A 168,278-nucleotide genomic window follows, 5' to 3' on the forward strand; every position below is an offset into this window, starting at 1 on the left:
TCCCCCCATGGCGCAGGCGTGATTGACTGACGCGCAGGGAAACCCGGGCGAGGGAAATGGCAAGGGGCGTAGCAGGTCGCCTGCGGCCGGCATGGCGGAATTCGTGGACATTCTTGCGCCACCGGCTGGCCGGTTCGGGGCACGGCAGGCAGGCGCGCGGGGAACAACCAGGATCCGTGCCTTCGCAGGGATCCCCCGCGCTTGGCGGCGACGGAACCCAAGCCACTTTACGTTAGCGCGAACGGGACGGAACGGAGGGATCAAGGATGAGCGGCAAGCGCATCGTGCTGACCGGCATCTCGGGCTATATTGCCAAGCATATCGCCCTGAGGCTTCTGAACGCGGGCCATAGCGTGACCGGATCGGTCCGCTCGCCTGCGCGGATGGACGAGGTCCGCGCGGCGCTGGCCCCGCATCTGACCGACCCCGCCGCGCTGGAACGGCTGCGCTTTGCGACCCTCGATCTGACGGCCGACGACGGCTGGACCACCGCGCTGAAAGGGGCCGAGGTGCTGGTGCATACGGCCTCTCCCTTTCCGATCAGCCAGCCGAGAGACCCCGAGAAACTGATTCGCCCCGCGGTGAACGGTTCTCTGCGGGCGCTGGCCGCGGCACGGGCGACGGGGGTGAAACGCGTGGTGCTGACCTCTTCGGTCGTGGCGATCGCCACCGGCACCGATCCCGGCCGTCCCTATACCGAGGACGACTGGACCGACGTGACCAGCAAGGCCGCCAGCGCCTATGCGCGCTCAAAAACCCTGGCCGAGCGTGCGGCCTGGGATATCGTGCGCGAACAGGCGCCGCATCTGGCACTGACCACAATCAACCCGGCCTTCGTGCTGGGGCCGCCGCTGGATCGGCATTACGGCGCCTCCGTGGGGGTGGTGAAGCGGATGCTGTCGGGCAAGGACCCGATGGTGCCGCGCATCGGCTTTGCCGTGGTCGACGTGCGCGACGTGGCCGAGATGCATCTGCGCGCGGTTGAGCGCCCGGACACCACCGGCCGGCGCTATATCGCGGCGGATCGGGCACTGTGGTTCGCCCAGATGGCGGCGGCGCTGAAGGATGCCTTCCCCGACCGCAAGATCGCGACCCGCACCGCGCCCGACCTGCTGATGCGGGCGCTGGGGCTGTTCGACCCGGCGATTCGCTCGATCCTGCCGCAGCTTGGCCGGCTGGACGCGGTGTCGAACGCCCGCGCGCGGCAAGAGATGGGCATGACCTTCCTGCCCGCCGAACAAAGCCTGGTCGATACTGCGCGCTATCTGGTCGATCAGGGGCTGGCGGACTGACGCGCCAGCAGATCGACCAGCCGCTGCCGCGCCTCTGGCAGGGCCTGCTTGCCCAGCGCCACCGCCAGGCGGTGGGCCAGGAAATGGCCTGTCACGGCCAGGCCCTCGCCGATCTCGCCCGCGCTTGCCGGCCCCTGCCCCAGCAGACATGCCGGCAGCGGCAACAGCCGCGGCGCCCAGTCTCCGGCCGCCGTGCGGCTGACGGCGCGGCCCGTCTTGGGGCTGACATAGGCCAGATCCTCGCGGCTGCCGGTCACCGCGCAGGCGCCCAAATCCAGGCCATAGCCCATCTCGTCCAGCAACAGCATCTCCCAGCGCAGGTAGGCCAGCGGCCAACCCGGCGCTCCCAGCGCATCGAACAGCGCGATCGAGCGGTCGTAAAGCCCGAGATGCGGCTCGCGCTCGGGCAGGGCGAAGGACAGCAGCGCACAGGTCGCCGACAACCCTGCCAGCGCGGCCCGATCCGCCATCAGCGCCGGCGCCCGCGCGCGCAGGGGTTCCACGGTAAAGGCACCGATATGATCCTCAAGCCGCGCACGCCAGCCAAGCGCCAGCTGATTGCCCGGCTGTAGCACCGGCGCGAAACGACGCCCCCCACCGCCGCGCACGACGCCGGCATGGCGGCCATGGGCGGGGGTGAAGACCTCGATGATCGCGGCGCTCTCGCCATGTTTGCGCACGGCAAGAAGGACGCCTTCGTCGCGCCAATCCATGGCCGCAGTATTCACCGGGTGCGCGCCGAGGCAAGGGGATCAGGCGAATACGCGGGCCGGGCGGGGGGCGCTGCCCCCCTGCGCCCCCCGGAGTATTTCCGCCAAGATGAAAGGGATGACGCCGCGTTGCGGGTGACAAGCGCCACGCGGCGCATCATGTTGCGCGTTCAGGGAGGACCTTGCCATGACCGCATATCCGCATCTGCTTGCGCCGCTGGATCTGGGCTTTGCGCAGTTGAAGAACCGCGTGCTGATGGGGTCCATGCACACCGGCCTGGAGGAGCGCGGCGACTGGAACCGGGTCGCGGAATTCTATGCCGCGCGGGCGCGCGGTGGCGTCGGGCTGATGGTCACCGGCGGCATGGCCCCGAATGTCGAGGGCGGAGTGTTTCCGGGCGCTGCCGGGCTGTTCACCCCCGAAGACATCGCCAACCACCGCATCGTCACCGACCGGGTGCATGACGCCGGCGGCAAGATCGCGATGCAGATCCTGCACGCCGGGCGCTATGCCTACGGGCCCGGTTGCGTCTCGGCCAGCGCGGTGAAATCTCCGATCTCTCCCTTCGTGCCGAACGCGCTGGACGAGGCCGGGATCGAAAAGCAGATCGGCGACATCGCGACGGCGGCGGCGCGGGCGCGCGAGGCCGGCTATGACGGAGTCGAGGTGATGGGCAGCGAGGGCTATTTCCTGAACCAGTTCCTGGTCACCCATGTGAACCGGCGCGAGGACCGCTGGGGCGGCTCGGTCGAGAACCGCCAGCGCCTGCCCGTCGAGGTGGTAAAGCGGGTGCGTCAGGCGGCGGGCGAGGATTTCATTCTGATCTACCGGATCTCGCTGCTGGATCTGGTGCCTGACGGGCAGAGTTTCGACGAGGTACTGGGCCTCGCCGCCAAGGTGGAGGCCGCGGGGGCCACGATCCTGAACACCGGTATCGGCTGGCACGAGGCGCGGATCCCGACCATCGCCACCTCTGTCCCGCGGGCGGGCTTTGCCTGGGTGACGAAGAAGCTGATGGGCCATGTCGGCATTCCGGTGATCACCTCGAACCGGATCAACACCCCCGAGATCGCCGAAACGGTGCTGGCCGACGGCGCGGCGGACATGGTCTCGATGGCGCGGCCCTTCCTGGCCGATCCCGATTTCGTGGCCAAGGCCGCCGCCGGGCGCGCCGAGACCATCGCCCCCTGCATCGCCTGCAACCAGGCCTGCCTGGATCACACCTTCAGCGGCAAGCTGACCACCTGCCTGGTCAACCCCCGCGCCTGCAACGAGACCGAACTGACCTATCCGCGCGCCGATACGCCCAAGACGGTCGCGGTGGTCGGCGCGGGACCCGCGGGCCTTTCGGCGGCGCTGGTCGCGGCGGGTCGGGGCCACAGGGTGACGCTGTTCGACCGCGACGACCGGATCGGCGGGCAGTTGAACATGGCCCGCGTGATCCCCGGCAAGGAGGAATTCCATGGCCTGGTGCGCTGGTACGAGACCATGGTAGCCGAGGCCGGCATCGACCTGCGCCTGGGGGTGGAGGCGGACGTCGCCAAGCTGAAAGGTTTCGACGCGGTGATCGTGGCCACCGGCGTCCGCCCCCGCGATCCGGGCATTCCCGTCGAGGGCGGCCAGATTCTGGGCTATGCCGAGGTATTGCGCGGCAAGGCCACAGCGGGCGAGCGCGTGGCGATCGTCGGCGCCGGCGGGATCGGCTTTGACGTGGCCGAGTTCCTGGTCGAGGACGGGGTAAGCCCGGCCGAGGATGCCGCGCTGTGGCGGCGCGAATGGGGGGTGGCCGACCCGTCCGAGGCGCGCGGCGGGCTGGCGCCGGAAGGTCCGCGCCCCGCGCCGCCCGCGCGGCAGGTTACGCTTCTGCAACGGAAGGCCGAGAAGCCGGGCAAGCGGCTGGGCAAGACCACCGGCTGGATCCACCGCGCCACGCTGCAGGCGAAGGGCGTGAAGATGCTGGGCGGGGTCAGCTACGAGCGGATCACCGATCAGGGCCTGTGGATTGCCCGCGACGGACGGCAGGAACTGATCGAGGCCGATACGGTGGTGCTTTGCGCGGGCCAGGAACCGGCGCGCGGCCTGGCCGATGCGCTGGCGGCGGCGGGCGTGGCCGCGCATGTCATCGGCGGGGCGGACGTGGCCGCGGAACTGGACGCCAAGCGCGCCATAGATCAGGGCGCCCGGCTGGCCGCGACGCTTTGATATCCGGCATAGGGCAAGGTATTGATGCTGATGCCGAAACAACCGGGGCAGAAGGCTGTCCCCCGGTGTTTCTCTGCCATTAACGATCCAGAACAAAACCCCGATATTGTCGGCCCTCTGACCCAATCCTGCCCGATTTGGCGCCAATAACGGTCTGCGACGTGCAGAGTAGCCAATGGGTGCACAATGGACCGACTGACGGAAATGGAAGCGTTCGCCACGGTGGTGGACCAGGGCGGATTCACCGACGCCGCCAAGAAGATGGGGATCTCGAAATCCGCCGTCTCCAAACACGTCTCGGCGCTGGAGGCCCGTCTTGGTGCGCGTCTTCTGAACCGGACGACACGACGGGTCTCGCCGACCGAAATCGGCCTGGCCTATTATGACCGCGCGCGCCGTGTGCTGAATGACGCGGGCGAGGCCGATGCGCTGGTGACCTCGATGCAATCGGCCCCGTCGGGGCTGTTGCGGATCTCGGTCGCGACCGATTTCGGGGTGAATCTGCTGTCTCCGATCCTGGGAAGCTTTCTGCAGGAATATCCCGATATCACCGTCAACATGGTGCTTAACAACCGTTACGTCGAACTGATCAGCGAAGGGTTCGACATGGCGATCCGCATCGGCGATCTCGAGGACAGCACGCTGATGGCGCGCAAGCTGACCGAGACCACGAAGAAGATGATCGCCTCGCCCAGCTATTTCCAGCGCTACGGGCGGCCACAGAAGATCGACGACCTGAACGAGCACAAGCTGCTGCATTATTCGAATCAGGCCAACGGCAATGTCTGGAAGATCACCGCGCCCTCGGGCGAAAAGCGCCAGGTCCGCACCGCGGGCTGGCTGACGGTGAACGACGGGCAATCCCTGCTTCATGCGGCGATCGCGGGGCTGGGCATCGCGTATCTGCCCAGCTTCCTTTATGCCGATGCGCTGCGTTCGGGCCAGATCGAGGAGGCCATCCCCGGCCTGCCGACCGAGACGCAGGGCATCTACGCGGTCTATCCGCCGGGCCGGTTCACCCAGCCCAAGGTGCGGGCCTTCATCGACTTCCTGGCCCGGCAATTCGCCGACAAGGGCCCCGAAAGCTGGTAAGGGCGGGGGCGCTGCCCCCTGCACCCCCGGCGTATTTGGGGAACAATGAAAGCCAAGGGCGCCTCGGGTCTTCTTCGTGGGGGAAATATCCCCCGGGGGGTTACCCCCCGGCGCCAAGGCGCGCCTCTACTGGCCTGAATCCACCATCGCCTCAACCCTGCGGTTGCGCTCTCGTCCGGCCTTGGTGTCGTTCGAGGCCCGCGGCGCGAGATAGCCCACTCCGGCGGCGGCGATCTTCTTGGGATCGACGCCATAATCCTTGATCAGCCGGTCCCGCACGGATTCGGCGCGCTTCTTCGACAGCGCCAGATTGGGTTCCAAGCCGCCGGTCGTGTCGGTATGGCCGACCAGGGTGATATGCTGGTCGGGATGGGCCTTCATGTAATCCGCGATCGTGCGGAGCGAGCCGTATTCGCCCGGCGCCAGATCGGACGAGCCCGAGGAGAAGTCGAGATCATCGAGCGGCACCGCGACGCCCGCGGCCAGGCCCGCGGCCACGTCCTGGGGCGGCGGGGCCGGGATCGCGGCGGGAGGGGGTCCGGCATCGGGCGGCGATTGTTTGGCGGCGGTGGCCTTGGCGGCAGCGGGCAGCGGAAGGCCCACGCGGATCACCTCGACAAAGCGCGATTCCGCGCTGCGGCTGACCAGCAGGCCCACATATTGCGGCCCGGTATCAGCCTGGCGGCGCGTCACCAGATAGCGGAAATCGCCCAGATCGACGTGCATCTGCGGCTCTGGCAGAATTTGCAGGTGATAGCGGAAATCGAAACCGCCGCAGGCGCGCGTGTCGCATTCATAAAGCGGCGTGAACCTCTTCGTTTCCAGTTGGGCGCGCAGATCGGCCATCACCTGCAGCGTCGTAAGATCGCGCTGGTCTACGCGCCAGGCCCGGATCAGCACCGGCCCCTCGGCGCGCTTTGCCTGGAAACCGCCATCCTTCCACGGCCCGACCGGAAAGCGGTAGGATCCAAGCACGCTGCTCTTTTCAGCGCGAAGTTCCGCCTTGGCCGGAAGATCCAGTGTCAGCGCCCACCCCGCCGGCGCGGCAAGCGCCAGAAGCCCGGCCAGCGCCAGCGCCGCCTTCATCGCGCCTGGCCATGATATTCGGCGTTAGGCTGCATCTCGGTCGCCGCCGCCACCCGGTTGGTCATGTTGAAGAACCCCACCACCGAGGCGATATCCCAGATGTCGCGTTCCGAAAAGCCCGCCTTGCGCAGTGCCGCGCGGTCCTCTTCGACGATCCGGTCGGGGGTTTCGGTCAGCTTCGCCGCGAAATCCAGCATCGCGCGCTGGCGCGGATCCAGCGGTGCCGCGCGATAGTTCATCACCATCGCCTCGCCCAGCATCGGGTCGCCCGACAAGTCGCGCACCGCCGCGCCATGTGCCACCTGGCAATACCAGCAGCGGTTGATCGACGACACCACCACCGCGATCATCTCGCGCTCTAGCTTCGTCAGACCGGAATCCGCCAGCATCAGATCGTTGTACATCGCGCTAAAGGCATTCAGCTTGTCGATGTCAAAGGCATAGGCCTTCAGCACGTTCGGTATGAGACCAAGCTTTTCCTGACAGACGCGGAAGTATTTCGCGGTCGACTCGGGCAGCGGATCCACCATCGGCAGATCGAGCGCGGTCGGTTCCTTGATCGTGGTCCAGTCCATCCTCGCCTCCTCTCGCGCGCCTCAGGGGACGCGGTAATGATAGTTTCCCACTTCCTCCATCCCGAGGGAAGCATAGAGGGCGCGCGCGCCCAGATTGGCCTCGGTCACGGCGAGCGAGAGCCATTCGGCGCCCTGGGCCCGCGCCCAGTTGGCAGCGCAACGCATGATGTACCGTCCCGCGCCCAGCCGGCGGCGGTTGGCCGAGACCTCCAGCGCATGGACCATCGCCACGCCGTCGTGGATCGCGACGAAACCGGTGCCCGCGGGCTTGTCGGCGCGCCGCGACAGGATCGCGGTCCTGGGGCCTTCGGCGCGCTCCATCACCGCCAGCCGGGCCGCCCCTATGCCGCCCTGTTCCCAGATCTCGCGCTGGATCTGCAGCGGCGGCCAGACCGTCATTGCCGTAACCTGCGGGATCGCCTCGGCCAGCGCGGCGACCGGCGCGAGGTATAGGACGACCGGGTCCTTCACCCGAAAGCCGCGCGCCGCCAACCAGCCGTCAAGGGCCTCGTCGCCTGGCCGGATCATGAAGATCGGGGTCTGACCAAGGGCCCGCTGCCGGGCGATGGCGCTATCCAGATCGGCCTCGGTCACCGGGCCCGCGGCCGTCGCGGCCGAAACGCGCTGACCGCCGCCCCGCCCCTCGCGCACCACCCAGGGACCGGTGCGGTGAAAGGCGGCGGGCGGCCAGGTGGCATCGACCACATCGCAAAGCGCCGCAATGTCCGGTCGGGTCATGCGGCATCCTCGGAAAGGGCCGATTCCAGCCGGAACAGAGCCTGATTCAGAAGCGCTTCATCCGTGCCCCGGATCACCAGATTGGTGCCATAGCGGCCATCTTGCTGGAACGGATAGGATCCGAAGCTGAGATCGGGATATTCCGCCGCCACCGCCTCCAGGATCTCTGCCACATCGCCCTCGCCGCGCAGCATCCGCAGCGTGCGAGAGCGCACCGGCGCGCCCCCGGTCAACCTTGGTAGGACGCCTTGCAGCATCGCCTCGAACACGCTGGGCACACCCGCCATCACATGGACGTTGCCCAGGCTGAACCCCGGCGCCACCGACACCGGGTTGTCGATCAGAACGGCGCCCTCGGGAACCCGCGCCATCCGCATCCGCGCCGGCGTCGCCTCGACCCCGCGGCTGGCGAAGTAGTCCTCCAGCAGCGCCCGCGCGTCGTCGCGGATGCCGGCGGTCAGGCCGAAGGCGGCGGCCACGGCATCAGCGGTGATATCGTCATGCGTCGGCCCGATCCCGCCCGAGGTGAAGACGTGATCGACCCGCGCGCGCAGCGCGTTCACCGTGTCGATGATGGTCTGGCGCCGGTCGCCGATCACCCGCGCCTCGACCAGGTCGATGCCGTGGTCCGTCAGTTTGCCCGCCAGGTGGTGCAGGTTCGAATCGCGCGTCCGGCCGGACAGGATCTCGTCTCCGATCACGATCATCGCGGCGGTGGGGTTGGCGGCCATGGCACTCTCCTTGCACGGGCTATCCTTGCGGTATAGGGCGGGTGTCATGCGCTTTCCACCCCTCCTTCAGGCCCGGCTGATCCGGCGCTACAAGCGGTTCCTGTCCGACATGCGGCTTCCGGACGGGCGCGAGGTGGTCGCGCATTGTCCCAATCCCGGCTCGATGCTGGGTTTGGCGCCAGAGGGGGCCCGGTGCTGGCTGGAGCCCAACGATGATCCCAAGAAGAAGCTTGGATATTCGTGGAAACTGGTAGAGCCCGCGCCCGGCACGCTGGTGGCGGTGGATACCGGGCTGGCGAACCGCGTCGTGGCCGAAGCCTTGGCGACCGGCGCGGTGCCGGACCTCGCGGGTTATGCCACGATCCGCGCCGAGGTGCCCTATGGTGCGGGCAGCCGGGTCGATTTCCTGCTGTCCGACCCGACGCGAGGAGAGGCATTGGTCGAGGTGAAAAGCGTTACGCTTTCGCGCGGCGGATGGGCGGAATTTCCCGATTCAGTGACGAAACGCGGCACCAAGCACCTGCAAGAGCTTGCGCGCGAGGCGCAGGCCGGACGGCGGGCGGTGATGCTCTATCTCGTGTCGCGAAGCGATGGCACGCGGGTGCGGATCGCCGCGGATATCGACCCGGCCTATGCGATGGCGTTCGATGCCGCCCGCGCCGCGGGGGTCGAGATGCTGGCGTTGGGCACCGAGGTTTCGCCCGAGGGGGTCCGCGCGGCGCGAGCACTGCCGGTCGCATAGGGGTGCGGGTTCCGCGACACCTCTCTTGCGTGCCTTGGTGCTGGGGTTCACCCCCCCAAGACCCCCAGGGGCGTCTGCGCGAAAGCCCCGCCTTGGACGGGGCGCCATGGCCCCAACTTCCGAAACGCTGGCCAAATCGCGCCTTTGGGACTATCTAACCCCCGAAACCGGCGCATCGCGCCCAGGAATACGGAGGGCGCTGTGGACGATAGCAGCAACCGCGTCACCAAAGACGGTATCACCATCTACGAACCCGGCGATTTCGCGGGCATGCATGCGGCCGGCCGTGTGGCGGCGCAGATCCTCGACGAGGTGGCCGAACATGTCGTGCCCGGCGCCACGACCGAGGCAATCGACGATTTCATCACCCGTCGTGTGACCGAACTGGGCACCGTTTCCGCCACGATCGGCTATCGCGGCTATCAACATGCCTCGTGCATCTCGGTCAACCATGTCGTCTGCCATGGGATTCCGGGGCCAAAGACGCTGAAGGACGGCGATATCCTGAACATCGACGTCACCGTGATCCTGGACGGCTGGTTCGGGGATTCCAGCCGCATGTATGTGGCCGGAAACCTCGGCCGCAAGGCCGAGCGGCTGATCCAGGTCACGCATGACGCGCTGATGATCGGGATCGAGGCCGTGAAGCCCGGCAATACCTTCGGCGACATCGGCTACGCGATCCAAAGCTATGTCGAGGGCAACCGGATGAGCGTGGTGCGCGATTTCTGCGGCCATGGGCTGGGGCGGGTGTTCCACGCGCCGCCGAATGTGCTGCACTACGGCCGCCCCGGCCGCGGCCCGGTGCTGGAAGAGGGGATGTTCTTCACCATCGAGCCGATGGTGAACCTCGGCCGCCCCGAAACCAAGGTTCTGGCCGATGATTGGACGGCGGTGACCCGCGACAAGTCGCTGTCGGCGCAGTTCGAACATTCGGTGGGTGTCACCGCCGCCGGGGCCGAGATCTTCACCCTCTCGCCGGCCGGGAAATTCCACCCGACCTGGCGGTGAACGGGCCTTATTTCGCAGCAACCGCGCTGGCGCGGCGTTCCCTGCGTGTCTTGACCTGGGCACGCCACAGGGTGAACAGCCCGGCCCCCACCACGATCGCCGCGCCAATCACCACATTCACCTGCAACAGGTCGCCGAACACGGTGATGCCGATCATCGAGGCGAAGATCAGCTGGAAATAGGCAAAGGGCTGGACCGAACTTGCCTCGGCCACCTCATAGGCGCGGATCAGCAGGAAATGCCCGAAGGCCGCGGTGACGCACAACAGCGCCATCCAGCCCCAGTCGGGCCCGCTCATCGGCTGCCAGAAGAACAGGCCTACCGCCGTTGCGATCACCGCGCCCACGGTGCCCGTCCAGAAGAAGCTGACCGAGGCGCTATCGGCCCGCGCGACATAGCGGGTAAGCAGCGAGTAGAGCGCGAAGCCCAGCGCGGCACTTAGCGGTGCCAGCGCCCAGGGCGAGAAGACCGAGACCCCCGGCTCCAGGATGATCAGAACGCCGAGGAAACCCACCCCGGCAGCGGCCCAACGCCGCCAGCCTACGGATTCGCCCAGGACCGGCCCCGACAGCGCCGACACCAGCAGCGGATAGCAGGTGAAGACCGCATGTGCCTCGACCAGTCCGAGGTGGACGAAACCCAGCACCATGACCCAGATTTCGACGACAAGAAGCGTGCCGCGAAGGCTCTGCAACAGGGGAAAACGCGGTTTCAGCGCCCGGCGGATCCCGCCCGGGCGACGCGCGGTGACGACGATGACGAAGGCGGCGAAGAACCAGTAGCGGATCATCACCACCATGAAGACGTTGTAGCTGCCCGCCAGGTGGCGCGAGATGCCGTCCTGCAGTGCGAAGACGAAGGTCGTGGCGACCATCAGAAGAATGCCGAGGCGGGTGTTCTGCTCGGTCATGGGCTGTCCTTCAGCACGCCCCGGCTCATATGCCGCTTGCGTCCATATCCCGGCACGCGGGTGACGGCAAAGCCCGCTTCCTGCAGCCCGCGGCGCACGAATCCCGCCGCCGTATAGCTGGCGAAACTGCCGCCGCGGGCGGTATGGGCGGCGACCTGCGCCATCAGCCCGGGCGCCCACATCTCGGGGTTCTTCGCAGGCGAGAACCCATCCAGAAACCAAGCCTCCGCGCGGCCGCCCCATCGCGGCAGGGTCTCGCGCGCGTCGCCCAGAACGATCTCGGCCCGCAGATCCGGCAATTCGATCACCCGGCGCCCGGCCGCCCATTGCGCCAGCACCTCCTCCGCCGCCGCACGCGCGGCGGGAAAGGCCTCAAGCGCGCGCGACATGTCAGCGGCCGTCATGGGGAAAGCCTCGAAACTGGTGTAATAGAGACGATCCTTGCACCCAGCCGCACGCCATTCCAGAAGCGCCGCGATCAGGTTAAGCCCGGTGCCAAAACCCAGTTCCGCAATGTGAAAACCGGGACGGAAGCGCGCGGGCAGGTCATTGCCTTGCAAAAAGACATGCCTCGTCTCCTCAAGCCCGCCGGCCAGCGAAAAATAGGGGTCATCGAAAAGGGTCGACACCGGCACGCCGCCGTCGCGCCATGTCAGATTCGCGCTCTGGTCTGATCGCTGCATATGCCCTACATCCGAGTCGCGGGCGAGGATGATCAACGGCGCGGAGAATGGCAATGGCGCAGGTGACGGCGGTGGATGTCACGGTGCGGGGCGGCGGGATCTTCGGGCTCAGCGTCGCCTGGGTCTGCGCGCGACGCGGCGCCCGTGTCCGCCTGATCGAGCGCCGCGCGATCGGCGCCGGTTCCTCGGGCGGGATCGTCGGCGCACTGGCCCCGCATGTGCCCGAGAACTGGAACGACAAGAAGGCCTTCCAACTGGAAAGCCTTCTTATGGCCGAGGGCTTCTGGGCAGAAATAGAGACTGTTTCGGGTTTGAGTACCGGCTATGCCCGTCTGGGCCGATTACAGTCGCTGTCCGACGAACGCGCGGCAGGGATCGCGCATGAGCGCCGCGCTGGGGCCGCCCGGCTGTGGCAGGGCCGGGCCGGTTGGGACGTGGTAGAGGCCAGCGCCTTCCCTGATTGGGCTCCGGCCAGCCCCACCGGCCTGCTGATCCACGACACATTGTCGGCCCGCCTGCACCCGCGCCTTGCCAGCCTCGCGCTGGCGGCGGCCTGCCGGGCGCAGGGGGTCGAGATCGTGATCGGCGACGCCCCGGATGCGGGCGCCGTGGTCTGGGCGACGGGCTATGAAGGGTTGGCGGAATTGTCCCGAACTTTGGGGAAAACGGTCGGAGCCGGGGTGAAGGGCCAGGCGGTTCTTTTGGGTTTCGACGCCTCGGACATGCCGCAGCTCTATGCCGACGGCCTGCACATCGTGCCGCATGGCAACGGCACCGTGGCGATCGGCTCGACCTCGGAACGTGAGTTCGAGGCGCCGGACAGGACCGACGCGCAATGCGACGCGCTGCTCGCGCGGGCGCGCGCCGCCTGCCCCGCCCTTGACACGGCGCCAGTGCTGGAACGCTGGGCCGGTGTCCGTCCCCGCGCCAAAAGCCGCGCACCGATGCTGGGCCCCTGGCCCGGCCGTCCGGGTCACTTCATCGCCAACGGCGGCTTCAAGATCGGCTTCGGCATGGCCCCGAAGGCCGCCGAGGCGATGGCCGATCTGATCGTTGAGAACCGTGACACCCTTCCGGATGGCTTCCGGGTCGAAGCCAGTCTCTAAACCGCTTCAAGCCTTGCCGATGCGGCGCGGCCACAGCGTATTTGACGAACGATGAAAGACGAAGAGCGTGGCTTTCCCTTCATCTTGGCGAAAATACTCCACGGGGGTCTGGGGGTGTGAAACCCCCAGCGCCTAACCGTCGCCCGCCAGGCGCCTGCGCATTTCGCGTAATACCGGCAGCACCGCGCGGACGCGTTCGGTACCCAAGGCGGCCACAACCTCGCCGATCATCGGCGTGATCGCCTGCAGTGCTGCGTCTCGCGCGGACCGCCCGGCAGGTGAGATAGAGACGAATTTGCGCCGCGCGTCGTCCCAATCCGGGCGGATATGGACATGGCCGGCCCACTCCAGCTTCGACAGCGTGTTGGTCATCGCGCCGCGGGTGACGCGGAAGGTCGCGGCCAGTTGGGCGGGGGTGCGCTCCTCGCTGATCCGCGCCAGATGGTTGAGCACGCCGAAATGCGACAACTCCATCCCTTTCGGCAGCACCTTCGACACCTGGGTGCGGGCCAGCTGGTCGGCCATGAACAGCTCTGAAAACAGTGCGGTCGCCAGGTTTTCCGGACTGTCCGCCATCAGGGGCCCTCGAACGGACGATCATGGGTCAGCGCCGGCACGCGGGCGCGGGCGCGGGTGACCTCGGCCAGATCGATATCCACGAAGGACAGGCCCGGCTCTGTGCCCGCGTCGACCAGCACTTCTCCCCAGGGCGCGACGGCCAAGGAATGGCCGTGGGTGCGCCGCGGCGCGCGGCCCTCGCCCGCCGCATGGGTGCCGGTCTGGGCGGGTGCCAGCACATAGCAGCCGGTCTCGATGGCGCGGGCGCGCAGCAGGCATTCCCAATGCGCGGCGCCGGTGACCTGGCTGAAGGCCGCGGGAATGGTCAGGATTTCCGCCCCCGCCTGGGCCAGCGCGCGATAGAGATGGGGGAAGCGGACATCGTAACACACGCTCATCCCGATCCGGCCAAAGGGGGTCTGGGCCACCACCGCGCGCGCGCCGGGCCGGTAGCCCGCGGATTCGCGGTAGGTCTCGGTTTCGGACAGGGTCACATCGAACATGTGGATCTTGTCGTAGCGCGCAGCAACAGACCCGTCCGGCGCGATCAGGAACGACCGGTTGGCGAAGCGGCCATCGGCGTCGTCGGTGCGCAGCGCGAGTGAGCCGATCAGAAGCCAGACGCCATGCGCGCGGGCCTCATCCCGAAGGCCGGCAAGGGTGGGGTCGTCTTCCTCGCGGTGCAGAACGGCCTGCTGGTGCGCGCGGCTGGACGAGAGGCAATTGGTCACCTCGGGCGTCAGCACGAACCCCGCCCCGCCCGCCGCCGCGGCGCGGACCAGATCCCGGGTCCGGGGCAGATTGGCAGCCGGATCGTCGCTGACGTTCAACTGCACCAGCGCCGCGCGCATCGGCTAGGCCCCCAGCATCGGGTCGAGCTTGCCCGACCGATCAAGCGCATAGAGTTCGTCGCAGCCGCCGACATGGGTGCCGTCGATGAAGATCTGCGGCACCGTATGGCCACCGTTCGCGCGTTGCATCATCTCGCGGCGCAGGTCCGGTTTGGTCATGACGTTGTATTCGGTGAAGTCGACGCCCTTCTTCTTCAGCAACCGCTTTGCCGACAGGCAGAAGCCGCAAAAGGGGGTCGTGTAGATCTCGACTTTGGGCATGGAGGGGTCTCCTGATGATGGCGCGACTATACGGATTCAGCCGCCCACCGCAACGCGCCCCGCGCGCCTCGGCGCGATGACGCGGCCTAGTCCTTCACCACCCGCGCCAATGCCAACACCGATACCGCCCGCGCGCCGGCACTGCGACAGGCCTCTGCCGCCGCCGAGAGCGTCGCGCCAGAGGTCATAACGTCATCGACCAGCAGCACATGCCGCCCCCGCGCCCGGGCGCCGCGTCTGGGATGCGGGGCTAGCGCCTCGGCCAGATTCGAGAAACGGTCGTCGCGGTCACGCCCTTCCTGGCTAGGGGTTCGGCGGGTGCGGCTCAGAAGGTCGGGGCAATGATCCAGCGCCAGTTCCCGCGACAGCGCGGCCGAAATCAGCGCCGCCTGGTTGAAGCGGCGCGTCAGCAGCCGCCGCCAGTGCAGCGGCACCGGTGCGATCAGCATGTCCGGCGTCAGGATCGGCCTTGCGGCGCGGGCCAGCCAAATCGCGGCGGGGCGCGCCAGATCCTGACGGTCGCCATGTTTCAGCGCCAGCACAAGCCGCCGCCCATTGTCGCGATACAGCAGCGCGGCGCGGCCCTGATGCCAGGGCCGTGGGACGGTCAGGCAATCGTCGCAACATTCGGGGCTTGATCCGGCATTCGTCTCCCCCGGCAGGGGGGCGCCGCATTTGTCGCAGGTAAGCCCCGCGATGAAGGGTGTGTCGCGCCAGCAGGCGCCGCAAAGGCCGAAGTCGGTGGTCACCAGGGCGTCGCATGAAAGGCACTGCGGCGGATAGATCAGATGCAGGGCCTGGCCGATTGCCGTTTGCATTCCCGCGCGGACCTTCTACATCGGGCGCATGACCCAGGAGTTGACCGATCGCCAGGCATTGATGCTGCACCGCCGCCGCGCCGCCGCGCGCCCGGCCGGCCCGGCACTGTTCCTGCACGAACTCGCCCGCGATGACCTTCTGGATAGGCGCGAAGAGGTTAACAGAACCTTTACGGCGCCCGCCGTGGTCACGCCTTTCCCCGAGGTTTGGGAAAATGCCCTGCCCGGCGCCCGGATCGTGCCCGATGCTCCGGTTCTGGCGCTGACGGAGGGCGCGCATGACTTGGTGATCCACGCGCTGGCGCTGCATTGGTCCGACGATCCGGTGGGGCAATTGGTACAGTGCCTTCGTGCGCTGCGCCCGGACGGGCTGTTTCTAGGGGTGCTGTTCGGCGGTCAGACGCTGGCGGAATTGCGTGCCTGCCTTGCGCAGGCGGAATCGGCCCTGTGCGGGGGGCTTTCGCCTCGGGTATTGCCGATGGGAGAGATCCGCGATCTGGGCGCCCTGTTGCAGCGCGCGGGGCTGGCGTTGCCGGTGGCCGACGCCCAGGCGCATCAGGTCAGCTACCGCGACATGTTCCACCTGATCGCCGATCTGCGCGCGATGGGGGAAACCAACGCCCTGGCCCAGCGGCGCCGCGCCGCGCCGCCAAGGGCGCTGTTCGCAGAGGCCGCGCAGCTTTATCAGGCGCATTTTCCGCAAGAACAGGGACGAATTCGTGCCACGTTCGAGATGATCTTCCTTGCCGGCTGGGCCCCGGATGAAAGCCAGCCGAAACCCCTGCGTCCCGGATCGGCGACCCAGCGGCTGGCGGACGCGCTGGGGGTGACGGAGCAGCGCCTGCCTGGCCGCGACGACCGCGACAATTGACCGAAGGGCAAAAGCCGTTACATCGGTCGGGGAGAACTCGAAGCGGGGAATTGAGCATGGCCAGACCGGGCGCAGAGACGATCAACCCGGGCACCGGACGTCTGGCCCACGCGCCGGCCGACCACCCGCCGGTGAAGGCCGCCAAGGTTGGGGTGCTGATCGCCAATCTGGGCACGCCCGATCATTATTCCTACTGGCCGATGCGGCGCTATCTGTCCGAATTCCTGTCGGACAAGCGGGTGATCGACTACCCGGCCTGGAAATGGCAGCCGCTGCTGCAAACCGTGATCCTGGGCAAGCGGCCCTTCACTTCGGGCGCCAATTACAAGCAGATCTGGAACCATGAGCTGAACGAAAGCCCGCTCATGACGATCACCAAGGCACAGACGGTCAAGCTGCAGGCCGCACTGGCGAAGCGGTTCGGTGACGACGTGATCGTCGATTTCTGCATGCGTTACGGCAATCCCTCGACCGAATCCAAGGTGCAGGCGCTGGTCGAGGCCGGCTGCGAGAAGATCCTGTTCTTCCCGCTTTACCCGCAATACGCGGGCGCGACCTCGGCCACCGCGAACGATGCCTTCTTCCGCGCGCTGATGAAGCAACTGCGCCAGCCCGCCGTGCGCACCGTGCCCGAATATTTCGACCATCCACTGTATATCGAGGCGCTGGCGGCCTCGGTCCGCGCCGGCTGGGAGGCGGCAGATGTGGCGCCCGACGTTCTGGTTGCCTCATACCACGGGATGCCGATCCGCTATCTGACGAATGGCGATCCCTACCATTGCCAGTGCCAGAAGACCTCTCGCCTGCTGCGCGAGGCGCTGGGCTGGGGGCCGGAAATGATCGACACCACCTTCCAGTCTGTCTTCGGCCCCGAGGAATGGCTGAAACCCTATACGGTGGAACATGTGGCCGAGCTGGCGCGCCAGGGGAAGAAACGGATCGCGGTGGTCGCGCCGGCCTTTTCGGCCGATTGCATCGAGACGCTGGAAGAAATCAAGGGAGAGATCCGCGAAGCCTTTGAGCACGCAGGTGGCGAAAGCTTCACCTATATTCCCTGCCTCAATGACGACGAAGCCCATATCCGGGCGCTGGCTGCCGTGGCCGCCGACAATCTGTCGGGCTGGCTGGGCTAGCCGGGCGGCCCCGCGCGCAGGACGTTTGGGGCGGCGAGAAAGCGAAAAGGCGCATTGCGCCCCGTGCGGGGGCCCTGGCGGGGCGCCACGGCATGCAGGAACGAAACCCGCAAAGCAAAAGGCGGCGGGAAAATCCCGCCGCCTTCCGTTTCGGTCCAGGACCGAATTAGTTCGACGACACCGCAGCGGCGACGGCGACCAGCAGCAGCAGCGGGATGACGATGCCACCCGACGACGTGGTGGTCTTCTGCTTCACCACGACCGGCGGGGTCACCGGCTCGGCCATGCCGCCGGCGAAGGCGGTGGAAGCAGCCAGCGACAGAGCGGCGGCAAGCGCGATTTTCTTCATTTCAAAACCTCCAGTGTTCGCTCCGCATCAGGATCAATGAGGATGATGCGGAAGCCCCAAGACTGTACCTCGTAAGCAATCTGTAAGCAGTAGATTGCCGAGATTGCAACGGGCTAGCAGGCCGTTCGGTTCCGAGAGTGGCCATGTGTCGTCAAAATAGCAACACTTGAGTGCCCTTTTGCGCCACCTTGGAATTCGTCGCGATCAAGTACCACGATACAGCTGCGCCGGTGCGGCATCGCAAAGCAAGAAGCGCCAGATTTGCCAAGGAATTGGGGGAATCAGCCGCGCCACCATCCGCCCCGTCGCTCCGCCTGGGGCCTGGTGATCTAAGGCATGATCAGGATCGGGGTTCCGTCCTTCACCATGGCATAGATGTCTTCGATCTGCTTGTTGGTCACGGCGATGCAACCGGCGGTCCAGTCGCCCTTGCGCGCCTTGTCGCCCGCGCCGTGGATGAAGATGTCGCCGCCGGGGTTTTCGCCGGCTTCTTCGGCGTTCTTCGCTTGGGCCGGCGTCGGGTAGGAGATGCCCAGCGACAGGAAATACTCGCTGTTCGGGTTGCGGCGGTTGATGACATACAGCCCCTCGGGCGTCCGGCCGTCGCCCGAGACGTGCTTTTGCCCGACCGGTTCATTCCCGAGGTGGATCTTGTATTCCTTGAGCGCCACGTTGCCGTGCATCAGATACATCTCGCGCTTGGACTTGTAGATCAGGATGCGCGTCACCGCCGGTCCATCGTAGGTCTTGAATTTGGAGTTGGTCGCGCAGGCCCCAAGCCCCGCAACCAGGGCCAGAACCATAAGTCCCTTCAGAAACCGCATCTGCTCACCTCAAAATCCGCGCTCGATTCGCCTCTGGGGGCGATTTTGCCCAGGATACAGGGAAGGCGGCACTTTCGCCATGGGGTCGGAGGCTCAGGCAGCGGCGCGACTGAAGCGCGCCGCCAGTTCCACATGGGGCGACCAGCGGAATTGATCGATCGGCTGCACCCAGTCCAGCCGATAGCCCGCGGCGATCAGGTCGCGGGCATCGCGCGCGAACGTCGCGGGGTTGCACGACACCGCGGCGATCACCGGAAGCTGCGCCCGGGCAAGCTCGGCCACCTGGGCCTGGGCGCCGGCGCGGGGCGGGTCGATGATCGCGGCATCGAAACGGGCCAGTTCCTCGGCCATCAAGGGGCGGCGGAATAGATCGCGCGCCTCCGTCGTGACGCGGTGCAGCCCGGCCGCGTTGCGCCAGCCCCGATCCAGCGCCGCCAGCATCGCGGCGCTGCTTTCGACCGCGTGAACATCTGCGCCCGAGGCGGCCGGCAGGGTGAAGGTGCCGCAGCCCGCAAACAGATCGACAACCTGTTTCGCGCTGGAAATCGTCTCTGACACAGCGGAAATCAGCGCGGCTTCGCCCGCTTCGGTCGCTTGCAGGAAAGCCCCGGGGGGCGGGGCCACGCGGGCCGCCCCCAGTGCCTGCTCGGGCGGGGCGGCCTGGGCGATCACCTCGTCCTCCCACGACAGGCGGGCAAAGCGGTGACGATCTGCCAGCGCGGCCAGCGCCATGCGCAGATCCAGATCCAGCGCCTTGCCGCCCGACACCGCCACATCCGCGCCGGCCAGGCTGCGCGTCACCGTGATCGCCAGGGCCCCCTTGCGAGACCCCGCCAGCGCCGTCACCTCTTCCAGCGGCGGCAGCAGGGCCATCAGATCGGGATGCAGCAGGTGGCAATCCGGGATCGGCACCACCGTGTCCGAGGCGCGGCCATGAAAGCCCACGATCACCCCCTTCTTGGTGCGCTTGCCCGCCAGCACCGCCCGGCGACGGCTGCGCGCGGGCGAAGTGACGATCGGCCGCAGCCGCGCCTCGATCCCCTGCGCGGCCAGGGCGGCGCGGGTGATCTCGGTCTTCCAGGCGGCGACGAAGGCGTCTTCGGCATGTTGCAAGGCACAGCCGCCGCAGGCACGGGCGTGGGGGCAGGGCGGACGCACCCGCGCCGCAACCGGCGTCACGATCCGCGGGGCGGTCAGCACATCGCCCGAAAGCTGCCCCTCGACCACTTCGCCGGGCAGCGCACCGGGCACATAGATCGGCCCTTCGGCGATGCCGTCGCCCTGATGGCCCAGCCGCGTGATCGTCACCTGCATCTTCGTATCCCCGTCCGGCGGCCTCATTCGGCGGCCTCGTCCTCGACGCCCAGGAAGCCGCCCGACTGGCGGACCCAGTAGCGCGCGTAAAGCCCGCCCCGCGCCAGCAGCGCCTCATGCGTGCCCTGTTCGACGATCCTGCCCTCGTCCAGCACGACGATCCGGTCCATCTCGGCGATGGTCGACAGGCGGTGGGCGATGGCCAGCACCGTCTTGCCCTCCATCACCCGGGCCAGGGCCGCCTGGATCTGCGCCTCGACCTCGCTGTCGAGCGCGCTTGTGGCCTCGTCCAGCACCAGGATCGGCGCGTCCTTCAGGAAGGCGCGCGCCAGGGCGATGCGCTGCCGCTGCCCGCCCGACAGCTTCACCCCGCGCTCACCCAGGAAGGCATCGTAGCCATGGTTGCCCATGTGGTCCTTCAGCCCCAGGATGAACTCATGCGCCTCGGCCTGGCGGGCGGCCGCGATCATCTCTTCCTCGGTCGCGTCGGGGCGGCCGTACCGGATGTTGTCGCGGGCCGATCGGTTGAACATCGCGGTCTCTTGCGTGACCATCGCGATCTGGCGGCGCAGGCTTTCTTGCGTGACCTCGCGTACGTCGGCACCGTCGATCAGAACGCGGCCTTTTTCGGTGTCATAGAGCCGCAAGAGCAGCGCAACCAGTGTTGATTTCCCCGCCCCCGAGGCGCCGACGATGCCCAGCTTTTCGCCCGGGCGGATGGTCAGCGTGATCCCGGATACCCCACCCGCCGCGCGGCCATAGGCAAAACTGAGATCCTCGAACCTGATCTCTCCGGTCACGCGGCCCAGGTCCTGCGCGTCAGGGCTGTCGGTCAGGCCGTGCGGTGGGGTCAGGGTGTTCACGCCGTCCTCGATCTCGCCGACCGAGCCGTAGAGGTTCATCAAGGACATGCTGACCCAGCCGGTCATCTGCGAGATCCGCATCGCGATGGCGCCGGCGGCGGCGATATCGCCCGGCGTGGCGTGACCACGCGACCACAACCAGACCGTGCCGCCCACCAGGATCAGCGGCAGCAGCCCGGCCAGCGTCATCAACGAGATCCGGAACGATACCGTCATCACGCCGAAATCCAGCGCGCGTTCGCGAAAGCCCGCCATCGCGCCCAGCGCCTCGTGGTCCTCGTGCCCGGCATTGGCGAACAGCTTGACCGTCTTGATATTGGTGATCGTGTCGACGACCTGCCCCGTGACCATCGCCCGGGCCGAGGCCCGGGCCTTGGATCGCGCCCGGATGCGGGGAATGAACCAGCGGATCAGCCACAGATAGGCCGCCAGCCACAACACCAGCGTGACCGCGACCCAGCGGTTGATGGCCAGCAGAAAGACCGCCGACCCCACCAGAGACGCCAGCGCGAAGGCCACGGTGTTGATCAGTTCGGTCGCGACATCGGTGGTGGCGCGCGCCACCTGCATCTGTTTCTGGGCGATGCGGCCGGCGAAATCATTATCGAAGAACGTCACCGAATGGCCCATGGTCCAGCGGTGCAGCCGCGACAGCACCAGCGGCATCACATTGGGCCCGATCGCGATGGAGTTGGTCGCGCTGGACAGGCCGAAGATCAGTGGCATCCCGACCAGGTAGAAGGCGGCAAAACCCAGATAAAGCGGCCAGTTCGCCGCCAGCACCGCCCAGGGCCCTGCGGCAAGCAGCGCCTGCGTCGAGGAATCGACGATGCGCCCCAGCAAGATCGCCGCGAACACCTGCATCAACCCCGCCGCGCCAGAGGCGAAGGTGGCCCAGATCAGCACCGGCCAGGCGCCGCTGAGGCACCAGCGCAGGAAGGCCAGCAGCGTATTCGGCGGCGGGCCTTCCGCCGGACGGAAAGCATCGATGAGACGGCCAAGCCTCATGGGCGTGGACAGGGTGTGGCGTCGGTCTGCATGGATTGGGGATATAGCCTTGCGCGGCACCAAGTAAACGCTGTCTATTCTCGGCCAAGCAGGCTTTCGCGGTCCAGTGTGAAGCCCGAGGCGATCCAGCGCGCTTCCAGCTCTCTTAGCCGGGCGCCCAGCGCGGGGCCTTCCAGACCCTGCAGATCGGCGGCGCGCACCGGAAAGCTGGCGTCGGCACCCAGGGCGATTGCTTGCTGCCATCCTTCGGGCGGCGGCGTCTCGAACAGGGCGGCGCGGCCCAGGACGATATCACGCGCCAGATCGGCCCCATGGCGATAGGCAAGTTCCGCAGGCGGCCTTGTCGTGCCGAATTCGTCTCTGACAAGGCCCAGATCGCGACTATCGCGGCGCGACAGGCGTAGGCGTTCGCTTACCTCCTCGCCACCCAGAACGGCCAGGCGGCGCAACCAGCGGGGCGGCATGCCGTGTTCCAGGTGGATCAACGGCGGCAGGGCGCGAGGATCGGCGCCGGGCAGCACCGCGTTCAACACGCCGATGACCGCCATCGGCCCGATCGCGGGCGCCGGATCGGCGGCGGCGAGAAGCTTGCGCATCTCGGCGCCGATGCGTTCGCGCGACAGTCCGGCCAGACCGTCAAGGTTCTCGGCGCAGGCGGCGATGCCTTCGGGGTCCAGCCCCTCTTGTGGGTCGCCATACCAGGCGTGGAAGCGAAAGAAGCGCAGGATGCGCAGATAATCCTCGCGGATACGGCTTGTCGGATCGCCGACGAACCGCAGGCGCCGGGCCTGCAGGTCGGGCAGGCCGCCAAGGGGATCAAGCAACTCGCCCTCGGGCGTGGCGTAGAGCGCGTTCATGGTGAAATCGCGCCGCGCGGCATCATCGGCGGGGTCGGTGGTGAAGGCGACGGTGGCATGGCGGCCGAAGGTCTCGACATCGCGGCGAAAGGTCGTCACCTCATGCGCGATGCCGCCGGACACGACGGTGATCGTACCGTGTTCGGCCCCCGTGGGCACGGCCCTGAGACCGGCGTTTTCGGCAAGTTTCGTGACTGTTTCGGGACGCGCGTCGGTGGCGATATCGACATCGGCCACCGGCGCACCCAACAGCGCGTTGCGCACGCAGCCGCCGACGAACAGCGCCTGATGGCCCGCCCCCGTCAGCGCCGCGCAGACCGCGCGGGTCTCGGGCCGGGTCATCCAGGTTCCGGTGATCTTCATGGCACCAACCTTCGCGCCAGACCGTGCAGGACGCAGGCCGTGGCGCCCCAGATGTAATAGGGGCCGTAGGGCACCGTGTAATAGCGCCGCGTCACCCCGCGCCAGCGGCGGTGTTCGATGCTGAAATTCGCCGGATTCAGCACATGCGCCAGGGGCAGTTCGAACACTTCGGCCACTTCGCCCGGCTCGGCGCGATAGGCGAAAGCGTCCCGAACCTGGCCAAGAAAGGGGGTCATCGCGAAGGTGGTCACCGTCCGATGGTCTGGCAACCGGCCCAGAACGTCCACGTTGCCCGGATCAAGGCCGATTTCCTCCCAGGCCTCGCGCAGGGCGGCGGCCTGAGGGCCGGCGTCGCCCGGGTCGACCTTGCCGCCGGGAAAGGCGATCTGCCCCGGGTGATGCTTGAGGCGCGAGGACCGCTTGGTCAGGATCAGCCGCAGCTCGTCGCCGCGCATCAGCAGCGGCACCAGAACCGCGGCCGGACGCAGGACCAGATCGGCGGGGGGGCGGTAGTCGGGGTTCAGGTCGAAATCGGACGAGCCCGCCATCGGCCGCGCCAGCGCGGCGCGGATGGCCCTCAAGATATCTGGCGGCGAATCAAGCCTCGTCACCGCCTTCCTCCTTGGCCTCGAACCCCAGTGTGTCCGGGTCGAATTCGTAATGCGCGCCGCAGAACTGGCATTCGGCGGTGACAATTCCGTCGTGGGTGGTCATCGTGGCGATGTCCTTGGCGGAATAGATCGACAGGCTCTGACGCACCTTGTCTGCCGAGCAGGTGCAGCCAAAACCCACGGGCTGGGCATCGAACACCCGCGGGCCTTCCTCGTGGAACAGTCGCACCAGCAGGTCGGTCGGGTGGACCTCGGGTCCGATCAATTCCGCGACCTCGACGGTATCGAGCAGCGTGTTGGCACGGTTCCAGTTGTCGCCTTCCTCGCCCTGGACGATGTCGGCGGCCTCCAGCAATCCGCCCTCGCCCGAACCGCCGCCCTGCGCGTAGGGGCTGGCCTTGGGCATGTGTTGCAGCATCACGCCGCCGGCGCGCCACCCCTTGCCCGGTATCTGGCCGAAGCTGAGCGCGAAGCGTGTGGGCAGTTGTTCGGACTGGGCGAAATAGGTCTCGGCGCAGGTCGACAGGCTGCCACCGGCGATCGGGGTGATGCCCTGATAGGGGGCCATGCCCGCGCCCTGGTCGATGACGATGGCGAAATAGCCGTGGCCGATCTGACCAAAGCCCGGCGCGGCCCGGTCCAGCCGCTCCTGATCGAAACTTGCCCAGGCGCGGATGCGCGCGGGGGCGCCCTCTGCGGTGGGTGCGTAGTAATCCGTCGCGATCAGCCGCGCCGGGCCGTCGCCGCGGATCTGCAGGCTCAGACGCCAGCGCAGCTTGATCGTCTGGCCGATCAGCACGGTCAGCAGCGCGGCCTCGGCCACCAGCGCCTCGATCGGTTCGGGGTAATCGTGCTGGGCCAGGATCTCGTCCAGCGTGCCATTCAGCCGGGCCACCCGGCCCCGGATGTCCGAACGGTCGAGTTGAAACGGCAGGACGGTATCGTCCCAGGCGATCTGAGAGCCGAGGGTCATGGGGTTTCCTTAAGTGCCGGGGATTGGCATACCGCGCCTATATAGTCGCGGCAACCATGGGGCCAAGGGATGATCAGACGGTTCGGAGACCCGGTGCAGCCCGATCGGCGCTATCGGCGGCGCCCGGGGGCCTATGCGGTACTGATCCGCGACGGCGAGGTGCTGCTGACCCATCAGGCCGAACCAGAGCCCGAGGTGCAGCTGCCCGGCGGCGGCATCGACGCGGGCGAATCACCCCTGCGGGCGCTGCGCCGCGAGGTGTTCGAGGAAACCGGCTGGTCGATCGCCACGCCGCGACGGATAGGGGCCTATCGGCGCTTTGCCTACATGCCGGAATACGACCTTTGGGCCGAGAAGGTCTGCCTGATCTATCTGGCGCGCCCGGTGTTGCAGCTTGGCCCGCCCACCGAAGCCGGGCACAGCGCGATCTGGGCGCCGCTGGACCAGGCGGCAAGCCTTTTGGCCAGCGCGGGCGATCGGCACATGATGGCCCGGGTCGCCCGCGACATGGCCTGAACCGGCCCGGCGGAGGCTGGGCGCGGCGGCATGGCACCGTGGGGCCGAGCATTGGCCAGGGGTGCGATGGGCTGGTGTTTCCGCGCAGCCGCGATCACGCCAGCGCCCATCGAACTTCACGGGTCCGAATTCGGCCCGTCCGGGGGATTTCCCAGCCGCGCACGCGCGGCGGCAAGCGTCGCCTCCGGGGTGCCACCTGCTTCGATCCGGGTCCAGTCGGCGCCGCCTGCGCCGCGCGCAAGCTGGCCCTCCAGCACCGCGACATCGGCATCGGACCAATCGCCGCGGCGCGCCTTGATCCGGCGGCGCAGCACTTTTGGCGGCGCGGTCAGCAACAGCCCCGCCGCCGGCACATGCAGCCGTGCCGCCAGCGCCATCGCCGCGCGCCGGCGGGCAGGGTCTAGCCAGGTCGCATCCAGGATCACACTGTGCCCGGCGCCGATCAGAACCCCGGCCCTGGCCAGCATCCGATCATAGACAGCCGCTCGGGCGCCATCGCTGTAGGCCTTGGCCGGCAAGGCGGCGGCGGGGCCCAGATCGGGGGCGATCTTGCGCGTCTCGTCCGTGGACAGGACCACCGCCCCCGGCGCGGGCCCGAGGTACGGCGCCAGCGCATGTGCAAGCAGCGACTTGCCGGTGCCCGAATAGCCGCCGATCGCCACCAGTCGCGGCGGCGCGGGGCGCAGGTAGGCGCGGGCCTCCCGCAGATAGGCGGCGATCTCGGGGCCGGATCTGCCGGGTTGGGCCGTCGCCGCATCGGTCTGCAACAGAACCATCGCCCGGATCGCCGCCCGTACCGACAGAAACAGGGGCAGGGCCGCAAGGCCGTGATCCTGGGCGCCGTTTGCGGCGGCCAGATAAGTCGACAAGACCCGTGCCGCGGCCCGCGACAGGCCCCGGTGGCACAGATCCATCAACAGGAAAGCAAGGTCGTAAAGCACATCGCAGGTGCCCAGATCCTCGCTGAATTCAAGGGCGTCGAAGGGCACCGGGCGGCCCTCTATCACCACGATGTTGCGCAGGTGAAGATCGCCGTGGCACCTTCGGACCTGGCCCTGTTTCGCGCGCCGATCAAGAAGCGGCGCGACATCGCGCAGCTTAGCCCCCGCATCCGAGAGCCACGCCGTGATGTCGGGCGCACCCTGCCCAAGGCCCGCAAAGACGCGCGACAATTCCTGCAAGATATCGCCAAGCAGCTCAAAGCCTCGGCCCGGGCGAAGGGGGGCCGCCGCGTGGTAGCCGTGCACCATGCGTCCGATGGCCTCGGCCAGCGTGTCATCCAGCGCGCCGCGTCCGGCGATGGCTTCCAGTTCGTCTTTCGCGGCGAAGCGGTGCATGCGCAGGACCCAGTCAAGCGCCACACCCTTCCCGCCAATCCGCAGCGCACCGTCCGGGCCGCGCGTTACAGGCTGCAGGTCGTGATAGATCATCGGCGCGGCTGGGGCATTCAGGTCCAGTTCGCGCTGCAGCATCTTTCGGCGTTGTTCGGGGGTCGAAAGATCCATGTAGTCGTAGTGCACGGCTCGTTTGATCTTCAGCGCGGCGTCGCCATGCAGGAAGACCACCGCGCCATGGGTATCGATCCGTTCGACCGCCGCGCTTCCTGGCGCGGCCATGAAAGCCGCGCGAGAACCAAGGAAAGCGAGGGTCTCGTCCTGTCCGTTCATGGGGGCGCTTCCTGTCCGGTGTCGATCGTCCATTCAGCCTAGCTTGCCGCAGCCGCAGCCGCATTGCGCATGATCAAGCCGGTAGGACGCGATGTGATCCGCAACGCGCCCCGCGCATCAGCGGCGGACTCGGGGATGCGCCGCATGTAAGCCCCGGAAAATGTCGTGCGCAATATCCCGCAATCCGAGCATACAGCCCACGAACGAGCGCGCGACCCTCAATCTGTCGACCGATGTTCCATGTCGCGGCGGCGCGGCTGCTGCGACGCGCGGCGGCTGTCGGGAGACAGATGAAGCGATACCCGGATCCTGATGGCGCCTTGGAAGCGTGCCTGCATTCCGGTCCGTCCCGTGCCATTCCCACGTCCGCGGCGCAGCGCGCCGCTTGTGCGACCGGTTCGCTGGCATCATTGCGCGGCTGGCGGTCGTGCTGGGCGTGAGGCCTTATAAGCTGTTGGAATATCACGAAGAGGCTGAGAAGAATGGTGCCGGTGAAGGGACTCGAACCCCCGACCCCATCATTACGAATGACGTGCTCTACCAGCTGAGCTACACCGGCATTCTTCTCTGTCTTCGGCCACACTATGGCCCTACCAGAACCTCACCCGCCGTCTAACCCGCTGGCGCCGCACGGCGATCGCGCGTGGACCCGCGCGGTACGAACGCAGTGTCGGGCACCGGCCTGGTGGCGCGCCTGATAACACCATCTTCCGCGGCTGTGTAGCCCTAATTTGCCCCCGCTCGCGGGCTGTCTGCGGGCGGGGCCTCGGGCACCAGTTCGGCATCCTCCACCTCTGCCTTGGCCGGCGCGTCGGCAGGGGCGCCACCGCTTGCGGCGCTGGTACCGGGGGCGCCTACGATCAGCGGCAGCATCTCGGTCTGGGTCGCGCTGGGGCCCGTGGATTCGGGCGGCTCGCGCCAGGTGAGCGTGTCGAAGCCGCCGCAATTGCCGCAGACCGGGCCCCATTGCGCATGCACCGCCTGGCATTTGTCGCAAACCCAATGCGGACCACGCGGCGCCGTCAACGCCCGCGTCAGCCAGCCACGCACCACCGCGTCGTCCGAACCCTCGCCGCGCTCGATCGCGGCCATGATCGTCAGGACCCGCGCGGTCGGGTTGGTCTCGACCAGATCGCCCAGGGCGCGGCGGGCGGCGGGGAAATCCTCGGCCGCGATGTTCAGTTCGGCCAGCAACATGCGGGTTTCGGCATGTTCGGGGTGCTGCGAGGTCAGCGCCTTGAAGCGCTTCAGCCGGTCCTCGGGGGACTCGTCAGGGGCGATCTCGGCGAAAGCGGCGGCAAGGTCGGGATGTGGCGCCATTTCCCAGGCCTTGCGCAGCACGCGGCTGGCGTATTTCGGCTTGCCGTCGGCGATATAGCCGCGCGCTGCCATCGCCGCGGCGGGCACCAGATCGGGCGATTTGCGGTTGGCGGCGATCGCGGCCTCGCGCGCCTCGATCGACTTGCCGGAATCTAGGATGTCCTTTGCCTCTTGCAGCGCCAGCACCGCGTCGCGGCGGCGGTGCACGTCACGCGGCAGATAGCCCGAGCGCGCCTTCGCCGTCAGCGTCGCGCGCGCCCCGGTCCAGTCGCCCTGCTTGGCCTGCAGCTCCAGCAGGATGTCCTGGGTTTCGGCATGGCGGGGCTTCAGGGCAAAGGCCTTTTCGGCCAGCGCCTTGGCGGTCTCGGTGTCGCCGGCGGCCAGCTTTTGCTTCATGATCCCGCGGATGCCGACAAAACGGCTGCGGTCGTCGGACAGCAGCCGCTTGTAGACCTCTTCGGCGCGCTTGCTGTCACCGACCATCTCGGCCGCCTGGGCGGTGACCAGATTGGTCAACTCGGGCCGGCCCAGCAGCTTCTCGGCCCGCTGCGCCTTGATCATCGCCAGCCGCCCCTCGCCCGAGGCCAGCGCCATCAACCCGTCGGACAGCGCCTCATATCCCTTGCGCTCGCGGTTGCGGTCGAAATAGCGGCTGACGGCGGTCTCGTCGCCATTCAGGAACCGCAGCACGGCGACCAGAAAACCCACCAGCTTCATCACGATCCACAGCGCCAGCACCAGCAGCAGCGCCGCGATCACCGCCTGCAGCGGACCCAGCGAGAATTCCCAGCCGCCGATCGTCAGCCGCAGCCCACCGCCCATGTCCATCAGATGACCCGCGCCCATGGTCAGGGCCGCGATGGCGGCGACGAAGAGAAGAACCTTGATAAGCGACCAGATCATCCCGTTCTCCTCACTTCCCGTCCAGCGTGGTGGCAAGCGCCTTGGCGGCGGCCTCGGCCTTCAGCCGGATCTCCGCCTTCGCGACCCAGGGCGCCATTTCCGCCTGCCCGGCCTTGGGCAGCGCCTGAAGCGTCTTGATCGCGGCCGAAAGATCGCCCTTGTCCAATGCCGCCTGGGCCCGCGACAAGACCGCATCCGGGCTGTCACCCGCCCGCGGCGTCAACGACCGCGCCCCCGTCTGCACCTGGACGAAGGCCGCCAGCCGCGACCAGATCCCGCCCTTGACCGAACCCGCGACCGACGCCGCCAGCGCCTTGCGCGCCGCCGGGTCGAAATCGGCGCGCAGCGCGGCCAGGGTGGGAACGCCCGTCTGGGACACGCCGGCCAGCTCTGGCGGTACCGTCACACCATCCTTTTGCAACTGTGCCACCGCTGGGGCGAAACCGCCGCCCGCCGTCAGCGCCGCGTCGATCCGGGTCAGCGCGGCGCGCGCCTCTGCCCGTGTGGCGGCGGCCTCGGCCCTGGCCTTCTCGGCCAGGGCGGCCTTCTGCGCCGCCGCGATCTGGCCGTTGACGTCCTTCTCAAGCGCCGCGACCCGCTGATCCAGCGCCGAAAGCTTCGCGGCCACATCCGGCGGAACCGCCCCCGAGGCCCGCGCGCTGGCAGAGCCGATCTTGGTGATGCTGGTCTTCAAGTCGTCGATTGCCAGCGCATTCGCCTGGATCCCGGCAGAGGCGGCCTTTCTGTCCAACGCGATCTTCGCACCCAGTTCCTTGCCCAGCGCCTCGATCCGGCCCGGCATCGCAGAACCCGCCTTGTCAAGCTTCTCCACCTCGGCCTTCAGCGCCGCGATCGCGCTGGCCTGACCCGCCACCTCTTGCTTCAACGCGGCGTCCTGTGCGGCGCCCGGGCCGAATGGCCAGCCGTGATTGGCATATTGCGCCGCGCCAAATCCCAGCGCGGCGGCGATCACACCCCCCAGAACCAGCGGCAAGGCCCCCGGCCCGCGCCGCTTGACCACCGGCGCGGGCGCAGGATCGGACGATTCGCCCCCGCCGGCGTCAGGCCCCGCGGCACGGACCGCGGCCGAGCTTTCCTCGACCACGACGGGATCAGAAGTAGGATCGGCCGTGTCGGCGGCCTGGGGTGCGGGCATGTCCTTGTCCGGCGTTTCGGCGTCCGGCGTCTCAGCCGTAGCCTGATCTGGCTTCGCCGTCTTGGGGCTGTCAGCGTCAGGAGTTGCAGAATCAGGGGCCGTCTTCGGCGCCTCGGAAGGCGTGGTCTCGTCTTTCGGCGTCTTGCGGCCCGCCATCGGCATCCCTCCTGAAATTCGGCGCCCCCGGACGCCCCGCCAGGCCCGACTTTAGACTGCGCCCGCGCGACCCTCAAGCCAGCCCGGCTGCGGCGATCCGCTGCGCCATCGCGTCGATCATCGCGCCGGCCTCGGGCCGCGCCGCCACGTCGAGAGACGCCATTTCCACCCCCTTCAGGGCGGCTGCCACCGCCGCGCTGAACGCGAAGATGTGAAGCGGCGCCCCTGCCCCCGTTGCCGCGGCGGCGAACAAGGCGGCACTGCGCGGCGAAAACAGCGGCACCAGCAGCGGCACATGGTCGGCCAACAGGGCGCGCGCCTCGGCCGTCGGCGGCTTGGGGCGCTGATCGTAAAGTTCGGCTTCATGTGTCTCGATACCGGCGGAATTCAGCCTATCCGCCACCGCGCCGCGGCTATGGGTGCCGCGCACATGCAAAAGCGGCCCCCGCACGCCGCGCGCGATCAGATCGGACACCAGCGCATCGGCATCGCCACCCGAGGTTTGCGCATGAAATCCCGCCGCCTCGGCGGCCCGGGCTGTTCGGGCGCCGACGCACCAGGCCCTGCGCCCCGCCCCCAGCACCCGGCGCGCATGGGCCAGCACCCCGTTTTCCGACGTGAAGATCACTGCGCCTTCCCTCGGCATCTCTGCCTCCAGAAAGCGAATCTCTGTCAGAGGCGAGATCACGACCGTCAGCGGGCCCAGCGCGGCCCTCGCCTGTTGCGCGAAGCGCTGCGATTGCACGGCGGGGCGGGTCAGCAGCAGAATGGGCGTGGCTGGCATTGTTTCGGGCGGGTCCGGGTGTTACCTGCAAGGAACCTTCCCCGATCCGGCCCGGCAATGAAAGACCTGCTTCTCCTCGGCCTTGAAAGCTCTTGCGACGATACCGGCGCCGCGGTGGTGCGTGCGCGCCCCGACACCCGGCCCGAGATCCTGTCCTCCGTCGTCGCGGGTCAGACCGCGCTACATGCGCCCTATGGCGGCGTGGTGCCCGAGATCGCCGCGCGCGCCCACGCCGAAAAGCTGGATCTTTGCGTCGAAGAGGCTCTGGCGCAGGCCGGCGTCGGCCTTGGTGCGCTGGATGCGGTGGCGGTGACGGCGGGGCCGGGGTTGATCGGCGGGGTGCTGTCGGGGGTGATGTGCGCCAAGGGCATTGCCGCCGGTGCCGGGCTGCCGCTGATCGGGGTGAACCATCTGGCAGGGCATGCTCTGACGCCGCGGCTGACCGATGGGCTGGAATTTCCCTACCTCATGCTGCTGGTGTCGGGCGGGCATTGCCAGTTCCTGATCGTGCGGGATAGCGACGATTTCACCCGCATCGGCGGCACCATCGACGACGCCCCGGGCGAGGCCTTCGACAAGGCCGCCAAGCTGCTGGGCCTGCCCCAGCCCGGAGGCCCCGCGGTCGAGGCAGAGGCGAAATCCGGCGATCCCACCCGCTTTGCGCTTCCTCGCCCGCTGTTGGACCGGCCGGGTTGCGATTTCTCGTTCTCGGGGCTGAAGACGGCGCTTTTGCGTGCCCGCGACGCGCTGGTGGCCGAAAACGGTGGGCTGTCGCGCGCCGACCGGGCCGATCTTTGCGCCTCGTTCCAGGCCGCCGTGGTGGATGTGATCACGGGCAAATCACGCCGGGCGCTGGCGCTTTACCTGGCCGAGGCACCGACGCAGCCCGCCTTTGCCGTGGCCGGGGGCGTGGCCGCGAATTCCGCCATTCGGGCCGCGTTAGAGACGCTTTCCGCCGAAACCGGCGCCCGCTTCGTGGCCCCGCCGCTGCGGCTATGCACCGACAACGCGGCGATGATCGCCTGGGCAGGGATCGAACGTTTCCGCGCCGGTCAGCGCGACGGGATGGACCTGCGCGCCCGGCCGCGATGGCCGCTGGACCAAAGCCAGCCGGCACTGATCGGCTTCGGCAAGAAGGGGGCCAAGGCATGAGCACGGTCACCATCCTTGGCGCCGGCGCCTTCGGCACCGCGCTGGCCGTCGCCCTGGCGCGCGGGGGGGCGGCAGTCACGCTTTGGACGCGCGATCCGGACCAGGCCACCCGACTGTCTGCCGCGCGGCAGAACCGCGATCGCCTACCCGGCGTCGACCTCCCCGAAAGTGTCTCTGTCACTGCTGAAATCGGCACGATACCCGCCGAGGGCCCGGTGCTGCTGGCGCTGCCGATGCAGCAATTGGCCGGCTTTCTGGCGGCGCAGCCGGGCCTGGACGGTCGAGTGCTGGTAGCCTGTTGCAAGGGGATCGATCTGGCCACGCTGGAAGGTCCGGCCAGCGTGATCCGCCGTACCTGCGCCTCGGCAACCCCGGCGATCCTGACCGGGCCCAGCTTTGCCGCCGATATCGCGCGGGGCATGCCCACCGCGCTGACGCTCGCCTGTGCCGACGTTGCGCGGGGCGAGGCGTTGCAGCGTGGCCTTTCGACGCCGGTCTTGCGGCTTTATCGCACCACCGACGTGACGGGGGCAGAGCTGGGCGGAGCCTTGAAAAACGTGATCGCCATTGCCGCAGGCGTGGTGATCGGCGCAGGATTTGGCGATTCCGCGCGGGCCGCGCTGATGACGCGGGGCTATGCCGAAATGACACGGATGGCCGAAGCGCTGGGCGCGCGGGCCGAGACGCTTGCGGGATTGTCGGGCTTTGGTGACCTGGTGCTGACCTGCACCTCGTCACAGTCGCGCAACTTTCGTTTCGGCGAGGCGCTGGGTCGGCGGGGAACCTTCGACCCCGCCGTCACGGTCGAGGGCGCCGCCACCGCCCGCGCCGTGGCGAAGCTGGCCGCGCAGCGGGGGTTCGAGATGCCGATCACCCGCATGATCGCGGCGCTGCTTGACCGCGAGACATCCATCGAAGAGGCTGCCGAAAGCCTTCTGACCCGCCCTTTGAAGCAGGAGTGAATGATGCCCTACGCCGTGATCTGCCGCGACAAGCCCGGTGCGATCGAGATCCGCAAGGCCAACCGCGATGCCCATCTGGCCTATGTTGGGGAAACCGGCGTGGTGTCCTTGGCCGGGCCTTTCCTTGATGCGGATGGCGGCATGTGCGGCAGCCTGCTGATCCTGGAGGTCGACAGCCTTCAGGCCGCGAAGGATTGGGCCGCCGGCGATCCCTATGCCAAGGCGGGCCTGTTCGAGAGCGTCAGCGTGGAAGCCTGGAAGAAGGTCGTCGGCTGATGGCCTACTGGCTGTTCAAATCCGAGCCCGACACCTGGGGCTGGGATGCCCAGGTCGCCCGCGGCGACAAGGGAGAGCAGTGGGACGGGGTGCGCAATTATCAGGCGCGCAACAACATGCGGGCGATGAAGCTGGGCGATCTGGGCTTTTTCTACCATTCCAACCAGGGAAAAGAGATCGTCGGCATCGTCGAGGTCTGCGCCGAGGCGCACCCCGACAGCACGACCGACGATCCGCGCTGGGAATGTGTGGACATCAGGGCCGTGAAACCCTTGCCCCACCCGGTAAGCCTGGACGATTGCAAGGCGGATCCGCGGCTGCGGGATATGGTTCTGGTCAACAACTCGCGTCTGTCGGTGCAGCGGGTGACCGAGGAAGAGTGGAAGATCGTCTGCAAGATGGGCGGGCTTTAGGGCCGCGCAGCCCAAGAAGGGCGCGCGCCGGCCTGTCGGGGCGGATCGGCGCGCGCCTCGCGTCTTCGGTGCGCAATGAACGGAACGGGCGTAGCCTATGCGGCCGCGCCCTGGGCAAGCCGCGCGCGGGTACGGCCGATGGCCAGCGCGGCCTCGGCGGCCTCGCGGCCCTTTTGCACGAAATGCGCCTTGAAGATCGTGTTGTGGTGTTCGGTCTCTTGGTAATTGTGCGGCGTCAACGAGACCGAAAGCACCGGTACGCCGGTTTCCATCCCTGCCTGCATCAGCCCGTTCACCACCGCCTGCGCCACGAAATCGTGGCGGTAGATGCCGCCGTCGACGACAAGGGCCGCCGCCGCCACCGCCGCATAGGCGCCCGAAGCCGCAAGGTCGCGCGCAAGCAGCGGCATTTCGAAGGCGCCGGGTACGTCGAAGACATCGACCTGGCCTGCGGGGATGATCTGGGTAAAGCCGGTCAGCGCCTGGCTGACGATATCGGCATGCCAATTGGCCTTGATAAAGGCATATCGGGTGTGTGTCATCGTGATCTCCTTCGCTAGTGACACGTCACCCAAGGCGATCACATGCAGACCCCCGAAACGGAGGCGCGCACATTCTCTTTCATCCGGACTATGACCGTCGGCCCAGGAATTGCACCTGATCTGCTGACCCTTCCCCAAGGGGAAGGCGCTCGCGGGCTTAACGAAGTGTTCGTCTTACCGCCGGTGGGGAATTCCGCCCCGCCCTGAGAACTGGCGAAGAGAAAAACCAACCGCGCATCCGATGCAAGAGGGAAATTTGGCCGTCAAATAGAACAAGGGGCTTCGACCCCCTGGCCGAAACCCCTTGCCACCCGGTACACCCCTGCACCACGTGAAATCCTGGTTCCGGCCGTTCTGGCCATGAAAGGACCTTAGGGGAAAATGGCCGGCAAGGCAAACCCGAAGCGGTGAAAAGACGTGGCAAAACAAGGGCTTTTGCTTCATCCGGCGTTAACCGAGATGCGGGGCGGCAGAGCGGCGGAGGCCATAATGCAAAACGCCCGCCGGATAAGCGGGCGCTTTCGGTTCGTGGCAATCAGGGACTAGGCGTAGACCGAGGCCTTGTTGAAATGCTTGACCAGCATGTAATAGATCACGGCGCGGTATTTGTTGCGCTCGGACCGGCCATAGGTGTCGATCACGGCGTTGATCGCATCCATCAGTTGCGGACCGTCGGCGAGGCCCAGCTTCTTGATCAGGAAATTGTTCTTCACCGTCTCCAATTCCGCCGGATCAGAGCCCGCCACCGTGGAACTGTCGGCGTTGTAGATCGTGGGCCCGCAACCGATCGTCACCTTGGTCAGAAGGTCCATATCGGGCGTCATCTTGCATTTGTTCTTCAGATCGTCGGCATATTTTGCAATCAGTTCGTCACGTTTGCTCATATCAACTCTCCCAGATGCCCGCCTGAGGGCCTCGCTGCCTTCGGGCTGGTCGAAGGTTACGGCGAAGCCCCCAATGCGCCAAGCAATAATTCGCCGCAGGCAGGCGGCGCGGGAAGTTGGGCGGCGCGATCAGTAGCGGTAGTGTTCGGGCTTGAAGGGGCCCTCGACCGTGACGCCGATGTATTCGGCCTGCTCGGGCTTCAGCTCGGTCAGCTTGACGCCGATCTTGGCCAGATGCAGGCGCGCGACCTTTTCATCCAGATGCTTGGGCAGGATATAGACGCCCGGCGCGTATTCGTCGCCCTTGGTGAACAGCTCGATCTGCGCCAGCACCTGGTTGGTGAAGCTGGCCGACATCACGAAGGACGGATGGCCCGTGGCGTTGCCAAGGTTCAGCAGGCGGCCTTCGCTGAGCAGGATGATGCGGCTGCCCGAGGGCATCTCGATCATGTCCACCTGGTCCTTGATGTTGGTCCACTTGTGGTTTTTCAGCGCGGCAACCTGGATCTCGTTGTCGAAATGGCCGATGTTGCCGACGATCGCCATGTCCTTCATCTCGCGCATATGCTCGATGCGGATGACGTCCTTGTTGCCGGTGGTGGTGATGAAGATGTCGGCGCTGTCGACCACGTCTTCCAGCACGACCACCTCGAACCCGTCCATCGCCGCCTGCAGGGCGCAGATCGGGTCGACCTCGGTCACCTTCACACGCGCGCCGGCGCCGCGCAGCGACGCGGCCGAGCCCTTGCCCACGTCGCCATAGCCGCAGACGACGGCGACCTTGCCGGCCATCATCACGTCGGTGGCGCGGCGGATGCCGTCGACCAGGCTTTCCTTGCAGCCGTACTTGTTGTCGAACTTCGACTTGGTGACGCTGTCGTTCACGTTGATCGCCGGGAAGGGCAGCAGGCCCTTCTTGTGCAGATCGTAAAGCCGGTGAACGCCGGTGGTGGTTTCCTCGGAAACACCCTGAATCGCATCGCGCTGCTTGGTGAACCAGCCGGGGCTGGCGGCCAGGCGCTTGCGGATCTGCGCAAACAGCGCCTCTTCCTCTTCCGAGGTCGGCACGGCGATCAGGTCTTCCTCGCCCGCCTCGACGCGCGCGCCCATGAGGATGTAGAGCGTCGCGTCGCCGCCGTCGTCGAGGATCATGTTCGCGGTACCCTCGGCGAACTGGAAGATCATGTCGGTGTAGGACCAGTAGTCAGGCAGGCTTTCGCCCTTGATCGCGAAGACCGGGGTGCCACCCGCCGCGATCGCCGCCGCGGCGTGATCCTGGGTCGAGAAGATGTTGCACGAGGCCCAGCGCACATCGGCGCCCAGCGCCTTCAGCGTCTCGATCAGCACCGCCGTCTGCACCGTCATGTGCAACGAGCCGGCGATGCGCGCGCCCTTCAGCGGTTTCGAGGTGCCGAATTCATCGCGCAGGGCCATCAGGCCCGGCATTTCGGTCTCGGCAATGTCGAGTTCCTTGCGACCGTAATCTGCGAGGGCGATGTCCTTGACGATGTAATCCTTCGGCATGGGCCGTGCTCCTTGAAAACCTGACTGCCGGTCAGATAGCACTGGGCGGACAGTCGGACAATGGCAACGGGGGCGAAGAAGGGCGGATGGCGCAACCACGGGCTTGGCAGCGCATGCTTTCCGGGCGGCGGCTGGATCTTCTGGATCCGACGCCGGTGGATATCGAGGTCGAGGATATCGCCCATGGCCTTGCCTTCGTCGCGCGCTGGAACGGTCAGACGCTGGGCGATTTTCCCTATTCGGTGGCCGAACATTCATTGCTGGTCGAAGAGATCTATCACCGCGCCAACCCCGCCGCGCCGGTAAGGTGGCGATTGGCCGCGCTTTTGCATGACGCCCCCGAATATGTCATCGGCGACATGATCAGCCCGGTGAAGGCCGCCGTCGGCCCCGCCTATGGCGAATTGGATGAGCGCCTGGCCTCGGCGATCCATATCCGGTTCGGGCTGCCATCAACCCTACCGAAGACGGTAAAGAAGGCGATCAAGGCGGCGGACAAGATTTCCGCCTGGCTGGAAGCCACGCAGATCGCCGGATTTACCCCGGCCGAGGCCGATCGTTTCTTCGGCCGGGTCCACAAGGAGATCGTCCAGGGGCTAGAGATCCGTCTGCGCCCGCCGGTCGAGGTGCGCGCCGACTACACCGCGCGCCACGCCGCGCTGATGGCGGCGATGGATGGTACCTGAAGCCCCGCGTTTGCGGGGCCTCGCCCAGCGGATTTTCTAAATCAGGAATTCCTCGGGCGATCTACCGGCGGCCATTGCCTCGACCATCCATTTCGGTTTGCGGCCGCGGCCGGTCCAGGTATCGGACGGATTGGCGGGATTGGCATATTTCGGCGCCGAGACGCTGCGCTTCTTCTTCGGTGCCGCACCGGTCAGCTCTGCCAAGGAGAACCCCATTTCGCGGGCCTTTTCCTCAAGCTTTGCCAGGGCTTCTTTTTTCTGCCGTTCCTCATAGCTTGCGATCGCCTTCGCGACCTTGGATTGCAAGTCCTTGAGTTCCTTCAAAGAAAGTTTGTTCAAATCCATTTGGTTTCTGCCTCCGTTTTTTTGACAAATCGCGCAGTGTTTCAATAGTGTCAAGATGTTAAAAACGCGCAGCCATTCTTACGGCGAAGAATGGCCGGCGCTAAGTATCGAAAAAATCTGCGAGGTCTAGCTTAACGCGGGCTTCTTTTCGCCAAGATGCGCTGCAAGGTGCGGCGGTGCATATTAAGGCGCCTGGCGGTTTCCGACACGTTGCGATCGCACAATTCGTAAACCCGCTGGATGTGTTCCCAACGCACGCGATCCGCCGACATCGGGTTTTCCGGCGGCGGCGGCAATTCGTCGCCGCGCGCCAGCAGCGCGTTGACGATATCGTTCGCGTCGGCGGGTTTGGAAAGATAATCCGTCGCGCCGATTTTCACCGCCGCCACTGCGGTTGCGATCGCGCCATATCCGGTCAGCACGACAATACGGGCGTCGGGGCGTTTTTCGCGCAGCACCTCGACCACGTCCAGCCCGTTTCCGTCCTCCAGCCGAAGGTCGATCACCGCATAGGCCGGGGGCCGGCTGCCGGCGATCGCCTTTCCCGCCGCGACACTTTCCGCGGTTTCGGTAATGAAGCCGCGTTTCTCCATCGCGCGGGCCAGCCGCTTCACGAAAGGTTCGTCATCATCGACAAGAAGCAGTGAGCGGTCTTCGCCCAGTTCGACCAGCAGGTCGTCGTCCTCGGTCATTTTGTCCCCCGGACATTCGCGCATTTAGCTCTATTTAAGGCCAAGCGCGGGGGGCGTCAATTTGTCCCGGCGGCTTTGAGGACACAAGCGGTGCGATCGGCCACCTCTTCGGCCGTATCGCCTCGCTTGAAGAATTCGACGAAACCCCGCTTGGGAAGTACCAGGTAGGTATAGGTCGAATGGTCGATCATATAGAATTTCTTGGTGGGATCCTGAATCCGGTAATAGGTGCGATAGGCCTTCGACGCCACCTTCACTTCTGCGGGAGTTCCTGTCAGACCGATCATCCTGGGGCTGAAATTCTCGGCGTATTGCTTGACCACCTCGGGCGTGTCGCGCTTGGGGTCGATCGAGATGAAGATCGGCGTCACGTCAAACCCGCGCCTGGCCAGCAGATCGGTGGCATCGGCATTGCGGGCGTTGTCCAGCGGGCAGACATCGGGACAGAAGGTGTAGCCGAAATAGATCAGCGAAGGCTTGGTGATCACCTGCTTGTCGGTCACCGTGCGACCGTCGCCGTCGATCAGGGTAAAGGGCCCGCCGATCGCCCCGCCCGCGATCTTGCCCCCGGTGCAATCGCTGAGCAGATCGGATTGGCCGCGGGTTTGCATGTAAAGATACCCCCCCGCGCCCGCCGCCAACACGGCGGTGGCGACGACAACGGAAATCAGACCGGTCTGGCGGGGCATCGGGGTGCTCTTGGCTTCGGACCCGTCATTGATCCCCGATCCCGGCCAGACTAACAATGCGTTACCCTGTCTCAGGCCCTTCGCCTGCCCCCCCAAACCGACGCGAGCGGTGCGATGACCCCCAGCCCCAGCCCAGAGCTTTTCGCCTTCGACGCCTCGAGCAACTGGGTGCGGCTGCGCACGCTGATCTTGCTGCGCTGGCTGGCGCTGGCAGGGCAGGCGATCGCAATCCTGGCGGCGCAACGGCTTTACGGGCTGGATCTGGACCTGGGGCTTTGTTTCATCGTCGTGCTGGCCGGTGTCGTCGCCAATCTGGGCGCGATCTTCATCTTCCCCGGCAACGTCCGCCTGACAGAGGCGCAGACGATGGGGATGCTGCTGTTCGACATTCTGCAGCTGGCGATGCTGCTGTTCCTGACCGGCGGGCTGAACAACCCGTTCACCCTGCTGATCCTGGCGCCGGTGACGATTTCCGCCAGCACGCTGCAATTGCGCACCACGGTGTTCCTGGGCGCTGTGTCGATCGCGCTGGTCTCGGCGCTGGCGGTGTTCCACATGCCGATGATGCTGAACGGCGGGCAGGAGCTGCGGGTGCCGCCGGTCTTCGCCTTCGGCTTCTGGCTGGGGACGATCATCGGCATCGTCTTCCTGGGTCTCTATTCCTGGCGCGTCGCGTCCGAGGTACGGTCCATGTCCGAGGCGCTGCTGGCCACCCAGATGGCGTTGGCGCGAGAGCAGAAGCTGACCGATCTGGGCGGGGTGGTGGCGGCCGCCGCGCATGAACTGGGCACGCCGCTGGCGACGATCAAGCTGGTCAGCTCGGAGCTGCTGGATGAGCTGAAGGACAGCCCCGAACTGGCCGAGGACGTCGCGCTGATCCGCGATCAGGCGAACCGCTGCCGCGATATCCTGCGCTCGATGGGGCGGGCGGGGAAAGACGATCTGCACCTGCGCCGCACACCAATGGCCGCGCTGCTGCGCGAGGCGGCGGAACCCCATCTGGACCGCGGCAAGGAGATCGTCTTCGCCCTGCATCCCGGCACGGGCGGTGACGAGCGCCAGCCAAGCCTGACGCGGCAGCCGGAAATCATCCACGGGCTGCGCAACCTGATCCAGAACGCGGTGGATTTTGCCGCACAGACCGTCTGGATCGAGGGCGAATGGACCCCCGATACCGTCATCATTCGCATCAGCGATGACGGGCCCGGCTATCCGCCGCATGTGATCGGCCGCATCGGCGACCCGTTCGTGCGCGCCCGCCAGGGCGAGACCGACCGCCGCCAGCGCCCGGAATATGAGGGCATGGGCCTGGGTCTGTTCATCGCCAAGACACTGTTGGAACGCTCGGGGGCCGAGCTTGATTTCACCAATGGCGAAGGCCACCCGAAAACCGGCGCGATCGTCACCGCGACCTGGCCCCGGACCCGCATCGGCACCGAAACCGACGACGCCCTGGGCGACAACGTCCTGATCACCGGCTGACCGGCGGATCCCGGCGGCGGCCCGCGCCACGCGATCGCTCGACCTCGCGACCTATGGCGGATCCGCAATACACTCAATGATTGTGTCATCGCGACGTTATGTCTGGTGATGCGGCACTAATATACTGCTATTATTAATCTTTAATTAAGCAATTCGCTTTCAGGTTTAGTAAGGCGGGGAAACCGTCGCGGGGGGGAATACTATGGGTCTCGGCTGGGAACCGATCGACTGGGTCCATGTCTTTGTAATCTTCGGTTCCGCTATTGCTGCGGCCTTCCTTGCGATATCCGCACTGGCGCTGCCGACGGGAAGATCGCGGACCAGGCCCACGAACAGCCTGTTTTCGGACCAGACGGATGGGACCGTCTTCCTCTTCGACGGCCAGCATCTTGTCGATGCAAGCGCCGACGCGCGCGCACTTCTGACCGCGACCTCGGAGGAAAAAGACAGCTGGGCAAGTCTTTTGTCCTATGTGCTGCCGCGCTTTCCAGAATTCGAGGACCGGATCACCCAGCTCGAAGAGCTGGGCCGATTCGACCTGATCGCGGAAGGGCCGCGGCCGCTGATGCTGAGCACGCAGTGGCGCGGCGGGCTTACGCAGATCAGATTGATCGATCCCTCGCGCGAAAAGCGGGACGGTGCCTCGGACCCAATCAGCCTGCGCGCCCTGGAGGAAGAGCTGGATGATCTTCGCGCGACCATGAATCAGGCGCCCTTCCTGGTCTGGCGCGAGACCGCCGAAGGCGCTGTCGTCTGGGCCAATCTCAGCTATCTGACTCATGCCGGCATCCGCGACGAGGACGATCCCGGCTGGCCGCTGCCGCGGCTGTTCCCAGGGCTCGACCTGCCGGATCTGTCGAAAGGACCGGCGATGGCGCGGCGGGCCTCGATGACGCCGCCCGACCAAACGGCCACGCTGTGGTTCGATTGCCATGCCATCGGCACCGCGACCGGACGAATGGTGTTCGCCCTGCCCGCCGATGCCGCGGTAGAGGCGGAATCGAGCCTGCGCAGCTTTATACAGACGCTGACCAAGACTTTTGCGCATCTGACCATCGGCTTGGCGATCTTCGACCGTCAGCGCCAGCTTGCCCTGTTCAATCCGGCGCTGATCGAACTGACGCTTCTGAGCCCGGAATTCCTGTCGTCGCGGCCGCGGCTGCCGGCCTTCCTGGACGCCATGCGCGAAAAGCGCACCATTCCGGAGCCGAAGGATTACAAGACCTGGCGCACCCAGATGGCTGCGTTGGAAAAGGCTGCCGCGTCGGGCCAATACGAGGAAACCTGGACCCTGCCATCGGGGCAGACCTTCCGGGTCACCGGCCGGCCGCACCCCGACGGGGCGGTGGCCTTCCTGTTCGAGGATATCAGCGCCGAAATGTCCCTGACCCGCCGCTTCCGCGCCGATCTGGAACTAAGCCAGGCGGTGCTCGACACCTTGGAAGAGGCCGTGGCGGTGTTTTCGCCGGCCGGAGAGATGGTGGCCTCGAACGCCGCCTACGGCCGCCTGTGGCAGACCGACGAGGATCAGCGCCCGCTTTCAAGCGGATTCCAGGGGGCGCTAGCGCTTTGGCAAGCACGTTGCGCCCCCAGCCCGATCTGGGCGCGGCTAAGGTTGTTCGTGGGCTCAATGGAGGCGCGCGAAAGCTGGTCGGCCGAAGCGCGGCTTAGCGACGGCCGGGCGCTGCGCTGCCGGTTCTCGCCGCTGTCGGGCGGCGCCACCATGGTGCAATTCGGACTGCCCGCCGCCGCCGATACGTCGCTGGAACCGACAGCGGCCCCGGCGCGCAAATCCGCCGACGCGGCCGCCGCCCCGAAACGCAAGCGCCGCGCCTGATCGCGCTTGCAGGTGCCCCGTGGCGGGGTAAGAGTGGGGCTGAAATGTCCTGTTCCGCGCATCTGACCCTGCCTTCGCCAGAGGCCACCGCCAATCTCGCCCGCCGCCTCGGCAATCTGCTGAGCGCGGGCGATGTCGTTTTGCTTGCCGGCCCGATCGGCGCCGGCAAGACCCATTTCGCCCGCGCCCTGATCCAATCGCGGCTGGCGGTGCCGGAAGACGTGCCCTCGCCCACCTTCACGCTGGTCCAGACCTATGAGGCCGCCGACGGCACCGAGATTTGGCATGCCGATCTTTATCGGCTGACCGATCCGACGGAACTGTTCGAGCTGGGCCTGGATACAGCCTTCGACGACGCGATCTGCCTGATCGAGTGGCCCGACCGCCTGGGGCCCGAGTCGCCGGCCGACGCGCTGCACCTGACGCTGGGCCCCGGCCCGCGCGACGACGCGCGCCGCATCGCGATCACCGGGCCGGACCGCTGGGCGGCACATCTTGTCGGGCTGGGGGAAGCCGATGCCTGATCGCGACCAGCTGGCCGCCGATTTCGCCGCCCGCGCCGGTTGGGGCGCGGCGCGCTGGCTGCCGCTCGCCGGTGATGCCTCGGCGCGGCGCTACTTCCGGCTGATTGCCGAATCCGGCGCGACGTCCGTGCTGATGGACGCCCCCCCCGGCCTGGCCGAGTCGGTCGCGGATTTCACCCGCGTTGCCCAACATCTGCGCGCGCTAGACCTGTCCGCACCCAAGATTCTGGCCGAAGACCCGGCGCGGGGGTTCCTCTTGCTCGAAGATCTGGGCGATGCCCTCTTCGCCCGGCAGCTGAAGGCCGATCCAGGCCTTGAAAAACGTCTCTACACCGCCGCAACCGATGTGCTTTTGCATCTGAACACGGCGCCGCCGCTGCCGGGATTGCCGGTCTATGACATCGCGACGATGGCCGATTACGTCTCGGTCCTTGCGGAAAGCTATGCGGGGACCGATGCCGCGCCGCTGGTCGCCGCGATGCGGAAGGCGCTGGGCCGGTTGGTGCCCGACACCGAAGCGATGATCCTGCGCGATTATCATGCCGAGAACCTGCTATGGCTGCCGGAGCGGAAGGGCCTGGCGCGTGTCGGTCTGCTGGACTTTCAGCTCGCCATGCGGTGCCACCCGGCCTACGATCTGGTCTCGCTGCTGCAGGACGCACGGCGCGACGTTTCGCCGGACATCGAGGCCGCGATGATCGCCCGCTTCGCCGCCGCCACCGATGCAGAACCCGTGGCCTTTGCGGCCAGCTATGCGGCACTCGGCGCGCAGCGGAACCTGCGAATCGTGGGCCTCTTCGCGCGCCTCGCTCGCCAGGCCGGCAAGACCCGTTACCTGGCGATGATCCCCCGCGTCTGGGCGCTTGCCCAACGCTGCCTCACCCACCCGGAATTGGCCGACTTGGCAGAGATAGTGACGAAATCGATCCCCGAACCCAGCCCCGACCACCTATCCGCCCTGGCCGCGCAATGCCCGGCGCGGTGATGCTGTTCGCCGCCGGGCGCGGCACCAGGATGGGAACGTTGACCCGAACCCGCCCCAAGCCCATGATCAATGTGGCGGGAAGGACCCTGCTGGACCACGCGCTGGCGCTGGTCGACGCGGCGGGGGCGGATCGGATCGTGGTGAACACCCATTACCTGGGCGATCAGATCCGCGATCACTTGCGCGGCCGCCCCGACATCCGGCTGTCACCCGAACCGAAACTGCTGGAAACCGGCGGCGGCCTGCGGGCGGCACTGCCGCTTCTGGGCGCGGGGCCGGTGATCACGCTCAATACGGATGCTGTCTGGACGGGATCCAACCCGATATCGCAACTGCGCGCCGCGTGGGATCCCGCCCGCATGGACGCGCTTCTACTGCTGATCGATCCCACCCGCGCCCATGGCCACACAGGCGGCGGCGATTTTCTGATCGGCCCCCAAGGCGGCCTGACGCGCGGGCCCGGCCTGATCTATTCCGGGCTTCAGATCACCCGGACCGAGGGGTTGAAGACGATCGACGAAGATGTCTTTTCGATGAACGTCCTGTGGGACCGGATGTTGCGCGACGGGCGGCTTTTCGGCCAGATTCATGACGGTTCCTGGGGCGACGTTGGCCGCCCCGAAGGCATCGCCACAGCCGAGGCCTTGCTGCGGAAACCCCGCCATGTTTGACCCGCAGACCACCCCCCGCATCTTCGGTGTGCCGCCCGGCGCGGATTTCGCCCGCGCCCTGGTCACGGGTCTGCATGCCCGAATGCGCGGTCAGCCGCCCGAGGCCATGGCGCGGGTGCAGATCTATCTCAACACCCGCCGCATGCAGCGCCGCGTGCAAGAGATATTCTGCGAAGAGGGCGCGCTGCTGCTGCCACGCCTGCATCTGGTCACCGATCTGGCGCAGGATCTGCCTATGCCCGGCCTGCCCGCGCCGGTGCCTGGCCTGCGCCGTCGGCTGGAACTGATGCAATTGGTCTCGGAATTGCTGGCGCGTGCACCCGATCTGGCGCCGCGCGCCGCGATCTACGACCTGGCCGACAGCCTGGCCGCGCTGATGGAAGAGATGCAGGGCGAAGGCGTCGGTCCCGAGGCGCTGGAGCGGCTCGACCTGAACGAACATGCCCGCCACTGGGATCGCGCCCTGCGCTTTCTGCGCATCGTCACGCGGTTCCTGACCGAAGATGCCCCGCCCGATGCCGAGGCCCTGCGCCGCCGGGTGGTCCGGGCGCTGGCCGCAGGCTGGCAGGCGGCGCCGCCCGATCATCCGATCCTGGTGGCCGGCTCGACCGGTTCACGCGGGACGACCGCGCTGTTCATGCGCACGGTGGCGGCTCTGCCGCAGGGCGCGCTGGTGCTGCCGGGGTTCGATTTCGACCTGCCCGCGCCGGTCTGGTCCGGCCTGACGGATGCCACCACCGCCGAGGACCACCCCCAATACCGCTTTCGCCGGCTGATGGAGGAAATCGGCTTTTCCGCCGAAACAGTGACGAATTGGGCCCGGGACGACGCGCCCGATCCGGCGCGGAACCGGCTGATTTCGCTTTCGCTGCGTCCCGCGCCCGTCACCGATCAGTGGATGCAAGAGGGACGCGCGCTGCGCGGGCTTGGCGGCGCCTGTGCCCGCATGTCGCTGATCGAGGCGCCGGGGCCGCGTGCCGAGGCGCTGGCGATCGCTCTTTGCCTGCGCGAAGCCGCCGAGCATGGCCGCCGCGCCTGCTTGATCAGCCCTGACCGGATCCTGACCCGGCAGGTCACCGCGGCGCTCGGGCGCTGGGCGATCCTGCCCGACGACAGCGCGGGGCGGCCCCTGGGCCTTAGCCCTCCGGGGCGGCTCTTGCGCCATGTCGCGGCGCTTTTCGGCCGGCGGCTGACGGCGGAGCAGCTTCTGATCGTGCTGAAACACCCGTTGACCCATAGCGGCAGCGCCCGCGGCCCGCATCTTCTGCACACACGAGAGTTGGAGCTGCATCTGCGCCGGTACGGCCCGGTCTTTCCGCGTCCTGAGGATCTGCGCTACTGGGCCGATAAACGTGACGAAGCCCGCCCCTGGGCCGATTGGCTGGCTGGTCTGCTGGAGGGCTGCGAGTCAATGGGCGACCGGCCGCTGGCGGATCATATCGCCGATCATCGCCGCGTCGCCGAGGCGCTGGCGCAAGGCCCCGAAGGCGAGGGCGCCGGCACGCTCTGGGATCAAGAGGCCGGAACGGCGGCGCGCGAAGTATTGCGGGACCTGGCGCGTGAAGCGGATGTCGCGGGCAGTCTGTCGCCCACGGATTATGCCAATCTCTTCGCCTCCATTCTGTCCCGGCAGGAGGTGCGCGAGGCGGTCGAGGCCCATCCGCTGATTTCCATCCATGGCCCGCGCGAGGCCCGCGAACTGGGCGCGGATCTGGTGATTCTGGGCGGTCTGAACGATGGCATATGGCCTGCGCTGCCCGCGCCGGACCCCTGGCTGAACCGCCAGATGCGGATGGAGGCGTCTCTGTTACTGCCGGAAAGGCAGGTGGGTCTATCCGCGCATGACTACCAGATCGCCGTCGCCGCGCCGCAGGTCGTGCTGACGCGCGCGCTGCGCGATGCCGAGGCGCAGACCGTGCCCTCGCGCTGGGTGAACCGGTTGACGAACCTGCTGGGCGGGCTGGACGGCGGCCCCGAGGCGCTGACGCAGATGCGCGACCGCGGCGCGCGGTGGCTGACGCTGGCCGCAGCGATCGAGTCGCCCGCGGCTCAGATGCCCGCCGCGGGCCGGCCGGCGCCGCGCCCCCCGGTGGCCGCCCGCCCGGCCGAACTTCCGGTGACCCGGATCCAGACGCTGATCCGCGACCCATATGCGATCTACGCGCGCTACATCTTGCGGCTTCAGCCTCTCGATCCGCTGCGCGCGGGGCCCGATCCACGGCTGCGCGGATCCGTCCTGCACCTGATATTTGAGCGTTTCCGCACCCTCGAACCCGGCGAAAGCCTGCCCGACGCCCGGGCCCGCCTGCTGGCGATCACCGAGGCGGTGCTGGACGCCGAAATTCCCTGGCCGGCGGCGCGGCGGCTGTGGCGCGCGCGGCTGGAACGTGTGGCCGACTGGTTCCTGATGCGTGAGGCCGGGCGCAAAGGCGCGCCGGTTTTGATCGAAAGGAAAGGCTCTGTCACACTGGAAAAGGCCGATTTTCGCCTGACAGCCCGGCCCGACCGGATCGATCGTCTGCCGGACGGCAGGCTGCATTTGCTGGATTACAAGACCGGCAATCCGCCGACGCCGAAACAACAGCAGAGCTTTGACAAGCAGCTGCTGCTGGAGGCTGCGATGGCCGAACGCGGGGGTTTCGCCGATCTCGGCCCGGCCGAGGTGGCGCGGATCACCTATATCGGCCTAGGCAGCACGCCAAAGGAGGTGGAGACCGAGATCACGCCGGAGTTGACCGAGGAGGTCTGGCACGGGTTGGAGCGGCTGATCGGACGCTATCAGCGGCGCGAGACCGGCTATGCAGCGCGGCGGGCGATGTTCAAGGACGATTTCGCCGGCGATTACGACCATCTGGCGCGCTATGGCGAATGGGATCTAAGCGACCTCGCCGCGCCCGAAGACGTCGGGGAGGAAGGCGCATGAGCCGGAACGCGGCCAGCGAACGCCAGGTGCAGGCGGCGGATCCGGGTGCCTCGACCTGGCTTTCTGCAAATGCGGGGTCTGGCAAGACGCGGGTGCTGACCGACCGGGTGGCGCGGCTGCTGCTGGAACGGGTGCAGCCGCAGCGCATCCTGTGCCTGACCTATACCAAGGCCGCCGCCAGCGAAATGCAGAACCGCCTGTTTCGACGGCTGGGCGAATGGGCGATGCTGGAAGAGGAGGCGCTGCGCAACGCGTTGACCGAACTGGGCGTGGAAGGCTGCGTCGACGCCGAGAAGCTGGCCGAAGCCCGCCGGCTTTTCGCCCGGGCGATCGAAACGCCGGGCGGGCTAAAGATCCAGACGATTCATGCTTTCTGCGCGTCTCTGTTGCGCCGGTTTCCGCTAGAGGCGGGGGTCACGCCCGCCTTCGCCGAAATGGACGACCGCCGCGCCGCGCTGCTGCGCGACGAGGTGATCGACACGCTTGCCGAGACCCGCAGGGATGCGATCGACGCGGTCGCCCGCTTTCTGACCGATGAGGATTTCTCGGCGCTCTGCGACGAGGTGCAGCGTCAGCGTGCGTCCTTCACCCCTCCGATGTCGCCCGAAGCCGTGTGGGACATGTTCGCCCTGCCGCCGGGATACGATGCCGATGCCGTCCTGGCAGAAGTGTTCCTTGGCGGCGAAGAGGACTGGCTACCCGGCGTGATCGTGGCGTTGGAGGCAGGCAGCAAGACGGATGCAGCAGCGGCCCGAAAACTGCACGATCTGTCTCTGACACGGCCGAATTTGCGTGATCTGGCAATTCTGGAAGAGGTGCTGTTGACCGGCGCCAGCGCGAAGGAGCCGTTCACCGCGAAGCTGGGCAAATTCCCGACCAAGGCCACGCAGGCCGGGCTTGGGCACCTACTGGACCGGCTTGAGGATCTGATGCGGCGGGTCGAGGCCGCGCGGCCCCGGCGGCTTGCGCTGATCGCGGCGGAACGCACCGCCGCGCTGCACCGGTTCGCGGGCGTCTTCTTGCCGGAATATGAGGCGCGCAAGGCGGCGCTCGGCTGGCTTGATTTCGATGACCTGATCCTCAAGACCCGGGCGCTGTTGACCGATCCTTCCGTTGCCCAATGGGTGCTGTTCCGGCTCGATGGCGGGATCGACCATATCCTGGTGGACGAGGCGCAGGACACCAGCCCCGCGCAATGGGAGGTAATCGAGCGCCTGACCCAGGAATTCACCGCCGGCGAGGGCGCGCGCGGGGTGGAGCGGACGATCTTTGTCGTCGGCGACAAGAAGCAGTCGATCTATTCCTTTCAGGGCGCCGATCTGCGCGCCTTCGACCGGATGCACGATCAGTTCCGCTCGCGGCTGGCGGGGGTGCGGATCGCGCTGCAAAGCCTGACGCTGGAATATTCCTTCCGTTCCTCGGATGCGGTGTTGCGGCTGGTGGACCTGACCTTCGACGAGCGCCGCGGCATCGGGCTTGGGGGGGCGTCGAAACACCTTGCCTTTCATGAGACAATGCCCGGGCGAGTGGACATTTGGCCTGTATTAGAGCCTGTTCCTGAACCGGACGAGGGCGACTGGACCGATCCGGTCGATCTGGTGTCCGACCGGCACCACACCGCGCAGCTGGCCCAGCGCATCGCGGCCGAGATCAAGCGGATGCTCACGGAAGAGGTGCGGATTCCGCTGGCCCACGAGGGCGCCCGCCTTCTGACCGCCGGGGATGTATTGATCCTCGTGCAACGTCGCGGACGGCTTTTTCACGAAATCATCCGTGCCTGCAAATCCGCGAACCTGCCGATCGCCGGCGCCGACCGGCTGCGGCTGGGGGCGGAGCTGGCTGTGCGCGACATCACGGCGCTCTTGTCGTTCCTGGCCACGCCGGAAGACAGCCTGTCGCTGGCCGCAGCGCTGCGTTCGCCCTTGTTCGGCTGGTCCGAGGCCCAGCTTTACGCCCTTGCGCAGCCCCGTGAAGGGCCGTTTCTGTGGGAAGTTTTCCGCAGGAACAGAGACGCATTTCCCGCAGAGGCCGCGATTTTGGACGATCTGCGCCGGCAGTCGGATTTCCTGCGGCCGTTCGAGCTGATCGAGCGCGTCCTGACGCGCCATGGAGGGCGCGGGCGTCTTCTGGCGCGGCTGGGGATGGAGGCCGAGGACGGGATCGACGAATTGCTGGGCCAGGCTCTGGCTTACGAACGCACGGAAGTACCCAGCCTGACCGGCTTTCTCGGCTGGCTGGCGGCCGACGACGTCGAGGTGAAGCGCCAACCCGATAGCGCGGGCGGGCGGATCCGGGTGATGACGGTGCATGGCGCCAAGGGGCTGGAGGCGCCCCTGGTGATCCTGCCCGACACCGCCGACCGCAACCCGCCCCGGTCGGGTTCGCTGGTCGATCTGGGGCAGGGGGCCTTGGGCTGGATGACCCCTGCGAACGAAAGCCCCGCCGCGATCGAAGCAGCGCGGCAGGACGCCCGACGCCGGCAGGAAGAGGAAAACCAGCGCCTGCTTTATGTCGCACTGACCCGGGCGGAAAGCTGGCTGATCGTCTGCGCGGCCGGGAAGGTGACGAAAGAGAATGCCTGGTACCGGATGGTCGAGGCCGGGATGGTGCAGGCCGGTACCACGGAGTGTGAGACTGTTTCACCTGAAATCGGCAAGATCCGGCGCTTTCAGCACGGCGATTGGCCCGCGCCGCAAGCCGCTGTTCCGGCAGAGCCAGAGCCTGCGGTTGAAGCGGCCCCGATACCGGGGTGGGCCGTCGCCCCCGCGCCTCCGGCGGCCGGCGCGGCACGGACGCTCTCGCCCTCCGATCTGGGCGGGGCGAAGGCGTTGCCGGGCGACGGCCTGTCGGAGGAGGAGGCAAAGCGGCGCGGGCTGCGGCTGCATCGACTGCTGGAACATCTGCCGGGCCGGCCCGGGGCCCTGCGGGCCGAATTCGGGCGCGACCTGTTGGCCGGCGGGGCCGAACCCGCCACGGATCTTGAGATCACCGAACTGCTGGCCGAGGCCGATGCGATCCTCTCGTCCCCGGATCTGGCCGCGCTGTTCGCACCCGGAACGCTGGCCGAGGTGGGAATTTCCGCCGATCTGGGCGGGCGGCGGCTTTATGGCGTGATCGACCGGCTGATCGTGACACCCGATCGGGTGTTGGCGGTGGATTACAAATCCAACCTGACGCTGCCGGTGCGACCCGAAGACGTGCCAGAGGGCATTTTGCGGCAGATGGGCGCCTATGCCGAAGCACTGTCGCAGGTCTATCCCGGCCGGCGGATCGAGACCGCGATCTTGTGGACACGCGTGGCGCGGCTGATGCCGCTGCCTGACACGCTGATCGCGGCGGCTTTGCGGGCGGCAGGGGCCGAGGCCGGCCTCCCTTGACGGAGTGGGGGGGCAGCCATAGGTTCATTGCCAAGCCTTTTTCTCAGGAGTTTCGATATGGCAACCGTTCCCGTCACCGACGCGACCTTCGACGCCGAGGTTCGCAAATCCGATGTCCCCGTGGTCGTCGATTTCTGGGCCGAATGGTGCGGCCCCTGCAAGCAGATCGGCCCGGCGCTGGAAGAACTGGCCGTCGAATACGGCGGCAAGCTGAAGATCGCCAAGGTCAATGTCGACGAGAACCCCGACAGCCCGGCCCAGATGGGCGTGCGCGGCATCCCGGCGCTGTTTTTGTTCAAGGACGGCGAAGTGGTGTCGAACAAGATCGGCGCCGCGCCCAAGGCCGCGCTGAAAAGCTGGATCGACAGCGCGATCTGAACGGGTTCATCACGCAATTGCGAAGGGGGCGCCGGGCGCCCCCTTTTGCTTTGGCGGGTTGTGGCCACGGATGGGCGCTTCCATATAGGCCCAAAGACGGAGGCAAAGATGGCGGATGAGAAATTCCCCGGCTGGCATGGCACGACGATCATCGCCGTACGTCGTGACGGCGAGGTCGTGGTGGCGGGCGACGGACAGGTCAGTCTGGGCCAGACCGTGATCAAGGGCAGCGCGCGCAAGGTGCGCCGCATCAATCCCGGCGGGCATGACGTGGTGGTGGGCTTTGCCGGATCGACGGCCGATGCCTTCACCCTGCTGGATCGGCTGGAAACCAAGCTGGAATCCGCCCCCGGGCAGTTGCAGCGCGCCTGTGTGGATCTGGCCAAGGACTGGCGGATGGACAAGTACCTGCGCAACCTTGAGGCCATGCTGATCGTGACCGATGGTGATCAGCTTTACGTCATCACCGGCGCCGGCGACGTACTGGAACCCGAAAATGACATCGCGGCAATCGGCTCGGGCGGGAATTTCGCGCTGGCCGCGGCGCGCGGGCTGATGGAAACCGATCAATCCGCCGAACAGATCGCCCGCAAGGCCATGGCGATCGCCGCCGACATCTGCGTCTACACCAACGGCAACCTGACCGTGGAAAGGATCGCCAAGTGACCGACCTGACCCCACGAGAGATCGTCTCGGAGCTGGACCGTTTCATCATCGGCCAGAAAGAGGCCAAGCGCGCCGTCGCCGTGGCCCTGCGCAACCGCTGGCGGCGCAAGCAACTGGCCGATGACATCCGCGACGAGGTGTATCCCAAGAACATCCTGATGATCGGCCCGACCGGCGTCGGCAAGACCGAGATCAGCCGCCGGCTGGCCAAGCTGGCGCGCGCGCCGTTCCTGAAGGTCGAGGCGACCAAGTTCACAGAGGTCGGCTATGTCGGGCGCGATGTGGAACAGATCATCCGCGACCTGATGGACACTGCGCTGATCGAAACCCGCGCGTGGATGCGCGAAGAGGTGAAGGCCCGCGCCCATCAGGCCGCCGAAGAGCGCGTGGTCGAGGCGATCGCCGGCAAGGACGCCCGCGAGCAGACGCGCGAGATGTTCCGCCAGAAGCTGAAGAACGGTGAGCTGGACGATACCGTCATCGAATTGGAAATACAGGACAATTCCAACCCGATGTCGGCGATGGAAATCCCCGGCCAGCCCGGCGCCAGCATGGGGATGATGAATTTGGGCGACATCTTCAAGGGCTTTGGCGGACGCACCGTGAAGCGCAAGATGATGGTACGCGAAAGCTATGATGTGCTGATTGGCGAAGAGGCCGACAAGCTGCTGGATGACGAGACGGTGAAGAATGCGGCGCTGGAGGCGGTACAGGAAAACGGCATCGTCTTCATCGACGAGATCGACAAGGTCTGCGCGCGCGCCGACGCCCGCGGCGCCGATGTCAGCCGCGAGGGCGTGCAGCGCGACCTGCTGCCGCTGATCGAGGGCACGACGGTTTCGACCAAGCATGGTGCGGTGAAGACCGATCACATCCTGTTCATCGCCTCGGGCGCTTTCCACATCGCCAAGCCTTCGGATCTGCTGCCCGAATTGCAGGGCCGCCTGCCGATCCGGGTAGAGTTGCGCGACCTGACCGAAGAGGATTTCGTTCGCATCCTGACCGAGACGGACAATGCGCTGACACGTCAGTACGAGGCGCTGATGCAGACAGAAAGCGTCAAGGTCGGCTTCACCCAGGACGGTATCGCCGCGATCGCGCGGATCGCCGCCGAGGTGAACCGCAGTGTCGAGAATATCGGCGCGCGCCGGCTGTATACCGTGATCGAGCGCGTGTTCGAGGAGCTGAGCTTTGAAGCCCCGGACCGCGGCGGTCAGGAGATCACCATTGATGCCGCCTATGTGGACGCGAACCTTGGCGAGTTGATGAAATCGGCGGATTTGTCGCGCTACGTTCTTTGACGCCGGCCTGGCACTGGATCGATGGCGGACGGTGCCCTATCTGGGGTGAAAGCCTTGCTGGGTCGCCGATGCCGACGATTCGTCTCATCCCGCTGTTGTTCCTGACGCTCGCGGCCTGTGCGCCGCGGCCGACGGTCGTCGTCGATCCGTCGGCCGCCCATGTCGGCAAAATCGAGACCGTGTTCTTTTCGACCACCCGCAACCTCAAGCCCCACGGCAAATTCGGTGACGCACGGATCTACGATCCGCATTTCGGCCAGGTCAAGGTGTCGATCCCGCCCGACCGAAAGCCCGGCACGCTGGAGGTTAGCGGCCGTCGGATCGACCCCGAGCGCTTCTTCACCATTGCAGCGGAAACCCGTTATGCGGGGCCGACAAAGTTCCGCGCCGCGCTGGCGACCACGTTGCATCGACTGCCGCCCGCGAAACGCGAGGTCGTGCTGTTCGTGCATGGCTTCAACGTGAATTTCGCCGAAGGCGCGTTCCGGCTGGCGCAGCTGATGGATGATTTCAAGATCGGCGGGGTGCCGCTTTACTTCTCGTGGTCTTCGGCGGCGAATGTGCTGGGCTACGAACATGACCGGGATTCGACCCTCTTCGCCCGCGATGCACTGGAAAAGACGATCTTTGCTGCCAAGGCGTCGGGGGCGCGGTCGATCATCCTGGTGGCGCATTCGATGGGTGCCTTCCTGGCGATGGAAGTGCTGCGCGACCTGGCAATTCGCAACCCTGCGCTGCCGCGCCGGATGATCCGGGCGGTGGTGCTGATCTCGCCCGATATCGACGTCAGCGTGTTCAAGTCCCAGGCCTGGCGGATCGGCAAGATGCCGCAGCCTTTCGTCATCTTCGTCTCCAACAAGGACCGGGCGCTGCAGCTTTCAGCCTTTTTGTCGGGCGAACGCGACCAGCTGGGCAATCTTAGCAATGTCGGCAAGGTGGCAGATCTGCCCGTGACCGTGTTCAACGTGACAAAATTCTCGAAAGGCGCGGATCTGAACCATTTCACCATCGGCAATTCGCCGGCGCTGATCAGCCTGTTCAAAGGCCGCACCGGCCTGAATGCCTTCATACAGGGTGACAGATCGGGACGGACGGGCCTTATTCCCGGCACCGTGCTGGCGGTACAGCGTGCCACCGAAGTGCTGCTGGAACCGCTTTCGCCCCGGGCGGAACAGTAACGCGCCGGCCCGTCAACTCCGGCTAAGGTACACATAGAACGCGCCCTCGCCGCCGTGCCGGCGGTGCGCCTGTGCGACCTGTTGGACAATGCGCGCAAGGGGCGGCGCACTCAGCCATAGCGGCACCTGCCTGCGCAATACGCCGCGACGCTGGGGGAACAGTGGCCCATCATCCGGGCCGTCGCGATCTTGCCCCTTGCCGGTGATCACCAGCACCAGCCGCCGCCCCGCCCCATGCGACGCCAGGATGAACCGGATCAGTTCAGGGTGGGCGTCGGCCAGGGTCAGCCCGTGCAGGTCGATGCGCGCCTCTGGCGTCAGCTTGCCCTGGCGAAGCCGGACAAAGGCCTTGCGGTCCATCCGCACCGGCGCCGCCGCCAGACCCTCGGCGCGCGACGGGGCGGCGCCGCCCGGGGTCGGGCTGGCGGATTGGCCGATCCGGAAGACCGGCAGCGGGGCATGATCGGGCTTGGGCGGTTGGCCAGGTTTCGGCGCGGGCGTGGTCAGCGGATGCTCGGTCTTGGCGCGGGCCGGGTGCAGCGGCGTGGCGCTGCGCGCGACGCGGTGCCAAAGCTCCTGTTCCTCGGGGCGAAGGCCCCGCGGCCGCCGCGCCATCGGCTATTCCCCCCCCGCCATTGCCAAGGCCCGCGCGGCCGGCAGCAACACCACCATGCGCCCGCCATCGCGCACCGCGCCGGCAAGCCGCCCGGCCCGGGGCCCCGAGCCATAGAAGATATCGCCGCGCTGCGCCCCCCGGATTGCGCTGCCGGTGTCTTGGGCCACCATCAGCCGGTGGATCGGGTGGCGCCCGCGCTTGTAGACCCAGACCGGCGCGCCGAGCGGAACATAGCGCGGATCGACCGCCAAGGACCGCCCCGCCTGCAGCGGTTCCTGCATCGCTCCGACCGGGCCATCGCCATGCGCCACGGATACCTCCCGGAAAAATACGAAAGAGGGATTGTGCATCAGGATCCGGCGGCCCTGCTTGGGATGTTCCTTCACCCAGGCGCGAATGCGCTGGGCCGAGACCCGATGCGCGGGCAGCAGACCCAGCCGCACCAGCTCTTTCCCGACCGAGCGGTAGGGATGGCCGTTCTTACCACCAAAACCCACGCGCAGGATCTTGCCATTGGTCAGATGCAACCGTCCAGAGCCCTGCACCTGCAAAAAGAACACATCGACGGGATTGCTGAGCCAGGCGATTTCCAGCCCGCGGCCGCGCAGCAGATGCCTGTCTTCTATCTCGGCACGGCTGTACCAGCGCCGGCCGGGCTTCAGACCGGGCGGGCGGCGGTAGATCGGGTAGGCGAAATGCGGCGTTCGCACCAGCGAGGCCTTCAACTCGGGCTCATAATAGCCGGTGAAAAGCGCCTTTTTCGGATTGCCGATCAGGACCGGTCGGAAATAGGCCTCAAAAAAGCGGCGCGGATCATCCTGGGCATGGCGGGCCTGATCACAGGCCTCTTGCCATTCCGGGCCGGTCAGGCGGGGGCAGGTTGTCAGAAAAGCACGCAGCGCGGCGCCCTGGTCGTCATGGTCCCAGCCGTGCAGATCGTGGAAGGAAAGAACCTGCGTCTTGGGCTGGGCCATCGCCGCCGTTCCCGCAAGAATCAGAAGCGCCAGCGCGCGGACAGATAGCCTGACGCGCCGCACCCCCTGCTATTCCCCGGTGGCCACAAGCTGCCAGTTCGGATCGTTCACACCCATCTTGCGCCCGAAAGTCCAGACATCGCGCTGCCGGCGCACGGCCTTCGGATCGCCTTCGACGATCTCGTCCTGGGCATTCTTCACTGCCGACGTCTGTTCGGAGACAAAGCGCACCGTCACCTCGCCCTCCTGGGTGTCGCGGTGAAATTCGGCGCTGGCCAGCACGACCTCGCGGATGCCGATGATGTTGGCCTCAAGGGTCAGGCCCTGGGCCTCGCGCTGGCGCACGACCTCGCGGAAACTTTCCAGCACCTCCGGGGCGATGAAGGGCGCAACGCTGTCGAGGTCGCCCTTGTAGAACGCACCAAGGATCATCTCATAGGCACCGCGCGCGCCGCGCATGAATTCGCCGACCGAAAAGCTGGGCTCGGCCCGCTTCATCGCGGTCAGGGCCTCGGCGGCGGCGCTGCCGTCGGGGACATGGTCGGTGATGTCGGCATCGGGCCCGCCCTCGATCACGTCGAAGGCGCGGCGCTGCACCGGGTTCGGCTCGTCCGGGGTTTTCGGAACGGCTGGCTTTTCAAAGCCTTCGCGGGTTCCAAGCGTCGACTTCAGCTTGAATATCAAGAACAGCGCGACCGCACCCAGGACGATTAGCTGAATTACATTTCCGCTCATCATGTTCCTTTACCATCGGCATCATATCGCCGTGGGGTTGGTATCTTCCGGGTTCGAACCCTATGTAGGGTCCCGTAGCGTGCAAGTCTAGCATGCCGCCTACGGATAAGGAAAATCGCGATGTGGCTGTTTGCCCTCTTTCTCGCCGTGCCCCTGATCGAAATCGCCCTGTTCATCGAGGTGGGCGGGTGGCTTACGTTGTGGCCGACGCTGGCGATCGTGCTGGGCTCGGCGGTGCTGGGCACCTGGCTGGTGCGACAACAGGGCGCGCGGGCGCTGGCCGATCTGCGGCGCTCGATGTCGGAACTGACCGACCCGACCGAGCCGCTGGCCCATGGCGCGCTGATCCTGCTGGCCGGCGCGCTGCTGATCACGCCGGGCTTTCTGACCGATACGATCGGGATCTTGCTGCTGATCCCGCCGGTGCGGCGCTGGGTGATGCGCTGGATCGGCCGCCATTCGCGGGTGCAAAGGGTGACGATGGGGGCGACATACCGCACCCAAGATCCCCGTCCCGACAACACCGGCGGCCCGGTGATCGACGGCGATTTCACCGAGATCGACGCCTCGAAGAAGCCCACCCATCAACCATCCGGCTGGACCCGCCATTGAAGGCCATTCCCCGGATTGAGGCGGCGCTTCGGGTCTGCTAGACCACGGCAAGCTTCAGTTCCCAGGGAGAATGCCCGATGGCCGAGAACGGCGAAGATACCATGCAAGCCGCGGAACCGCAGGTGCGCCTGCAGATCCTGGCCCAGTACATCCGCGACATGTCGTTCGAGAACGTCGTGGCGCAAAAGGGCTTTGACGGAGGAGAGATCACCCCCGACATCGAAGTGCAGGTCAGCCTGGACGGGCGCCAGCGGCCGGTCGAGAACCAGTACGAAGTGGTGATGAAGTTCCAGATCACCTCGAAGAACCAGGCCGATCAGGCCAATCTGTTCCTGCTAGAGCTGGAATACGGCGGCATTTTCCAGGTCGAGGGCGTGCCGGAAGATCAGCTGCATCCCTTCCTGCTGATCGAATGCCCGCGCCAGTTGTTCCCCTTCGTGCGACGGATCGTCAGCGACGTGACCAGCGACGGCGGTTTCCCGCAGCTGAACCTGGACAATATCGACTTCGTCGATCTCTACCGCCAGCAGATGCAGGCCCAGCAGGGAATGCCGACGCAAGCCTGACGGCTAGCCGTATTTCTTCCAGATCGCGCCGTCGCCCAGCCCGTCCACAAAGGCGGCATGGGCGGCGGCTTCTTCTTGGCTGATACGTCCCGGCAGGGGGGTGGGCCGCGGGCGCGGGCGCCAATCGGCCGCCGGATCGCCCCCGGAACGGCCCGTGCCGCCCGACGACAGGCCGAAATCGGGCTGGCGGCCGCCGATCAGTTCCAGATAGACCTCGGCCAGGATCTCGCTGTCCAGCAGTGCGCCGTGTTTCTCGCGCATCGAATTGTCGATGCCGAAGCGGCGGCAAAGCGCATCCAGCGAAGCCGGCGAGCCGGGAAAGCGCTTGCGGGCGATCGCAAGCGTGTCGATCGCCTGGCTCATCGGCAGTTGCGGCAGGCTCAGGCGGCGCAGTTCCGAATTCAGGAAGGGCACGTCGAAGCCCGCGTTGTGGATCACCAGCTTGGCCTCGCCCACGAAATCCAGGAAGGCCTGGGCGATCTCTGCGAAGACCGGCTTGTCGGACAGGAATTCGCGGCTTAGCCCATGCACCTGAAAGGCCCCGTCGGGCATGTCGCGCTCGGGGTTGATATATTGATGATAGGTGCGCCCGGTGGGCAGATGGTTGAACAGCTCTACCGCGCCGATTTCGACGATGCGGTCGTCGAGTTCATGCTTGAAGCCGGTGGTTTCGGTGTCGAGGACGATTTCACGCATGTCGTTGGGCCCTGATGTCGTTGATCAGGTCTTGCACGGCGGCGCGGGTGGGCTCAAGCCCCAGGGTTTCGATCACCCAGGTGGCGCGGGCGCGCTTTTCCGCGTCGGGCATCTGTCGGGCCAGAATCGTCTCGAACTGGGCCGAAGTCATGCCCGGACGGGACAGCACACGCTTGCGCTGGACCTCGGGCGGGACGCTGACGACCAGGGTGCCGTCCATCTGCGCGTCGCCGCCGGTCTCGAACAGCAGCGGGATGTCCAGAACAACCAGTTCGGCACCGCGCCGGGCGGCGTTTTCGATGAATTCGGCGCGGTCGGCGGCGACCAGCGGGTGAACGGCGGCCTCGATCCGGCGCAAAGCGGTGGCGTCGGCGGCGATCCAGCCCTTCAGCGCGGCGCGGCTGACGCCCGTTTCGCCCACGGCGGCCGGATAAAGCGCCGCGATGGCGCGGGCGCCGGGTTGGCCGGGGGCATAAAGGCGGTGGACGGCGGCGTCGGCATCCCAGACCGGTATGCCGGCTTCGCGAAAAAAGCCCGCGGTGGTGGATTTTCCCATTCCGATAGAGCCGGTCAAGCCAAGAAGGAAGGGCCAGCTCATGCGCCCAGCACGGCCTGGCGGGTTGCCTCGTCGACCTCTGGCCGGGCGCCGAACCAACGCTCGAACCCCGGCGCGGCCTGATGCAGCAACATGCCCAGCCCGTCGACGGTGGTGGCGCCGATCCGCGCGGCCTCTTCCAGGAAATCGGTGCGCAACGGGGTATAGACCAGATCGCTGACCACCGCCTTGGGGCTAAGATCGGTCAACGGCACCTTGAAGGCGGGCTTGCCGGTCATGCCCAGCGACGTGGTGTTCACCACTGTCACGCAATCTTCCAGCATCGCGCCGGCCTGCACCCATTCATGTACCATGACCTTGGCGCCGAAATCGGAACGCAGCGCCTCGGCCCGGGCGCGGGTGCGGTTGGCGACGCGGATTTCCGGCGCGCCCATCTCGATCAGCGCGGCGATCACCGCCCGTGCGGCCCCGCCGGCGCCCAGCACCGCGGCCGGGCCCGAGGCGGGCGCCCACATGGGCGCGTTCTGGCGCAGATTGGCGATGAAGCCAGAGCCATCGGTGTTGTCGGCGTGGATCTTGCCGTCCTGGCGAAAGATCAGCGTGTTCGCTGCCCCGATCAAGGCCGCCCGGTCGGTGACGATATCGGCCAGCTTCAGCACGCTTTCCTTGTGAGGGATGGTGACGTTCAGCCCGACAAAACCCAGCTTGGGCAGGCATTGCAGCGCCTCGGCCAGATCGGCCTGGGCGATGTCCATCGGGATATAGGCGCCCTTCAGCCCGTAGCGACGCAGCCAGTAGCCATGCAGCAGCGGCGAACGGCTGTGCGCGACGGGAGAACCGATAACCCCGGCCAGAGGGATACGCTCACCCTCTGTCATGCAGCGATCGCCCCTCTTTGGCCGAGATATCCCAGCAGTTCGATCAACGGCAGACCGAGGACGTTGAAGTAATCGCCCTCGATGCGCGAAAAGAGCCGCACCCCCTCTTCCTCCAACTTGTAGGCCCCGACGGCGGCCCCGATTCCGGGCCAGTTGCGGGCCAGATACTCTTCGAGATAGGCGTCGGAGAAGTCGCGCATGACCAGCCGCACCACGCCCACATGCCGCCACACCGGCCGGCCGGATTCATATAGCACGGCCGCCGAGAGAAGCGCATGACGCTGTCCGCGAAGAGCGCGCAACTGTGCCCGCGCTGCATCAAGATCGTGGGGTTTCGACAACACCTTGCCATCGAAGTCGAGCACCTGATCGCAGCCCATGACAAGGGCATCGGGGAACTTGTCGGATCCCTTGCGCGCTTTCATTTCGGCCAAGGTATCAGCGATGTCGCGCGGTTTGGCGGCCTCGGCTGTCATTGTATCACGGATCGCCTGTTCGTCGATCCGGACGGGTGCCACGCGAACGGGAACGGCCGCGTCGCGCAGGAGGCGGGCGCGGATTTCCGAGCCGGAGGCCAGCACGATATCTGTCATGAGCGCTTCATGGGGTAAGCCTGTGGATGAGACGCCCGGAAGGCGGGGGGCCAAAACGGTCCTGGCGGGGCACAGCGATGTTGTCCGGCCTCGCGCAGCCGTTGTCAAGAATCCGCGACCGACTTATCCACCCGTGCATAGCGGAGAACGGCGGTTGGGGGTTACTGGGCCTGTGCAATTTCAGCGTCTTTTTATGCACACCAAGATAACCATATAAATATCTATCAAAGTATTGAATATAAACACTATATTATGGATCGCACGAGGCGTTTGGAAGCTTTTCCAACACTTATCCACAGGGTTTCTTCTGTGGGTGGATCGGTGGGTTGCCCGCCAAATCCCGTTGTCCACTGGCCCTATAACAACAACATCCTTTATCTATTCTTTATTAGTTTATTAGAAGTAGCACGGCCCGACGCTGTGGAAGACGAAGGAAGCAGACCATGATCGAAGCTGCGCAGAATTTTCTGAGCATCTGGTATCCGTGGATCAAGGCGCTGCATGTTGTTGCGGTGATCGCCTGGATGGCGGGGATCTTCTATCTGCCACGTCTCTTCGTGTATCACGTCGAGGGCTATCGAAAGCGGGGCGTGGTGGCCGGATCAGAGATGGACCTGCTGTTTCAGCATCAGGAACGTTTGCTGATGCGGGCGATCATGAACCCGGCGATGATCGCGACCTGGTTGTTCGGGCTGTGCCTGGTGTTCACGCCGGGGATCGTCGACTGGAGCCAGGTATGGCCGTGGACCAAGGCGGCCGGGGTGATCGCGATGACTTGGTATCACTACTGGCTCAACCGTCGGCGCGGGGATTTCGTTGCCGGGGCCAATCGGGTCACCGGGCGGCAGTACCGGATGATGAACGAGGTGCCGACGCTGCTGTTGCTGGTGATCGTTTTCTCGGTCGTGGTGAAGTTCTAGAACTTTGCGCCGCGTGGCGCCGGCGAACGTGGGATGCTGGCCGTCGTTGACTTTTGGGTGACAAGGGGCTATCGGGCTTCTCTACGGGGCCGTCCGGTCGCGGGTAATTCCCATTCATAGACGCAACCGCCGCCCAAGGGCGCTGGCGCCATTTTCGTGTGAGGTCCGATGACCGAAGAACGTTTGAACCTTTCCGACCTGAAGGCGCAAAGCCCGGCCGATCTTCTGGCGATGGCGGAAGAGCTGGATATCGAGAACGCCCCGTCGATGCGCAAGGGCGAGATGATGTTCTCGATCCTGAAGGAGCGTGCCGAAGAGGGTTGGGAAATCGGCGGTGACGGGGTGCTTGAGGTGCTGCAGGATGGTTTCGGCTTTCTGCGTTCGCCCGAAGCGAACTATCTGCCCGGCCCGGACGACATTTATGTGTCGCCGGACATGATCCGCCAGTTCAGCCTGCGCACCGGCGACACGATCGAAGGCGTGATGCAGGCCCCGCGCGAGAACGAGCGGTATTTCGCGATCACCAAGGTGACGCAGATCAATTTCACCGATCCCGAGCAGGCGCGCCACAAGGTTCATTTCGACAACCTGACGCCGCTCTATCCGGACGAGCGGCTGAAGATGGAGATCGAGGATCCGACGATCAAGGATCGCTCGGCCCGGATCATCGATCTGGTCTCTCCGATTGGGAAAGGGCAGCGGGCGCTGATCGTGGCGCCGCCGCGAACTGGTAAGACGGTGCTGTTGCAAAACATCGCGCGGTCGATCGAGGTGAATCACCCGGAATGCTATTTGATCGTGCTGCTGATCGATGAGCGGCCCGAGGAAGTCACCGACATGCAGCGCAGCGTGAAGGGGGAAGTTGTCTCTTCGACGTTCGACGAGCCGGCGACGCGCCATGTGGCGGTGGCCGAGATGGTGATCGAGAAGGCTAAGCGGCTGGTCGAGCACAAGCGCGACGTGGTGATCTTGCTGGATTCGATCACCCGTCTGGGGCGGGCGTTCAACACGGTGGTTCCAAGTTCGGGCAAGGTGCTGACGGGCGGTGTGGATGCGAATGCGCTGCAGCGGCCGAAGCGGTTCTTTGGCGCGGCGCGGAATATCGAGGAAGGCGGTAGCCTGACCATCATCGCAACCGCGCTGATCGATACCGGCAGCCGCATGGATGAGGTGATCTTCGAGGAATTCAAGGGCACCGGCAACAGCGAGATCGTGCTTGACCGCAAGGTTGCCGACAAGCGCGTGTTCCCGGCGATGGATATCCTGAAATCGGGCACCCGGAAGGAAGATCTTCTGGTCGACAAGGCGGATCTGCAGAAGACATATGTCCTGCGGCGGATCCTGAACCCGATGGGCACGACGGATGCGATCGAGTTCCTGCTGTCGAAGCTGAAGCAGACCAAGACGAACGGCGAGTTCTTTGACTCGATGAACACATGATCTTTATTCAAGGTCAATAGGTTAGAGAGATGGAGACGATCTGTGCCCTGGCCTCTGCCCGCGGCAAGGCGGGGGTGGCGGTGGTACGATTGTCCGGCCCGCTCGCATGGGAAGCAGTCGCGGATCTGTGTGCGGGCGCGGCGTTGCCGCCGGTGCGGCACGCGGGGTTGCGGCGGCTGTTTCGGGATGGCGAGGTGCTGGACGAAGCGCTGGTGCTGATCTTCGAAGCCGGGCACAGTTTCACGGGCGAAGCAGTTGCCGAACTGCATCTGCATGGGGCCACGGCAACTGTGCGGGCCGTGCTGCGGGCGCTGACCGCGCGCGAAGGTGTTCGTCTGGCCGAACCTGGAGAATTCACTCGCCGGGCACTGGAAAATGGACGTCTGGACCTGGCGCAGGTCGAAGGGCTTGCCGATCTGATCGAGGCCGAGACCGAAGCCCAGCGACGGCAGGCGTTGCGGGTGTTGTCCGGGGCGGTGGGTGCGCGGGCCGAACGCTGGCGCGCGCAGCTGATCCGCGCCGCGGCGCTGATCGAGGCAACGATCGATTTCGCCGATGAAGAGGTTCCGACAGATGTGTCGCCCGAGGTCCTGACGCTGATTGACGCGGTGCTGGAGGAATTGCGACAGGTCGCGGCCGGCGCGAGCGTGTCCGAGCGGATCCGAGATGGATTCGAGGTGGCGATCGTTGGACTGCCGAACGCCGGCAAGTCGACTTTGCTGAATTACCTGGCCGGGCGGGAGGCAGCGTTGACTTCGGAATACGCCGGGACGACGCGCGACGTGATCGAAGTGCGGATGGAGCTGGACGGTCTGCCGGTGACGCTGCTGGATACCGCGGGGCTGAGAGAGACCGTCGACGAGGTCGAGGAGATGGGGGTTTCACGGGCGATTGAACGCGCGCGGCAGGCGGATTTGCGGGTCTTCCTGCGGGTGGATGGTGCGTTGCCTCGGGATCTTCGGCCGCTAGGCGAAGATCTGGTGGTGGAAGGCAAGGCCGATCTGGGCGTTGGGGATGGCTTGCGGGTATCGGGGAAGACAGGCGCAGGGGCCGGAGAATTGGTGGCGCGGATCACCGAGATCCTGGAAACGCGATCCAGAGGTGCCGCCGTGATCACGCGGGAGCGGCATCGGTTGGCGGTGGAACGGGCGATCGGGGCTATGGAATCGGCGCGATCTGAGGTATTGAGCGGGGCAGATCGAACGGAACTGGCCGCCGAAAACCTTCGCCGAGCGGTTCGTTCGCTTGATTCACTGGTCGGTCGCGTGGATGTCGAGGATTTGCTCGATGAGATCTTTGCGAGCTTTTGCATCGGGAAATAGGGGTGTTTCACGTGAAACATTTTGACGTCGTGGTGATCGGAGGAGGGCATGCGGGCGCCGAAGCAGCCCATGCCGCGGCGCGTCTGGGTGCGCAGACCGCGCTGATCACGCTGCGGCGGACGGATCTGGGTGTGATGTCGTGCAACCCGGCGATAGGCGGGCTGGGCAAGGGGCATCTCGTCCGCGAGATTGATGCCTTGGACGGCGTCATGGGTCGGGTCGCGGATTACGCGGGGATCCAGTTTCGGCTGTTGAATCGCCGCAAGGGCCCGGCTGTGCAGGGGCCGCGGGCGCAGGCGGATCGTCGGCGCTATCGCGAGGCGATGCAGGCAGAGACCGCCGCGCGCGAAGGGCTTTATGTGATCGAGGGGGAGGCTGCGGACCTTCTGACCAAGTACGATCGAATCTGTGGCGTCGTGCTGGCCGACGGTAGCGAGATCCTTAGCCCGGCGGTGGTGCTGACCACGGGTACTTTCCTTCGCGGCGTGATCCATATCGGTGACGAGCGCCGCCTCGGCGGACGCATGGGTGACAAGCCCTCGGTCAAGCTGGCCGAGCGGATCGAGGGGCTTGGTCTGCCGCTCGGACGATTGAAAACCGGCACACCACCGCGGCTTGATGGACGGACGATCGATTGGGGGCGCCTAGAGGCGCAGCCAGGGGACGATGACCCGGTAGTGTTCTCCTTCCTCAATCAGAGTCCGGTCGCGCGGCAGGTCAGCTGCGGGATCACCCACACGAACGCACGCACGCATGATATCATCCGCGAAAACCTCGGACGGTCGGCGATGTATGGCGGTCATATCGAAGGAATTGGTCCACGCTATTGCCCTTCGATCGAGGACAAGGTGGTGCGTTTCTCTGATAAGGAATCGCACCAGATCTTCCTGGAACCGGAAGGACTTGACGATTCGACGGTTTATCCCAATGGGATCTCGACCTCGCTGCCCGTGGATGTGCAGGAATCCTATGTCCGTTCGATCGTCGGGTTGGAAGCGGTGAAGATCCTGCAGCCTGGCTATGCGATCGAATATGATTATGTCGATCCCCGGGCCTTGCACGATACGCTTGAATTGCGTGACCTACCCGGGCTGTACTTGGCCGGGCAGATCAATGGCACGACCGGCTATGAAGAGGCGGCGGCGCAGGGGTTGGTGGCTGGACTTAACGCGGCGCTTATGGGGCAGGGGCGAGGACCCGCGATATTTGGCCGCTCGGATAGCTATATCGGGGTGATGGTGGATGATCTGGTTACCCGTGGGGTGACCGAACCCTATCGGATGTTCACCTCGCGCTCCGAATATCGCCTGTCGTTGCGCGCCGATAACGCGGACCAGCGGCTGACACCGTTGGGGCAGCGGCTTGGTTGCGTCGGGCCGGGCAGGGCGCGAGCGTTTGGCGAAAAGATGGAAGGTCTTGCTGCCGGGAAGGCGCTGCTGCAAGGCACCAGCTTCACCCCGCGTCAGATGGCGGCGCTGGGTGTGAAGATCAATCCCGATGGGCGCCGACGGTCGGCTTTCGATCTGCTGTCCTTCCCGGATGTCGGATTTGAACAGCTGCTGCAGGCCGATACTGGGCTGGACAGGATCGATCCGGAACACCGGGTACAATTGGCCCGCGATGCCCTGTATGCACAATATATTGCGCGACAGAGCGAGGATGTGCAGGCGCTGCGCCGCGATGAAAGCCAGGTGATTCCCGATGGCTTTGCCTACGACGCACTACCTGGCCTGTCGAACGAGTTGCGCGCCAAGCTTGCGCGAGTGCGGCCGCGGACCCTTGCCCAGGCGGGCAGGGTCGAGGGGGTAACGCCCGCGGCACTCACCTTGATTCTCGCGAAACTGCGACAGGCAGAGCGGCGCTCGGCATGATCGAAGGGGCCGAGGCCTTCGGGGCCGCCTATGATGTTTCACGTGAAACACTGGACCGCCTGCAGGACTATGCTGCGTTGTTGGAAAAGTGGAATCCGAAGATCAATCTGGTTTCGAAGTCGACGATCGACGCGCTTTGGGCCCGGCATATGCTTGATTCTGCGCAATTGTTTGACCGGCGCCCCGCGGGCGCCGCGCATTGGGCCGATCTGGGCAGCGGCGGTGGCTTTCCTGGCCTAGTGCTGGCGATCTTGGCGCACGAGGCCGCGCCCGATCTGCGCTTCACCTTGGTCGAAAGCGATCAGCGCAAGGCGACCTTTCTGCGCACCGTCGCGGCCGAGACCGGGATCTCTGCCAATGTGGTTTCCGAGCGGATCGAATCACTTGCACCCCTAGGCGCGGACGTACTGACCGCACGGGCCCTGGCGCCCCTGCCGCGCCTTTTGGGCTATGCCGCGCGGCATCTGGTACCCGGTGGGCGCGCGCTGTTTCCAAAAGGCGTCAGCTACATGGCCGAGATTGACGACTCACTTGCGTCCTGGCGCTTCGACGTTCAGAAAATCCCCAGCCGGACCGATCCTGCCTCGGTCATCCTCAGCATCGGAGGCATCACGCATGTCTGACCCGACCCGACCCCCGGGGCCACGCATCCTGGCGATCGCCAATCAGAAGGGCGGTGTCGGCAAGACGACGACCGCCATCAACCTTGCCGCCGCGCTGGCAGAGGAAGGCAAGCGCGTTCTGCTGGTAGATCTTGATCCGCAGGGCAATGCCTCCACCGGTTTCGGCGTGGATTCCGACAAGCGCAAGATGACAACCTATGATCTGTTGATCGACGATGCCGCGCTGGAAGAGGTGATCATTCCCACCTCGGTCCAGAACGTCTATCTTTGCCCGGCGACGACAGATCTCAGTTCGGCCGATATCGAACTGGTCGCCAACGAAAAGCGCATATTCCTGCTGCATGATTCGCTGCGCCAGCCGGCGATCGACGCTTTCGCCTTCGACTATGTCCTGATCGATTGCCCGCCATCGTTGTCATTGCTTACAGTCAACGCGATGGTCGCGGCCCATGCCGTCCTAGTTCCGCTGCAGAGTGAATTCTTCGCGCTGGAAGGCCTTTCCCAGCTGATGCTGACGATCCGCGAGGTCCGCCAGGCCGCCAACCCGGACCTGCGGATTGAAGGCGTGCTTCTGACCATGTATGACGGCCGCAACAACCTGTCCCAGCAGGTCGAGGCCGATGCGCGCGACAACCTGGGCGATCTGGTGTTTCGCACCATCGTTCCCCGCAATGTGCGCGTCAGCGAGGCGCCCTCCTTCGCGCTTCCGGTGCTGGCCTATGATCCCAGCTCGCGCGGAAGCGAGGCCTATCGGGCGTTGGCCCGCGAATTGCTCGGCCGTCACGGCCGCGCGGCATAGGAGACCGAGATGAGTGACAAGAAACCCGAACGCAGGGGCCTTGGCCGCGGCCTATCCGCGCTGATGGCAGATGTCGCGCCGGCTGCCGCGGATTCGGCCACCGGCGAACCGCGGCCGCGCCGCCCCGACCTGACCGTCCCCGTCGAGCGGATTCGGCCCAATCCGGACCAGCCGCGCCGCGATTTTGACCGCGATGCCCTGGAAGAACTTGCCGAATCGATCCGCGCAAAGGGCGTTATTCAGCCGCTCATCGTCCGCCCCGATCCCGGCAGTGCGGGCAATTACGAGATCGTCGCCGGCGAACGTCGCTGGCGGGCGGCGCAGATCGCGCAGCTGCATGAAGTTCCGGTACTGGTGCGCGATTTCAGCGATACCGAAGTTCTGGAAGTCGCGATCATCGAAAACATCCAGCGCGCCGACCTGAATCCGGTGGAAGAGGCGATGGCTTATCGTCAGCTGATGGACCGCTTCGGCCACACCCAGGAAAAGCTGGCCGAGGGCCTGTCGAAAAGCCGCAGTCATATCGCCAATATCATGCGGCTTCTGCAGCTGCCGGATGGCGTGTTGACTTATCTGCGGGAAGGCAAGCTGACCGCGGGCCACGCCCGTGCGCTCATCACCACCGGAAACCCCGAGGAACTGGCGCGCAAGATCATCGCCAAGGGCCTATCGGTCCGCGAGGCCGAGCGGCTGGCCAAGGCCCCGCCCAAGGGGTCCCCGCGTCCGCGTGGGGCCACGGCGGAAAAGGATGCCGATACCCGCGCGCTCGAACAGGATCTTTCCGCGAATCTGGGCATGAAGGTGCAGATCGACCACCGCAGCGTTGACGGCGACGGTACGTTGACACTGCATTATCGCTCGCTCGAACAGCTGGACGAACTTTGCCGGATTCTCAGCGTCAGCCCTCTGGACGTGTCCAGATGAACAGGCTGACGGCCAGCAAGACCAAAGCCTGAATGACCAGCAGCGCGGGCTTCACCCCCAGCGCGACGGAAATGCCAAAGGCGGCGGCAATTGACAGGCTTGCCGCGATCTTTCCGCGACGCGGGATCGCCCCGTGGTCGCGCCAGGCCTTGATCGGGGGGCCGAACAGGCGGTGTGCCAGCAACCAATGATGCAGCCGGTCGGAACCGCGGGCGAAACAGAACGCCGCCAGCAACAGAAACGGCACCGTCGGTAGCAACGGCAGCACCGCCCCCAATAGCCCCAGTGACAGCGCCGAAAGCCCCGCAATGGCCCAGATCACGCGCAAGGCTGGTCCCCCTGCAATGCGCCAAGAACCGCATTCAGAACGATCCGACCACGCGCCGTCGCGATCAACTGACCGGATTGCCGCCGAACCATCCCCAACTCCTCCAACTCCGCGATCTTGCGATCGCCAAGCGGTCGGCCGGCCAGTGCTGCATAGCGTTGCAAGCTCAGCCCTTCGCGCAAACGCAGGCTCATCATCATCAGCTCCTCGGCCTGTTCGGCCTGGGGCAGGGGGGTGCGATCGGCCTCGCCATGGGCGCATGTCTCTACCTGTTCAAGCCAGGCCTGGGGCGCGCGCCGAGTCTCGGTCGCATATCGCTGTCCGTTCAGCGTCAGGCGTCCATGCGCACCGGGCCCGATCCCGACATAGTCGCCGCAGCGCCAGTATATCAGGTTGTGACGCGATTCCCGCCCGTCAACCGCGTGGTTCGAGATCTCATACCCCGGCATTCCCGCGGCTTCGGTCAACTCCTGCGTCAATTGATACATGTCGGCGGCCAAGCCGTCCTCGGGTAGCCCTCGCAGTCCGCCCGCCGCCGCGCGGGCGCCAAAGGCGGTGCCGTCCTCGATCGTCAGTTGATACAGCGACAGATGATCCACCGCCATCGACAGCGCCAAACGCAGCTCAGCGCGCCAATCTTCCAGGCTCTGATGCTGGCGAGCGTAGATCAGATCGAAGCTGACGCGATCGAACACGCCGCGCGCCACATCGAACGCCGCCTGCGCCTCGGCCACGGTATGAAGGCGCCCCAGGCGGCGCAGATCCGAGTCGTTCAGGGCCTGAATGCCCATCGACACGCGGCTTACGCCGGCGGACCGATAGCCGCGAAAGCGTCCGGCCTCGACCGAAGTGGGGTTAGCCTCTAGCGTTACTTCAAGATCATTGGCCAAAGGCCAGGTCGCGCGGACCTTTTCCAGAATGGCGGCGACAAGGTCGGGCGACATCAAGCTGGGCGTACCGCCACCGAAGAAAACCGACTGCAAGATTCGGTCCTTGGTTTCGGCACCAAGGCGCTCGATTTCGCTCAAATAGGCTCTAGTCCAGCGGGATTCGTCGATTTCTGCCGCGACATGGCTGTTGAAATCGCAATAGGGACATTTAGAGGCACAAAATGGCCAGTGCAGATACAGCCCGAACCCACCAGCGCGCCAATCTTCCATCAGCCGCCCCGGAACGCCGTCACCTCGATCTCCACCTTCATCTCAGGGCTGACCAGATCGGCGATGATCATCGTGGCGGCAGGACGGATGGCGCCGAAAACTTCGGACAGGGCCGGTGCGATTTCGTCCATATAGGCCGAGTTTGTTATAATATAACGTGCGCGAACCACGTCGGATAGGGCAAACCCGGCCTCCGACAGCACGCGGTCGATGCTTGCCAGCGTATGGCGGGCCTGTTCCTGCACGCCGGGCGGAAAACGACCTGTCGTGGGATCGGCCCCGGTGGTGCCGGAGACGAAGCACCAATCGCCCTGTACCACGGCTCGGGAATAGCCCAGACGCGGCTCATACGGACTGCCAGAGGAAATCAGCCTGCGCTTGCCCATGTCATACCTCGAATATCTGCACGAAGCTGGCAAAGGCGTTCGCGCGGTGAGAGATCCTGTTCTTTTCCTCGGCACTCATCTCGGCGAAGGTTCGGGTTTCGCCGTCAGGTTGGAACATCGGATCGTAGCCGTGGCCCTGCGCGCCCCGCATCGGCCAGACAAGTTGCCCCTCGACGCGGCCTTCGAACACCTCGTCATGGCCGTCGGGCCAGGCCAGCACCAGCGTTGCCCGGAACCGGGCCTTGCGCGGCAGCGGAGCGGATCTTGCCTCGCAGGCGGCCCAGGTTCTGTCCATCGCCATGACGAAATCGCGGCCTTGGGGTGTTTCGGCCCAATCCGCAGTATAGACCCCGGGCGCACCATCCAGGCAATCCACCTCGATCCCGGAATCGTCGGCCAGCGCGGGCAGGCCGGTGGCCTTGGCCGCCGCATGGGCCTTGATCCGGGCATTGCCGACAAAGGTGGTCTCGGTCTCGGCGGGCTCGGGCAGCTTCATCTCTTTCGCGCCGATTGCGGAAACCCCATAGGGCGCCAGCAACTCGGAAATCTCTTCCAGCTTGCCGGCGTTATGGGTTGCCACAAGCAGGCGGTCGCCCGAGAACCGCCTCATCCCACCGCCGCCATCTGCGCCGCGACCAGTTCGGCCACGCCGGTCTCGGCCAGATCCATCAGCTTTCCCATCTCCTGGCGCGAGAATGTCGCGCCCTCGGCCGCCATCTGCACCTCGATCAGACGGCCGGCGCCGGTCATGATGAAGTTGCCGTCAGTGCCGGCCTCGCTGTCTTCGGCATAATCTAGATCCAGCACCGGCTGGCCCGCATAGATCCCGCAAGATACCGCCGCCACATGGTCGAGGATCGGGTCCGAGGTGACGATCCCAGCCTTCAAGAGCTTGTTCACAGCCAGGCGCAGCGCCACCCAGCCACCGGTGATCGAGGCGCAGCGGGTGCCGCCGTCGGCCTGGATCACGTCGCAATCCACGGTGATCTGCCGTTCCCCAAGCGCCGAGCGGTCGATGCCCGCGCGCAAGGCGCGGCCAATCAGGCGCTGGATCTCGACCGTGCGGCCCTGCTGCTTGCCCGAGGCCGCCTCGCGCCGCGACCGGGTGTTGGTGGCGCGCGGCAACATCCCGTATTCCGCCGTCACCCAGCCCAGGCCGGTGTTGCGCAGAAACGGTGGCGGGCGATCCTCGATCGAGGCGGTGCACAGCACATGGGTGTCGCCCGCCTTGATCAGGCATGACCCTTCGGCATGTTTCGTCACCCCGATCTCGATTGAAATCGGGCGCATTTGGCCTATTTCTCTGCCAGATGGTCGCATCGGGCGCTCCCTTTGTCCGTTCGCCTGCCTGATACGCGCCCGCAGGCCCGCGATGCAAGTCAGAACACGGCAAGCCCGAACACTGGCAGATTGACGCCGCGCCCGACCGCCCTTTAATGAGACTCATGCAAGAGAACGCATCCCGCAAGATGGAAGGCTCAAAGATTCTGGCCGAACTGAACGACCGCTCGCGCGAGGTGTTTCGGCGTGTGGTCGAAGGCTATCTGTCGACCGGCGATCCGGTGGGGTCGCGTAGCCTGACGCGCACCATGTCGGAAAAGGTCAGCGCGGCGACGATCCGCAACGTGATGCAGGATCTCGAATATCTGGGGCTGTTGGACAGCCCGCATGTTTCGGCCGGGCGGGTTCCCACCCAGCGCGGGTTGCGGATGTTCGTCGACGGCCTGCTAGAGGTCGGCACCCTGACCGAGGACGATCGCGAAAAGATCGACGCGACGCTTGGCGTCAACCAGCGCGATGTCGGCAGCATGCTGGATCGGGTGGGGTCCGCGTTGTCGGGGCTGACGCATGGTGCCAGCCTGGTGCTTGCGCCCAAGCATGAGGCCCCGATCCGTCATATCGAATTCGTCAGCCTCGCGCCGGATCGCGCGCTTGTGGTGCTGGTGATGGCCGATGGTCATGTCGAGAACCGCGTCTTCGCGCCGCCCGCCGGGATGACACCGTCGGCCATGCGAGAGGCCGCGAATTTCGTGAACTCGCTGGCCGAGGGGCGCACGATTTCCGATCTGCGCACCTCTTTCACGCATGAGATCAACGCCCGGCGACGCGAGATCGACGCCCTGGCGGCCGATCTGGTCGAAAGCGGGCTGGCCGTGTGGGAGGACAAGGACGGCCACCATGAGCGTCTGATTGTGCGCGGCCGTGCCAATCTGCTGGAGGGCGCTCCGGAGGCCGAAGAACTGGACCGCATCCGCAGCCTTTTCGACGATCTCGAGCGCAAGCGTGACATCGCCGAATTCCTCGAACTCACCGAAGAAGGCGAGGGCGTGCGCATTTTTATCGGCTCGGAGAACAAGCTTTTCTCACTTTCGGGTTCCTCTCTGGTGGTCTCTCCCTATATGAACGCTGACCGTAAGATCATCGGCGCTGTGGGTGTCATAGGACCGACGCGGCTTAACTACGGGCGCATCGTGCCGATCGTCGACTACACGGCGCAACTCGTCGGAAAGCTGATTTCCGACAGGGGATAGAGGTTAGGAATGGCCGAAGACAACAAAGACGAGATGTTCGAAGAGCAGGAACTGCAGGCCGCCGATCCGGCCGACAATGCCGGGCTAGAGGCCGAGCTGGAGGCGCTGCGGGCCGAACGCGACGAGATGCGCGACCGGTTCATGCGCGCGCTGGCCGACGCGGAAAATGCCCGCAAGCGCGGAGATCGCGACCGCCGTGAGGCCGAACAATACGGCGGGTCGAAATTGGCACGCGACATGCTGCCGGTCTATGACAGCCTGTCCAGGGCGCTGGCGGCGGTGACCGACGAACAGCGAGAGCGGAACAAGTCGCTGCTGGAAGGCATCGATCTGACGATGAAGGAATTGCTGAAGGTGTTCAGCAAGCACGGGATCGTGCTGATCTCGCCCAAGGTGGGCGAAAGTTTCGACCCGCAGCACCACGAGGCGATGTTCGAAGCCCCGGTTCCGGGCACCAAGGCCGGCGAGATCATTCAGGTGATGACCGACGGTTTTCAGCTGCATGACCGGTTGCTGCGCCCGGCGCAGGTGGGCGTTTCGTCAACCCCGGGCTGAACTGTTGCCGGGTTCGGCGCTGTCTGATCGCGTGCCCCGTGAAACAGGCCGGTCCGGGCCGCCGGCGTCAGGCGGCTTCGGCCTGGCGGGCCATCCATAGCGCGCCGTCCAGCGCCGAACCGCGCGGTTCGCGGATGCGGTTGCCAAAGCGCCCGGCCAGGCGGCGGGCGAAATGCGGCCCCAATCCGCCGACGAAGGTGACCGGCGTGTCGCCCGCAGGCGCCAGCAGTTCGATGCAGCGCGTGATCCAGCGGTCGGCAAGCCCCAGGATGGTGCTGGCGGCGGGGTCGTCCTCGGCCTCCAGCAGCCGCGGTGCGTAGGCGCCGAAGACCGATGGTGTCGCCTTGCGCGCCAGCGCGACCAGCTCTTCCGGGCGGCCGTGGTCGTCGATCACCGATTCCAGCAAAGGCGTCATCTGTGCCAGCCCGTCCACCGCCAGCAGCGCCCGGGCCAGCAGCGCCCGCCCCAGCCAGGCGCCCGAGGCCTCATCCCCCAGGGCAAGGCCCCAGCCGCCGATCGTCTTGACCTGGCCGCAGATTTGCCCGGTGAACGCCGATCCGGTGCCCAGCGTCGCCACCACGCCGTCATCATCGCCGATCGCGCCTTTCAGCGCGATCAGCGCGTCGCTTTCGATCCGGGTCGTGGCGAAGGGCAGCGCGTCGGACAGGCGGGCGCTGTATTCGGGAAGGTTCGCCCCGGCGATGCCAAGGACCGCGTGCAGCGACCGCAGCGTCGCGCCGGTGCCGGCGATGGCCTGTTCCACGGCGCGCACGATATTGGCGCGGGCGCCGTCGGGATCGGTCACGATATTGGCAGGTCCGGACTGGCCGCGCCCGACAATGCGGCCGCTATTCTCGGATACCGCCGCGCGGCACCCGGAGCCGCCGCCATCAACACCCACATAGAACGGCATCCGAACCCCCTTTTTTCGGCGAAGCCTACCAAAACAATTCATGTACACAAGAGATTGTAGATCGGGCGCGTCAGAACCCCCGGTCAGGTGTGACATGGTTGCGAGACCATTCAGCGCCGCACGCGCGGGCCCCGAGGGCGGGAAACTGGCGGGAAATGGTCGGAGCGAGAGGATTCGAACCTCCGACCCCCTGCTCCCGAAGCAGGTGCGCTACCAGGCTGCGCTACGCTCCGACCGTGGCGGAGGGGTTACCGATTCGGGCGGGCATTTGCAAGGGGGCTAATCGGCCTTCTTCCGGGGCCAGAGCGCGCCCACCCGCGGCATGATCCCGGTGGCGAAGCGGGCGCGGGCGGTCAGCACCGGCCGGTTGTCCGATGTGGTGCCCCGGCTTTCGCGAAGCACGATGTACAACCCCGAGACGATCACCACGGCCGAGCCGATCGCGGTGGCCGCATCGACCCCTTCGTGAAAGAAGAGATGGCCGTAGAGCACGGCCCAGAGGATCTGTGAATATTGCATCGGCGCGACCACGGCGGCCTCTCCGGCGCGGTAGGCGATGACGAGAAACAGCATCGCCAGGAAGGTCAGCAGCGCGATCGCCCCCAGCCCGCCGACATGGACCAGCGGCATCGGGCGGTAGACGAAGGGAAGGGCCGCGCCCATGACAAGGACGTTGCCCAGCATCGGATAGACCAGCATGACGGAACTGCGCTCATCCTGCCCGATGCGGCGCATCACCACCGAGGACAGCGCGCTGCCGAAAGCGCCGAACAGGGCCGCGGCATGCCCCAGCCCGATATTGCCCGTCCCCGGACGCAGCACGATCAGCACGCCGATCAGCCCCACCACGATGGCCGCGCCGCGATGCAGGCCGACGCGTTCGCCCAGCACCGGGATCGACAGCAGGGTGATCATGATCGGCATCGAAAAGAGGATCGCATAGGTCTGCGTCAGCGGCAGCACCGCGAAGGCGTAGAACGACGCGATGCCGCCGAAGACCATGCCGGCGGTGCGCAAGCTGACCCACCAGGGATGGCGCGGACGCAGGTTGCCGTCGGTGCGGTCGCGGATCATCAGCAGGGTGACCAGGGGAAAGGCCATCAGCTGGCTGAAGAAGATCAGCTGGAAGGGCGAATAATGCCCGCCCAGCCATTTCACCACCGCATCGCTGCCCGCATAGGTCGCGAAGGCCAGAAGCGCCATCCCGGCGCCGCGCAGGTTGCTGTTGCCGGTCATGATCCCAAGCGACTCGTGCAGAAGGCCCTGATCCCGCCATTGCAGAAAACCACGGCGCGCTCAATGTCGGGATTGCAGGGGCAGCGGCGGGGGCGCCGCCCCCTGCACCCCCGGAGTATTTTTGCCAAGCTGAAGAGCAAGCGCGGCGCACCTATTTCGCTGCGATGTCGGTGGAGTCCGTCGCGACGGTCATCTTCGGAAGGCGGATCAGGAATTCGGTTCCGTCCTCGTCCGAGCGCAGCAGTTCCAGCCGCCCGCCATGGCCGCGCACCAGTTCGGCCGAGATCGCCAGGCCAAGGCCGATCCCGCCTTTGCGCGCGCCGCCCTGGAACGGGGTGAAGAGATGCTCCTTGGCCTTGGGCGGCAGTCCGGGGCCGGTGTCGCCGGCCTTGATCCACCAGGCGATTTCGTCTTCGCCGGCGCCGATCTCGATTTCGCCGGGCTTGCCGGTCGCGGCGATCGCTTGGCGGGCATTGCGTACAAGGTTTGACAGAACCCGGTAAAGCTGCTCGCTGTCGGCGCGGATCATCAGGCCGGGTGGCACGTCGGAAAGGAAGGTAACCGCGTCTTCGCTGTCTGCCATCCTTTCGCCTTCGATCACGTCGTCCACCAGGGTCTTCAGCGCGAAGCGTGCCAGCGTCGGAGGCGGTTCCTCGGCCTTGCCGAAGGCAAGCGTGCCTTCGCACAGGTTCACCGCCCGCCCCAAAGATCCGATCAGCTTCGGCGCGGCCCGCGCGACGCCGGGATCATCGGAATTCTCCATCCGGTCGGCGAACAGTTGCGCCGTGGTCAGGATATTGCGCAAATCGTGGCTGATCTTGGCGACCGCGCCACCCAGCTGGGCCAGCCGCTCTTTTTGCCGCAACGCGCCGGTAAGCTGCTTTTGCAGGGATTTCAGGGCCTCCTCGGCTTCGCGCAGCTCCATGATCGAGGCCGAAGGCTCGATCACCCGGCGGGCGTCCTCGGGCGCTTCGGCGTAATCCGACATGTGATGCACCAGCTTGCGGATCGGCACGACCATCAGCCGCCGGACCGCGAAGAACAGCAACAGCGCCGTCATCACCGAAATCACTGCCGACAGAAGGAATATGCGCAGGCCGTAATCTATCATCGCCCGCCGCATCGGCGCGCTTTCCAGTGTAACCTCGATCTGCTGGCCCGCGTCCTTGGTGGGATTGCCGATCACCCGGATGATGCGGTTGTGGGGATCGAAGAATTCCGCCAACGCGTCGCGCACCAGATCGAAGGTGGTATCGGTGCGCAGATCATAGGTGGTGTAGATCGGCTGCGGGATCGGCGAGGACAGCACCAGCTGGCGCACCGCGTTGCGCCGCAACACCACGTTCAGCACGCCGGCGTTGGTCAGCAGCTCCTTTTCCAGCTGCGGCGATACCATCCCGTCATTGGCCAGCGTCGCGAGCGAGGCGATTTGCGCGCGTTCGAGGCGCAGCAGCAGATAATCCTCGCGGAAGCGCGAGATCGAGGGGACGAAGATCAGCACCTCGGCCAGCATGACGAACACTGTCGTCAGGATCAGGAAGCGACCGGAAAGGGTGTTCAGGAAAGTCCTCACGCCGTATGTCCTCACGGCAGCCGTTGCACGAGCCGCACCATGCGTTCGATCCATGGATTAGCAAAGAGTTTCGGGGAAAAATAGGTACCTGCGGCGGACTTGGATATCTCGGACAGTGTCGGATAGGGCAGAACCGTGCCGGCAATGGCCGAAAGCTTGTGCCGCGCGGCCAGGGCAAGCGCCCAGAAGGCGATCATCTCGCCCGCGCCGGGGGCCGCGATCCCGGCGCCCAGCGGGCGGCCGCGGCGGATCACCAGCTTCAGCAAGCCCGCGTCGATGCCTTCGGCGCGGGCGCGGTCATTGCCGGCCAGCGGGGTGCGGATCACCTCGATATCGGGCCAGAGGGCGCGGGCCTCGGCCTCGGTCAGGCCGACCTGGGCGATCTCCGGATCGGAATAGGTGACGCGGGGAATGTGATCGCTGCGCAGCCTTGCAGGCAGGCCCAATGCCAGGGCGCGCAGCACGATCCCGGCATGATAGCCAGCCAGATGGGTGAACTGCCCGCGCCCGGCGACATCGCCCACGGCATAGACGCGCCGGTTGCTGCTGCGCAGGTGTGCATCCACCTTCACCGCCCCATCATGTGTCTCTATTCCAGCATGATCGAGCCCCAGATCCTCTGTTGCCGGGGTTCGGCCCGTGGCCACCAGAAGGTGGCTGCCGCGGATCGTTCCGGCCTCGGTTTTCACCTCGACCGCGCCCGCCGAGCCGCAGATCTCCAGCGCCGGGGCCTTTTCGCGGATTTCCACTCCTTCGGCACGCAGACCCGCCAGCGCCACCTGCGCCAGATCGGGATCTTCGCGGCCAAGGGCAGATGCGGCCTCGATGACCGTGACCTCGGCGCCCAGGCGCCGGAAGGCCTGGGCCAGCTCGATCCCGATCGGGCCGCCGCCCAGCACGATCAGGTGACGCGGCAGAGCGTCGAGGCCGAAGATCGTTTCATTCGTCAGATAGGGCGTGTTCGCCAACCCCGGGATCGGCGGAATCGCGGGGCGCGAGCCGGTCGCGATGACGAAACGCCGGGCCCGGATCTGCTGCCCACCGGCCTCGATTTCGCGGTCCGAGGCGAAGCGCGCGCGTGCGCGGATTACGCGCACGCCCAGCCCCTCGAACCGTTCCTGGCTGTCATGCGGTGCGATGGCGGCAATGGTGGCCCGTACATGGGCCATCACGGCGGGGAAATCGACCTGCGGGGCGCTTCCCGCCGTTCCCAGCCCGCCGTGCCGAAAGGTGTGGGCGCGTTGCGCCGCGGCGATCAGGGCCTTCGAGGGCACGCAGCCGGAATTGAGACAATCGCCCCCCATCTTGTCGGCTTCGATCAGCACCACCCTTGCGCCCATCTGCGCCGCGCCAGAGGCCACGGACAGACCCCCTGCCCCTGCGCCTATGACGCAGATATCGGCATCGCGTGTCACGCGTCGGCCCCCTGTCCGCGCCAGAACTTGATCACCCATGGCAGCAGCGACAGCGCCGCCAGACCAAGCAGCGGGATCAGGAACCGAGGTTCCAGGATCAGGCCCAGATTGGGTGCGGCGCCGCGCGCGAACAGATCGCCAAGGCCGGCACCCAGCCAGGTGTAGATCAATGCGCCGGGCAGGATGCCCAGCGCCGTCGTGATCGCAAAGCGGGCCGATCGCACGCCCAGCAGCGCCGGCAGCAGGTTCGCCAGGACGAAGGGCACCACCGGTACCAGCCGGATGGCGAAGAGAAACGACCATTCGTTCGCGCGCAGCCCGTCACGGAAGCGCTTCATCGCCCCGCCCGACCGGTCAAGCCGCGTCGCCACATCGGTCCCGATCCCGGCCCGGGCGGCCCAGAATATCAGCATCGCACCCAGGCTGGCGGCGATGACGTTGAACAGGACGCCCGGAAACAGACCGAAGAGGAAACCGCCGGTCAGTGTCGCGATCAGCGCGCCCGGCAACGAGAATGCAACCAGGCCGACATAGCTTGCCATGAACAGCCCTGCGGCAAGCGGATAATGCGCGTCGCGGAAGGCCGCCAGCCGCGCGTGGTTGTGGCTGAGGGCCGCAAAGCTGAGATCGTCGCGCAGAAACACCGCCCCGGCGCCGGCCACCAGGGCAATCAGCACGATGGGAAGCCGGCGAACCAGGCGCGCTTTGCGCGGCGCTTTCGGCGGTCCGGGCGTCGGGGTCATGCGCATTCCTCCATCTGCGGGGAAGGATGCACAGAAACCGGCAGCGGGCAAAAGGGGAAATCCGGGGCGCGCAACGGCACCCCGTAGTAGGACCCCGGCAAGAGAAAGGCAAACCCCCTCTCATTGCCCTTCATCTTGGCAGAAATACTCCACGGGGGTCCGGGGGTGTGAAACCCCCGGGTCGCTGCCGCGCGGTCAGAGCCCCGCGTCCAACGCCGCGACAATCGCGTCGCCCATACCTTGGGTGGAAACCGGCTTGCCGCCCTCGGGGCCCATCAAATCGGCGGTGCGCAGCCCGTCCGCCAGGACCTTTTCCACCGCCGCTTCCAGCCGGGCGGCCTCGTCGCCCTGGTCGAAGGAATAGCGCAGCGCCATCGCGAAGCTGAGGATGCAGGCGATCGGGTTGGCCTTGCCCTGCCCCGCGATATCGGGGGCCGAGCCGTGGACCGGCTCGTACAGCGCCTTGGGCCGCCCGTTCGCCATCGGCGCGCCGAGGCTGGCCGAGGGCAGCATCCCGAGGCTGCCGGTCAGCATCGCCGCCAGATCCGACAGCAGGTCGCCGAACAGGTTGTCGGTGACGATCACGTCGAACTGCTTGGGCGCGCGCGTCAACTGCATGGCGCCGGCATCGGCGTACATATGGCTCAACTCGACCTCGGGGTATTCGGCGTCGTGGATTTCCTGCACCACGTCGCGCCACAGCACGCCCGATTCCATGACGTTGGCCTTCTCCATCGAGCAGACCTTGTTGCCGCGCCGCTTGGCCAGTTCGAAAGCCGAACGCGCGACCCGGGCGATTTCGCTCTCGGTATAGCGCTGGGTGTTGATCCCCACGCGCTCGTTGCCTTCCTTGATGATTCCGCGTGGCTCTCCGAAATAGACGCCCGAGGTCAGTTCGCGCACGATCATGATGTCGAGGCCCGCGACCACGTCGCGCTTCAATGACGAGAAATCGGCCAGCGCGTCGAAGCATTGCGCCGGGCGCAGGTTGGCGTACAGGTCCATTTCCTTGCGCAGGCGCAGAAGGCCGCGCTCGGGCTTCACGGAGAAATCCAGCTTGTCGTATTTCGGCCCGCCCACGGCGCCCAGCAGCACGGCGTCGACTTCTTGCGCCTTGGCCATCGTGGCGTCGGTCAGGGGGGTGCCGTGCTTGTCATAGGCGGCGCCGCCCACCAGGTCTTCGCTGACCTCGAAAGTGATGCCGCGCTTGGCGCCGAACCAGTCGATGATCTTGCGGACCTCGGCCATGACTTCGGGGCCGATGCCGTCGCCGGGCAGGATCAGAAGGGTATTGGTCATGGGGATCTCCGCTGAACTGTCCCGTTTCGCGTAGCTGCTTGGGCGTTGAAGTTCAAGCGTCGGCCACCATGCCCAGCCCCTCGGCCAGCAGGTCCCAGATCCGCCGCAGCCGGGCCGACCGGCGCAGTGCCTCGGGCGCGGCAAGCCAGATCGGCAGCGGTGGGATCTTCAGCTCGGGCAGGATGCGGTGCACCGCGTGGCTGGCACGGGCCACCCGGATCGGCCCGATGCCGATACCACAGCCGGCCTCGACCAGCCGCCAATAGGCCGCCTGGTCGTCGCAGCGGGTGGCGAAGAAGCTGCGCTCGACCTGCCAGCCCATCTGCCGCATGCCGCGCAGGATCAGGTCGGATCGGTCATAGCCTATCCAGTCATGGGCCATCAGTTCCTGCTCGGTTTCAGGGGTGCCGTTGCGCGACAGGTAGCTGTCGGCAGCGAAAAGCCCGATCCCCAGGCTGCCAAGGTTCTGCGCGATCAGATCCAGCTGTTCGGGCCGGTACATCCGGATCGCGATGTCGGCATCGCCAAACAGCAGGTTTTCCGAGCGGTCGGTTGGGTGCAGTTCCAGCGCGATTTGCGGCTCTAACAAGCGGATTCTGGCCAGGATCCGCGGCAGAAGGTAATGCGCAACCACTGCCGAGGCGGTGATCCGCACGGTGCCACCCTCGCCTTCCTGGCGCGAGGCGGCGGCCAGTTGCAGCCGGGCAGCCGCGGCCTGCATCTGCCGCGCCGGTCCGATCAGCGCGGCGCCCGCGTCGGTCAGGCGCAGACCCCTGGCGTGGCGCTGGAACAGCGGCACGCCCAGCGCCTCTTCGGCGGCCTTCACCTGGCGGCCCAGCGTGGGCTGGCTAAGGCCCAGCTCCCGCGCCGCGCCGGAAAGAGAGCCGGCCTCGGCCACGGCCAGCAGAACCTGGATCAGCGACCAGTCGAGTTTGTCATAGTTATTCATTCATGACTACATGGCATGTAAATTCATAAAGTTCCAGAAATTATGTGAATGCCTATGCTTGTTCCACATCGAAACGGAGGGTTCATGATGGATCAAGTGGTGCTGGTTCTTGGGGCGTCGGGGCTGTTCGGAAGCCACGCGGCGCGGGCGTTCGAACGGGCCGGCTGGCAGGTGCGGCGCTACAGTCGCGCGCGGGGCGATATGGCCGGTGCGGCGCACGGGGCGGATCTGATCGTCAATGCGCTGAACCCGCCCGCCTATCACCACTGGGCGCGGCTGGTACCGGCGATCACGCAAGAGGTTCTGGGCGCAGCACAGGCCAACGGAGCTGCGGTACTGGTGCCGGGCAATGTTTATGTCTTCGGGAAAGAGCCGGGGCCCTGGGGCGTGGCAACGCCGCATCGGGCACATACCCGCAAGGGCCGGATCCGCGCGCAGATGGAAGCCGCCTATCGCGACGCCGCCGCCCGGGGAACCCAGGTGATCTTGCTGCGCGGCGGTGATTTCCTGGCCCCCGGCGAGGCGCGGTCGCTTCTGGACATGGTGGTTCTGAAGCATCTGGCGCGGGGAAGGATCACGACGATGGGTCCGCCGTCGGTACCGCGCGCCTATGCCTACCTGCCCGACATGGCCCGCGCCGCCGTGATGCTGGCCGAAGGTCGCGCCAACCTTGCGTCGTATGAGGATGTGCCCTTCCCGGGGCTGACATTCTCGACCGAGGAACTGCGCGCGGCGCTTCAGGACCGCCTGGAGCGGCCCTTGCGGATGCGCCCCTTCCCCTGGTGGGCGATGCGCCTGGCCTCTCCGGTGTGGGAACTGGCGCGAGAGCTGTCTGAGATGCGCTATCTCTATCGGATGCCGCACCGGCTCGACAACGCGCGTTTCGCGGAATTACTGCCGAATTTCAGGGGGATTTCCCTGCCCGATCTTGCGGTGCAGGAGGTGGCGGCGCTGTCAGTCTGACGTCGACCCAGACCAGATGGTGTGGCCCGGCGCGGGCGGCGGCGTCGGCCCCGGCGGCTCGCGCGACGGGCCAGAACACCCCTGCCCCCGCGACCGCCAACTTGGCCGAGGGCAGCACATAATCGACCCGCAGATTGCCCGGGCCGCCGGTCTCGGGCCAATCGGCGGTATCAAGCGCGGGGTTTCCGATCTGGCCCTGGTCTCCGGCCTTGGCCGCACCGGTGCTGGCGGGAAGCGGATCTTGCAGCCTCGGATCGGTCAGCAACGCGCGGATCGCATCCCGGCGGCCCTCGCCATCGGCGGGGTCGAGATTGGCATTGCCCAGGATCACGAACGGGCCCTTGGGCGGGGGAACCGCCAGAAGCCCGTCGAGATAGCGCAGCCAGAACGCGGTTTCGTCATGATTCCGGCGGCCGTTGCGGTCCTCGGGGCCATCGAAGACCGGCGGAGTGGCGGAATAGGCAAACAGATGCAGTGGCCCGGCCGCAGTGGTCAGCGCGATATCCCAATGCCCCGTGGTGGAAAGCCGCAGCGCGGTGCGCGCGCAGGCGCCGGCGGGCAGGTGGCCGATCTCTGCCCCCGGCAAGTCGCGCCACGGCAGGGAGGAAAAATCGCGGCTGGCCCCGATGTCGATGGGCAGGCGCGACAACAGCGCCATTCCCCCCTGCCCCGGAAAGCGCCCGTAGCCCTGGGCGTCGCGCGGCCCATTGCGGCGGCCGTCGCCGTCAAGATTGCAGCCGCTGGGCACACCGGTATTGGGCGGAAAGGCGAAGCGGAACGCATAGCCGGCGCCGGCCTTGGCAAGCCGCGACTGCAGCGCGGCCAGGGCAGCCAGGTTGCGATCATAGTCGATGCCGGTCAGCAGCAGGACATCGGGATCGGTGCGGGCGATCACGCGGATGGCGCCGGCGATCGCGGGATCCTTGCCGCGAACGATATCCTGAAGCAATAGGCCGGGCCCCTTGCGCGACAGGCCGGCGTCGAACGTCGCGATCCGAAGAATGCCGCCGTCGCGCCGTGTCGCGGGTTGCAGGGGTTGGGCCGCGGATGGCTGGGCGCGGGCCGTTGCAGCCAGCGCCAGGGCGCAGATCAGGCCGGCTGCATATGCGATTGCAGCGCGTCGTTCTGGCGCCGCTTTTCGCGGATCATGTCGGCCACGCGGCGCATCGCGATTCCGCGCATGAACAGACTTGCCGGAAGGAAGGCCCATGCCGATACCATCCAGATCAGGGTTTGCGGCGTGGACAGGGTTACTTCCCCGAAAGAGGACGAGGCCGCATTCACCACAGCCGGCACCAGAAATGGCAGCAAAAACCCTAACGCAAGGTTAACGCGGGCATCACGTTCCAGCCGGGCGACGACATCGCCACCGATCGTCGGATCGAAGGTCGGCAGGTTGACCCAGACGTTGAAGGTTCCGTTAGAGGCTGGCCAGCCGAAGATTTTCAGCGCGATGACGAAGACCGACAGCATCACCAGCGAAATCAGATAGGCCATTCCTGCGGCAACGCGGACTTGTTCGACATGGGTACTGGGCGCGGAGGACGACAGCATCAGTGTCATCAGCCGCACCGGGCTATAGGGAAAATCTATCGCATGGCCGACGACCGCGCCGATTGCCTTGATGAACATGGTCATCGGCGTCGGGTCGAAATTGCCGCGCGCGATGATCGTCAGCACGAAAACAGTCAGGAACAGAGACAGATAGCGGATGCGGTTGAACGGCGGCGCATAGCGAAATTCGATCAAGCCCGGGTAGGTCGCGGAATATTCCACAAAGGTCAGCCCGCCGCCGAACAGCGCGATCAGGGCCACGATCTGCGTGGAATCAACCCCGCTCCCCGGCAATAGGGTGGATGGTGTCGCGATCAACACCATAACCAATACCGCGCGCACCAAGGCGCCTGTCATCCGGCCTACCACTGCCCTGCCATCCCCGATCTGGACGAACGCGATGCGATGCCGCGCCCTTGTTCCATCATCGACCCGCCGATTGTGACGGGTTGCCCCAAACTTGCCACAGTTTTGCCCATTTTCAGCCGGTCTATCAATGTCGTGGTTAACAAAACCCAAACCATTCGGCGATTTGAGGGAAAAACTGTCGCCGCTTTGCATCAATAATGTGCCAAAAAAAGGGCCGCCCAAAGGGACGGCCCCATATATTGTGGTCGTTGAGGTGATCAGACCCAGGGATGGCGGGTCCCGTTGGTCGCCTCGAAGGCGTCAATGGCGGCGACCTTTTCCATCGTCAGCCCGATATCGTCGAGACCGTTCATCAGGCAGTGCTTCTTGAAGGCGTCGATCTCAAAATGAAATTCCTGACCGTCCGAGGTGGTCACCTTCTGGTTTTCCAAATCCACCGTCATGCGGGCGTTGGCGCCTTTCCTGGCGTCTTCCATCAGCACATCGACCACGTCCTGCGGCATCGGTAGCGCAAGGATCCCGTTCTTGGCGCAATTGTTGAAGAAGATGTCGGCAAAGCTGGGCGCGATGACCACGCGGATGCCGAAATCCTTGATCGCCCAGGGCGCGTGTTCGCGCGACGAGCCGCAGCCGAAATTCTCGCCCGAGATCAGGATCTCGGCATTGCGATAGGCCGGCTGGTTGAGAACGAAATCGGGGTTTTCGCGGCCCTGCCGGTCAAAGCGCATCTCGTCGAACAGGTTCTTGCCGAGGCCTTCGCGCTTGATCGTCTTCAGAAACTGCTTTGGGATGATCATGTCGGTGTCGACATTGACCAGATCCAGGGGCGCGGCAACGCCGGTGACGGTGGTGAACTTGTCCATGTCGCTCTCCTTACACCAGCGCGCGCACGTCGGTCAGGTGGCCGGCGATCGCCGCCGCCGCCGCCATCGCCGGGCTCATCAGATGGGTGCGGCCCTTGAAGCCCTGGCGCCCCTCGAAATTGCGGTTCGAGGTCGAGGCACAGCGCTCGCCCTCCGCCAGCTGGTCGGGATTCATCGCCAGGCACATCGAACAGCCGGCAAGCCGCCACTCGAACCCCGCGTCGATGAAGATCTGCGCCAACCCCTCTTCTTCCGCCTGGGCACGAACGAGGCCCGAGCCGGGCACCACCAGGCCGCGCACCCCCTGGGCGATCTTCTTGCCCTTCACGATCTCGGCTGCGGCGCGCAGGTCCTCGATCCGGCCGTTGGTGCAAGAGCCGATGAACACCGCGTCGATCTTGATGTCGGTCAGCTTCATGCCCGGCTCCAGCCCCATATAGGCCAGCGAGCGGCGCGCGGCCTCGACCTTGCCGCCCTTGAAGCTTTCGGGATCGGGCACCACGCCGGTGATCGGCAGCACGTCCTCGGGGCTGGTGCCCCAGGTCACGACCGGGGCGATATCCTCGGCCCTCAGCGTCACGACCTTGTCGAAATGGGCGCCTTCGTCGCTGAAAAGCGTCTTCCAGTAGCTTAGCGCCGCTTCCCATTTCGCGCCCTTCGGGGCGTGGGGGCGGCCCATCACATAGTCAAAGGTCTTCTTGTCCGGCGCGATCAGGCCCGCGCGCGCGCCGCCCTCGATCGCCATGTTGCACACGGTCATGCGGCCTTCCATGGACAGATCGCGGATCGCCTCGCCGCAATATTCGATCACATGGCCGGTGCCGCCCGCGGTGCCGGTGGCGCCGATCACCGACAGGGTGATGTCCTTGGCCGTGACCCCCTTGGGAAGTTTCCCGGTGATCTCGACCTTCATGTTCTTCGATTTCTTCTGGATCAGCGTCTGGGTGGCCAGCACATGTTCCACCTCGGAGGTGCCGATCCCGTGCGCCAGGGCCCCGAAGGCGCCATGCGTGGCAGTGTGACTGTCGCCGCAGACCACGGTCATGCCCGGCAGCGTCCAGCCCTGTTCGGGGCCGACGATATGGACGATGCCCTGGCGGATGTCGTTCACCGGGTAGTACCGAACCCCGAAATCGCGCGCGTTCTTGTCGAGCGCTTCCACCTGGATGCGGCTCTCTTCCTCCTCGATCACGGCGTCGCGGTCGCCGGTGGTGGGGACGTTGTGATCGGGCACGGCGATGGTCTTTTCGGGCGCGCGCACCTTGCGGCCCGCCATGCGCAGGCCCTCAAAAGCCTGCGGGCTGGTGACCTCGTGCACCAGGTGGCGGTCGATATAGATCAGGCAGGTGCCGTCGGCGTCTTCCTGGACCAGATGGTCATCCCAGATCTTGTCGTAGAGGGTTCTCGGAGCGGTCATGGCTCAACTCTTTCGGATATGAAGAATTCGGGTCGGCTGCGGGTCTGACCGGTTTCAGCCGCGCGCGAGGATCGACAGGGTGACGCCGTAGAAGCGGCCCGGCAGGCGCGTACGGTCATGGATGTCGAAAAAGCGTTTCATCCGCCCCTTCTACGCCCATGCGCCAGGGCAGGCAATATGGGCGGCGCGCCTGGACGCAAGCCGCTTGGCGCGCGAAGGGAAGCGTGTAACATGGCGGCAACGAGGCCGAAACGCGAAAGGCGGACCCGACGGGATGGCGCAGCTCACCCCCCTGATGACCAGCGTGCAGGGCTTGTTGGCCGAGCTTGAGGCCTATGCGATAACGCTGCTGCGGCCATCGCAATTCCTTCAGCTGGGGGTGTTGATCGGCCTGGGCGTGGTGGCGCAGCTGTTGAAGATGCTGCTGGCGCCGCGGCTACATGACTGGCTGCGCGCGCGCGAGGGCTGGGCGAAGTGGCGGCTGAGGCTGGCGCTTCTGGTGTTGCAGCGGCTGCGCGCGATCCTGTTCGTGGTGATGGCCTGGACGGCCTATGGGGTGATCGCCCAGATCACACCCTTCCCGTCGCGTCGCTACCTGATCGGGATCGTCGCGACCATCGCCACGGCGATCCTGGTGGTGGGTGTCGCCACGCGCGTGATCCGCAACCCTGCCCTGCGGCGGCTGGTGACCTGGGGTGCCTGGATCTATGTAACCTTGCATTTCCTGGGCCTCTTGACGTCGTTCTCGAATTTCCTGGACGGGATGGCGATCAGCTTTGGCAATTTCCGGCTGTCGGCGCTTTCGGTGATCAAGGCGCTGGTGGTGACCGGCATCCTGTTCGCCGGCGCAAGATTGCTGGCGCAGGCCGCCGAAGCCCGGATCGGCAAGGCACAGGATATTTCGCCGTCGATGCGGGTGCTGGCGGTGAAGATCCTGCAGGTGGGCCTTTATGGCGCGGCCTTCTTCGTCGGGCTGAAGGCGGTGGGCTTCGATCTGACGGGGCTGGCCTTTCTGTCGGGCGCGGTCGGCGTGGGTCTGGGCTTTGGCCTGCAGAAGGTGGTGTCGAACCTGGTGTCGGGTGTCATCATCTTGCTCGACAAGTCGGTGAAGCCGGGCGACGTGATCAGCCTGGGCGACACCTTCGGCTGGATCCATGCGCTGGGCGCGCGCTATGTCTCTGTCGTCACGCGCGACGGCAAGGAATATCTGATCCCGAACGAGGACCTGATCACCGGTCAGGTGGTCAACTGGTCCCATTCCAACGAATTCGTCCGGCTCGATATCCATTTCGGTGCCTCCTACCACGACGATCCGCACAAGGTGCGGGCGCTGGCGATCGAGGCCTGCCAGGGTGCGCCGCGGGTGCTGAAGACGCGCCCGCCGGTCTGCCATATCGTGGGTTTCGGGGATTCCTCGGTCGATTATATCTTGCGATTCTGGATCTCGGACCCGACCGCCGGCTTGACCAACGTGCGCGGTGCGGTGTTCCTGGCGCTATGGGACGCGTTCAAGGCCGGCGGCATATCGATCCCCTTCCCGCAGCGCGAAGTGCGGCTGCTGGACGGGCGCGGCCCCGCGACGATGGGTGCCGACGCCGCAGCGGAGAAGGAGCCAAAGCCCGAATGAGCCGAGCCCTTGCGATCTTGGTGATTGTGTTGTCCGCGCTGATCCCCCTGTCGGTCCGGGCAGAGCTGTTCCCACCCGGCCCCGCGCCGCTTGCGGCCCGGCCCGCGGCGATCCGGGTGACGCTTGTCCTGCCCGCGGGCATCGAACTGCGTCAGGGTAGCGCAGTGTTGTCGATCACGGCCGGCGACCAGACGGCCCGGATACCTTTGTCCGAGCCGGTTCCGCCGGTGGCGACGGAGGGTGGCACACGCCATCTGCTGCAGCCGACGCAAACGGGCCAGGCGGCGCTTGCCGCCCTGCAGAAACGCTACCGTCACGGCGCGCCGCCGGCCTCGACCATGGGGATGCGGCTGGATCTGTGCCGCACCGTCGCCGCGCCCCGCAATGAGCCGTTCCTGCTGGCGATCCGCCTGGCGCCCGGCGCGCCGGTTCTGCCGCTGGTGGCGCCCGGCGCGGGCCTTTCCGCGATTACCGGCAAGGCCCCGCCGCAAATCGCCCCCTGCCCATGAGCAGGACCAAAGCGAAGCGGCGGCGGCTCTGCCCCCGGCTACCCCGGGATGTTCGGACCGGAATGAGGGCGGAAAACCGCGGCCGGCCTTGCAATTTGGGCGAAAGGCTTGGGATGGCCGGGGCCGCGCGGCCTCTGGCACCAAAGGCCGCGGCTTGGGCGCCGTTCCCGGTTTCACCCCCGTCCGCCGCAGTCATTGAGATTTCATGTTCGCGATGTTACCTTTAAGGTGCCCAGCGCCGGGGACATGTCGGCGCATATCCAGGAGGACAATGTCCTGTCTCATGCGACTGAAGCAGCCCGTGACGTGGCTGCACCGAGGGCCCCGATGAGCGCGGCCCATCCCGATGCCACCAGCAAGGACCTGCTGGAGCGCATCCTCGCCTCTCTCGACGACGACAAGGCCGAAGACGTGATCCCGATCGACCTGCGCGGGCGGTCGGACATGGCGGATTTCATGGTGATCTGCTCGGGCCGGTCGACGCGCCAGGTCAGCGCGATCGCGGAAAAGCTGGTCGACCGGCTGAAGCGCGACGCGGGCGTCGCCTGCAAGGTCGAGGGCAAGGAAACCGGCGATTGGGTGCTGATCGATGCGGGCGACGTGATCGTCCATGTCTTCCGCCCCGAGGTGCGCGAGTTCTACCAGCTTGAGAAGATGTGGCAGACCCCGTCGGCGCAGGCGCAGGCCGCCAAGATCTGAATGCGGGTCCATCTTTGCGCCGTGGGGCGGCTGCGCGCCGGCCCCGAGCGCGACCTGATCGACGATTACGTCCAGCGGTTCGACCGGACGGGGCGCGCGCTGGGCCTTGGCCCCCTGAGCCTGCATGAGGTCGAGGACCGCAAGGGCGGCGGCATGGCGGCCGAGGCGGTCTTGCTGGAAAGGGCACTGCCGTCGGGCGCGCTGCTGATCACGCTGGACGAGCGCGGCACGCTGATCTCTTCTCCGCAATTCGCCGACAGGCTGGCCGGCTGGCGCGATGCCGGCCGCCAGGATGCGGCCTTCGTGATCGGCGGTGCCGACGGCATCGACCCGGGGCTGCGGTCCCGGGCCGATTTCAGCCTGTCGTTCGGCAAGATGGTCTGGCCGCACATGCTGGCGCGGGTGATGCTGACGGAACAGCTTTACCGCGCCGCCTCGATCCTTGCCGGGGCACCCTATCACCGCGCCTAGGCGATCACCTCGACCGGCGTGCCCTTGTAGGCGGGGGTTTGCGAGTTCTTCTCGTGATAGCCCAGCGGCACCAGGGGGTTCAGTTCCGGATAATAGCCCGCGATGGTGCCCGGGGGCAGGTCATAGGGGGTCACCGTCAGGCCCGACACCGCCCGGTCCACCCCGTCGTTCACCGCGCAGCGCAGGGTGACCTTCTGGCCCTCGTGCAGACCCAGGCGCGCGATCTCGCCGCGGTTGATCAGCACGATGCCGCGGTCGCCCTCCAGCCCGCGCAGGCGGTCGGAATAGCCATAGACCGTCGTGTTGAACTGGTCGTTCGAGCGCAGGGTGATCAGGGTCATCTGCCGCTCGCCCTCGGGCGCCTGGCCCAGGGCCGACAGCGTCGGCGGCGCGGTGAACTGCGCCTTGCCGCTCTCGGTTTTCCAGACCCGGTCGCGGGCCGGGTTGCCGCGGTAGAAACCGCCAGGCTGCGTGAGGCGGGCGTTGAAATCGGCGAAATCCTCGGGGAATGTCGCCTCGATCAGATCGCGGATCAGGTCGTAATTGGCGATCCAGTCGTCCCAGCGCAGCTTGGGGTTCGCGGGCAGGGTGGCCTTGGCCATGCGCGCCACGATCGCCACCTCGGACAGCACGCTGTCCGACGGTGGTTCGGCCGAACCGATAGAGCCGTAGATATGGCTGAACGTGTCCTCGATCGAGACCGCCTGCCGCTGGCCCCCTTGCAGGTCGATATCGGTGCGCCCAAGGCAGGGCAGGATATAGCTGACCTCGCCCGGGCAAAGCAGCGATCGGTTCGGCTTGGTCGCGATATGAACGGTCAGGCGCATGGTGGGCCAGGCGGCTTCCATCCGCTCGCGGTCGGGCAGCGCGCGAAGCAGGTTGCCACCAAGCGAGATCATCGCCTTGACCCGGCCATCAAGGATGCCTTCGCAGGCATGGACGGCGTTCATCCCCTCTTCGGTGGGCGGGTCTATCCCGAACAATTCGCGCAACTTGTCCGCCGGCATGTGGGCGGATTTCTCGCCCACGCCGACGGTGCGCTGGCCCTGAACATTGGAATGGCCCCGGACCGGCGAGATCCCCGCCCCCAGCCGGCCGATGTTGCCGCGCATCATCAACAGGTTGCAAAACATGCCCAGGTTGAGCCAGCCGTTCACATGCTGAGTCAGCCCCATGCCGTAGATGCCGATCGCGTTCTTGGCCGAAAGATAGATATCCGCGGCTTCCTCGATCATCGCGCGGGTCAGGCCGGAATGTGTCTCTAATTCGGCCCAAGTCGCGGCCTTCAGCGCGGCCTTCAGCTCCTCGTAGTCTTTGGTGTGCTGGGCGATGAATTCATGGTCGATCACCTCGCCCGGGGCGGCCTCTTCCGCGGCGAGGACGCATTTCATCAGCCCGGCCAGCACCGCGACATCGCCGCCGGGGCGGACCTGGTAATATTTCTCGGAGATCTGCGTCGGGCGTCCGATCGTCATCTGGGCGATGTTCTGGGGGTCGACGAACTCGATCAGCCCGCTTTCGCGCACGGGGTTGAAAGTGACGATGCGGCAGCCGCGTTCCACCGCCGCTTTCAGGACATGCAGGAAACGGGGAGAGTTCGAGCCGGTGTTCTGCCCGAAGAAGAAGATCGTGTCACAATGGTCGAAATCCTCCAGCGTGCAGGTGCCCACCGGCGTGCCGATGAAGGATTTCAGGTTCACCGAGGTCGTCTCATGGCACATGTTGGACGATTGCGGCAGGTTCTGATGCCCCATCGCCCGGGCGAACAAAGCGTAAAGATACGACGCCTCCAGCCCGGCATGGCCGGAGGCGTAGAATACCGCTTGTTTCGGCTCTAACGCTGCCAATTCCTGGCCTATTTCGGCGAAGGCCGTGTCCCAGTCGACCGGCTGGTAGCGATCGGTCTGGGGATCGTAGCGCAGCGGTTCGGACAGGCGACCGGCGCGGCCCAGCTGGTGATCGGTCCATGTCTTCAACTCGGTCACGCTGTGCTGGTTGAAGAAGGCGGCACCGGCACGATTTGCGTCCAGTTCCCACAAGGTGGCCTTGGCGCCGTTCTCGCAGAACTCGAAGGTCGCGGGCTTGGCGGGTTTGGCCCAGGCGCAGGAGGAACACATCACCCCTCCGGGTTTGTTCAGCTGCGACAGAATCTTGGCCGCCACGGTGCCGCCCTCGACCTTACCGAAGATCCGCGCCACGCCCCGCAGCGATCCCCAGCCGCCCGAGGGGTGCTGATTGAAGGGGGTGTCGGCATCCTGTTCGGTCGCGGAATGGGGGGCGGGTTTGTCGGCTTCGTGCATCTCAGGACCTCTTGCAATGAATCGCGCACTATCGTTCAACGAAGGATAACGTCACCGGATCCTGCCAAGTTCCAATCCGGTTGATTGCCATATCCGCGTACAACCTGCCGCCGAGGGCGCGAAGCCAGCCCAGGGCGCCGCGCCAAGGTTGCCCGACCGGACGCGGCGGCGTAAAACCCGAGATCAGAGCAGAAGGCCAGAGCAGAAGGAACGCCCGATGAGCGCACCGAAACCCGTCGTCCTGTGCATTCTGGACGGCTGGGGGCTGAACGAGGATACCTCGGCCAACGCCCCCTACCTGGCCAAGACGCCCAATTTCGATCACATCTGGGGCAGTTGCCCCCATGCGACGCTGATCACCTTCGGGCCGGATGTGGGCCTGCCCAAGGGCCAGATGGGCAATTCCGAGGTCGGGCACATGAACATCGGCGCCGGCCGGGTGGTGGCGATGGATCTGGGCCAGATCGATCTGGCGATCGAGGATGGATCGTTCTTCGAGAATGCCGCGATCCTGGATTTCATTGCGGCGTTGAAAAAGACCGGCGGGACCGCGCATCTGATGGGCGTGGCCTCTGACGGCGGGGTACATGGTCATATCGCCCATCTCCTTGCTGCGGCGAAGATGATCGCCGGCGCGGGCGTACCGGTGGCGATCCACGCGGTGACCGACGGGCGCGACGTGGCGCCGAAGTCGGCGGACCGATTCATTGACGAACTATGCCAAAAGCTGCCCAACGGGGCACATGTCGCCTCGGTCATCGGGCGCTATTACGCGATGGACCGCGATAATCGGTGGGAACGCGTGTCGCTTGCCTATCACGCGATGGTGCACGGGTTGGGCGAGGAATGCGCGACGCCGGCCGACGCCGTGCAGGCGGCCTATGCACGGGGCGAGACCGATGAATTCATCCATCCTTCGGTGATCGCTGACCCGCCGGGGATGCGCGATGGCGATGGCGTCTTCTGCCTGAATTTCCGCGCCGACCGCGCGCGTGAGATCCTGCGCGCGATCGGCGACCCCGGTTTCGCCGAATTCGACACCGGTACGCGCCCGAAGCTGGCGGCGTTGCTGGGCATGGTCGATTATTCGAAGGAGCATGTGAAATACATGACCACCGCCTATCCGAAGCAGGTGGTGAAGAATACCTTGGCGGAATGGGTGGCGGCCAAGGGCTTGCGTCAGTTCCACACCGCCGAGACCGAGAAATACCCCCATGTCACCTTCTTCCTGAACGGCGGCAAGGAGGCCCCCGAGGCGGGCGAGGAACGCTTCATGGCGGCCTCGCCCAAGGTCGCGACCTATGATCTGCAGCCCGAAATGTCAGCGCCCGAGGTGACCGCGCATCTGGTGGGGGCGATCGCGGATGGCTACGATCTGATCGTGGTGAATTACGCCAATCCCGACATGGTGGGGCACACCGGCGATCTGCAGGCCGCGATCAAGGCCTGCGAGGCGGTGGACCAAGGTCTTGGCCAGGTGCTGGACGCGCTGCAACGCGTCGGCGGCGCGATGGTGGTGATCGCGGATCACGGCAACTGCGAAACCATGGTCGATCCGGTCACCGGCGGGCCGCACACCGCGCATACCACCAACCCGGTGCCCGTGGTGGTGGTTGGCGGGCCGCCGGGCGCGCGCCTTCACGACGGGCGGCTTGCCGATGTGGCGCCGACGGTGCTGCAGCTGATGGGCCTGGATCTGCCACCCGAGATGACCGGGCAAAGCCTGATCGACGCATGAGGCGGACCTGGGCCTTCCTATTGTGCGCAATGCTGGCCCATCCCGTCCATGCGCAGGGCGGTGCGCGCACCGAGGCCGGCGCGCAGGCAGAGCAGGCGGCGTTGGCGCTGAAGGCGGCGATCGAGAGATTGCGAAAGGCGAATGGGGCGCGCGACCGGGTGGCGGCGTTGACGCGCACGATCCGGGCCTATGAAACGGGCATGGGCGCCCTGCGTGACGGATTGCGCCGGGTAACGCTGCGCGAGGTGGCGCTGAGCGCCGAGTTGAACGCGAAACGCGGGCGGATCTCGTCGCTTCTGGGGGTGCTGACCTCGGTCGAACGCACGCCGGCGCCGCTGTTGTTGCTGCATCCGCAGGGCCCCCTGGGGGCAGTGCGTTCTGCGATGATCGCCCAGGACGTGACGCCGGAACTGCAGCAAGAGGTCGAAGCGCTGCGCCACCAGCTGCAGCGACTGGCGCGGCTGCGCGCGATCCAGCAGGCGGCGGCCTCGACGCTGCGCGAGGGGATGGACGCGGTCCAGAAGGCGCGCACCGACCTGTCCGAGGCTGTCTCCAACCGTACCGGCCTGCCGCAGCGCCTGACGCGCAGCCCCGAACAGCTGCGCCGGATCGCCGACGGCGTGAAGACGCTGCAGAATTTCGCCGCCGTCCTGTCGGAACCGATCCCCGGCGCCGGCCCGCGGCTGCCGCCCTTCATCGACGCCAAGGGCAAGCTGCCGCTGCCGGTCGAGGGTACCATCCTGCGCCATGCGGGCCAGCCCGATGCCGCCGGCATCAGGCGCCCCGGCATCGTCATCGCCACCCGGCCCCGCGCGCTGGTCACCGCGCCCTGGCCTTCGACCATCCGCTACATCGGCCCGCTGCTCGACTACGGAAACGTGATCGTGCTGGAGCCGGGGGACGGGTATCTTCTGGTTCTTGCCGGGCTGGGAGAGGTTTACGGCAAGGTCGGGCAGGTTATCGCCGCGGGCGACCCTGTCGGGCTGATGGGCGGACGGGGGGCGGATTCCGGCATCGTGGGCGGTGCGGCGCAAGAAGGCGGTGGCGTCGAGCGCCCGGAAACGCTTTATATGGAGTTGAGCAAGGGCGACACGCCGGTGGACCCCGAGACATGGTTGGCGAAGACGCGCCGATAGGACGCAAACAGGACGTGACAATGAGGAAATATGTGATTGCCGCGCTGGGCGGTTCCATCGCCGGGGCGGTTCTGGCGACGCAGCTTGCCGGGCCGCTTCTGGCCGAGACCGCGCAGAAATCCCAAAGCTCGGTCTATCAGCAGCTCGACCTGTTCGGCGACATCTTCGAACGCATCCGATCGCAATATGTCGAGCCGGTGAACAGCCAGAAGCTGATCGAGGCGGCGATCAACGGGATGCTGTCCTCTCTCGATCCGCATTCAAGCTACATGGACCCCAAGCAGTGGCATGCGATGCAGGTCCAGACCAAGGGTGAATTCGGCGGTCTGGGGATCGAGGTCACCCAGGATCAGGGCTTCGTCAAGGTGGTGACCCCGATCGACGGCACCCCGGCGGCGAAGGCCGGGATCAAGACCGGCGATTTCATCACCAAGGTCGACGGCAAGTCGCTGCTGGGCAAGACGCTGGATCAGGCGGTCGAGATGATGCGCGGCCCGGTCGGGTCCGACGTGACGTTGACGATCGTGCGCAAGGGCGAGAAAGAGCCTTTCGACGTCAAGCTGACCCGCGATACGATCCGCATGAAGGCCGCGCATGGCAAGCTGATCGGCCATACCGCGGTGCTGCGCCTGACCGTGTTCAACGAACAGACCTATTCCGACATGATGGACGGTCTGAAGGAAGCCGAGAAACAGGCCGGCGGTCTGAAGAACATCGACGGGGTTGTGCTGGATCTGCGCAACAACCCCGGCGGTCTGCTGACCCAGGCGATCAAGGTGGCGGATGCGTTCCTCAACAAGGGCGAGATCGTCTCGACCCGTGGTCGCCAGCCTCAGGATGACGAGCGTTTCAACGCCACCCCGGGCGACGTGATCGACGGCAAGCCGATCGTGGTGCTGATCAACGGCGGTTCGGCCTCGGCCTCGGAAATTGTCACCGGCGCCCTGAAGGATCATCATCGCGCGATCGTCGTGGGTACCAAGAGCTTCGGCAAGGGTTCGGTCCAGACGCTGATCCCGCTGAAGGGCGACGGCGCGATGCGGCTGACCACGGCGCGCTACTACACGCCGTCGGGCCGGTCGATCCAGGCGCTTGGCATTCAACCCGACATCGTGGTGCCGCAGCCGCCGACGCCGCCCAAGGGCACCGACAAGGCCAAGCCGGAACAGAAGCCGACGTTCGAGGCCGATCTGCCCGGCATCCTGAAGAACGATTCGATCACCGAGGCCGAGAAGAAGCAGCTCAGCGACGAGGCAAAGGCTGCGGAGGAAGAGGCCAAGCTGCGCGACACCGACTTCCAGCTGGCCTATGCGATTGACCTTCTGAACGGCATGAACGTTCTGAAAAAGGACAAGGGCCAATAGGGCCAACAAGGGAACGGGCCGGGGCGGACCCCCGGCCCCGTAGACAATGACCGCAGAACCCCATGCCGGCCTGCCCTATCGCCCCAATGTCGGGGTGACCCTGATCAATCCGCAGGGGCTGATCTGGGCCGGGCGGCGCATCGACAGCGCGGCGCCGGCCTGGCAGATGCCCCAGGGTGGCATAGATCGGGGCGAGACCGCCGCCCAGGCCGCGCTGCGTGAGCTGGAAGAGGAAACCGGCATCGGCCCGGCGCTGGTCGAATATCTTGCGTGTACCGAAGCGCCGGTACGCTATGATCTGCCGCCCGAACTGATCGGCAAGATATGGAAGGGTCGCTTCCGCGGGCAGGAACAGGATTGGTTCCTCTATCGCTTTCTGGGGTCCGACGATCAGGTGAACATCGTCACCGATCATCCCGAATTCTCGGAATGGCGATGGCTGGGCGCGGGTGAGATTCTGGACGCAATCGTGCCGTTCAAGCGTGCCGTCTACCAAGAGGTGATCCGCGCCTTCCGTCCCTGGCTGGCGCCGTAAAGGCGCCTCCGGCGCGAGTATTTGGGCCAAGATGAAGGCAGGACCCTAGCCCTTGGTCTTCATCTTGGAAAAAATACTCACTCTGCTTCAGTGGGCGGCGCGAAGACCTGCCGGGCCAGGGCGATGCGCGCGCCGGCGGTAATGAAGCACAGCAGCGCGAAGATCCAGGCCAGCGGCGCGAACCATCCCGGCAGCAGGCAGATCAGCACGAAGAACACGATGGTCTCGGTACCCTCCAGCAGCCCGCCGGTGAAATAGAGCGATTTCGAGCCGCGTTCAGACGTTTCCAGACCGTGACGCTCGGCCAGGATCGCATAGCCAAGAAAGCTGGCGCCGTTGACATAGAAGCTGGTGAGCAATAGAGCGCCGGCCAGGCCGTTGGTCGCCGGGTTGGCGATGACGAAGGCCAGCGGGACCGCGCCGTAGAACAGGAAGTCGGCGGTGATATCCAGGTAGCCGCCGAAGTCGGTGCGGGTCGTGGCGCGCGCGACGGCGCCGTCCAGCCCGTCCGCCAGCCGTGACAGCAGCACCAGCCACAGCGCCAGATGGGGCGCGCCCAGCGCGATCGCCAGCGCCGCCAGAAGCCCCGTGATCAGGCCCAGAATCGTCACTGTATCGGCGGAAACCCCGGTTTTCGCCAGAGCTCGGCCCAATATGTCCAGCGGCGGGTCGATGACACGGCGAAGCGGTGCATCCAGCATCCTAGCCGCGAAGCCTTTGCAGCAGCCGTGACGAGGCATAGCCGTCCGGGATCAGCCCCGCATGGCGTTGATAGGCCCGGATCGCCTTGATCGTGTCGGGGCCGATCCGGCCATCGACGCCGTGGGTGTCGAAACCGGCGCGCGTCAGGCGGGTTTGCAATTCCTTGCGTTCCGCGAAGGTCAGCGCGCGGTCGCCCAGCGGCCAGGAATGCCGGATCGGCGGTCCACCATCGATCCGGCTGGCAAGGTAGCCCACCGCGATCACATAGGCATCGGCGCTGTTGTAGCGCTCGATCACCCCGAAATTGTGATAGACCATGAAGGCCGCCCCCTTCGCCCCCGCCGGCAGCAGCACCGAACCCGGGCCGTGATCGGGCAGCGGCGCGCCGGTGGCCGTGCGCACGCCCAGCCGCTCCCATTGCGACGCGGTTTTCTTGATGCGGCGATTGCTGAGCGCATAGTCGAAACCCGCGGGCAGGCGCACCTCGATCCCCCAGGGCTGGCCCTCTTGCCAGCCGAAGCGGTGCAGATAGGCGGCGGTCGAGGCCAGCGCGTCGGTCGGGTCGTTGGACCAGATGTCGCGCTTGCCGTCGCCGCGGAAATCGACTGCATAGGCCAGGTAAGAGGAAGGGATGAACTGCGTGTGTCCCATCGCCCCGGCCCAGGATCCGGTCATCTGCGTCGGGCTGACATCGCCATCTTGGATGATCCTCAAGGCATCGATCAGCTGGGTTTCGAAGAACCTGCCGCGCCGGCCCTCATAGGCCAGGGTGGCCAGGGCGCCGATGATCGGCACGGTGCCGCGATGGGTGCCGTAGTTGCTTTCCAGCCCCCAGATCGCCACCACCACCGATTTATCGACCTGATAGCGGCGCTGGATCTGGTCCAGCACGCGGGCGTACTTGCGCATGGCCTCGCGGCCGTTGGCGATGCGCTGGGCCGACGCCGCGCTGTCGAGATATTGCCAGATCGTCTTGGTGAATTCGGACTGGTTGCGATCCCGCTCCAGGACGTATGTGTTCAGCGTGACGCCGGCAAAGGCGCGCTGGAAGGTTCTTGCCGAAATCCCCCGCTTCAGCGCGACCGCGCGGAAGTTCCGGATCCAGCGTTGGAAACCGGCATCGTCTTCGGGCGCGGCGCCCCGCATCTGATCGGGATCCGAGACGCGGATGGCCTGCGCGGCAGCCTCTGAGGGCCTGGCCCGGGGCTGGGGTGAACGCTCCACCGCCATGCCAGATGCCACCGTTGCCCCCGCCGCGAGGCACGCACAAAGCCCGAAGGCCATAACCGCAAACCGCATGAAATCACCTGCTCGTTCTTTTCTTCAGCATAACCCGGGGCGCGGCGTTCGCAAAGTGCCAGGCGGGGTTCCGCCGTTCGAATAGAATCCGCGTCTTTTGGCAGGAACAGAGCCGTTTCTGGCCTTTGCCTGCGGTTGCACGACGCAGATCGTCATGCTTGCCGCTGCCGCAGTCCGGCGGTCACGCCCCTGCGCAGACGGCGTTAAGCATTCTTTCACGCCGTTCGGTCAGGCTGCGGCCAGACAGCGGGAACGAGGTGATGGACGGCGGCGGACGTGGAACCAGCATCGCTGAGAAGCTAGCCAAGGAACGGCGGGCGCGACTCGCCGCGGAGCGGCTTCTGGAGCAAAAACAACGTGAGCTTTTCGCCGCAAACGAAAAGCTTGCATTGCACGCGCGTGCGCTATCGGACCAGATCATAGAGCAGCGCGACGCCACGCGCGCCGCGCGATCCGAGGCCGAGGCGCTGAAGGGTCAGCAGACCCGTTTTCTGGACGATCTCGAACGCGCCCATACGGCGGCGGTGATGGCCGAGCGCCGGCTATGGGATTCGATCGAGACGATCCGTGACGGATTCGCCGTGTACAATGCGGATCGCAGGCTGGTTGCGGCGAACAAGGCCTATCTTTCGGTTTTTGCCGAAAGCGACCGGATCCTGCCGGGGACCAGCCAAGAGGACGTTCTGCGCCTTTGCATCGAGCGCGACGTGATCGACCTGCAGGGCGAGGCGGCCGACGATTGGATGGCGCGGATGCTGGCCCGCTGGGAAGAGGAAGTCAGCAAGCCAGAGGTGATCCGCCTTGCCACCGGGCATTACATTCGCCTGATCGACCGTCGGGCGCGCGACGGCGACATGGTGACATTGGGCGTCGATATCACCCAGCAGATGCGCATCTGGTCGGCGATCGAGGCGATCCCCGACGGCTTTGTCCTTTACGATCGCAAGGACCGGCTGATCGTCTGCAACGAACGTTACCGCGAGATCTACGCTGAAAGCGCCCCGGCGATCGTACCCGGCGCCACCTTCGAGGAAATCCTGCGCTATGGGCTGGAACGCGGTCAGTATCCAGCCGCCCAGGGCCGCGAGGATGCGTGGTTGCAAGAGCGCCTAGCCGTGCACGGCGCCTCTGATTGCGTGCTGGAGCAGCGGTTGAACAACGGGCGCTGGCTGCGTGTTCTCGAGCAAAAAACCCCCGATGGTGGCCGTGTGGGCCTTCGGGTCGACATCACCGAGATGAAGCGCCAGCAAGAGGCTCTGGATGAGGCACGGCGCGCCGCCGAGGCAGCGAATCGCGCGAAATCGGCCTTCCTGGCCAATATGAGCCACGAGATCCGCACCCCGATGAACGGGGTCGTCGGCATGGCGGACCTGCTGTGCGACACCACGCTAGACGACGAGCAGCGCGTCTTCGCAGAGACCATAAAGACCTCGGGCGAGGCGCTGCTGGAAATCATCAACGATGTGCTGGATTATTCGAAGATCGAGGCCGACAAGCTGACGCTGCGCCCCGAGCCTTTCGATTTCGAGCGCGCGATTCACGATGTGGCGATGCTGCTGCAGCCCTCGGTGCAGGACAAGGGCATCGAACTGGTCGTCAATTTCGATATGTTCCTGCCCACCCGTTATATCGGCGATCAGGGGCGCATACGGCAGGTGCTGACCAATCTGATCGGCAATGCGGTGAAGTTCACCAGCAAGGGGCGGGTGACGGTGCGCGTCGTGGGAACCGAAGAGGAGGGCGGCGCGCGTCAGCTGCATGTCACCGTCGAGGATACCGGCATAGGTATCGCGGCCGAGCATCTGGAGCACGTCTTCGGCGAGTTCAACCAGGTCGAGGATCAGTCCAACCGCAAGTTCGAGGGAACCGGCCTGGGCCTGGCGATCACGAAGCGCCTGATCCAGCAGATGGAAGGCGAGATCTGGGTGGATTCGATCCAGGGCAAGGGATCATGCTTCGGATTCCGCGTGACCCTGCCCGTGGCGGAAGAGGATCGGGCCGATCCCGCCGTTCCGATCGTCTTTGCCCATGCGCTGGTCCTTGATGGCGAACTAAGCAACCGCCGCATATTCGAGCGTCAGCTTCGCACGGGCGGGTTGGAAACCATCACCTGCCGCACGGTGCGGCAGGCGCTGGAGATCGCGGGGAAGCGCACGGTCGACATCGTGCTGGCCGACGAGGCCGCGACGGGCGATGCACGGGGTTTCGTGCGGGCGCTGCGCGATGCCGGGCTGACGGCGCCGGTGCTTCTGGTCAGCGACAGGGCCGAGGAACTGCGCGACGGCCCCGACGCCAAGCTGTTCGCCGCGGTGCTGGCCAAGCCGCTGTTGCGCAGTGCCTTGTTTCGCACGCTGCAGCAGCTTTCGGCCGCGCCTTTGCCCGCCCCCGAGGCGCCCGCCGCGCCTGCGGCGACCGGCAGCCGCCAGATGCGCGTGCTTGCGGCCGAGGACAACCGCACCAACCAACTGGTGTTTCGCAAGATGACCAAGGATCTGGATATCGAGCTGGTCTTTGCCGGGAACGGCCGCGAGGCGGTGGAATTGTTCCAAAGCTTCCAGCCCGACATGATCTTCATGGACATCTCGATGCCCGAAATGGACGGCCGCGATGCCGCACGTGCGATCCGCAAGCTGGAAGAAGGGACCGATGCGCATGTGCCGATCGTGGCGCTGACCGCCCACGCGATGGCGGGCGATGCGGCCGATATCCTGGCCGCCGGGATCGACCATTACCTGACCAAGCCCCTGCGCCGCGCCACGATCACCGAACGCATCACCGCCCTGCGCCCGCCCGAGGCCCGCGCCGTGCGGCCCGACCCGGAAGCCGCCTAAACCGGAACGGCCGCGCTAGGCGCCGCTGCGCAGAAAGACCCAGCGGTCGCCTTCGCTTAGATCCGGCTCGAACCGATAGCCGCCGGTCTCGAACGCTTTCAGCCCCTCAGCGTCGGTTAGGCGGGCCTCCATCGCGAAGCGCGCCATCGCGCCGCGCGCCTTCTTGGCCCAGAAAGAGACGATCTTGCGGGTGCCGCCACGCTCTTCCAGGAACACCGGGGTGATGACGCGCAGCTTCAGCGCGCCCAGATCCACTGCGCCGAAATATTCGGTCGAGGCGCAGTTGATCAGCGTGTCGGTGTCCGCCGCCTCGCCCGCCGTATTCAGTGCCTCGGCGATCGTGCTGCCCCAATAGTCGTAAAGCGACTTGCCGCGGCGCGTCTTCAGCCGGCTGCCCATTTCCAGCCGGTAGGGCTGGATCCGGTCGAACGGGCGCAGCAGGCCATAAAGCCCGGACAGGATGCGCAGATGGTCCTGCGCCCAGACCAGCGCATCGGGGTCCAGCGTCCGGGCCTCCAGCCCCTGATAGGTGTCGCCGGCGAAGGCGAAGACGGCGGGGCGCTGGGCGTCGGGGGGCGGGCTGTCCGAAAAGTCGCGAAAGCGCTCGGCGTTCAGCCTGGCCAGCGGTCCGCTGATCGACATCAGCTTGCGCAGATCGTCGACGGAAAGCCCGCGCGCCACATCGACAAGCTCACCGGTCGCCTCGGGAAAGGCCGGATCGGTCGGCTCAAGGTCCGGCAGCGGCAGGTGTTCGTCCCAGTCGAGCTTCTTGGCGGGGGAAAGGGTGACGAGCATCAGGCCTCCGTCAGGATGGTCAGGAAGGCGGCGCCGAAGCGGTCGGCGCGGCGCTCTCCCAGCAGGCGGTTCAGGGTGTCGGGATTGTCGGGGCGGACCTCGGCGATCTTGGCGATCAGCGAGGCGGGGCAGCTAAGCGGCTTTTCCGTGCCGTTATCCCCGCGCGAGAGACGGTTTTGCGCCTCCATCAGCCGGTCGTAAAGGTCGGCGCCGGCGCGACCCGACAGGCGGCGGCGGGCCGGGTGCTGGGGTTCGGGCAAGGCGCCGGTGATGATTTCGAGAAACAGCGCGCCGTAGCGTTCCAGCTTTTTCGCGCCGACGCCGTTCACCCGCGCCATCTGGTCCAGCGTGGCGGGGCGGGCCTCGGCCATCTCGATCAGCGTGCGGTCGGGGAAGATCACATAGGCGGGCACGCGGGCTTCCTCGGCCAGGGCGCGGCGCTTGGCCTTCAGCGCCGACAGAAGCGGCGCGTCCTCTTCGCTGACCAGGGTCTTGATGACGTTGCCGGCGGTCGCCTTGCGGATCGTGTCGCGGCGCAGCGTGATCCGTTCCTCGCCGCGCAGGATCGGGCGGGCCGGGTCGGTCATGCGGAAGGCGCCGTGGCGTTCCGGGTCGGGGCGGATCAGATCGCGGCCCATCATCTGGCGAAACACCGCCTGCCATTGCGCGCGCGACAGGTCGCGGCCGACGCCAAAGGTGGGCAGGTCGTCGTGGTCGCGGGCACGCACCTTGTCGGTCGCGTTGCCGATGAGGATGTCGATCAGATGGCCCGCGCCGAAGCTTTCCCCGGTGCGCAGGATCGCCGACAGCGCCTTGCGCACCGCTTCGGTCGCATCGAACAGCTCGGGCGGGGTTTCGCACAGGTCGCAATGGCCGCAGGGCTCGGGGTCTTCGCCGAAATAGCGCAGAAGGACCTGGCGGCGGCAGCCCTGCGCCTCGGCCAGGCCCAGAAGCGCGTTCAGGCGGGCGTGGTCGGCGGCCTTGCGCTCGATCGGCGCCAGGCCCTCGTCGATCTGGCTGCGGCGCAAGCGGATGTCGTCGGCGCCGTAAAGGGTCAGCGTCTCGGCCGGGGCGCCGTCGCGGCCGGCGCGGCCGATCTCCTGATAATAGCTCTCGATGGATTTCGGCAGGTCGGCATGGGCGACCCAGCGGATATCGGGCTTGTCGATGCCCATGCCGAAGGCGATGGTGGCGGCGACGATCAGCCCGTCTTCCTGCTGGAAGCGGAACTCGGTCTGGCGGCGGTCGTCGGCCTCCATCCCGCCGTGGTAATGCACCGCCGCATGGCCCGCGTCGCGCAGGGCGGCGGCAAGGGATTCGGTCTTGGACCTCGTGGCGCAATAGACGATGCCGGATTGGCCCTTGCGCGCGGCGGCGAAGTTCAGGATCTGGGCGCGCGGCCCGTCCTTGGCGGCGAACGCCAGATGGATGTTGGGCCGGTCGAAGCCGCGCAGGAAGCTGCGCGGCGGGGTGCCGGCGAACAGGCGGGTGACGATCTCGGCCCGGGTTTCGGCGTCGGCGGTGGCGGTGAAGGCGGCAAGCGGCACGCCGAGGGCCTGTTTGAGTTCCCCGATGCGCAGATAGTCGGGGCGGAAATCATGGCCCCACTGGCTGACGCAATGGGCTTCGTCCACCGCGATCAGCGAACAGCCGGCGCGGCGCAGCAGGCCCAGCGTGGCGGTCGAGGCAAGCCGTTCCGGCGCCATGTAGAGCAGTTTCAGCCTGCCGTCGTCGATCGCCTGAAAGACCGCTTCGGTTTCCTCGTCGGTATTGCCCGACGTCAGTGCCCCGGCCTCGACCCCCGCTTCGCGCAGCGCGCGCACCTGGTCGCGCATCAGCGCGATGAGCGGAGAGATGACCAGCGTCACCCCCTCGCGGCACAGTGCGGGAAGCTGAAAGCACAGCGACTTGCCGCCGCCGGTGGGCATGATCGCCAGCGTGTCGGCGCCGGCCAGCACCGAGGCCACGATCTCTTCCTGTCCCGGGCGGAAGCTCTTGAAGCCGAAGATCCGGTGAAGAAGGTCTTCCGGGGCGGGCATCGGCGTGCCTCAGTAGGCGAAGGTCGCGGCGTTGTCGACGATGGCCATGCGCAGCACGATCAAGATCAGCAGCACCGCAAGCGGCGCCAGATCCAGCGCGCCGGTGTCGGGAAGGAAGCGGCGGATGCGCGAATAGATCGGGTCGAGCAGGCGGTTGAGACCGTCCCAGATCTGATAGACCAGCGGCTGGCGCAGGTTCAGCACCTGGAAGCTGATCAGCCAGCTCATGATGATATGCGCGATCACCACGAAATAGATCACGTTCAGAAGCAGCAGGATGGTCTTGAGCAGGGTGAACATGGGCGCCTTTCCCTCGGGGCTTGGTTGTCGCCAGAGGTAATGGGACGCCGCGCAAAGCACAACCTTTCAGGGCCGTCCCTGCCCCATTCGCGCCCCGACGCCCGCAAATGCCGCAAGGTCGGGCTTGACGATCCTCCCGGCACGCGGCAGGCGGGGCAAAGGAGGCCCCATGTATCCGATCTTTCGCCTCGCCCGAGAGATGCTCGCCCAGCGCAAGGCGCCGGCGCTCGGCGCGTTCGATGTGCATGTCTCGTACCACCGTTGCTGGCCCTGGGATCTGGACCCGTGGATGGAGCTGAACAACGGCCGCACGCTGACCCTTTACGATCTGGGGCGGATCCCGTTCGCCGTGCGCACCGGGTTGGTGGCGGCGATGCGCAGGAACGGCTGGGGGATGACGGTGGCGGGGGCGGCGGTGCGCTACCGGCGCCGGATCCGGGCCTTCCGGCGGTTCCAGATGCGCAGCCGGGCGCTGGGCTGGGACACGCGGTTCCTTTATCTCGAGCAAAGCATCTGGTTCGGTGAGGATTGCGCGAACCAGATCCTGATCCGCACTGCCGTGACCGGCCGGGACGGGATCGTCGCGCCTTCGACGGTGGCCCGTGCGCTGGGCCTGCCCGAGGAAAGCCCGCCCCTGCCGCGCTGGGTGACGGCCTGGATCGAGGCCGAGGCGGAACGTCCCTGGCCGCCGGAACGCTAGCGCTTCGGGGGCCGCCATGATGCGCTTATCGCCCGGCGCACGCCGGCTGAGCCCCGCAGGTAAGGCCGCTTCGGGGGCTGTCGCATCGGGAACCACGCGATGCCGGCGCCGCGCAGGCCGCGTGTCGCAGCTGTGAATAGCGATGCGTCCAAGGCTGGGCGCGCCACCCTGCGGGTCCCAAGTGGCTTGGGCTGCCGCCCCGGTCTCGCGTATCCGTCATCACGCTTGCCTGGGCGTCCTTTTGCCTGTCTTATCGCGTAAGAGGGGCTGGGAGAGATCAATGGCCGAGATATCCAGGAAGCGCCGTATCTGGGGCTGGTTTTTCTATTTCTGGGCCGGGCAGCCCTACTTCACCCTGCTGCTGACGTTCATTTTCTCGCCCTATATCGTCGATCTGGTCGGCAAGGGCACCACCGCGCAGGCGGTTTGGGGCTATGGGCTGACGGCCTGCGGGTTGATCGTGGCGATCACCGCGCCCTTCCTCGGGGCGATCGCCGACAAGGCCAGCGGGCGCAAGCGTTTCATCGCCTTCTTCTCGGTCTTCTATGTGCTGGGCGCCTGGGGGCTGTGGTATGCCGCGCCCGGGCATTTCAACATCTATTTCGTGCTGATTTCCTTCGGGATCGGCCTGATCGCGGTCGAACTGATGGCGATCTTCGCCAACGCGATGCTGCCTACCCTGGGCCCGAAAGAGGAATTGGGGCGGATCTCGGGCTCGGCCTGGGGGTTCGGCTATGCCGGCGGGGTGATCGCGCTGATCCTGATGCTGGCGTTCTTCGCCGAGATGAAGGACGGCAAGACGCTGCTGGGGTTGGCGCCGGTCTTCGGGCTGGACCCGGGCCAGCGCGAAGGCACTCGCGCCGTGGGGCCATTCACGGCGATCTGGTTCGTGGTCTTCATCATCCCCTTCTTCCTGTGGACACGCGACCCGGTTCGCGCGGGCGCCCCCCGTGTGCGTGACGCGATACGCACCGCCTGGCCCGATCTACGCGCAACGTTGGCCGCGCTGCCGTCGAACCGCGGGCTTTTGATGTTCCTGATCGCGTCGATGCTGTATCGCGACGGGCTGAACGGGGTGTTCACCTTCGGCGGCATCTACGCCAAGGGCGTACTGGGCTGGTCGGTGGTCGATGTCGGCATCTTCGGCATCATCGCCGCGGTGTCGGGGGCGATCTTCGCCTGGCTGGGCGGCAAGGCGGATTCCGCCTTTGGCCCGAAGCCGGTGATCGTGATCTGCCTGCTGGTGCTGACCGTCATAGTCGTGGCGACAATCACCTTGTCGCGCAGTTCGGTCTTTGGAATTCCGGTCGCCGCGGGATCGAAGCTGCCCGATTACGCCTTCTTCGGGATCGGAGCGGTGATCGGCGCCTGCGCGGGGTCGTTGCAGGCGGCCAGCCGCACCATGATGGTCTACCAGGCCAACCCCGAACGCATGACCGAGGCCTTCGGCCTTTATGCGCTGGCAGGTTACGGCACCTCGGCGCTCGCGCCCTTCGCGGTGGCGGTGACGACCCAGCTGACCGGGTCGCAGCAGGCGGGGATTGCGCCGCTGATCGTGCTGTTCCTGCTGGGGCTGGCGGTGCTGCTGCCGATCCGCGCGACTACACGCGCAGCGGGTGCGATCTGACGCGGTTTCGCGCGTTTGCGGAATGGGCGCAGTCTGCTAGGCTGGGGAAAACCCGAAGGAAGACAGGCAAAGAACCTATGGGCATCCCGCTTACCGGACTGACCTTGACCCTGTCACTGGCCATGGGGTCGGTCTTTGCCGCCCCCTTGTCGGCAGAGCCCTTGGCGACCGCGCTTTTCGGCGCGATGCGAAACCCAAGCCAAGAAAGGCCAACGGCGATCGGTTCCTACAGCCGGGGCTGTGCGGCGGGGCTGCGGGAACTGCCGCCTTCGGGCCCGACCTGGCAGGCGATGCGGCTTAGCCGGGACCGCAACTGGGGCATGCCCGAGACGATTTCCTTCATCGAGGATCTCAGCCGTTACGCCGCCACGCTGAAGGGGTGGAACGGGCTATATGTCGGCGACATCGGCCTGCCTAGGGGTGGGCCGATGGTGTCGGGACATGCAAGCCACCAGATGGGGCTGGATGTCGATATCTGGATGCTGCCTGGCCGGAACATGCGCCTTTCACGCGCCGCGCGCGAGACGATCAGCTCGATCTCGGTGCGTACGCCCGACCAGCGGCGGGTGAACCGCAATTGGGACCGCCAGCATTACCTGCTGATGCGCCGCGCGGCGATGGATCCGCGGGTCGATCGGATCTTCGTGGCGGCGGCGGTGAAGATCGCGATGTGCAACGCCACCCCGCGGGGCGACAGGGCCTGGTTGCAGAAGATCCGGCCCTGGTACGGGCATAACACCCATTTCCATGTGCGGCTGAAATGTCCGCCGGGTGATGCGTTTTGCCAAACCCAGCGGCCCACGGTGGCGCAGCTGTCGAAAGGCGGCGATGGTTGTGACGACAGCCTGAACTGGTGGGTGACCGACATGCTGAACCCGCCGAAAATCGCGAAGCCGCGCAAGAAGGCGGGTCCGCCCCGGCGCGGGCCGCGCCAATATCTGCTTTCCGATCTGCCCCGCCAATGCGCCGCCGTCCTGTCGTCGCGCTGATCCTTGCGGTGGCGCTTTTGCCGGTGCCCGCAGGCCGGGCGAAACGGGCCGAGCCGGCGGTTCATGTGGGCAGCTATGTCTGGCACCGGCCCGATCGCGCCTTTGGCGGGTTCTCGGGCCTGGAATTGTCGGCCGATGGGCTGGAATTCGTCTCGCAATCCGATCGGGGCTCGATCGTCGAGGGCCGCCTGTCGCGCAATCAGGCGGGGGCGGTCGTCGGGGTCTCGGCCGGTCAGATCACGCCGCTGCGGGCGCCCGATGGCACGGTGCTGCGCCCCACCCGGCGCGATGCCGAGGGGCTGGCGATCACGCCTTCGGGCAAGGTGTTCATCAGCTTCGAAGGTATTCAGAGGGTGCTGGAATACGACCGCGTCGATGCCCGGGCCCGGGCGTTGCCGCGCGATCCGGCCTTTCTGCGGATGGCGCCGAACGGATCGATCGAGGCGCTGGCTGTGGATCGCGACGGCGCCCTTTATACCCTGCCCGAGGTGGGGCCCATTGGCCGTCCGATCCCGGTTTATCGCTATGCCGGCGGGCGCTGGACGCAGCCGTTTTCGATCGCACGCCCGGATGCTTTTCGCCCGGTCGGGGCCGATTTCGGACCCGACGGCAATCTGTATCTGCTGGAGCGCCGGTTCGCCGGCCTCTTCGGATTTGCGAACCGGGTGCTGCGCCTGGACATTGGTGCCGATGGCCGCCCGACCGGGGCCGAGGTGCTGTTTCAAAGCGCGCCCGGCCAGTTCGACAACCTCGAGGGGCTTGCGGTCTGGAAGGATGCGCAGGGGCGGATCCGGTTGACGATGATCTCGGATGACAACTTCTTTTTCCTGCAGCGCACCGAATTCGTCGACTACCTGGTGGCCCCGAGGGCGCCAGGCTTGCCGCGGCCACCGTCGTGACGCGGTCCGCCGGAACCGGACGCATCTGTGGTCGTGCGGCGATTTCGAGCAATTCTAGGAAAACTGATCGCATCTGTAGCGTAAAAACTTTTGACAAACACAAAATATGTGGCACGCTTCGACTTAGGCGCAACGCATTGAAAGGAGGTGGTCCAGTGTCGAGAGGGATATTGGAGAGAGGTGTCGGGACAGTCAGGAGGGATGTGGCCTGAGGGCAGCCCCTGAGGCACAAACCAACTGATTGGGCATCCTAACTGGCCCATCTCCAGGAACTCGGAGGGCCGTGCGCGTCGCACGGCCCTTTTCCTTTGGCCGGGGGTCTTGGCGGGTGGAATGCCGCCGTCGGCGCCGGGGGTTTCACACCCCCGGACCCCCGTGGAGTATTTTTACCAAGATGAATAGCGAGGCGAAGCTCTTGCCGTGCGCCTGGCCCGCGGTGCGGCCCGTGCTTTGCCCACCGCTCTTTTCCTTTCGGCCGCGCCCGGATACCCTTGGGGCCATGTTGCGTGTCACCGACGATATCGTCCTGCAAGGCTGGGAAATCACCGAAAGCTTTTCACGCGCTTCGGGGCCCGGGGGGCAGAATGTCAACAAGGTGGAAACCGCGGTGGAGCTGCGTTTCGAGGCCGAGCGCTCGCCCAATCTGCCGCCGGCGGTGAAGGCGCGGCTGAAGCGGCTGGCGGGGCGGCGCTGGACGGCGGACGGGGCGGTGGTGATCCGCGCCGAGGAGACCCGCCACCAGGCGCGCAACCGCGAGATCGCCCGCGAACGTCTGGCCGAACTGATCCGCAAGGCATTGACCGCGCCCAAGCGGCGTATTCCGACGCGGCCGACGTTGGGCAGCCAGCGCCGCCGCCTGAAGGCCAAGGCCGCGCGCGGTCAGGTCAAGTCGATGCGCGCCCGCCCCGGGGACGAGGAGTGACATCGGCCGCGTCCTGTCGCGTCCCGCCCCCCGTGCCCGTCCTGCATCACCTGCCGGCTGTTTGACGCCTTACCGGGCGGTGACTTGCGGATCCCGACGCGCCGCGATTAGGGTCGCGTCGGGGGTGTGTGGCCGGCCTTGCCCATTGGCGACGGCTGGCCGGGATGGATTGCGGTGATTGCGGTGCGGACACCTGGGCACGAAGCTTTGCCAGAAGCCGACGGGGCCGGCCCGGCATGAGCATCGACCCAAAGAGCGTGGTCGCGCTGGCGCTGCTGCATCATGCGCTGATGGTGCTTGCCTACGCGCTGACGCCGCTGATCGCCAGCATCACCCTGCTGGGCATCCTGATCGCGGTGTTGCAGGGCGCTTTCCAGATAGAGGACGGCGCGCTGGCGATGGGCGCCAAGGTGGCGATCGTGCTGTTCTTTTCCGCCGCGGCGGGAGAGATGATCTTCTTGACCCTGGCGCATCTGGCGCATGACTGGATCGCCGCGATCCCCAACCTGATCGCCGAGGACTGGAACTAGCATGGTGCCGATCCCCGCGCATGAAGTCATGGCCTGGCTGAGCGCCGGATTCTGGCCCTTTCTGCGCATGACCGGTGTGTTCCTGACCGCCCCGATCCTGGGGTCGCGCAGCGTGCCGGTGTTGCAGCGGGTGCTGATGTCGGCACTGTTCGCCGCCTGTCTGGGCGCCTGGGGCGGGCCGTGGCCGCCGCTGCCCGAGGGGATCGTCGCGATCCTGTACGCCGGGATCTTGCAGATTTCCTTCGGGGCGGCGCTGGGGCTGGTCGGACGGGTGATCGTATCGACCATCGGTGCGGCCGGGGAAATCGCCGGCGCGGCGATCGGGTCGAACTTTGCCCGCACCTCGGGGCTGGATCAGTCGAGCGAGCCGCCGGTGCTTTACAATATCCTCAACATGACCGGGATGCTGGTCTATCTGGGCGCCGGTGGCATGTTCTGGACGCTGCTGGCGGTGTCGCGTTCGTTCCACACCAGCCCTACCGGGGTGCCCGCGCAGCTGGCCTTGCAACAGCTGGCCGATTATGTCGGCGTGGTGCTGGCGTCCGGCACGATCCTGGCCTTGCCGGCGCTGGCCGCGGCCTTTGCGCTGAACGTGTCGATCGGGCTGGCCAATGCGCTGTCGCCCAATCTCAACATCTTCTCGGTCGGGTTTCCGATCCTGTTCCTGGGCGGCATCTGGGTGATCGGCTCGTCGATCTTCTTCATCGAGCCGACGGTGGCGAACCTGATGCTGGAGGGCGCGCATCGGCTGGCCGGCCTGATCGGCGACGGGGGCTGAGATGGCCGAAGATTCGGACGCCGAGAAGAAACACGACCCGACGCGCGAACGCCTGAAACGCGCGCGCGAGCAAGGCCAGATCCGGCGTTCGAACGATCTGCCGAAGGCCGCGATGACGCTGGGGCTGGTTCTGGTGGTGTTTGTCAGCGGCGGGGTGATGTCGGGCATGGCGTCGGATTGGCTGGCCGCCAGCCTGGCCGCTGCCGGCGCGATGGATCCGGGGCAGGCCTATGGGCTGGACATGGAATTCGCGGCTGTGCTGAGCATCTTCCTGCTGGCGACCGGGGCGCTTGCCTTCATCGCCGGGCTGGGGTCGGGCGGGTGGATGATGTCCTTCATGCTGCTTATGCCGAAGCTGGAGCGCGTCGATCCGGCGAAATCCTGGGGGCAGATCTTTTCGGTTTCGAACCTGATCGAGGTGGGCAAATCGGCGCTGAAGATCCTGGTGATCGGCAGTGCGGGATGGATTGCCTATGCGGGGCAGAAACAGGATCTTCTGGCGTTGGCGGGGCGTCAGTATGTGTCGCTGGCCACGCTGGGCGGGCCAGCGCTGCATGTGATTCTGGGCGCGGCGGGCGGGGCGCTGGTGCTGGCCGTGGCGGATGTCGGCGTGCAGGCCTGGCTGAACCGGCGGTCGCTGAAGATGACCGACAAGGAGGTTCGCGACGAAACCAAGCAGTCCGAGGGCGATCCCCATGTCCGTGCCCGCCGCCGCGCGCTGATGCGCCGTGCCGCCCGCGCCCGGCAGATCCAGCAGGTCAAGACCGCGACCATGGTGGTCACCAATCCCACGCATTTCGCGGTGGCGGTGCGTTACCGGCGTGGCAAGGACGGCGTGCCCTCAGTCGTGGCGAAGGGGGTGGATCTGACCGCCGCCCCGATCCTGGAACAGGCCCGCATCCACGGCGTGCCGCTGGTCGAGGCGCCGGTGCTGGCGCGCGCCCTGCACGCCCAGGTCCAGGTCGGCCGGCCGATCCCGCATCACCTGTATCGCGCGGTGGCCGAGGTGCTGGCCTATGTCTGGCGGCTGGATGCCTGGCGTGCCCAGGGCGGTGAAAAACCCGAACGTCCGCGGGTGGAGGGCGCGCTTGATCCGCCCGGCGCGGCCGACCCGGAGGCAGGCGCGCCAGCCGGCTGATCCTCGGCCCGTTCGGCCAGCCTGTCCGCCGCCGCCCGGGCCTCGTCGGCGGCCTTTTGCAGTGCCTTGTGCTTCTCGGTCGTCAGCGCCAGATGGTCGAGCGCGGCCTGCCGGGCGGTTTCGCCGGCGCGGATCTGCGCCTCGTTGGCGTGGCGGGCGCGCGCGCCCATCTCGATGAACTGACCATAGGATTTCATTTCCAGCCCCGAGGTGATCTCGGTCTCGGTCAGACGCTGCCCGAGATCGGCGATATAGGCCGACAATGTCGCCGAATGCCCGCCCAGTGCGGCCAGTCGTTTCGCGGCGTCCGCTGCCATCTGCTCGGCCCGGATCTTGTCGCGGTTCGACAGCGTGGTCAGCACCCGCAAGGTCTTGCGCGACAGCATCAGCCCAGCACCTTTCCAAGCAGCGCGCGTGTTTGCTGCAGGGGGATGTTCTCTTGCGCGGATTGCCGCAGGAAGGCCTCCATCTCCGGGGCACGGGCAAGGGCCTCGTCCAGCACGGTGTCGCGGCCCGGGGCATAGGCGCCGATATCGACGAGTTCGCGCTTTTCCTGAAGCCGCGACCACAGAAAGCGAAACCGCATCGCCCAGGCCTTGTGATCGGCACCGACCAGCGAAGGCATCGGCCGTGACAGCGACATCGACACGTCGATCGGCGGGTAGACGCCGGCCTCGCTCATCCGGCGCGACAGCACGATATGCCCGTCTAGCACCGAGCGCGCGGTGTCGGCCACGGGGTCTGCGACATGATCGTCGCCCTCGACCAGCACGGTATAGACCCCGGTGACAGAGCCTTCGCCCGCGCGCCCCATCCCGGCGCGTTCGACATAGCCCGCAAGCCGCGCGAAGACCGAGGGCGGATAGCCCCGCGTCGCCGCCGGCTCGCCCACCGACAGGCCGATCTCGCGCCCCGCCATCGCCAGACGGGTCAGCGAATCGACCAGCAGCAGCACGTTGCGGCCCTCGGCCCGGAAGGCTTCGGCGATGGCGGCGGCGCGTTCGGCGCCCAATACGCGCGCCAGCGGCGGCGTGTCGGCGGCGCTGACCACCACGACCGAACGCGACAGCGCATCGCCCAGGTGGTCGTCGATGAATTCGCGCACCTCGCGGCCGCGTTCTCCGATCATCGCGACGACGCAGCAATCGACCTGTGCGTGGCGTGCGATCATGCCCAGCAGGGTGCTTTTGCCGACACCGCTGCCGGCGAACAGGCCGGTGCGCATCCCCAGGCCCAGCGTCGCCAGCCCGTTGATCGCCCGCACGCCCACGTCCAGCGGCTGGGTCAGGCGCTGGCGGTGCATCGGGTTGATCGCCACGCCTTCCAGCGGCCAAAGCTGCGCCGATGCCGGTGGCGGGCGGTCATCGAGCGGCGCGCCATAGGCATCGAGCACCCGCCCCAGCAGCGCCGGCCCCACCGCGACCGAAACGCCCCCGGGCACCGCGCTGACGCGGTCGCCGCGCTGCAGCCCCTTCAGGCTGCGATCGGCCATCAGCAGGGTCAGGCGTTCGCGAAATCCCACCACCTCGGCGTCGATCTCGCCGGTGCGGGTGGCGATCCGGCAGCGCGACCCGATCGGAACCCCGAGGCCGCTGGCCGCGATCACCTCGCCCTCGGTGCCCAGCACGGCGCCGCAGCGCGCGACCGGCGACAGGGCCGGCAGGTGGCCTTGCAGCCAGTCCTGCGCGGCGCGGGTGATATCGGGCGGGGCGTCAGACATCGGCAGGCAGCGCGCGCAGGCACTGCTCCATCCGTTCGACCGAGGCATCCCAGCGGTTCAGGGCCGTGCCGGCCTCGGATTCCAGCAGTTCGATGACGAAGCCGCCCGGTTTCATCGCGGCGTCGGGCAGCGGCCGTACGGGCGCGGGCAGGGCGGGGGTGATCTGGTCCAGCGTCTCGGGGGCGGCGCGGCAGATCAGCGGCAGCGCGTCCTGCGCGGCCTCGGCCCGGGCCTCGGCCAGGACGCGCTGCAGCAATGCCTCGCGGTCGAAGGGACGCGGCGCGCCGATCAGGGTTTCGGCCAGCACCTTGCCCAGTTCGATCGCGGCGCGGGCCATCTCTTCCTGGTGGGCCGCCTGTTCGGTCTCCAGCCGGGCTTGCAGCGCCTCGAGGCGCGCGACGGCGGGGCCGATCGCGTCGGTGATCGCGGCCAGCGCCTGTTCGCGGCCCTGGCGCAGGCCCTCGGCATGGCCTGCCTCGCGGGCCTCCTGGCGCAGGCGGGCGCGGGCCTCGGCCTCGGCGGTCTCGGCGGCGGCGCGGGCCGCGCGCTCTTGCTTGGCGCGGGTTTCGTCGGGATCGGGGCGGTCGGTGGCCGACGCCGGATCGGGCACCGCATCGGGGGCCGGATCGGCGGATGACGGGGGGCGGAACGGGTGGGTCATGCGCGCCTCGACAGAATTGACAAGATCCAGGGGATCCGAGCGATCGCGAAGACGACGACCTCCATCGCCGCCGCGATCAGGCCGCCCGCCGCGATCGCGATGGCGATCAGTTTCAGCGCGAAGCCACCAAGCACCAGCGACCACAGCGCGGCGGGCATGTGCAGCGCGCCCCAGCCAGCCGCGACCGAGGTGCCGGCAAGGAAAGGCCGCACCGGGCGCCGACCCTGCTGTTGCCCGCGCCCGGCATCCTTGCCGCCGGATTTTCGCCTGGTCTTGTCAGCCATGATTTGCGGCTTCCGCTTGTTTTTGGTCGGCTGGCGCCGCCTGCGCGGGTTTCGGGGCCGAGATCACGATCGACACGCGGCGGTTCTGTTGCCGGCCCTCGGCGGTGCCGTTGCTGGCGATCGGGTGGTATTTCGAAAAGCCCTCGGCGCTGAGCGCCTCGCCCGGGACGTTTTGCTTGCGAAACAGCATCACCACGCTGAGCGCGCGCGCCGTCGACAACTGCCAGTTCGACGGGAACTGCGTGGTGTGGATCGGCTTGTTGTCGGTATAGCCGTGGATCGAGATCCGATAGCCCGCAGGGATGGTGCTGAGCGTCTTGGCCAACGGCGTCAGGATCTTCGCGGCACCCGACGTCAGGGTCGCGTCGCCGTTGGTGAACAGGATCTTGGCGTTGAGACGGATCTTGATCGACAGCGGGGTCGAGGTGACCGAGATCGTCTTGGCCTCGATCTGCGGCTTCAGCAGCGCCTGCAACTTGAGGCGCAGCTTCGAGATGGCCGCGATCTTGGGCTGCAGGTCCTTCTGCATCTGCGCGTCGAGGCGCTGGGTGGCGGGGGTCCGGGTTTGCAGAAGATGGCGCAGCGCCTCGGGCAGCCGCAGCGTCATCGGCGCCGATGGTGCCTGCAGGGGCAGCGGCACGGGTTTGGGCAGATTGTGCATCGGCCCATGCGACGAGGCCGGCTTGCTGACCAGCGCCGGTGGCGTGCCCGAGAAGGCCAGCATCATGCTGGCGGCCATTTTCTTCATCTTCGATGTGTTCTGCGCCGAGGTCGCGTAAAGCACGATGAACAGCGCCAGCAGAAGCGTCAGAAGATCCGCGTAAGACACCATCCAGCGTTCATGGTTGGGCTTGTGGCCCTCGTCGCGCCGCGCGCGGCGGAACTGATCGCCCCCGGAACTCATCAGGCGGCCTCTTTTTCTGCGGGGCTTTCGCCGGCCGCATCCGCGTTGTGGTCAAGCCCGGCGCGGCGGCGGGATTCCAGCATGTTTTCAAGACGTTCGCGCAGGCGAATCGGGTTGGCATTGCCCTTCGACAATTGCAGCAGCCCTTCGGTGGCGATCTCGCGGTAGGTGGTGCGGCCGCCGGCGATCGCCTTCAGCCGGTTGCCCAGCGGGAAGAACACAAGGTTGGCCGCGCCGACGCCATAGATCGTGGCCACGAAGGCGGTGGCGATGCCGCCGCCCAGTTCGCTGGGGTGGTCGAGACGCAGCATGACATGGATCAGTCCCAGCACCGCGCCAAGGATGCCCACCGTAGGGGCATAGCCGCCGGCGGCCTCCCAGACATTGCCGCCTTCGGTATTCTCGCGGTCCTCGATATCGCCCAGCTTGTACAGCACGTCGCGCACCTCGTCGTGGCTTTGGCCAGCGACGATCTGTTCCAGCCCGATCTTCAGGAATTGATCGTTGGTCGCCTCGGCCGCGTCCTCCAGCGCCAGCGCGCTGGAATTGCGCATCAACGTGGACCAGTCGTACATGTCCTGGATCAGCGTCACCGAATCCGTGGGCGGCGGGCGCAAGAGCCAGGACACCTGCTTGAACGCATTGACGATCGCGCGCCATTCGGCATGGACAAGAAGGGCCGCAAAGGTGCCGCCGAAGACGATGCAGGCGGCGTTCAGCTTGACCAGCGACATCAACGGGTCACCCTCGAGCTGGCTGGTGAGTAGGATCGCGGAGATCCCAAGCAGGATTCCCAGAATGGCGCTCATGGGTTTTGTTTCCCTGTATTTTCAATTTCTTGATGCTGGCCTGGCTGCCTGTGGCCAAGCCCCTCGGCCAGCTGGGCAAGCGCGCGTTCGCGAAAGCGCACCGCCTGGACCTCGGTAATGCCCATGATCTGGGCGACATCCTTGTTGCGAAGCTCTTCGAGGTAGAAAAGCGAGATCGCCGTGCGTTCCTGATAGGGCAGGTGGTCGATTTCCTCGGCCAGTGCCGCGACGTCCTGGCACCGGATGATCAGATCCAGCGCGTCCGGCGGCGCGGTATCGTCGGCCTCGGCAAGAAAGCTGTCCTCGCGGCGCTTGATCGAGCCGGAGCGGCGCGAGATGTCGATCATCGCGCCCAGAACGCGGGGCTTGATGAACACGCCGAAGGGCACGCCGCGGTCCGGGTCGTAGCGATCGCGCAACTCCAGCGCGGTCAGGACGCCATGCTGGATCATGTCCTCGACCTCGGTCCAGGGCATGCGGGCGTGCAGACGCCAGGCGGTGCGGGTGATCCAGGTGCCGGCCTCGACCAGCACCTGCTGCGGGTCTGGAACGACAAGACCGCCGGTGGCATCGGCGGTGATCGTGTCGGTGTCGGTCTGAAGCGTCATTTCGCGGCCCCGTCCGGTGGTCGGATGACGCCCAGGACCGAAGTCGGCTGCGTATCGGGGATTTCATCCAGCGCGATCACCGGAAGGATGCCGCTGATCGCGCGGGCGATCAGGCGGCGGCAGGCGCCGGGCACGGCCAGCACCGGCTTGGCGCCCTGACGCGCGGCCATCTCCTTGCCCGAGGTCGCCGCGGCGCGCAACATGCGCAGCATGTTCGGTTCCGTGATCGCGCCAAGATCGTTGGCGCGCGCGGTATCGGTGGCCTTGATCACCAGGGCCTCGAATTCCGGTTCCAGCGCCAGCACCTTCAGGGTTTGCCCGTCCGACAGATAGGCGGCAAGGATCAGCCGCGAGATCCGCTGCCGCACGGCGGCCAACAGCAGTTCGGGATCGCGCGAGGCCGCGTCGGGCGCGTCGGTCATCGCCTCGGCGATGCGTTCGAAATCACGGATCGGCACGTTCTCGGACACCAGCCCCGCCAGCACCTGACGCACCATGCCCATCTGATAGCGGGTGCGCAGATCCTCGATCAGCTTGGGGTGGCTCTGGGCATGGAGGGCGACGATTTCCTCGACCTCGGCGCGGCCCAGCATCTCCCAGGCGTGGCGGCGCAGCAGGGATTCCAGATGCGTGGCGATCACGCTGGCGGGATCGACGACGGTATAGCCGGCGGTCTCGGCCTCGGCGCTGGTCGCCTGGGGGATCCACCTGGCATCGGTGCCGAACACAGGTTCCTTCGTCGGGCGGCCGCCTTCGATCTTCTCGATCACGTTGTCGGTCTCGATCGCCAGCATCTGGTCGGGGAAGACTTCGCCGCGCCCGATCACCCCGCCGCGGATCAGAAAGCGGTATTCCTGCGGCCGGATCTTTTCTGAATCGCGCACATGGATATTGGGCAGCACAAACCCGATCTGCTTGCTGAACCGGGTGCGGATTGCCGTCAGCCGGTTCATCAGATTGGGGCGTCCGGGCGGTTGCGGCCCGATCAGCGGTACCAGCGCAAAGCCGATATCCAGGCCGAAGGGATCGACGTTCTGGATCTGCGACAGGTCCATCGCGGCGGGTTTCGTGTCGGCCGGGGTGTCGGACGGGGCCTGCGCGGCCTGGGCGGCCTCGCGCCGCTTGCGGCGGGTGCCGCGCAGGCCGATGAAGCCGAGCAGCGCGCCGAAACCCAGGAAGGGCAGATGCGCCATGCCCGGGATCAGCCCCAGCACGATCAGAAGCCCGCCCGCGACCTGCATCGCCTCGGGGTGGCGCGCGATCTGGCCGACGATCTGGTTCGAGATGTTCTCGCCGTTCGTCACCCGGGTGACGATCAGGCCCGCGGCGATCGAGATCGTCAGCGACGGGATCTGCGCGGCCACGCCGTCACCGATGGTCAGCAGCGTATAGGTGCGCGCCGCCACATCCAGCGGCAGCCCGTGTTGCAGCATTCCGACCAGAAGGCCGCCGATCAGGTTCACCGCCAGGATCACCATCGCCGCGACCACGTCGCCGCGCACGAATTTCGACGCGCCGTCCATGGCGCCGAAGAAATCGGCCTCGGCGCGCAATTGGGCGCGGCGGTCCTCGGCCTGACGGGCGGTCAGGGTGCCGGCGTTCACATCGGCGTCGATCGCCATCTGCCGGCCGGGCAGCGAATCGAGCATGAATCGGGCCGAGACCTCGGCCACCCGGCTGGAACCCTTGGTGATGACCACGAAATTGATGATGATCAGGATCGCGAAGATGATGATCCCGATCACATAGTCGCCGCCGACGACGAAGCGCCCGAAGCTTTCCACCACCGAACCGGCCGCCCCGGGCCCGGTATAGCCGTTCAGCAAGATCGCCCGCGCGGTGGCCACGTTCAGCGCCAGCCGCATCAGCGTGGTGGCCAGCAGGATCGACGGAAAGGACAACAGTTCCGACGCCTCGGTGACGTAGATCGCCGCCACCAGGATCACCATCCCGGCCGAGATGTTGACCGCGAACATCAACGAGATCGCCAGCGGCGACAGAGGCACGATCAGCATGGTCAGCACCGCGCCCACGATCGCCGGCCCCGCCAGCCGCGAGGTCAGCGAGGGGGGCGGAAGCGCCAGCCCGGGTTTAGCGGTCGTGGCCGACATGGATCAGCTCTGGCAGGGCGCGGAAGACATGGGTGGTGTAGTCGCCGGCGCTGCGCAGCATCAGCCCGCCGCCCAGCAGCACCAGGATCACCAGCCCCGCCACCTTCGGCACGAAACCCAGCGCGGCCTCGCGGATCTGGGTGGTGGTTTGCAAGATGGCACCGGCGACACCCAGCAGAAGGCAGACCGCCAGCCCCGGGCCGGCAAGGGCCAGGAACATCCACACGGCGCCCGCGGTGTACCAGTCCGGCAAGGTCATGAGGCATCTTCCAGGTCGTCGGGGCTGACGATCTCGGTGACGCGGATGCCGTATTTGTGGCCTTCGGTCGCGACCACTTCACCGCGCGCGATCAGGCTGCCGTTGGCGCGGATATCGATCGGATCGCCGACCGCGCGATCCAGCGGGATCACGGTGCCCTGGCGGGTTTGCCGCAGCTCCTTGATGGACATGCTGACGCGGCCGATCTCGACCGTCATCGTCACCTTCACCGCGTCGATCGAGGCGTTCTTGATCGCCCGCATCGCCTTCGACATCTCGGCCGGCGGCTCCAGCGGCTCAACCTCGACCTCGGTGGGCGCGGCGGGGTTATTGCTCTTGCTGGTCATTGGCGAAATACACTCCGTAATTGGTGCCGACGGCGCCGTAGGTGATGGTGCCGACCGCGGCGCCGCCGATGATCGCGCGGGCGTCGCGGTGCAGGGCCAGGGGCAGGATATCGCCTTCCGCAAGCGCCCCCAGAGCGCCGGCGGAAAGCTGGGTCGTGCCGATCTCGAAGGCGATTTCGACGGGAACGGTGTCGATCGAGGCGGCGATGCGGTCGATCCACTGGCTATGCGCTTCCTTCTGGGATTCACCCCCCATCGGCGCGCCCAGGACCTCGCTGAAGGGTTCGAGCCCACGGTAGGGGATGGCGATCGAGACCGATCCCTCGCCCGTCGACAGGCCGAGCGTGGTGGAGAGCACGCAGAAAGGCTCGGCCGCGTCAGCGACCGAAGCCAGCGCCGAAAAACCCTCGGTGCGGACGATTTCGGCGGCGACCGGAAAATATTGCTGGAAGGCCACGTTGATGGAGGTGACGACCATCTCGACCAGGCGGCGGCCGATGCGCGTTTCCATGATCGAGATCTGGCCGCGCGCTTGTTCGGGCCCTGCCGGGGCGGAGGCGCCGAACAATTCGTCCACCAGCGCGGCAAGCAGCGATCCTTCCAGGATCACCAGCGACAGGCCCTTGACTGGCGGCAAGGCCAGGATGCCGTACAGATTGTAGCCTGGCCGGTTGCCCAGATATTCGTCATGGCTGAGGATGCGAAACTGGCCGTCGGCCGACTGCAGGGTATAGCGGAACTCCTGGAACAGAAGCGCGCGGAAGTGGCGAAACAACCGCTCGACCACGCCGGTCATGTCCGGCAGGCGGTTGACGAAGACCGTCTCGGGGTGCAGCAGGTCGATCGCTTGATATGTCTCAGGCATAGGCCTTCACCGTCTCGTCGGGGCCGCTGCGAGGGCGCGGGGCCGCGGTGGGGGACGCGTCGTGCGACAGATCCCGGGGCGGGGGCTGGCCCTGGCCCTGGCCACCGCCGGCCTGTTGGCGTGCGCCTGCGAAGCCGTCCGCCGCGCCCCCCCCGATGCCGCCGCCCGGGGCTCCATGCGCGGCGGCGCCTTGCGGCGGCGTCGCCGGGGCGCCGGGCTGGCCGCCGCCCGACACAAAGGTTTGAACCGAGCCGACATTCAGCCCGCTGCCGGACAGATGCTGCGCCAGATGCCCCGCCGTCGCGGCCAATGCCTGATAGCCGCCCTGGGTCGCGGCGGTCATGTGCACATGGGTTACGCCCTGGGGGGTGACATTGACCTGCACCACCACCGTTCCCAAAGAGGCGGGATGCAGCGTCACCCTGGCAGTGCCGCCCCCCGTGCCCGCCAGCGCGGTGGCCGATTGCAAAAGCTGCGCGCGGTTTTCCGGCGCGGTCTCGGCGGTGCCGGTGGGCGCAGTGGCCGAGGTCGCCGCGATCACCGGCCGGTAGGCGGAGGCGCCCAGGGACGCGGTCTGGCCGATCGCCGCGGTGGCGGTCACGGACCCGGCCGCGGGCCGAAACCGATGCGCCTGCGGTGCCGGCTGCGGCTGCTGCGAGAGGCCCGGCATCAGAAGCGGCTGCGAAACGCCCGGCGGAGTGGGAGGCAGGCCATGCCGGGCGTCCTTGTGGCGATGCGCCGGGGTCGCGGCCTGCGCGCCCGGCGGTTCGGTGTCTTGCGATGCGGGCGCGTGTCGCGCGTCCTGCGCCCCCGGCGCGGCCGGGATCGGCGGTGCCTTGGGCCGCGTGCCGCGCGCTTCCGTGCCCGACAGACCCGTCCGGTGCCCCAAGGCCGCCGATTCAACCGGGGCCTTGTCGGTCGCTGTCTCCGGCAGGCGCGGGCTGCCGTGCTGCGCGGCGCGCGTGGCGGCCGGGTCGGATACGGCGAGATCCGATGCCGTGCCGCCATGCCGCGCCTCCCGGGATCGGCCCTGGAGCATGTGCTGAAGCGACGAGCCCGTCGCCTGCGTCGACCGAGCAGCGCCGGCCACCCCGGCCGCCGCCGGGTCGGCCGCATCCGTTGCCGCCGATGCCGCGACGCCAGTGTCTGGGCCCGCCTTCGCCGATCCGGCCGGAGTCTTGGTCGCGGGCGCGGACCGCGACGGCTGTGGCGGCTGTGGCGCGACGGGTTTCGCGGCCTTGTCCGGTCCGGCAGGCGGCGTTGCGGTGGCGGCGGCAAAGGCGTCCGAGAAGGCCTGTGCGCGCGGGCCCACCGGTTGGTCGGCCGCCCCATCGGGGGCAAGGTTCGCGACCGGGTTGACGGGCTGGATCATATCATATCCTCCTCGTTGCGCAGGGAAATCCGGCCCTCGCGCGACAACCGCATCGCCGCCTCGACGAATTCGTGCTGGGCGGCTTGCGATTCCGCCCGCGTCACCATCGGCCCGTGCTCGATATCGTCCTTCAGGATCTCGGCTTCCTTGCGAGAGATGTTGCGCAAGAAGCGTTCGCGCGCGACCGTCGAACCGCCGCGCAGTGCCGGCGCCCGGCGTTCGGGATTGACCTCGAAGATCACCAGCTGCAGGAAATTGTCCGGAAGGTTGAGCAGATCGTCGAAGGTGAACATGTTCGACCGGATCTGATCGGCCAGTTCCGGATCGGCCTCGCGGATCTGCGACAGCGCCCGATCCGCCGCGCCGGAACTCATCCCGTTCAGAAGATCCGCCGCCTGACGCACCCCGCCGGTAGAGCTGGTCCGGGTCTCGACCTGCGTGCCCAGATGTTCAGACAACATGCTTTTAAGCTCTGCCAGGGCGACGCTGGGGATGGTGTCGAGCCGCGCGAAGCGATGGATCAGATCAACGGCCAGCGCCGGGTCGAAGGCGTTCAGACATTCGACCGCGTTCGAACGTGTCATCTGCCCCAGCAGCACCGCGATCACCTGGGGGCGCTCATCCTTCATGACCTCGGCCAGAACCTTGGGATCGACCTTCGACAGGATGTCGATCTGCGTGGCGCTGGTACGGATGATGCGTTCCAGCATGTCGTTGGCGCGCTTCTCACCGAAGGCCTTGGCCAGAAGCTTTCGAAACGCCTCGTAGCCGCCCGGGGCCATGCCGCCGCTCGATTCCAGATCGGTCATCAGCCGGGCAAAGATCTGATAGGCCTGGTCGCGGGCCGGTTCCTGCATCGCGGCCATCGCCGTGGTCAGCGTCCCGATCGCCGATTCGTCCATATGGCGCAACACCTCGGAGGCGGCGTTCTCGTCCATCGACATGACGACATAGGCCGCCATGGCCGCGCCATTCATTCCGGTCGCGGGAACGGTCATCCGGCCTCCTCCGTTCTCAGATCGGGGGTCTCGGTGTTCAGCCAGCGCTGCAGCACGGAGGCCATCACCTCGGGTCGGGAAAGCCCCACCTCGGCGACCTGGCTGGCGATGTTTCGCAAATTGGTGGCCTCGAGGTCTTCCTCGAACAAGACCTCGGGGCCGCGCGCCGCCGGCAAGGGCTGCGGTGGCGTGCGCTCCTTCAGCCAGCGGATCAACGGCACCGCGACGCCCAGCACCAGGCCCAGCGCCGCCACCAGCAGCAGCACGCCTTGCAGGATGCGGATCAGTTGCGCCTGCGCAGAGCCCGCCTTTGCCGCGCCGCTGGTGACGAAGGCGGCGCTGGTCACCTGAACCTGGCCGCTGGGCACCGCGATGGTCGAGCCGATCATGGATTTCAGATCCGCCAGGCTGGTCTTGCCCAACGCCGAGCGGTTCACCAGTACCGAGGCGCTGATCTTGCGGATCTGCCAGGCGGCCGGCCGCGCGACCGACGACGTGGTATCGACATCGAAGGTCTTGTGCGCGTGTTTCGATTCGCTTTTCGGCAGTGTCGCGGCCTTCTGGGTGCCATTCCGCGCCGTAGGCGGCGCATTCAGCGGTGCGGTGGTGGGGCCCGGCGGCTGGTTGGACAGGGCGCCCGGCAGCCCCATCGCCGCCGATTTCGGCCCGATCTCCTCTTTCGACTGAACGTCGCTGGTGGCCGGAACGGTATGTGGACCATAGGTTACCGACTGGACCTTCCGGGTCTCGAAATCGACATCGGCCGAAACCGACACGCGGGCATTCCCGGGCCCCAGGATCGGCACCAGAAGCGCGCGGATCTTGGCCTCTTGCGCGGCCTCGATGCGCTTCACGATGGCCAGCTGCTGGGCGATGTCGCCGCCGGCGCCGACCGGATAGAGGATCGCGCCGCGCGATGTCGCCACCACGACATGCGCCTCCGACAGGCCGGGGACGGCGGCGGCGACGATCTTGGCCACCGCGATCCCCAGCGCCTGATCCGCCTCGGGGGCGCCGGTCATCACCACCGAGGCCTTGGGTTTGGCCTGATCCGCCAGGAAGGGCGTGTTCTTGGGCAGGGCCAGCAGCACCTGAACGCGCTGGGCGCCCGACAGCGAGGCAATCGATTCTTCCAGGCTTTTTTCGATTGCCTGCTGGTGCAGGGCGTTCGTCGCTGTCTGGCTGGTGGTGATCGATGTGCCTTCCAGCGCCTTCCACGTCGCGTCGCCACCGGTCGCGGGGGTGCCGGCGGCGCCCAGTTGCAGCCGCGCACGCCCCAGATCCGCGGCCGGCACCGAGATGACGTTGCCGTCCTGGCTAAGCCGATAGGGAATGCCGTCCTTTTGCAGCGCGGCGATCGCCTCGCCGCCGCGCGTGGGCGACAGGCCGTCGAACAGCACCTCGTAATGCTCGCCCGAAAGCTCGACCAGCGCCAGAACGCCAAGGGCGACCGCGACGGTCGCGGCCGCAAGCAGGACCGAGAGCGGCAGCGCCTTGAGCCAAGAAATCAAGCGCAGGCCGGCAGCCCGCGCGTCCTCTATGGTCATGGGAATGATCAGATCTGCATATTGGTGAGCGTTTGATAGGCGGAAACGATTTCATTGCGGACAGCGACGACGCCCGTCCAGCCAAGTTCGGCGCGATCGGAAAGAATCAAGGCGGAAGCTTGCGAAGCACCTGGTTTTCCGGCGGCGACCGCTGTTTCCGCATCGGATGCGGCGCCCTGTGCCTGGCTGACAGCATCGAGGGCGGCGTGAACGGCGCCAAGAAACGATCCATCTCCCGTTGATTGCGAAGATGTGGGAAGAGCGGAACCCATTTCCGGCACGCCTAAAGAGGCAAGAGTCGGGACTGTCATGATTTCCCTCCTTCTATTACATGTCATCGGCCATAATTAAATGGCGGCGGGAAGGTCAACTCACCGTCTCGTCAACTCTTGCAAACATTGAAGGAACCGTGAAATGGGGCATCATTTTAGCAAGAGTGTGGCGAGGCGATAACAAACAGTTGTGATCATTTAATACATTGTTTTTACATGAACTTTCTAGTAAATCGTAGTTTACACGATTCCGTTATAGGTTGTGTTATTGAGTTCATTTTTCGGGGATGCGATAGGGGTAGTAGGGGCGCACAGGGTAATAAAATTCGGAAGGGCAAAATAATGTCCGTTTCTAGTCCTCCGTTCCTCGTTTTTGCACAGGCAGACCTGTCTCTACGAGAGCAGAGACAAAGTCTTGTCGCGTCAAACATTGCAAACGCGAATACGCCTGCGTATAAATCTAAGGATATAGATTTTGAAAAGGATCTAAACGCGGCACTTCGCGGTCACGATCCGAACCCGACGGGTAAGATCGGCTACAAGACGGAATTTCCTGTGGGATTGGACGGAAATGACGTTTCTATGACGGCGGAAAAGCTGGAATCCCTTTCCAACATTGGCGCCATGCGGTCGGAGGTGACGTATCTGCATCAGTCCACCTCCGATTTGATCACCGCGATGCGCCCCAACCCGAACGGGATCTGACGACATGAGTGGCCCCATCCCCGACGTCACCACGATCATCGGCTCGGGCCTGCTGGCCGAGCGCGAGCGTATGGGGCTGATCGCCTCGAACATCGCCAATGCGGATTCGGTCACCGTCCCCGGCGCCCAACCCTACCGTGCGCGAGAGCCGGTCTTCGCGGCCGAGCCTGCGCTGAACGGCTCGGCCGCCGATCGGGTCGTCGTGGCAGGGGTGGTCGAAAGCGCGGCGCCGCCGAAGATGACCTATGATCCGGGCAATCCGCGTGCCGATGCGCGGGGCTATGTACAGGGTTCTAACGTCGACCCCGCGCAGCAGATGACCGATCTGATCAGCGCGACGCAGAATTACGCCGCCGATATCGCCGTCCTGGATCAGAGCAACAAGCTCGATCAGGCGATGTTGCGCAGTTTCATTGCCTGATGTCGAAGGAGACCCCGCGATGACCAGCGTTCCCTCCACCGCGGCAAGTCCGGGTACTGCGTCGGCCGGCGCCTCGGCCGGGCTGAGCGGGCTGAACCAGGCCGATTTCATCCGCCTGCTCACTGCCCAGTTGCAGCACCAGGATCCGACCTCGCCCACCAAGCCGCAGGATCTGGCGAATGAATTTGCCCAGCTTTCGACCGTCAGCGGGATCAATGCGCTGACGCAAGAGGTCAGCAAGATCGGCGCCGGGGCCGGCGCGGCAGAGATCGGCCAGGCCGCGAACCTGATCGGCAAGACCGTCGCGATCGCCGGCAATCCCTTGGCCGTGGCCAATGCCAACGGTCGGGTCATCGCCGGGTTCAGCCTGGCCGGGCCTGCCAGCTCTGCCACTGTCACGATCACCGATCCGCAAAGCGGCAAGGTGGTGTATAGCCAGCAGCTGTCCAACCTGCCGTCGGGAATGAACGATTTCAGCTGGACAGGCGGCGCCGCCGGCCATGTCTACAGCTACAAGGTCAGCGCGTCGTCGGGCAGTTCGAACGTCGCGGCCACCACCTATACCAACACCCAGGTGCGCAACATCGACCTGACCGGCGGCACGCCCACCCTTTCCCTCGCCGGTGCCGCGCAGCCGGCGGACCTCACCCAAATCGTCAGTATTCTCGGAGGCTGATCCCGTGTCCCTCAATACCGCTCTTTCGGGGCTGCTCAACGCCCAGGACGGACTGAACGTCGTCTCGAACAACCTGGCCAATGCCGGAACCGTCGGGTTCAAGTCCGGCTCGGCGCAATTCTCGGACATCTATGCGGCCGGCGGCACCAACGGCGTCGGTCAGGGTGCCGCAGCGGCGGGCACCCAGCAGGATTTCTCGCAAGGGAACCTGATGACCACGGGCAATCCCCTGAACTTGGCGATCCAGGGCAATGGCTTCTTCATCACCGCGAAGGACGGCACCACCAGCTACAGCCGCGATGGCGCGTTTCAGCTTAGCCCGACGGGCGAACTGCTGAACGGCAACGGGTCAGCGGTGCAGGGCTTTGGGGTCAAGGCGAACGGGCAGGCCAACGGGCTGCTGGGTCCGGTGACGATCTCGACCGGCCCGGAACCCGCCAAGGCCACCGGTCAGGTCAATCTGAACGCGGCGCTGAATTCGGCCGACCCCGTGATCACCTCGGCCTTCAGTCCGAGCAATCCCGCGACCTACGATCAGGCGACGTCGGTGACCGCCTACGACACCTTGGGCAACGCCAACCGGGTGCAGCTGTATTTTGCGCGGCAGCCGTCGTCGGCCTCGGCGACGACCCCCAATCCCTGGACGATCTATGCGCAGCCCCAAAGCGCGTCGGGGTCGAGCGTGGGCACGCCCGCCACGTTGACCACCCTGACCTTCAACAGCAGCGGCGCGCTGACCGGCGGCGGTTCGGCCACCCTGAACGTGAACTGGGGCAATGGCGCGGCGTCGTCGAACATCGGCTTTGATTTCGCCGGCACCACGCTGAGCAACCAGAGCTTCGCCGTCAATTCGCTGACCAATGACGGCTATGCGGCCGGCAACTATACCGGCACCGCGGTCGACGCAAAGGGCAACGTCAACGTCAGCTATTCGAACGGCCAGTCGAAAACCGTGGCGACGCTGGCGTTGGCCAGCTTCATCAACAACCAGGGCCTGACGCCGACCAGCGGCAATCTGTTCCAGCCCAGCACCCAGTCGGGGGTTGCCGCCGTCAATCAGGCCGGCGCCGGGGTGAACGGCACGCTGGTGTCGGGATCGCTGGAGAAATCCAACGTGCAGACCTCGAACGCGCTGGTCGAGCTGCTGAACTACCAGGAGGCCTACCAGGCCAATACCAGCGTGATCCAGGGCGCCCAGCGGGATGTCCAGAAGCTGCTGCAGTTGAGCTGACCATGGCGCTGGGCGGGCTCTACACCTCGATGGCCGGGCTCGAGACCTCTTCGGAGCGTCTCGATACCGTCGCGCAGAACCTCGCGAACGCCAACACGCAGGGCTATGCCGCGCAACAGACGGCGGCGATGGCGCTGCCCTATCACGGCCAGGCGGCGCCCGGCGGGGCCGATGTGATCGCGCTGGGCGAGGCCACCGATACCTCGGCCGGGCCGGTCACCCAGACCGGCGCCCCCTATGACGTGGCGGTGCAGGGCGGCTGGCTGGTGGTGCAGACCGAAAACGGCGGCCAGGCGCTGACGCGCGACGGCCACCTGGCCCAGAACGCCCAGAACCTCTTGACCACCGCCAGCGGCCAGCCGGTGCTGGGCGCCAACGGCACCCCGATCAGCCTGCCGGCGCTGCGTGACATCACCATCGCGCGCGATGGCTCGATTTCCGGCATTCCCGCCAGCGCGGTGGGCGGGCAGGCGCAGAATTTCGGCAAGCTGTTCCTGGCCCAGACCCCGGCGGGCGGCGCGCTGCGGCCGCTGGCCAATTCGCTTTACGCCCTGCCGCCCGGCACCGCGCCGCAACCGGCGCCGGCGGCCACCGTTACCCAGGGCGCGCTGGAGGGCAGCAATGTCGATCAGGTGAAGGCGATGATGGACCTGATCGACGTGTCCAAGTCCTACAAGCTGGAAACCCAGGTGATGGGCAAGACCGCCCAGACGCAGACCGCCCTCGACCAGATCCTCATGTCCTGACGGAGACCCCATGCTTCCCGCGCTTTCCACCACCGCCACCGGACTTTCGGCCGAACAGGTCGAGATCGATTCGATTTCGAACAACCTCGCCAACCTCAACACCGTGGGCTTCAAGAAATCCGATCCGGTGTTCGAGACGCTGGCCTATCAGCAGCATATCCAGCCGGGCGCCTCGTCCAGCGGCAACACGCTGTACCCGTCGGGCTATGACATGGGCACCGGGGTGCGGGTCGCGGCGACGGTGCCGGTGCTGACCCAGGGCAACCTGAAACAGACGAACGAGCCCCTGGACATGGCGATCCAGGGCGCGGGCTATTTCCAGGTGCTGCAACCCAACGGCCAGATCGCCTATACCCGCGACGGCGCCTTTCAGCTGGACCAGAACGGCCATCTGGTCACCGCCGACGGCTATCAGGTGCTGCCCAACATCACCATTCCGCCGAACGCCACCAGCGTGACCATCGGCCAGGACGGCACGATCTCGGCCACCACGCCGGGGTCGTCCAACGCGGCGGTGGTGGGGCAGATCCAGTTGGCCAATTTCGTCAACCCGCAGGGTCTGCAGCCGATCGGCAACAACCTGTTCCTGCAGACGAATTCCAGCGGCGCCGCGATCACCGGGAACCCGCAGGCGAACGGGCTGGGCTCGGTCAACCAGAATTTTCTGGAGCAGTCGAACACCAGCGTGGTCGATTCCATGGTCAATCTGATCGCGGCCGAGCGCGCCTATCAGCTGGGCACCAACGCGGCCTCGGCCGCCGGGCGTACGCTGAGCGAGCTGTCCGCGATGGCCGCCAGTGCATGATCCGCGCGCGCCGATCCATCGCGGCCCCGGCCGCGGGCCTGGCGCTTGCCGTGGTGCTGTCGGGTTGCGCGACCAAGGCGCCCAGCAAGCGGCTGTTCGTGCAGCCCGCGCAGTTTCCGGTGCAGGCCCGTGCGGCGCCCGATGCGGTGAACGGATCCGTCGTGCCGGTGAACGCGACCGGATCGCCCTATGGCAACCAGGCCGACTGGCAGCCTGGCGATATCGTCACGGTCAACGTGTCGCTATCGACCACGGCGCAAAACAGCGACAACGGCAATCTGAAGAAAAGCGCGACCTTCAACGACAGCGGCACCCAGATCCTGGGCTACAAGCCGACCTTGCAGCTTTCCAGCAAGACCGCCTTCGCCGGCGCCGGCACCACGAGCGGTTCGAACAACGTCACGACCGAACTGGCCGCCGTTGTCACCCGGGTCGAGCCGAACGGCGTTCTGGCGCTGCGCGGCCGCACCAACGTGAACATCAACGGCAATGTCACCGGGATCGAGGTGACCGGCTTTGCCCGTCCGCAGGACATCGGGCCGAACAACACGCTCGATTCATCGCAACTGGCCGATGCCAACATCCAATACGTCGGCATCGGCGACATCAATTCGGCGCATCACGTCCCATGGCTCGAAAGCACGCTGTCCAAATATTCGCCGTTCTGATCGGGCTGGCACTGCCGCTGGCGGCATCGCAGGCCCGGGCCGACCGGGTCCGGCGGCTGGTGACGCTGGCGGGCGCGCCGGACAACCAGATCGTGGGCTACGGGCTGGTCGTGGGCCTGCCGGGAACGGGTGATCAGACCACCCAGATCCCCTATACCCAGCAGGCGATCACCAACATGCTGTCGCATGAGGGGATCACCCTGCCCAAGACCGCCTTCATGCAGCCCAACGATGTCGCATCGGTCATGGTGACGGCCCAGGTGCCGCCCTATACGGAACCCGGATCGAACCTGACGGTGACCGTCGCGGCGCTGGGCAACGCGACCTCGCTGTCGGGCGGGGTGCTGTTGCCGACGCCGCTGAAGGGCAGCAACGGCCATGTCTATGCCCAGGCGCAGGGGCCGCTGCTGGTCAGCGGGTTCGCGGCGGCCAAGTCGGGATCTTCGGTGCGCCGCAACACGCCGACGGTCGGGCGCATTCCCGATGGCGCGGTGATGTCGCGCGCCATTCCCACCGCCACCTGGTCGCATTACGGATCGGCCAGGCTGCTGCTGAAACGGCCCAGCTATGAAAACGCCACCCGCATCGCCACGGCGATAGATCGCGCGCTGGGCCGTGGCGTGGCGCGGGCGACGTCGCCCGATGTGGTCGAGGTGCGGCGCCACGGCCGGCTTGGCGCCGTGGCCTTCATGGCGCGGGTGCTGGGCGTGCAGGTCACGCCCGAGGCACCGCCGCCCGCGGTCATCGTCGATGCCCAGTCGGGCACGATCGTGATGGGCGGCGACGTGCGCCTGCGGCCGGCGATCGTGTCCTACGGCAATCTGACGGTGTCGATCCAGGCGGCCAACAGCGTCAGCCAGCCCAACCCCCTGGCGCGGGGCAACACCGTGGGGGTGCAGAACGCCAACATCACTGCCCGGCAATCCGCCGGCCATGTCGTTACCCTGCCGGCCGCGACCACGCTGGCGCAGATCGCCGCCGCGCTGAACAAGATCGGCGCCAAGCCGTCGGATCTGATCGCCATCGTCGAGGCGCTGAAGGAGGCCGGGGCGCTGGACGCCCGGGTCAAGGTGGTCTGATGCTGGTTACCTCGCCGCGCAACCCGGCCGAGACCGGCCCCCAGGGCCTGAAGCTGGTGGCCGAGGCCGAGAAGCTGGAGGCCCTGCTGTGGGAGCAGGTGCTGACCTCGATGACCCGCTCGGCGCTGCCGGCCGGGTCGCTGGGCACCGGATCGCAGCTTTATAATGGGCTGGCGACGCGGGCGCTGGCCTCGAAGATGTTCGGCAGCACGGATAGCGGGCTGACGCGGCAGATCGTGGCCCAGTTGAAGACCGAGATCGGTGGATCTGGCACTTCGTCCGGCCTGCAGGCGCCCTCTACCCTGCAAGCACTGTCGGCCCATGCCGGGGTGCAGGGCGCGGCCGCTTTGGCACCCGAGGCAAGGGCGGTCAGCTATGCACGCGCGGTCTGGCCCGCGATCAAGGCGACGGCGGCCAGCCTGCAGGTGCCGCCCGTCGCGATCCTGGCGCAATCGGCGCTGGAAACCGGCTGGGGCGCCTCGACGCCGGGCAACAACCTGTTCGGGATCAAGGCCGTGGGTGCCCAGGCCGCGACCCGGGCCGCAACCCACGAAGAGGTGGGCGGCGCGCTGACCCCGACCGAGGCCCGCTTTGCCGCCTTCGGTTCCGGAGCCGATTGCCTGACGCATTACGCGGGGCTGATCCGGCGGGTCTATCCCCAGGCGATGGGGGCCGGGTCGGTCGCGCAATATGCGGATGCGCTGGCACGCGGCGGCTATGCGACCGACAGCAATTATGCCCGCAAGATCGTCGCCACCGCGCAATCGCCGCTGATGCAATCGGTGCTGCACGCCGTTGAAGGAGCGACGCTATGACATCCGGATTGAACTCGGCCGTTGCCGCCGCCCTGTCGGGGCTGGATGCTTTCTCGGAAGGTATCAACACGATCGGCAACAATATCGCCAACCAGGCTACGACCGGCTATGCGGTGCGTAGTGTCGATGCGCAGACCGCGCGCAACGCCGGCGGTCGTGCCGGCGCCGGGGTGCTGGATCCGGCGCTGGTGCAGCGCGCGACGGATGCGGTGCAGGCCGCGGGCGTCTATTCCGCCACCGCCGCAAGCAACGCCGCCTCGGCATTGTCGTCGGCATTGACCGCGATCGACCAGGCGTTCACCGGCAGCGGCGACATCACCACCGCCACCGGCAGTTTCTTTTCCGATCTGGCGACGCTGGCGTCGGACCCGACGAACACTGCCCAGATTGGCACGGTGATGGCCGATGCGCAGACGCTGGCGGGCACGTTCAATTCCGCTTCCGGGGCGCTGGTGCAGCAAAACGCGCAGATCAGCACCCAGATCACCCAGCAGGTGGGGCAGGCCAACGCGCTGCTGACCCAGCTGGCCGCGATCAACAAGCAACTTCAGTCCAGCCCCAAGGACGCCGCGCTGCTGGATCAGCAGCAGGCGGCGCTGACCAAGCTGTCGTCCTACATGAACCTGGGCACCGTACCCCTGGGCGACAGTGGCGCCGTCGCGGTGATGAGCGGCGGCACCGTGCTGGTCGATCAGGCCGGCGCGCAGCAGATCGACGTCAGCCAGCCCCGGCCCGGCGATCAACCGGTGCTGAGCACCGGCCCGGACAAGTCGCCGCTGTCGCTGTCGGGGTCGGGAGGCTCGCTTGGCGGGTTGCTTGCGGGCTTTGCATCGACCAGCGCCGCGGGCAAGCGGCTGGACTGGATCGCGGGCACCTTGGCGGGGCTGGTGAACCAGTCCCAGGCCCAGGGGCTGGACGGCACCGGCGCCTCTGGCAAGGCGCTGTTCCAGACCACGCCGCCCAGTGTGACGCCCGGCGCGGGCAACACCGGCAGCGCCACGCTTGCCCCCAGCATCACCAATGCGGGCGCCCTGCCATCGAATGGCCAGGGCTATACGCTAAGCTATTCCACCGCCGGATGGACCGCGACGGTGCCCGGCAGCGGCCAGTCCACCGCGCTGGGCAACGGTAGCCCGCTGACGCTGAACGGCATGAACATCGCCGTCACCGGCACCCCGAACCCCGGAGACAGCTTTCGCATCGCCCCCGAGCCCGGCGCGGCCGCCGCATTGCGTCTGACCACCACCGACCCCGCCGCCCTGGCGGTGGCCGATCCCTATGTGCTGGTCGCAGGCACCGTTTCCGCCAGCGGCGCGGTGACGAACAACAACGCCGGCACGATCAACGAGGCCTCGGACAGCGTGACCGCCACCCCTACGGGCGGTGCTGCCGTGGTCCCGGCAAGTGCCTTCGGTCACGACCTGGAAGTCCGGTTCACCAGTTCGTCGGCCTACAACGTGGTCGACAAGAGCACCGGTTCCACCGTCAGCAGCGGCAGTTTCACGGGCGGCAACGCGAACATCGCCGTGGCCTATCCCGCGGGTGGGGCGGCGGCGGGCAGCTATTGGCAGGTTACCCTGTCGGGGGCGCCGGCGCCGGGAGACGTCGCCACGCTGAACCCGGGGGGGTTGAACAGCGGCTCCAACGCGCAGCGCATGTCGGGATTGTGGAACACCGCCGATGCGACGCTGCCGGGCGGGTCGCTGCAGGGCTCGGTCCTGTCGTTGATCGGCAGTACAGGCACGGCTTCGGCGCAGGCGAAATCGCTGGTCGCGAACACGGCCTCCAGCCTGACGACGGCGCAATCCAACCTGTCGAAAGTCGCGGGCGTGAACCTGGACAACCAGGCCGCGCTGCTGACCGAGTTCCAGCAGGCCTATCAGGCCGCCGCAAAGGTGATCTCGACCGCCAATTCGATGTTCCAATCCCTGATCCAGGTCGTCTAGGAGGCGCACGATGGACAATTCCTTCTACTCCCGTGCCGGGCAGGGCTTTGCCGGACAAGAGGCCCGCATCGCCACGCTGGAACAGCAGCTTTCGACCGGCTCCAAGGTGCCGACCGCGGGAACCGACCCCGCCGCCTATATCGGCAATCAGGCCGATCAGGCGACGGTGCGGCGGCTGGATGCGCTGAACGCCGGCCAGGTGAACCTGCAGCAGAATCTGGGCACCGCCACCATGGCGATGGATCAGGCGACAAGCGCGTTGGACCATATCCAAAGCATCGCCCTGCAGGCGGCGAACGGCACCACCAGCAACCAGGATTTCCAGGCCCTCAGCCAGCAGGTGGGCGAGGGGCTGCAACAGATCCTGAGCCTTGCGAATACCCAGGGCAGCAACGGAAACTACGTCTTTGCCGGCACCGCCAGGCAGACCCAGCCCTTCGTGACCGACGCCGCGGGCGGGGTCAGCTACATGGGCAACGACGGCACTTCGGCGGTCGAGATATCCCCCGGAGTCACGGTCAACGCGGCGCTTAGCGGCGATGTGTTCACCAATGCCAGATCCGGCAACGGCTTCGCCTCGGTCACCGCGTCGGCGTCGAACACCGGATCGGGCACGGTGATGGCCACGGGCGTGTCCGACGCCGCCGCCGCCGCCGCCTTCCAAAGCGGCAGCACCCCGGTGACGCTGGCGTTTTCCAGTTCGGCCAACGGGGCGGTCAGCTATACCGCCACCTCGGGCAGCAGCACGATCGGCAGCGGGCCGGTGAACACCGCGAACGGGGCCAGCACCACGATCACCCTCGACGGGGTGGAACTGACCGTGGCGGGCCAACCCAAGGCGGGCGACAGCTTCACCATGGCGCCGTCGCGGCCGCAGTCGATCTTCGATCTGGTCAAGCAGATCCAGACGGCGCTGGCCTCGCCCGGGACCACGCCGGCGGTGCGGGCGCAGACGCGGCAGTTGATCGGCAATTCGCTGGCCACCATCGTGCAGTATCAGCACCGCCTGGCCGGGGCCTCGGCCAAGGCCGGGGTGGTCTTGCAGGCCACCAGTGCGGCCGCGACGTCGAATGCCCGTGCCAGTACCAGCGCCAAGGAAAACGCCAGCGCCCTGGTGTCGGCCAACACCCCCCAGGTGCTGAGCGAGTTGCAGAACCGCTCCTCGGCGCTGCAGGCGGCGATGAAGGCCTTCTCGGTCGCCTCGCAGCTCAATCTTTTCAAGTATCTCTGAAGCGGAACCCATCATGAACGATCTGCGCAGCGATGAAAGGCAGGCCATCCTGGTCGTCGGCTATTACCGCAGCGGCACCTCGGCGCTGTGCGGATCGCTCGCCGATCTGGGGGTTCAGATCAGCAGCGACGCCGAAAGCAACGAATCGAACCCCAAGGGGTTCTTCGAATCGACCGAGCTGATCAAGTTCGACATCCGCGTCCTCGAACTGATGCAATCGTACTGGAGCGACCTTTCCCCCCTGCCCGAGGGTTGGATCGACCGCGCCGACGTGCAGCTGCAGCGCGAAATGCTGGCCGAGATCCTGACCCGCCAGTTCGCCGGGGCGCCGCTGGTGGCGGTGAAGCACCCGCATATGTGCCGGCTTCTGCCGCTGTATGAACAGGCGGCGCGCGATGCGGGCTATGGGGTGAAGGTGCTGCATACGCATCGTTCTCCCTATGCCGTGGCGACCAGTCAGGCGACGAAGAACAACCTGACGCGGGCCCATGCGATCGCGCTTTGGGCCAGCTACATCACCTCGGCCGAACACGGCGCGCGCGGGTTGCCGCGTGCCTGGGTCCAGTATCCGGACCTTTTGCGCGAAGCCGACGGCACGGTGCGCCGGGCGCTGGCCGAGATCGGGATCGAGGTGGCCGACGGGCGCAATATCGGCTTCGTCACCAAGGCGCTGAACCGGTCCGACGAGGCCGGGGCCGAGGGGCTGTTTCGCCCTCTGGCCCGGCTGGCGGCCGAGATCGAGGCCGCGATCGTCGAGGGCGCGGGGGCCGAGGTCTGGGATGAGCTGCGCGCCCGCAGCACCGACATCGCCGGTTTCGTGGCCGAGCTGGGCCAATCGGGCAATCGTGCCGCGCCGGGGGTGGGCCAGGGCCTGCTGGTGGCGATGCCCGCCGGGCGCGGCGTGCAGATCGCGGGGGCGGCCAAGACCCATCCGATCCGTCCGCCCGAGCGCGGCGACGCGGTCGAGGAAGCCCGGGTGAAGGCCTTGCTGGAACGCGCGCGCAAGGCCCATGGTGGCCTGCCGGGCCTTAGCCTGCTGATCGCCTGCCCCGAGGGCTGCACCCAGGCGCAGCTGCGCGACACGCTGGACTCGGTCGCGCAGAACTGGTGCCAGCCAGAGGTGAAGATTGCCTTCTCCGCCGCGCCGGGCCTGGATTTCGACGGCGCCGGCCTGACGATGGAGCGCCGCTTCGACACCGAGCCGGAGATGACGGCCGCCCTGTTCGCCGCGCTGTCCGAGGCGCGCACCGATTACGCCGCGATCGTCAATGCCGGCGACATGATCGAACCCGACGCGATCGCCCGCTTCACCCTGCGCGCCGTCGCCTCCGGGGCGGACATGATCTATTGCGACGAGATCGCGCCCAGCCCGGGCGGGCCATGGATCCGGGCGAAGCCGGCGATGTCGCTGCCGCGCCTGCTGGAATCGTGCTTCGTGGGCGATTGGGTCTGGTACCGGGGCGCCACGGTGGCCGATCTGGGCGGTTTTCGCCCCGATCTGTTCCCGGGCGCCGAGGAACAGGACATGCAGATCCGCCTGGCCGGCGCCGGCAAGCGCATAGAGGCGCTGCCCGAGGCGCTGTTCGTGCGCGGCGAGAACACCCGCCGCGACGGCGTCGCGTTGGAGGTTGCGACCGAAAGCGCCCGCGCCTCGATCGCGGCGCATCTGGAACGGACCGCGGCGGGCGGCACGGTGCGCGCCGGGGCGATCGCGGGGCTGTTCGCGGTCGACTATCCCGCCAAGCCCGATCCCGCGGTGACGCTGGGCATCCTGTGCCGGGCGCCGATCACCCCCGACGTGGTGCAACTGGCGGTGAACAAGCTGTTGCCCCAGCACGATGGCAAGGCCTCCTGCATCGCCTTCCTGCGGCCCCATGACGGCGAAGAGACGACCGAGGCGATGACGCATTTCCTTGACAAGGTGGCGGCCGAGGTCACGCCCAACCACCCCTCGATCCGGGTGGTCGAAGCCGCGCCGCATCTGGGGGCGACGCTGGCGCGGCTGGGGCAGATCCGGCCGGGCAATCATGTGGCGCTGGTCGATCCGGTCTGCGCGCCGTCCGAGGCCGACGTGCTGGGCGTGCTGGCCGCCTTGCTGGACAGGCTGGATGATGCCGGCGCGGTTGCGCCGCTGGCGTTCTTTCGCGATGGCGAGCGCAGCGCGCGCCTGCGCGGGCCGCTGCTCTTTGGTGCCGAGGCCCGTGTCGGCGAGGGATACGAGGCCAGCTCTCCGGGGCCGGGCGGGTGGCTGGCGACGACCCAGCCGGTCGATGCGGTCGACGGCCCGATCGTGGCCCTGCGCGCCGGCGCCGCCTTCGATCCCAGGGCCGATAGCTGGGCCGCGGTTTGCGCCGGGTTGCGGGCCGGGCCCGACGGCCCCGCGCTGACGGCCTATTGGACGCCCCGCCGTCAGGTCGAGATCCCAGACCCCGGCACCGCCCGCGACCCGGAAGTCGCCGCGGCCCGGGAAATTCCCTATCGCGGCACCCATCACCATCCGGCGATGACGATCTCCGGATCGCCGCTGATCCTGGAAGGCCGCGCCGGTCTGGTCGATGCCGATGCCGCCGCGCTGGTCACCACCGCGGGTCTGCCAGAGGACGGCCGCACCATTGCCGCGGCCCGGTTCGCGCGCGGCGCGGGCCGCCTGCAGGCCGGCATCGCGGCCGAGCCGATCGACGCGGCCTCGGTCTTGCGCGCGCAGCGCCAGGGGCGCCGCTGGATCCGCCTGAACCCCACGCAACGCGTGTTGCAGCCGGGCGCGCAGGCCGAGATCCCTGCCGATACGCTGGTGTGGTCGACCCTGCCGGCCGAGGGCTCGGCCGAGATCCTGCGCGCGGCACAGCGCAGCGTTGCAACCTCGGCCCGGCTGGCGGCGCGGCTGCGGGGGATGGGGGCGCGCGATGTCGACGTGATCCGACCGCGGTTGACGCGAGAGATCTGGGCCGGGTTCACGCCCGGCACGGCGCAGGCCAAGCCCGGGGTGATCTGGGTGCGCGAAACCGGGGTCGAGGTGCCCTGGATCGAGCAAATCCTGCAAGAGACCGCGGACCGGCTGGCCTGGACCGTGGTCTGCCCGGAAAGACCCGCCGCCCTGCCGGGCCAAGCCGCGCATCGTACCGTGCCGGTCTACGAGGAAGACTGGGCGCGGCTCTTTGCCGAGACCGGCGCCGCGATCCTTGTGCGGCCGACACCGGGCGCAAATTGGTGCGACGACTACCTCGTCGCGCTGGCGCTGGCGGCGGGCTGCCGCGTGCTGGCCGGCAAGGAAAGCGAGATCCGCCCCGAACTGGCCCCATTGGTGGCCAAGACCCTGCCCTCGGGCGCGGTTGCGCGCTGGGTTGCCGCGCTGCAGGGGCTGACCGGGGACCAACCCGACACGGCCGCCCGCGCGGCGCTGCTGGACACGCCCGCCCTGTGGCTGGACGCGAAGGGCGACGCGCTCGACTGGCTGGCCCCCGTCGAGACCGGCACCGGCGTCCCGGCGCCGGCGGATCGCGAAAGCGCCTCTCATGCGGCCTGAGGTGGGGGCGCCCGCGCTGGCGGCCGGATTGGCGGGGTCGCTGGCGATCGCTTCGGCGGCCTGGGCCGCGGGCGGGCACGAAAGCGCCGCGGCGATCCGGGCGGCGATTGCCGCGAAGCTGGGCGGCGGGCCGGTGAAGGTGCTGCCCAATGGCGGCGCGATGATGCCCGCCTGCCGGGGGCCGCTGGACGTGGGCTGGCTGCCTTCGACCAATGCGGGGTTCAGGACGGCCTCCGTTCATTGCGCCAGCCCGTCGTGGACGATCTACGCGGGCGTGCGGACCGCAGATGACAAGACCGTGCTGGTGGCGACGCGCGCGATTCCGGCGGGCGGGGCGATAGACGGCACGGATACGGCGCGGCGATCGGTACCGGCCACCGCCGTGCTTGGCCCGGTGGTGACACCGGCGCGTCTGTCCGGGGACCTGCGCGCCAGGGGGCCGATCGCCGCCGGGCAGCCGATCCTGACCTCGATGACCGATCTTCCCGTCGTGGTGCGCAGCGGTCAGAAGATCGTGCTGCAGGTGCGGCAGGGCGGGCTGCTGATCTCTGCCCGCGGGGTCGCGCTTCAGAACGGCACCGCGGGCGAGGAGATCGAGGTCGAAAACTCGGCCACGCATCGTCGGCTTCGCGCCGACGTGGTGCGCCGGTTGCCTGCCGCGTCTGGCGTTTATGCGATGGTGTCGGACGATGCCGCGAACTGAATCCCGCCCCGACCGGCACGCGCCGCGCCGGGGCCCGAATACCAAGAAGGTTTCCTTTCCGTGCCCAAATATCTTCTGATCGGCCTTGGCGTCCTGCTGTTCCTGGCGATGGCGGTCGGCGATGGCCTGGGGATCATGGCCTACCTGAAATTGCGTTCGCTTCCGGTGCAGAGCGCGGCGGCCCATGTCGCCGGCGGCTCCGGTTCGGCCGCGGGCAAGGCTGCGGCCAAGCCCACGCCGAAGGCGCCGCCCCGGCCCACCGCAGAGAACGCCAATTTCGTCGAGATTCCGCAATTCGTGGTCACCATTCCCGCCCGGGCGCCGAATGCCGGCACCAACGGCAACGCCGGCGACGCGAACGCGGCCGATGGCTCTGCCGCCACGGCCCATCCGGCCTATCTGCAATTGTCGCTGTCCTTCCTGACCGAAAGCCAGCGCGCGGCGAAGGATTTCGCCAAGCTGATGCCGATGATCAAGTCGGCGATCATCAGCGACGTGATGTCATCGGGGCTGTCGCCCAATGGCGATCCGGTGAAGATGAAGCACCAGATCAGCGAATACAGCCTGCAGGCGGCCAATACCATCGTGTCGCAGGCCGACGCCAAGGTCGGCAAGACGCCCTTCGTCGGCGCCTATGTCACCACCTTCGTCACGCAATAAGCCATGCAGGGTGCCACCTCTCCGCTTGTCAGTGTGACGACCCAGGGGCACGGGCAGGTGTTCTCGCTGGATATCCAGACCCTGCTGATCATCACGCTGCTGGCCTTCCTGCCGGGGCTGGTGCTGCTGATGACCAGTTTCACGCGGTTCATCGTGGTGCTGGCGATCTTTCGGCAGGCGCTGGGACTGACCACGACGCCGCCGAACATCCTGTTGATCGCCCTGGCGCTGATCCTGTCCGCCTTCGTCATGCGTCCGACGCTGGAGACGGTGAACAACGCAGCGCTGCAACCCTATCTGGCGCGCAAGATTTCCTTTGATGACGCGACCAAGGCGGCGATCGCGCCGATGCGGGCCTTCATGCTGAAACAGGTCCGCGAACGCGAATTGCACCTGTTCGTCAACCTCTCGGGCCACAAGGGCGAATATGCGAACCTCGACGACGTGCCGTTGCTGACACTGGTGCCGGCCTTCGTGACGTCGGAATTGCAAAGCGCGTTCCAGATCGGGTTCCTGATCTACATCCCCTTTGCGCTGATCGATCTGGCGGTCGCGGCGATCCTGATGGCGTTGGGGATGATCATGGTCTCGCCCACGCTGATATCCCTGCCGATCAAGCTGCTGCTGTTCGTGTCGATCGGGGGATGGTCGCTGCTGCTGGGTTCGGTCGCGCGCAGCGTCGTCCATTAGGCGGCCGGTCGCGCCCCGGGGGTCGATCACGCCTCGGCGTGCAGGCCGGGGCCGTCATCGTCGTCGGGGCCGTTGGCACCGGCCCAGCGGTTTTCCTTCATCTCCAGCAGCACGTCGCCTATCTGCCGCTCGGAGCGCGAGATGATCGCGCGCGCCAACTTGTATTCGCGGATCAGCTCTTGCATCTGCGCGGCTTCGGCCTGGCGTCCAGGCGCGGCGACCAGGGCCTGGTAAGCGGATTCGAGCGTGTGGTGATTGGCGTGGCGAAGCACCTCGCGCAGGCGCTCGAACACAGAGCGCGTGGTTTCGGCGCGGGCCTCGAAGGCGAGGCTGGAGGCGCGCAGCTTCGCCGGGGGCGCGGTGGCGATGCTGGCCGAAAGGGTCTCGGCCTCCTCGCGCAGCGATTGCGCAGCACCCAGGGCGCCGTCCAGCGCCGCGGCGAAATCGGCGGCATCGGCAGGATCAGTCACGACCAAGTTTCCGGGCCAGCAGGCGCTCGAAGGATTGTATCGCGCCCGCGATCCTGGCTGCGGGCGGCCGGTAGCTGCCTGTGGCGACCTGCGATGCCAACTGCTGGACCCGTGCGTCTTCGTGCGGCTGATCGGCGGCGGCGACCCCTTTCAGCAGCGCGGCCGCATCCTGTGCCTGACCGGAAAGCGAGACGACCTCTCCCCCCTGCACCTGAGAGGCGGTGGTCGGTGCCGAACCTGGCTGCGCACGGTCTGCCGCCTGGGTGGTGCCGGGTTTGGGCTGATCGACGGGGAGGGTTCCGTTGGATATGCCAGAGATCTTGACCATTACCGTTCAGCCAGGTTCCTGATTTCCGTTTCGAGCATGCCGATCTGCTCGACGATCGCGCGCAGCGCCTCGGTATCGTTCTCGGCATGTGCCTGGGTCAGCCGTACGTTATAGCTGGTGTAGAGTCCAGCAAGCACGCCGCCCAGGGAACTGGGGCCGTCCGGCACGGTGATCGCCTGAAGGAAGGACAACAGCCCAGAAGCCCCGGTGACCGCGGCGATCTTCGCTTCGGTCTGCTCCAACTCGATCGCGCGGCGGGTACGCGTAAGATAGGTCCTTACCCCGCGTAGGCCGATCAGCAGGGTCTCCAGCGTCGGCTCTTCGGAAAGGACGGCAGTGTCGCGATAGAAGGCGGCAGTGTCTGACATGATCGTAATCAACCTTTTGTGCTGGCGGAACCGGTCAGGATCGACAGGTAGGACAGGGTGGAAGAGGCGCTGCTGGTGTTGCCGATGGCATTGGCGAATTCACGTTCCAGATTGGCGACCTGCTGGTTGCCGATCTGGGTTTGCATGGCGATCTGCGATTTCAGCGATGCAACGCTGGATTTCAGGTCAGTCGCCGCGGCCCCGACGAAGCCGCTGGCGGCGGTACCGGTGCCAGACCCCGCCGCCGACGCGGCCGATCCGGTGGTGCCGATCGCGCCGCTGACGATGCCGCCGACCTTGGTTTCCAGCGCCTTGATCAGGTTGTCGGCGCCCGTCGGGTTGGCGGCATAAGCCGTGTTGAAGGTGGCGCTGCTGAACGACAGCTTGCCGCTGGACGAGATCGTGAAGCCCAGCGCGTTCGCCGTCATCCCGCCGCTGGCGGCCGAGGACACCGCAGACAGCAGATCCTGTTTCAGCTGTTGCACCTGTACATCGCCCAAAAGCGGCCCCGACTTCGCGCTTTTCGACGAGGCGCTGGCCGAGGATTTGGGTGCCACAAAGGCGGTCTGCTTGGCGATTTCACCGACCGCGCTGTTGAGCTTGTTGGCAAAGGCCGACAGCGCCGAGGACAGCCCCGTGGAAGAGCTGGCCACAGACACCGTGGCCGAGCCCGAGGACACCAGGTTCAGCGTCAGCCCGCTGACCAGCGACACGCCGCTGTTCGAAGTTTCGCTGACCGGCACGCCGTTCAGCGTGAAAGATGCATTGCGCGCCGCCTGGCCCAGCGTCATCGTGCCGCCGCTGCTGTTGTAGGACAGACCCGACATCGCGCCCGTCCCGCTGACCGTGAAGGATTGCGAGGACCCGGTGGTGCTGCTTTTCAGCACCAGTTTCGCACCCTTGGCGGTGTTGATCACCGAGGCCTGCACCCCCTTGCCGGCGGCGTTGATCGCCTGGGCCACGCCGTTCACCGTATCGGCCGAAGAGGCGACGTTCACCGTTGCCGAGGCACCGCTGCCGAATTTGAAGGTCAGCGCCCCCGAGCCCGACCCGATCGCCGCGCCGCCCGACGCATAGGAGCCAGAGTAGACCTCTTGGCTGTGCGCCAGCTTGATGCCCGACAGGGTGTAGGAACCGCTGGCGGCGCTGGATTTGGCCGAGGCCGTCGCCACCGCGCTGGCGCTGGTGGTGGCCTTCATCGTGTTTAGCGACGCCGGATTGGACAGCCCGCTGAGCGCGCCGTTCAGCGACGACAGCGCGCCGCGTACCGATCCAAGCGCCGAGATCTGCGCGTTGTCGGCCTTGATCTGCGATTGTTCCAGCGTGATCGGCGCCTGGATCCGCGCCCGCAACTGGCTGACGATCGCGGTCACCTCGGCCGACGAGAACAGGCTTGAGACAGAGTTGGTCAACGGCGTTCTCCCTGAAGTGCGCCCGCGCCGCGGCACGGGCTGGTGCGGTCACCCATCGCGGATGACGTGGCCAGGCGCCTCTGGGCGCCTGGCCGGTCCTGTGGTGCCGGTTAGGGCAGCAGTGAAAGATACGCTTGCTGCAGCCGGCTGCTCGATTTAAGTGCCGCCACGCCCGCCTGGGCCTGGATCTGGCTTTGGGTCAGTTGCTGGCTGACCTGCGGGATATTGGCGTCCTGCACGCTCGACAGGCCGTTTTGCAGGTTGCTGGCGGTGGTGGTCAGGTTGTTCAGCGTAGCCTGCATCCGCTGCTGCGTCGCGCCCAGCTGGCCGCCCAGGTTGTTGAGGCCCTGGATCGCGTATTTGACGATGTTGATCGCCTGGTTGGCACCGCCGACCGTCGAGACGTTGACCGACGACAGCGTTTCCAGGTTCGACTGCGAGGCGAGGCCGATAGCCTTGGCGTTGCCGACGCTGAAGCCGGCATCGGACTGGAACGAGACCTTGCCCTGTGCGACCAGCGTTGCGCCGCCGGAGGCCGCGGTGAAGGCCGAACCGGTGGTGGTGCCACCGAAGGTCTTCGCACCCGGGGTGTTGACCGCCTGGAACGTGCCCTGCGACACCCCGGTGATCGAGATGTTCTTGCCCTCGCTCTGGGTCAGGACGATGTTGCCCGAGGCGTTCTGGGTCGCGGTAATGCCGCTTTTCGCGGTGTCGTTGTTGATCGCCGACACCAGACCCGAGGCGCCGGTCGCCGAGATCTTCGAGGTGTTGGTGGCGCCAGCCGCGGACCCGTTGCCCAGCGTGAAGTTGAAGCTGCCGCCCGCCCCGCCAGTCGCCTTAAGCACAAGCTGCGTCGAGGCCTGGGCCTGGACGTTGGTCTGGTTGGTCGCGGTATTGACCGAAGCGGCGATCGAGGCCGCCGATTCATTGGTCGTGACGGCGACGTTGGCGGACCCGTTCGAGCCGTTGATGGCAAGCGTGCCCGCGGTGAACGCCTTGCCGGAGGCGGTGGCCGCGGCCGAGCCGGTCGCGGTGTAGAGCGCGGTGGAGCCGCCAGCAGCCGCCAGCGTGTTCATCCCGATCGCGTTGGCCGAGGTGTTGCCGATCGACAGGCTCAGCGTCTGGCCTTCGCTGGCGCCCACCTGGAACTGGATCCCGGTGAAGGTGCCGTTGAGCAGGCTGATGTTGTTGAACTGGGTCTGGTTCGCGATCGTCGTGATCTGGCCGGTCAACTGCGACACCACGCCTTGCAGCGACTGGGCCTCTTGCGGGGTCTGGGTGCCGTTCGCGGCCTGCACCGCGATCGAGTTCAGCTTTTGCGTCACGTTCAGCTGCTGCTGGACCGCACCCTGCGCGGTTTGCAGCAGCGAGATGCCTTCGTTGGCGTTGTTGCTGGCCTGGTTCACGCCGTTGATCTGGCTGGTGAAGCCTTGGGCGGTGATGAAGCCCGCGGGGTTGTCGGACGGGCTGTTGATCTTCAGCCCGCTCGAAAGTTGCTGTTCGTAGCTGTTGTTTGCCTGCTGCGCGGCCGAGATGCCGTTCAGCGCGGCAAGCGCACCGCTGTTGGATAGGATGGAGCCGATGGCGCCGGACATGATGTACCTCCTGCCGGGGTTAAAGTCGGCGACGGCAGGTGGGCTGCCGATCGCTATGACTCTATTCGAACCCGTGCGGCGATAATTTCAGGCCCGACGATGACGATTGCGTGATCTGACGCCCGATCCGGCGGGTGCCCGGGCAGGCGGAGAGGGCTGCCCTCGCCCCGCAGGTGGGCAGCCGGGGCGCCGGGGCGTGCCCTAATCGGCGGCGGACAGCACGATCGGCGTCCCGTGCGGCGTGGCGCGTGCGGCGGCCTGCCAGCGCGCGGTCAGCGCCGCCACCTCGCCCGCGCCGGCGATGCCGCGCCGTTCCAGCAGTGCCACCAGCGCCTCGGACCAGATCCGCCAGTATTCTGCGGCCTCGGCCTTTTGCACCCGGGGGCCGAATTCGGCGGTCCAGTCGGTCCAGGTAAAGTGTCCGGCCTCGTTCAGCGCGATTGTCATGGCGAAGACCTGGGCCTGCCACGGTTCGGTAAAGGGGGCCTCAGGCGTCGGCGTGTTCAAGGTAGGGCTCCCACGCTTCGATGCTGACGGTCAGGGTCGGGTCGGCCCCCGCGCCGTAAAGCTCGGCCGCGTCGAATTGTACCGTGTAAAGGGGTTTGGGGTCTTCGTCGGGCGCGTGGGCGTGACGGTCGGGGAAGATATGCGCGCCGTGCATGGCGGTGATCCGGCCGACATGACCGCGGGCATAGCCCGGCAGGCGGGTGTGGCCGGCGGGCTGGTGGTTGCGGGTGCGCACCCGGTCTCCGACCGCGAAGGCGGGGGCGGGGCCGGGGCGGTCGGCGGGGCCGCCGCGTGCCAGCACGCCCGCGACATCGGCGGGCGCCAGGCGCCGGTCGGAACGCAGGCCCGGGCGCATGGCATGGCCGGCGGCCAGTTCGTCGGCGCCGATTTCGCCCGCGCGTTCCAGAAGATCGCTCAGCGCGCGCAGCCAGATCTCGTAATAGCTGGCGTTGTAGTAGATCGCGGGGGGCAGGCTTTCGCGGGCGTGGCGCGAGCTGTCGATGTTCCAGTGCCCCAGCGCGCCGCAGGCCAGTGTCACGCCCAGCACGCGCTTTTCCCAATCGGCATGGAAGCGGGTGGTTTCGGCTTCCGGCACCACCGGGCCGAAGCCATGGCGCCCGCCCAGATCCTGCGGCCCGTTCATGCCGCGCCCCCCTCGGGGCGGGAGGGCTGGCCGCAGCCGATCATGCTGTCGCGGGTGACCAGGGCCGCAAGGGCCTCGGCATCCATTCCCTCGGTGCCGGCGGGGCGCTCGGGGATCACCAGATAACGCACCTCGGCGGTGGAATCCCAGACGTGGATCTTGCGGTCCTGGGGCAGGGTCACGCCGAATTCGGCCAGCACCGCGCGCGGTTCGCGCACCGCGCGTGACCGGTAGGCGGGTGCCTTGTACCAGGTCGGCGGCAGGCCCAGAACCGGCCAAGGGTAGCAAGAGCACAGCGTGCACACGATCATGTTGTGCTGCTCGGGGGTGTTGAACACCGCGATCATGTGTTCGCCCTGGCGCCCGACGAACCCCATCGAGGAAATCGCCGCCGTCGCGTCGCGGCGCAGCCAATCCGCGAAATCGGGATCGGTCCAGGCGCGGGCCACCACCGCGGCACCGTTGCGCGGCCCGACCTGGTGTTCATAGGTCTCGATGATCGCATCCACCGCGGCGGGGTCGACCAACCCCTTTTCCACCAGGATGGTCTCCAGCGCGCGGGCCCGCGCGGTCATCTCGTCCATCTCGTTGTCGTGGTCATGCCCGTGGTCGTGCGGATGATCGTGCATCTGCCCTGCCTTTGCTGGGTCGGTCGCGCATCACTATGGCAAAGGCGCGCAGCCGGGGCAATCGCCGGCGGCGCCGGGCTACAGCCAGCCGCGGCGCTTGAAATACAGGTAGGGCAGGATCGCCGAAAGGATCATCAACCCGATCGCCCAGGGGTAGCCCAGATCCCAATGCAGTTCCGGCATGTACTTGAAGTTCATCCCGTAGATCGAGGCGATCAGTGTCGGCGGCAGGAACACCACCGCCGCGACCGAGAAGATCTTGATGATCGCGTTCTGCTCGATGTTGATCATCCCCAGCGTCGCATCCAGCAGGAAGGTGATCTTCTGCGACAGGAAGCTGGAGTGATCCTCGAGCGAGCGGATGTCGCGCGACAGCGTCTTGATCCGTTCGCGCATGTCCTTGGCGCTTTTGAGTTGCAAAGTGGCCTGGCCGAGAAAGCCCACCAGGCGTTCCAGCGTGACCAGGCTGTCGCGGATGTTCGAGGTCAGATCGCCCTTGCGGCCGATGTCTTCCAGAACCGCCTGAAAGTCGCGGCTTCGCGTCGGCTTGTCGATCCGGTAGCGAAACACCGCGCGCGAGATCTGGTCCACCTCGCGGCCGGCGCGTTCCAGGATGTCGGCCAGACGGTCGACGATCGCCTCCAGCAGGGCGACCAGAACGCTTTCGCCGCTGTCGCAGCCCATCGGCACCTTTTCGGCGCGCACCGGGAAGGTCTTGAAGGCGCGGGGTTCGTGATAGCGCAGGGTGATCAGCCGCGGCCCGGACAGGATGAAGGTAACGGGGCGCATCTCGGGATCGTCACCATCCGCGTGCGACGGCAGGATCGCGGTCATGAAGATCGCGCCGTCCTCCTTGTAGAGCCGCGAGGAAATCTCGATCTCCTCCATCTCTTCCTGCGTCGGTATGGCGATACCCAGCCGGTCGCCAAGGGCGCGCTGCTCATCGGTGGAGGGGGCGATCAGATCGACCCAGACCAGCTGTTCGGTCAGGTCGGGGGATCCCTCTTGCACCCGCAGGCGCCCGGCTTCGTTGATGAAATTTCTCAGCATCGCATTCATCGTCCTTTTCGCTCGCCCGGACCTTCGCTTGGTTCGACACGCCCGGCCGGGCCCCCTTCCTTCGCCCGCCAGGATGTCGCCCAGATGTCATCGTCAAGCCCCGGGCGACGCATAAGCGTCATAGTCACGTCGGGGTGATGGCATCGAGTTTATCCTCGTGCAAGATAAGGGATTTGGCCTATGACTTCGCCTTGGAAGATATCCTCCGGCGAACCCAAGGTTGATCGACGGGGGAAATATTGGTTTTTTGCGGCGAAGGCCAGGACGAGCCCAGGTTGTCCGGCGACTCTCGCCGCTTCGTGACTCGGTCTAGAATTCGCGCGCAGGGGGCTGAGGGAAAACATGGCGGATATTTCGGCCCCGGCGGCCGTTTCTCCCGACCCTGCGGGCAGGGCGCCCGCATTCATTGCGACCCCCCTGCGCGGGCTGCTTTCGATTTCCGCGTTGCAGCTGGTGCTGTGGACGCTGGTGCCGGCGCTCTTGAACAAGACGCCGCCGACCGACACGCTGGAAGGTTACATGTGGGGGCGCGAATGGGTGCCGATGACCTACAAGCACCCCCAGATGCCGGCCTGGCTGCTGGAAATCACCCATGACCTGACCGGGTCCTACACCTGGGGCCATTTCCTGCTGTCGCAGATCTTCATCTGCGCGACCTTCGCGATGGTCTACCTGATGGCCCGCGACATGGTGGGCAAGCGCGGCGCGCTGGCGGCGGTGCTGCTGCTGCCGACGCTGGCGGTGTTCAGCTGGGGGACGCGGCAGTTCAACCATGACGTGGCGCAGATGCCATTCTGGGTTGCGGTGTCCTGGCTTCTGTGGCGGGCCGCGCGCGACGACAAGATGGGCTGGTGGGTCGCGCTGGGACTGGTGTCGGGGATCTCGCTTTACGCGAAATTCTCGATGGGTCTGATCCTGCTGTTCGGCGCGCTCTGGCTGTGCATAGAGCCGCAGGCGCGCAGGCGCTGGGCCGGGCCCGGCCCCTGGGTGGCGCTGGCGATCGTCGCGCTGTTCAGCGCCACGGTGATCTACAACATCGCGCAACTGCATTTCCTGCCCGTCACCTATGCCGACGGGCGCGACGGCTGGGTGCTGAACCACCGAGGGCGGTTCTACTACATCGGCGTGCAGGTGATGCTGCTGCTGATCTTCCCGATCGCGCTGTATGCCAGCGGCCTGTTGCGTCGCGCCAGGGATGAACCGGCCGGCTTCGATCCGCGCCTGCTGGGTGACCGGCGGGCACGCATCTACCTGCTGTGGATGGGGGCGGGGCCGCCGCTGCTGCTGGCGCTGGCATCCCCGTTCACCGGGGTGGGCGAAGCCTGGAGCAAGCCGATGTACAGCCTGCTGGGGCTGATCGCGGTCGCCTATCTGGGGCGTCGCCTGACCGATCGGGTGCTGCGGCGCCTGGCGGGCTGGTCGGTGGGGGTGCTGCTGTTCGGCGTGGTGACCTATGCGATCTTCGTGCCGGTCAAATGCTATGTCGCAGGAGATCTGAACAACGCCTGCGTGCCGGGCCCGACGATCGGGGCGCGGTTGCAGCAGATCTGGCACGCGCAGGTCCACCGGCCGCTGCGCATCGTCGCGGGGGACGGCAGCATCATGATGACGGCGGGGGTTTTCGCCAGCGACCTGCCGTCGATGTTCACCGATTTCAACTTTGCCTATTCGCCCTGGATCACCCCCGAGCGCATCGCGCGGCAGGGGATGATGGCAATCTGGGCCAACGCCGGGCCGCCGCCGCCGGGGGCCGCGCCCTGGATCGCCGGGCATCCCATCGAACGGGCGCAATTTCCCTGGGCCAAGGGGCGCTCGCCGTTGACCGTCAGCTATGTCATCGTGCCGCCAGAAGCCGGCGCGAAACCCGGCGCCGCGGCGGAGGGGAAGAAATGACCCTTTCGCGTGGCAGCCGGCTAAGCGTGGTCATCCCCGCCTTCAACGAGGAGCGCAACATCGCCGCGGTGATCGAGCGCACCGCCGCCGTGCTGGAAGATCTGGGGCTGGAATGGACGATACTTTTCGTCGATGACGGTTCCGTCGACGCGACGCGCGATTTGATCCGCCTGTGGCATGCGCGCGACGCCCGGATCCGCGCGGTGTTCCTGTCGCGCAACTTCGGCAAGGAGGTTGCGATCGCGGCGGGGCTGCGCAAGGCCCGGGGCGACGCGGTGGTCGTGATGGATGCCGACCTTCAGCATCCGCCCGAAACGATCCGCGATTTCGTCGCCGCCTGGCATGAGGGGGCCGAGGTCGTCTTTGGCCACCGCGCCGACGAGGCGCATGCCGGCCTGATGCGTCGTCTGGCCTCGCAGGCCTTCTATCCGGTGTTCCGGTTGCTGTCGCAGCTGCCGCTTGAGGCCGGGACGGTGGATTTCGTGCTGCTCGACCGCAAGGCGGTGGACGCGCTGAACCTGTTCCAGGAACGCCGGCGCTTCACCAAGGGGCTGTTTCGCTGGATCGGCTTTCGCAGCCGTACGGTGGAATTCGTCTGCGCCGAGCGCACCCGGGGCGCCTCCAGCTTCAACCTGCGCCGGCTGTTGGCCTTCGCGATGGACGGGATCATCGCCTTTTCCTCGTTTCCGCTGCGGGTCTGGTCGGCGATCGGGGCGATCATTTCTTCTGGGTCGATCCTCTATGCGCTCTATTTCCTGATCCGCACGCTGATCCATGGTAGCAGCGTGCCGGGCTTTCCCTCGTTGATCGTCTCGATCACCTTCCTGTCGGGGATCCAGCTGCTGTCGCTTGGGGTGATCGGCGAATACCTGTCGCGCGTCTATGAAGAGGTGAAGGCGCGGCCGATCTTCCTGGTGGGCGAGGAACTGGGCCCCGATTCCGGCCCCGCCTTCGCCCCCGAGACCGCCAAGGCCGCCGCGGCCGGCGCCCTGCAGGCGCCAGAGGACGGCGCCGCGTCCGGTCACGCCAAATCCCAGCCGGCGTGATGGCCACGGCGGTGCGCTTCCTGCTTTCGGCGGATGATTATGCGCTGACGCCGGGTGTCTCGCGCGGCATCGCGGAACTGGCGCAAGCGCGGCGGTTGTCGGCCACCACGGCGCTTGTCACCCTGCCCGGATGGGAAGGCGCGGCGCAAGACGTGGCCCGGCTGCGAGGCCAGATCGCCGTGGGGCTGCATCTGAACCTGACGCTGGGTGCGCCGCTGGGGCCGATGCCGCGGCATGCGCCAGGGGGGCGGTTGCCGCCGATCCGGGACTGGATCCGGCGCGGGCTGGGCGGCGCGATCGACCTGGCCGAGGTGCAGGCCGAAATCGCCCGCCAGATCGCGCGGTTCGAGGCGGTCGCCGGTGCCCCGCCAGACCTGATCGACGGCCATCACCATGTCCATGCCCTGCCCGGCGTGCGCCGCGCGCTGGCGGCGGCGCTGCGCGATCGTTTCGGCGCCGGCCCGGCGCCGCTGTTGCGGGTGCCCGCAGATGGCCTGTGGCCCATCCTGCGTCGCCGCGCGGCACCGGCCAAGGCGCTGACGGTCGCTGTGCTTTCGGCGCCCGCGGCGCCGCTTTTTCGGGGCTTGGGCGCGCCGGTGAACGCAGGGTTTTCGGGCTTTTCGGCCTTTCGCCGCGACATCCCTTTCGCGCAGGAACTTGCGCGGTTTTGCAGGGCGCCGGGGCGCCGTCACATGGTGATGTGCCACCCCGGCCATGCCGATGCCGCACTGCGGGCGCTGGATCCGGTGGCGGCCCGGCGCGAGGACGAACTGGCCACGCTGATGGCTGTTGCCGATCTTCCCGCGCGGATCCATCATCCCGCCGGGGCGCGCGGCCCCGACGGCAGGATCGGGTGGGACTTTCTTGACCGGACGTGACCGCAATGACCGCCGACGTGGCGCCCATATGACCGGCTTCGTCTTCTCGGGGCTGCTGGCCTTCGCCGTCGATGCGGGCTTGTTGGTGGTGCTGACTCATTGGGCGGGGATGTCGCCCTTCCTGGCGCGGGTGCCTTCGATCGCCTTGTCGATGCTTGCGGGCTGGTTGAGCAACCGGCGCTTGACCTTTCGGGTGCCGGGGCCGCCCGGGCCGATCGAATTCTTGCGCTACGCCATGGCCAGCGGCACCGGAGTCGCGGTGAATTACGCCGTGTTCTCGGCCCTGTTGCTGGCCTGGCCGGCGCTGCTGCCGGTGGCCGCGCTGGTCGCCGCATCGGGGGCGGCTGCGGGGTTTTCCTATGCGGGCTACCGTTGGTTCGCGTTTCGGCGCTAGGGCCCGCACCCAAGGGCCAGCCCGGCGCCGCAACGCGTTGCGCGCCGCTGCTGCATTCGACCACTGGACGCTGGTAGTGTCTTGGTGAATGATCGCCAAATCGGGAACGCGCGCAAGAACTTCCGGGTATGAGGAGCAGTTCTGCGTGACGAAAGACAGCCGCGAGTGGGTCAAGCGCGCCCTGTTGGGGTGGGCGTTTCTGTGTCTGGCCGCGGGGATCGCGCTGGGTCTGGGCGACCATCCGAACCAGGCAGAATGGCTGTGGCGGCTTGGCGTGCTGCCGACCCTGGCCGCGCTGCTGGTCGAGATCGTGCGCAGCCTGGGGCGTGGTGAGGTCGGCCTTGATATCGTCGCGGCGCTGTCGATGTCGGCGGCGCTGATCTTCGGACAGACGCTGGCGGCGGCGGTGGTCGCGGTGATGTATTCCGGTGGTACGCTGCTGGAAAGCCTGGCCGAGGGCCGCGCCCGACGCGAGATGCGCGCGCTGCTGTCGCGGGTGCCGCGCAGCGCCACCAGGCACCGCAACGGCGCGTTGGAAGAGGTGCCGCTGGTGCGGATCGTCCCTGGCGACCGGCTGTTGATCCGGCGGGGAGAGGTAGTGCCGGTGGATGGCGCGATCGCCTCGGACAGCGCCTTTGTCGATACATCGGCCCTGACTGGCGAATCGATGCCCGTGCGTCTGGCGCGGGGCGCCGAGGCGATGAGCGGCGCGACCAACGCGGGCGGGGCGTTTGATCTGGTGGCCAGCCGGCCGGCGGCGGAAAGCACCTATGCCGGAATCGTGCGGCTGGTCGAGGCTGCGCAACGTTCCAAGGCGCCGATGTCGCGGCTGGCGGATCTGTGGTCGCTGGGCTTCCTGGCGGTGACCGTTTCGATCGCCGGCGCGGCCTGGTGGATGACCGGCGATCCGATCCGCGCTGTTGCGGTGCTGGTGGTGGCCACGCCCTGCCCGCTGATCCTGGCAGTGCCGATCGCGCTGGTCGCGGGGATGTCGCGGGCGGCACATTTCGGGGTGCTGGTGAAGGGCGCGGGCCCGTTGGAGACGATGGCGCGGATCCGGACGCTGATTCTGGACAAGACCGGCACCCTGACCGACGGCCGCCCGCGCATCGTGTCGGTCGAGCTTCACGCGGACCTGGGCGAGGATGAGGTGCTGCGCTATGCCGCCGCGCTGGATCAGGCCTCGAAACACCCGGTGGGGCAGGCGGTGGTGGCCGCCGCCGTGGCTCGGAAGCTGACGCTTCCGGTGCCTTCGGCGGTGACCGAATTCCTTGGCGAAGGCGTCGAGGGCCTGGTCGAGGGGCACGAAGTTCTGGTCGGGGGCATTGATTTCGTCGCCGGGCGGCTGGGGCGGCAGGGGCAGGCCGCACCGCACGCCCGGATCGCAGGGGCCGTGCTGGTGGCGGTGGCGGTCGACGGGGTACTGACCGGAACGCTGGTGATGGCCGATTCGCTGCGCCAGGAGGTGGGCGCGATGCTGACGACATTGCGCGCCGGCGGGGTCACGCGCATCCTGCTGGCTACCGGCGACCGCGCCGAGGTGGCCGAATGCGTCACCGAGGGGCTGGGGCTGGACGCCCTGCGCTCCGGGCTGACCCCCGGCCAGAAGGTGGATCTGGTGGTCGAGGAACGCCGCCGGGCGCCGGTGATGATGGTGGGCGACGGCATCAACGACGCCCCGGCCCTGGCCGCCGCCGATGTCGGCGTCGCGATGGGCGCGCGCGGCGCGACGGCCTCGGCCGAAGCCGCCGATGCGGTGCTGCTGATCGATCATATCGGTCATCTGAGCACCGGCCTGCTGATCGCCCGCCGAGCCCGCGGGATCGCGCTGCAAAGCGTCATCGTGGGGATCGGACTGTCCGTCGCCGGCATGATCGCGGCGGCCTTTGGCTATCTGTCACCGGTCGAAGGCGCGCTGTTGCAGGAGGCGATCGATATCGCGGTGATACTCAATTCGCTTCGGGCGTTACGCGCCCCCGCCGCGACGGCGCTGTTCGACCGGCCGGATCCGGCGCTTGTCTAGGGGGTTGCACATCGGTCTGGTGCGCGCCGGCTGGAATTCCATCGTCGTGTTTCACATGGTTTCACGTTTGACGCCCTGGCACCGGCGGCTTGTTAACCCGGATCTGGAATCGATCTATGATATTGATCTATGATTCAGGGCGCAGTGGCACCACCACGGCGGCGCCGACCAGGGCCCAAGGCCTGTGGTCCGCTGTCAGCGCAACGTGGACAGGGGTGTCATGCCGCAGGGGCGATGATCAGGGCGTTGCGCGAACTACGCGGGGTGGGATGCCCCTATTGCGGCCATAATACGCGCGTGTTTTCAAGCCATTGCGGACTTTGCCATCGGCGCAAGCCCTTTGCGCGCCGGCTGCCGCTTATCCTGCTATACCTCGCGATTCCGCTACTGGCGCTGGCGACTTATCTGGTGGTGCGGCTGACTCGATCGTCGCGTCAGACGACCACTTCGATCGGCGTCTGGCTGCCGACGCCGAACACCCGTTTGTAGCGCGCCACCTGATCGGCCGGACCCATCGCCTTGTTGGGATTGTCCGAAAGCTTGACCGTCGGGCGTCCGTCCGCGCTGACGGCCTTGCACACCAGGCTGAAGGGCGCCAGCGCGTCGCCCGGCACCAGCCCACGGAAATCATTGGTCAACAGCGTGCCCCAGCCAAAGCTGATCCGCACCCGGCCGGCGAAGCGCCGGGTCAGGTCCTCGATCCGGTTCACGTCGAGCCCGTCGGAGAAGATCACCAGCTTCTCGCGCGGGTCCTCGCCGCGTTCGCGCCACCAGGCGATGGCGGCCTCGGCCCCGGCCACCGGATCGCCGCTGTCGATGCGGATCCCGGTCCACGAGGTCAGCCAGTCGGGCGCATTGTCGAGGAAACCCTCGGTGCCGTAGGTGTCGGGCAGGATGATGCGCAGCATGCCCTCGTGTTCCTCGTGCCAATCCTCCAGCACGCGATAGGGCGCCTGACGCAGCTCCTCGTCAGTTTCGGCAAGCGCGGCATAGACCATCGGCAGTTCATGCGCGTTGGTGCCGATCGCTTCCAGGTCGCGGTTCATCGCGATCAGGCAGTTCGAGGTGCCGACGAAGGCGCGGCCCAGCCCTTCTTGTAACGCCTGCACGCACCAATCCTGCCACAGGAAGGAATGCCGGCGCCTAGTGCCGAAATCGGCCAGCCGCAGGTCGGGCACCTGTTTCAGGCGCTCGATCTTCTCCCACAGCTTGGTCATGGCGCGGGCATAGAGGATCTGCAGTTCGAACCGCCGCATCTGGTGCAGCACCGCGCGAGAGCGCAGCTCCATCAGCACGGCAAGCGCCGGGATCTCCCACAGCATCACCTCGGGCCAGGACCCCTCAAATGTCAGCTCGTATTGCCCGTCGCGCTTTTCCAGGTGGTAGGGCGGCAGTTGCAGGTTCTCGAACCATTCCATGAAATCGGGGCGGAACATCTGGCGCTTGCCGTAGAACATGTTGCCGCGCAGCCAGGTGCTTTCGCCGCGCCCAAGCCGGAGCGAGCGGATGTGATCGAGCTGTTCGCGCAATTCGCCTTCGTCCACCAGTTCGGCCAGGCGGATGCCGCTAGAGCGGTTGATCAGGCTGAAGGTCACCTGCGTGTCCGGCCGGTTACGGAAAATCGACTGGCACATCAGAAGCTTGTAGAAATCGGTGTCGATCAGCGAGCGCACGATCGGGTCGATCTTCCACTTGTGGTTATAGACGCGGGTGGCGATGTCGACCATTCTCAGCCCTCCAGCACGACGCCGGCGGCGCGCATGGCGTCGCGCGCGGAGGCGAGGCTGCCGTCCAGGTCGATCGCGCGGCAGGCGCTTTCGATCACCGTGACGCCATAGCCGAGCCGCGCGGCGTCGAGCGCCGAATACTGCACGCAGAAATCGGTGGCGAGGCCGACCATCGTCAGCCGCTGTACGCCGCGCGAGCGCAGGTAGCCGTCAAGGCCGGTGGGGGTTGCGTGATCGTTCTCGAAGAAGGCGGAATAGCTGTCGACGCCCGCGCGGAACCCCTTGCGGATGATCAGATCGGCGGCGTCGGTGTTCAGTTCGGGGTGGAAATCGGCGCCCGGGGTGCCGATGACGCAATGGTCGGGCCAGAGCACCTGATCGCCATACGGCATCTTCGTCATGCTGAAGGGCGCCGCCCCCGGATGTGACGACGCGAAGGAGCCATGCCCCGCGGGATGCCAATCCTGGGTCAGCACCTTGGCCCGATAGTCACGCATCAGGGCGTTCACCTGGGCCACGATCTCGTCGCCGCCCGCCACCGCAAGCGCGCCGCCGGGGCAGAAATCGTTCTGGATGTCGATCACGATCAGCGCGTCGGTCGTGGGGTGCATGGCAGTCTCCTTGTCGAGAACGGCCTAGGGCGCGGAGGGGCGGGCGTCAATGGTGCGGGGGACCCCGCGATGGTGCCGGGGGGCCAGCCCCCCGGACCCCCCGGAGTATTGACGCCAAGATGAAGGAAAAGAACGCCTGTCCCTTCATCTTGGCAAAAATACTCGAATCCGGCCTTTGCCGCGCGCCCGGCTTGCCGGATCGGTGCGCTGCCGCTAGCAAGGCGCCATGATCACCGTCGCCGCGCTCTATCATTTCAGCCGTTTCGCGGACCCGGCGGCGCTTCGGGCGCCGCTGGCGGAACTTTGCGCGGCGCAGGGCGTGCGCGGCACGCTGCTGCTGGCGGGCGAGGGGATCAACGGCACCATCGCGGGGCCGCGCGCCGGGATCGCGGCGGTGCTGGCCCATATCCGGGCGCTGCCGGGTTGTGCGGGGCTGGAGTGGAAGGAAAGCGCGGCGCGTGAAATGCCCTTCGGCCGGATGAAGGTGCGGCTGAAACGCGAAATCGTCACCATGGGGCAGCTGCAGGTCGATCCGCTGGCGGGCACGGGCACCTATGTCGACCCCGCCGACTGGAACGCGTTGATCGCGGCGCCGGATGTCGCGGTGATCGACACCCGCAACGAATACGAGGTGGCGATCGGAAGCTTCGAGGGGGCGATTGACCCTGAAACATCCAGTTTTCGCGATTTCCCTGCGTGGTGGGAGGCCAATCGCGATCGGTTTCACAACACGCGTATCGCGATGTTCTGTACTGGCGGAATTCGTTGCGAGAAGGCGACGAACTACCTGATCGGGCAGGGGGTCGAGGAGGTGTTCCACCTCAGGGGTGGCATCCTGAAATACCTTGAGGATGTGCCCGAGGAACAGAGCCTGTGGCGTGGGGAATGTTTCGTCTTCGATCAGCGGGTCAGCGTGGGGCACGGCCTGGTGCCGGGCGATTACCGAAGCTGCCATGCCTGCCGGCGACCGGTGTCGCCGGCCGACCGGTCCCACCCGGATTACGAAGCGGGGGTGCAATGCCCCGCCTGTGTCGGGGAATATTCCCCGGCCGACCGCGCGCGGTTTCGCGAACGCCAGCGGCAAATGACGCGCGCTGCCCGGGTCGGGCGGTCGCATCTTGGGCCGGCAGAGGGCTGATCGTCATCGCATGGCCACGCGGGCCGACAGGCCGGATCCGGCACATGTCCGAGCCCTGGTGCCATCCTCTGGAGCCTCGGCATGACGTGGCGTAATCCAATGTGCAAACGAGTAACATTTTGGGCCTGCGACGGGCAGGCGTCTTGACCGCGTACAAATTAGACACGACTTTGCGATCAAATGTGAGGGGCGTTCCGGCGCTATGCCTCAGCGCGCCGCGGGAAAGTTCTTCATGCCTGGTCATATTCGCTACCATCGTCTTGCCGCCCTCGTCGTCCTGGTTGTCGCCGGGGCCTGGGTGGCCACCGGCAAGTTCTCGGCCGTAGGCAGCGAGGAGGCGCGGGCTGCGCAGAAATCTCCGGCCCCGGCCGCAGCGGGTTCGGCCGCTGGCGGCGCACAGGATCTGCCGACCGTCGCGGTGACGGCGCCGGTCTATGAAGATCACAGCCGCGAGATCGTGATTTCCGGCGCGACCGCGCCGGACAAGGCGACGACGCTGGCGGCGCGGGCGGCGGGAATTATCCATGCCCTGCCGGTACGCAAGGGCGCGCGGATTGCGAAGGGCGCGCTGGTGATGCGGCTCGAGGGCCCGGAATTCGCCGCCAACGTCGCCACCGCCGAGGCGCTTCTGGCACAGCGGCGGCGCGAGCTGAGCGTCGCCGAGAAGCTCAACAAATCCGGCAATACCTCGGACACGGCGCTGACCGCGGCGCGGTCCGCCCTGGCGGCGGCCGAGGCGCAGCTTAGCCAGGCCAAGGCCGCCGCCGACCGGCTGGAGCTAAGCGCGCCCTTCGACGGCGTGGTCGGCGACGTGCCGGTCGAGCTGGGCGAATGGGTGCAGGCGGGGACGCCGATCGCGAAGCTTCTGTCGCTGGACCCGATCGTGGTGAAGGCCGAGGTCAGCGAGACCGATATCGGGCTGATCCATGTCGGATCGAAGGCGCAGGTCCGGCTGATCGACGGCCGTCGGCTGCAAGGCAAGGTGCGCTTCGTGGCCGCCGAGGCCTCGGCCAAGACGCGCACCTTCCCGGTCGAGGTGGCGCTGTCCAATCCGGGTGGACAGATCCCCGCGGGCATGACGGCCGAGCTGACGCTGTTCGCGCCGCCGGTGCAGGCGATCTCGGTGCGTCGTTCGGTGATCACGCTGTCGGGGGACGGCACGCTGGGCGTGCGCGCGGTGGGCCCCGACGACGTGGTGAAATTCATCCCCGTCAAGTTGATCGACGACACGCCCGACGGGCTGATCATCACCGGCGTGCCGCGGGGGATGCGGGTGATCGTGTCGGGGCAGGACATGGTGAAGGACGGCGCGCGCGTGACCGCGGTCGCCCAGCCCGCCGGCAAGCCGCTGGAATGAGGCACGCGCCATGAAGCTTGTCGAAACCGCGATCCGCAACGCGCGGCTGACGATCTCGGTCCTGGTGTTCCTGATGATCGCCGGGGCGATGGCCTATGTCTCGATCCCGAAAGAGGCCGAGCCCGACGTCCAGATCCCGATCATCTACGTCTCGATGAGCTATACGGGCATTTCGCCCGAAGACAGCGAGCGGCTGCTGCTGCGGCCGATGGAAAGCCAGCTGAAGAACATCAGCGGCATCAAGAAGATGACCTCGACCGCCTACTTGGGCGGCGGCAACGTGCTGATCGAGTTCAACGCCGGGGCCAATCTGGACAAGGCGCTGACCGATGTGCGCAACGGCGTGCAGGACGCCAAGCCCAAGCTGCCCGACGGCACGGATGAGCCTCAGGTGCATGAGGTCAACGTCTCGGAATTCCCGGTGCTGGTGGTCACGCTGTCGGGCGACGTGCCGGAACGCGCGCTGACGCTGGCGGCGCGGGCCCTGCGCGACCGGCTGGAGGAAGTGCCGGGCGTGCTGGAGGCCAAGCTGCAGGGCGTGCGCGACGATGTGGCCGAGGTGACGATCGACCCGGCGAAGCTGTCGTCCTACGGGCTGCGCGCCGATCAGCTGATCCAGGGGGTGACGGCGAACAACCAGCTTGTCGCGGCCGGCGTGCTGGAAGGCCGCCAGGGCCGCTATGCGATCAAGGTGCCGACACTGATCGAGACGATCAACGACGTGGCCAACCTGCCGCTGATTGCCGAGGGCAACGCGATCGTGCGGGCCAAGGACATCGCCACCGTGCGGATGACCCAGAAGGATCCCGAGACGATCACCCGGCTGAACGGCAAGCCCGCGGTGGCGATCGAGATATCAAAGCGCGTGGGATCGAACCTGATCCAGACCGTGGACGCGGTGAAGGCGGTGACCGAGGCCGCGACGCCGCTGCTGCCCAAGGGCACGGTGGTCACCTTCTCGCAGGACAAGTCCGACAATATCCGCCAGCTGCTGTCGGATCTGCAGAACTCGGTGCTGACGGCGGTGATCTTGGTGTTCATCGTGATCCTCTTCGCGCTGTCGGGGCGGGCCTCGCTGCTGATCGGTCTGGCGATCCCGGCGTCCTTCCTGATCGGCATTCTCGGCCTCGATCTGGCCGGGCTGACGGTGAACATCGTGGTGCTGTTCAGCCTGATCCTGGCGGTGGGGATGCTGGTCGATGACGCGATCATCGTCACCGAATACGCCGAACGCCGGATGAGCGAGGGGATGGACAAGCGCGAGGCCTTCGCGCTGGCGTCGCACCGCATGGCGGGGCCGGTGATCGCGGCGACCATGACGCGGGTGGCCGCGTTCTCGCCCTTGCTGTTCTGGCCCGGCGTCGTCGGCGAGTTCATGAAGTACATGCCGATCACGCTGATCGCGACGCTGTCGGCTTCGATGCTTTACGCGCTGGTCTTCGCGCCGACGCTGGGCGCCATCGTCGCGCGCCCGGTGAAAGGGACGGCGACCCATCGCGATGGCCTTTACATGAAGCTGGTGGGCCGGGCGATCCGGCATCCCTGGCTGGTGATGACGCTGGCGGTGGCGGCGCTGGTCGCGGTTCCGGTGGCCTATGGCAAATACGGCAAGGGGGTGGAATTCTTCCCTAATGTGGAACCCGATTACGGCCTGCTCTATGTCCATGCGCGCGGCAACCTGTCGATCGACGAGAAGGACGCGCTGGTCCGGCAGGCCGAGGACCGCATCCTTGGCTGGCCGGGGATCAAGACGGTCTATACCCGGTCGGGCAAGGCCGGCGGGCAGGGCAACGATGTGGCCGCCGACGTGATCGGGGTGATCCAGTACGAATTCGTCGACTGGCGCCAGCGCAAGCCCGCGAACCAGATCCTCGCGGATCTGCGCAAGGTGATGGTCGGCATTCCGGGGGTCGATGTCGAGGTTTCGGTCCCGCAGGCGGGGCCGCCCACCGGCAAGGCGATCCAGGTGCGGCTGACGGCGGTGGATCCGGCGCTGTTGCCGGCGGCGGCGCGGCAGGTGGCGGCGAAGCTGCGCACCATGCCCGATGCGATCGACGTGGACGATGGCCTGCCGCTGCCCGGCGTCGACTGGGAACTGAAGGTCGATCGCGCCCAGGCCGCCCGCTACGGCATCACGCCCGGCGCGATCGGGGCAATGGTGCGGATGGTCACCGGCGGGCTGAAGCTGTCGGAATTCCGGCCCACGGGGGTGGATGACGCCGTCGACATCACCCTGCGCCTGCCGCGCGAACAGCGCACGATCTCGGAACTGGATCAGCTGCGGATTGCCACCAATGCCGGGCCGGTGCCAATCTCGAATTTCGTGACCCGGGTGGCGGCGCCGACGGTGGGCACGCTGACGCGGATCGATGGGGTGCGTGCGGTGACGGTGCAGGCCAATATCCCAGCCGGTGTGCAACAGGATCCGGTGCGCCAGGAGGTTGCGAAGATGGTCGCCGGGATGGGGCTGGAAAAGGACGGCGTGCGCTGGAAGATGGCCGGTGCCGATCAGGACCAGAAGGATGCGCAGGCTTTTCTGGGCAAGGCCTTCCTGGCGGCGATGGCGCTGATCTTCGCGGTGCTGCTGGCGCAGTTCAACCGCTTCATCTCGGTCGGGCTGGTGCTGTCGGCGGTGGTGATGAGCACGATCGGCGTGTTCCTGGGCCTGATGATCATGGGCCAGCCCTTTGGCGTGGTGATGACCGGGATCGGGATCATCGCGCTGGCCGGTGTGGTGGTGAACAACAACATTGTGCTGATCGACACCTACGACAAGCTGCGCGACGGCGGGATGGCGAAGGTCGAGGCGATCCTGGAAACCTGCCGCGAACGCGCGCGCCCCGTGGTGCTGACCGCGCTGACCGCGATCCTGGGGGTGTTGCCCATCGCCTTCGGGCTGAACCTGGAACTGCTGGGGCATGAGACGACTTATGGCGCCCCCTCCACGCAATGGTGGATCTCGCTGTCGTCGGCGATCGTCTTCGGGCTGGCGTTTGCGACGGTGCTGACGCTGATCGTGACGCCTTCGATGCTGATGCTGACATCGCGCGACGGACAGCGAAAATGGCGCTGGTTCGGCTGGTTGCGGCGGCGGCGCTGATCGCCCCGTCAGGGCCCCAGCGCCGCGCCGGTGGGATCCTTCAGGCGCAGGCGCTCTTCTGACGGGACGGTCTGGCGTTCGATCATGCGGTGGACGCGGGGGCGCCCCGGGCCCTTGTGCAGCGCCAGAAGCCTTTCATAGACTTCGGCATCGGCCTGGGTGCGGCGCTCATTGTGGCGGACATAGTCCGTCCAGGTGGGGACGTGGTAGGTCTCGGTCCAGATATCGGGGTTTTCCAGATCGCGCAGCAAGGCCCATTGCTGGGCCCCGTCGCGGCGGCGGATGCGGCGGCGTGCGCTCATGACCGCCAGGAAGGCCGGCACGTCCTGTTGCGCGATCTCGTAATCGACCATCACCATGATCGGGCCCGATTGCGGCTTGATGTCCAATCGCAGCATCGGTTCCGAAAAACGCCCCAGCGGGTCAAGGTTCAGCCCGCCCAGCTCTTCCAGCGGCCAGCGCAGCCCGACCAGCACACCGATCACCAGCACCGCCGAGGTGCCCGTCAGCGCGGCGGGGATGCCGTGGACCTGTGCCACCAGGCCCCAGATCCACGCGCCCGCCGCCATGCCGCCGAAGGTGGCCGTCTGATAAAGCGCCAGTGCCCGGCCCACGACCCATCGCGGCGTGGACAGCTGCACGGTGACGTTGAACAGCGACAGCGCCAGCACCCAGCTGGCGCCCGCGACAAGAAGCACCAGGCAGTCGATGGCGAACAGCGTGCTTTGCCCCAATGCGAAGGTCGCCACGGCAAAGCCGGCGAAGGCGCCGCGCACGACGGTTTCGTTCGAAAACCGCGCCCGGATGCGGGCGTTCGAGAAGGCGCCCAGGATCGCGCCAACCCCGAAGGCGCCCAGCAAAACGCCATATCCCAGCGCGCCGGTCTTCAGCAGCTCGCGCGCCACCAGCGGCAGAAGCGCCAGCACCGACACCGCGGCGACCCCGAACAGAAACCCCCGCCCCATCAGCCGCAACAGATGCGGCGACATCGAGACATAGCGCAGCCCGGCGCCGATCGCGCGGCCGAGCGGTTCTCGCGGGAGGGAGCGGCGCGCGGGTTCGGGATGCCAGCGGAACAATGCGAAGATCAGCATGACATAGGAAACCGCATTGACCGCGAAGGCCATCGCCGCCCCGGCCGCCGCCACGATCGCGCCGCCGATCGCCGGCCCGACCGAGCGCATCATGTTGAACCCCATCGAGTTCACCAAAACCGCCTTGGATAGATCCTCCTTGCCGATGATGTCGCCCATCGAGGCCTGCCAAGAGGGGTTGTTCAGTGCTTGGCCGCAGCCGATCAGGAAGGTGAAGGCCAGAAGCGTGTAGGGCCCGAGCATCCCCAGAAAGGCCACCACCGCCAGGAGCGCCGAAATCCCCAGCATGAAGATCTGCGCGGTCAGCATGATCCGGCGGCGCTCAAACGAATCGGCCAGCGCGCCGGCGGGCAGGGCGAAGAGCATGATCGGCAGGGTGGTCGAGGCCTGGACCAAGGCCACGAGCGCGTGGGAATCGGTCAGCGAGGTCATCGCCCAGCTGGCGCCGACCCCCTGGATCAGCCCGCCCAGGTTGGACAGCAGCGCCGCCGTCCACAGCGCGCGAAAGGCCGGATTCCGAAATACCGCCAGAAGCGACGGGCGCTCAGGCACGATCATCTCCTTTTTCTCTGCGTTCTTCCCGGATACGCCGCCTCGGGTACGGCGGCAAGACGGGCCGTCAGCGAGGGGTTGTGAGGCCGCTGGCGTATTTGGGGAACAATGAAAGGGGAAAGCTCGCCCCGCGGTTCCGTCCAGTTTGCCGCGCGGTCAGGGTTGGCGCAACTCTTCCAGCACCTGCGCCAGCCCCTGCCGCCAGTCGGGCCGGTCGATGCCGAAGGTTGTGCTGATATCGCTGCAGTCGAGGCGCGAATTCAGCGGGCGCGGCGCGGGGGTGGGATAGGCGCTGCTGGGGATGTCGGTGACGGCACAGGCCAGTCCGGCCCGGGCGAAGATTTCGCGTGCGAAATCGGCCCAGCTGACATCGGGCGTGCCGCTGAAATGATAGGTGCCTGCACGCCCGGGATCGCGCAGCAGCCCCTCGGCCATGGCGAGCAGCGCGGCGGCGATATCGGCCGCCGGCGTCGGCCCGCCGATCTGGTCCGCGACGACGTTCAATGCGTCACGCTCGGCCCCGAGGCGCAGCATCGTCTTCACGAAGTTCGTGCCGTGGCGCGAGAAAACCCAGGACGTGCGCAGGATCGCATGGGTCCCCGCCGCCAGCCGGATGCCCATCTCGCCCGCCAGCTTGCTGCGCCCGTATGCCCCCAGGGGCGCGGTGCGGTCGCCCGGTTTCCAGGGCGCGCGGCCGGACCCGTCGAAGACGTAATCGGTGGAAACATGCAGGAAGGGCAGCCCCCGCCCCGCGGCCGCGCGGGCCATGGCGGCGGGCGCCCGGCCGTTGATCGCGGCGGCGGCTTCGGGTTCGGCTTCGGCGCGGTCGACCGCCGTATAGGCGGCGGCGTTGATGATCGCCTCGGCCGGCGTGTCGCGCACGATCGCTGCGCAGCGGTCAGGGTCGGTCAGATCCGCCGCAGCACGGTCCAGGAAGGTCGCGCCCGGCGCAATGCGGGCCAGTTCCTGGGCCAGCTGCCCGGTCTTGCCGAAGATCAGAAGCCTCATGCCCGGGTTCCCAGGCGTTCGCCCACGCCACCGCGGGTTTGCAGTGCGCGCCACCAGGGCTCGTTCTCCAGATACCAGCGCACGGTGCGGCGCAGCCCCTCCTCAAGCGTCACCGAGGGGCGCCAGCCGAGTTCGGTCCGGATGCGGGTGGGATCGATCGCATAGCGCGCGTCATGGCCGGGACGGTCGGCGACGAAGGTGATCTGATCGGCATAGGGCGCGGCGGCGGGGCGCATCTCGTCCAATAGCGCGCAGATCATCCGCACCAGGTCGATGTTGCGGGCCTCGTTCTCGCCCCCGATGTTGTAGCTGCGCCCGACCGCGCCGTTTTCCAGCACCGTCAGCAGCGCATCGGCGTGATCCTCGACATAGAGCCAGTCGCGGATGTTCTGCCCCGCGCCATAGACCGGAATCGGCCGGCCGGACAGCGCATTCAGGATCACCACGGGGATCAGCTTTTCGGGGAAATGATAGGGGCCGTAGTTATTCGAACAATTGGTCAGTAACGTCGGCAGGCCATAGGTTTCATGCCAGGCGCGGACCAGATGATCCGACGCGGCTTTTGACGCCGAATAGGGGCTGCGCGGGTCATAGGGCGTGTCTTCGGTGAACTGGCCGCTGGGCCCGAGAGAGCCATAGACCTCGTCGGTCGAGATATGGTGGAAGCGGAAGCCCGGGGGTTTTCCGGCGTGCGTCCAGTAGGCCCGGGCGGCCTCGAGCAGGTTGTAGGTACCGGTCACGTTGGTCTCGATGAAGGCGCCGGGGCCGTCGATCGAGCGATCGACATGGCTTTCCGCGGCCAGGTGCATGACCGCGTCGGGCGCATGGGTGGCAAGGATCCGGTCCAGCGCGGCGCGGTCCCGGATGTCAGCCTTTTCAAAGGTATAGAGCGGGCTTTCCGCCGCCGCTGCGACATTGTCCAGGCAAGCGGCATAGGTCAGCGCGTCAAGGTTCACCACAGCGTGCCCGCGCGTCACCGCCAGCCGCACCACCGCAGAGCCGATGAAGCCCGCGCCCCCCGTGACCAGCAGCTTCATTCCCCGCCCCCATAAACGAACGGCGAATCGAAATCCCGCATCAGCTGTGCGGCGGCATCCTTGGCCGAGAGGACCGCCAAGCCCGGATCGATGCCCCAGTCGATGCCGATCATGGGATCGTCGAAGCGCACCGCGCCATCGCAGTCCGGGGCGTAGTAGTCAGAGCATTTGTAGATCACCTCGACCTCATCCGTCAGGGTGAGGAAGCCGTGCAGAAAGCCTTCGGGGATCAGCAGTTGCCGGCCGTTTTCGAACGATAGTTCGTGTGCGGTCCAATGCCCGAATGTGGGTGATCCCTTGCGGATATCGACGGCGACGTCTAGGAGCCGCCCGCGCCCGCAGCGCACCAGCTTGGCCTGGGCATGTGGCGGGGCCTGGAAATGCAGGCCGCGAATGGTGTTCTTCTTCGCCGAAAGCGAGTGGTTGTCCTGCACGAAGTCGATGTCGAACCCCGCCGCCGCCATCGCGGCGCGGTTCCAGCTTTCCGAGAAGAAGCCGCGCGCGTCGCCGAACCGGTCGGGGGTGATCAGCTTGACCTCGGCCAGTGCCGTGGGGTCGATCCTGATGGCCATGTGTTCCTATCCCTCGAGCAGCCGCATCAGATAAAGGCCGTAGCGGTTCTTCTGATAGCGTTCCGCCTGGCTGCGCAGCATCTCTTCGTCGATCCAGCCCGCAGCGAAGGCGATTTCCTCTGGACAGCCCGATTGCAGGCCCTGCCGGTCCTCTAGCGTGCGCACGAAATTGCCCGCGTCCAGCAGGCTGGCGTGGGTGCCCGTGTCGAGCCAGGCGATTCCGCGGCCCATCAGCTCGACCGTCAGGCTGCCCTCGTCCAGATAGCTTTCCAGCAGCGTCACGATCTCCAGTTCGCCGCGCGGCGAGGGGCGCACTTCGCGCGCCCTGTCCGGGGCCGTGCCGTCCAGGAAGTAAAGCCCCGTGATCGCGAAATTGGACGGCGGCCTGGCGGGTTTCTCGACCAAAGCGCGCACCTTGCCGCCAGCTTCGAATTCCACCACGCCGTAGCGTTCGGGATCGGTGACGCGATAGCCGAAGACGGTGCCGCCCTGGGGCAGCGCGTCCGCGCGGCCAAGAATTCCCGACAGGCCGTGGCCGAAGAAGATATTGTCGCCCAGAACCATCGCGGAAGGCGCGCCGTCCAGGAAATCCTCGGCCAGCAGATAGGCCTGCGCCAGACCATCGGGAGAGGGCTGAGGGATATATGTCAGACGCAGGCCCCACTGGCTTCCGTCGCCCAGCAGGCGCTGAAATTGAGCCTGATCCTGTGGTGTGGTGATGACCGCGATCTCGCGAATTCCGGAAAGCATCAGAACGCTGATCGGGTAGTAGATCATCGGCTTGTCATAGATCGGAAGCAGCTGTTTCGACAGCCCCATCGTCACGGGATACAGCCGCGTCCCGGACCCTCCTGCGAGGATTATTCCCTTGCGGTTCATGACCGTCCTTTCGCTTCCTGCCGCTCGTGACACCCTGGCATTAGCATATACATGGCCCGGACATTGCGAGAAACCGTGTTCGTCCGTGTCGCGATACGATGGGCGCCGCGGCGCCCTGCGCCCGCGACCGGTGCCGAGGACAACCACCGCTGTCGCCCAGGGTTCCTCGTGGCCGCGGCGGCGGGAATATTTTCATCCTTCAGTTGTATTCTGCGAGGGTCGATCTGGTGCGATTTTCTGCGTCGGGTCTGCGGCTTTTATCCTTTCGCTGTGTGATTTCTGCATCCTTGTGTTGTGGTATGTGGTGTTGGTTTTTGTTTTGTTTGCGTGTTGTGATTGGCATCTTGCGGCTTGTTCTCTATCCACGGACGGGAAGAGCGGCAGAGAGGGTGACCCGGGCTTCCGGCGCGGTCGGTCGGGCCTTGGTTTGAGAGCAACGATGCAGGCAGAGAGCGAGCGGGGATATCTGTCGC

Annotated in this window: 164 protein-coding genes, 2 tRNA genes and 1 riboswitch; of the genes, 77 read left to right on the top strand and 89 right to left on the bottom strand. The window is 66.6% G+C overall.

What is annotated here, in order from left to right; all coding sequences use genetic code 11:
- Positions 1-266 precede the first annotated feature (266 nt).
- The gene (locus BLV97_RS04580; RefSeq protein WP_035842539.1) at positions 267-1,292 is read left to right on the top strand and encodes an NAD-dependent epimerase/dehydratase family protein; all 1,026 of its coding nucleotides are present in this window, start codon (positions 267-269) and stop codon (positions 1,290-1,292) included.
- On the opposite strand, the gene recO is transcribed toward BLV97_RS04580, so the two are convergent.
- The gene (recO, locus tag BLV97_RS04585) at positions 1,274-2,005 is read right to left on the bottom strand and encodes a DNA repair protein RecO (RefSeq protein ID WP_035842542.1); all 732 of its coding nucleotides are present in this window, start codon (positions 2,003-2,005) and stop codon (positions 1,274-1,276) included. The two genes, BLV97_RS04580 and recO, sit on opposite strands and share 19 nt — an antisense overlap.
- Positions 2,006-2,189: 184 nt before the next feature.
- Between recO and BLV97_RS04590 the strand changes: the two genes are divergently transcribed.
- On the top strand, positions 2,190-4,205 hold the full coding sequence (locus BLV97_RS04590) for an NADPH-dependent 2,4-dienoyl-CoA reductase (RefSeq protein ID WP_035842546.1): 2,016 nt from the start codon (positions 2,190-2,192) through the stop codon (positions 4,203-4,205).
- 186 nt (positions 4,206-4,391) lie between these two features.
- Complete coding sequence (locus BLV97_RS04595) at positions 4,392-5,297, top strand: LysR family transcriptional regulator (RefSeq protein WP_035842549.1); 906 nt, start codon at positions 4,392-4,394, stop codon at positions 5,295-5,297.
- A gap of 126 nt (positions 5,298-5,423) precedes the next feature.
- Here the strand turns inward: BLV97_RS04595 and BLV97_RS04600 are convergent, their stop codons facing one another.
- The 4 genes from BLV97_RS04600 to BLV97_RS04615 are packed head-to-tail and all read right to left on the bottom strand — an operon-like array spanning position 5,424 to position 8,427.
- A complete protein-coding gene (locus tag BLV97_RS04600) occupies positions 5,424-6,383 on the bottom strand; it encodes an OmpA family protein (RefSeq protein WP_035842552.1) in 960 nt (319 codons plus the stop codon).
- The gene (locus tag BLV97_RS04605; protein ID WP_035842555.1) at positions 6,380-6,958 is read right to left on the bottom strand and encodes a peroxidase-related enzyme; all 579 of its coding nucleotides are present in this window, start codon (positions 6,956-6,958) and stop codon (positions 6,380-6,382) included. Before BLV97_RS04605 ends, BLV97_RS04600 begins: the two co-directional genes overlap by 4 nt.
- A gap of 21 nt (positions 6,959-6,979) precedes the next feature.
- Positions 6,980-7,696 (bottom strand): GNAT family N-acetyltransferase, encoded by a 717-nt coding sequence (locus tag BLV97_RS04610; protein ID WP_035842558.1) that lies wholly within the window; start codon positions 7,694-7,696, stop codon positions 6,980-6,982.
- The gene (locus BLV97_RS04615; protein ID WP_035842561.1) at positions 7,693-8,427 is read right to left on the bottom strand and encodes a competence/damage-inducible protein A; all 735 of its coding nucleotides are present in this window, start codon (positions 8,425-8,427) and stop codon (positions 7,693-7,695) included. The genes BLV97_RS04610 and BLV97_RS04615 overlap by 4 nt, the downstream gene beginning before the upstream one ends.
- Before the next feature lie 46 nt (positions 8,428-8,473).
- Here BLV97_RS04615 and sfsA point away from each other — a divergent pair, with 46 nt between their 5' ends.
- Both sfsA and map read left to right on the top strand, forming a co-directional pair.
- Entirely contained in the window at positions 8,474-9,169 is a 696-nt protein-coding gene (gene sfsA / locus BLV97_RS04620; protein WP_035842564.1) for a DNA/RNA nuclease SfsA, read from the top strand.
- Between the two features lie 201 nt (positions 9,170-9,370).
- Positions 9,371-10,180, top strand: coding sequence for a type I methionyl aminopeptidase (gene map, locus BLV97_RS04625; protein ID WP_035842567.1), 810 nt, complete (start codon positions 9,371-9,373; stop codon positions 10,178-10,180).
- Positions 10,181-10,187: 7 nt separating this feature from the next.
- Here the strand turns inward: map and BLV97_RS04630 are convergent, their stop codons facing one another.
- Both BLV97_RS04630 and mnmC2 read right to left on the bottom strand, forming a co-directional pair.
- Positions 10,188-11,090 carry a DMT family transporter gene (locus BLV97_RS04630; RefSeq protein WP_035842570.1) on the bottom strand — a complete coding sequence of 301 codons (903 nt, stop codon included), beginning with the start codon at positions 11,088-11,090 and terminating at the stop codon, positions 10,188-10,190.
- On the bottom strand, positions 11,087-11,773 hold the full coding sequence (gene mnmC2, locus BLV97_RS04635; protein ID WP_035842573.1) for a tRNA (5-methylaminomethyl-2-thiouridine)(34)-methyltransferase MnmC2: 687 nt from the start codon (positions 11,771-11,773) through the stop codon (positions 11,087-11,089). The genes BLV97_RS04630 and mnmC2 overlap by 4 nt, the downstream gene beginning before the upstream one ends.
- A gap of 62 nt (positions 11,774-11,835) precedes the next feature.
- Between mnmC2 and BLV97_RS04640 the strand changes: the two genes are divergently transcribed.
- Positions 11,836-12,879 carry an NAD(P)/FAD-dependent oxidoreductase gene (locus BLV97_RS04640; RefSeq protein ID WP_373296437.1) on the top strand — a complete coding sequence of 348 codons (1,044 nt, stop codon included), beginning with the start codon at positions 11,836-11,838 and terminating at the stop codon, positions 12,877-12,879.
- A gap of 132 nt (positions 12,880-13,011) precedes the next feature.
- Here BLV97_RS04640 and BLV97_RS04645 read toward each other — a convergent pair whose 3' ends face one another.
- The 4 genes from BLV97_RS04645 to BLV97_RS04660 form a co-directional block, all read right to left on the bottom strand.
- On the bottom strand, positions 13,012-13,455 hold the full coding sequence (locus tag BLV97_RS04645) for a MarR family winged helix-turn-helix transcriptional regulator (protein ID WP_035842579.1): 444 nt from the start codon (positions 13,453-13,455) through the stop codon (positions 13,012-13,014).
- Positions 13,455-14,288, bottom strand: coding sequence for a carbon-nitrogen hydrolase family protein (locus BLV97_RS04650; RefSeq protein WP_035842581.1), 834 nt, complete (start codon positions 14,286-14,288; stop codon positions 13,455-13,457). Before BLV97_RS04650 ends, BLV97_RS04645 begins: the two co-directional genes overlap by 1 nt.
- Positions 14,289-14,291: 3 nt before the next feature.
- Positions 14,292-14,549: a glutaredoxin 3 gene (gene grxC / locus BLV97_RS04655; RefSeq protein ID WP_035842584.1), complete on the bottom strand. Its 258-nt coding sequence runs from the start codon at positions 14,547-14,549 to the stop codon at positions 14,292-14,294.
- Between the two features lie 86 nt (positions 14,550-14,635).
- Positions 14,636-15,367 (bottom strand): ComF family protein, encoded by a 732-nt coding sequence (locus BLV97_RS04660; protein ID WP_035842587.1) that lies wholly within the window; start codon positions 15,365-15,367, stop codon positions 14,636-14,638.
- Between the two features lie 28 nt (positions 15,368-15,395).
- On the opposite strand from BLV97_RS04660, the gene BLV97_RS04665 reads away from it, so the two are divergent.
- A complete protein-coding gene (locus tag BLV97_RS04665) occupies positions 15,396-16,238 on the top strand; it encodes a methyltransferase domain-containing protein (RefSeq protein WP_035842589.1) in 843 nt (280 codons plus the stop codon).
- A gap of 56 nt (positions 16,239-16,294) precedes the next feature.
- The gene (gene hemH, locus BLV97_RS04670) at positions 16,295-17,371 is read left to right on the top strand and encodes a ferrochelatase (protein WP_051646060.1); all 1,077 of its coding nucleotides are present in this window, start codon (positions 16,295-16,297) and stop codon (positions 17,369-17,371) included.
- Positions 17,372-17,537: 166 nt separating this feature from the next.
- Here hemH and BLV97_RS04675 read toward each other — a convergent pair whose 3' ends face one another.
- From BLV97_RS04675 to hslO, 7 genes are all read right to left on the bottom strand, one after another.
- Positions 17,538-17,720: a hypothetical protein gene (locus BLV97_RS04675; RefSeq protein WP_035842591.1), complete on the bottom strand. Its 183-nt coding sequence runs from the start codon at positions 17,718-17,720 to the stop codon at positions 17,538-17,540.
- 329 nt (positions 17,721-18,049) lie between these two features.
- Positions 18,050-18,544: a L,D-transpeptidase family protein gene (locus BLV97_RS04680; RefSeq protein WP_035842593.1), complete on the bottom strand. Its 495-nt coding sequence runs from the start codon at positions 18,542-18,544 to the stop codon at positions 18,050-18,052.
- A 93-nt stretch (positions 18,545-18,637) separates the two neighbouring features.
- On the bottom strand, positions 18,638-19,858 hold the full coding sequence (locus BLV97_RS04685; RefSeq protein ID WP_035842595.1) for a class I SAM-dependent RNA methyltransferase: 1,221 nt from the start codon (positions 19,856-19,858) through the stop codon (positions 18,638-18,640).
- Positions 19,859-19,881: 23 nt separating this feature from the next.
- A complete protein-coding gene (locus tag BLV97_RS04690) occupies positions 19,882-21,729 on the bottom strand; it encodes an ABC transporter ATP-binding protein (RefSeq protein WP_035842598.1) in 1,848 nt (615 codons plus the stop codon).
- 74 nt (positions 21,730-21,803) lie between these two features.
- Positions 21,804-22,949, bottom strand: a complete 1,146-nt coding sequence (locus BLV97_RS04695) for a CCA tRNA nucleotidyltransferase (RefSeq protein WP_035842600.1) — start codon at positions 22,947-22,949, stop codon at positions 21,804-21,806.
- Positions 22,946-23,497 (bottom strand): CoA pyrophosphatase, encoded by a 552-nt coding sequence (locus BLV97_RS04700; RefSeq protein WP_051646067.1) that lies wholly within the window; start codon positions 23,495-23,497, stop codon positions 22,946-22,948. Before BLV97_RS04700 ends, BLV97_RS04695 begins: the two co-directional genes overlap by 4 nt.
- Positions 23,498-23,546: 49 nt before the next feature.
- Positions 23,547-24,533, bottom strand: a complete 987-nt coding sequence (gene hslO / locus BLV97_RS04705) for an Hsp33 family molecular chaperone HslO (RefSeq protein WP_035842604.1) — start codon at positions 24,531-24,533, stop codon at positions 23,547-23,549.
- 69 nt (positions 24,534-24,602) lie between these two features.
- Here hslO and BLV97_RS04710 point away from each other — a divergent pair, with 69 nt between their 5' ends.
- A complete protein-coding gene (locus BLV97_RS04710; RefSeq protein ID WP_035842606.1) occupies positions 24,603-25,049 on the top strand; it encodes an NUDIX hydrolase in 447 nt (148 codons plus the stop codon).
- 116 nt (positions 25,050-25,165) lie between these two features.
- Here BLV97_RS04710 and BLV97_RS04715 read toward each other — a convergent pair whose 3' ends face one another.
- From BLV97_RS04715 to BLV97_RS04735, 5 genes are all read right to left on the bottom strand, one after another.
- Positions 25,166-26,716 (bottom strand): bifunctional aminoglycoside phosphotransferase/ATP-binding protein, encoded by a 1,551-nt coding sequence (locus tag BLV97_RS04715; protein ID WP_035842608.1) that lies wholly within the window; start codon positions 26,714-26,716, stop codon positions 25,166-25,168.
- Positions 26,717-27,199: 483 nt separating this feature from the next.
- Positions 27,200-27,275: transfer RNA gene (locus BLV97_RS04720), tRNA-Thr, on the bottom strand.
- 167 nt (positions 27,276-27,442) lie between these two features.
- The gene (locus BLV97_RS04725) at positions 27,443-28,939 is read right to left on the bottom strand and encodes a heme biosynthesis protein HemY (RefSeq protein ID WP_035842610.1); all 1,497 of its coding nucleotides are present in this window, start codon (positions 28,937-28,939) and stop codon (positions 27,443-27,445) included.
- Between the two features lie 10 nt (positions 28,940-28,949).
- Positions 28,950-30,095: a COG4223 family protein gene (locus BLV97_RS04730; protein WP_143037491.1), complete on the bottom strand. Its 1,146-nt coding sequence runs from the start codon at positions 30,093-30,095 to the stop codon at positions 28,950-28,952.
- Between the two features lie 229 nt (positions 30,096-30,324).
- Positions 30,325-31,035, bottom strand: coding sequence for a uroporphyrinogen-III synthase (locus BLV97_RS04735; protein WP_035842612.1), 711 nt, complete (start codon positions 31,033-31,035; stop codon positions 30,325-30,327).
- Positions 31,036-31,092: 57 nt separating this feature from the next.
- Between BLV97_RS04735 and tsaD the strand changes: the two genes are divergently transcribed.
- From tsaD to BLV97_RS04755, 4 genes are read left to right on the top strand one after another with little or no spacing between them, the layout of a single operon-like run.
- Positions 31,093-32,187, top strand: a complete 1,095-nt coding sequence (gene tsaD / locus BLV97_RS04740) for a tRNA (adenosine(37)-N6)-threonylcarbamoyltransferase complex transferase subunit TsaD (RefSeq protein ID WP_035842614.1) — start codon at positions 31,093-31,095, stop codon at positions 32,185-32,187.
- Positions 32,184-33,149 carry an NAD(P)H-dependent glycerol-3-phosphate dehydrogenase gene (locus BLV97_RS04745; protein ID WP_035842616.1) on the top strand — a complete coding sequence of 322 codons (966 nt, stop codon included), beginning with the start codon at positions 32,184-32,186 and terminating at the stop codon, positions 33,147-33,149. Before tsaD ends, BLV97_RS04745 begins: the two co-directional genes overlap by 4 nt.
- Positions 33,150-33,152: 3 nt before the next feature.
- Entirely contained in the window at positions 33,153-33,425 is a 273-nt protein-coding gene (locus tag BLV97_RS04750; protein ID WP_035842799.1) for a YciI family protein, read from the top strand.
- A complete protein-coding gene (locus tag BLV97_RS04755) occupies positions 33,425-33,838 on the top strand; it encodes an EVE domain-containing protein (protein WP_035842618.1) in 414 nt (137 codons plus the stop codon). Before BLV97_RS04750 ends, BLV97_RS04755 begins: the two co-directional genes overlap by 1 nt.
- 95 nt (positions 33,839-33,933) lie before the next feature.
- On the opposite strand, the gene BLV97_RS04760 is transcribed toward BLV97_RS04755, so the two are convergent.
- The 3 genes from BLV97_RS04760 to ahcY form a co-directional block, all read right to left on the bottom strand.
- Positions 33,934-34,380, bottom strand: a complete 447-nt coding sequence (locus BLV97_RS04760) for a 6,7-dimethyl-8-ribityllumazine synthase (protein ID WP_035842621.1) — start codon at positions 34,378-34,380, stop codon at positions 33,934-33,936.
- A 67-nt stretch (positions 34,381-34,447) separates the two neighbouring features.
- Positions 34,448-34,595: riboswitch (FMN riboswitch) on the bottom strand.
- Between the two features lie 327 nt (positions 34,596-34,922).
- A complete protein-coding gene (locus BLV97_RS04765) occupies positions 34,923-35,264 on the bottom strand; it encodes a DUF2853 family protein (protein WP_035842624.1) in 342 nt (113 codons plus the stop codon).
- A gap of 129 nt (positions 35,265-35,393) precedes the next feature.
- Entirely contained in the window at positions 35,394-36,788 is a 1,395-nt protein-coding gene (gene ahcY / locus BLV97_RS04770) for an adenosylhomocysteinase (protein ID WP_035842627.1), read from the bottom strand.
- Positions 36,789-36,874: 86 nt separating this feature from the next.
- Between ahcY and BLV97_RS04775 the strand changes: the two genes are divergently transcribed.
- Positions 36,875-37,474, top strand: coding sequence for a YfbR-like 5'-deoxynucleotidase (locus tag BLV97_RS04775; protein ID WP_035842630.1), 600 nt, complete (start codon positions 36,875-36,877; stop codon positions 37,472-37,474).
- A 36-nt stretch (positions 37,475-37,510) separates the two neighbouring features.
- Here BLV97_RS04775 and BLV97_RS04780 read toward each other — a convergent pair whose 3' ends face one another.
- The 3 genes from BLV97_RS04780 to BLV97_RS04790 all read right to left on the bottom strand — a co-directional run bounded on the left by BLV97_RS04780 (position 37,511) and on the right by BLV97_RS04790 (position 39,200).
- Positions 37,511-37,819 (bottom strand): H-NS histone family protein, encoded by a 309-nt coding sequence (locus BLV97_RS04780; RefSeq protein ID WP_035842632.1) that lies wholly within the window; start codon positions 37,817-37,819, stop codon positions 37,511-37,513.
- Positions 37,820-37,950: 131 nt separating this feature from the next.
- Positions 37,951-38,511, bottom strand: coding sequence for an ActR/PrrA/RegA family redox response regulator transcription factor (locus BLV97_RS04785; protein WP_035842635.1), 561 nt, complete (start codon positions 38,509-38,511; stop codon positions 37,951-37,953).
- Between the two features lie 56 nt (positions 38,512-38,567).
- Positions 38,568-39,200 carry an SCO family protein gene (locus tag BLV97_RS04790; RefSeq protein WP_035842638.1) on the bottom strand — a complete coding sequence of 211 codons (633 nt, stop codon included), beginning with the start codon at positions 39,198-39,200 and terminating at the stop codon, positions 38,568-38,570.
- 114 nt (positions 39,201-39,314) lie between these two features.
- Between BLV97_RS04790 and regB the strand changes: the two genes are divergently transcribed.
- The 11 genes from regB (at position 39,315) to BLV97_RS04845 (ending at position 54,522) form a co-directional block, all read left to right on the top strand.
- A complete protein-coding gene (gene regB / locus BLV97_RS04795; RefSeq protein WP_035842641.1) occupies positions 39,315-40,682 on the top strand; it encodes a sensor histidine kinase RegB in 1,368 nt (455 codons plus the stop codon).
- Positions 40,683-40,884: 202 nt separating this feature from the next.
- Positions 40,885-42,519: a PAS-domain containing protein gene (locus BLV97_RS04800; RefSeq protein WP_051646062.1), complete on the top strand. Its 1,635-nt coding sequence runs from the start codon at positions 40,885-40,887 to the stop codon at positions 42,517-42,519.
- A gap of 44 nt (positions 42,520-42,563) precedes the next feature.
- A complete protein-coding gene (gene tsaE, locus BLV97_RS04805; protein WP_035842643.1) occupies positions 42,564-43,043 on the top strand; it encodes a tRNA (adenosine(37)-N6)-threonylcarbamoyltransferase complex ATPase subunit type 1 TsaE in 480 nt (159 codons plus the stop codon).
- Positions 43,036-44,028, top strand: a complete 993-nt coding sequence (locus tag BLV97_RS04810) for an aminoglycoside phosphotransferase family protein (RefSeq protein WP_035842646.1) — start codon at positions 43,036-43,038, stop codon at positions 44,026-44,028. Before tsaE ends, BLV97_RS04810 begins: the two co-directional genes overlap by 8 nt.
- On the top strand, positions 44,013-44,699 hold the full coding sequence (locus tag BLV97_RS04815; protein WP_035842648.1) for a nucleotidyltransferase family protein: 687 nt from the start codon (positions 44,013-44,015) through the stop codon (positions 44,697-44,699). The genes BLV97_RS04810 and BLV97_RS04815 overlap by 16 nt, the downstream gene beginning before the upstream one ends.
- Positions 44,692-47,622, top strand: coding sequence for a double-strand break repair protein AddB (addB, locus tag BLV97_RS04820; RefSeq protein WP_035842651.1), 2,931 nt, complete (start codon positions 44,692-44,694; stop codon positions 47,620-47,622). Before BLV97_RS04815 ends, addB begins: the two co-directional genes overlap by 8 nt.
- A complete protein-coding gene (gene addA, locus BLV97_RS04825; protein WP_035842654.1) occupies positions 47,619-50,999 on the top strand; it encodes a double-strand break repair helicase AddA in 3,381 nt (1,126 codons plus the stop codon). The genes addB and addA overlap by 4 nt, the downstream gene beginning before the upstream one ends.
- A 57-nt stretch (positions 51,000-51,056) precedes the next feature.
- Positions 51,057-51,377, top strand: coding sequence for a thioredoxin (gene trxA / locus BLV97_RS04830; RefSeq protein ID WP_035842657.1), 321 nt, complete (start codon positions 51,057-51,059; stop codon positions 51,375-51,377).
- A 108-nt stretch (positions 51,378-51,485) separates the two neighbouring features.
- Positions 51,486-52,043 carry an ATP-dependent protease subunit HslV gene (gene hslV, locus BLV97_RS04835; protein ID WP_035842660.1) on the top strand — a complete coding sequence of 186 codons (558 nt, stop codon included), beginning with the start codon at positions 51,486-51,488 and terminating at the stop codon, positions 52,041-52,043.
- On the top strand, positions 52,040-53,344 hold the full coding sequence (gene hslU, locus BLV97_RS04840) for an ATP-dependent protease ATPase subunit HslU (protein ID WP_035842663.1): 1,305 nt from the start codon (positions 52,040-52,042) through the stop codon (positions 53,342-53,344). The genes hslV and hslU overlap by 4 nt, the downstream gene beginning before the upstream one ends.
- A gap of 68 nt (positions 53,345-53,412) precedes the next feature.
- The gene (locus BLV97_RS04845) at positions 53,413-54,522 is read left to right on the top strand and encodes an alpha/beta hydrolase (RefSeq protein ID WP_035842666.1); all 1,110 of its coding nucleotides are present in this window, start codon (positions 53,413-53,415) and stop codon (positions 54,520-54,522) included.
- A gap of 12 nt (positions 54,523-54,534) precedes the next feature.
- On the opposite strand, the gene BLV97_RS04850 is transcribed toward BLV97_RS04845, so the two are convergent.
- The 3 genes from BLV97_RS04850 to BLV97_RS04860 form a co-directional block, all read right to left on the bottom strand.
- Positions 54,535-55,137 (bottom strand): Smr/MutS family protein, encoded by a 603-nt coding sequence (locus BLV97_RS04850; RefSeq protein WP_035842669.1) that lies wholly within the window; start codon positions 55,135-55,137, stop codon positions 54,535-54,537.
- 3 nt (positions 55,138-55,140) lie between these two features.
- Entirely contained in the window at positions 55,141-56,112 is a 972-nt protein-coding gene (mltA, locus tag BLV97_RS04855) for a murein transglycosylase A (RefSeq protein WP_051646069.1), read from the bottom strand.
- A 69-nt stretch (positions 56,113-56,181) separates the two neighbouring features.
- Positions 56,182-56,847 (bottom strand): Tim44/TimA family putative adaptor protein, encoded by a 666-nt coding sequence (locus tag BLV97_RS04860; protein ID WP_035842676.1) that lies wholly within the window; start codon positions 56,845-56,847, stop codon positions 56,182-56,184.
- A gap of 120 nt (positions 56,848-56,967) precedes the next feature.
- Between BLV97_RS04860 and BLV97_RS04865 the strand changes: the two genes are divergently transcribed.
- On the top strand, positions 56,968-57,459 hold the full coding sequence (locus BLV97_RS04865; protein ID WP_035842679.1) for an FxsA family protein: 492 nt from the start codon (positions 56,968-56,970) through the stop codon (positions 57,457-57,459).
- Positions 57,460-57,536: 77 nt separating this feature from the next.
- A complete protein-coding gene (gene secB / locus BLV97_RS04870) occupies positions 57,537-58,025 on the top strand; it encodes a protein-export chaperone SecB (protein ID WP_035842682.1) in 489 nt (162 codons plus the stop codon).
- A 3-nt stretch (positions 58,026-58,028) separates the two neighbouring features.
- Here the strand turns inward: secB and dnaQ are convergent, their stop codons facing one another.
- From dnaQ to BLV97_RS04890, 4 genes are read right to left on the bottom strand one after another with little or no spacing between them, the layout of a single operon-like run.
- A complete protein-coding gene (gene dnaQ / locus BLV97_RS04875) occupies positions 58,029-58,721 on the bottom strand; it encodes a DNA polymerase III subunit epsilon (RefSeq protein WP_035842686.1) in 693 nt (230 codons plus the stop codon).
- Positions 58,714-59,319: a dephospho-CoA kinase gene (gene coaE / locus BLV97_RS04880; RefSeq protein ID WP_035842689.1), complete on the bottom strand. Its 606-nt coding sequence runs from the start codon at positions 59,317-59,319 to the stop codon at positions 58,714-58,716. Before coaE ends, dnaQ begins: the two co-directional genes overlap by 8 nt.
- Positions 59,316-60,155, bottom strand: a complete 840-nt coding sequence (locus tag BLV97_RS04885; protein ID WP_035842691.1) for a shikimate dehydrogenase — start codon at positions 60,153-60,155, stop codon at positions 59,316-59,318. The genes coaE and BLV97_RS04885 overlap by 4 nt, the downstream gene beginning before the upstream one ends.
- Positions 60,152-60,748: a Maf family protein gene (locus BLV97_RS04890; RefSeq protein ID WP_035842693.1), complete on the bottom strand. Its 597-nt coding sequence runs from the start codon at positions 60,746-60,748 to the stop codon at positions 60,152-60,154. Before BLV97_RS04890 ends, BLV97_RS04885 begins: the two co-directional genes overlap by 4 nt.
- Before the next feature lie 443 nt (positions 60,749-61,191).
- On the opposite strand from BLV97_RS04890, the gene BLV97_RS04895 reads away from it, so the two are divergent.
- From BLV97_RS04895 to BLV97_RS04925, 7 genes are all read left to right on the top strand, one after another.
- Complete coding sequence (locus BLV97_RS04895) at positions 61,192-61,668, top strand: CopD family protein (RefSeq protein ID WP_035842695.1); 477 nt, start codon at positions 61,192-61,194, stop codon at positions 61,666-61,668.
- Between the two features lie 168 nt (positions 61,669-61,836).
- A complete protein-coding gene (gene rho, locus BLV97_RS04900; protein WP_035842698.1) occupies positions 61,837-63,108 on the top strand; it encodes a transcription termination factor Rho in 1,272 nt (423 codons plus the stop codon).
- A gap of 29 nt (positions 63,109-63,137) precedes the next feature.
- Complete coding sequence (gene mnmE, locus BLV97_RS04905; RefSeq protein WP_035842701.1) at positions 63,138-64,430, top strand: tRNA uridine-5-carboxymethylaminomethyl(34) synthesis GTPase MnmE; 1,293 nt, start codon at positions 63,138-63,140, stop codon at positions 64,428-64,430.
- Positions 64,431-64,432: 2 nt separating this feature from the next.
- Positions 64,433-66,301 carry a tRNA uridine-5-carboxymethylaminomethyl(34) synthesis enzyme MnmG gene (gene mnmG / locus BLV97_RS04910; protein ID WP_035842704.1) on the top strand — a complete coding sequence of 623 codons (1,869 nt, stop codon included), beginning with the start codon at positions 64,433-64,435 and terminating at the stop codon, positions 66,299-66,301.
- On the top strand, positions 66,298-66,924 hold the full coding sequence (gene rsmG / locus BLV97_RS04915; RefSeq protein WP_035842707.1) for a 16S rRNA (guanine(527)-N(7))-methyltransferase RsmG: 627 nt from the start codon (positions 66,298-66,300) through the stop codon (positions 66,922-66,924). Before mnmG ends, rsmG begins: the two co-directional genes overlap by 4 nt.
- Entirely contained in the window at positions 66,917-67,723 is an 807-nt protein-coding gene (locus tag BLV97_RS04920; protein WP_035842710.1) for a ParA family protein, read from the top strand. The genes rsmG and BLV97_RS04920 overlap by 8 nt, the downstream gene beginning before the upstream one ends.
- Positions 67,724-67,732: 9 nt before the next feature.
- Positions 67,733-68,647, top strand: a complete 915-nt coding sequence (locus tag BLV97_RS04925; protein ID WP_035842713.1) for a ParB/RepB/Spo0J family partition protein — start codon at positions 67,733-67,735, stop codon at positions 68,645-68,647.
- On the opposite strand, the gene BLV97_RS04930 is transcribed toward BLV97_RS04925, so the two are convergent.
- The 5 genes from BLV97_RS04930 to rph are packed head-to-tail and all read right to left on the bottom strand — an operon-like array spanning position 68,622 to position 71,841.
- Positions 68,622-68,975 (bottom strand): YbaN family protein, encoded by a 354-nt coding sequence (locus tag BLV97_RS04930; RefSeq protein WP_035842716.1) that lies wholly within the window; start codon positions 68,973-68,975, stop codon positions 68,622-68,624. The two genes, BLV97_RS04925 and BLV97_RS04930, sit on opposite strands and share 26 nt — an antisense overlap.
- Entirely contained in the window at positions 68,966-70,135 is a 1,170-nt protein-coding gene (hemW, locus tag BLV97_RS04935) for a radical SAM family heme chaperone HemW (RefSeq protein WP_035842719.1), read from the bottom strand. Before hemW ends, BLV97_RS04930 begins: the two co-directional genes overlap by 10 nt.
- Positions 70,135-70,521 carry a RidA family protein gene (locus tag BLV97_RS04940; protein WP_035842722.1) on the bottom strand — a complete coding sequence of 129 codons (387 nt, stop codon included), beginning with the start codon at positions 70,519-70,521 and terminating at the stop codon, positions 70,135-70,137. Before BLV97_RS04940 ends, hemW begins: the two co-directional genes overlap by 1 nt.
- Position 70,522: 1 nt before the next feature.
- Positions 70,523-71,131 (bottom strand): RdgB/HAM1 family non-canonical purine NTP pyrophosphatase, encoded by a 609-nt coding sequence (rdgB, locus tag BLV97_RS04945; RefSeq protein WP_035842725.1) that lies wholly within the window; start codon positions 71,129-71,131, stop codon positions 70,523-70,525.
- The gene (rph, locus tag BLV97_RS04950; RefSeq protein ID WP_035842728.1) at positions 71,128-71,841 is read right to left on the bottom strand and encodes a ribonuclease PH; all 714 of its coding nucleotides are present in this window, start codon (positions 71,839-71,841) and stop codon (positions 71,128-71,130) included. The genes rdgB and rph overlap by 4 nt, the downstream gene beginning before the upstream one ends.
- Before the next feature lie 149 nt (positions 71,842-71,990).
- Here rph and hrcA point away from each other — a divergent pair, with 149 nt between their 5' ends.
- Positions 71,991-73,052 (top strand): heat-inducible transcriptional repressor HrcA, encoded by a 1,062-nt coding sequence (gene hrcA, locus BLV97_RS04955; protein ID WP_035842803.1) that lies wholly within the window; start codon positions 71,991-71,993, stop codon positions 73,050-73,052.
- Positions 73,053-73,061: 9 nt separating this feature from the next.
- Positions 73,062-73,607 (top strand): nucleotide exchange factor GrpE, encoded by a 546-nt coding sequence (locus BLV97_RS04960; RefSeq protein ID WP_035842731.1) that lies wholly within the window; start codon positions 73,062-73,064, stop codon positions 73,605-73,607.
- 67 nt (positions 73,608-73,674) lie between these two features.
- Here BLV97_RS04960 and BLV97_RS04965 read toward each other — a convergent pair whose 3' ends face one another.
- The 8 genes from BLV97_RS04965 to BLV97_RS05000 all read right to left on the bottom strand — a co-directional run bounded on the left by BLV97_RS04965 (position 73,675) and on the right by BLV97_RS05000 (position 81,735).
- The gene (locus BLV97_RS04965; RefSeq protein ID WP_035842734.1) at positions 73,675-74,520 is read right to left on the bottom strand and encodes a glucosamine kinase nucleotide-binding domain-containing protein; all 846 of its coding nucleotides are present in this window, start codon (positions 74,518-74,520) and stop codon (positions 73,675-73,677) included.
- A gap of 156 nt (positions 74,521-74,676) precedes the next feature.
- Positions 74,677-74,753, bottom strand: a tRNA-Pro gene (locus BLV97_RS04970).
- A 46-nt stretch (positions 74,754-74,799) separates the two neighbouring features.
- Positions 74,800-75,756 (bottom strand): DMT family transporter, encoded by a 957-nt coding sequence (locus tag BLV97_RS04975; protein WP_035842736.1) that lies wholly within the window; start codon positions 75,754-75,756, stop codon positions 74,800-74,802.
- 151 nt (positions 75,757-75,907) lie between these two features.
- On the bottom strand, positions 75,908-77,329 hold the full coding sequence (locus tag BLV97_RS04980; RefSeq protein WP_035842738.1) for a sensor histidine kinase: 1,422 nt from the start codon (positions 77,327-77,329) through the stop codon (positions 75,908-75,910).
- Positions 77,330-77,340: 11 nt separating this feature from the next.
- Positions 77,341-78,744 (bottom strand): dihydrolipoyl dehydrogenase family protein, encoded by a 1,404-nt coding sequence (locus BLV97_RS04985; RefSeq protein WP_035842740.1) that lies wholly within the window; start codon positions 78,742-78,744, stop codon positions 77,341-77,343.
- Positions 78,741-79,487 (bottom strand): TVP38/TMEM64 family protein, encoded by a 747-nt coding sequence (locus BLV97_RS04990; protein WP_035842742.1) that lies wholly within the window; start codon positions 79,485-79,487, stop codon positions 78,741-78,743. Before BLV97_RS04990 ends, BLV97_RS04985 begins: the two co-directional genes overlap by 4 nt.
- 195 nt (positions 79,488-79,682) lie before the next feature.
- Positions 79,683-80,786 (bottom strand): 3-isopropylmalate dehydrogenase, encoded by a 1,104-nt coding sequence (gene leuB, locus BLV97_RS04995; RefSeq protein ID WP_035842744.1) that lies wholly within the window; start codon positions 80,784-80,786, stop codon positions 79,683-79,685.
- 52 nt (positions 80,787-80,838) lie between these two features.
- Positions 80,839-81,735 carry a LysR family transcriptional regulator gene (locus BLV97_RS05000; RefSeq protein ID WP_035842746.1) on the bottom strand — a complete coding sequence of 299 codons (897 nt, stop codon included), beginning with the start codon at positions 81,733-81,735 and terminating at the stop codon, positions 80,839-80,841.
- 84 nt (positions 81,736-81,819) lie between these two features.
- Here BLV97_RS05000 and BLV97_RS05005 point away from each other — a divergent pair, with 84 nt between their 5' ends.
- Complete coding sequence (locus BLV97_RS05005) at positions 81,820-82,698, top strand: NAD-dependent epimerase/dehydratase family protein (RefSeq protein ID WP_160169181.1); 879 nt, start codon at positions 81,820-81,822, stop codon at positions 82,696-82,698.
- Here the strand turns inward: BLV97_RS05005 and BLV97_RS05010 are convergent.
- The 4 genes from BLV97_RS05010 to leuC form a co-directional block, all read right to left on the bottom strand.
- Positions 82,640-83,647: an endonuclease/exonuclease/phosphatase family protein gene (locus BLV97_RS05010; RefSeq protein WP_176992630.1), complete on the bottom strand. Its 1,008-nt coding sequence runs from the start codon at positions 83,645-83,647 to the stop codon at positions 82,640-82,642. The genes BLV97_RS05005 and BLV97_RS05010 overlap by 59 nt on opposite strands.
- Positions 83,648-83,787: 140 nt before the next feature.
- On the bottom strand, positions 83,788-84,813 hold the full coding sequence (locus tag BLV97_RS05015; RefSeq protein WP_308430840.1) for a hypothetical protein: 1,026 nt from the start codon (positions 84,811-84,813) through the stop codon (positions 83,788-83,790).
- A gap of 65 nt (positions 84,814-84,878) precedes the next feature.
- Complete coding sequence (gene leuD / locus BLV97_RS05020; RefSeq protein WP_035842750.1) at positions 84,879-85,484, bottom strand: 3-isopropylmalate dehydratase small subunit; 606 nt, start codon at positions 85,482-85,484, stop codon at positions 84,879-84,881.
- A gap of 10 nt (positions 85,485-85,494) precedes the next feature.
- Positions 85,495-86,901: a 3-isopropylmalate dehydratase large subunit gene (leuC, locus tag BLV97_RS05025; protein ID WP_035842753.1), complete on the bottom strand. Its 1,407-nt coding sequence runs from the start codon at positions 86,899-86,901 to the stop codon at positions 85,495-85,497.
- A 274-nt stretch (positions 86,902-87,175) separates the two neighbouring features.
- Here leuC and BLV97_RS05035 point away from each other — a divergent pair, with 274 nt between their 5' ends.
- The 4 genes from BLV97_RS05035 (at position 87,176) to rlmH (ending at position 90,207) form a co-directional block, all read left to right on the top strand.
- The gene (locus tag BLV97_RS05035; RefSeq protein ID WP_081825062.1) at positions 87,176-88,528 is read left to right on the top strand and encodes a mechanosensitive ion channel family protein; all 1,353 of its coding nucleotides are present in this window, start codon (positions 87,176-87,178) and stop codon (positions 88,526-88,528) included.
- Positions 88,525-89,037 carry a hypothetical protein gene (locus tag BLV97_RS05040; RefSeq protein ID WP_035842755.1) on the top strand — a complete coding sequence of 171 codons (513 nt, stop codon included), beginning with the start codon at positions 88,525-88,527 and terminating at the stop codon, positions 89,035-89,037. The genes BLV97_RS05035 and BLV97_RS05040 overlap by 4 nt, the downstream gene beginning before the upstream one ends.
- Positions 89,038-89,283: 246 nt before the next feature.
- Positions 89,284-89,736 (top strand): ribosome silencing factor, encoded by a 453-nt coding sequence (gene rsfS / locus BLV97_RS05045; RefSeq protein ID WP_081825063.1) that lies wholly within the window; start codon positions 89,284-89,286, stop codon positions 89,734-89,736.
- Positions 89,737-90,207 (top strand): 23S rRNA (pseudouridine(1915)-N(3))-methyltransferase RlmH, encoded by a 471-nt coding sequence (gene rlmH / locus BLV97_RS05050; RefSeq protein ID WP_035842760.1) that lies wholly within the window; start codon positions 89,737-89,739, stop codon positions 90,205-90,207.
- On the opposite strand, the gene BLV97_RS05055 is transcribed toward rlmH, so the two are convergent.
- On the bottom strand, positions 90,204-92,507 hold the full coding sequence (locus BLV97_RS05055) for an FdhF/YdeP family oxidoreductase (protein ID WP_035842763.1): 2,304 nt from the start codon (positions 92,505-92,507) through the stop codon (positions 90,204-90,206). The genes rlmH and BLV97_RS05055 overlap by 4 nt on opposite strands.
- 217 nt (positions 92,508-92,724) lie before the next feature.
- Between BLV97_RS05055 and gpmI the strand changes: the two genes are divergently transcribed.
- The 4 genes from gpmI to BLV97_RS05075 are packed head-to-tail and all read left to right on the top strand — an operon-like array spanning position 92,725 to position 97,280.
- The gene (gpmI, locus tag BLV97_RS05060; RefSeq protein WP_035842766.1) at positions 92,725-94,245 is read left to right on the top strand and encodes a 2,3-bisphosphoglycerate-independent phosphoglycerate mutase; all 1,521 of its coding nucleotides are present in this window, start codon (positions 92,725-92,727) and stop codon (positions 94,243-94,245) included.
- Positions 94,242-95,381 carry a murein hydrolase activator EnvC family protein gene (locus BLV97_RS05065; RefSeq protein ID WP_051646064.1) on the top strand — a complete coding sequence of 380 codons (1,140 nt, stop codon included), beginning with the start codon at positions 94,242-94,244 and terminating at the stop codon, positions 95,379-95,381. Before gpmI ends, BLV97_RS05065 begins: the two co-directional genes overlap by 4 nt.
- 20 nt (positions 95,382-95,401) lie before the next feature.
- Positions 95,402-96,745: a S41 family peptidase gene (locus tag BLV97_RS05070; RefSeq protein WP_035842772.1), complete on the top strand. Its 1,344-nt coding sequence runs from the start codon at positions 95,402-95,404 to the stop codon at positions 96,743-96,745.
- Positions 96,746-96,791: 46 nt separating this feature from the next.
- Positions 96,792-97,280 carry an RNA pyrophosphohydrolase gene (locus tag BLV97_RS05075; protein ID WP_035842775.1) on the top strand — a complete coding sequence of 163 codons (489 nt, stop codon included), beginning with the start codon at positions 96,792-96,794 and terminating at the stop codon, positions 97,278-97,280.
- A 77-nt stretch (positions 97,281-97,357) separates the two neighbouring features.
- On the opposite strand, the gene BLV97_RS05080 is transcribed toward BLV97_RS05075, so the two are convergent.
- Positions 97,358-97,981 carry a CDP-alcohol phosphatidyltransferase family protein gene (locus BLV97_RS05080; protein ID WP_092163971.1) on the bottom strand — a complete coding sequence of 208 codons (624 nt, stop codon included), beginning with the start codon at positions 97,979-97,981 and terminating at the stop codon, positions 97,358-97,360.
- Position 97,982: 1 nt separating this feature from the next.
- Complete coding sequence (locus BLV97_RS05085; protein ID WP_051646072.1) at positions 97,983-99,281, bottom strand: lytic murein transglycosylase; 1,299 nt, start codon at positions 99,279-99,281, stop codon at positions 97,983-97,985.
- A gap of 260 nt (positions 99,282-99,541) precedes the next feature.
- Between BLV97_RS05085 and BLV97_RS05090 the strand changes: the two genes are divergently transcribed.
- Positions 99,542-102,112 carry a hybrid sensor histidine kinase/response regulator gene (locus tag BLV97_RS05090; RefSeq protein ID WP_035842827.1) on the top strand — a complete coding sequence of 857 codons (2,571 nt, stop codon included), beginning with the start codon at positions 99,542-99,544 and terminating at the stop codon, positions 102,110-102,112.
- A gap of 15 nt (positions 102,113-102,127) precedes the next feature.
- Here the strand turns inward: BLV97_RS05090 and yaaA are convergent, their stop codons facing one another.
- The 3 genes from yaaA to BLV97_RS05105 are packed head-to-tail and all read right to left on the bottom strand — an operon-like array spanning position 102,128 to position 105,246.
- Positions 102,128-102,907, bottom strand: a complete 780-nt coding sequence (gene yaaA / locus BLV97_RS05095; protein WP_092163972.1) for a peroxide stress protein YaaA — start codon at positions 102,905-102,907, stop codon at positions 102,128-102,130.
- Positions 102,907-104,946, bottom strand: coding sequence for a DNA helicase RecQ (gene recQ / locus BLV97_RS05100; RefSeq protein ID WP_035842838.1), 2,040 nt, complete (start codon positions 104,944-104,946; stop codon positions 102,907-102,909). Before recQ ends, yaaA begins: the two co-directional genes overlap by 1 nt.
- A 9-nt stretch (positions 104,947-104,955) precedes the next feature.
- Entirely contained in the window at positions 104,956-105,246 is a 291-nt protein-coding gene (locus tag BLV97_RS05105) for a YggT family protein (RefSeq protein WP_035842840.1), read from the bottom strand.
- Positions 105,247-105,415: 169 nt separating this feature from the next.
- Between BLV97_RS05105 and BLV97_RS05110 the strand changes: the two genes are divergently transcribed.
- The 8 genes from BLV97_RS05110 (at position 105,416) to BLV97_RS05145 (ending at position 112,829) form a co-directional block, all read left to right on the top strand.
- Entirely contained in the window at positions 105,416-105,946 is a 531-nt protein-coding gene (locus BLV97_RS05110) for an acyl-CoA thioesterase (protein WP_035842843.1), read from the top strand.
- A gap of 280 nt (positions 105,947-106,226) precedes the next feature.
- A complete protein-coding gene (locus BLV97_RS05115; protein WP_176992633.1) occupies positions 106,227-107,573 on the top strand; it encodes an MFS transporter in 1,347 nt (448 codons plus the stop codon).
- A gap of 77 nt (positions 107,574-107,650) precedes the next feature.
- A complete protein-coding gene (mepA, locus tag BLV97_RS05120; RefSeq protein ID WP_373296435.1) occupies positions 107,651-108,562 on the top strand; it encodes a penicillin-insensitive murein endopeptidase in 912 nt (303 codons plus the stop codon).
- Entirely contained in the window at positions 108,535-109,461 is a 927-nt protein-coding gene (locus BLV97_RS05125; RefSeq protein WP_051646073.1) for an esterase-like activity of phytase family protein, read from the top strand. The genes mepA and BLV97_RS05125 overlap by 28 nt, the downstream gene beginning before the upstream one ends.
- A gap of 499 nt (positions 109,462-109,960) precedes the next feature.
- Positions 109,961-110,383: an alternative ribosome rescue aminoacyl-tRNA hydrolase ArfB gene (arfB, locus tag BLV97_RS05130; RefSeq protein WP_035842846.1), complete on the top strand. Its 423-nt coding sequence runs from the start codon at positions 109,961-109,963 to the stop codon at positions 110,381-110,383.
- Between the two features lie 236 nt (positions 110,384-110,619).
- Positions 110,620-110,913: a flagellar biosynthetic protein FliQ gene (locus BLV97_RS05135; RefSeq protein ID WP_035842849.1), complete on the top strand. Its 294-nt coding sequence runs from the start codon at positions 110,620-110,622 to the stop codon at positions 110,911-110,913.
- Position 110,914: 1 nt separating this feature from the next.
- Positions 110,915-111,691 (top strand): flagellar biosynthetic protein FliR, encoded by a 777-nt coding sequence (locus tag BLV97_RS05140; protein ID WP_035842851.1) that lies wholly within the window; start codon positions 110,915-110,917, stop codon positions 111,689-111,691.
- Between the two features lies 1 nt (position 111,692).
- Positions 111,693-112,829: an EscU/YscU/HrcU family type III secretion system export apparatus switch protein gene (locus BLV97_RS05145; RefSeq protein WP_035842854.1), complete on the top strand. Its 1,137-nt coding sequence runs from the start codon at positions 111,693-111,695 to the stop codon at positions 112,827-112,829.
- A 385-nt stretch (positions 112,830-113,214) separates the two neighbouring features.
- Here the strand turns inward: BLV97_RS05145 and BLV97_RS05150 are convergent, their stop codons facing one another.
- From BLV97_RS05150 to fliE, 14 genes are read right to left on the bottom strand one after another with little or no spacing between them, the layout of a single operon-like run.
- On the bottom strand, positions 113,215-114,549 hold the full coding sequence (locus BLV97_RS05150; RefSeq protein ID WP_035842857.1) for a FliI/YscN family ATPase: 1,335 nt from the start codon (positions 114,547-114,549) through the stop codon (positions 113,215-113,217).
- Complete coding sequence (locus BLV97_RS05155; protein WP_051646074.1) at positions 114,542-115,210, bottom strand: FliH/SctL family protein; 669 nt, start codon at positions 115,208-115,210, stop codon at positions 114,542-114,544. The genes BLV97_RS05150 and BLV97_RS05155 overlap by 8 nt, the downstream gene beginning before the upstream one ends.
- Positions 115,207-115,494 (bottom strand): hypothetical protein, encoded by a 288-nt coding sequence (locus BLV97_RS05160; RefSeq protein ID WP_035842861.1) that lies wholly within the window; start codon positions 115,492-115,494, stop codon positions 115,207-115,209. The genes BLV97_RS05155 and BLV97_RS05160 overlap by 4 nt, the downstream gene beginning before the upstream one ends.
- Positions 115,487-116,398, bottom strand: coding sequence for a flagellar motor protein MotB (locus BLV97_RS05165; RefSeq protein ID WP_051646075.1), 912 nt, complete (start codon positions 116,396-116,398; stop codon positions 115,487-115,489). Before BLV97_RS05165 ends, BLV97_RS05160 begins: the two co-directional genes overlap by 8 nt.
- Positions 116,398-117,207: a flagellar motor protein gene (locus tag BLV97_RS05170; protein ID WP_051646076.1), complete on the bottom strand. Its 810-nt coding sequence runs from the start codon at positions 117,205-117,207 to the stop codon at positions 116,398-116,400. The genes BLV97_RS05165 and BLV97_RS05170 overlap by 1 nt, the downstream gene beginning before the upstream one ends.
- Positions 117,204-117,815: a sigma-70 family RNA polymerase sigma factor gene (locus tag BLV97_RS05175; protein WP_035842864.1), complete on the bottom strand. Its 612-nt coding sequence runs from the start codon at positions 117,813-117,815 to the stop codon at positions 117,204-117,206. Before BLV97_RS05175 ends, BLV97_RS05170 begins: the two co-directional genes overlap by 4 nt.
- On the bottom strand, positions 117,812-119,926 hold the full coding sequence (locus tag BLV97_RS05180) for a flagellar biosynthesis protein FlhA (protein WP_051646077.1): 2,115 nt from the start codon (positions 119,924-119,926) through the stop codon (positions 117,812-117,814). Before BLV97_RS05180 ends, BLV97_RS05175 begins: the two co-directional genes overlap by 4 nt.
- Positions 119,907-120,185 (bottom strand): flagellar biosynthetic protein FliQ, encoded by a 279-nt coding sequence (locus tag BLV97_RS05185; protein ID WP_035842867.1) that lies wholly within the window; start codon positions 120,183-120,185, stop codon positions 119,907-119,909. The genes BLV97_RS05180 and BLV97_RS05185 overlap by 20 nt, the downstream gene beginning before the upstream one ends.
- Positions 120,182-120,532, bottom strand: a complete 351-nt coding sequence (locus BLV97_RS05190; RefSeq protein ID WP_035842870.1) for a FliM/FliN family flagellar motor switch protein — start codon at positions 120,530-120,532, stop codon at positions 120,182-120,184. Before BLV97_RS05190 ends, BLV97_RS05185 begins: the two co-directional genes overlap by 4 nt.
- Complete coding sequence (locus BLV97_RS05195; RefSeq protein ID WP_035842873.1) at positions 120,513-121,397, bottom strand: FliM/FliN family flagellar motor switch protein; 885 nt, start codon at positions 121,395-121,397, stop codon at positions 120,513-120,515. The genes BLV97_RS05190 and BLV97_RS05195 overlap by 20 nt, the downstream gene beginning before the upstream one ends.
- Positions 121,390-122,769 carry a flagellar hook-length control protein FliK gene (locus BLV97_RS05200; RefSeq protein ID WP_035842877.1) on the bottom strand — a complete coding sequence of 460 codons (1,380 nt, stop codon included), beginning with the start codon at positions 122,767-122,769 and terminating at the stop codon, positions 121,390-121,392. Before BLV97_RS05200 ends, BLV97_RS05195 begins: the two co-directional genes overlap by 8 nt.
- Positions 122,766-123,767, bottom strand: coding sequence for a flagellar motor switch protein FliG (locus BLV97_RS05205; protein WP_035842880.1), 1,002 nt, complete (start codon positions 123,765-123,767; stop codon positions 122,766-122,768). Before BLV97_RS05205 ends, BLV97_RS05200 begins: the two co-directional genes overlap by 4 nt.
- Positions 123,764-125,314 (bottom strand): flagellar basal-body MS-ring/collar protein FliF, encoded by a 1,551-nt coding sequence (gene fliF, locus BLV97_RS05210; RefSeq protein WP_035842882.1) that lies wholly within the window; start codon positions 125,312-125,314, stop codon positions 123,764-123,766. Before fliF ends, BLV97_RS05205 begins: the two co-directional genes overlap by 4 nt.
- 8 nt (positions 125,315-125,322) lie before the next feature.
- Entirely contained in the window at positions 125,323-125,625 is a 303-nt protein-coding gene (fliE, locus tag BLV97_RS05215; protein WP_210184765.1) for a flagellar hook-basal body complex protein FliE, read from the bottom strand.
- A 303-nt stretch (positions 125,626-125,928) separates the two neighbouring features.
- Here fliE and BLV97_RS05220 point away from each other — a divergent pair, with 303 nt between their 5' ends.
- From BLV97_RS05220 to fliP, 15 genes are read left to right on the top strand one after another with little or no spacing between them, the layout of a single operon-like run.
- The gene (locus BLV97_RS05220) at positions 125,929-126,291 is read left to right on the top strand and encodes a flagellar basal body rod protein FlgB (RefSeq protein WP_160169182.1); all 363 of its coding nucleotides are present in this window, start codon (positions 125,929-125,931) and stop codon (positions 126,289-126,291) included.
- Positions 126,292-126,295: 4 nt separating this feature from the next.
- Positions 126,296-126,712 (top strand): flagellar basal body rod protein FlgC, encoded by a 417-nt coding sequence (flgC, locus tag BLV97_RS05225; RefSeq protein WP_051646078.1) that lies wholly within the window; start codon positions 126,296-126,298, stop codon positions 126,710-126,712.
- A gap of 19 nt (positions 126,713-126,731) precedes the next feature.
- On the top strand, positions 126,732-127,388 hold the full coding sequence (locus BLV97_RS05230; protein ID WP_035842888.1) for a flagellar hook assembly protein FlgD: 657 nt from the start codon (positions 126,732-126,734) through the stop codon (positions 127,386-127,388).
- A gap of 4 nt (positions 127,389-127,392) precedes the next feature.
- The gene (locus tag BLV97_RS05235; protein WP_035842891.1) at positions 127,393-128,619 is read left to right on the top strand and encodes a flagellar hook protein FlgE; all 1,227 of its coding nucleotides are present in this window, start codon (positions 127,393-127,395) and stop codon (positions 128,617-128,619) included.
- 2 nt (positions 128,620-128,621) lie between these two features.
- Positions 128,622-129,365, top strand: a complete 744-nt coding sequence (locus BLV97_RS05240; protein WP_051646079.1) for a flagellar hook basal-body protein — start codon at positions 128,622-128,624, stop codon at positions 129,363-129,365.
- 10 nt (positions 129,366-129,375) lie between these two features.
- Entirely contained in the window at positions 129,376-130,170 is a 795-nt protein-coding gene (gene flgG, locus BLV97_RS05245; RefSeq protein WP_035842893.1) for a flagellar basal-body rod protein FlgG, read from the top strand.
- Positions 130,167-130,838 (top strand): flagellar basal body L-ring protein FlgH, encoded by a 672-nt coding sequence (locus tag BLV97_RS05250; protein WP_051646080.1) that lies wholly within the window; start codon positions 130,167-130,169, stop codon positions 130,836-130,838. Before flgG ends, BLV97_RS05250 begins: the two co-directional genes overlap by 4 nt.
- Positions 130,799-131,917: a flagellar basal body P-ring protein FlgI gene (locus tag BLV97_RS05255; protein ID WP_035842895.1), complete on the top strand. Its 1,119-nt coding sequence runs from the start codon at positions 130,799-130,801 to the stop codon at positions 131,915-131,917. The genes BLV97_RS05250 and BLV97_RS05255 overlap by 40 nt, the downstream gene beginning before the upstream one ends.
- Complete coding sequence (locus tag BLV97_RS05260) at positions 131,917-132,732, top strand: glycoside hydrolase family 73 protein (RefSeq protein ID WP_051646081.1); 816 nt, start codon at positions 131,917-131,919, stop codon at positions 132,730-132,732. Before BLV97_RS05255 ends, BLV97_RS05260 begins: the two co-directional genes overlap by 1 nt.
- Entirely contained in the window at positions 132,729-134,678 is a 1,950-nt protein-coding gene (locus tag BLV97_RS05265; protein ID WP_035842897.1) for a FlgK family flagellar hook-associated protein, read from the top strand. The genes BLV97_RS05260 and BLV97_RS05265 overlap by 4 nt, the downstream gene beginning before the upstream one ends.
- A gap of 10 nt (positions 134,679-134,688) precedes the next feature.
- The gene (gene flgL / locus BLV97_RS05270; protein WP_035842899.1) at positions 134,689-135,909 is read left to right on the top strand and encodes a flagellar hook-associated protein FlgL; all 1,221 of its coding nucleotides are present in this window, start codon (positions 134,689-134,691) and stop codon (positions 135,907-135,909) included.
- A 13-nt stretch (positions 135,910-135,922) separates the two neighbouring features.
- Positions 135,923-139,432, top strand: coding sequence for a hypothetical protein (locus BLV97_RS05275; RefSeq protein WP_035842902.1), 3,510 nt, complete (start codon positions 135,923-135,925; stop codon positions 139,430-139,432).
- Entirely contained in the window at positions 139,422-140,135 is a 714-nt protein-coding gene (flgA, locus tag BLV97_RS05280) for a flagellar basal body P-ring formation chaperone FlgA (RefSeq protein ID WP_035842904.1), read from the top strand. Before BLV97_RS05275 ends, flgA begins: the two co-directional genes overlap by 11 nt.
- A 60-nt stretch (positions 140,136-140,195) precedes the next feature.
- The gene (locus tag BLV97_RS05285; protein WP_035842906.1) at positions 140,196-140,795 is read left to right on the top strand and encodes a flagellar basal body-associated FliL family protein; all 600 of its coding nucleotides are present in this window, start codon (positions 140,196-140,198) and stop codon (positions 140,793-140,795) included.
- A gap of 3 nt (positions 140,796-140,798) precedes the next feature.
- Entirely contained in the window at positions 140,799-141,485 is a 687-nt protein-coding gene (gene fliP, locus BLV97_RS05290) for a flagellar type III secretion system pore protein FliP (protein ID WP_051646082.1), read from the top strand.
- Between the two features lie 26 nt (positions 141,486-141,511).
- Here fliP and BLV97_RS05295 read toward each other — a convergent pair whose 3' ends face one another.
- From BLV97_RS05295 to corA, 9 genes are all read right to left on the bottom strand, one after another.
- Positions 141,512-141,955 carry a hypothetical protein gene (locus BLV97_RS05295; protein ID WP_035842908.1) on the bottom strand — a complete coding sequence of 148 codons (444 nt, stop codon included), beginning with the start codon at positions 141,953-141,955 and terminating at the stop codon, positions 141,512-141,514.
- The gene (locus BLV97_RS05300) at positions 141,948-142,283 is read right to left on the bottom strand and encodes a flagellar biosynthesis anti-sigma factor FlgM (protein WP_035842911.1); all 336 of its coding nucleotides are present in this window, start codon (positions 142,281-142,283) and stop codon (positions 141,948-141,950) included. The genes BLV97_RS05295 and BLV97_RS05300 overlap by 8 nt, the downstream gene beginning before the upstream one ends.
- Positions 142,283-142,651: a flagellar protein FliS gene (locus BLV97_RS05305; RefSeq protein WP_035842913.1), complete on the bottom strand. Its 369-nt coding sequence runs from the start codon at positions 142,649-142,651 to the stop codon at positions 142,283-142,285. Before BLV97_RS05305 ends, BLV97_RS05300 begins: the two co-directional genes overlap by 1 nt.
- Before the next feature lie 8 nt (positions 142,652-142,659).
- Positions 142,660-144,063 carry a flagellar filament capping protein FliD gene (fliD, locus tag BLV97_RS05310; protein WP_035842916.1) on the bottom strand — a complete coding sequence of 468 codons (1,404 nt, stop codon included), beginning with the start codon at positions 144,061-144,063 and terminating at the stop codon, positions 142,660-142,662.
- A gap of 110 nt (positions 144,064-144,173) precedes the next feature.
- The gene (locus BLV97_RS05315) at positions 144,174-145,658 is read right to left on the bottom strand and encodes a flagellin N-terminal helical domain-containing protein (RefSeq protein ID WP_035842919.1); all 1,485 of its coding nucleotides are present in this window, start codon (positions 145,656-145,658) and stop codon (positions 144,174-144,176) included.
- Positions 145,659-145,859: 201 nt separating this feature from the next.
- The gene (locus tag BLV97_RS05320) at positions 145,860-146,165 is read right to left on the bottom strand and encodes a nitrile hydratase accessory protein (RefSeq protein ID WP_035842922.1); all 306 of its coding nucleotides are present in this window, start codon (positions 146,163-146,165) and stop codon (positions 145,860-145,862) included.
- A complete protein-coding gene (gene nthB / locus BLV97_RS05325) occupies positions 146,146-146,808 on the bottom strand; it encodes a nitrile hydratase subunit beta (RefSeq protein WP_035842924.1) in 663 nt (220 codons plus the stop codon). Before nthB ends, BLV97_RS05320 begins: the two co-directional genes overlap by 20 nt.
- Positions 146,805-147,437 carry a nitrile hydratase subunit alpha gene (nthA, locus tag BLV97_RS05330; protein WP_035842926.1) on the bottom strand — a complete coding sequence of 211 codons (633 nt, stop codon included), beginning with the start codon at positions 147,435-147,437 and terminating at the stop codon, positions 146,805-146,807. Before nthA ends, nthB begins: the two co-directional genes overlap by 4 nt.
- A 78-nt stretch (positions 147,438-147,515) precedes the next feature.
- Complete coding sequence (gene corA / locus BLV97_RS05335) at positions 147,516-148,496, bottom strand: magnesium/cobalt transporter CorA (protein WP_210184766.1); 981 nt, start codon at positions 148,494-148,496, stop codon at positions 147,516-147,518.
- 342 nt (positions 148,497-148,838) lie between these two features.
- On the opposite strand from corA, the gene BLV97_RS05340 reads away from it, so the two are divergent.
- The 5 genes from BLV97_RS05340 (at position 148,839) to BLV97_RS05360 (ending at position 154,730) form a co-directional block, all read left to right on the top strand.
- On the top strand, positions 148,839-150,389 hold the full coding sequence (locus BLV97_RS05340) for a glycosyltransferase family 39 protein (protein ID WP_051646083.1): 1,551 nt from the start codon (positions 148,839-148,841) through the stop codon (positions 150,387-150,389).
- Positions 150,386-151,435 carry a glycosyltransferase family 2 protein gene (locus BLV97_RS05345; RefSeq protein WP_081825067.1) on the top strand — a complete coding sequence of 350 codons (1,050 nt, stop codon included), beginning with the start codon at positions 150,386-150,388 and terminating at the stop codon, positions 151,433-151,435. The genes BLV97_RS05340 and BLV97_RS05345 overlap by 4 nt, the downstream gene beginning before the upstream one ends.
- Positions 151,435-152,313 carry a ChbG/HpnK family deacetylase gene (locus BLV97_RS05350; protein ID WP_035842928.1) on the top strand — a complete coding sequence of 293 codons (879 nt, stop codon included), beginning with the start codon at positions 151,435-151,437 and terminating at the stop codon, positions 152,311-152,313. The genes BLV97_RS05345 and BLV97_RS05350 overlap by 1 nt, the downstream gene beginning before the upstream one ends.
- On the top strand, positions 152,300-152,707 hold the full coding sequence (locus BLV97_RS05355; RefSeq protein WP_143037493.1) for a GtrA family protein: 408 nt from the start codon (positions 152,300-152,302) through the stop codon (positions 152,705-152,707). Before BLV97_RS05350 ends, BLV97_RS05355 begins: the two co-directional genes overlap by 14 nt.
- A gap of 145 nt (positions 152,708-152,852) precedes the next feature.
- Complete coding sequence (locus BLV97_RS05360) at positions 152,853-154,730, top strand: heavy metal translocating P-type ATPase (protein ID WP_035842934.1); 1,878 nt, start codon at positions 152,853-152,855, stop codon at positions 154,728-154,730.
- 434 nt (positions 154,731-155,164) lie between these two features.
- On the opposite strand, the gene pncB is transcribed toward BLV97_RS05360, so the two are convergent.
- Both pncB and pncA read right to left on the bottom strand, forming a co-directional pair.
- Complete coding sequence (pncB, locus tag BLV97_RS05365; protein WP_035842936.1) at positions 155,165-156,457, bottom strand: nicotinate phosphoribosyltransferase; 1,293 nt, start codon at positions 156,455-156,457, stop codon at positions 155,165-155,167.
- A gap of 2 nt (positions 156,458-156,459) precedes the next feature.
- The gene (pncA, locus tag BLV97_RS05370; protein ID WP_035842939.1) at positions 156,460-157,068 is read right to left on the bottom strand and encodes a bifunctional nicotinamidase/pyrazinamidase; all 609 of its coding nucleotides are present in this window, start codon (positions 157,066-157,068) and stop codon (positions 156,460-156,462) included.
- Positions 157,069-157,294: 226 nt separating this feature from the next.
- Between pncA and trhO the strand changes: the two genes are divergently transcribed.
- From trhO to BLV97_RS05385, 3 genes are all read left to right on the top strand, one after another.
- Positions 157,295-158,206: an oxygen-dependent tRNA uridine(34) hydroxylase TrhO gene (gene trhO / locus BLV97_RS05375; protein WP_035842942.1), complete on the top strand. Its 912-nt coding sequence runs from the start codon at positions 157,295-157,297 to the stop codon at positions 158,204-158,206.
- Positions 158,207-158,438: 232 nt separating this feature from the next.
- Positions 158,439-159,563, top strand: a complete 1,125-nt coding sequence (locus tag BLV97_RS05380) for an efflux RND transporter periplasmic adaptor subunit (protein ID WP_035842990.1) — start codon at positions 158,439-158,441, stop codon at positions 159,561-159,563.
- 10 nt (positions 159,564-159,573) lie between these two features.
- The gene (locus BLV97_RS05385) at positions 159,574-162,663 is read left to right on the top strand and encodes an efflux RND transporter permease subunit (RefSeq protein WP_035842944.1); all 3,090 of its coding nucleotides are present in this window, start codon (positions 159,574-159,576) and stop codon (positions 162,661-162,663) included.
- Between the two features lie 8 nt (positions 162,664-162,671).
- Here BLV97_RS05385 and BLV97_RS05390 read toward each other — a convergent pair whose 3' ends face one another.
- The 5 genes from BLV97_RS05390 to rfbA all read right to left on the bottom strand — a co-directional run bounded on the left by BLV97_RS05390 (position 162,672) and on the right by rfbA (position 167,805).
- Positions 162,672-164,309: an MFS transporter gene (locus tag BLV97_RS05390; RefSeq protein WP_035842993.1), complete on the bottom strand. Its 1,638-nt coding sequence runs from the start codon at positions 164,307-164,309 to the stop codon at positions 162,672-162,674.
- 156 nt (positions 164,310-164,465) lie between these two features.
- The gene (rfbD, locus tag BLV97_RS05395) at positions 164,466-165,317 is read right to left on the bottom strand and encodes a dTDP-4-dehydrorhamnose reductase (protein WP_035842946.1); all 852 of its coding nucleotides are present in this window, start codon (positions 165,315-165,317) and stop codon (positions 164,466-164,468) included.
- The gene (gene rfbB / locus BLV97_RS05400) at positions 165,314-166,354 is read right to left on the bottom strand and encodes a dTDP-glucose 4,6-dehydratase (RefSeq protein WP_035842947.1); all 1,041 of its coding nucleotides are present in this window, start codon (positions 166,352-166,354) and stop codon (positions 165,314-165,316) included. Before rfbB ends, rfbD begins: the two co-directional genes overlap by 4 nt.
- Positions 166,351-166,926, bottom strand: coding sequence for a dTDP-4-dehydrorhamnose 3,5-epimerase (rfbC, locus tag BLV97_RS05405; protein ID WP_035842949.1), 576 nt, complete (start codon positions 166,924-166,926; stop codon positions 166,351-166,353). Before rfbC ends, rfbB begins: the two co-directional genes overlap by 4 nt.
- Before the next feature lie 6 nt (positions 166,927-166,932).
- Positions 166,933-167,805, bottom strand: a complete 873-nt coding sequence (rfbA, locus tag BLV97_RS05410; RefSeq protein WP_035842951.1) for a glucose-1-phosphate thymidylyltransferase RfbA — start codon at positions 167,803-167,805, stop codon at positions 166,933-166,935.
- Positions 167,806-168,278 lie beyond the last annotated feature (473 nt).

It is taken from the genome of Allgaiera indica (assembly GCF_900106675.1).
In the GTDB taxonomy this organism is placed as follows: domain Bacteria; phylum Pseudomonadota; class Alphaproteobacteria; order Rhodobacterales; family Rhodobacteraceae; genus Acidimangrovimonas; species Acidimangrovimonas indica.

Coding starts and splice junctions, on each gene's coding strand:
- BLV97_RS04845 (WP_035842666.1), top strand. CDS start 53,413: ATGCCGACGATTCGTCTCATCCCGCTGTTGTTCCTGACGCTCGCGGCC.
- BLV97_RS04665 (WP_035842589.1), top strand. CDS start 15,396: ATGACCCAGGAGTTGACCGATCGCCAGGCATTGATGCTGCACCGCCGC.
- BLV97_RS04630 (WP_035842570.1), bottom strand. CDS start 11,090: ATGACCGAGCAGAACACCCGCCTCGGCATTCTTCTGATGGTCGCCACG.
- BLV97_RS05165 (WP_051646075.1), bottom strand. CDS start 116,398: ATGAGTTCCGGGGGCGATCAGTTCCGCCGCGCGCGGCGCGACGAGGGC.
- BLV97_RS04790 (WP_035842638.1), bottom strand. CDS start 39,200: ATGCCCCGCCAGACCGGTCTGATTTCCGTTGTCGTCGCCACCGCCGTG.
- pncA (WP_035842939.1), bottom strand. CDS start 157,068: ATGCACCCCACGACCGACGCGCTGATCGTGATCGACATCCAGAACGAT.
- mepA (WP_373296435.1), top strand. CDS start 107,651: ATGGGCATCCCGCTTACCGGACTGACCTTGACCCTGTCACTGGCCATG.
- BLV97_RS04715 (WP_035842608.1), bottom strand. CDS start 26,716: ATGAACGGACAGGACGAGACCCTCGCTTTCCTTGGTTCTCGCGCGGCT.
- BLV97_RS05160 (WP_035842861.1), bottom strand. CDS start 115,494: ATGGCTGACAAGACCAGGCGAAAATCCGGCGGCAAGGATGCCGGGCGC.
- BLV97_RS04885 (WP_035842691.1), bottom strand. CDS start 60,155: ATGACAGAGGGTGAGCGTATCCCTCTGGCCGGGGTTATCGGTTCTCCC.
- BLV97_RS05085 (WP_051646072.1), bottom strand. CDS start 99,281: ATGCGGTTTGCGGTTATGGCCTTCGGGCTTTGTGCGTGCCTCGCGGCG.
- hslV (WP_035842660.1), top strand. CDS start 51,486: ATGGCGGATGAGAAATTCCCCGGCTGGCATGGCACGACGATCATCGCC.
- rsfS (WP_081825063.1), top strand. CDS start 89,284: ATGTCGGCGCATATCCAGGAGGACAATGTCCTGTCTCATGCGACTGAA.
- flgL (WP_035842899.1), top strand. CDS start 134,689: ATGGACAATTCCTTCTACTCCCGTGCCGGGCAGGGCTTTGCCGGACAA.
- addA (WP_035842654.1), top strand. CDS start 47,619: ATGAGCCGGAACGCGGCCAGCGAACGCCAGGTGCAGGCGGCGGATCCG.
- BLV97_RS05170 (WP_051646076.1), bottom strand. CDS start 117,207: ATGAGCGCCATTCTGGGAATCCTGCTTGGGATCTCCGCGATCCTACTC.
- BLV97_RS04700 (WP_051646067.1), bottom strand. CDS start 23,497: ATGGCGGGCTCGTCCGATTTCGACCTGAACCCCGACTACCGCCCCCCC.
- BLV97_RS04685 (WP_035842595.1), bottom strand. CDS start 19,858: ATGCAGGTGACGATCACGCGGCTGGGCCATCAGGGCGACGGCATCGCC.
- BLV97_RS04750 (WP_035842799.1), top strand. CDS start 33,153: ATGCCCTACGCCGTGATCTGCCGCGACAAGCCCGGTGCGATCGAGATC.
- BLV97_RS04610 (WP_035842558.1), bottom strand. CDS start 7,696: ATGACCCGACCGGACATTGCGGCGCTTTGCGATGTGGTCGATGCCACC.
- BLV97_RS04865 (WP_035842679.1), top strand. CDS start 56,968: ATGTGGCTGTTTGCCCTCTTTCTCGCCGTGCCCCTGATCGAAATCGCC.
- BLV97_RS05260 (WP_051646081.1), top strand. CDS start 131,917: ATGCTGGTTACCTCGCCGCGCAACCCGGCCGAGACCGGCCCCCAGGGC.
- BLV97_RS05300 (WP_035842911.1), bottom strand. CDS start 142,283: ATGGTCAAGATCTCTGGCATATCCAACGGAACCCTCCCCGTCGATCAG.
- BLV97_RS04760 (WP_035842621.1), bottom strand. CDS start 34,380: ATGACACACACCCGATATGCCTTTATCAAGGCCAATTGGCATGCCGAT.
- recO (WP_035842542.1), bottom strand. CDS start 2,005: ATGGATTGGCGCGACGAAGGCGTCCTTCTTGCCGTGCGCAAACATGGC.
- BLV97_RS05345 (WP_081825067.1), top strand. CDS start 150,386: ATGACCCTTTCGCGTGGCAGCCGGCTAAGCGTGGTCATCCCCGCCTTC.
- recQ (WP_035842838.1), bottom strand. CDS start 104,946: ATGCCCGCCCCGGAAGACCTTCTTCACCGGATCTTCGGCTTCAAGAGC.
- rho (WP_035842698.1), top strand. CDS start 61,837: ATGACCGAAGAACGTTTGAACCTTTCCGACCTGAAGGCGCAAAGCCCG.
- BLV97_RS05110 (WP_035842843.1), top strand. CDS start 105,416: ATGTATCCGATCTTTCGCCTCGCCCGAGAGATGCTCGCCCAGCGCAAG.
- BLV97_RS05205 (WP_035842880.1), bottom strand. CDS start 123,767: ATGACCGTTCCCGCGACCGGAATGAATGGCGCGGCCATGGCGGCCTAT.
- rfbD (WP_035842946.1), bottom strand. CDS start 165,317: ATGAGGCTTCTGATCTTCGGCAAGACCGGGCAGCTGGCCCAGGAACTG.
- BLV97_RS05080 (WP_092163971.1), bottom strand. CDS start 97,981: ATGCTGGATGCACCGCTTCGCCGTGTCATCGACCCGCCGCTGGACATA.
- hslO (WP_035842604.1), bottom strand. CDS start 24,533: ATGACCCTCGGCTCTCAGATCGCCTGGGACGATACCGTCCTGCCGTTT.
- BLV97_RS05250 (WP_051646080.1), top strand. CDS start 130,167: ATGATCCGCGCGCGCCGATCCATCGCGGCCCCGGCCGCGGGCCTGGCG.
- BLV97_RS05380 (WP_035842990.1), top strand. CDS start 158,439: ATGCCTGGTCATATTCGCTACCATCGTCTTGCCGCCCTCGTCGTCCTG.
- BLV97_RS04745 (WP_035842616.1), top strand. CDS start 32,184: ATGAGCACGGTCACCATCCTTGGCGCCGGCGCCTTCGGCACCGCGCTG.
- BLV97_RS04710 (WP_035842606.1), top strand. CDS start 24,603: ATGATCAGACGGTTCGGAGACCCGGTGCAGCCCGATCGGCGCTATCGG.
- BLV97_RS04990 (WP_035842742.1), bottom strand. CDS start 79,487: ATGACCCCGACGCCCGGACCGCCGAAAGCGCCGCGCAAAGCGCGCCTG.
- BLV97_RS05075 (WP_035842775.1), top strand. CDS start 96,792: ATGACCGCAGAACCCCATGCCGGCCTGCCCTATCGCCCCAATGTCGGG.
- BLV97_RS04755 (WP_035842618.1), top strand. CDS start 33,425: ATGGCCTACTGGCTGTTCAAATCCGAGCCCGACACCTGGGGCTGGGAT.
- rph (WP_035842728.1), bottom strand. CDS start 71,841: ATGCGACCATCTGGCAGAGAAATAGGCCAAATGCGCCCGATTTCAATC.
- BLV97_RS04615 (WP_035842561.1), bottom strand. CDS start 8,427: ATGGCCGCCAACCCCACCGCCGCGATGATCGTGATCGGAGACGAGATC.
- BLV97_RS04890 (WP_035842693.1), bottom strand. CDS start 60,748: ATGACAGATATCGTGCTGGCCTCCGGCTCGGAAATCCGCGCCCGCCTC.
- flgC (WP_051646078.1), top strand. CDS start 126,296: ATGAGTGGCCCCATCCCCGACGTCACCACGATCATCGGCTCGGGCCTG.
- BLV97_RS05125 (WP_051646073.1), top strand. CDS start 108,535: ATGCGCCGCCGTCCTGTCGTCGCGCTGATCCTTGCGGTGGCGCTTTTG.
- tsaD (WP_035842614.1), top strand. CDS start 31,093: ATGAAAGACCTGCTTCTCCTCGGCCTTGAAAGCTCTTGCGACGATACC.
- sfsA (WP_035842564.1), top strand. CDS start 8,474: ATGCGCTTTCCACCCCTCCTTCAGGCCCGGCTGATCCGGCGCTACAAG.
- BLV97_RS04650 (WP_035842581.1), bottom strand. CDS start 14,288: ATGCGCGCGGCGCTGGTGCAGTTGAACGTCAGCGACGATCCGGCTGCC.
- BLV97_RS05150 (WP_035842857.1), bottom strand. CDS start 114,549: ATGTCTGACGCCCCGCCCGATATCACCCGCGCCGCGCAGGACTGGCTG.
- BLV97_RS05265 (WP_035842897.1), top strand. CDS start 132,729: ATGACATCCGGATTGAACTCGGCCGTTGCCGCCGCCCTGTCGGGGCTG.
- dnaQ (WP_035842686.1), bottom strand. CDS start 58,721: ATGCGTGAAATCGTCCTCGACACCGAAACCACCGGCTTCAAGCATGAA.
- BLV97_RS04920 (WP_035842710.1), top strand. CDS start 66,917: ATGTCTGACCCGACCCGACCCCCGGGGCCACGCATCCTGGCGATCGCC.
- BLV97_RS04780 (WP_035842632.1), bottom strand. CDS start 37,819: ATGGATTTGAACAAACTTTCTTTGAAGGAACTCAAGGACTTGCAATCC.
- BLV97_RS05175 (WP_035842864.1), bottom strand. CDS start 117,815: ATGACGCTTCAGACCGACACCGACACGATCACCGCCGATGCCACCGGC.
- BLV97_RS04695 (WP_035842600.1), bottom strand. CDS start 22,949: ATGAAGATCACCGGAACCTGGATGACCCGGCCCGAGACCCGCGCGGTC.
- BLV97_RS04590 (WP_035842546.1), top strand. CDS start 2,190: ATGACCGCATATCCGCATCTGCTTGCGCCGCTGGATCTGGGCTTTGCG.
- BLV97_RS04785 (WP_035842635.1), bottom strand. CDS start 38,511: ATGACCGAGGACGACGACCTGCTGGTCGAACTGGGCGAAGACCGCTCA.
- BLV97_RS05180 (WP_051646077.1), bottom strand. CDS start 119,926: ATGTCGGCCACGACCGCTAAACCCGGGCTGGCGCTTCCGCCCCCCTCG.
- BLV97_RS05350 (WP_035842928.1), top strand. CDS start 151,435: ATGGCCACGGCGGTGCGCTTCCTGCTTTCGGCGGATGATTATGCGCTG.
- BLV97_RS04940 (WP_035842722.1), bottom strand. CDS start 70,521: ATGGGCAAGCGCAGGCTGATTTCCTCTGGCAGTCCGTATGAGCCGCGT.
- BLV97_RS05000 (WP_035842746.1), bottom strand. CDS start 81,735: ATGAATAACTATGACAAACTCGACTGGTCGCTGATCCAGGTTCTGCTG.
- BLV97_RS04675 (WP_035842591.1), bottom strand. CDS start 17,720: ATGAAGAAAATCGCGCTTGCCGCCGCTCTGTCGCTGGCTGCTTCCACC.
- BLV97_RS05040 (WP_035842755.1), top strand. CDS start 88,525: ATGAGCCGAGCCCTTGCGATCTTGGTGATTGTGTTGTCCGCGCTGATC.
- mnmE (WP_035842701.1), top strand. CDS start 63,138: ATGGAGACGATCTGTGCCCTGGCCTCTGCCCGCGGCAAGGCGGGGGTG.
- BLV97_RS05005 (WP_160169181.1), top strand. CDS start 81,820: ATGATGGATCAAGTGGTGCTGGTTCTTGGGGCGTCGGGGCTGTTCGGA.
- BLV97_RS04800 (WP_051646062.1), top strand. CDS start 40,885: ATGGGTCTCGGCTGGGAACCGATCGACTGGGTCCATGTCTTTGTAATC.
- BLV97_RS05240 (WP_051646079.1), top strand. CDS start 128,622: ATGGCGCTGGGCGGGCTCTACACCTCGATGGCCGGGCTCGAGACCTCT.
- fliP (WP_051646082.1), top strand. CDS start 140,799: ATGCAGGGTGCCACCTCTCCGCTTGTCAGTGTGACGACCCAGGGGCAC.
- BLV97_RS04690 (WP_035842598.1), bottom strand. CDS start 21,729: ATGAGGCTTGGCCGTCTCATCGATGCTTTCCGTCCGGCGGAAGGCCCG.
- BLV97_RS04660 (WP_035842587.1), bottom strand. CDS start 15,367: ATGCAAACGGCAATCGGCCAGGCCCTGCATCTGATCTATCCGCCGCAG.
- BLV97_RS04975 (WP_035842736.1), bottom strand. CDS start 75,756: ATGACCGGCAACAGCAACCTGCGCGGCGCCGGGATGGCGCTTCTGGCC.
- BLV97_RS05015 (WP_308430840.1), bottom strand. CDS start 84,813: ATGCAAAGCGGCGACAGTTTTTCCCTCAAATCGCCGAATGGTTTGGGT.
- BLV97_RS04600 (WP_035842552.1), bottom strand. CDS start 6,383: ATGAAGGCGGCGCTGGCGCTGGCCGGGCTTCTGGCGCTTGCCGCGCCG.
- BLV97_RS04895 (WP_035842695.1), top strand. CDS start 61,192: ATGATCGAAGCTGCGCAGAATTTTCTGAGCATCTGGTATCCGTGGATC.
- BLV97_RS05185 (WP_035842867.1), bottom strand. CDS start 120,185: ATGACCTTGCCGGACTGGTACACCGCGGGCGCCGTGTGGATGTTCCTG.
- rfbC (WP_035842949.1), bottom strand. CDS start 166,926: ATGGCCATCAGGATCGACCCCACGGCACTGGCCGAGGTCAAGCTGATC.
- hemH (WP_051646060.1), top strand. CDS start 16,295: ATGGCCAGACCGGGCGCAGAGACGATCAACCCGGGCACCGGACGTCTG.
- BLV97_RS05070 (WP_035842772.1), top strand. CDS start 95,402: ATGAGGAAATATGTGATTGCCGCGCTGGGCGGTTCCATCGCCGGGGCG.
- hemW (WP_035842719.1), bottom strand. CDS start 70,135: ATGGAAGATTGGCGCGCTGGTGGGTTCGGGCTGTATCTGCACTGGCCA.
- flgG (WP_035842893.1), top strand. CDS start 129,376: ATGCTTCCCGCGCTTTCCACCACCGCCACCGGACTTTCGGCCGAACAG.
- BLV97_RS04680 (WP_035842593.1), bottom strand. CDS start 18,544: ATGCGGTTTCTGAAGGGACTTATGGTTCTGGCCCTGGTTGCGGGGCTT.
- nthB (WP_035842924.1), bottom strand. CDS start 146,808: ATGAACGGGCCGCAGGATCTGGGCGGGCGCCATGGCTTCGGCCCGGTG.
- BLV97_RS04775 (WP_035842630.1), top strand. CDS start 36,875: ATGGCGCAACCACGGGCTTGGCAGCGCATGCTTTCCGGGCGGCGGCTG.
- BLV97_RS05190 (WP_035842870.1), bottom strand. CDS start 120,532: ATGACCAGCAAGAGCAATAACCCCGCCGCGCCCACCGAGGTCGAGGTT.
- leuC (WP_035842753.1), bottom strand. CDS start 86,901: ATGACCGCTCCGAGAACCCTCTACGACAAGATCTGGGATGACCATCTG.
- BLV97_RS05195 (WP_035842873.1), bottom strand. CDS start 121,397: ATGCCTGAGACATATCAAGCGATCGACCTGCTGCACCCCGAGACGGTC.
- mnmC2 (WP_035842573.1), bottom strand. CDS start 11,773: ATGCAGCGATCAGACCAGAGCGCGAATCTGACATGGCGCGACGGCGGC.
- BLV97_RS05105 (WP_035842840.1), bottom strand. CDS start 105,246: ATGTTCACCCTGCTCAAGACCATCCTGCTGCTTCTGAACGTGATCTAT.
- BLV97_RS04960 (WP_035842731.1), top strand. CDS start 73,062: ATGGCCGAAGACAACAAAGACGAGATGTTCGAAGAGCAGGAACTGCAG.
- leuD (WP_035842750.1), bottom strand. CDS start 85,484: ATGGACAAGTTCACCACCGTCACCGGCGTTGCCGCGCCCCTGGATCTG.
- BLV97_RS05090 (WP_035842827.1), top strand. CDS start 99,542: ATGGACGGCGGCGGACGTGGAACCAGCATCGCTGAGAAGCTAGCCAAG.
- BLV97_RS05155 (WP_051646074.1), bottom strand. CDS start 115,210: ATGACCCACCCGTTCCGCCCCCCGTCATCCGCCGATCCGGCCCCCGAT.
- BLV97_RS05145 (WP_035842854.1), top strand. CDS start 111,693: ATGGCCGAAGATTCGGACGCCGAGAAGAAACACGACCCGACGCGCGAA.
- BLV97_RS04850 (WP_035842669.1), bottom strand. CDS start 55,137: ATGGCGCGGCGGCCGCGGGGCCTTCGCCCCGAGGAACAGGAGCTTTGG.
- BLV97_RS05140 (WP_035842851.1), top strand. CDS start 110,915: ATGGTGCCGATCCCCGCGCATGAAGTCATGGCCTGGCTGAGCGCCGGA.
- BLV97_RS04860 (WP_035842676.1), bottom strand. CDS start 56,847: ATGAGCGGAAATGTAATTCAGCTAATCGTCCTGGGTGCGGTCGCGCTG.
- BLV97_RS04730 (WP_143037491.1), bottom strand. CDS start 30,095: ATGCCCGCACCCCAGGCCGCCGACACGGCCGATCCTACTTCTGATCCC.
- BLV97_RS05315 (WP_035842919.1), bottom strand. CDS start 145,658: ATGTCCGGCGCCATCGGCTCCATCCTATCCAACAGCGGTGCGCTTGCC.
- BLV97_RS05275 (WP_035842902.1), top strand. CDS start 135,923: ATGAACGATCTGCGCAGCGATGAAAGGCAGGCCATCCTGGTCGTCGGC.
- rfbA (WP_035842951.1), bottom strand. CDS start 167,805: ATGAACCGCAAGGGAATAATCCTCGCAGGAGGGTCCGGGACGCGGCTG.
- arfB (WP_035842846.1), top strand. CDS start 109,961: ATGTTGCGTGTCACCGACGATATCGTCCTGCAAGGCTGGGAAATCACC.
- gpmI (WP_035842766.1), top strand. CDS start 92,725: ATGAGCGCACCGAAACCCGTCGTCCTGTGCATTCTGGACGGCTGGGGG.
- rsmG (WP_035842707.1), top strand. CDS start 66,298: ATGATCGAAGGGGCCGAGGCCTTCGGGGCCGCCTATGATGTTTCACGT.
- BLV97_RS04810 (WP_035842646.1), top strand. CDS start 43,036: ATGCCTGATCGCGACCAGCTGGCCGCCGATTTCGCCGCCCGCGCCGGT.
- BLV97_RS04815 (WP_035842648.1), top strand. CDS start 44,013: ATGCCCGGCGCGGTGATGCTGTTCGCCGCCGGGCGCGGCACCAGGATG.
- BLV97_RS05385 (WP_035842944.1), top strand. CDS start 159,574: ATGAAGCTTGTCGAAACCGCGATCCGCAACGCGCGGCTGACGATCTCG.
- addB (WP_035842651.1), top strand. CDS start 44,692: ATGTTTGACCCGCAGACCACCCCCCGCATCTTCGGTGTGCCGCCCGGC.
- hrcA (WP_035842803.1), top strand. CDS start 71,991: ATGGAAGGCTCAAAGATTCTGGCCGAACTGAACGACCGCTCGCGCGAG.
- leuB (WP_035842744.1), bottom strand. CDS start 80,786: ATGACCAATACCCTTCTGATCCTGCCCGGCGACGGCATCGGCCCCGAA.
- flgA (WP_035842904.1), top strand. CDS start 139,422: ATGCGGCCTGAGGTGGGGGCGCCCGCGCTGGCGGCCGGATTGGCGGGG.
- fliF (WP_035842882.1), bottom strand. CDS start 125,314: ATGACCATAGAGGACGCGCGGGCTGCCGGCCTGCGCTTGATTTCTTGG.
- BLV97_RS05065 (WP_051646064.1), top strand. CDS start 94,242: ATGAGGCGGACCTGGGCCTTCCTATTGTGCGCAATGCTGGCCCATCCC.
- BLV97_RS05200 (WP_035842877.1), bottom strand. CDS start 122,769: ATGATCCAGCCCGTCAACCCGGTCGCGAACCTTGCCCCCGATGGGGCG.
- grxC (WP_035842584.1), bottom strand. CDS start 14,549: ATGCCCAAAGTCGAGATCTACACGACCCCCTTTTGCGGCTTCTGCCTG.
- mltA (WP_051646069.1), bottom strand. CDS start 56,112: ATGGCCCAGCCCAAGACGCAGGTTCTTTCCTTCCACGATCTGCACGGC.
- BLV97_RS04725 (WP_035842610.1), bottom strand. CDS start 28,939: ATGATCTGGTCGCTTATCAAGGTTCTTCTCTTCGTCGCCGCCATCGCG.
- ahcY (WP_035842627.1), bottom strand. CDS start 36,788: ATGCCGAAGGATTACATCGTCAAGGACATCGCCCTCGCAGATTACGGT.
- corA (WP_210184766.1), bottom strand. CDS start 148,496: ATGAATGCGATGCTGAGAAATTTCATCAACGAAGCCGGGCGCCTGCGG.
- BLV97_RS05305 (WP_035842913.1), bottom strand. CDS start 142,651: ATGTCAGACACTGCCGCCTTCTATCGCGACACTGCCGTCCTTTCCGAA.
- pncB (WP_035842936.1), bottom strand. CDS start 156,457: ATGGTCGACATCGCCACCCGCGTCTATAACCACAAGTGGAAGATCGAC.
- BLV97_RS05135 (WP_035842849.1), top strand. CDS start 110,620: ATGAGCATCGACCCAAAGAGCGTGGTCGCGCTGGCGCTGCTGCATCAT.
- BLV97_RS04595 (WP_035842549.1), top strand. CDS start 4,392: ATGGACCGACTGACGGAAATGGAAGCGTTCGCCACGGTGGTGGACCAG.
- yaaA (WP_092163972.1), bottom strand. CDS start 102,907: ATGCTCGTCACCCTTTCCCCCGCCAAGAAGCTCGACTGGGACGAACAC.
- nthA (WP_035842926.1), bottom strand. CDS start 147,437: ATGCACGATCATCCGCACGACCACGGGCATGACCACGACAACGAGATG.
- coaE (WP_035842689.1), bottom strand. CDS start 59,319: ATGAGCTGGCCCTTCCTTCTTGGCTTGACCGGCTCTATCGGAATGGGA.
- BLV97_RS04605 (WP_035842555.1), bottom strand. CDS start 6,958: ATGGACTGGACCACGATCAAGGAACCGACCGCGCTCGATCTGCCGATG.
- rfbB (WP_035842947.1), bottom strand. CDS start 166,354: ATGAAGCTGCTGGTCACGGGGGGCGCGGGCTTCATCGGCTCTGCGGTG.
- BLV97_RS04645 (WP_035842579.1), bottom strand. CDS start 13,455: ATGGCGGACAGTCCGGAAAACCTGGCGACCGCACTGTTTTCAGAGCTG.
- BLV97_RS05255 (WP_035842895.1), top strand. CDS start 130,799: ATGGCTCGAAAGCACGCTGTCCAAATATTCGCCGTTCTGATCGGGCTG.
- BLV97_RS04925 (WP_035842713.1), top strand. CDS start 67,733: ATGAGTGACAAGAAACCCGAACGCAGGGGCCTTGGCCGCGGCCTATCC.
- regB (WP_035842641.1), top strand. CDS start 39,315: ATGACCCCCAGCCCCAGCCCAGAGCTTTTCGCCTTCGACGCCTCGAGC.
- rdgB (WP_035842725.1), bottom strand. CDS start 71,131: ATGAGGCGGTTCTCGGGCGACCGCCTGCTTGTGGCAACCCATAACGCC.
- BLV97_RS04735 (WP_035842612.1), bottom strand. CDS start 31,035: ATGCCAGCCACGCCCATTCTGCTGCTGACCCGCCCCGCCGTGCAATCG.
- secB (WP_035842682.1), top strand. CDS start 57,537: ATGGCCGAGAACGGCGAAGATACCATGCAAGCCGCGGAACCGCAGGTG.
- BLV97_RS04580 (WP_035842539.1), top strand. CDS start 267: ATGAGCGGCAAGCGCATCGTGCTGACCGGCATCTCGGGCTATATTGCC.
- BLV97_RS05340 (WP_051646083.1), top strand. CDS start 148,839: ATGGCGGATATTTCGGCCCCGGCGGCCGTTTCTCCCGACCCTGCGGGC.
- rlmH (WP_035842760.1), top strand. CDS start 89,737: ATGCGGGTCCATCTTTGCGCCGTGGGGCGGCTGCGCGCCGGCCCCGAG.
- BLV97_RS05035 (WP_081825062.1), top strand. CDS start 87,176: ATGGCGCAGCTCACCCCCCTGATGACCAGCGTGCAGGGCTTGTTGGCC.
- trxA (WP_035842657.1), top strand. CDS start 51,057: ATGGCAACCGTTCCCGTCACCGACGCGACCTTCGACGCCGAGGTTCGC.
- fliE (WP_210184765.1), bottom strand. CDS start 125,625: ATGACAGTCCCGACTCTTGCCTCTTTAGGCGTGCCGGAAATGGGTTCC.
- BLV97_RS05220 (WP_160169182.1), top strand. CDS start 125,929: ATGTCCGTTTCTAGTCCTCCGTTCCTCGTTTTTGCACAGGCAGACCTG.
- BLV97_RS05230 (WP_035842888.1), top strand. CDS start 126,732: ATGACCAGCGTTCCCTCCACCGCGGCAAGTCCGGGTACTGCGTCGGCC.
- BLV97_RS05115 (WP_176992633.1), top strand. CDS start 106,227: ATGGCCGAGATATCCAGGAAGCGCCGTATCTGGGGCTGGTTTTTCTAT.
- tsaE (WP_035842643.1), top strand. CDS start 42,564: ATGTCCTGTTCCGCGCATCTGACCCTGCCTTCGCCAGAGGCCACCGCC.
- BLV97_RS04765 (WP_035842624.1), bottom strand. CDS start 35,264: ATGAGCAAACGTGACGAACTGATTGCAAAATATGCCGACGATCTGAAG.
- trhO (WP_035842942.1), top strand. CDS start 157,295: ATGATCACCGTCGCCGCGCTCTATCATTTCAGCCGTTTCGCGGACCCG.
- BLV97_RS05055 (WP_035842763.1), bottom strand. CDS start 92,507: ATGCACGAAGCCGACAAACCCGCCCCCCATTCCGCGACCGAACAGGAT.
- BLV97_RS04965 (WP_035842734.1), bottom strand. CDS start 74,520: ATGCCGTTCTATGTGGGTGTTGATGGCGGCGGCTCCGGGTGCCGCGCG.